The organism is Clostridium budayi (genome assembly GCF_055396605.1).
Genome location: NZ_AP042456.1, coordinates 2,725,001 through 2,955,686 on the forward strand (window position 1 = coordinate 2,725,001; position 230,686 = coordinate 2,955,686).

228 protein-coding genes, 23 tRNA genes, 2 pseudogenes, 4 riboswitches and 4 other annotated features (1 of these 261 only partly in view) are annotated in these 230,686 nt (G+C 29.9%); of the genes and pseudogenes, 36 read left to right on the forward strand and 217 right to left on the reverse strand.

Translation table 11 applies throughout. The features are described 5' to 3' along the window. Window positions 1-555: the 3' portion of an NAD(P)-dependent alcohol dehydrogenase gene (locus ACZ5TJ_RS13115; protein ID WP_464200338.1), read on the forward strand. Its footprint begins 504 nt before the window's first position; 555 of the gene's 1,059 nt are visible here — the last part of the coding sequence; its start codon lies off the left edge, out of view; it ends in the stop codon at window positions 553-555. A 135-nt stretch (window positions 556-690) separates the two neighbouring features. Here ACZ5TJ_RS13115 and ACZ5TJ_RS13120 read toward each other — a convergent pair. From ACZ5TJ_RS13120 to rph, 24 genes are all read right to left on the reverse strand, one after another. Further along, window positions 691-765: transfer RNA gene (locus ACZ5TJ_RS13120), tRNA-Arg, on the reverse strand. Between the two features lie 201 nt (window positions 766-966). Beyond that, window positions 967-1,040, reverse strand: a tRNA-Gly gene (locus tag ACZ5TJ_RS13125). 5 nt (window positions 1,041-1,045) lie between these two features. Further along, a tRNA-Gly gene (locus ACZ5TJ_RS13130) sits at window positions 1,046-1,120 on the reverse strand. 20 nt (window positions 1,121-1,140) lie between these two features. Then, window positions 1,141-1,224: transfer RNA gene (locus ACZ5TJ_RS13135), tRNA-Leu, on the reverse strand. Between the two features lie 13 nt (window positions 1,225-1,237). Continuing rightward, window positions 1,238-1,313, reverse strand: a tRNA-Lys gene (locus tag ACZ5TJ_RS13140). A 7-nt stretch (window positions 1,314-1,320) separates the two neighbouring features. After that, window positions 1,321-1,395: transfer RNA gene (locus ACZ5TJ_RS13145), tRNA-Gln, on the reverse strand. Window positions 1,396-1,398: 3 nt separating this feature from the next. Further along, window positions 1,399-1,474, reverse strand: a tRNA-His gene (locus ACZ5TJ_RS13150). A gap of 4 nt (window positions 1,475-1,478) precedes the next feature. Beyond that, window positions 1,479-1,555: transfer RNA gene (locus ACZ5TJ_RS13155), tRNA-Arg, on the reverse strand. Window positions 1,556-1,559: 4 nt separating this feature from the next. Further along, window positions 1,560-1,633: transfer RNA gene (locus ACZ5TJ_RS13160), tRNA-Gly, on the reverse strand. 5 nt (window positions 1,634-1,638) lie between these two features. Then, window positions 1,639-1,713: transfer RNA gene (locus tag ACZ5TJ_RS13165), tRNA-Gly, on the reverse strand. 20 nt (window positions 1,714-1,733) lie between these two features. After that, window positions 1,734-1,817, reverse strand: a tRNA-Leu gene (locus tag ACZ5TJ_RS13170). Window positions 1,818-1,830: 13 nt separating this feature from the next. Then, window positions 1,831-1,906: transfer RNA gene (locus ACZ5TJ_RS13175), tRNA-Lys, on the reverse strand. A 7-nt stretch (window positions 1,907-1,913) separates the two neighbouring features. Continuing rightward, window positions 1,914-1,988, reverse strand: a tRNA-Gln gene (locus ACZ5TJ_RS13180). A 3-nt stretch (window positions 1,989-1,991) separates the two neighbouring features. Next, window positions 1,992-2,067: transfer RNA gene (locus ACZ5TJ_RS13185), tRNA-His, on the reverse strand. 8 nt (window positions 2,068-2,075) lie between these two features. Beyond that, window positions 2,076-2,151: transfer RNA gene (locus ACZ5TJ_RS13190), tRNA-Lys, on the reverse strand. Window positions 2,152-2,154: 3 nt separating this feature from the next. Beyond that, window positions 2,155-2,231, reverse strand: a tRNA-Arg gene (locus tag ACZ5TJ_RS13195). Window positions 2,232-2,235: 4 nt separating this feature from the next. Continuing rightward, window positions 2,236-2,309: transfer RNA gene (locus ACZ5TJ_RS13200), tRNA-Gly, on the reverse strand. 33 nt (window positions 2,310-2,342) lie between these two features. Then, window positions 2,343-2,418, reverse strand: a tRNA-Pro gene (locus ACZ5TJ_RS13205). 4 nt (window positions 2,419-2,422) lie between these two features. Next, window positions 2,423-2,499 (reverse strand) — tRNA-Arg (locus tag ACZ5TJ_RS13210). 76 nt (window positions 2,500-2,575) lie between these two features. Further along, window positions 2,576-2,649, reverse strand: a tRNA-Gly gene (locus ACZ5TJ_RS13215). A gap of 132 nt (window positions 2,650-2,781) precedes the next feature. Beyond that, window positions 2,782-2,857 (reverse strand) — tRNA-Pro (locus ACZ5TJ_RS13220). Between the two features lie 217 nt (window positions 2,858-3,074). Further along, window positions 3,075-3,551: a YfcE family phosphodiesterase gene (locus tag ACZ5TJ_RS13225; protein ID WP_464200339.1), complete on the reverse strand. Its 477-nt coding sequence runs from the start codon at window positions 3,549-3,551 to the stop codon at window positions 3,075-3,077. Next, a complete protein-coding gene (locus ACZ5TJ_RS13230) occupies window positions 3,552-4,163 on the reverse strand; it encodes an XTP/dITP diphosphatase (RefSeq protein ID WP_464200340.1) in 612 nt (203 codons plus the stop codon). Beyond that, complete coding sequence (gene rph / locus ACZ5TJ_RS13235) at window positions 4,164-4,910, reverse strand: ribonuclease PH (protein ID WP_039313242.1); 747 nt, start codon at window positions 4,908-4,910, stop codon at window positions 4,164-4,166. 99 nt (window positions 4,911-5,009) lie between these two features. Here rph and ACZ5TJ_RS13240 point away from each other — a divergent pair, with 99 nt between their 5' ends. Then, a complete protein-coding gene (locus tag ACZ5TJ_RS13240; protein WP_464200341.1) occupies window positions 5,010-6,599 on the forward strand; it encodes a hypothetical protein in 1,590 nt (529 codons plus the stop codon). 38 nt (window positions 6,600-6,637) lie between these two features. Here ACZ5TJ_RS13240 and ACZ5TJ_RS13245 read toward each other — a convergent pair whose 3' ends face one another. Further along, window positions 6,638-8,125, reverse strand: coding sequence for an ABC transporter substrate-binding protein (locus ACZ5TJ_RS13245; RefSeq protein WP_464200342.1), 1,488 nt, complete (start codon window positions 8,123-8,125; stop codon window positions 6,638-6,640). A 143-nt stretch (window positions 8,126-8,268) separates the two neighbouring features. Here ACZ5TJ_RS13245 and ACZ5TJ_RS13250 point away from each other — a divergent pair, with 143 nt between their 5' ends. Then, window positions 8,269-8,544, forward strand: a complete 276-nt coding sequence (locus tag ACZ5TJ_RS13250; protein ID WP_464200343.1) for a hypothetical protein — start codon at window positions 8,269-8,271, stop codon at window positions 8,542-8,544. Window positions 8,545-8,579: 35 nt separating this feature from the next. On the opposite strand, the gene ACZ5TJ_RS13255 is transcribed toward ACZ5TJ_RS13250, so the two are convergent. The 3 genes from ACZ5TJ_RS13255 to pcrA are packed head-to-tail and all read right to left on the reverse strand — an operon-like array spanning window position 8,580 to window position 13,139. Then, window positions 8,580-8,852 carry a hypothetical protein gene (locus ACZ5TJ_RS13255; protein WP_464200344.1) on the reverse strand — a complete coding sequence of 91 codons (273 nt, stop codon included), beginning with the start codon at window positions 8,850-8,852 and terminating at the stop codon, window positions 8,580-8,582. A 6-nt stretch (window positions 8,853-8,858) separates the two neighbouring features. Next, the gene (gene ligA, locus ACZ5TJ_RS13260) at window positions 8,859-10,850 is read right to left on the reverse strand and encodes an NAD-dependent DNA ligase LigA (protein WP_464200345.1); all 1,992 of its coding nucleotides are present in this window, start codon (window positions 10,848-10,850) and stop codon (window positions 8,859-8,861) included. Window positions 10,851-10,874: 24 nt separating this feature from the next. Next, window positions 10,875-13,139 (reverse strand): DNA helicase PcrA, encoded by a 2,265-nt coding sequence (gene pcrA, locus ACZ5TJ_RS13265; RefSeq protein WP_464200346.1) that lies wholly within the window; start codon window positions 13,137-13,139, stop codon window positions 10,875-10,877. Window positions 13,140-13,278: 139 nt separating this feature from the next. On the opposite strand from pcrA, the gene ACZ5TJ_RS13270 reads away from it, so the two are divergent. After that, a complete protein-coding gene (locus tag ACZ5TJ_RS13270) occupies window positions 13,279-13,734 on the forward strand; it encodes a hypothetical protein (RefSeq protein ID WP_464200347.1) in 456 nt (151 codons plus the stop codon). Window positions 13,735-13,800: 66 nt separating this feature from the next. On the opposite strand, the gene ACZ5TJ_RS13275 is transcribed toward ACZ5TJ_RS13270, so the two are convergent. The 3 genes from ACZ5TJ_RS13275 to ACZ5TJ_RS13285 all read right to left on the reverse strand — a co-directional run bounded on the left by ACZ5TJ_RS13275 (window position 13,801) and on the right by ACZ5TJ_RS13285 (window position 15,820). Beyond that, on the reverse strand, window positions 13,801-14,283 hold the full coding sequence (locus ACZ5TJ_RS13275; protein WP_464200348.1) for an HdeD family acid-resistance protein: 483 nt from the start codon (window positions 14,281-14,283) through the stop codon (window positions 13,801-13,803). A gap of 117 nt (window positions 14,284-14,400) precedes the next feature. Continuing rightward, a complete protein-coding gene (locus tag ACZ5TJ_RS13280) occupies window positions 14,401-15,213 on the reverse strand; it encodes an AAC(3) family N-acetyltransferase (protein ID WP_464200349.1) in 813 nt (270 codons plus the stop codon). Window positions 15,214-15,238: 25 nt separating this feature from the next. Beyond that, window positions 15,239-15,820 carry a pentapeptide repeat-containing protein gene (locus tag ACZ5TJ_RS13285; protein WP_464200350.1) on the reverse strand — a complete coding sequence of 194 codons (582 nt, stop codon included), beginning with the start codon at window positions 15,818-15,820 and terminating at the stop codon, window positions 15,239-15,241. 185 nt (window positions 15,821-16,005) lie between these two features. On the opposite strand from ACZ5TJ_RS13285, the gene ACZ5TJ_RS13290 reads away from it, so the two are divergent. From ACZ5TJ_RS13290 to ACZ5TJ_RS13300, 3 genes are all read left to right on the forward strand, one after another. After that, the gene (locus tag ACZ5TJ_RS13290) at window positions 16,006-16,914 is read left to right on the forward strand and encodes a radical SAM protein (protein ID WP_464200351.1); all 909 of its coding nucleotides are present in this window, start codon (window positions 16,006-16,008) and stop codon (window positions 16,912-16,914) included. 51 nt (window positions 16,915-16,965) lie between these two features. Then, complete coding sequence (locus tag ACZ5TJ_RS13295) at window positions 16,966-17,592, forward strand: superoxide dismutase (RefSeq protein ID WP_464200352.1); 627 nt, start codon at window positions 16,966-16,968, stop codon at window positions 17,590-17,592. A gap of 278 nt (window positions 17,593-17,870) precedes the next feature. Further along, window positions 17,871-19,529 carry a glutamine--tRNA ligase/YqeY domain fusion protein gene (locus tag ACZ5TJ_RS13300; RefSeq protein ID WP_464200353.1) on the forward strand — a complete coding sequence of 553 codons (1,659 nt, stop codon included), beginning with the start codon at window positions 17,871-17,873 and terminating at the stop codon, window positions 19,527-19,529. Between the two features lie 75 nt (window positions 19,530-19,604). Here the strand turns inward: ACZ5TJ_RS13300 and ACZ5TJ_RS13305 are convergent, their stop codons facing one another. The 6 genes from ACZ5TJ_RS13305 to ACZ5TJ_RS13330 all read right to left on the reverse strand — a co-directional run bounded on the left by ACZ5TJ_RS13305 (window position 19,605) and on the right by ACZ5TJ_RS13330 (window position 28,866). Beyond that, on the reverse strand, window positions 19,605-21,455 hold the full coding sequence (locus ACZ5TJ_RS13305) for an LTA synthase family protein (RefSeq protein WP_464200354.1): 1,851 nt from the start codon (window positions 21,453-21,455) through the stop codon (window positions 19,605-19,607). Window positions 21,456-21,686: 231 nt separating this feature from the next. Next, the gene (gene gltX, locus ACZ5TJ_RS13310) at window positions 21,687-23,345 is read right to left on the reverse strand and encodes a glutamate--tRNA ligase (RefSeq protein ID WP_464200355.1); all 1,659 of its coding nucleotides are present in this window, start codon (window positions 23,343-23,345) and stop codon (window positions 21,687-21,689) included. Window positions 23,346-23,394: 49 nt separating this feature from the next. Further along, window positions 23,395-23,640 (reverse strand) — a binding site (T-box leader). A 388-nt stretch (window positions 23,641-24,028) separates the two neighbouring features. After that, entirely contained in the window at window positions 24,029-24,745 is a 717-nt protein-coding gene (locus tag ACZ5TJ_RS13315; RefSeq protein ID WP_055208530.1) for a pseudouridine synthase, read from the reverse strand. Between the two features lie 127 nt (window positions 24,746-24,872). Beyond that, window positions 24,873-26,873, reverse strand: a complete 2,001-nt coding sequence (locus tag ACZ5TJ_RS13320) for a triple tyrosine motif-containing protein (RefSeq protein ID WP_464200356.1) — start codon at window positions 26,871-26,873, stop codon at window positions 24,873-24,875. 193 nt (window positions 26,874-27,066) lie between these two features. Then, entirely contained in the window at window positions 27,067-27,510 is a 444-nt protein-coding gene (locus ACZ5TJ_RS13325) for a YaiI/YqxD family protein (RefSeq protein ID WP_464200357.1), read from the reverse strand. Between the two features lie 3 nt (window positions 27,511-27,513). Beyond that, complete coding sequence (locus ACZ5TJ_RS13330) at window positions 27,514-28,866, reverse strand: glucose-6-phosphate isomerase (RefSeq protein ID WP_464200358.1); 1,353 nt, start codon at window positions 28,864-28,866, stop codon at window positions 27,514-27,516. 390 nt (window positions 28,867-29,256) lie between these two features. On the opposite strand from ACZ5TJ_RS13330, the gene ACZ5TJ_RS13335 reads away from it, so the two are divergent. Then, window positions 29,257-30,120 carry a 5'-nucleotidase, lipoprotein e(P4) family gene (locus tag ACZ5TJ_RS13335; protein WP_464200359.1) on the forward strand — a complete coding sequence of 288 codons (864 nt, stop codon included), beginning with the start codon at window positions 29,257-29,259 and terminating at the stop codon, window positions 30,118-30,120. A 74-nt stretch (window positions 30,121-30,194) separates the two neighbouring features. On the opposite strand, the gene guaA is transcribed toward ACZ5TJ_RS13335, so the two are convergent. The 16 genes from guaA to groES form a co-directional block, all read right to left on the reverse strand. Then, window positions 30,195-31,634 (reverse strand): glutamine-hydrolyzing GMP synthase, encoded by a 1,440-nt coding sequence (gene guaA / locus ACZ5TJ_RS13340; RefSeq protein WP_464200360.1) that lies wholly within the window; start codon window positions 31,632-31,634, stop codon window positions 30,195-30,197. A gap of 136 nt (window positions 31,635-31,770) precedes the next feature. Next, entirely contained in the window at window positions 31,771-33,225 is a 1,455-nt protein-coding gene (gene guaB / locus ACZ5TJ_RS13345; RefSeq protein ID WP_464200361.1) for an IMP dehydrogenase, read from the reverse strand. A gap of 116 nt (window positions 33,226-33,341) precedes the next feature. Then, window positions 33,342-33,439, reverse strand: a riboswitch (purine riboswitch). A gap of 100 nt (window positions 33,440-33,539) precedes the next feature. Then, window positions 33,540-34,640: a pilus assembly PilX N-terminal domain-containing protein gene (locus ACZ5TJ_RS13350; RefSeq protein WP_464200362.1), complete on the reverse strand. Its 1,101-nt coding sequence runs from the start codon at window positions 34,638-34,640 to the stop codon at window positions 33,540-33,542. Window positions 34,641-34,755: 115 nt separating this feature from the next. After that, window positions 34,756-35,907, reverse strand: coding sequence for a hypothetical protein (locus tag ACZ5TJ_RS13355; protein WP_464200363.1), 1,152 nt, complete (start codon window positions 35,905-35,907; stop codon window positions 34,756-34,758). A 54-nt stretch (window positions 35,908-35,961) separates the two neighbouring features. After that, window positions 35,962-36,414 carry a prepilin-type N-terminal cleavage/methylation domain-containing protein gene (locus ACZ5TJ_RS13360; protein WP_464200364.1) on the reverse strand — a complete coding sequence of 151 codons (453 nt, stop codon included), beginning with the start codon at window positions 36,412-36,414 and terminating at the stop codon, window positions 35,962-35,964. A gap of 17 nt (window positions 36,415-36,431) precedes the next feature. Beyond that, window positions 36,432-36,950 (reverse strand): prepilin-type N-terminal cleavage/methylation domain-containing protein, encoded by a 519-nt coding sequence (locus tag ACZ5TJ_RS13365; RefSeq protein ID WP_464200365.1) that lies wholly within the window; start codon window positions 36,948-36,950, stop codon window positions 36,432-36,434. A gap of 28 nt (window positions 36,951-36,978) precedes the next feature. Beyond that, window positions 36,979-37,647: a hypothetical protein gene (locus ACZ5TJ_RS13370; RefSeq protein ID WP_464200366.1), complete on the reverse strand. Its 669-nt coding sequence runs from the start codon at window positions 37,645-37,647 to the stop codon at window positions 36,979-36,981. Further along, entirely contained in the window at window positions 37,628-38,215 is a 588-nt protein-coding gene (locus tag ACZ5TJ_RS13375) for a PilN domain-containing protein (RefSeq protein ID WP_464200367.1), read from the reverse strand. Before ACZ5TJ_RS13375 ends, ACZ5TJ_RS13370 begins: the two co-directional genes overlap by 20 nt. Before the next feature lie 3 nt (window positions 38,216-38,218). Continuing rightward, window positions 38,219-39,226, reverse strand: a complete 1,008-nt coding sequence (pilM, locus tag ACZ5TJ_RS13380) for a type IV pilus biogenesis protein PilM (protein ID WP_464200368.1) — start codon at window positions 39,224-39,226, stop codon at window positions 38,219-38,221. Between the two features lie 21 nt (window positions 39,227-39,247). Beyond that, complete coding sequence (locus tag ACZ5TJ_RS13385) at window positions 39,248-40,012, reverse strand: prepilin peptidase (protein ID WP_464200369.1); 765 nt, start codon at window positions 40,010-40,012, stop codon at window positions 39,248-39,250. Window positions 40,013-40,078: 66 nt separating this feature from the next. Beyond that, window positions 40,079-40,552 carry a type II secretion system protein gene (locus ACZ5TJ_RS13390; protein WP_464200370.1) on the reverse strand — a complete coding sequence of 158 codons (474 nt, stop codon included), beginning with the start codon at window positions 40,550-40,552 and terminating at the stop codon, window positions 40,079-40,081. A 40-nt stretch (window positions 40,553-40,592) separates the two neighbouring features. After that, window positions 40,593-40,988, reverse strand: a complete 396-nt coding sequence (locus ACZ5TJ_RS13395) for a type II secretion system protein (RefSeq protein WP_464200371.1) — start codon at window positions 40,986-40,988, stop codon at window positions 40,593-40,595. A gap of 12 nt (window positions 40,989-41,000) precedes the next feature. Beyond that, window positions 41,001-42,212, reverse strand: coding sequence for a type II secretion system F family protein (locus ACZ5TJ_RS13400; RefSeq protein ID WP_464200372.1), 1,212 nt, complete (start codon window positions 42,210-42,212; stop codon window positions 41,001-41,003). A gap of 25 nt (window positions 42,213-42,237) precedes the next feature. Next, the gene (locus ACZ5TJ_RS13405) at window positions 42,238-43,926 is read right to left on the reverse strand and encodes a GspE/PulE family protein (RefSeq protein WP_464200373.1); all 1,689 of its coding nucleotides are present in this window, start codon (window positions 43,924-43,926) and stop codon (window positions 42,238-42,240) included. A 302-nt stretch (window positions 43,927-44,228) separates the two neighbouring features. Further along, window positions 44,229-45,854, reverse strand: a complete 1,626-nt coding sequence (gene groL / locus ACZ5TJ_RS13410) for a chaperonin GroEL (protein ID WP_045725940.1) — start codon at window positions 45,852-45,854, stop codon at window positions 44,229-44,231. Window positions 45,855-45,869: 15 nt separating this feature from the next. Further along, on the reverse strand, window positions 45,870-46,154 hold the full coding sequence (gene groES / locus ACZ5TJ_RS13415; protein WP_039313133.1) for a co-chaperone GroES: 285 nt from the start codon (window positions 46,152-46,154) through the stop codon (window positions 45,870-45,872). Window positions 46,155-46,497: 343 nt separating this feature from the next. Between groES and ACZ5TJ_RS13420 the strand changes: the two genes are divergently transcribed. After that, window positions 46,498-46,788, forward strand: a complete 291-nt coding sequence (locus ACZ5TJ_RS13420) for a hypothetical protein (RefSeq protein ID WP_045725942.1) — start codon at window positions 46,498-46,500, stop codon at window positions 46,786-46,788. Between the two features lie 64 nt (window positions 46,789-46,852). On the opposite strand, the gene ACZ5TJ_RS13425 is transcribed toward ACZ5TJ_RS13420, so the two are convergent. From ACZ5TJ_RS13425 to ACZ5TJ_RS13475, 11 genes are all read right to left on the reverse strand, one after another. After that, on the reverse strand, window positions 46,853-47,749 hold the full coding sequence (locus ACZ5TJ_RS13425) for a DNA-3-methyladenine glycosylase family protein (protein ID WP_464200374.1): 897 nt from the start codon (window positions 47,747-47,749) through the stop codon (window positions 46,853-46,855). After that, window positions 47,740-48,183 carry a C-GCAxxG-C-C family (seleno)protein gene (locus ACZ5TJ_RS13430; RefSeq protein WP_464200375.1) on the reverse strand — a complete coding sequence of 148 codons (444 nt, stop codon included), beginning with the start codon at window positions 48,181-48,183 and terminating at the stop codon, window positions 47,740-47,742. The genes ACZ5TJ_RS13425 and ACZ5TJ_RS13430 overlap by 10 nt, the downstream gene beginning before the upstream one ends. 193 nt (window positions 48,184-48,376) lie before the next feature. Beyond that, window positions 48,377-49,771: an NADPH-dependent glutamate synthase gene (gltA, locus tag ACZ5TJ_RS13435; RefSeq protein WP_464200376.1), complete on the reverse strand. Its 1,395-nt coding sequence runs from the start codon at window positions 49,769-49,771 to the stop codon at window positions 48,377-48,379. Next, window positions 49,771-50,661, reverse strand: a complete 891-nt coding sequence (locus tag ACZ5TJ_RS13440) for a sulfide/dihydroorotate dehydrogenase-like FAD/NAD-binding protein (RefSeq protein WP_464200377.1) — start codon at window positions 50,659-50,661, stop codon at window positions 49,771-49,773. Before ACZ5TJ_RS13440 ends, gltA begins: the two co-directional genes overlap by 1 nt. A 103-nt stretch (window positions 50,662-50,764) precedes the next feature. Then, window positions 50,765-51,958 carry a phospholipase C gene (locus tag ACZ5TJ_RS13445; protein ID WP_464200378.1) on the reverse strand — a complete coding sequence of 398 codons (1,194 nt, stop codon included), beginning with the start codon at window positions 51,956-51,958 and terminating at the stop codon, window positions 50,765-50,767. A gap of 148 nt (window positions 51,959-52,106) precedes the next feature. Next, window positions 52,107-52,955, reverse strand: coding sequence for a 3-hydroxybutyryl-CoA dehydrogenase (locus tag ACZ5TJ_RS13450; protein WP_464200379.1), 849 nt, complete (start codon window positions 52,953-52,955; stop codon window positions 52,107-52,109). A 34-nt stretch (window positions 52,956-52,989) separates the two neighbouring features. Further along, window positions 52,990-53,988 carry an electron transfer flavoprotein subunit alpha/FixB family protein gene (locus ACZ5TJ_RS13455; RefSeq protein ID WP_464200380.1) on the reverse strand — a complete coding sequence of 333 codons (999 nt, stop codon included), beginning with the start codon at window positions 53,986-53,988 and terminating at the stop codon, window positions 52,990-52,992. A 20-nt stretch (window positions 53,989-54,008) separates the two neighbouring features. Continuing rightward, window positions 54,009-54,788 carry an electron transfer flavoprotein subunit beta/FixA family protein gene (locus tag ACZ5TJ_RS13460; protein WP_045725949.1) on the reverse strand — a complete coding sequence of 260 codons (780 nt, stop codon included), beginning with the start codon at window positions 54,786-54,788 and terminating at the stop codon, window positions 54,009-54,011. Window positions 54,789-54,804: 16 nt separating this feature from the next. Then, the gene (locus ACZ5TJ_RS13465) at window positions 54,805-55,944 is read right to left on the reverse strand and encodes an acyl-CoA dehydrogenase (RefSeq protein ID WP_464200381.1); all 1,140 of its coding nucleotides are present in this window, start codon (window positions 55,942-55,944) and stop codon (window positions 54,805-54,807) included. Between the two features lie 65 nt (window positions 55,945-56,009). Beyond that, window positions 56,010-56,792: a short-chain-enoyl-CoA hydratase gene (locus ACZ5TJ_RS13470; RefSeq protein ID WP_464200382.1), complete on the reverse strand. Its 783-nt coding sequence runs from the start codon at window positions 56,790-56,792 to the stop codon at window positions 56,010-56,012. Window positions 56,793-57,050: 258 nt separating this feature from the next. Beyond that, on the reverse strand, window positions 57,051-57,695 hold the full coding sequence (locus ACZ5TJ_RS13475) for a redox-sensing transcriptional repressor Rex (protein WP_039313103.1): 645 nt from the start codon (window positions 57,693-57,695) through the stop codon (window positions 57,051-57,053). Window positions 57,696-58,102: 407 nt separating this feature from the next. On the opposite strand from ACZ5TJ_RS13475, the gene ACZ5TJ_RS13480 reads away from it, so the two are divergent. After that, the gene (locus tag ACZ5TJ_RS13480) at window positions 58,103-58,942 is read left to right on the forward strand and encodes a phosphatase PAP2 family protein (RefSeq protein WP_464200383.1); all 840 of its coding nucleotides are present in this window, start codon (window positions 58,103-58,105) and stop codon (window positions 58,940-58,942) included. A gap of 39 nt (window positions 58,943-58,981) precedes the next feature. Here the strand turns inward: ACZ5TJ_RS13480 and ACZ5TJ_RS13485 are convergent, their stop codons facing one another. From ACZ5TJ_RS13485 to ACZ5TJ_RS13500, 4 genes and pseudogenes are all read right to left on the reverse strand, one after another. Then, window positions 58,982-61,189 (reverse strand): heavy metal translocating P-type ATPase, encoded by a 2,208-nt coding sequence (locus tag ACZ5TJ_RS13485; RefSeq protein ID WP_464200384.1) that lies wholly within the window; start codon window positions 61,187-61,189, stop codon window positions 58,982-58,984. A 17-nt stretch (window positions 61,190-61,206) separates the two neighbouring features. Next, a complete protein-coding gene (locus ACZ5TJ_RS13490; protein ID WP_464200385.1) occupies window positions 61,207-61,581 on the reverse strand; it encodes an ArsR/SmtB family transcription factor in 375 nt (124 codons plus the stop codon). A 195-nt stretch (window positions 61,582-61,776) separates the two neighbouring features. Next, window positions 61,777-62,355, reverse strand: coding sequence for a zinc dependent phospholipase C family protein (locus ACZ5TJ_RS13495; RefSeq protein WP_464200386.1), 579 nt, complete (start codon window positions 62,353-62,355; stop codon window positions 61,777-61,779). A 293-nt stretch (window positions 62,356-62,648) separates the two neighbouring features. Further along, window positions 62,649-63,116 (reverse strand): annotated as a pseudogene (locus ACZ5TJ_RS13500) (mannose-1-phosphate guanylyltransferase); the annotation flags it as partial. A 15-nt stretch (window positions 63,117-63,131) separates the two neighbouring features. Between ACZ5TJ_RS13500 and ACZ5TJ_RS13505 the strand changes: the two are divergent. Continuing rightward, window positions 63,132-63,560, forward strand: a complete 429-nt coding sequence (locus tag ACZ5TJ_RS13505) for a helix-turn-helix domain-containing protein (protein WP_464200387.1) — start codon at window positions 63,132-63,134, stop codon at window positions 63,558-63,560. 172 nt (window positions 63,561-63,732) lie between these two features. Here the strand turns inward: ACZ5TJ_RS13505 and ACZ5TJ_RS13510 are convergent, their stop codons facing one another. From ACZ5TJ_RS13510 to ACZ5TJ_RS13550, 9 genes are all read right to left on the reverse strand, one after another. Further along, window positions 63,733-64,254 (reverse strand): hypothetical protein, encoded by a 522-nt coding sequence (locus ACZ5TJ_RS13510; protein ID WP_464200388.1) that lies wholly within the window; start codon window positions 64,252-64,254, stop codon window positions 63,733-63,735. Between the two features lie 19 nt (window positions 64,255-64,273). Further along, window positions 64,274-64,990 carry a M48 family metallopeptidase gene (locus tag ACZ5TJ_RS13515; RefSeq protein WP_464200389.1) on the reverse strand — a complete coding sequence of 239 codons (717 nt, stop codon included), beginning with the start codon at window positions 64,988-64,990 and terminating at the stop codon, window positions 64,274-64,276. Between the two features lie 2 nt (window positions 64,991-64,992). Beyond that, window positions 64,993-68,178 carry a type I restriction endonuclease subunit R gene (locus tag ACZ5TJ_RS13520; protein WP_464200390.1) on the reverse strand — a complete coding sequence of 1,062 codons (3,186 nt, stop codon included), beginning with the start codon at window positions 68,176-68,178 and terminating at the stop codon, window positions 64,993-64,995. A gap of 151 nt (window positions 68,179-68,329) precedes the next feature. Then, window positions 68,330-69,283: a hypothetical protein gene (locus ACZ5TJ_RS13525; RefSeq protein WP_464200391.1), complete on the reverse strand. Its 954-nt coding sequence runs from the start codon at window positions 69,281-69,283 to the stop codon at window positions 68,330-68,332. 91 nt (window positions 69,284-69,374) lie between these two features. Further along, the gene (locus ACZ5TJ_RS13530; RefSeq protein ID WP_464200392.1) at window positions 69,375-70,490 is read right to left on the reverse strand and encodes a phospholipase D-like domain-containing protein; all 1,116 of its coding nucleotides are present in this window, start codon (window positions 70,488-70,490) and stop codon (window positions 69,375-69,377) included. A 78-nt stretch (window positions 70,491-70,568) separates the two neighbouring features. Further along, window positions 70,569-71,192 carry an EcsC family protein gene (locus ACZ5TJ_RS13535; RefSeq protein WP_464200393.1) on the reverse strand — a complete coding sequence of 208 codons (624 nt, stop codon included), beginning with the start codon at window positions 71,190-71,192 and terminating at the stop codon, window positions 70,569-70,571. Between the two features lie 90 nt (window positions 71,193-71,282). Beyond that, window positions 71,283-71,861 (reverse strand): hypothetical protein, encoded by a 579-nt coding sequence (locus ACZ5TJ_RS13540; RefSeq protein WP_464200394.1) that lies wholly within the window; start codon window positions 71,859-71,861, stop codon window positions 71,283-71,285. A 53-nt stretch (window positions 71,862-71,914) separates the two neighbouring features. Continuing rightward, window positions 71,915-73,153: a restriction endonuclease subunit S gene (locus ACZ5TJ_RS13545; protein WP_464200395.1), complete on the reverse strand. Its 1,239-nt coding sequence runs from the start codon at window positions 73,151-73,153 to the stop codon at window positions 71,915-71,917. Window positions 73,154-73,165: 12 nt separating this feature from the next. Beyond that, window positions 73,166-74,683, reverse strand: coding sequence for a type I restriction-modification system subunit M (locus tag ACZ5TJ_RS13550; RefSeq protein WP_448875357.1), 1,518 nt, complete (start codon window positions 74,681-74,683; stop codon window positions 73,166-73,168). A gap of 273 nt (window positions 74,684-74,956) precedes the next feature. On the opposite strand from ACZ5TJ_RS13550, the gene ACZ5TJ_RS13555 reads away from it, so the two are divergent. From ACZ5TJ_RS13555 to ACZ5TJ_RS13590, 8 genes are all read left to right on the forward strand, one after another. Beyond that, window positions 74,957-76,021, forward strand: a complete 1,065-nt coding sequence (locus tag ACZ5TJ_RS13555; protein ID WP_464200396.1) for a hypothetical protein — start codon at window positions 74,957-74,959, stop codon at window positions 76,019-76,021. A gap of 66 nt (window positions 76,022-76,087) precedes the next feature. After that, window positions 76,088-76,468, forward strand: a complete 381-nt coding sequence (locus ACZ5TJ_RS13560) for a helix-turn-helix transcriptional regulator (RefSeq protein WP_320683411.1) — start codon at window positions 76,088-76,090, stop codon at window positions 76,466-76,468. 121 nt (window positions 76,469-76,589) lie between these two features. Further along, window positions 76,590-77,261, forward strand: coding sequence for a RecB family exonuclease (locus ACZ5TJ_RS13565; protein WP_448875355.1), 672 nt, complete (start codon window positions 76,590-76,592; stop codon window positions 77,259-77,261). A gap of 63 nt (window positions 77,262-77,324) precedes the next feature. Then, window positions 77,325-77,465, forward strand: coding sequence for a hypothetical protein (locus tag ACZ5TJ_RS13570; RefSeq protein WP_320683335.1), 141 nt, complete (start codon window positions 77,325-77,327; stop codon window positions 77,463-77,465). Further along, window positions 77,458-79,230 carry a recombinase family protein gene (locus ACZ5TJ_RS13575; RefSeq protein WP_464200397.1) on the forward strand — a complete coding sequence of 591 codons (1,773 nt, stop codon included), beginning with the start codon at window positions 77,458-77,460 and terminating at the stop codon, window positions 79,228-79,230. Before ACZ5TJ_RS13570 ends, ACZ5TJ_RS13575 begins: the two co-directional genes overlap by 8 nt. After that, window positions 79,157-80,836, forward strand: a complete 1,680-nt coding sequence (locus ACZ5TJ_RS13580) for a recombinase family protein (RefSeq protein ID WP_464200398.1) — start codon at window positions 79,157-79,159, stop codon at window positions 80,834-80,836. Before ACZ5TJ_RS13575 ends, ACZ5TJ_RS13580 begins: the two co-directional genes overlap by 74 nt. Window positions 80,837-80,905: 69 nt before the next feature. Then, window positions 80,906-81,079 (forward strand): hypothetical protein, encoded by a 174-nt coding sequence (locus ACZ5TJ_RS13585; protein WP_320683338.1) that lies wholly within the window; start codon window positions 80,906-80,908, stop codon window positions 81,077-81,079. 16 nt (window positions 81,080-81,095) lie between these two features. Next, on the forward strand, window positions 81,096-82,700 hold the full coding sequence (locus tag ACZ5TJ_RS13590; protein ID WP_464200399.1) for a recombinase family protein: 1,605 nt from the start codon (window positions 81,096-81,098) through the stop codon (window positions 82,698-82,700). Window positions 82,701-82,805: 105 nt separating this feature from the next. Here ACZ5TJ_RS13590 and ACZ5TJ_RS13595 read toward each other — a convergent pair. Continuing rightward, window positions 82,806-83,414, reverse strand: a pseudogene (locus ACZ5TJ_RS13595) (mannose-1-phosphate guanylyltransferase); the annotation flags it as partial. Between the two features lie 349 nt (window positions 83,415-83,763). Here ACZ5TJ_RS13595 and ACZ5TJ_RS13600 point away from each other — a divergent pair. Continuing rightward, window positions 83,764-86,406 carry a cation-translocating P-type ATPase gene (locus ACZ5TJ_RS13600; RefSeq protein ID WP_464200400.1) on the forward strand — a complete coding sequence of 881 codons (2,643 nt, stop codon included), beginning with the start codon at window positions 83,764-83,766 and terminating at the stop codon, window positions 86,404-86,406. Window positions 86,407-86,446: 40 nt separating this feature from the next. Here the strand turns inward: ACZ5TJ_RS13600 and ACZ5TJ_RS13605 are convergent, their stop codons facing one another. The 4 genes from ACZ5TJ_RS13605 to ACZ5TJ_RS13620 all read right to left on the reverse strand — a co-directional run bounded on the left by ACZ5TJ_RS13605 (window position 86,447) and on the right by ACZ5TJ_RS13620 (window position 90,694). Further along, window positions 86,447-87,823: an aldehyde dehydrogenase gene (locus tag ACZ5TJ_RS13605; RefSeq protein ID WP_464200401.1), complete on the reverse strand. Its 1,377-nt coding sequence runs from the start codon at window positions 87,821-87,823 to the stop codon at window positions 86,447-86,449. Window positions 87,824-87,851: 28 nt separating this feature from the next. Beyond that, window positions 87,852-88,568 carry a DUF3298 and DUF4163 domain-containing protein gene (locus ACZ5TJ_RS13610; RefSeq protein ID WP_052950942.1) on the reverse strand — a complete coding sequence of 239 codons (717 nt, stop codon included), beginning with the start codon at window positions 88,566-88,568 and terminating at the stop codon, window positions 87,852-87,854. Between the two features lie 262 nt (window positions 88,569-88,830). Continuing rightward, entirely contained in the window at window positions 88,831-89,649 is an 819-nt protein-coding gene (gene rluF, locus ACZ5TJ_RS13615; RefSeq protein WP_464200402.1) for a 23S rRNA pseudouridine(2604) synthase RluF, read from the reverse strand. A 31-nt stretch (window positions 89,650-89,680) separates the two neighbouring features. Then, entirely contained in the window at window positions 89,681-90,694 is a 1,014-nt protein-coding gene (locus ACZ5TJ_RS13620; RefSeq protein ID WP_464200403.1) for an anti-sigma factor domain-containing protein, read from the reverse strand. Between the two features lie 296 nt (window positions 90,695-90,990). Between ACZ5TJ_RS13620 and ispF the strand changes: the two genes are divergently transcribed. Further along, window positions 90,991-91,461 (forward strand): 2-C-methyl-D-erythritol 2,4-cyclodiphosphate synthase, encoded by a 471-nt coding sequence (ispF, locus tag ACZ5TJ_RS13625; RefSeq protein WP_464200404.1) that lies wholly within the window; start codon window positions 90,991-90,993, stop codon window positions 91,459-91,461. Window positions 91,462-91,509: 48 nt separating this feature from the next. Here the strand turns inward: ispF and ACZ5TJ_RS13630 are convergent, their stop codons facing one another. The 3 genes from ACZ5TJ_RS13630 to ACZ5TJ_RS13640 form a co-directional block, all read right to left on the reverse strand. Further along, a complete protein-coding gene (locus ACZ5TJ_RS13630; RefSeq protein ID WP_464200405.1) occupies window positions 91,510-92,805 on the reverse strand; it encodes a Na+/H+ antiporter NhaC family protein in 1,296 nt (431 codons plus the stop codon). 77 nt (window positions 92,806-92,882) lie between these two features. After that, a riboswitch (SAM riboswitch) is annotated at window positions 92,883-93,050 on the reverse strand. Window positions 93,051-93,177: 127 nt separating this feature from the next. Next, a complete protein-coding gene (locus tag ACZ5TJ_RS13635; protein ID WP_464200406.1) occupies window positions 93,178-93,969 on the reverse strand; it encodes a 5'-methylthioadenosine/adenosylhomocysteine nucleosidase in 792 nt (263 codons plus the stop codon). 228 nt (window positions 93,970-94,197) lie between these two features. Further along, entirely contained in the window at window positions 94,198-94,872 is a 675-nt protein-coding gene (locus ACZ5TJ_RS13640) for a hypothetical protein (RefSeq protein WP_464200407.1), read from the reverse strand. Between the two features lie 177 nt (window positions 94,873-95,049). On the opposite strand from ACZ5TJ_RS13640, the gene ACZ5TJ_RS13645 reads away from it, so the two are divergent. Both ACZ5TJ_RS13645 and thrS read left to right on the forward strand, forming a co-directional pair. Further along, the gene (locus ACZ5TJ_RS13645) at window positions 95,050-95,454 is read left to right on the forward strand and encodes an HNH endonuclease (protein ID WP_464200408.1); all 405 of its coding nucleotides are present in this window, start codon (window positions 95,050-95,052) and stop codon (window positions 95,452-95,454) included. Window positions 95,455-95,496: 42 nt separating this feature from the next. Continuing rightward, window positions 95,497-95,707, forward strand: a binding site (T-box leader). 73 nt (window positions 95,708-95,780) lie between these two features. After that, window positions 95,781-97,712 carry a threonine--tRNA ligase gene (thrS, locus tag ACZ5TJ_RS13650; protein WP_464200409.1) on the forward strand — a complete coding sequence of 644 codons (1,932 nt, stop codon included), beginning with the start codon at window positions 95,781-95,783 and terminating at the stop codon, window positions 97,710-97,712. Between the two features lie 37 nt (window positions 97,713-97,749). Here the strand turns inward: thrS and ACZ5TJ_RS13655 are convergent, their stop codons facing one another. The 6 genes from ACZ5TJ_RS13655 to ACZ5TJ_RS13680 all read right to left on the reverse strand — a co-directional run bounded on the left by ACZ5TJ_RS13655 (window position 97,750) and on the right by ACZ5TJ_RS13680 (window position 104,127). Next, window positions 97,750-99,033, reverse strand: a complete 1,284-nt coding sequence (locus tag ACZ5TJ_RS13655; protein WP_464200410.1) for an O-acetylhomoserine aminocarboxypropyltransferase/cysteine synthase family protein — start codon at window positions 99,031-99,033, stop codon at window positions 97,750-97,752. A 30-nt stretch (window positions 99,034-99,063) separates the two neighbouring features. Beyond that, complete coding sequence (locus ACZ5TJ_RS13660) at window positions 99,064-99,627, reverse strand: 5-formyltetrahydrofolate cyclo-ligase (RefSeq protein ID WP_464200411.1); 564 nt, start codon at window positions 99,625-99,627, stop codon at window positions 99,064-99,066. Between the two features lie 85 nt (window positions 99,628-99,712). After that, a riboswitch (SAM riboswitch) is annotated at window positions 99,713-99,834 on the reverse strand. Window positions 99,835-99,844: 10 nt separating this feature from the next. Beyond that, entirely contained in the window at window positions 99,845-100,924 is a 1,080-nt protein-coding gene (locus tag ACZ5TJ_RS13665) for a hypothetical protein (RefSeq protein WP_464200412.1), read from the reverse strand. Window positions 100,925-101,267: 343 nt separating this feature from the next. Next, window positions 101,268-101,441 carry a hypothetical protein gene (locus ACZ5TJ_RS13670; RefSeq protein ID WP_464200413.1) on the reverse strand — a complete coding sequence of 58 codons (174 nt, stop codon included), beginning with the start codon at window positions 101,439-101,441 and terminating at the stop codon, window positions 101,268-101,270. Window positions 101,442-101,531: 90 nt separating this feature from the next. Next, a complete protein-coding gene (gene glmS, locus ACZ5TJ_RS13675) occupies window positions 101,532-103,358 on the reverse strand; it encodes a glutamine--fructose-6-phosphate transaminase (isomerizing) (protein ID WP_464200414.1) in 1,827 nt (608 codons plus the stop codon). 526 nt (window positions 103,359-103,884) lie between these two features. Beyond that, window positions 103,885-104,127, reverse strand: a complete 243-nt coding sequence (locus tag ACZ5TJ_RS13680; RefSeq protein ID WP_464200415.1) for a GIY-YIG nuclease family protein — start codon at window positions 104,125-104,127, stop codon at window positions 103,885-103,887. 209 nt (window positions 104,128-104,336) lie between these two features. Here ACZ5TJ_RS13680 and ACZ5TJ_RS13685 point away from each other — a divergent pair, with 209 nt between their 5' ends. The 3 genes from ACZ5TJ_RS13685 to ACZ5TJ_RS13695 are packed head-to-tail and all read left to right on the forward strand — an operon-like array spanning window position 104,337 to window position 108,395. After that, on the forward strand, window positions 104,337-104,783 hold the full coding sequence (locus ACZ5TJ_RS13685; RefSeq protein WP_464200416.1) for a MarR family winged helix-turn-helix transcriptional regulator: 447 nt from the start codon (window positions 104,337-104,339) through the stop codon (window positions 104,781-104,783). A 14-nt stretch (window positions 104,784-104,797) separates the two neighbouring features. Further along, window positions 104,798-106,540 carry an ABC transporter ATP-binding protein gene (locus ACZ5TJ_RS13690; protein ID WP_464200417.1) on the forward strand — a complete coding sequence of 581 codons (1,743 nt, stop codon included), beginning with the start codon at window positions 104,798-104,800 and terminating at the stop codon, window positions 106,538-106,540. Next, window positions 106,530-108,395 (forward strand): ABC transporter ATP-binding protein, encoded by a 1,866-nt coding sequence (locus ACZ5TJ_RS13695; RefSeq protein ID WP_464202339.1) that lies wholly within the window; start codon window positions 106,530-106,532, stop codon window positions 108,393-108,395. The genes ACZ5TJ_RS13690 and ACZ5TJ_RS13695 overlap by 11 nt, the downstream gene beginning before the upstream one ends. 126 nt (window positions 108,396-108,521) lie before the next feature. Here ACZ5TJ_RS13695 and ACZ5TJ_RS13700 read toward each other — a convergent pair whose 3' ends face one another. The 10 genes from ACZ5TJ_RS13700 to ACZ5TJ_RS13745 form a co-directional block, all read right to left on the reverse strand. Beyond that, on the reverse strand, window positions 108,522-110,087 hold the full coding sequence (locus ACZ5TJ_RS13700; protein ID WP_464200418.1) for a collagen-like domain-containing protein: 1,566 nt from the start codon (window positions 110,085-110,087) through the stop codon (window positions 108,522-108,524). A gap of 126 nt (window positions 110,088-110,213) precedes the next feature. Next, window positions 110,214-111,368, reverse strand: a complete 1,155-nt coding sequence (gene thiI, locus ACZ5TJ_RS13705) for a tRNA uracil 4-sulfurtransferase ThiI (RefSeq protein ID WP_464200419.1) — start codon at window positions 111,366-111,368, stop codon at window positions 110,214-110,216. After that, window positions 111,365-112,510, reverse strand: a complete 1,146-nt coding sequence (locus tag ACZ5TJ_RS13710) for a cysteine desulfurase family protein (RefSeq protein WP_464200420.1) — start codon at window positions 112,508-112,510, stop codon at window positions 111,365-111,367. The genes thiI and ACZ5TJ_RS13710 overlap by 4 nt, the downstream gene beginning before the upstream one ends. Before the next feature lie 234 nt (window positions 112,511-112,744). Continuing rightward, window positions 112,745-113,608, reverse strand: coding sequence for a hypothetical protein (locus ACZ5TJ_RS13715; RefSeq protein ID WP_464200421.1), 864 nt, complete (start codon window positions 113,606-113,608; stop codon window positions 112,745-112,747). Continuing rightward, window positions 113,595-114,149 carry a hypothetical protein gene (locus ACZ5TJ_RS13720; protein ID WP_464200422.1) on the reverse strand — a complete coding sequence of 185 codons (555 nt, stop codon included), beginning with the start codon at window positions 114,147-114,149 and terminating at the stop codon, window positions 113,595-113,597. The genes ACZ5TJ_RS13715 and ACZ5TJ_RS13720 overlap by 14 nt, the downstream gene beginning before the upstream one ends. Window positions 114,150-114,289: 140 nt before the next feature. Next, the gene (locus ACZ5TJ_RS13725) at window positions 114,290-116,068 is read right to left on the reverse strand and encodes a glycoside hydrolase family 35 protein (RefSeq protein ID WP_464200423.1); all 1,779 of its coding nucleotides are present in this window, start codon (window positions 116,066-116,068) and stop codon (window positions 114,290-114,292) included. A gap of 84 nt (window positions 116,069-116,152) precedes the next feature. After that, window positions 116,153-116,557 (reverse strand): PTS sugar transporter subunit IIA, encoded by a 405-nt coding sequence (locus ACZ5TJ_RS13730; protein WP_464200424.1) that lies wholly within the window; start codon window positions 116,555-116,557, stop codon window positions 116,153-116,155. A gap of 94 nt (window positions 116,558-116,651) precedes the next feature. Further along, complete coding sequence (locus ACZ5TJ_RS13735; RefSeq protein ID WP_055208419.1) at window positions 116,652-117,467, reverse strand: PTS system mannose/fructose/sorbose family transporter subunit IID; 816 nt, start codon at window positions 117,465-117,467, stop codon at window positions 116,652-116,654. Next, window positions 117,451-118,338 carry a PTS mannose/fructose/sorbose/N-acetylgalactosamine transporter subunit IIC gene (locus tag ACZ5TJ_RS13740; protein WP_464200425.1) on the reverse strand — a complete coding sequence of 296 codons (888 nt, stop codon included), beginning with the start codon at window positions 118,336-118,338 and terminating at the stop codon, window positions 117,451-117,453. Before ACZ5TJ_RS13740 ends, ACZ5TJ_RS13735 begins: the two co-directional genes overlap by 17 nt. 42 nt (window positions 118,339-118,380) lie before the next feature. After that, a complete protein-coding gene (locus tag ACZ5TJ_RS13745) occupies window positions 118,381-118,857 on the reverse strand; it encodes a PTS sugar transporter subunit IIB (RefSeq protein ID WP_464200426.1) in 477 nt (158 codons plus the stop codon). A 784-nt stretch (window positions 118,858-119,641) separates the two neighbouring features. Between ACZ5TJ_RS13745 and ACZ5TJ_RS13750 the strand changes: the two genes are divergently transcribed. Then, window positions 119,642-119,717, forward strand: a tRNA-Met gene (locus ACZ5TJ_RS13750). Between the two features lie 37 nt (window positions 119,718-119,754). On the opposite strand, the gene ACZ5TJ_RS13755 is transcribed toward ACZ5TJ_RS13750, so the two are convergent. Together ACZ5TJ_RS13755 and ACZ5TJ_RS13760 are read right to left on the reverse strand one after the other, a co-directional pair. Further along, a complete protein-coding gene (locus ACZ5TJ_RS13755) occupies window positions 119,755-120,387 on the reverse strand; it encodes a cyclase family protein (RefSeq protein ID WP_464200427.1) in 633 nt (210 codons plus the stop codon). 23 nt (window positions 120,388-120,410) lie between these two features. Beyond that, complete coding sequence (locus ACZ5TJ_RS13760; protein WP_464200428.1) at window positions 120,411-121,187, reverse strand: Tim44 domain-containing protein; 777 nt, start codon at window positions 121,185-121,187, stop codon at window positions 120,411-120,413. 233 nt (window positions 121,188-121,420) lie between these two features. Beyond that, a riboswitch (TPP riboswitch) is annotated at window positions 121,421-121,528 on the forward strand. A gap of 39 nt (window positions 121,529-121,567) precedes the next feature. Here ACZ5TJ_RS13760 and thiT point away from each other — a divergent pair. Beyond that, entirely contained in the window at window positions 121,568-122,251 is a 684-nt protein-coding gene (thiT, locus tag ACZ5TJ_RS13765) for an energy-coupled thiamine transporter ThiT (RefSeq protein ID WP_464200429.1), read from the forward strand. A 51-nt stretch (window positions 122,252-122,302) separates the two neighbouring features. Here the strand turns inward: thiT and ACZ5TJ_RS13770 are convergent, their stop codons facing one another. The 9 genes from ACZ5TJ_RS13770 to ilvN all read right to left on the reverse strand — a co-directional run bounded on the left by ACZ5TJ_RS13770 (window position 122,303) and on the right by ilvN (window position 133,614). Next, window positions 122,303-123,979 carry a hypothetical protein gene (locus tag ACZ5TJ_RS13770; protein WP_464200430.1) on the reverse strand — a complete coding sequence of 559 codons (1,677 nt, stop codon included), beginning with the start codon at window positions 123,977-123,979 and terminating at the stop codon, window positions 122,303-122,305. Window positions 123,980-124,169: 190 nt separating this feature from the next. Beyond that, a complete protein-coding gene (ilvC, locus tag ACZ5TJ_RS13775) occupies window positions 124,170-125,174 on the reverse strand; it encodes a ketol-acid reductoisomerase (protein ID WP_464200431.1) in 1,005 nt (334 codons plus the stop codon). A gap of 20 nt (window positions 125,175-125,194) precedes the next feature. Continuing rightward, on the reverse strand, window positions 125,195-126,865 hold the full coding sequence (gene ilvB / locus ACZ5TJ_RS13780) for a biosynthetic-type acetolactate synthase large subunit (protein WP_464200432.1): 1,671 nt from the start codon (window positions 126,863-126,865) through the stop codon (window positions 125,195-125,197). Between the two features lie 35 nt (window positions 126,866-126,900). Continuing rightward, entirely contained in the window at window positions 126,901-128,559 is a 1,659-nt protein-coding gene (ilvD, locus tag ACZ5TJ_RS13785; protein ID WP_464200433.1) for a dihydroxy-acid dehydratase, read from the reverse strand. 1 nt (window position 128,560) lies between these two features. After that, window positions 128,561-129,646: a 3-isopropylmalate dehydrogenase gene (gene leuB, locus ACZ5TJ_RS13790; RefSeq protein WP_464200434.1), complete on the reverse strand. Its 1,086-nt coding sequence runs from the start codon at window positions 129,644-129,646 to the stop codon at window positions 128,561-128,563. Between the two features lie 37 nt (window positions 129,647-129,683). Further along, window positions 129,684-130,169 (reverse strand): 3-isopropylmalate dehydratase small subunit, encoded by a 486-nt coding sequence (gene leuD, locus ACZ5TJ_RS13795; RefSeq protein WP_055208403.1) that lies wholly within the window; start codon window positions 130,167-130,169, stop codon window positions 129,684-129,686. A 25-nt stretch (window positions 130,170-130,194) separates the two neighbouring features. Then, entirely contained in the window at window positions 130,195-131,454 is a 1,260-nt protein-coding gene (leuC, locus tag ACZ5TJ_RS13800) for a 3-isopropylmalate dehydratase large subunit (RefSeq protein ID WP_464200435.1), read from the reverse strand. Window positions 131,455-131,472: 18 nt separating this feature from the next. Beyond that, window positions 131,473-133,065, reverse strand: a complete 1,593-nt coding sequence (gene cimA / locus ACZ5TJ_RS13805; RefSeq protein ID WP_464200436.1) for a citramalate synthase — start codon at window positions 133,063-133,065, stop codon at window positions 131,473-131,475. 48 nt (window positions 133,066-133,113) lie between these two features. Beyond that, on the reverse strand, window positions 133,114-133,614 hold the full coding sequence (gene ilvN, locus ACZ5TJ_RS13810; RefSeq protein WP_464200437.1) for an acetolactate synthase small subunit: 501 nt from the start codon (window positions 133,612-133,614) through the stop codon (window positions 133,114-133,116). Window positions 133,615-133,737: 123 nt separating this feature from the next. On the opposite strand from ilvN, the gene ACZ5TJ_RS13815 reads away from it, so the two are divergent. Then, entirely contained in the window at window positions 133,738-134,760 is a 1,023-nt protein-coding gene (locus ACZ5TJ_RS13815) for an IS6 family transposase (RefSeq protein ID WP_464198879.1), read from the forward strand. 760 nt (window positions 134,761-135,520) lie between these two features. Here ACZ5TJ_RS13815 and glmM read toward each other — a convergent pair. The 8 genes from glmM to cdaA form a co-directional block, all read right to left on the reverse strand. Beyond that, window positions 135,521-136,864: a phosphoglucosamine mutase gene (glmM, locus tag ACZ5TJ_RS13820; RefSeq protein WP_464200438.1), complete on the reverse strand. Its 1,344-nt coding sequence runs from the start codon at window positions 136,862-136,864 to the stop codon at window positions 135,521-135,523. An 82-nt stretch (window positions 136,865-136,946) separates the two neighbouring features. Next, on the reverse strand, window positions 136,947-137,252 hold the full coding sequence (locus ACZ5TJ_RS13825; RefSeq protein WP_039312980.1) for a YerC/YecD family TrpR-related protein: 306 nt from the start codon (window positions 137,250-137,252) through the stop codon (window positions 136,947-136,949). Between the two features lie 82 nt (window positions 137,253-137,334). Next, on the reverse strand, window positions 137,335-138,162 hold the full coding sequence (locus ACZ5TJ_RS13830; protein ID WP_464200439.1) for an AIM24 family protein: 828 nt from the start codon (window positions 138,160-138,162) through the stop codon (window positions 137,335-137,337). Window positions 138,163-138,260: 98 nt separating this feature from the next. Further along, on the reverse strand, window positions 138,261-139,328 hold the full coding sequence (gene buk / locus ACZ5TJ_RS13835; RefSeq protein WP_464200441.1) for a butyrate kinase: 1,068 nt from the start codon (window positions 139,326-139,328) through the stop codon (window positions 138,261-138,263). Between the two features lie 24 nt (window positions 139,329-139,352). Beyond that, window positions 139,353-140,261, reverse strand: coding sequence for a phosphate butyryltransferase (gene ptb / locus ACZ5TJ_RS13840; RefSeq protein WP_464200442.1), 909 nt, complete (start codon window positions 140,259-140,261; stop codon window positions 139,353-139,355). A gap of 179 nt (window positions 140,262-140,440) precedes the next feature. Further along, window positions 140,441-142,039: an NAD(P)/FAD-dependent oxidoreductase gene (locus tag ACZ5TJ_RS13845; RefSeq protein ID WP_464200443.1), complete on the reverse strand. Its 1,599-nt coding sequence runs from the start codon at window positions 142,037-142,039 to the stop codon at window positions 140,441-140,443. A gap of 13 nt (window positions 142,040-142,052) precedes the next feature. Then, window positions 142,053-143,369: a CdaR family protein gene (locus ACZ5TJ_RS13850; RefSeq protein WP_464200444.1), complete on the reverse strand. Its 1,317-nt coding sequence runs from the start codon at window positions 143,367-143,369 to the stop codon at window positions 142,053-142,055. Next, a complete protein-coding gene (cdaA, locus tag ACZ5TJ_RS13855) occupies window positions 143,339-144,193 on the reverse strand; it encodes a diadenylate cyclase CdaA (RefSeq protein WP_464200445.1) in 855 nt (284 codons plus the stop codon). The genes ACZ5TJ_RS13850 and cdaA overlap by 31 nt, the downstream gene beginning before the upstream one ends. 167 nt (window positions 144,194-144,360) lie before the next feature. On the opposite strand from cdaA, the gene ACZ5TJ_RS13860 reads away from it, so the two are divergent. Next, complete coding sequence (locus ACZ5TJ_RS13860) at window positions 144,361-145,344, forward strand: hypothetical protein (RefSeq protein ID WP_464200446.1); 984 nt, start codon at window positions 144,361-144,363, stop codon at window positions 145,342-145,344. Between the two features lie 61 nt (window positions 145,345-145,405). Next, complete coding sequence (locus ACZ5TJ_RS13865; RefSeq protein ID WP_464200448.1) at window positions 145,406-146,047, forward strand: cell wall hydrolase; 642 nt, start codon at window positions 145,406-145,408, stop codon at window positions 146,045-146,047. A gap of 35 nt (window positions 146,048-146,082) precedes the next feature. On the opposite strand, the gene ACZ5TJ_RS13870 is transcribed toward ACZ5TJ_RS13865, so the two are convergent. From ACZ5TJ_RS13870 to ACZ5TJ_RS13940, 15 genes are all read right to left on the reverse strand, one after another. Beyond that, window positions 146,083-147,540: an NADP-dependent glyceraldehyde-3-phosphate dehydrogenase gene (locus tag ACZ5TJ_RS13870; protein WP_464200450.1), complete on the reverse strand. Its 1,458-nt coding sequence runs from the start codon at window positions 147,538-147,540 to the stop codon at window positions 146,083-146,085. Between the two features lie 216 nt (window positions 147,541-147,756). Continuing rightward, window positions 147,757-148,065 (reverse strand): hypothetical protein, encoded by a 309-nt coding sequence (locus ACZ5TJ_RS13875; RefSeq protein ID WP_464200451.1) that lies wholly within the window; start codon window positions 148,063-148,065, stop codon window positions 147,757-147,759. A 92-nt stretch (window positions 148,066-148,157) separates the two neighbouring features. Then, entirely contained in the window at window positions 148,158-149,708 is a 1,551-nt protein-coding gene (locus ACZ5TJ_RS13880) for a nitrite/sulfite reductase (RefSeq protein WP_464200453.1), read from the reverse strand. A 95-nt stretch (window positions 149,709-149,803) separates the two neighbouring features. Then, window positions 149,804-150,583, reverse strand: a complete 780-nt coding sequence (locus tag ACZ5TJ_RS13885) for a hypothetical protein (protein WP_464200454.1) — start codon at window positions 150,581-150,583, stop codon at window positions 149,804-149,806. Between the two features lie 203 nt (window positions 150,584-150,786). Then, entirely contained in the window at window positions 150,787-151,962 is a 1,176-nt protein-coding gene (iadA, locus tag ACZ5TJ_RS13890) for a beta-aspartyl-peptidase (RefSeq protein ID WP_464200456.1), read from the reverse strand. Between the two features lie 178 nt (window positions 151,963-152,140). Then, entirely contained in the window at window positions 152,141-152,785 is a 645-nt protein-coding gene (locus ACZ5TJ_RS13895) for a biliverdin-producing heme oxygenase (RefSeq protein ID WP_464200457.1), read from the reverse strand. A 314-nt stretch (window positions 152,786-153,099) separates the two neighbouring features. Beyond that, window positions 153,100-153,630, reverse strand: coding sequence for a chromate transporter (locus ACZ5TJ_RS13900; RefSeq protein WP_464200459.1), 531 nt, complete (start codon window positions 153,628-153,630; stop codon window positions 153,100-153,102). Further along, on the reverse strand, window positions 153,631-154,167 hold the full coding sequence (locus tag ACZ5TJ_RS13905) for a chromate transporter (protein ID WP_464200461.1): 537 nt from the start codon (window positions 154,165-154,167) through the stop codon (window positions 153,631-153,633). A 145-nt stretch (window positions 154,168-154,312) separates the two neighbouring features. Next, a complete protein-coding gene (ptsP, locus tag ACZ5TJ_RS13910) occupies window positions 154,313-155,932 on the reverse strand; it encodes a phosphoenolpyruvate--protein phosphotransferase (RefSeq protein ID WP_039312931.1) in 1,620 nt (539 codons plus the stop codon). 308 nt (window positions 155,933-156,240) lie between these two features. Beyond that, window positions 156,241-157,278, reverse strand: coding sequence for a ribonucleotide-diphosphate reductase subunit beta (locus ACZ5TJ_RS13915; protein WP_464200463.1), 1,038 nt, complete (start codon window positions 157,276-157,278; stop codon window positions 156,241-156,243). Window positions 157,279-157,304: 26 nt separating this feature from the next. Continuing rightward, complete coding sequence (locus tag ACZ5TJ_RS13920) at window positions 157,305-159,527, reverse strand: ribonucleoside-diphosphate reductase subunit alpha (RefSeq protein ID WP_464202341.1); 2,223 nt, start codon at window positions 159,525-159,527, stop codon at window positions 157,305-157,307. Between the two features lie 302 nt (window positions 159,528-159,829). Further along, a complete protein-coding gene (locus ACZ5TJ_RS13925; protein WP_054199717.1) occupies window positions 159,830-160,186 on the reverse strand; it encodes an arsenate reductase family protein in 357 nt (118 codons plus the stop codon). Between the two features lie 73 nt (window positions 160,187-160,259). Then, window positions 160,260-162,122, reverse strand: coding sequence for a sensor histidine kinase (locus ACZ5TJ_RS13930; RefSeq protein ID WP_464200464.1), 1,863 nt, complete (start codon window positions 162,120-162,122; stop codon window positions 160,260-160,262). Further along, the gene (locus ACZ5TJ_RS13935) at window positions 162,100-162,783 is read right to left on the reverse strand and encodes a response regulator transcription factor (protein WP_039312918.1); all 684 of its coding nucleotides are present in this window, start codon (window positions 162,781-162,783) and stop codon (window positions 162,100-162,102) included. The genes ACZ5TJ_RS13930 and ACZ5TJ_RS13935 overlap by 23 nt, the downstream gene beginning before the upstream one ends. Window positions 162,784-162,867: 84 nt before the next feature. Further along, window positions 162,868-163,029: a hypothetical protein gene (locus ACZ5TJ_RS13940; protein ID WP_155499166.1), complete on the reverse strand. Its 162-nt coding sequence runs from the start codon at window positions 163,027-163,029 to the stop codon at window positions 162,868-162,870. A gap of 260 nt (window positions 163,030-163,289) precedes the next feature. On the opposite strand from ACZ5TJ_RS13940, the gene ACZ5TJ_RS13945 reads away from it, so the two are divergent. After that, window positions 163,290-164,147, forward strand: a complete 858-nt coding sequence (locus ACZ5TJ_RS13945) for a YitT family protein (protein WP_464200465.1) — start codon at window positions 163,290-163,292, stop codon at window positions 164,145-164,147. A 34-nt stretch (window positions 164,148-164,181) separates the two neighbouring features. On the opposite strand, the gene ACZ5TJ_RS13950 is transcribed toward ACZ5TJ_RS13945, so the two are convergent. From ACZ5TJ_RS13950 to ACZ5TJ_RS14270, 65 genes are all read right to left on the reverse strand, one after another. Continuing rightward, on the reverse strand, window positions 164,182-164,736 hold the full coding sequence (locus ACZ5TJ_RS13950) for a Fe-S-containing hydro-lyase (protein ID WP_464200467.1): 555 nt from the start codon (window positions 164,734-164,736) through the stop codon (window positions 164,182-164,184). A 13-nt stretch (window positions 164,737-164,749) separates the two neighbouring features. Next, window positions 164,750-165,595: a fumarate hydratase gene (locus tag ACZ5TJ_RS13955; RefSeq protein ID WP_464200469.1), complete on the reverse strand. Its 846-nt coding sequence runs from the start codon at window positions 165,593-165,595 to the stop codon at window positions 164,750-164,752. 156 nt (window positions 165,596-165,751) lie between these two features. Next, entirely contained in the window at window positions 165,752-166,426 is a 675-nt protein-coding gene (locus ACZ5TJ_RS13960; protein ID WP_464200470.1) for an N-acetylmuramoyl-L-alanine amidase, read from the reverse strand. 139 nt (window positions 166,427-166,565) lie between these two features. After that, the gene (locus ACZ5TJ_RS13965) at window positions 166,566-168,170 is read right to left on the reverse strand and encodes a Na/Pi cotransporter family protein (protein ID WP_464202343.1); all 1,605 of its coding nucleotides are present in this window, start codon (window positions 168,168-168,170) and stop codon (window positions 166,566-166,568) included. A 392-nt stretch (window positions 168,171-168,562) separates the two neighbouring features. Continuing rightward, on the reverse strand, window positions 168,563-168,955 hold the full coding sequence (gene rpsI / locus ACZ5TJ_RS13970; RefSeq protein WP_039312905.1) for a 30S ribosomal protein S9: 393 nt from the start codon (window positions 168,953-168,955) through the stop codon (window positions 168,563-168,565). Between the two features lie 28 nt (window positions 168,956-168,983). Then, window positions 168,984-169,418 (reverse strand): 50S ribosomal protein L13, encoded by a 435-nt coding sequence (rplM, locus tag ACZ5TJ_RS13975; RefSeq protein WP_055208351.1) that lies wholly within the window; start codon window positions 169,416-169,418, stop codon window positions 168,984-168,986. A 162-nt stretch (window positions 169,419-169,580) separates the two neighbouring features. Next, entirely contained in the window at window positions 169,581-170,315 is a 735-nt protein-coding gene (gene truA, locus ACZ5TJ_RS13980) for a tRNA pseudouridine(38-40) synthase TruA (RefSeq protein WP_464200471.1), read from the reverse strand. An 18-nt stretch (window positions 170,316-170,333) separates the two neighbouring features. Continuing rightward, complete coding sequence (locus ACZ5TJ_RS13985) at window positions 170,334-171,134, reverse strand: energy-coupling factor transporter transmembrane component T family protein (protein ID WP_055208347.1); 801 nt, start codon at window positions 171,132-171,134, stop codon at window positions 170,334-170,336. Next, on the reverse strand, window positions 171,135-172,010 hold the full coding sequence (locus ACZ5TJ_RS13990; RefSeq protein ID WP_039312891.1) for an energy-coupling factor transporter ATPase: 876 nt from the start codon (window positions 172,008-172,010) through the stop codon (window positions 171,135-171,137). Continuing rightward, window positions 171,995-172,840: an energy-coupling factor transporter ATPase gene (locus tag ACZ5TJ_RS13995; protein WP_464200473.1), complete on the reverse strand. Its 846-nt coding sequence runs from the start codon at window positions 172,838-172,840 to the stop codon at window positions 171,995-171,997. The genes ACZ5TJ_RS13990 and ACZ5TJ_RS13995 overlap by 16 nt, the downstream gene beginning before the upstream one ends. 236 nt (window positions 172,841-173,076) lie before the next feature. Continuing rightward, window positions 173,077-173,418 (reverse strand): 50S ribosomal protein L17, encoded by a 342-nt coding sequence (gene rplQ, locus ACZ5TJ_RS14000; RefSeq protein ID WP_039312885.1) that lies wholly within the window; start codon window positions 173,416-173,418, stop codon window positions 173,077-173,079. Between the two features lie 12 nt (window positions 173,419-173,430). After that, window positions 173,431-174,378, reverse strand: a complete 948-nt coding sequence (locus ACZ5TJ_RS14005; protein ID WP_464200474.1) for a DNA-directed RNA polymerase subunit alpha — start codon at window positions 174,376-174,378, stop codon at window positions 173,431-173,433. A 79-nt stretch (window positions 174,379-174,457) separates the two neighbouring features. After that, a complete protein-coding gene (gene rpsD, locus ACZ5TJ_RS14010) occupies window positions 174,458-175,078 on the reverse strand; it encodes a 30S ribosomal protein S4 (protein WP_039312880.1) in 621 nt (206 codons plus the stop codon). 25 nt (window positions 175,079-175,103) lie between these two features. Beyond that, window positions 175,104-175,493, reverse strand: coding sequence for a 30S ribosomal protein S11 (rpsK, locus tag ACZ5TJ_RS14015; protein ID WP_039312877.1), 390 nt, complete (start codon window positions 175,491-175,493; stop codon window positions 175,104-175,106). A gap of 15 nt (window positions 175,494-175,508) precedes the next feature. After that, a complete protein-coding gene (rpsM, locus tag ACZ5TJ_RS14020; RefSeq protein WP_039312874.1) occupies window positions 175,509-175,874 on the reverse strand; it encodes a 30S ribosomal protein S13 in 366 nt (121 codons plus the stop codon). Window positions 175,875-176,114: 240 nt separating this feature from the next. After that, window positions 176,115-176,228, reverse strand: a complete 114-nt coding sequence (rpmJ, locus tag ACZ5TJ_RS14025) for a 50S ribosomal protein L36 (RefSeq protein WP_039312872.1) — start codon at window positions 176,226-176,228, stop codon at window positions 176,115-176,117. A gap of 39 nt (window positions 176,229-176,267) precedes the next feature. After that, window positions 176,268-176,486, reverse strand: coding sequence for a translation initiation factor IF-1 (infA, locus tag ACZ5TJ_RS14030; RefSeq protein WP_039312869.1), 219 nt, complete (start codon window positions 176,484-176,486; stop codon window positions 176,268-176,270). A gap of 7 nt (window positions 176,487-176,493) precedes the next feature. Then, window positions 176,494-176,775: a KOW domain-containing RNA-binding protein gene (locus ACZ5TJ_RS14035; RefSeq protein ID WP_464200475.1), complete on the reverse strand. Its 282-nt coding sequence runs from the start codon at window positions 176,773-176,775 to the stop codon at window positions 176,494-176,496. An 82-nt stretch (window positions 176,776-176,857) separates the two neighbouring features. Continuing rightward, window positions 176,858-177,607: a type I methionyl aminopeptidase gene (map, locus tag ACZ5TJ_RS14040; protein ID WP_464200476.1), complete on the reverse strand. Its 750-nt coding sequence runs from the start codon at window positions 177,605-177,607 to the stop codon at window positions 176,858-176,860. Next, window positions 177,607-178,257 carry an adenylate kinase gene (locus ACZ5TJ_RS14045; RefSeq protein WP_464200477.1) on the reverse strand — a complete coding sequence of 217 codons (651 nt, stop codon included), beginning with the start codon at window positions 178,255-178,257 and terminating at the stop codon, window positions 177,607-177,609. Before ACZ5TJ_RS14045 ends, map begins: the two co-directional genes overlap by 1 nt. A 24-nt stretch (window positions 178,258-178,281) precedes the next feature. Next, the gene (gene secY / locus ACZ5TJ_RS14050) at window positions 178,282-179,547 is read right to left on the reverse strand and encodes a preprotein translocase subunit SecY (RefSeq protein WP_464200478.1); all 1,266 of its coding nucleotides are present in this window, start codon (window positions 179,545-179,547) and stop codon (window positions 178,282-178,284) included. A 2-nt stretch (window positions 179,548-179,549) separates the two neighbouring features. Next, complete coding sequence (gene rplO, locus ACZ5TJ_RS14055) at window positions 179,550-179,990, reverse strand: 50S ribosomal protein L15 (RefSeq protein WP_039312856.1); 441 nt, start codon at window positions 179,988-179,990, stop codon at window positions 179,550-179,552. An 18-nt stretch (window positions 179,991-180,008) separates the two neighbouring features. Beyond that, window positions 180,009-180,188: a 50S ribosomal protein L30 gene (gene rpmD, locus ACZ5TJ_RS14060; protein ID WP_039312853.1), complete on the reverse strand. Its 180-nt coding sequence runs from the start codon at window positions 180,186-180,188 to the stop codon at window positions 180,009-180,011. A 12-nt stretch (window positions 180,189-180,200) separates the two neighbouring features. Then, on the reverse strand, window positions 180,201-180,698 hold the full coding sequence (rpsE, locus tag ACZ5TJ_RS14065; protein ID WP_039312850.1) for a 30S ribosomal protein S5: 498 nt from the start codon (window positions 180,696-180,698) through the stop codon (window positions 180,201-180,203). Window positions 180,699-180,717: 19 nt separating this feature from the next. Beyond that, window positions 180,718-181,077 carry a 50S ribosomal protein L18 gene (rplR, locus tag ACZ5TJ_RS14070; protein WP_039312847.1) on the reverse strand — a complete coding sequence of 120 codons (360 nt, stop codon included), beginning with the start codon at window positions 181,075-181,077 and terminating at the stop codon, window positions 180,718-180,720. 21 nt (window positions 181,078-181,098) lie between these two features. After that, entirely contained in the window at window positions 181,099-181,638 is a 540-nt protein-coding gene (rplF, locus tag ACZ5TJ_RS14075) for a 50S ribosomal protein L6 (protein WP_464200481.1), read from the reverse strand. Window positions 181,639-181,706: 68 nt separating this feature from the next. Beyond that, window positions 181,707-182,105, reverse strand: a complete 399-nt coding sequence (rpsH, locus tag ACZ5TJ_RS14080; protein WP_039312841.1) for a 30S ribosomal protein S8 — start codon at window positions 182,103-182,105, stop codon at window positions 181,707-181,709. Window positions 182,106-182,137: 32 nt separating this feature from the next. Then, window positions 182,138-182,323, reverse strand: a complete 186-nt coding sequence (locus tag ACZ5TJ_RS14085; RefSeq protein WP_039312839.1) for a type Z 30S ribosomal protein S14 — start codon at window positions 182,321-182,323, stop codon at window positions 182,138-182,140. A gap of 16 nt (window positions 182,324-182,339) precedes the next feature. After that, window positions 182,340-182,879: a 50S ribosomal protein L5 gene (gene rplE / locus ACZ5TJ_RS14090; protein WP_039312835.1), complete on the reverse strand. Its 540-nt coding sequence runs from the start codon at window positions 182,877-182,879 to the stop codon at window positions 182,340-182,342. 22 nt (window positions 182,880-182,901) lie between these two features. Beyond that, window positions 182,902-183,216 (reverse strand): 50S ribosomal protein L24, encoded by a 315-nt coding sequence (gene rplX / locus ACZ5TJ_RS14095; RefSeq protein WP_039312832.1) that lies wholly within the window; start codon window positions 183,214-183,216, stop codon window positions 182,902-182,904. Between the two features lie 16 nt (window positions 183,217-183,232). Next, window positions 183,233-183,601: a 50S ribosomal protein L14 gene (rplN, locus tag ACZ5TJ_RS14100; RefSeq protein ID WP_039312829.1), complete on the reverse strand. Its 369-nt coding sequence runs from the start codon at window positions 183,599-183,601 to the stop codon at window positions 183,233-183,235. A 34-nt stretch (window positions 183,602-183,635) separates the two neighbouring features. Beyond that, window positions 183,636-183,890, reverse strand: coding sequence for a 30S ribosomal protein S17 (gene rpsQ / locus ACZ5TJ_RS14105; RefSeq protein WP_039312826.1), 255 nt, complete (start codon window positions 183,888-183,890; stop codon window positions 183,636-183,638). Between the two features lie 21 nt (window positions 183,891-183,911). After that, on the reverse strand, window positions 183,912-184,124 hold the full coding sequence (gene rpmC / locus ACZ5TJ_RS14110) for a 50S ribosomal protein L29 (protein WP_039312823.1): 213 nt from the start codon (window positions 184,122-184,124) through the stop codon (window positions 183,912-183,914). Continuing rightward, complete coding sequence (gene rplP / locus ACZ5TJ_RS14115; RefSeq protein ID WP_039312820.1) at window positions 184,124-184,558, reverse strand: 50S ribosomal protein L16; 435 nt, start codon at window positions 184,556-184,558, stop codon at window positions 184,124-184,126. The genes rpmC and rplP overlap by 1 nt, the downstream gene beginning before the upstream one ends. 17 nt (window positions 184,559-184,575) lie before the next feature. After that, on the reverse strand, window positions 184,576-185,241 hold the full coding sequence (gene rpsC, locus ACZ5TJ_RS14120; RefSeq protein ID WP_039312818.1) for a 30S ribosomal protein S3: 666 nt from the start codon (window positions 185,239-185,241) through the stop codon (window positions 184,576-184,578). A gap of 19 nt (window positions 185,242-185,260) precedes the next feature. Next, a complete protein-coding gene (rplV, locus tag ACZ5TJ_RS14125; RefSeq protein WP_039312815.1) occupies window positions 185,261-185,593 on the reverse strand; it encodes a 50S ribosomal protein L22 in 333 nt (110 codons plus the stop codon). 25 nt (window positions 185,594-185,618) lie between these two features. Further along, window positions 185,619-185,894: a 30S ribosomal protein S19 gene (gene rpsS, locus ACZ5TJ_RS14130; protein WP_039312811.1), complete on the reverse strand. Its 276-nt coding sequence runs from the start codon at window positions 185,892-185,894 to the stop codon at window positions 185,619-185,621. A 63-nt stretch (window positions 185,895-185,957) separates the two neighbouring features. After that, window positions 185,958-186,791 carry a 50S ribosomal protein L2 gene (gene rplB / locus ACZ5TJ_RS14135; protein ID WP_464200482.1) on the reverse strand — a complete coding sequence of 278 codons (834 nt, stop codon included), beginning with the start codon at window positions 186,789-186,791 and terminating at the stop codon, window positions 185,958-185,960. 65 nt (window positions 186,792-186,856) lie between these two features. Beyond that, the gene (rplW, locus tag ACZ5TJ_RS14140; protein ID WP_039312805.1) at window positions 186,857-187,150 is read right to left on the reverse strand and encodes a 50S ribosomal protein L23; all 294 of its coding nucleotides are present in this window, start codon (window positions 187,148-187,150) and stop codon (window positions 186,857-186,859) included. Next, window positions 187,150-187,770: a 50S ribosomal protein L4 gene (gene rplD, locus ACZ5TJ_RS14145; RefSeq protein WP_039312803.1), complete on the reverse strand. Its 621-nt coding sequence runs from the start codon at window positions 187,768-187,770 to the stop codon at window positions 187,150-187,152. Before rplD ends, rplW begins: the two co-directional genes overlap by 1 nt. Window positions 187,771-187,795: 25 nt before the next feature. After that, entirely contained in the window at window positions 187,796-188,425 is a 630-nt protein-coding gene (rplC, locus tag ACZ5TJ_RS14150; protein ID WP_039312801.1) for a 50S ribosomal protein L3, read from the reverse strand. Between the two features lie 77 nt (window positions 188,426-188,502). After that, window positions 188,503-188,811, reverse strand: a complete 309-nt coding sequence (gene rpsJ, locus ACZ5TJ_RS14155; protein WP_008426564.1) for a 30S ribosomal protein S10 — start codon at window positions 188,809-188,811, stop codon at window positions 188,503-188,505. 500 nt (window positions 188,812-189,311) lie between these two features. After that, the gene (tuf, locus tag ACZ5TJ_RS14160) at window positions 189,312-190,505 is read right to left on the reverse strand and encodes an elongation factor Tu (RefSeq protein WP_039312760.1); all 1,194 of its coding nucleotides are present in this window, start codon (window positions 190,503-190,505) and stop codon (window positions 189,312-189,314) included. Between the two features lie 173 nt (window positions 190,506-190,678). Further along, on the reverse strand, window positions 190,679-192,751 hold the full coding sequence (fusA, locus tag ACZ5TJ_RS14165; RefSeq protein WP_464200483.1) for an elongation factor G: 2,073 nt from the start codon (window positions 192,749-192,751) through the stop codon (window positions 190,679-190,681). A 74-nt stretch (window positions 192,752-192,825) separates the two neighbouring features. Beyond that, window positions 192,826-193,296, reverse strand: a complete 471-nt coding sequence (gene rpsG / locus ACZ5TJ_RS14170) for a 30S ribosomal protein S7 (protein ID WP_039312791.1) — start codon at window positions 193,294-193,296, stop codon at window positions 192,826-192,828. Window positions 193,297-193,444: 148 nt separating this feature from the next. Beyond that, on the reverse strand, window positions 193,445-193,819 hold the full coding sequence (gene rpsL / locus ACZ5TJ_RS14175; protein ID WP_024614758.1) for a 30S ribosomal protein S12: 375 nt from the start codon (window positions 193,817-193,819) through the stop codon (window positions 193,445-193,447). 204 nt (window positions 193,820-194,023) lie between these two features. After that, a complete protein-coding gene (gene rpoC / locus ACZ5TJ_RS14180; protein ID WP_464200485.1) occupies window positions 194,024-197,560 on the reverse strand; it encodes a DNA-directed RNA polymerase subunit beta' in 3,537 nt (1,178 codons plus the stop codon). Window positions 197,561-197,580: 20 nt separating this feature from the next. Further along, on the reverse strand, window positions 197,581-201,285 hold the full coding sequence (rpoB, locus tag ACZ5TJ_RS14185) for a DNA-directed RNA polymerase subunit beta (protein WP_464200486.1): 3,705 nt from the start codon (window positions 201,283-201,285) through the stop codon (window positions 197,581-197,583). A 364-nt stretch (window positions 201,286-201,649) separates the two neighbouring features. Next, on the reverse strand, window positions 201,650-202,015 hold the full coding sequence (rplL, locus tag ACZ5TJ_RS14190) for a 50S ribosomal protein L7/L12 (RefSeq protein ID WP_039312781.1): 366 nt from the start codon (window positions 202,013-202,015) through the stop codon (window positions 201,650-201,652). Between the two features lie 49 nt (window positions 202,016-202,064). After that, window positions 202,065-202,568, reverse strand: coding sequence for a 50S ribosomal protein L10 (gene rplJ, locus ACZ5TJ_RS14195; RefSeq protein WP_039312778.1), 504 nt, complete (start codon window positions 202,566-202,568; stop codon window positions 202,065-202,067). 33 nt (window positions 202,569-202,601) lie between these two features. Further along, window positions 202,602-202,735 (reverse strand) — a sequence feature (ribosomal protein L10 leader region). A gap of 43 nt (window positions 202,736-202,778) precedes the next feature. Further along, the gene (gene rplA, locus ACZ5TJ_RS14200) at window positions 202,779-203,468 is read right to left on the reverse strand and encodes a 50S ribosomal protein L1 (protein WP_039312775.1); all 690 of its coding nucleotides are present in this window, start codon (window positions 203,466-203,468) and stop codon (window positions 202,779-202,781) included. Window positions 203,469-203,521: 53 nt separating this feature from the next. Further along, entirely contained in the window at window positions 203,522-203,947 is a 426-nt protein-coding gene (rplK, locus tag ACZ5TJ_RS14205) for a 50S ribosomal protein L11 (protein ID WP_039312772.1), read from the reverse strand. A gap of 88 nt (window positions 203,948-204,035) precedes the next feature. Continuing rightward, window positions 204,036-204,557 (reverse strand): transcription termination/antitermination protein NusG, encoded by a 522-nt coding sequence (nusG, locus tag ACZ5TJ_RS14210; protein WP_039312769.1) that lies wholly within the window; start codon window positions 204,555-204,557, stop codon window positions 204,036-204,038. 30 nt (window positions 204,558-204,587) lie between these two features. After that, window positions 204,588-204,818, reverse strand: coding sequence for a preprotein translocase subunit SecE (gene secE, locus ACZ5TJ_RS14215; RefSeq protein WP_464200487.1), 231 nt, complete (start codon window positions 204,816-204,818; stop codon window positions 204,588-204,590). A 51-nt stretch (window positions 204,819-204,869) separates the two neighbouring features. After that, window positions 204,870-205,019: a 50S ribosomal protein L33 gene (rpmG, locus tag ACZ5TJ_RS14220; protein ID WP_039312763.1), complete on the reverse strand. Its 150-nt coding sequence runs from the start codon at window positions 205,017-205,019 to the stop codon at window positions 204,870-204,872. 226 nt (window positions 205,020-205,245) lie between these two features. After that, window positions 205,246-206,439: an elongation factor Tu gene (tuf, locus tag ACZ5TJ_RS14225; RefSeq protein ID WP_464200489.1), complete on the reverse strand. Its 1,194-nt coding sequence runs from the start codon at window positions 206,437-206,439 to the stop codon at window positions 205,246-205,248. 62 nt (window positions 206,440-206,501) lie between these two features. Beyond that, window positions 206,502-206,577: transfer RNA gene (locus ACZ5TJ_RS14230), tRNA-Thr, on the reverse strand. 77 nt (window positions 206,578-206,654) lie between these two features. Next, window positions 206,655-207,275, reverse strand: coding sequence for an RNA polymerase sporulation sigma factor SigH (gene sigH / locus ACZ5TJ_RS14235; protein WP_464200490.1), 621 nt, complete (start codon window positions 207,273-207,275; stop codon window positions 206,655-206,657). 93 nt (window positions 207,276-207,368) lie between these two features. Next, complete coding sequence (locus ACZ5TJ_RS14240; RefSeq protein ID WP_464200491.1) at window positions 207,369-207,881, reverse strand: NYN domain-containing protein; 513 nt, start codon at window positions 207,879-207,881, stop codon at window positions 207,369-207,371. Window positions 207,882-207,895: 14 nt separating this feature from the next. Continuing rightward, window positions 207,896-208,825 (reverse strand): 23S rRNA (guanosine(2251)-2'-O)-methyltransferase RlmB, encoded by a 930-nt coding sequence (gene rlmB, locus ACZ5TJ_RS14245; RefSeq protein ID WP_464200492.1) that lies wholly within the window; start codon window positions 208,823-208,825, stop codon window positions 207,896-207,898. Window positions 208,826-208,860: 35 nt separating this feature from the next. Beyond that, window positions 208,861-209,277, reverse strand: coding sequence for a Mini-ribonuclease 3 (locus ACZ5TJ_RS14250; protein ID WP_039312754.1), 417 nt, complete (start codon window positions 209,275-209,277; stop codon window positions 208,861-208,863). Window positions 209,278-209,327: 50 nt separating this feature from the next. After that, window positions 209,328-210,731 (reverse strand): cysteine--tRNA ligase, encoded by a 1,404-nt coding sequence (gene cysS, locus ACZ5TJ_RS14255; protein ID WP_464200493.1) that lies wholly within the window; start codon window positions 210,729-210,731, stop codon window positions 209,328-209,330. 15 nt (window positions 210,732-210,746) lie between these two features. Beyond that, window positions 210,747-212,462, reverse strand: coding sequence for a proline--tRNA ligase (locus tag ACZ5TJ_RS14260; protein WP_464200494.1), 1,716 nt, complete (start codon window positions 212,460-212,462; stop codon window positions 210,747-210,749). A 58-nt stretch (window positions 212,463-212,520) separates the two neighbouring features. Then, window positions 212,521-212,706 (reverse strand) — a binding site (T-box leader). Window positions 212,707-212,769: 63 nt separating this feature from the next. Continuing rightward, window positions 212,770-213,450 carry a 2-C-methyl-D-erythritol 4-phosphate cytidylyltransferase gene (gene ispD, locus ACZ5TJ_RS14265; protein ID WP_464200495.1) on the reverse strand — a complete coding sequence of 227 codons (681 nt, stop codon included), beginning with the start codon at window positions 213,448-213,450 and terminating at the stop codon, window positions 212,770-212,772. A gap of 15 nt (window positions 213,451-213,465) precedes the next feature. After that, window positions 213,466-214,581 carry a PIN/TRAM domain-containing protein gene (locus tag ACZ5TJ_RS14270; protein ID WP_464200496.1) on the reverse strand — a complete coding sequence of 372 codons (1,116 nt, stop codon included), beginning with the start codon at window positions 214,579-214,581 and terminating at the stop codon, window positions 213,466-213,468. Window positions 214,582-214,892: 311 nt separating this feature from the next. Between ACZ5TJ_RS14270 and ACZ5TJ_RS14275 the strand changes: the two genes are divergently transcribed. Next, window positions 214,893-215,291 (forward strand): nucleoside triphosphate pyrophosphohydrolase family protein, encoded by a 399-nt coding sequence (locus tag ACZ5TJ_RS14275; protein WP_045726313.1) that lies wholly within the window; start codon window positions 214,893-214,895, stop codon window positions 215,289-215,291. Window positions 215,292-215,362: 71 nt separating this feature from the next. Here the strand turns inward: ACZ5TJ_RS14275 and disA are convergent, their stop codons facing one another. The 4 genes from disA to ACZ5TJ_RS14295 form a co-directional block, all read right to left on the reverse strand. Continuing rightward, the gene (disA, locus tag ACZ5TJ_RS14280) at window positions 215,363-216,427 is read right to left on the reverse strand and encodes a DNA integrity scanning diadenylate cyclase DisA (protein WP_464200497.1); all 1,065 of its coding nucleotides are present in this window, start codon (window positions 216,425-216,427) and stop codon (window positions 215,363-215,365) included. 16 nt (window positions 216,428-216,443) lie between these two features. Next, window positions 216,444-217,811, reverse strand: coding sequence for a DNA repair protein RadA (radA, locus tag ACZ5TJ_RS14285; RefSeq protein ID WP_039312733.1), 1,368 nt, complete (start codon window positions 217,809-217,811; stop codon window positions 216,444-216,446). A gap of 176 nt (window positions 217,812-217,987) precedes the next feature. Further along, the gene (gene nagB / locus ACZ5TJ_RS14290; RefSeq protein WP_464200498.1) at window positions 217,988-218,716 is read right to left on the reverse strand and encodes a glucosamine-6-phosphate deaminase; all 729 of its coding nucleotides are present in this window, start codon (window positions 218,714-218,716) and stop codon (window positions 217,988-217,990) included. Continuing rightward, window positions 218,713-219,435: a GntR family transcriptional regulator gene (locus tag ACZ5TJ_RS14295; protein ID WP_464200499.1), complete on the reverse strand. Its 723-nt coding sequence runs from the start codon at window positions 219,433-219,435 to the stop codon at window positions 218,713-218,715. Before ACZ5TJ_RS14295 ends, nagB begins: the two co-directional genes overlap by 4 nt. Before the next feature lie 138 nt (window positions 219,436-219,573). Between ACZ5TJ_RS14295 and ACZ5TJ_RS14300 the strand changes: the two genes are divergently transcribed. Both ACZ5TJ_RS14300 and ACZ5TJ_RS14305 read left to right on the forward strand, forming a co-directional pair. Continuing rightward, on the forward strand, window positions 219,574-219,750 hold the full coding sequence (locus tag ACZ5TJ_RS14300; protein WP_464200500.1) for a hypothetical protein: 177 nt from the start codon (window positions 219,574-219,576) through the stop codon (window positions 219,748-219,750). 122 nt (window positions 219,751-219,872) lie between these two features. After that, window positions 219,873-220,106: a glutaredoxin family protein gene (locus ACZ5TJ_RS14305; protein ID WP_039312723.1), complete on the forward strand. Its 234-nt coding sequence runs from the start codon at window positions 219,873-219,875 to the stop codon at window positions 220,104-220,106. Between the two features lie 48 nt (window positions 220,107-220,154). Here ACZ5TJ_RS14305 and ACZ5TJ_RS14310 read toward each other — a convergent pair whose 3' ends face one another. The 6 genes from ACZ5TJ_RS14310 to ACZ5TJ_RS14335 all read right to left on the reverse strand — a co-directional run bounded on the left by ACZ5TJ_RS14310 (window position 220,155) and on the right by ACZ5TJ_RS14335 (window position 225,971). Then, window positions 220,155-220,379: a glutaredoxin family protein gene (locus tag ACZ5TJ_RS14310; RefSeq protein ID WP_464200501.1), complete on the reverse strand. Its 225-nt coding sequence runs from the start codon at window positions 220,377-220,379 to the stop codon at window positions 220,155-220,157. 10 nt (window positions 220,380-220,389) lie between these two features. Continuing rightward, the gene (gene trxB, locus ACZ5TJ_RS14315) at window positions 220,390-221,325 is read right to left on the reverse strand and encodes a thioredoxin-disulfide reductase (protein ID WP_464200503.1); all 936 of its coding nucleotides are present in this window, start codon (window positions 221,323-221,325) and stop codon (window positions 220,390-220,392) included. A 176-nt stretch (window positions 221,326-221,501) separates the two neighbouring features. Then, complete coding sequence (locus ACZ5TJ_RS14320; protein ID WP_464200504.1) at window positions 221,502-223,937, reverse strand: ATP-dependent Clp protease ATP-binding subunit; 2,436 nt, start codon at window positions 223,935-223,937, stop codon at window positions 221,502-221,504. A gap of 39 nt (window positions 223,938-223,976) precedes the next feature. Continuing rightward, window positions 223,977-224,987 carry an ATP--guanido phosphotransferase gene (locus ACZ5TJ_RS14325; RefSeq protein ID WP_464200505.1) on the reverse strand — a complete coding sequence of 337 codons (1,011 nt, stop codon included), beginning with the start codon at window positions 224,985-224,987 and terminating at the stop codon, window positions 223,977-223,979. A gap of 5 nt (window positions 224,988-224,992) precedes the next feature. Further along, window positions 224,993-225,502 carry a UvrB/UvrC motif-containing protein gene (locus ACZ5TJ_RS14330; protein ID WP_464200506.1) on the reverse strand — a complete coding sequence of 170 codons (510 nt, stop codon included), beginning with the start codon at window positions 225,500-225,502 and terminating at the stop codon, window positions 224,993-224,995. A gap of 13 nt (window positions 225,503-225,515) precedes the next feature. Beyond that, the gene (locus tag ACZ5TJ_RS14335; RefSeq protein ID WP_464200507.1) at window positions 225,516-225,971 is read right to left on the reverse strand and encodes a CtsR family transcriptional regulator; all 456 of its coding nucleotides are present in this window, start codon (window positions 225,969-225,971) and stop codon (window positions 225,516-225,518) included. A gap of 161 nt (window positions 225,972-226,132) precedes the next feature. On the opposite strand from ACZ5TJ_RS14335, the gene ACZ5TJ_RS14340 reads away from it, so the two are divergent. Next, the gene (locus ACZ5TJ_RS14340; protein ID WP_464200508.1) at window positions 226,133-226,780 is read left to right on the forward strand and encodes an MBL fold metallo-hydrolase; all 648 of its coding nucleotides are present in this window, start codon (window positions 226,133-226,135) and stop codon (window positions 226,778-226,780) included. A 49-nt stretch (window positions 226,781-226,829) separates the two neighbouring features. On the opposite strand, the gene ACZ5TJ_RS14345 is transcribed toward ACZ5TJ_RS14340, so the two are convergent. From ACZ5TJ_RS14345 to ACZ5TJ_RS14375, 7 genes are all read right to left on the reverse strand, one after another. After that, on the reverse strand, window positions 226,830-227,000 hold the full coding sequence (locus ACZ5TJ_RS14345; RefSeq protein ID WP_055209288.1) for a DUF362 domain-containing protein: 171 nt from the start codon (window positions 226,998-227,000) through the stop codon (window positions 226,830-226,832). Window positions 227,001-227,104: 104 nt separating this feature from the next. Then, entirely contained in the window at window positions 227,105-227,308 is a 204-nt protein-coding gene (locus tag ACZ5TJ_RS14350; protein ID WP_464200509.1) for a heavy-metal-associated domain-containing protein, read from the reverse strand. 12 nt (window positions 227,309-227,320) lie between these two features. Continuing rightward, a complete protein-coding gene (locus tag ACZ5TJ_RS14355; RefSeq protein ID WP_464202345.1) occupies window positions 227,321-228,226 on the reverse strand; it encodes a PSP1 domain-containing protein in 906 nt (301 codons plus the stop codon). Between the two features lie 3 nt (window positions 228,227-228,229). Beyond that, window positions 228,230-229,159, reverse strand: a complete 930-nt coding sequence (locus ACZ5TJ_RS14360) for a DNA polymerase III subunit delta' (protein WP_077229846.1) — start codon at window positions 229,157-229,159, stop codon at window positions 228,230-228,232. Window positions 229,160-229,183: 24 nt separating this feature from the next. Then, complete coding sequence (locus tag ACZ5TJ_RS14365; RefSeq protein WP_039312686.1) at window positions 229,184-229,513, reverse strand: cyclic-di-AMP receptor; 330 nt, start codon at window positions 229,511-229,513, stop codon at window positions 229,184-229,186. Window positions 229,514-229,595: 82 nt separating this feature from the next. Continuing rightward, a complete protein-coding gene (locus tag ACZ5TJ_RS14370; protein ID WP_039312683.1) occupies window positions 229,596-230,276 on the reverse strand; it encodes a dTMP kinase in 681 nt (226 codons plus the stop codon). 203 nt (window positions 230,277-230,479) lie between these two features. Continuing rightward, window positions 230,480-230,665, reverse strand: coding sequence for a sigma factor G inhibitor Gin (locus ACZ5TJ_RS14375; protein WP_464200510.1), 186 nt, complete (start codon window positions 230,663-230,665; stop codon window positions 230,480-230,482). Window positions 230,666-230,686: the final 21 nt, after the last annotated feature.

Here is a 230,686-nt window from a genome sequence, read left to right on the forward strand (position 1 = left end):
AAAGTACTTGTTATAGGAATTGGTCCAGTTGGCCTTATGTCAGTAGCTGGTGCAGCAATCAGAGGTGCCTCTGAAATCTATGCTGTTGGAAGTAGACCAAACTGTATTGAAATCGCTAAGGAATATGGTGCTACACATATAATTAATTATAAAAATGGTTCAATTGAAGATCAAGTTATGAATCTAACAAATGGAAAAGGTGTAGATAAAGTTATTATCGCTGGTGGAGATGTAGATACTTTCAGTACAGCTATTAAAGTACTTAAACCAGGTGGAAAAATTGGAAATGTAAATTATCTTGGTGAAGGTGATTATATAAAAATCCCACGTGTTGAATGGGGATGTGGAATGGCGCATAAGCAAATTTCTGCTGGATTAATGCCTGGAGGACGTTTACGTATGGAAAAATTAATTTCATTAATTGAAACAAAACGTATAGATCCTTCTAAATTAATAACACACCGTTTCAATGGATTTGATAAAGTAGAGGATGCACTTCTTATGATGAAGGACAAGCCAAAAGATTTGATTAAACCAGTTGTTTTTATTAAATAACAAAAATTAATGAAAAAGTATAGATTTTTAATCTTAAAAATCTATACTTTTTTTATACTTCTTAAAATTATATTTTCTATTGCACAACTACTATAAAAATAAGGGCTATACAGAACGTATAACCCTTTAATTAAGTGCACCTAGAGGGATTTGAACCCCCGACCTTTGGATTCGAAGTCCACTACTCTATCCTAACTGAGTTATAGATGCAAATTGATTTATGATTTTACTACCATTATACTTTATTTTTACACACATTTTAAGATAATGTTTACACAAGAAAACAAAAGATATCCACAAGAAACAAATTTTTATAGTTGTTTTTTGTGGATATCTTTTTATGATTTGTGGATTTTATCAAACATTTCTAGATTTTAAGGATAAAAAAAACAACTAATATTAGTTGTTTATTGGAGCGGGTGAAGGGAATCGAACCCTCGTGACTAGCTTGGAAGGCTAGGGCTTTACCATTAAGCAACACCCGCATATATGGAGCGGAAGACGGGACTCGAACCCGCAACATCCACCTTGGCAAGGTGGCGCTCTACCATTGAGCCACTTCCGCATAATTTATATTTAATTAAATGGTGCAGATGAAGGGAGTCGAACCCCCACGCCTAAGGCGCTAGATCCTAAGTCTAGTGCGTCTGCCAATTCCGCCACATCTGCTTATTTAATTAATTGGTGGCTCACCCGGGAATCGAACCCGGGACACCATGATTAAAAGTCATGTGCTCTACCGACTGAGCTAGTGAACCATAAGTTTGGCAGGGATAGCAGGATTTGAACCTACGAATACCACAGTCAAAGTGTGGTGCCTTACCGCTTGGCGATATCCCTACATGGGGTGAATGATGGGACTCGAACCCACGACAACCAGAACCACAATCTGGCGCTCTACCAACTGAACTACATTCACCAAATGGTGCGTCTTAAGAGATTCGAACTCCTGGCCCACGCCTTAGAAGGGCGTTGCTCTATCCAGCTGAGCTAAAGACGCATATTGGAGCGGGTGAAGGGAATCGAACCCTCGTGACTAGCTTGGAAGGCTAGGGCTTTACCATTAAGCAACACCCGCATATATGGAGCGGAAGACGGGACTCGAACCCGCAACATCCACCTTGGCAAGGTGGCGCTCTACCATTGAGCCACTTCCGCATAATTTATATTTAATTAAATGGTGCAGGTGAAGGGAGTCGAACCCCCACGCCTAAGGCGCTAGATCCTAAGTCTAGTGCGTCTGCCAATTCCGCCACACCTGCGTATTTAATTAATTGGTGGCTCACCCGGGAATCGAACCCGGGACACCATGATTAAAAGTCATGTGCTCTACCGACTGAGCTAGTGAACCATAAGTTTGGCAGGGATAGCAGGATTTGAACCTACGAATACCACAGTCAAAGTGTGGTGCCTTACCGCTTGGCGATATCCCTACATGGGGTGAATGATGGGACTCGAACCCACGACAACCAGAACCACAATCTGGCGCTCTACCAACTGAACTACATTCACCACTTATTTGGTGCGCCATCAGGGGGTCGAACCCTGGACACCCTGATTAAGAGTCAGGTGCTCTACCAACTGAGCTAATGGCACATATGGTGCGTCTTAAGAGATTCGAACTCCTGGCCCACGCCTTAGAAGGGCGTTGCTCTATCCAGCTGAGCTAAAGACGCATATTGGAGCGGGTGAAGGGAATCGAACCCTCGTGACTAGCTTGGAAGGCTAGGGCTTTACCATTAAGCAACACCCGCATAAAGTGTTTCTTTAAAATGTTTAATTTTAAATGGTCGGGGTGACAGGTCTCGAACCTGCGACCTCATGGTCCCAAACCATGCGCGCTACCATCTGCGCCACACCCCGAAAATGGTGCGTCTTAAGAGATTCGAACTCCTGGCCCACGCCTTAGAAGGGCGTTGCTCTATCCAGCTGAGCTAAAGACGCATTTCAGAACGTTTATTATTTTAAACCATTCAATTTTGTTTGTCAAGTGCTTTTTTTCAAAAGCTACTTGATAAAGTGGAGCGGGTGAAGGGAATCGAACCCTCGTGACTAGCTTGGAAGGCTAGGGCTTTACCATTAAGCAACACCCGCATGTTTGTTCTTCAACTTAAGTTTCTTTCTCAAGTTTTCTTAAGTTGTTGAAGCAACCTGCCTTATTAGTTATACAGGCTTTTGAGAAATTTGTCAAGTCTTTGTTTTGAACAATTTCTTGAAAAATTTAAGTGGTCGGGGTGACAGGTCTCGAACCTGCGACCTCATGGTCCCAAACCATGCGCGCTACCATCTGCGCCACACCCCGGTAAGTCATTCATCGTCGCTCACAAATCTCGTTTCCCGGTGTTGTCTCTCGCAACGACAATGACTATTCTACAGTATGATGCTTAATCCGTCAATACTTTTTTTGAAGAAATTCTAATAAAATTAAATCATTTATAATTTAAAAACAGGACGAGTATTATGTAATCAATCTATTAACATAAACTACAATTCATTAACAAATTATCACCATAAATAGTCTATTCTATACACTCTAATCTAGCCTCAATCTCTTTTTCGTCATTAATCGTTATAAAACCTATTGATCTTCCTCTACCTCTAGGCAGTGATGGGCTACCTGGATTCATTAATAAGATTCCATTTTCTCTAATTATTAGTTCTTGATGAGTATGACCAAATAGTCCTATATCTGCTCCAACCTCTTTTGTCTTGTAATATATATTGTTTAATCCATACTTCACATTATAATTGTGCCCGTGTGTTGCAAAGATTTTAACTCCTTTTATATCTATAACTCTTTCAATTGGATGGTCAGAGCTATAATCACAATTTCCTAATACAGCATATACTTCCCCATTAAATCCTTCACTTAACTTCTCTACATCATCTACATTGTCTCCTAAATGTATAAGAATATCAGCACTCGCTATCTTCTTTTTAACTACATCTATATCTCTATCTATTCTATGTGTATCACTAACAACTGCAATTAACATCTATATCACCTCGTAAATTCTCTCTTTTAATTTTTCTAGAGCTTTTCCCCTGTGACTTATCTTGTTCTTCTCTTCTGCTGACATTTCTCCAAATGTTTTATCACAATCTTCATAATAGAATAATGGATCATATCCAAATCCTCCATTACCATTTAGACTCTCTAATATCTTTCCTTTAACTTCTCCTCTAACGTTAAGCTCTTTTCCATCACTATTAATTAATGCTATATGACAAACAAACTTAGCATCTCTCTTTTCCATTGGAACATTTTCTAATTCTCTAAGAAGCTTTTCGTTATTTTTAGTATCATTTCCATGTTCTCCAGAATATCTAGCTGAATATACTCCTGGCTCTCCATTTAAATAGTCTACTTCTAATCCTGAGTCATCTGACATAACTATAAAGTCTTTATTACCTTTACTTATTAAATACTCTCTTATTTCAGTAGCCTTTTTTCTTGCATTACCTTCAAATGTATCTTTATCTTCAACTACATCTATATCTATATTTTCATCTTTTAATGATCTTACTTCTATATCTATATTTGATAATATTTCTTTTATCTCTTTTATCTTTTTTTGATTATTACTTGCAAGTATAAGTTTTCTCATTTAGTTTCCTCCTGTTCCAATCCATAATGCATCCATCTTTAAAGCATTTTTCTGAAGTGCTATCATTTGCTTTATTCCCTTTTCTCCTAAATCTAAAAGTTCATTAAGCTCTGATCTTTTCATTGGAGCCTCTTCACCTGTTCCTTGAACTTCAACAAATTCTCCTTCATCAGTAACTATTACATTCATATCAACTTTTGCATTTGAATCTTCTTCATAGCATAAATCTATTATCTTTTCATCGTTTACTATCCCTACGCTAGTTGCAGCAACAAAATTTCTTATAGGATATACTTTAAATGGTTTTTCTTTATGAAGTTTATTTACTGCATCAACCATAGCTATAAAAGCCCCTGTTATTGATGTAGTTCTAGTTCCTCCATCTGCTTGTATTACATCACAATCTACCCAAAGAGTTTTTTCTCCTAAAGCTTTTAAGTCAACAACTGATCTTAATGCTCTACCTATTAATCTTTGAATCTCCATAGTTCTTCCATCTATTTTTAATCTTGCTATATCTCTAACTTTTCTTGTTCCTGTTGCTCTAGGAAGCATATTATATTCTGCGGTTATCCATCCTTCCCCACTTCCTTTTAAAAATGGTGGAACTTTATCTTCAATAGATACATTACATAAAACTTTTGTATCTCCAACTTCTATATAAACTGACCCTTCCGCATACTTAGTATAATTTCTAGTTATTTTAGTATTTCTAATCTGATCGTTTTTTCTCCCATCACATCTCATTTAATACGCCTCCTTAAATATAATTATTAACATTTATGCACTTTTTTTAGACTTCACTCATATTAATTATTATAAGAAATATATATGAGGTGAAATATTTTGAGATATATAGGGCCATTTTTTCGAATGAATAGCCTATCACAAGATGAAATATGTGGTCAGCTTTTTCATTTATCAAAAGAAGCTGTTAAAATACTTACTTTAAATTCAAAATGTGGATATATTTTTTCATCAAGAAATTCTAAAAAAGGTACATCTACAAAAGATATTAGCATATTAAGTAAATTTTCTCCAGTATTATGCTTATATAAAAAATCATCACCACTATTTATGCATAGCAAGACTTCTCATGGCTTTGATTCATCAACTTTCAAAAGAGAAGTTAATCCAACCACAAATGCTTTTTTAACTCTTTCCCTTTTAGAACTTAGTGATTATTATTCTTGTTTTAGAAGAAAGAGTAAAGAAAATGATTTAGCTTCAGCTTACAGAACTCTTGCTCATGAACAATTAGATTTTTATTATGAAAACCTTAGAAACTCTGAAGGAATATTCATTCCTAAAAAGAGTTTGTTCGATTCAAGCTCTAAAGATAGTAACTTAATCGAAAAGGATAGAAAGTTTGTATTTAGTGATCAAGCATTTATGATGAATGCTTACTATTTATATTCTCTTCATTCAGATGACATTGATACTAAAAAAGATTATGAAAATTTTGCTTTTCAAATACTTCAAATGTTTTTAGATTATAAAGAAGCTCTTTATAACGTTTCTTTCGATGAAGGATCTAAAATACTTTTTGCATTTAATTTATTCTATAGTTACTCAAAAAACGAAGATATAATGCCTTTAATAATTGACTTATCAGAATTCCTTATGAATAAATTTGATGAAAAAGATTATTATGTAGATTCACTAGATGAGTGTTCTTTATTTGCGATTAACTTAATATATTCATATGAACATACAAATTTAATAACTTTTAAAGAGAAATATACAGAAATAATGGATAAGCTTTTATCTCTTTATGATGAAGATAATAATATAATTCAAAAGCTTACAGATAAGAAAGATATCAAATATACTTCATTTGATATTTGTTTCTATTTAATAGCATTTATATTATTCTCAAATAAATCAGGAAACTCCCGTGAATATAATCAAAGGATATCTAATATATACAAAAAATATATATTAAATTCTAATATAATTACTAGCTGGCCGGATGCACCTGATTTAGATAACGCAGAAAGATATAAAAAATCTAGTATGTTATCTAAAGATATGCTTGATGAAACATTCTTTAGAATGCCAAACCTACCAACATTAAACAGTACTGGAATGTGTCCTATTTTCCTTAAAAATATAACATATTCTAAAAAGAAGGATACTTTTGAAACTTCACGTAAATCTTTTGATAGTTATAAAAATATGTTTATATATTTTACATTCATACATGCATTTAAAGATATGTTTCTAGATTCATTAGAATTTAATGAAGATAAAAAATTACTTACTAGAAGTAATACTTCAACTGATTCTGATACTGATACTGAAAATGAAAATTTAATTGATAATACTGAATCTAATGAAGATAAAGAATTTGAATATCAGAAAAATGAAGATACAAACGATTCTACTAGCGATACTATTAATAGAGATGATGAAAATAATATTAAAGAAGATTAATTTTATTAAAATAAGGTGTTGAGTAAAAAAACAACACCTTATTTTAATGTTTCAAAATTTATATTTCCATAAAAATCAAATTCTATATTATTTATTGTTTTTGATATTGCTACATTTTTATTTTCAAACAACAAAGGCACTATAGTATAGTTATTAAATAGCTGCTCTTCTAAAGCATTAAAATCTTGTTTATTACTTTTTTTAATACTTTCATAAAGAGACTTTTCTTTTTCAGTATAATAGCTTTCTAGAGCTGCGTAAAATTCCTCTTTATTTTTAGAATCCGCAACTTCACTAATTAGTGTTATATCGTATCTTTTTCTAAGTTCTAAATTGTTAAACTCTTCTAAATTCACTAATGTATACCTTACTTTACTTTCTGTATTCTCTTCAAACCATTTTTGAAGATGTTTAGCTATTGATCTATTTTCATTGTTATCTATACCTAAAATAGTTATTATCTCTGGTAGTTTAGCAGATGTGCTATTTGTCATAACTTTTCTACTTTGTAGCTTATCTAAGTTATCTTTATCTTCCCTAAAGTAACTTCCTTCTGCAAGTTCTAATGAATTACTATTTTGCTCTTGATACTCTCCAATTGCCATATTTAAATTAAAATAAAGAGTCCTTCTAAGAGATAATGATAATTTATCATCATTTGAATTTAAACATACATACTTCCCATTATCCGAATTAAATGTTTTAAGTCTTCCTTCTCCTTCTAATCTATTTAACTGATTAGCAGGAGGATTAACTACAACATCTCTATCTCCAACTTCAAATGCTGCCATTGATAACTCTTCATTTTCATCAGATATTATATTAATCCTTCCATTAGAGCTTTCTACACTATTAGAATTTTTAATTAGTTCTATTCCATCTTTTGTTATATTGCTTATTTTATATTCACCTGAATATACTATTCTATTATAATTACTTTTAATATCATCCCACATCATTAAATATTTTCTTACTCTATATTGAGGTTTAGTTAATTCGTCTAAAAATTTATCATCTTTCTTGTTAAGTCTTATACTAAGAATATTTTCTGTAGCTTTAATTGCAACTCCTGTTTCAAAAGTGACCTTTCCATCTCTAAATTCTTTAGCTCCATATACATTTAAAAAGCTTTGAATATTTTCATCTTTATCTTCTTTTAAAAGCTCCCTAAAAAACTCTCTAATATCTTCAGCAGTTATTCTGCTCCCATCACTCCAATATATATCTTCCCTTATTTTAAACTCATATTCTATTCCATCATCTTTAACATTTATCTCACTTGCTAAAGATGGAATTATTTTACCTTCACTATCTTTAGTAACAAGTCCTTTGCTTGTTGCACAGATTATATCTTCATCTCTAATTGATAGTTTACTTACATCTTTAAGCTCATTTGGTATTGAATTAACTGCATATACTATAGAGTTATTACTTGAATCTTCATCTGAATTATCTATCTCAACAAAACTTAAAATAGTTATTATAACTATAACGGATAAAGTAATAGATATTATTATCTTTTTCATAATCTACCGCCCCTTCTGTTTACTTATCATAATTATTGTCAAAGGGCTTATTTTCTAATCATTTATTGAATATTTTTTTGTTTCTTGGTTAAATTTATAAAATAATTGTGCTATAATTATTCTATATTTTAGGAGGCGTTAAGATGGAATTTTTAACTGGTTCAGTATGCATTATAGGCATAATCTTCATGCTAACTTTCATGTTTATTGGAATTTGGCTTTTCATTGTAGCCTTAAAGGCCTATAATCAACTTCGCTACAAAAATTATATTCTTGAGAAAATCAGTCACCATTTAGATTTACTTTGTAAAACAAATCAAGACCTTTCATTTGATGACTTTTTAACAGAAGAAAACGCTCAAAATTTTAATAAATCTGATATGAATAAAATTAGGGATTTTGAGAGTAACGATAATTAAAAAGACCTCTGTGATCATTTCACAGAAGTCTTTTTTTATCTTATCATACTAAAAATAAATGAAATTAATGCTAATGTAATACATCCACTAATAGCTGTATATAAATATTTTCTATTTCCTCTTTCATTCATCCAGAATCTAATAGTCCAAACAGCCATTGTTATAGCTACTATAACTTGAATCGCTAAATAAGAATCAAAAATATCTGCTATATAAGAAAATTGATATGAAGTTAAAAATGTGCATATTATAACTATACAAGCTATAACACTTAAAGCTATGCTTAATATGTTTATAAATTTTTTCAAAATTAATTAGCCTCCTATCATTTCTTCAAACTCATCTTCTGATATTGTTTTAACTCCTAAATCTTGAGCTTTAGTAAGCTTTGATCCAGCTTCTTTTCCATAGACAACATAATCTGTTTTCTTACTTACACTTCCAGCCACTTTAGCTCCTAATGTTTCTAGCTTTTCTTTTATTTCTTTTCTTGAGTATTTTTCCATAGTACCTGTTACTACAACAGTCTTACCTTCAAATACACTTTCTATTATTTCTTTTTCTTCATAAACTGGCTTTACTCCAAGACTTAAAAGCTCGTTTATAGTTTCAATTACTTTATCTTCATTAAAGAATTCAACAATACAACTTGCAACTATATCCCCAACATCAGGAACTTCTACTAATTGTTCAAATGTAGCATTCTTTAATCCATCAATTGACTTGAATCTATTTACTATATCTTTTGCAGTCTTTGCACCAACATTTTTTATTCCAAGGGCATATATAAATGCTTCTAGCTTACAATCCTTACTATTTTCTATTGCATCTAAAAGATTTTGGGCTTTCTTCGGTCCAAACTTCTCTAATTTTACTAAATCTTCTTTATTAAGCTTATATAAATCACCTATTGATTTTATATTTAAAGTTTCAAATAATTGCTCTGCTGTTCTTTCTGAGAATCCTGCAATATTCATAGCTTCTCTTGATGCATAATGAACTATAGTTTTTACTAGCTGTGGCTTACAAGATAAAGTATTCTCACAGAATATATGAGCTCCTTCATCAATTAAGTGACTTCCACATGCAGGACAAGTAGTTGGTGGTGTTATTTCTTCTGAACCTTCTAAGCTATCTGGAACTACTCCCATTATTTCAGGTATTACGTCATTACTTCTTCTTACAAAGACATCTGCACCTATTCTAACACCTTTTCTTCTTATATCATCCATATTATTTAGAGTTGCTCTTTTTACAGTTACTCCTGCAAGTTCAACTGGATCTAAAATTGCAGTTGGAGATACTCTTCCGCTTCTACCAACATTCCATTCAACTTCTAAAAGTTTTGTTGTTGCCTCTTGCGCTTCAAACTTATATGCAATTGCCCATTTTGGAAACTTAACTGTGTATCCTAAAAGTTCTCTTGTTCTCATATCATCAATTGCAAGAACAAGTCCATCTATATCATAATTTAAATCAAATCTTATATCTCTTATATAATCAATCTCTCTTTGAATATCTTCTATTGTAGAACATTCTTTAATGTAATCATCTACTGGGAACCCCATATCTTTTATGAAATTCATCATTTCTAAGTATGACTTAAATTGTGTTCCTTCTTTATATCCAACATCATAGAAAAACGCTGAAAGATTTCTTTTTGCAGTTTCACGTACATTAAGATTTCTAAGTGCTCCTGCTGCACCATTTCTTAAATTCTTTAAAGGCACTTCTGATTCTTTATTGTACTTTTCAAAAGCTTCAGTAGTCATTATAGCTTCTCCATGTACTTCAAAAACATCTTTGCATTCTACTTTAAGTGGAATACTCTTAATTGTTTTAACTTGAGCTGTTACATCTTCTCCAACTGCTCCTGTTCCTCTTGTTGCTGCAACATTTAATATTCCATCTTCTCCATAAGTTAAATTAACAGTAAGACCATCAAATTTCTTTGTAGCAATATATTTTAAAGGAGGTAGGTCCTGTCCATTTCTTCTAGCCTCTTCTACAAACTTAACGTTTCTATTGTGCCATTCAATTATTTCTTCTATACTTTGTGCTTTTCCTAGACTCCAAAGTCTTCCTTTATGTGTATACTTTTTAAAGCCTTCTAAAACCACATCACCAACTCTTACTGTTGGTGAATATGGTAATACAATTCCTAATTCTTTTTCTAAGGCTACAAGCTCATCATATTTTTTATCATAATCTTTATCACTTACTGAAGGATTATCTAAAGTATAATATTCATACGCATACTTATTTAATTCAGAAACAAGTTCTTCCATTCTTATCTTTTTATCCATAAGCTATTTTTTGCCTCCTAAAATCTATAAAAGTTGTAAATTAGCCATTGATAACAATAATACTTTAACTCCTTGTTTATCAAAAGCTATTGTAAGTTTCTTATCATTTCCAGATGGTGCAACTGAAACTACAGTACCTTCTCCAAACTTTTCATGCTTAACTTTTCTTCCAAGAGTTATTTCTGATATAGATGCTTGTGATGTACTAGAAGTGCTAGGCTTATTCATGCTACTTTGTACATTACTTGCTCCATAACCTCTTGTCATTGAATTTCTTAAACTATGTGGATTATTAAATGAGCCTCTAGGTGAAGTTCCAAACATTCCTTCTCTATGACTTACACCAGTTGTACTTCTTTCATTGATATACTCTTTTAAATCTGATTTTATTTCACCTATAAAATCAGATTGACTATAAGACATAGTTCTTCCAAATATTCTTCTAACTTCTGCTGAAGTCATATAAAGAGTTTCTTTTGCTCTTGTTATTCCAACATAGCAAAGTCTTCTTGCTTCTTCCATTTGTGATTCTTTATCAAAATCACTCATACTCGGGAATAATCCATTTTCCATTCCAACCATAAATACATTAGGGAACTCTAATCCTTTTGCACTATGTAAAGTCATAAGAACCACTGTATCATCTTCATCATTTTCATTCTTTTCAGTATCTTGAACTAATGAAACTTTTTCTAAATAAGCACTTAAACTCTTATCATCACTATTTTTTTCAAAATCAACAGCATCAGAAACTAATTCTTGTAAGTTTTCTATTCTGCTCTTGTCTTCTATTTCATTTGATTTTTTAAGTTCATCTAAGTATCCAGTATCTTTTAGTATTGTTTCTATAAGCATTGAAACTGACATGCTTTCTGACATTATCATGAAGTTTTCCATAAGATTTGTGAATTTCTCTATTGAAGAACAATTTCTTGGAGTAAGTGTTGGAATTGTTCTAACTTCAAGTAATGAATCCCAAAGATTTAATTCATAATTATCTGCAAAGTCTTGAACCTTGTTAACTGTTGCATCACCTATACTTCTTTTTGGAACATTTATAATTCTCTTTATACTTATATCATCTTGTGGATTTATAAGAACTTTAAGGTATGCAAGCATATCTTTAATTTCTTTTCTATCGTAGAATTTAGTTCCTCCAACAATTTTATATGGAATACCTCTTTTTCTAAAACTTTCTTCAAATATACGTGATTGTGCATTTGTTCTATATAAGACAGCAAAGTCTTTATTTGCACAATCTGATTTAGATTTTATATCTATTATTTGTCTAGCTACAAAATCTCCTTCTTCTTTATCAGAATATGCTCTATAAATTTTGATTTTATCTCCTGCCTCTTGGTTAGTTCTAAGTGCTTTGCTCTTTCTTCTTGAGTTATTAACTATAACTACATTAGCAGCATTTAATATGTTACCTTTTGATCTGTAGTTTTGCTCAAGCTTTATAACTTTACATTCTGGATAATCTTTCTCAAAATCTAGAATATTAGTTACATCTGCCCCTCTCCATGCATATATACATTGGTCGTCGTCTCCAACTACACATATATTCTTATATTTTTTAGCTAAAAGTCTAACGAATTCATATTGAGCACCGTTTGTATCTTGATACTCATCAACCATAATATATTTAAATTTATTTTGATAAAACTCTAGTACATCTTCGTTGCTTTTAAAAAGCTCTACAGTTTTAAATATAAGGTCATCAAAATCTAGGGCGTTATTTTCTTTAAGTCTTTTTTGATACATTTCATAAACATCAGCAATTTTCTTTTCTCTAAAATTACTTTCATGTTCTCTCATAAAACTTGCTGGGCTTTGCATATTATCTTTTGCTCTACCTATCTTACCCATAATTTCTTGAATTGTTATATCTTTTTCATTTATATTTAAAGTCTTCATACATTCTTTTAGTAATGTTTTTTGATCTGCTGTATCATATATAGTAAAACTTGATTTATAACCAATTTTATCAATTTCTCTTCTAAGTATTCTTACACAAGTTGAGTGGAAAGTTGATATCCACATGTCGTTAGCTTTTTCTCCAACAAGTGCTTCAACTCTTTCTTTCATTTCTCTAGCAGCTTTGTTTGTAAATGTAATAGCTAATATACTCCAAGGCTTAATTCCTAAATCCTCAATCATATGTGCCATTCTATATGTTAAAACTCTTGTTTTTCCTGAACCTGCACCTGCTAATATTAGAACTTGCCCATCAACAGTTACAGCACCTTCATACTGTTCCTTATTTAATAATGATTTTAAGTCCAAATCATCATCCTCCTTTCTTAGTATTAAAATATTATATCATACATCATATTTATATTGTTGCCTTTAAACTTAATTATTAGTAAAAATGTGGTATAATCTTTTTAACTATTTAATATATATAATCTTGGGGGATTTTTTTATGAAGATTAAGAAGTTTTTTACGTTTATTATAGGTGGTATTTTATCTCTATCTTTAATATCATGTTCATCAAAATATGATTCTACTACTGTTAGGCAGTATTCTGATAACATAACAAAAAATATATTAAATTCTATGGCTGATTTAAACTATGAAGGTTTTTCAGAAAAATTTGATGATACAATGAAAGAGCTTACTCCAGACAATTCAGCATTTTTAAATTTAGTTATGCCAATTCAGAATGCAGTTGGAACTTATGAAAAGAACTCTTTAGAATTTGTAGATGCAGAAGTTCAAAAAGGTACAATTAATGTTTTATATAAAGCAAAATTTACAAATGAAGATGAACCTGTTAGAATATCTATCTCCTTTAAGGAAGATGATCCTGACCATAAAGTATGTGGACTTCTTTTTAATTCACCTAAAATAGAAGAATTATCAAAAGAAAACAAATAAAAAAGACTAATATATAAGTGCTTAAACATTTATATATTAGTCTTTTTTTATTTGAAATCTAAAATATTAAAATTTAAAACATAAATAAATTTCAAATATTGCAATTAATATTAAATAAATTCCTATTATTATAGGTGTAAATGCTAATGCTATTACTGGATATAATATTACTAATAAACTTAATATTATTATTACTATTGTATATAAAGTATTTATGTTAAATCCTGCTGTTTTATATTGGAATTCACCTACTAATAATGATATTCCTCTTATTAATCCCCAAACACCAAAGAATATTACTAACATTTCTGATGAATATATTGGTGAGAACCATAAAGTAAGTCCAAATAGAATATCAACTACCCCATTAAAGATATACATTCCTTTTCTATCTGCTTTAAATGATTTTATTATTGAGATAATACCTGATACTAATATAAATATTCCAACAATCATTGTAAGTTCAATTAATGCTTCTAATGGATACATGAAAAATATTATTCCGACTATTGCAAGTAAAATTCCTTCAAGTACAAATAACCACTTCATTATAAATTCCTCCTATCTATATAACCTCTATAATTCAATTATATAGATACTAGAAGCTTTAAACTGTAAACTTTTTGCTATTAATTTTAATTCATCTTGAAGTCTATTTTAAATATTTTAATAAAAAGTACATTCTTTAAAATATTCAGTAGCGTAATCAACACATTCTTTTTGACTAAATAATTTTATATCTGCATTACCTATCTTATCTAATTTAACATTATATTTTTCTTCAAAACCTTCTCCTGCAAACATAAATAATTCTGTCTTAAATTCTATATCTTCATAAGATTTAAATACTCTTTCTCCATTTTCAATTATTGGGGATGCATTTATAGCTTTTGTATAGTTTCCTGCTCTATATTCTGCTAAATGGAATGATGTATTGCTATCATAATCAACACCAAGTAATAAAACTTTACCATCTAACTCATAAAATCTAGCAAGTGGTGAGTTCTCACCTAATGAATATTCAAGACTATGATTTTCTGTAATAAAATCAGCATTCTTTCCATAAGCTGCAAAAGATACTGTAGGATGATAACTTCTTTTTACTCCTTTATAATTTCTGAAACATTCAACAATTCTCCCCATTCCAAATGTAGGAGTAACTTCTTTATTAAATGCTGGCATCTCTTTTCTTATATCTTCAAACCATTCTTTTGGAACAGCAGGTTCTCCCCAAAATATTGGGTCAGTATAATCAGCACTGTGTGTTGGCATAACTATAGTGCCATCTTCCCCTACTACATCCATAAGAGCTTCTACAACAGTAACTTCTCCCCCACATACATATCCTAATTTACTTAAAGAAGAATGAACCATTATATTATCTCCACGCTCTATTCCAATCCTCTTAAACTCTTCTATTAAAGTACTTTTTGTAAGAAGTTTTTTAGTACTTTCTACTATTTGTTCTAATCTACTCATCTTTAAAAATTCCCCTATCTAATTTTTATTTAATAATAATATCAAACTCTTCTAAAAGATTTATAACTTCGCTCATAGAGAATTTAGCTTTTTTTATATTATTTCTCTCAGGGCTTATTCTATAATTTAATGAATCTATGAAATTTGCTTTAGATAAATTAGTATTTTCAAATATACTCTCTTCAAGACTTGATCTTGAAAAATCAGCTCCTCTTAAATCTGCATTTATAAAATCACTTGAAAAAATATTGCACTCTATAAACTTAGTCTTTGGAATTTTAAGTTCTGCAAAACTACAACTTTGTATAATACATTTTAAAAATTCAAAGTCGATTATAAATCTATCGCACTTAGTAAAATCTACTCCAACTATTTTACAATCAATAAACTTAACTCCTCTAAATTTTGAATGATAAAACTTAGTTAACGAAATATTACATTCTTTAAAAGTACAGTCTTCAAAATTAGCTTCTAGAAAATTACTTCCTGTAAAATCGCACTTATCAAAAATACATTCTTCAAAATTTATTTCTCTTATTTCTTCATTTCTAATATTTAATCTATCAAATTTTTCTCTTTCATAATCTAATCTTGTAAAAATTTCCATAATAAAAAGCTCCTTTATTAAATATTATATTTATTAAAAGGGCTTTTTCTATAATTAAAACTTTATCTATGCCCTATTTTATATTCTAATTCTATATTTTTACTTTTATAAAAGCAATATATTTAAAAACATACTTTGATTAAATACTATATTAAGACTATAATCAACTTATGAGGTGATTATATTTGAATTATATGAACATGTTAAATAGCTGCAATTTATGTATTCGTAATTGTGGTGTAAATAGATTAAAAGGTGAAACTGGTGCCTGTAATTCAACAGATAAAGTTAAAGCTTCAAAAGCTTATCTTCATATGTGGGAAGAGCCACCAATTTCATTAGATACAGGATCTGGAACAGTATTTTTCTCAAATTGTAATTTTAGATGTGTATTTTGTCAAAACCATGAAATAAGTCAGGAAAATAAAGGTGCTTTTATTAGTAACTTAGAACTTTCTAATATTTTTTTAAATCTTCAATCTAAAGGAGCTAACAATATAAATTTAGTTACTCCAACTCACTATGTTCCACAAATAATTGAAGCTTTAAAGATTGCAAAAAGTAATGGTTTAACTATACCTATTTTATATAATACAAATGGCTATGATTCACTAGATACAATTAAAGCTCTTGATGGATACATTGATGTATATCTTCCAGACTTTAAGTACTATGATGATAAATATGCAATTAAATATTCAAAAGCACCTGGATATAGAGATAATGTAATTAATATTCTAAAGGAAATGTATAAACAAGTTGGAGTAAATAAATTTGATGAAAAAGGAAGAATGACTAAAGGATTAATAATTAGACATCTTATGCTTCCAGGCCTTTTATTTGATTCTAAAAAAGTTATTGATACTATTTATTCACACTTTGGGGATAATGTTTATATAAGTATTATGAATCAATATACTCCTATGTTTAATGCTTTTAAGTATAAAGAATTATCTAAACCATTAAATCCAAAGCTTTATGATAGCTTAATTGATTATGCAGCAAGCATTGGTGTAAAGAATGCTTTCATCCAAGAAAGTGGAAGTAATACAGATGAATTTGTTCCCTCTTTTGACTTAGAAGGAATATTATAATTTGATATGTTTTTTTAAATTCATATAAATACTAAATAGAGGTGATATATTATGGAACAAAAAAAATTCACATTAAAACCATTACCTTATGCTTATGATGCACTAGAGCCTTATATTGATGAAAGAACTGTAACTATTCATCATGACAAACATCAAAAAACTTATGTTGATAATCTAAATAAAACTTTAGAAGGTCATGAAAAGTTACAATCTAAGTCTTTAGAAGACATACTTAAACACATTGATAAAGTTCCAAAGGAAATACGTCAAGCTGTTATCAATAACGGAGGCGGAGTATTTAACCATGAATTTTATTGGGATTCAATGGGCCCAAATAAAGGTGGAGAACCTACTGGAGAGTTAAGAAAAGCAATTGACTCCGCTTTTGGTTCTTTTGAAGATTTCAAAAAGAAACTAGTAGCTACTTCCCTAGCTCAATTTGGTTCTGGATACGGCTGGCTTGTTCTTAATAAGAAAAATAAGCTTGAAATAGTATCTACACTTAATCAAAATTGCCCATTATCAAATGAACAAACACCACTACTTAATATTGATGTTTGGGAACATGCTTATTATTTGAAATATCAAAATTTACGTGTTGATTACTTAAACAATATCTTTAACCTTATAAACTGGGATGCTATAAACGAAAGATATTTAAAAGCATGTCATAAATAATAAAAAAGTTCTTTCTTAAGATAATATCCTTCTTAAGAAAGGACTTTTTTATTTAATATTATATATCTATATAATAAACTTTTAATTATATTCTACATTTTTTTCAATATATTAGTTTAAATTGCTTATTTTCTTGCTTTCCCTTATATAAAGGAAAAGTTTCACTTTATTTTTTTGCCGTATTGGATTAAAATTAAAGTTAAATGTGTAATATATAGACATAACTTATAGATTGCTTATAGCAACCTTTTAAATATATTTAAGGAGGGGTAATATTTATGTCAAATGATGTAAATTCATCTAACTTCATTAGAAACATTATTATTGAAGATTTAGATAGCGGAAAACATGATTCTATAATAACTAGATTTCCACCTGAACCAAATGGTTATCTACACATAGGTCATGCTAAATCAATTCTTTTAAACTTTGGTCTTGGTGATGAGTTTAAGGGAAGAACAAATTTAAGATTTGATGATACAAATCCACTTAAAGAGGATACTGAATATGTAGAATCAATTAAGGAAGATGTACAGTGGCTTGGTTGTAACTGGGATGAATTACACTTTGCATCAAGTTATTTTGATGAAATGTATAAAAGAGCTCTTCTTTTAATAAATAAGGGATTAGCATACGTTTGTGACTTAACTCCTGAAGAAATGAAGGAATATAGAGGAACTTTAACTGAACCTGGTAAAGATAGTCCTTATAGAAATAGATCTGTAGAAGAAAATCTTGACCTTTTTGAAAGAATGAGAAAAGGTGAATTTAAAGATGGAGAAAAAGTTTTAAGAGCAAAAATTGATATGGCTTCTCCTAATATGAATATGAGAGATCCTATAATTTATAGAATTTCACATGCAATTCACCATAATACAGGTGATAAATGGTGCATCTACCCAATGTATGACTTTGCTCATCCACTTGAAGATGCTATAGAAGGAATAACTCACTCAATTTGTACTCTTGAATTCGAAGATCATAGACCTTTATATGATTGGGTTGTTAGAGAATGTGAAATGGAAAGCATCCCAAGACAAATAGAGTTTGCAAGACTTAACATGACTAATACTGTTATGAGTAAGAGAAAGCTTAAACAATTAGTTGATGAAAAAATAGTTGATGGATGGGATGACCCTAGAATGCCAACTATTTCAGGTCTTAGAAGAAGAGGATATACTCCAGAATCAATAAGAAACTTCTGCGCAGCTATTGGTGTTGCTAAAAATAATTCAGTAGTTGATGCTCAAATGCTTGATTACTTCTTAAGAGAAGATCTTCAAACTAAGGCTCCTACTGCTATGGCTGTTATGAACCCACTTAAGGTTGTAATAACAAACTATCCAGAAGGAAAAACTGAAATGCTACCAGTTCCTAATAATCCAAAGAACGAAGAACTTGGAACAAGAGAAGTTCCTTTCTCAAGAGAAATCTATGTTGAAAGAGATGACTTCATGGAAGTTCCAGTTAAAAAGTACTTTAGATTATTCCCAGGTAACGAAGTTAGACTTATGGGAGCTTACTTCATTAAGTGTAATGATGTTATAAAGGATGCTGACGGAAATGTAACAGAACTTCACTGTACTTACGATCCTGAAACTAAGAGTGGTTCTGGATTTACAGGAAGAAAAGTTAAAGGAACAATTCACTGGGTTGATGCTAAAAATGCTGTACCTGCTGAATTTAGATTATATGAACCTTTAATATTAGATGTTGAAGATGGAAATGTTGATAAGAACTTCTTAGAACAAATAAATCCAAATTCAATGCAAGTTTTAAATGGATTCATAGAACCAATTGCAATTAATGGAGCAAAACCACTAGATAAATTCCAAATGGTTAGAAACGGATTCTTCTCAGTAGATAAACATACTAAAGACGGTAAGTTAATCTTCAATAGAATCGTTCCACTTAAGAGTTCATTTAAATTAAAATAATATTTTAAATAAAAAAGTACCTTTAGAAAATTTCTAAAGGTACTTTTTTTCTTAAAATAAATATATTATTATTTATTAATTCTTTCTTTCAGTTACAAGCTTATTAGTAAATGTACTATTCATTTTTTCTGAAATAAATGTGTTATTAAAGAAGTTACTCTTAGCTTCAAATCCTTCTTGAACTGTCTTAAGTCCATCTCTCTCTATTAATGTTTGTTTATCTGAGAAAAGATTTGTTCCAAGTCCTAATTTATCTCCTTCTATTTGTACACCCATACTTGCTAAAATTGTTGGATACATATCAACTGGTGAGAATTTTCTATTGTTTACTCTAGTTGTTGTAGTAGCTGGGTTAAGTATTAAGTTAAATACTGTTCTATGATATGATTTATCAAAATCCTTAAAGAATTTCTTATCCATGCTTAAATGGTCTCCTGTTACTACTATTGTTGTATCCTTATAGAATGGTTGTTTTTGAATCCATTTTATGAAGTTAACTGCTTCTTTTGTTGAGTAAGAAATAACATTTGCATATTGTGATGCATGTTTCTTAGCTGCATGTTTTGATAAATAACCATCTGGGAAGTGCGTATCTGCAGTTTCCATTGTGAAATTAAATGGCTTTCCAGTCTTTGATAAACGTGTTATTTCATCTTTAGCATATTTATATAACTTATCGTCTTCAAATCCCCACCAAACGTTATAGTCTTGTGGTATTAATTTCTTTTCTTTTGCAGCCTTATAGTCAAATATGTTAAAGTCACCATGTGTTCCAAAGAATGTAGTTAATCCTCCAAAGTCAGCATCTGCACCAAACATTATTGTTTGTTCATATCCTTGTGCTTTTAATATATCTCCTATACTAACAGCACCTGGTAAGAAGCTACCTGATTTACCATAAGAGTTACCCCCCATTGGAATCTTAAGAGGAAGTCCTGTACTCATATTAACCATTGATGCTACTGACCAACTTGATCCATAAGTTTGATATGGTCCTCCAAATTTATTTGATTCTGAGAAGTGAATTCCTTCCTTAGATAATTCAGTAAGTTCTGGCATTAAATTTTCCTTCATATATCCACCTAAATCTTTAGATAGATATGAATTTTCTACTGATTCTAAATAAATATGAATTAAATTTCTCTTCTTCTCTGGGAAAGACATCTTAACATTACGTGGATCGACATAATTATCTTTTATGTAACTTGAATCTGAAACATAAGCTTTATAAACTTTATCTAAGCTTAATTTCTTTGCTCCATATGTTACTCCACCAACAAGGCAAATAATTGAGAATATAAAAGTTATTATTCTTAAATATTTTTGATTTAATATTCTTCTTTTAACATTTTTGATATTTAAAAATACATCATATTTAAAGTTTAAAACTATTAAGAATATTACAATACAAGCCACCCCTGTAAATACTGGTGTCATCATAATCTCCGCATACATATCAGAGCTTGTACCTTTAATTGGTGAATTTAAATTGAATAAAAATTGCTCTGGCGTGATATTTCCAAAGTAATCAATAAACCATTTAGAAAATGATACGAAAAATACACCTATACCAACAAATATAACTGATATAACTTTTATTAGTGTTAGTTTCCAACTTCCTTTAACTTCCGCTTTAGCAAAAGTTACTTTTGAATTAATCATTCCTTTTACAGCTAAATATATTAATCCGCAAATTAATGCAAATATAATATATTTAATTGAAAATGAAGTTTTATACATATTACCTTTAAGTACATTATGTTTATTTAATACAAACTTTAATATACTTAAAGATACTATATTAAGAAATACTAAGCATATAATGAAATCCTTTATGGTGCTTAAAATTCTTTTTTTTCTTTCAAATATAAGATAATTCGCAAGAGCTATTATTACTCCAGGAATTAAATAACTTATTATTTGCATAAGTCCCCCTCCAAATTATTTAATTTAAAATTTGTGTAAATTCATACATAATTATATCATAATGTACTTATTTAATATATAGAATTTACTTCCTATTGAATTTATTCTATATTTTTTAAATTTTATAATACTTTTTTTTAAATATATGAAAAAAGACACATTTATTTTTATTATTTAAAACTAAATGTGTCTCTCTCTTGCTTTTAATTTATATAATAAATTATATTTTTTCTATATATTAGCGAATTTCTTAAATCTATCTCTAACTTTATCTTCACCCATTATTTGCATTATTGTATAAAGATCAGGTGTATTTGTTCTATGAGTAAGTGCTGCTCTTACTGCTCCTGCAACATCTGAAACCATTCCTTTGAAGTTTTCTGGATTGCTCTTATATTCTTTTCTATTTGTTGCGTATCCAAGTTCTACAGCTAAAGCTTTAAGTTCTTCAAACCAAGTTTCTTGATCTGTGTTAAAGTTATATACTTTAGCATAGTTTTCAATTATATTCTTAGCATCTTCTAAGTTTAAAGTCTTTGGTAATTCTACATCTTCTGCTGTTTCTTTATCGAATAATTCATCAAAGAAGTAGAATATCTTTTCACGAACTTCATTCCATTTACCGAAGTCTTTTCTTGGCTTTGGACCTTCTTTATCTATGTTGAATACTTCTTTCATCATAGCTTCTTTTTTAGTTACTAAATCGTACATTTCTTTATCAAAGTCTTTAGCCCAAGCTACATAGTAGTCGTAAACTACTTCAGGTTTCATCTTACAAATTACATTTTTACTTACATCATGAAGTTTAACTATATCAAATAATGCTCCTGATTTACTCATCTTTTCAAGTGAAACTGGGAATTCATGATAATCTGCATCTGGATTTTCAGCTCTCCAATCTTCAAAGCTTGAGTTTATAATGTTTAGTAAGTATTCTATAACTGAAACTGATGGATATCCTTCTTCTCTATAGTAACTTACAGCACTTTCTGGATCTTTTCTCTTTGAAAGCTTTCTCTTTGAACCATTTTCTGTTTTCATTATTGTTGGAACGTGAGCATAGTTTGGTCTCTTAAATCCTAAAACATCAAATAATTGAAGATGTGTTGGAAGTGATGATAACCATTCTTCTCCTCTTATTACGTCTGTTGTATGCATTAAAGCATCATCAATAACGTGTGCGAAATGGTAAGTTGGAAGTCCATCTGATTTAATTATAACAACATCTTGAAGATTTTCTGGGAATGAAACATCTCCTTTTATTAAATCGTGGAATTCTATTCTTGCATCTTCTTTTCCTGGTGATTTTAATCTTATGATATATTCTTCACCATTTTCAATTTTCTTTATTGCTTCTTCTACAGGAAGGTCTCTATATATTGCATATTTACCATAGTATCCTGTAGTAATTTTTTCAGCCATTTGCTTTTCTCTTATTTCATTTAATTCTTCTGTTGTACAGAAACATGGATAAGCAAGACCTTTTAATAATAAGTCTTTAGCAAAAGCTTGGTATATATCTCTTCTTTCACTTTGCTTATATGGACCATAAGCTCCCTTATCAGTATTTTCCCCTGTTTGACCTTCATCAAAATCCATACCGAAATTATGCATTGTAGCTATTGTATCTTCTATAGCTCCTTCAACTTCTCTCTTTTGGTCAGTATCTTCTATTCTTAAATAGAATACTCCACCACTTTGATGAGCTAATCTTTCATTAATTATTGAAGTATAAACTCCGCCTATATGTTGGAATCCAGTTGGAGATGGTGCATATCTTAAAACTCTTGCTCCTTCTGCTACTTTTCTATCTCCATATTCTTTTAAGTAATCTTCTCTAGTCTTTAAATCTTTTTTAAAGATTAAATTTGCTAATGCTTCTCTACTCATTACATTCATCACCTTTCTTATATTAAAAAAAGCCTTTTCATCCTAAACTTTTTAGGACGAAAAGACTACTAACTTCTCGCGGTACCACCTAAATTAACTAAAGAATATTATATATTCTTTAAGTTCACTTATCTTTCTCTATAAGGGGAGATAACCCAGAACTTACTACAAGAAATTTCTCTTTCGGTTCTACGCTCCAAAGCTTCCTTCTATGATTTTATTTATTAGGATCTCACCATTTCCTAACTCTCTTTGAAATAAAGGTTCATATACTCTTCTTCTTCATAGCACATATATTATTATTCTAACTTTCGTTTATAATTATACCCTTATTAAATATTATTGTAAACATCATAAATTATGAAATAATTATTTCATAATTTTATAATTGTGACTTTTTTTATTCACACATTATGTCATATTTTAAGTGAAATTGCATTATTAAAATATATAAATGTAATTATTTACACACTATATATTTTTGCAACAAAAAAACGCAACCCTTGGGGCCAGGTTGCGCTTTAGCAATAAGCAATAAATAAAAAGGGGGCTATTTATTCCTTTTATTTATCCTTGCAATAGTATTATATGTTACTAGTTTATAAAATGCAAGTAATTTTATAACTTTTATTCATTTTATGGAAATTTATGAATGATTTTCTTGCAGTCTTTCCCATCATTCGTTAAAAGCTTTTTAATTGGGCTAATTCTTCCTCTGTCAGTTCTCTATATTCGCCTTCTTCTAACTCTTCATCTAAACTTAATCCACCAAATTCTATTCTCTTAAGATATACAACTTTCTTATCAACAGCTTCAAACATTCTTTTAACTTGATGGAACTTTCCTTCTTGAATTGTTAAGTTAATTTCTGAACCTTCATCTGATGCATTTAATATTTCAAGTTTTGCTTCTTTGCAAACATAACCATCATCTAATGTTATACCTTTCTTAAATGCTTCAATATCTTTTTCTGTAACTTTCTTATCTATTTTAGCATAATAAACTTTATCGACTTTCCATTTAGGAGATATTAATCTATGATTTAATTCCCCATCATTAGTTAGTAATAATAATCCAACTGTATCTTTGTCTAATCTTCCTACTGGGAAAGGATCAAAAGCTTGATGGTCAATTTCTAAAAGGTCTATAACAGTTTCATCTCTATTATCATGAGTTGCAGATATAACACCATCTGGTTTATTCATCATAAGATATATGTACTCTCTATAGAAAATTTCTTCTCCATTTATTTTTATTACTGACTTTTCTGGGTCAACATTCATAGAACTATCTTTTACTATAACTCCATCAACTTCTATTAAGCCTTTTCTAGCTATAGCTTTTATTTCTTTTCTACTTCCATATCCTAAATTTGATATAATCTTATCTAATCTTTGCACCTTTATAAACACCTCTTACTTTCCTTAATTAAGTTTCATCTTATTGTATTATTAATTTAATGAAAAAGCAATTTTACTTAGTTTAATATAAAAAGTAAAAGAAAGTGGCATTTTAAACCACCTTCTTTTATACTTCAAATTCATATACTGAATAATCTTCATAATTAACTCTTTTATAAAAACTTTTTGCAAGAACCATAACTTTGTACTTTCCTTTTGAGAATGGAATAAATGTATAATATCTTTTCTTACTATAACTTTGAGCTTTTACCCAATTTCCTTTTTCCATTAAGTAAAACTCATAACAAACATCTTTTCCACCTGAGCTTTCAGCCCAGAAATTAACTTCTTTATTTTGTATAATTCCTTCTTTACCAACAGTTATCTTCGTATCAGTAACTGGAGTTGCTTCATGAACATATATGCTTACTTCCTTTTTAGTATCATACATACCTTCACATTTAATATTTTTAGCATATACTTCAAAAGTATACTTACCTGCGCATTTTGGTTTTACAACAAGCTTTTTGTTATTCATAAAACCTGTTTCTTCAACTTCATGTCCATTTATTTTAGTTGCAAAATTAACTAATACATTTTTAGTATTTTGAACTATAGCTTCAACATCAATTTTGTCTCCAACTAAAAATGTTTCTTTACATGGTAGTAATATATAATCTATACTAGCTGCTATATAATCTTTAATATTTATAAATAAACTTGATTGTGCATCATAATCTTCTAAAGAGAATTTATCTTTAACTCTTATATCAATTTCATAATCGCCTTTTTCTTCTGGAGTGAAGTTAAGCCAATTTGTTTTCCCATAATCTATTCTGTCAACTTCTCTTCCATCTCTAAGTATTACAAACTCATATAAAAGTGTTGAGCCACCTTCTGCTATTACTCTAACGTTTATTGGCGTCTTTATTAACGCTTCTCTTCTTTGGTCTGAAATTACATCTAAAATTCTTATTGGTTTATCACTTTTTTTATCAATATCAAATAATATTACTTTCTTATCTTCATAGTCTCCTTCATAAGAAATATCTTTAGCATATAAAGTTACTTTATATGATCCCTCTTCTTTAGGACACCAATAAAACTCTTTGCTTCTTGTATAACATGAATCTTCTGCTATAGGACCTTCAACTATATATCTATAAACTAGTTCTCTTCCACCTTTAGCTTCAGCTTTAAATGTTATATCTGTTCCTGAAGCCTGTGGAGATTTTACATCTGCTTTAAAGCTTCTTATTTTAACTTCATTGTATGGAGTTACCTTATACACCATAACGGCTCTATCATCGTATTCTTTATTTGAGAAAATATCTCTCATTAAACATAATAGCTTGTACTCACCAGGTTCACTTTCTTGGAAGCTAACTATTCTTCTTGATGAGAAATCTTGTATGCATACTACTCTTCCTTCACTATCCATTCTTACGAATTTAAATAAAAGAGGTCTCTCTTCTCCACAAGATGTTTCAACCTTAAATACTAGCTCTTCATTTAATAATAATTGTTCTGTTAAGCACTTAAAATCAGTCAGTTCAATTTTATTTTTTTCTTTTACATTAATTTTTATTATTTTAAAATCATCTACATTTTCCTTAGAATCAATTCTTTTACATTCTATTAGAATTTCTTCTTTACCTTCTTTAGTAAGGGTATATAATAATATATTATTTGTTGAATAGTCTCTAATTGGTTCCCAACCAACTTCAGCTCTTCTCCAAAATCTATATAATAACGTTCCCTCTTCTCCTATTACTTCTATATTTGCTTTTTCTCCAATAAAATATTCTTCTTTACCTATAATAATATCCTTAATCACTTTATCTTCCCCTGCGTACTTTCCTATTATATATTCTTCTCTTGCTAAATATTCAAATGGTTTATCCGAACCCTTTCTTTTACCTTGTACCATGACCATATAGTTTCCATCTTCTTTTGGAGTCCAAACGCAAGAACTTTTATTATTAAATTCCTTTATAGTATTCCATACTCCATCATTACCAATTATAACTTTAAAATCTATCTCTTCCTCAAATTCAACAGCAATCTCAATATTTTCATTAGCTTGCTGAGGACTTTTTTTATCAAATAAAATATTCATTCCACCCATACACTTCACCCCATATAAAAAACTCCTATCATTTATTCTATTATACTACAATACCATTTTTTGTAAATATTTTTCCATAATTCTCTTTTTTATTATACATCATTTCATACTATGATTATATAAATAGATTATTTTCTTTATAATATATAAAAATAAGACTTATATAAAATATCAAAATTATTTTATATAAGTCTTAAGAATTTAAATTATATTCTATTATTGCTCTTAAATTGTTTAATAATCTTTCTTCATCTTCAAAGCTTCTTTTCTTAGGGCCTTTAAATCTACCACCAGCTTTTCTTATTTTTTGAGATACATGTCTTTGTTCTAATAATAAATCTATATTTTCTTCAGAATAAATTTTCCCTTTAGGACTTATTACTTTAGAACCTCTTGGAAGGCACATTGCTGCAACCCCATAATCTTGAGTTATTACAATATCACCATCTTTAGAATTGTTTACTACATACATATCTACGCTTTGAAAGCCACTATCAACAACTACAACTTTTGAATAATCACTTTGTATATAATGATGGATATCAACAAATATATTTACTTCTATTGCATATTCTTTTGCTAAATTTTCAATTTTGGAGATGCTTGGGCAAGCATCTCCATCAATTATTATTTTCATATATTATTTTAACTTTTCTTCTAAGTCAGCTTTAAGATCTTCATATCCTGGCTTTCCAAGTAAAGCGAACATGTTCTTCTTGTAAGCTTCAACACCTGGTTGGTTAAATGGATTAACACCTAAGATGTAACCACTTATTCCACATGCTTTTTCGAAGAAGTAAACCATTTGTCCAAAGTAGTATGGAGTTAATTCTGGAACGTTTAATACCATATTTGGAACTCCACCATCATTATGAGCTAATAATGTTCCTTGGAATGCTTTGTGGTTTACGAAGTTCATATCTTTTCCTGCTAAGAAGTTTAATCCATCTATATTGTCTTCTGTAGCTTCTATTATAACTGATTCTTGTGCTTCTTCTACATTTATAACAGTTTCGAAAAGATCTCTTCTTCCTTCTTGGATGTATTGTCCCATTGAGTGAAGGTCAGTTGAGAAATCAACAGCTGCTGGGAATATACCCTTGTTGTCTTTTCCTTCTGATTCTCCGTATAATTGTTTCCACCATTCATTGAAGTAGTGAAGTGATGGTTCATAGTTAACTAATATTTCTATTAATTTTCCTTTATTGTATAAAGCATTTCTAGCTGCTGCATATTTGTAACAATCATTTTCCTTAACTGAAGGATTCATGTATGTTTCTCTTGCATCAGCAGCACCTTTCATCATTTCGTCGATGTCAACTCCAGCAGCTGCTATTGGAAGTAACCCAACTGCTGTTAAAACTGAGAATCTTCCTCCAACATTATCAGGTATTACGAATGTTTCGTATCCTTCTGCATCAGCTAATGTTTTAAGAGCTCCTTTTGAAGCATCTGTTGTAGCGTAAATTCTCTTCTTAGCTTCTTCTTTTCCATATTTCTTTTCTAAAAGGTCTTTAAATATTCTAAAAGCTATAGCAGGTTCTGTTGTAGTACCTGATTTTGATATTACGTTAACTGAAATATCCTTTCCTTCTACAGCTTGTAATAATTGTTTCATGTAAGTTGCACTTATATTATTTCCTACATAGAATATTTGAGGTGCTTTTCTATCTTCTTTTGATAATACATTATAGAAGTTATTTGTAAGCATTTCTATAGCTGCTCTAGCTCCTAAGTATGATCCACCTATTCCTATTACTACAAGAACTTCTGAAGTTTCTTGAATTCTCTTTGCAGCTTCTTTAATTCTTGAAAATTCTGCTTTGTCATAGTTAACTGGTAGGTCAATCCAACCTAAAAAGTCATTTCCTGCACCAGTACCTTCATGTAATTTCTTGTGTGCTGATTGTACTAAATCCTCCATGTATTCTATTTCTTCCATTTGTAGATATGGAGCTACTTTAGATAAGTCTAATGATAGTCCTTTAGTCATAATCGCGTCCTCCTTTTTTTATAAGTAGTTTATTCTCAGCATAAATTTATCTTATGCTGTAAAGTATATATTTATAACCCACAATTCCTTTTGATTAAAAAAATCTTATAAACTTTCTTAATTAAAAGGGCATTACTCATATATTGTACAACATATCCTTTACATATAAAAGCGTAATATTAACAATAATTTAAATTTTCCATACTTATAATTAACCTAATTAGCATATATTTCTATACCAACAAAATAATATGAAATTTTTTATTTTAATAGTAAAAATTTGTTTTTTATTTTATTAAATTTATACTTACTTTTTTAATCAATACTCCAATATAAATTAATTTTTATTGATATTATACTTATAAAATTTTTAAAGAAAGGATGATTTTTATGAAAAATTCTAGATTTCAAGCTGTGCTTATTTCATTAATTATCGGTTTAGGCGTAGGTAGCAGTGCTACTTATATAGTAGACAATAATAATCATAAGCTCCCTAATGCAGTTGAAGTTAATACTTCTTCTGAAGCTTCAAATAAAGATTTTGTCAATGGAAATCTTTTAGCTGTAGCTTGGCAGCAAAATTCTGGTGAGGTAAATGCCTTAAGATACCAAGCGTATAATTCAGCAATGAATTATGTAGATAAATTAGTAAAAGAAAAAACTACTAAACCTTATGCAGTTACATTAGATATTGATGAAACTATTATTGATAATTCACCTCATGCTGGCTATGAAATAAAACATAGTGATCCTTATTCAAGCGAAAACTTCAATAAATGGATTCAAAAAGCAGATGCTAAAGCAATACCAGGGGCTAAAGAGTTTACTGATTATGCAAAAAGTAAAGGTATAGAAGTATTCTATGTATCTAATAGAAAAGAAGATATTCACTTAGATGCTACAATTAAAAATATGAAAAAATTAGGCTTTGTAAATTCTGACAAAGAACATATACTATTAAAAACAAACGATAGTGACAAGGCCCCTAGATGGAATAAAATCAAAGAAAAATATAATCTTGCAATGTATTGTGGAGATAATTTAGGTGATTTTCCAAATGGTTATTATAACAAATCAAATGAAGAAAGAAATAAAATAGTAAAAGAACAAAGTAAATATTTTGGAAGTAAGTACATAGTATTACCTAACCCAGTTTATGGCGATTTTGAAAATGCCCTTTATGGATATAACTCAAATAAAACTCCTAGTGAAAAAATACAAGATAGATTAAATTCTATAAAATCTTTTAAATAATTCTATAGAATTAAAATTTATAAAAATAAGAGTATGAATTAATTCATACTCTTATTTTGGTATATTAATTTATCTTATTCCCATTCAATAGTTGCTGGTGGCTTAGAAGTTATATCATACACGATTCTATTAACTCCTTTAACTTCATTAACTATTCTTCTACTTACAAGGTCTAGTAAATCATATGGTATTCTAGCCCATTCTGATGTCATAGCATCATTTGAAGTAACAGCTCTAAGTGCTATTGTATGACAGTATGTTCTTTCATCTCCCATAACTCCAACTGATCTGATGTTTGGAAGACAAGCAAAGTATTGCCATATTGTTTCATCAAGGTTTGCATTTGCAATTTCTTCTCTGAATATTGCATCAGCTTCTCTAACTATTTCAAGCTTTTCTTCTGTTATTTCTCCAAGAACTCTTATTGCAAGACCTGGTCCTGGGAATGGCTGTCTCCATACTAATTTGTGAGGTATTCCAAGTTCTTCTCCAACTGCTCTAACTTCATCTTTAAATAATTCTCTTAAAGGTTCTATTAGATCAAATTCCATATCTTCAGGAAGTCCTCCAACATTGTGGTGTGACTTGATTACAGCTGAAGTATCAGTTCCACTTTCAACTATATCAGGATAAATTGTTCCTTGAACTAAGTAGTCAATTTCTCCAACCTTTTTAGCTTCTTCTTCAAATACTCTTATGAATTCTTCTCCAATTATCTTTCTCTTAGTTTCAGGATCTGAAACTCCTTTAAGTTTACCTAAGAATCTATCTTGAGCATTAACTCTTATTATGTTCATATCGAACTCTTTCTTAAATACTCTTTCAACAGTATCTCCTTCATCTTTTCTAAGTAGACCATGATCAACGAAGATACAAGTTAAGTTGTGTCCGATTGCTTTGTGTACTATCATAGCTGCAACTGATGAATCAACTCCACCTGATAATGCACATAATACTTTTTTATCTCCAACTAATTCTTTAATTTCTTTTATCTTTTCTTCTGCGAATGAAGCCATTGTCCATGACTTTTCTAATCCACAAATTTCATATAAGAAGTTTTGAATCATTTTTTGTCCAAATAAAGTATGTTCTACTTCTGGAGCTTTTTCTATGTAATCTGTATGACTCATGTAGCAGCTTCCTACATTTTCAATTCCCTTAAATAATTTTGAAGTGCTATCTAAGTTAATTTCAGTTTTTCCGTATTCTCTAACTGGTGCAGTCTTAACTTCTCCACCTAATGTGTGAGCCATTAATTGGTCTCCGTAGCATATTCCAAGTATAGGAACTCCCATATTGAATATTTCTTTATCAAGCTTTGGAGCATTTTCTCCATAAACGCTGTTTGGTCCACCAGTAAATATTATTCCCTTAGGATTTTTTTCTTTTATTTTTTCAAGAGTATAAGTATAAGGGATTATTTCACAATAAATTCCGCATTCTCTTACTCTTCTTGCTATTAATTGATTGTATTGTCCACCAAAGTCAATAACTAGAACTAAATCTTTTTTCATGCTTTCCTCCTAGACGTATAAATTATATTTTCTTACTTGTTTCTATATAATTATTATACCATATTAGAAGAGAAAACTCTCTTCTAATACGAATATTTTTAAAATTTTTATTGTTATATTTCGTTATATTTAATAATTATTTCATTACGCTGTAGTTTGGAGCCTCTTTTGTCATGTTTATATCATGTGGATGACTCTCTCTAAGACCTGCTGAAGTCTGAACTACGAATGTTGCTGTATTGTATAAAATTTCAAGATCCTTTGATCCTAAGTATCCCATACCTGCTCTTATTCCTCCAAGCATTTGGAATATAGTATCTGAAACTAATCCTTTATATGCTATTCTTCCTTCAATTCCTTCTGGAACTAATTTCTTATTTCCATCTTGGAAATATCTATCCTTAGACCCCTTAGCCATAGCCCCTAAAGAACCCATTCCTCTGTATACTTTATAGCTTCTACCTTGGAATATTTCAACTTCTCCTGGAGCTTCTTCACATCCTGCAAATAATGAACCCATCATAGCAGCACAAGCACCAGCAGCTAAAGCTTTAACAACATCACCTGAATATTTAATTCCACCATCTGCAATTACAGGAACTCCATATTTTCTACCAACTTCTACGCAATCCATAACAGCTGTAAGTTGTGGAACTCCAACACCTGCAACTATTCTTGTTGTACATATTGATCCTGGTCCTATACCAACTTTAACACAGTCAGCACCAGCTTTTATTAAATCTTCTGTAGCTTCTTTAGTTGCCACATTACCTGCTATTACTTGAAGGTTTGGATATTTTTCTTTTACTCTTTTAACTGCTTCTAATACACCTCTTGAGTGTCCATGTGCAGTATCAATTGTAATAATATCAACTTTAGCTTTAACTAAAGCATCAACTCTTTCCATCATATCTTTAGTTACACCAACAGCAGCACCACATAATAATCTTCCTTTGCTATCTTTAGCTGCATTTGGGAATATTCTTGCTTTTTCTATATCTTTTATAGTAATAAGTCCTTTTAAGTTTCCTTCGTTATCTACTAGAGGAAGTTTTTCTATCTTATGATTCTTTAATATTTCTTTAGCTTCTGTAATTGTAGTTCCTTCTGGCGCAGTTATTAAGTTCTCTTTTGTCATAACTTCTGATATCTTCTTTGTCATATCCTCTTCAAAAGTTACGTCTCTATTTGTAAGTATTCCAACTAGTTTTCCGTTAACTGTTATTGGAACACCTGATATTCTATATTGAGACATTAATTCTTCTGCATCTTGAAGTGTATGGTCTGGTGATAAGTATATTGGATCTGTAATTACTCCATTTTCTTGTCTCTTTACTTTATCTACTTCTTTAGCTTGTTCTTCTATACTCATATTTTTATGAATAATTCCAAGACCACCTTCTCTTGCCATAGCAATTGCCATCTTAGATTCAGTTACAGTATCCATACTTGCACTTATTAAAGGAATATTTAATTTAATAGTTTTTGTTACATTAGTTTGTAATGTAACCTGATTTGGTAACACCTCTGATTTATTTGGAACTAATAGTACATCATCAAATGTATAAGCTTGTTTTAAAATTCTTGCCATAATTATTTTCCTCCCCTTCTAAACACTATGTAATATATTTATATAATAAAAAAAGACATATTAGCTTCATAAGTGAAGTCAATATGCCTTTAAACTAATTCTATGTTAAATTAGCACGGTACATCAATTTCACTCATAGTCAGAAATTTAAGGTTTCCGGTAGATACTCCCTGCCATATTCAGGGGATATATGAGTTTGTTCGTTTTTAAATTATGATAATTATAAATTAGTTGATGAATTAAGTCAATAGATTTATTTAACTTAAATGAAATAAAACAGTCATAAAAAAATTTCTATGACTGTTTTCTATCATTTATTTATATTCTATGTCTCCAATTGTTACAGTTTCTCCACCTGGGGTACTTACAGAACTTCCCCAATTTGTACAATTTGCTCCTATTAAATTATTTAATTTAGTTATATCATTTGTATTTAAAGCATCATGACCTCCGTTTGGTGCATCATTTTGTATTAGTCTCCATTGTGATGCAAAAGAAGATATAATATACTCCATTTTATTTGCAAGTATAGTGGATTTATTTAAATCAACCGTAGGTGCTCCAACTAATGTTCCTGTATTATTATTTATCTTAATAGTTCTGTTAGTTACTATTATAGTCTTATCTAATTTTAATTGTGATGTTCTAAATTCTAAATAATCATCTGGATCTTTTAAATTTACTAAATAAACATCGAAATCTTCATTTTTTTCTGACTTAAATAGGATTTTTTTAACTCCTGAATTAATATCTGCACTTTTAGTATCTAATTCTGAAACACCACTTACAATAAGACTATCAGAGGCTGTAAAATTAAATTGCGGAACAGTGAAAGCATTATCAACTACATGACTATTTATTTCTGTTCCACTATTTATATTATTAACATCTGATATATTGTGTATTATTTTACTAGTTGACTTATCTTTTACATTCCATAGTGTTATAGCATTTGATAATGGTCCAGTACATTTTATATTAACTTCATTTGAACATAAAATATATTTAAATACTTGATTAGTTGATGGAACATATGATTTTGTTATATTTAAAGCTGCTTCTACTATTTTTTCTTTGCTACCTTTTTTAGCAACGCTTTTAACTAAATATTTGTCTGGTTGCCTATTTACTGTTATATTAACTTCTATTCCTTGCGATACAAAATTACTATTTATATCATAGTTTACATCTGGATCTCCTACTGCTAAATTTATAACTTTACTTTTTACTCTACTAAACGCATCTTCAACCCCACTTTCTGCCGCATATAATAGGTCTTCATAAGTTTTTACGTTTTGATTCATCCCAGTCGTATTAATTATAGCTGATACCGTTACACCGCTAGCTACAGTTATTATTAATACTATAGCTAATACTAATAAGATTGTGTTCCCTTTCTTTTTTCTCTTCCCCATACCTTTCCCCCTTTTATTTTAAGTAAATATTATAATAACATTTACAATATTATCCATAAGATATTTATAAAAATACATCATACAATTTAATATATGATGTATTTTAAAAGTCTAATTATTCATATTCAAATGTTCCATCTACAAATTCAAAATCGCTTGATGTTGAACCACTTCCATTATTACTTCCACCACCAGTTGATGGAGCACCCCAATTTGTTATATATTGCTTTATAACATTACTTAGCTCTTTCATACTATCTTCTGATATTCCCCATCCAGCACCATAAGTTGGAGTATGTTGAAAAGATCCATTAATAGTTAAAGAGCCACCATTTGCAATTTTAATCTTATTTCCAAATATAGTTGAATCAACAGCGTGAACTGCTACTCCATCTAATAAAATATCAGCATTTGTTAATATAGCTGTTGTATTTAACATCTCAGGAACTACATTTTTAATTACTAGTTCCTTTGCATTTATAATTAATACTGTATATGTATGAGAACTTCCACCATTCATCTTTCCATTAAAAATTATTTTACCTATTCCATTATTAGCTTTAATCCCACTTGTAATATCTTTAGCTTCAGTTAATAATTGTGAAAAAGAACTAACTTCCACTTTATCTTTGTGCTCAATTTTTGAATTATCAATTTGGAGTTTATTATACTGCTGTTTATTTACATTTTCCTCCTTTGGAGGTTTTGAATTCACATTATTTCCAGATAAATCAATATCATTGGGAGAATTTACATTAGTACTCCCTAAATCTACATACGCACCATTATTACCTGTTATAGCTATATTCCCTGTACCTACACCTAATCCATTTTTCATTATATCCCCACTTGGATTAATTGAATTTGATATATTATTTTTTTGTATTTTAGTTTTTACCTTTTTAAATACATTTGTATTCCTTTTAGAATAGGCTATACTTTCAAGCTCATATTCAGTGTCTGATATTTTTGTAGATGATATGTCTACTCTATCTACTACATCAGTTTTTAATATTCCATCAAACCTTGTACCATCAGTTTTTTTACTCTCATTAAAAACTAAGTTTCCACTTCTTACTTCACCTATTCCAAGCTCTAACCCACTTTCACTTGCATATACTAAATCATCTATTATTTTTGAACCATGATTTAATCTTGTTGTATTAAGTATACTAGTTACAGTTACTCCTGCCGTCAAAACTAAAATCATAGATATTGCAAGCACTAATAAAATAGTATTACCACGTTTTTTTCTTTTTTCTCTCATAATCGTTCTCCTTCCATAGCCCCCATCTTATGTTATTAATAATTTAATAAAATACTATTTATTTCTAGGAACAACTACAGAAGAAAACTCATATTCTTCAGAACCACTTTTTAGTTTCAGATAAATATTATAATGGTCACCTGCCCCTCCAGATGTGATCCTAAATTCTTCTACATTTTTTGATGGTATCGATAATACATTTGAACCTTCTGTTTTTCTAATTTCACTTCCACTCTTAATATATTTATAAGTTTTTGTTGTTCCTGAAACAGTTTTTGAAAATTCAACTCCATCTGTAATAATGTTAATAGGCTTTGCAGTTCTTAAGTCATTTTCTATAGCATCCATTATTATTCTTGCTTCATCTTGCATTATATTATCCTTACTTGCTCTTAAAATCATTCTATTTGATGAAGAAAATAATGATAATGCTAAAGCTCCTAAAATTGCAGATATTCCTATAGCTGCAATTAATTCAATTAATGTAAACCCTTTTTTCTTTTTCATAAACTCCCTTCACCTCATTATTTCTCTGTTGATATAAGAGCTTTTCTTTCTATAATGCTAGTTTCTCCTTTAGGAATATTCCAAGTAGAAACATCAAATTCATATACTTTTTGAGTTGTGTTTTTTTTAGACTTAACCTTTAATATATATTTCTTATCTATAACCCCTGGTTTTGCCTTTAACGCTGCTAATCCATCTCCATCATTGCATTTACCCATAACATATGAACTAGTTGAATTCAACGTATTCTTTAATAAATTATCTTTAGTTGCAACAACTAAATCATTATCATCATTAAATGCAATATAATAGTTATTATCGGATGGATAAGTATATATATTGCTCGGTCTATTTCCTCTAATTGTTTCAAAGAATATTTTTGACTTACTATTTGAATCGAAGGTCTCTTTATTTATGCTATTATATTTAAATAATGTTATTATTAAGCTAGTTGCAGTTGTTAATACAATTACAAAAATAGCAAGTCCTGCTATCATTTCAATAAGAGTAAAACCCTTTTTCTTTTTAAAATTCATATATTAACCTCCGAATTAAATAAATATTTTATCTAAATATATTTCCTTTTCCATAGCTTCCATTATTAAAGTCAAATTCCTCTACTTCATCTCCACCTGCAATAAAGTATGCAATAGTTATACTAGTTGATTTATCATTACTTGAAAAATCTTTAACTTCTAATATTCTACTATCATTTTCAAGTTCGTCTATAAACTTCATAGCTTTATTAAAGTCACCTTCAACAGTTAAATTAACTGTAAAAGATGAAAGTCCACTCATTTGATTTAGTGTACTATTATTTTGTGTTTGTGCTTGCTCCGAGTTATTTTGATTTTCTTCTTCATTTGAAAATACAGCTGGCTTACTAAAACTTTCTGTTTTTATTTTAACTCCAGCTCTTCCTGCCATTTCCTCTAAATCTTTAACAACTTGTGGATATCTATCTGTTCTTGGTATAGTTTCTGATGCTTCATTATATTTATCCTTTAAAACTTTAAGCTCTTGTTCATTTTTTTCAATATCTAAATTAATTGTTTTTAAATTCGTTATTTGTTTTTCTAATGTGCTTATCTCACTTTTTAATGGTTTTAATTTTTTATTATTAGGTTCAATAATAAGTGTATTAACTAAAAAAGCAATACCAATTACGCATAACCCTCCTAATAGTATTTTTTCATTTTTAGAAAGTTCTCTATTACTTGTCTTCAGAGCCATCTTTAACTACTCCTTTCACAGATAAATCTATAGTAAATGCGTATCCATCTTTTCCTTCAGTTATACTTGCAATATGTGAGTCTTTAAATTGTTCATGTTCTCTTAAGTTAGCCCAGAAGTTTTCAATATCTCCTTTTGATTTAGCTACTCCAGACATATTAATAATTGCAATAACATTACTATTATCCGAAGAAACATTATTTTGATAATTTAAAGTGTCAATCTTAACATCCCCAGGGAATAATTTTGATATCTCATTTATTACACCATCTGTGTCCTTATTTTTCATTCCTTTAAGTGTTTCAGCTTTTTCTATATGTTGCTTTGTTAAAGCTATATCATTTACTAGTTTTTCATTTTTAGCAACAAGTTCCCTACTTGTACTAATTTCATTTTGTAATTTTGATTTTTTAATGTTTAAATAAGTTTCTTGGCCAAAAATAAATCCAACAACACCTAAAACTACTACTCCCCCAATTAATGTTCCAGTAGCTATTTTCTTCTTTTGTTTTACTATTTTCTTATGACTTGCATAAGACTGTGGTAATAAATTTAACTCCTTCATCATTAATTACTCCCTTCTTAGTAATAGTCCGTAGGCATTCATATATTCTTCTAATTCTATTTTCTTCGGTGCTTTTACATTAAACTTAAAATCTTTAAAGCTTGGAAGTTCTCCAAATTTAGTTCCAAAATTAACTTCTAAATACTTATTAATTCCTCTTACATGTCTTGCACTTCCTGCAACATATATTTTATCTAAATTCTTCTTTACTTTTCCTGATGTATAGAATTGAATAAGAGAATTATACTGAGATATTAGAGATTGGAAGAATCTATCATACTTTTCTTCTTCTTCTCTAACTTCTGTTAGATCTATGCTTTGTAAAAACTTATTATAAGAATCTTGATTTGTTATACCATCTTCACTCGCTTTATACATACCATAACCTTGATACTTTTCTAGTGAAAGTCTTCCCCATTCCATAATAATCATTGAATTAGAATGACCATCTATTGTTATAACTCCTGATGATTTAACCCTTTTTATAAAACTTGTTTTTAAATATTTAAAAATTCTTGCTGTTGTATTAGCATAGATATCAATCGCTTTTACAGTAAGCTTTAAATTACTTGCAAGTTTCATCAATTTATCAACTTTATCTTTTTCTACTGCAACAAGTAATACTTCTGCATTTCCACTATTTTGATTTTTATCATAATGAACTATTTCATAATCAAAGTAATACTCATCAATTCTTTCTCCTATAAATTGTTTAAGCTCAAATTCAATTGAATCTCTCATAGCTTCTTCCTTCATGTATGGAAGAACTAAATGCCTTGTAATTAAATTTTGACCTCTTACACAAAATGCAGCTTCTTTAACCTTTCCTTTTACCTTCTTTATAAAAGGTGAAATCAATTCCCCTATCTTTTCAGTATCAATGATTTCATCATCAACATAAGCTCCTTTTGGCATATCAATTATAATTCCATCACTTATTTTATATTTGTTCCCTATAAGAATTGATATTTTCTCTTCATTCATATCAATAGCTATAATATCTTTCTCAAACATTCTCATCCACCCTTTCTAATTCTAAAAAAAAGTCCCCAAATACCAATCAAGCATTTGATTACCAAATAAAATAGTTATATATGTCGCACTCGCAATATATGGTCCAAATGCCATCTCTTCTTTTCCACTTTTCTTTTTAAAGATCATTAAATAAATTGCATAAATTCCCCCAATAACTATTGAGATAAATAAATTTAATAAATTTAGCTTTAGGCCTAAGAAAATACCTGTCATGAATATAATCTCTACATCTCCCCACCCCATTGCATTAGTTGTCCAAACTATTATTACAAGTATTAAAGCTGGAATAAATGCTCCTAGAACTACATTTATTAAGTCTACTTTCTCGCCTAAAATAAAGCTTAATATTATAAATACTCCTCCAAATATTATCCCTGTAATTATGTTTGAAGTATATACATATTGTGTTTTAAAATCTATAATTCCAATTACTATAAGTATTGCTGTTAATGTTATGTAACTAAATAATTCTAATGTTAGTCCGAATTTTAAGTATAAAATTAGAAAAAGGATTCCTGTAAATCCTTCAATTAATGGATACTGAATTGATACTTTTTCTTTGCAGTATCTACATCTACCCTTTAGAAAAATATAACTAAATATTGGCACTAAATCTTTTCCCTTTAACCTTGTATTACAGTTTCCACAATGACTTGGTGGAAATGATATAGATTCTTCTTTTGGTATTCTAAATATACATACATTTAAAAAGCTTCCTATTACTATACCTAATAAAAATATTAAACTCCCTATAATTATCTCCATTTTTTCTCCTTATTTTTATAAAAAGCTCCTTTAATTCCTTAAAGGAGCTTTTTAGTATTTTAATTATTAAACTGTTTCTTTAAAACTTCCATCAGTATTTACTTTGAAGTCTAGAGTTCCTTCAACTATTTCCTTGCACTGTTTTAAAGTTAACGCTTTACCTTCTGTATTAGCTAATTGTGGAACTGTATCAGTATATGTTGTTGTTGAAGCAGCATCTCCATCTAAGTATTGTAAAAAATATTTTTGATCATAAGTATGAGTAGTTGGTGATGTTATAGATACACCTGTACCTGTAATTAACTCATCTACAGTAGAATTATCATCATCTATATCTACACTTTTTCTCATTTCATATGTTTCAGAAGCTTGAGTTATTTTTCTACATTGATCTATAACCTTTGTTTTCTTAGCTTCATTCATATATCCTGTTATCTTTGGTACTAGTAATGCCGCAAGTATACCTATGATTGCAACAACTGCAATTAACTCAATAAGAGTAAAACCTTTCTTTTTCTTGTTTTTGTTTAAAATTTTCATAAATTATACCTCCCTAATTTTTTTATATATAAAGTGATTTTTATATTGTTCTTTCAAATCTTCCTAAAGCATCAATAGTAAAATCAACTCTATTTTCAACAATTTCATAAACAATATCCATTGTCATGTCTTCTTTTAGCTTGTCTAATTTCTCACCCTCTAAATATTTATTAGTTTCATCAAATGTAAGAACTGCTTTTATTGTATTTTTAGTACATCCAGCTACGTCTTTATCCTTAAATTCCTTTTCATTTAGCATTTCATATGTTTCTACAGCTTGTCTTGCTTTTCTTGCTTGATCTATTATTAAAGCTTTTTTACTTTCCTTTATATATCCAGTAATTTTAGGTACTAACAAAGCACTCAATATTCCAAGTATTGCTGCTACTGCAACAAGTTCTATTAGTGTAAATGCTCTTTTTTTATATCTTTTCATACTACACTTTCCCTACATCTTTTGAACAGCATCCATCATATTGAACATTGGAAGTAGTAATGCCATTACTATAAATAGTACAACTACTGCAAGAACCATTATAAGTATTGGCTCTATCATTGTTGTCATCTTCTCTATTGCTGCTTCAACTTCACCATCATAAAACTCGGAAGTTTTAACTAAAATATCTTCTAACGCTCCTGTTTCTTCTCCAACTGTTACCATTTGAGTTAACATTACTGGAAATATGTTTAGATCTTCAATAGTTTTACCTATTGGATGACCTTTCTTAACATCTTCTTTTGCTTCATTAAGTTTTTTTTCTATATAAGAATTTTCTAAAACTTGTCCTGCTATTTCTAAAGACTGAATAACTCCAAGACCTGATGAAGTAAGTATTGAAAAAGTATTTGCAAACCTTCCTGCAACAAGTTGCCTATTTATTCTTCCAAATATTCTTCCTTCAAGACTTCTTTTACCAGATTTCAACTTATAATTTTCATCTTTATTTAAGAAAAATACTTTATATCCATAAGCAAGAAGTCCTCCTATCAAGAAGAATATCCATGTTTTTTTTGCAAACTCTCCTATCGCTACAAGAATTTTTGTAAATACAGGTAATTCGCCGCCAGCAGATCCTAAGTTTTGTACGAAATCTGGTACAACTTTAACAAGTAAAAAACTTACAACCATTATTGTAAATACCACTATTATTTTTGGATACATTGTAGCTTGACTAACTTTTTGCTTTTGTTTATATTGCTTTTTATAATATTCTGAAAGCTCATTCATTATATGTTCAAGTCTTCCTGAAGCCTCTCCAGCTGCAATCATATTTGTCATCAACCCTGGAATTTCTTCTTCAAACTTAAATGCATCAGATAAACTTCTTCCTTTTTGGACTTGGTCATAAACTCTTCCTAATATTTCTTTAAGTTTTTTATTTTCCGTTTGTTGCATCGATAATTCTACTGCTCTAAGCATTGGTGTTCCTGATTGAATTACAAAGGCAAATTGTCTACAAAATAGTGATAAATCTTTTAACGTAACTTTATTAAATAATTCAATATTAATATCTTTACTTTTATCTTCTATAAATATCTTTGTTGGGAAGTATCCCCTTTGCCTAAGACTATTAACGACTTCACTTTTAGCTTGTGCTTCAAGTGTTCCACTTATAGCAACACCTTCAACATTTCTAGCCTCATATTTATAAATAGCCATATACCACTTATTCCTTTCTTAAGTATTATTCTCTTAAAAAGGCAACTCTCATTAATTCATCAACAGTTGTTACCTTATCTATGACATGTTCCCTACAAGCACTATTTAATGTTTTCATACCATTTTTAATTGCTATATCCTTAACCATATCGGAAGTTTTACCTTCTGTCACTGCATCTCTAATTTCTCTATCTACTTCCATGATTTCATATATACCAACTCTACCTTTATATCCTGTATTATTGCACGATGGACACCCTTCACCTTTAGCTAGTTTTAAATCTGTAGTAATCGGTACTCCAAGAACCTTTTTCTCATATTCTGTTGCTTCATATTCTTTTAAACAGTTTGTACATATTCTTCTTACAAGTCTTTGAGCGATTATTCCTGTAACTGATGTAGATACAAGATAAGGTTCAACTCCCATATCAGCAAGTCTTGCAATACTAGATGGTGCATCATTTGTATGAAGTGTACTTAAAACTACGTGACCTGTAATTGCAGCTCTTATTGCAATTTCAGCTGTCTCTCCATCTCTTATTTCCCCAAGCATTATAATATCTGGGTCTTGTCTAAGTATTGATCTAAGACCTGATGCAAAAGTCATTCCGGCTTTTGCATTTACATTAACTTGATTAATACCATCCATCATATATTCAACCGGATCTTCTACGGTAATTATATTTTTATCTATTGTATTAAGCTCACTTAATATTGTATAAAGAGTAGTAGATTTACCACTTCCTGTTGGACCTGTTACTAAAATAATTCCATATGGTATGCTCATTAACTTAACTAGCTTTTCCATATCGTCTTTCTTCATACCAAGTGCTTCTTTGTTAATTAACGCTTGTGATGAAGCAAGTATTCTAATAACTACCTTCTCACCATTTACAGTTGGAAGAACTGATACTCTAAGATCTATTTTCTTATCATCAATATTTTTTATTATTCTACCGTCTTGCGGCACTCTTTTTTCTGCAATATTTAAGTTAGCTAATATTTTTATTCTAGTTATTAATGTTGATTGAGATTCTTTTGGAATGCTTAAAATACTTTGAAGTTCTCCATCAACTCTTACTCTAACTCTTATTTCTTTTTCAAATGGTTCAATGTGAATATCACTACCACCCATTCTTACTGCATTTTGAATTAAAGTATCGACAAGTTTTACAACTGGAGCTTCTTTATTAATTTCCTCTTCTTCAGCTTTTTCTTGCATATTTGCTTTTGCAAGTTCTTTTTCTTGTATTCCAAGAGCTGTTGCAACTTTTTCTGCATATTGCTTTGTATAATACTTATTTATAGCTTCTTCTATAGATTGTTTTGTATCCAGAGCTTTTATTATGTTCATTCCAGAAACTAACTTTAAATCTTCATCAGCCATTATATTAAATGGATCTGATGTAACTACTGTAAGATCATTACCATTCATCTTAAATGGCATTACTCCATGCTTTCTTGCTATTGCCTCTGGTATTTTTCTTATACTATTCGTATCAATAACTTCAAATTCTAGACTTACTCTTTGCAAGCCTAATTGCATCCCAAGAACAGCTAGTATATCCTCTTCTGAAACTAGTCCATCTTCAAGCAATATTTCCCCTAATCTTTTTCCTGTAACAGCTTGCTTTTTTAATGCATTAACTAAATCAGAATTCTTAATTTTACCTGCTTGAACTAATATGTCTCCTAATCTCATTTTTGTCTTCATAAAATTCACCAACCATTATTTTCTTCACTATTATTATACATTAGTTAACAGTTTATTAAAATATTATTTTGGAGTTTTTTGTCGATTCTTTTCGACAACCAAGCCATTTATAATAAATGACATTTGCAATAATTATTCTGTTAATGAATATTCTGTTAAAATTTTTATTAAACATTTACCTTTAGATAAATTACGACAAAAAAAGAAGGCCTATATATCACATAGACCTTCTTTAATATAAATTGTTCGATTTTAATACAATTAATTAATATTCATTTTCATTCTAGATAGAATGTTATATTTTAATACATTCCATCCATACCCATTCCTCCTGGTGGAGTCATAGGTTCTTCCTTTTTAGGAATATCAACAACAGCTGCTTCTGTTGTTAAGAATGTTGAAGCTACTGATGCAGCATTTTGAAGTGCTGATCTTGTAACCTTAGTCGGATCAACAATACCTGCTTTTATCATATTTTTATAATCTCCATGTAAAGCATCATATCCAATTCCAACTTCACTATTTCTAACCTTTTCTATTATTACTGAACCTTCAACACCTGCATTAGTTGCAATTTGTCTCATTGGTTCTTCTAATGCTCTAACTATAATATCAATACCTACTTTTGTATCATATATATCTGATGTTAACTCTGATACTTTATTTAATACATTAACATAAGCAGTTCCACCACCAGGTACTATACCTTCTTCAACAGCAGCCTTTGTTGCAGCTAATGCATCTTCTATTCTTAATTTTCTTTCTTTAAGTTCAGTTTCAGTTGCTGCACCAACTTTAATTACTGCAACTCCTCCTGATAATTTAGCAAGTCTTTCTTGTAATTTTTCTTTATCAAATTCTGAAGTTGTTTCTTCTAATTGACTCTTTATTTGATTAATTCTTGCTTTAATTTGTTCTGTAGCACCTTTTCCGTTTACTATAGTTGTATTATCTTTATTTACTTTTACGCTTTCGGCTTGACCTAAACTTTCTAATGAAACTTCTTTTAGATCTTTTCCAAGTTCTTCTGATATAACTTCTCCACCTGTAAGAGTTGCTATATCTTGAAGCATTTCTTTTCTTCTATCTCCAAATCCAGGAGCCTTAACTGCAACACAAGTAAATGTTCCTCTTAACTTATTAACAACTAATGTTGCCATAGCTTCAGCTTCAATATCTTCAGCTATAATTAAAAGCTTTTTACCTGCTTGAACTATTTGTTCCAATATAGGAAGTATTTCTTGTATGTTAGAAATCTTTTTATCTGTTATTAAAATATATGGATTATCTAATACAGCTTCCATTTTTTCTGTATCTGTTACCATATAAGCTGATACATATCCTCTATCAAATTGCATACCTTCAACTACATCTAATTCTGTTCCCATTGATTTTGATTCTTCAACAGTTATAACGCCTTCATTGCCTACCTTTTCCATAGCATCCGCAATAAGGCTTCCTATTGTTTCATCCGCTGCTGAAATTGCTGCAACTCTTGCAATATCTTCTTTACCATTTACAGGTCTTGATATATCTTTAATTTCTTTAACTGCTTTTTCAACAGCCATATTTATACCATTTCTTATAAGCATTGGATTTGCTCCAGCAGTAACATTTTTAAGACCTTCTCTTATTATAGCTTGAGCTAAAAGTGTTGCTGTAGTAGTACCATCCCCTGCAACATCGTTAGTTCTTGTTGCTACTTCCTTAACTAATTGTGCTCCCATATTTTCATATGGATCTTCAAGTTCTATTTCTCTTGCAATTGAAACACCATCATTTGTTATAAGTGGTGATCCAAACTTTTTATCTAATACAACATTTCTTCCTTTAGGACCAAGTGTTACTTTTACTGTATCTGCTAATTTATCAACACCTATTTGCATTGCTCTTCTTGATTCTTCACCAAATTTAATCATTTTAGCCATACTAACTCTCTCCTCCTATTCCACTATCGCAAGTATATCGTCTTGCTTTAATATTATAAATTCTTCTCCATCTACTTTAACTTCTGTGCCTGCATACTTTGAATAAAGTACTTTATCATTAACTTTAACTTCCATCTCTATTCTTTTTCCATCAGAAATAGCTCCAGGACCAACAGCAATAACTATTGCTTCTTGTGGTCTCTCTTTCGCAGTTCCTGTTAAAACTATTCCGCTCTTTGTTTTTTCTTCTGCTTCCATTCTTTTAATGACAACTCTGTCTCCTAATGGTTTTATCGCCATAATAAACCCTCCTAAACAATAATTATTTTTAGCACTCTATCCTTTAGAGTGCTAATTCTATTATTATAATATCTTTTATATCTATTTAATTCAAATATTTATAAAAATATTTTTACCTAAATATTTTTATTTATGCCAGATTAGAGCAATATACTTCTATATTACTCTAATTTTCTTATATTTATAACTTATTACTGTAATAAGTTATTTATTAAATCCACTTTCCTTATTTTACCATAAACTAAATCATTTATATACAACTAAAATAGCAATTTATTCTTTTGATAAAAAAATATTTTCTTGTTATAATACATATATAAATTTCTTAAAAGGGGGAATTTATATGTCAGAAAAACATATTTGTGAATTATGTAATAGAGAGGTTCCTTTTATAACAGAACATCATTTAATTCCTAAAGAACGTGGTGGCAAACATTATGATACAGCAAAATTTTGCAAGATGTGCCACACACAAATCCACGCACTTTATAGCAATAGAGAACTTGCTGCAAGGTTATTTTCTATTAAAAGATTACAGAGTGATGATGGAATAAAAAAATACTTAAATTTTATAAAAAAAATGCCTGGAGATACAATTATCCCGATTAAAAAATCTAAAAACAGAAGATTTTAAAATAATAAAAGTCTAGAAGTAAAAATCCCTCTAGACTTTTTATAATTTAATTATTAAATTCGCTTTAAATTTTTATATTATTTTCTCTCGCATAATAGAATAAATATTGTTGTGCAAAACCTGATAAATCTCCAAATCTATCTCTTGCAAATATTCTTATTTTATTTAAAGAACCTTCCTCCGCATTATAAAAATGCATCATAGCTCTTTTAACCCAAACATCTACTGGGAAAGCTGAATGTTTTCCCATAGAAAATAACATAATACAATCTGAAACTTTAGCACCAACACCTTTAAATTCTTGAAGTGCAGCATGGCACTCATCATCATTTAAAGCTTTTATTCTTTCTAAATTAAATGTACCTTCATTATTTTCTAAATCTTCATTAACTCTTTCTATTGTATCAACTATATATTTACTTCTAAATGAAGCTCCTGTTTCTTGTATTTCTTCTAATGTTGCATCTTTTATCATTTCTGGTGATGGGAAAGTATAAAATGTTTCTCCATTATAATTAATTTCTTCGCCAAAACGTTCACTTATTTTCTTTATAGTCTTTTTAATTGAAGGTATACTATTTCTTGCTGAAACTATAAAACTTATAAGAAGCTCAAATGGCTCTTGATTTAATATTCTTATACCATAGCCATAATCTACAGACTTTCTTAGTATCTCATCTTTAGATAATTCTTCTTTTATCTTGCTATAATCTCTTTCTAAATCAAAATAACTAATCCAAATGTTTTTAAAATCATCTTCATTAGTATTTAATATAGTAACTTTATCACCATCTTGAACAACTTCAATTACTCTTCCAAATGCAATTATTATGTAATCTGTATCACTCTTTTTTTCCCATCTAAAACATTGACCACATTCTAATATTTGTTTTATGTTAAAGTTTTTAACTCCTTCTAATATAACTTTATCATCTTCATAAATAACATTTTTTAAATCCATTGTTTTTCACCTTCTCTATTGTATTTTATATAATCTTTTCTTTCCCTTATTATCTCTTCAAGTATATTTGCAGATGTTCTAATCATATCAGTACATGTCTTTTCTTCTGGAATTTGATTAATCTTTATGTCTCTACAATCTAAACTTCCAAATTTCTCATTGAATCTTTCCATAAATTCAACTGATAACTGTCTAACTATTGGACTTTCATGTCCTCTATCATTAGTAAACATAATTCCAATTACAGCTAATGCGCCTGTTGCTGCACCACATGTACTTCCAATTCCCATTCCACCACCGAATGCTGACATTATTTTAAGACTCTCTTTAGATAACCATAAGTTATATTCTTCGTTAGCCGCATAAAGTATACACTCAGCACAGTTTAAGTCATATTTCTCATCCCATAATTTTATCGCCTTATCAATTAACATATTTAATTCTCCTACTAATAATTCTTTACTAATTATCTTTATTAATTATACCACAAATATTTAATTGATAACGCTTTTATGTTATGCAATTTGTTAATATTCTATTTCATAAGACTTATAAAAACTTATTTAGTTAATAAAAAAATTAGCTATATAGAATTTTTCTTGCATCTATATAGCTAATTTATCAGTATTATTTATTACTTAAGTATTCATGGATTCCAACAGCAGCTTTCTTACCAGCTCCCATTGCAAGTATTACAGTTGCAGCACCTGTTACTGCATCTCCTCCTGCAAATACACCTTCTCTTGAAGTTAAGCCATTATTATCATCTGCAATTACACAACCTCTTTTATTGATTTCAAGACCTTTAGTTGTTGATGAAATAAGTGGATTTGGTGAAGTACCAAGTGACATTATAACAGTATCAACATCCATAATAAATTCAGATCCTTCAATTTCAACAGGTCTTCTTCTTCCAGATTCATCAGCTTCTAAAAGTTTCATCTTAACACACTTCATACCTTTAACCCATCCGTTTTCATCACTTAAAATTTCAACTGGATTAGTTAAAATATCAAAGATTACACCTTCTTCTTTTGCATGATGAACTTCTTCTTTTCTTGCTGGAAGTTCCTCTTCACTTCTTCTATAAACGATATGAACTTCTGATCCAAGTCTTAATGCAGTTCTTGCTGCATCCATAGCAACATTTCCTCCACCAACTACAGCAACTTTACTACCTGACTTAATTGGTGTACTATATCCTTCTTTAAAAGCTTTCATTAAATTACTTCTAGTTAAAAATTCATTTGCTGAAAATACTCCATTTGAGTTTTCACCTTTTATCCCCATAAACTTAGGAAGTCCTGCACCTGATCCTACAAATACAGCTTTAAATCCTTCTTCTTCAAATAGTTCATCTATAGTTACTGTTCTACCAACAATAACATTAGTTTCTATTTTAACTCCAAGCTTTTTAACATTTTCTATTTCACCTTTAACTACAGTATCTTTAGGTAATCTAAATTCAGGAATTCCATATACTAAAACACCACCTGCTTCATGTAGTGCTTCAAATATTGTTACATCATAGCCCATCTTTGCTAAATCCCCAGCACAAGTAAGTCCTGCAGGTCCACTTCCTATAACTGCAACTTTTATTCCTTTATCCTTTTCTCTATTTGAAAGATCTATATTATTTTCCCTTGAAAAATCTGCAACGAACCTTTCAAGTTTCCCAATAGATACAGCCTCACCTTTTATTCCAAGTACGCACTGACCTTCACATTGATTTTCTTGAGGACAAACTCTTCCACATATAGCAGGAAGTGCTGAATTTTTAGCTATAACCTTTGCTGCTTCTTCAAAGTTTCCATTCTTAATTTCATTAATAAAATTAGGTATTTCTATACTAACTGGACATTTAGATACACATCTTGGATTTTTGCATCCTAAGCATCTTGAAGCTTCCTTAATTGCTTCTTCTTTATTATATCCTAAACATACTTCATCAAAATTTTTAGCTCTTACTTTAGGTTCTTGTTCTCTTACTTTAACCCTTTTTAATCTATCTTCCATATTCATTAATTTTCACCTCCACAATATCCACATCCACCGTGGTGGCTATCCCCTTCTATACTTTTAAGAATCTTTCTACCTTCTTCTGTTTTATACATTGCACTTCTTCTCATAGCTTCATCAAAATTAACTAAATGCCCATCAAATTCAGGTCCATCAACACAGGCAAACTTAACTTCATCTCCAACAGTAACTCTACATGCACCACACATACCTGTACCATCTACCATTATTGGATTTAAACTAACTGTTGTAGGAATATTTAATTCCTTAGTTAAGTTACACATAAACTTCATCATTATCATAGGACCTATAACAATTGCATGGTCATACTTTTTACCTTTATTATTAACTAGATCTATAAGACAATCAGTAACTCTACCATTAAATCCATATGATCCATCATCAGTTGCAACATAAAGATTTTTTGAAACTTTTCTCATTTCGTCTTCTAATATTAATAACTCTTTGTTTCTACTTCCTATAATTACATCAACATCTATACCGTGTTCTTTCATCCATTTCACTTGTGGATAAACAGGAGCTGCCCCTACTCCGCCGCCTACAAATAAAATATTTTTATTTTTTAGACTTTCTAAATCTTCATAAATAAATTCACTTGGTCTTCCAAGTGGTCCTACAAAATCACTTACATAATCCCCAATCTCAAACTTAGCAAGTTCTTTAGTGCTATCACCTATTGCTTGGAATACTATACTTACAGTTCCTAGATCTTTATTAAAATCGGCTATTGTAAGTGGTATTCTTTCTCCATATTCATTATTTTTTATAATAATAAATTGGCCTGGTTTTGCTGACTTTGCTATCCTCTTTGCTTCAATATCCATAAGATATAGATTGTCTGCAAGGATTTTCTTATTAACTACTTTAAACATAAATTTCCCCCAATACTTTTTTGTTAATTATTTATTATTTTTATAAATTATACCATTTAATTCAATTTCATATCAAGTAAAATAGACAACCTTTAAAGGTTGTCTATTTTACTTCATATGTTACGTCCCCTGATAACCATATGTTTATATTCTTTTCGCATTGTACTTTCCCATTTGATATAACTTTTATATATTCAGGTTTCCAATCATCTCTTATAGCTGTGAATTTCTCTTTTCTTATCCACATATTTTTTATATCTTTATATTTAATATTATTATTTTTTAACTTTAAAGTATAAGTCCCCTCTTGTCCTTTAGTAAAATCGTCCCCTGGATTATCTAAAGTCCACTTTTCTTTTACACCGTCTTTTGTTTCAATTCCAAAATAGATTGAATCATCCGTTCCTGCATCTTTTTCATTTGATGTTTTTATCATAACTACTATTTCGTCTATATTATTTTCATTATTAATTTCAGGCTTTGATACATCATTTAAAAATCTGTATATATATCCAGCTGTACTTTTTTGAGCATTACCTACTGCAACAACAGCTGCATGTTCCCAATCATCATAAGTATGACTCATACTTGCAAAGCTATAATATAAATTTTTAGCTTCTTTTGCAAAATGTTTGCAATATTCTTTTGACCACTTATTAAAATCATCATTTTTTAAAGTATATTTATAAAATAAATCGTCTGTATTATACCCTGTTGTATTTAATCTATATCTATCTTTTCTTTCTTCTACATAAGTTTCAAACTTAACATGCCCAGGACTATCTACAGCAGTTACATTTGCTGCATGATATGGAGTATTTAAATCTCCAAGGTAATGCATAGCTTGTCCAAGATACCAGGTTGCTTCAGTATAATTTCCTTTTCTCCATTCATTCTTAGCAAGTGCTGTAAATTTTCTTACTTGTGATTCTGCCGTATCTGGCACTGCGTATGCGAGATACCATTTATTATCTTTAGAAAAATTATGGTCTGTATCTGGATCCCAGAAATGATCTTGATATAATTGATATGCATTTTTATCATAGTCTGGGTATGTAGACCCTAACTGAAATTTATGTAAGTTTTCCTCTAATATATTTAAATTATTTCTTATAGCCTCTGGCTCGTCTTTAGATAAATCATTTTTTAACATTTTAATAGCTTGAGTTGCAATTACTGAATGCGTCCCTGTTCCATCAGCCTTTCCATCCCATGCATATGTTTTTGTACTATATCCTATACATATAAGTCCCGTCAGTAAAGCTGTACCTAAAAGTCTCTTTATTTTTTTATTCATATTATTTTCCCCTTTTTTCTTATCTTTTGTTTAAAAATTCCTTTATATTATAAAAAATTTATTTACCTTTGACTATATTATCATAAAAAAAAGGGGGTAATAAATTACCCCCATATAAAAGTGTAGTGTAGTTATTAACTAGTTAATTTTATTTGCTGTAATCGAAGAATCCTTTTCCAGTCTTTCTTCCAAGCCATCCAGCTCTTACATATTTTCTTAATATGTTTGATGCTCTGTACTTAGTATCTCCTGTTTCGTTATATAAAACATCCATGATAGCTAAGCAAACATCTAATCCGATTAAGTCTCCTAATGCTAAAGGTCCCATTGGGTGGTTAGCACCATATTTCATAGCAGTATCTATATCTTCTGGTGAAGCAATTCCTTCTTGAAGAATGAATGATGCTTCATTTATCATTGGAATTAAGATTCTGTTTACTACGAATCCTGGCGCTTCTGCAACTTCTACAGGTTCTTTTCCGATTGCTACTGATAATTCTTTAACTGCATCGAAAGTTTCTTGGCTTGTAGCTATTCCTCTTATAATTTCAACAAGCTTCATTACTGGAGCTGGGTTGAAGAAGTGCATTCCGATAACTTTATCAGCTCTCTTAGTTGCTGATGCAACTTCTGTTATTGATAATGATGAAGTGTTTGAAGCTAAGATTGTTTCTGGCTTACAAATTTCATCTAATTCAGCGAAGATTTCTTTCTTTATTTTCATGTTTTCTATAGCAGCTTCTACAACTAAATCGCAATCAGCAGCTAAAGACATGTCAGTAGTTCCTGAAATTCTTCCTAAGATTTCTTCTTTAACTTCTTCAGTCATTTTTCCTTTAGTAACTAATCTTGAAAGATTTTTGTTGATTCCAGCGATTCCTCTTTCAACAAATTCATCCTTTATATCTCTAACTATTACTTCGTATCCTTTTTGTGCGAAAGCTTGAACGATACCAGCTCCCATAGTTCCTGCACCTAAAACAAATATCTTTTTCATTTTAAATACCCTCCTAAATTCTAAGTTGAAAGTCTTATTGAATTTCTTTAAATTGAGCAATTAATTCTGGTAATACTTTATTTACATCACCAACAATTGCATAATCTGCAAGTTTCATTATTGGAGCAGTTTCATCCTTGTTGATTGCAATAATCATGTCTGAATCTTGCATACCAGCAGCGTGTTGAATTGCTCCTGAGATACCACATGCAATGTAGATGTTAGGTCTTACAGTTTTTCCTGTTTGACCAACTTGGTAATCTCTTTCTATCCATCCTTTATCTATAGCTCCTCTTGAAGCTGCAACTGATCCACCAACTACTTCTGCTAATTCGTAAAGTTTATCAAAGTTTTCTTTACTTCCAAGTCCTCTACCACCAGCTACAATGAAGTTAGCTTCACTTATATCTTCTATTTCTTTAGCTTCTTTAACTATTTCAACAACTTTAGTTCTTATGTCTTCACTAGTTAAATTAACATTTACGTCTTCAACTATAAATTCTGCATTCTTTTCTTCGATTTTTGCGAAAACTCCAGGTCTTACAGTAGCCATTTGTGGTCTGTGATCTGGACATGCTATTGTTGCCATTAAATTACCACCAAATGCTGGTCTTGTAGCTAAAAGATCTCCATTTGAAACTTCAACATCTAATTGAGTACAGTCAGCTGTTAATCCAGTTGATAATCTAGCTGCAACTCTTGGTCCTAAATCTCTTCCTATGAAAGTAGCACCTATAAATAATATTCCAGGTTTTCTTTCTGAAGCTAATTCACAAATAACTTTTGTGTAACCATCAGTTGTGTAGTGTTCTAATAATTTATTGTCACAAACTAAAACTTCGTCTGCTCCATGTTCTCCTAAAGTGTTTGCTAAGTCTTTAATATTATGTCCTAATAATAAAGCTGTTAGCTTAACTCCTAATTTATCTGCAATTTTTCTTCCTTCGCCTAATAACTCTAATGATACTTTTTGTAATTCGCCTTCTCTTTGTTCAGCAAATACCCATACGCCTTTGTAATCTGCTATATTCATTTTAACTTACCTCCCGAAATTTAGATGTAGTGTTTTTCTTTTAATTTTCCGATAACATATTTAACTGCGTCCTTTGGACCTTCTTTAACTAATTCTCCAGCACCTTTAGCTTCCTTAGTCATTGATTTTTTAACCTTTGTTGGTGAACCTTTAAGTCCTAATTCTGCTTTATCTACATCTATATCATCTGCTGACCATATAGTTATTTCTTTGTCTTTTGTTTCGAATATTAATCCAACATTCATATATCTTGGATGATTTAATTCTTCTATTGCAGTTAAAAGACATGGTGTATTAACTTTAATTAATTCATATCCATCTTCTAATGCTCTATTTATTAATAATCCATCTTCTTCAACTTTAACATCTTGTACATAAGTTACTTGTGGAATGTTTAAGTGTTCTGCGATTTCTGGTCCAACTTGAGCTGTATCTCCATCGATCGCTTGTCTTCCAGCAAATATTATGTCATAGTCTAATCTCTTAATTGCTCCAGCTAAAGCTTTTGAAGTAGCAAGTGTATCTGCTCCAGCAAATGCTCTATCTGTTATAAGAACTGCTTCATCAGCTCCCATACATAATGCTTCTCTTAAAGCTATTTGAGCTTGAGGAGGTCCCATACTAATTACTGTAATTTTTGCTCCATTGTTTTCTTTTATTTGAAGTGCAGCTTCTAAAGCATGCTTATCTTCTGGGTTTATTATTGATGGTACACCATCTCTTATAAGTGTTCCTGTTTTTGGATCTATTTTTACTGCTGTTGTATCTGGAACTTGTTTTAAACAAACTAATATATTCATTATCTAAAGTCCTCCTCTATCTTAATATGCTTCCTGCGATAACCATCTTTTGAACTTCTGAAGTTCCTTCATATATTTCAGTTATCTTAGCATCTCTCATCATTCTTTCTACTGGATATTCCTTAGTATATCCGTATCCACCAAATAATTGTACTGCTTTAGTTGTTACTTCCATAGCTACGTCAGCTGCGAAAAGTTTAGCTCTTGCAGCATCTATTGAATATGGAATACCAGCTTGTTTATTGAAAGCTGCTTTATATACTAAGTGTCTAGCTGCTTCGATTTTAGTGCTCATTTCAGCAACCATCCATTGTAATCCTTGGAATGCTGATAATGATCTTCCGAATTGTTTTCTTTCCTTTAAGTAGCTTACAGCTTCTTCTAAAGCACCTTCTGCAATTCCTAGTGCTTGAGCTGCGATACCAATTCTACCACCATCTAGAGTCTTCATTGCGATTCCGAATCCTCTACCTTCTTGTCCGATTAAGTTTTCTTTTGGTACTATACAATTTTCCATAATAAGTTCAGTTGTTGAAGATGCTCTAATACCCATCTTTTCTTCTACTTTACCTATTGAGAATCCTGGGAAGTCTTTTTCAACTATAAATGCTGAAATTCCTTTTGTTCCCTTTGATTTATCTGTCATAGCAAATATTATGAAAGTTTCAGCAACTCCACCATTTGTTATGAATATTTTTGATCCGTTTAAAATGTAGTTATCTCCGTCTAAAACTGCAGTAGTTTGTTGTCCTGCTGCATCTGTACCAGCTCCTGGTTCAGTTAAACCGAATGCTCCGATTTTTTCTCCCTTAGCAAGTGGAGTTAAGTATTTTTCCTTTTGTGCTGGCTTACCAAATTCATTTATTAATGAAGCACATAATGAAGTGTGAGCTGATAAGATAACTCCTGTTGTAGCACATACTTTTGATAATTCTTCAACTGCTAAGATGTATGAAAGCACATCTCCGTTTGATCCGCCATATTCTTTGCTAAATGGTATTCCCATCATGCCAAGCTTAGCCATCTTTTCAACATTTTCCATTGGGAATCTTTCTGTTTCGTCGATTTCAGCTGCAATTGGTTTTACTTCGTTTATAGCGAATTCTCTAACCATTTGTCTTACTAATTCTTGTTCTCTAGTTAATTGGAAATTCATTTAAATTACCCTCCTAATCGATACACCCTAATATATTTATTAGTTATTTATAATTATTTTTTAATTTATTTATTTTGGAAGTTCTTAGCTCTTCTTTCCATGAAAGCAGTCATTCCTTCAACTTGGTCTTCTGTACTAAAACATTTTCCAAAGTCTTCTGCTTCAATCATGATAGCTTCATCTATGTTAACTTGTAATCCTCTATCAATTGCATCTTTACATAACTTAACAGCAATTGGTGCATTAGCCATTATCTTATTTGCCATTGCTTTTGCTTCTTCCATTAAGTTTTCTAAAGGTACTACTTTATTTACTAATCCTATTCTTAAAGCTTCATCAGCCTTAATCATATCGCATGTATAAATAAGTTCTTTTGCTTTTCCCGCTCCAACTAATCTTGCAAGTCTTTGAGTTCCACCAAATCCTGGAGTAATTCCAAGTCCAGCTTCTGGTTGAGCAAATTTAGCTTTTTCTGAAGCTATTCTTATATCACATGCCATTGAAAGTTCACATCCACCACCTAGAGCAAATCCTGAGATAGCAGCTATAACTGGTTTTTCTAATTTTTCTAATCTTCTAAATACCTTATTACCTAGAACTCCGAATTCTCTTCCTTGTTCTTCATTTAAGTCCTTCATTTCTGAAATATCAGCACCTGCAACAAAAGACTTTTCTCCAGCTCCTCTTAAAATAACACAAGTTATATTATTGTCTTTTTCTAGATCATCAATTACAGTATTAAGATCTTTTAATGTTTCTGAATTTAAAGCATTTAATGCTTTTGGTCTGTTGATTGTCACAATAGCTAAATTTCCTTCTTTTTCAAGAAGCACATTCTTTAATTCCATTAACAAAGCCTCCCTCTCATAATTACGAGTTTTTTCATATTTATTTATATTTATTTTTATAACCTTCAAATTTAGACATAAATTTTGCTTAAATTTAATAAAATTATTAATTTTTTCATCATTGTTAATAATATAACAAATAATATAAAAAAATAATTGAAGTCTTTCAACTTCAATTATAATTATAATACTTTGTTAAATTTTTTGCAATATAATTCTTACTTAGTATGAAAATTTTTATAAAAAACCTTTTATTTCCTAATTTTCATTGTCATATTTATCATGTAATAAATATATTAAAGTTAGTAAACTTTCACTTAAATGAACGTTTTCTACCATAACTCCTTCTGGAACTGCAAGATCTACAGGAGCAAAATTCCATATTCCATTTACTCCACCTTTTACTAATGAATCACAAACTTTTTGTGCATTAATTCTAGGTACACATATTACTCCAACATCAATATTATGTTCTTTTAAGTAATCATCTAATGTATCAATATCTTGAATTTCTACATCTCTTATTCTCATTCCTAAAAGCTTTGGATTTGCATCAAAGATTCCCTTTAAATCAAATCTCATCTTGCTAAATCTAGTGTAATTTGCAATTGCTTGCCCTATGTTACCTGCACCAATTATTACTGCATTATATTGTCTATCTAGTCCAAGAATCTTACTTATTTGATTTGTAAGTTCTCTAACATTATATCCATAACCTTGTTGTCCAAAGTCACCAAAACAATTTAAATCTTGACGTATTTGAGATGCAGTAAAACCTATTTTTTCACCCAATTCTTTTGAAGATATTCTATCAACGTCATTATTTAATAACTCATTTAAATATCTATGATATTTAGGCAGTCTTTTTATGACAGCCATAGAAATTTTCTTCTTTTTCTCCATACTGTATTCTCCTTAACTAATCTTTTTTTTAACAATGTTAATATATATTTCTAACAATTTTCTTGTTTTAAAAACTAAAACTATTACTGCTTTTTTACTCTATCTTTTTTATATTACCATAAAATCAATAAATTTATCTATTTTTATATAAAAAAAATAAAGTTTATATATAAGATTATATACCTCATACATAAACTTTATTCAAGATATAAAGCCTAATCTTGACTTTACAGCAGGAAAATCCTGCATGCTACCCTTCGTCTTTGCCTGGAAGTTTTAACGTAGTAATTATACTTAGCTTTAAAACCTTTGTCAATGGAATTACTTGTATACTGAAACCCTTGTATTTTCTTGGTTTTAAGATGTATAATCTTCTTGTTAAGAATATTTTACTTAGGAGCATTTTAATGGAAGTAATTAAATTTATACAACAATTTTCTAATCCATTTTTAGATGTATTTTTTTCTATAATCACAAATTTAGGTGGACAAACTATAGGAATTATTACATCTTTAATTTTATTTTGGTGCATTGATAAAAAACTTGGTTTTAAGTTTTTATATGCTATGTTATTTTCTTTTTCACTTAATAATATATTAAAAGGATTTTTTAATGCAAAAAGGCCTATTGGAACAGAAGGTATTATAAGTGGAGAAATTAACACGGCAACTGGAAGTTCATTCCCTTCTGGCCATTCTCAAGGTAATGCTACTGCTTTTGCCTTCCTTATGAATCAATATAGGAATAAATTTGTATGGATAGCTGGAATAGCTATGCTTATACTAGTACCACTATCTAGGCTATACTTTGGAGTACACTGGCCAATAGATGTTATTATGGGAACACTAATCGGAATACTATCAGTATTTATCTCAAATAAAATATTTGATAAATCCTTCAATAACTCTTCCTATATTATTGTTTATACTACAATTATCTTTTTAATACTTGGAGTATTTCTACCAAGTGATGATTTATTAAAAGCATTAGGTTCATTGTCAGCTTTAACTATTTCTTTATTGCTAGAAAGAAAATTTTTAAATTTTGATCCTAGAGGTACTAAAATCCAACATATAATAAAAATGCTTATAGGAGTTATGGGAGCACTTATAATTTATTTAATTATTTCTCCAATTTTAACTCATAGTATTTTTCTATTTATAAAATATTTTATATTAATATTCTGGGCTACATTTATATGTCCAATAATTTTCTTAAAATTACACTTATGTAATAAATGTATATAAAAATATTAAAAAGGAGCGTTTAATAACGCTCCTTAATTTCTACTTTAATGCTCTCATTGAATTTATAACTGCAATTAATGTAACTCCAACATCAGCAAATACTGCTTCCCACATATTTGCATCTCCAATTGTAGCTAATATTAATACTATTATTTTAATTCCAAGAGCAAAAATAATATTTTGCCATAATATTTTATTTGTTTTTCTTCCTATCTTTATAGCATTTGCTAATGCTGTTGGCTCATCCTTCATTAAAACAACGTCAGCTGCTTCAATGGCTGCATCTGAACCTATTCCACCCATTGCAACACCAACATCGGCTCTAGCAAGTACTGGTGCATCATTTATACCATCTCCAACAAATGCTAGCTTTCCTTTTCTCTCTTCTTTTAAAAGTGCTTCAACTTTTTCTACCTTATCTCCTGGAAGAAGTTCTGAATAAACATTTTCTATTCCAAGCTCACTTGCAACTGCATTTGCAACTTTTTTGCTGTCACCAGTAAGCATTACTACTTTGTTTACTCCTAAAGCTTTAAGTTCACTTATAGCTTCTTTTGAATCACTCTTAACTTCATCTGATATAATTATTGAACCCTTATATTCATTATTTACAGCAACATATACAACTGTTCCTATATAATCGTCATTTGGTACAATAATTCCATTACTACTCATAAGCTTGCTATTACCTGCAAGTATTTTCTTATCTTGAACTTGAGTTATTACCCCCTTACCTGATACTTCTTCATGATTATCAATCTTAAATTCTTCTATATCACTATTATTTGAAGCATTATATTCTTCTAATATTGATTTTGCTATTGGGTGATTTGAATATCTTTCACAAATAGCTGCATATTTTAAAAGTTCACTCTTTGAAATTCCTACGTTATTAATTTGAGTTACTTTAAAAGCTCCTTTAGTTAGTGTTCCTGTTTTATCGAAAACAACTGTGTCTATATCTTTTAAGGATTCTAAATAGTTACCACCCTTTACTAATATTCCTTTTTTAGAAGCTCCTCCAATACCTGCAAATAATCCAAGTGGTACAGATATTACTAATGCACAAGGACAAGAAACAACTAAGAATATTAATGCTCTATATATCCATTCATTAGGATTAGCTCCTTGTATAAATACTGATGGAATTATAGCTAATGCTAATGCGCATATAACAACTATAGGTGTATAGTATCTAGCAAACTTTGTAATAAATTTTTCTGTTGATGCTTTTTTACTACTTGCATTTTGAACCAATTCTAATATTCTAGCAACAGTTGACTCTTCAAATTCATGTGTTACTTTAACTTCTATAACATTAGTGTTATTTATACAACCTGCAAGTATTTCATCTCCTATTCTTTTATTAACTGGCATTGATTCTCCAGTAAGAGCTGATGAATCTACTGAAGTATCCCCTGAAACAATAACACCATCTAAAGGTACTCTTTCACCTGGTTTTATCATTATAATATCATCTATTTTAACTTCTTCTGGTAAAACTTTTTCTGTAGTATCACCTTTTACTAAGTTTGCATATTCAGCTTTTATATCCATTAATTCTGATATTGATTTTCTAGATCTATTTACAGCATAACTTTGGAACATTTCTCCTATTTCATAGAACACCATAACTGCTACCCCTTCTGGATATTGTCCTATAGCTATTGCTCCAAGAGTTGCTATACTCATTAAGAAGTTTTCATCAAAAACTTTACCTTTGCAAATGTTTCTTACAGCACTTAAAAGTACTTCTATTCCAACAAAAACATATGAAATTATTAGTATTATTGCATTTTCATCTAATATCATACCAATTATAAATAGTATTATCCCAATTACTAATCTATAATTTTCTTTTAAAAATCTTATAAATTTATTGCCCTCTTCATCTTGAATAGATTTTTTACTATTATTATGATTATGCTCATGATGATCATGTGCATGTCCATCACAACATCTATCTGTACAAACACTTTTATTATTTGCTCTAACGTTTTTATTTGAACTTAATGAATATTTTTCTACATCTACTTCTGGTTCTAAGTCTTTTACTACTTTTGTAATTTTATCTATAATATATTTTTCATCAATATTCGCATCATACTTTATAATTAATAGCTTGAATGAAAAATTTAATGAAGCTTCACTAACTTCTTTAAACTCACTAACCGCCTTTTCTATTTTACCTGCACAATTTGCACAATCTAGACCATTTAAAGAAAGCTTAAGTTTCTTACTTTCCATAATGATATCCTCCCTTTTTATTCATTAACGTGGCTTAATCCTTCATTAAAGATTCTCATAATGTGTTCATCATCTAGTGAATAATATACAACCTTTCCTGCTCTTCTAAATTTAACTAATCTTGCTGCTTTTAAAGTTCTAAGTTGATGTGATACTGCTGATTGAGTCATATTTAAAAGATTTGCTATATCGCAAACACATAATTCACTTTCATAAAGTGCACATATTATTTTTATTCTAGTTGTATCTCCGAATACTTTAAATAATTCTGCTAAATCATATAAAGTTTCTTCTTTTGGCAATTTACTTTTTGCATAATCAACCCTATCTTGGTGAATTACATTAGTTGAACACTTATCACTTATACATTCTTCTATTAATGATTTTCCCATATTACTCCTCCTTCATATGAATGATTGTTCATATGTTCATTATATGCAGCTATATTATAATAGTCAACTATTTTTTGACAAAAAAAATAGAATATGAAGTAAAATTTAAAATTACTTCATACTCTAGGTTATTCATTTAAAATTATTTTATAATAAACATAACTAATATATTGAAAACTATATTATATTTATATATTACATAGCTATTCTATTATTTATTTCATTTTGAACTATTGATTCAATTATCATATCAAATACTGAGCTACATACATAATATGCAAAGTTTAAATCATTCTCGAAACTTTGTTTTCTTGAATATAATTTTAAAGTTTCATCAATAAATATTCTAACATTATCTTGTGTTAAACCACTATTTTTGATTATACTTGCCTTATATGATCTTGATATCTTTAAAAGTTCTCTCTCATAAGAAACATGAGGTCTCATAGCACTTTTAAATTCCCATCTTTGATAGTGTGGAAGACAATAGTAATCAGTTAAGAAGTGACACACTACCCCTAGTGCTCCACTAAATTTCCCTATACTACTTTCATTATTTATTTCACTTATAGATAATGATGCTAACTTTTCTATCATCTCTACAATCATATCAATACTTTCATCATAATAATGTTTTTTAAATTTATATCTTGAAGCACAATCTGGCTTAATATTTCCCCAAATAAATCTTTTTCTATTTATTAAATGTAATCTATCTTCTCTCATATTATCTAAAATATGTTCTGCAATCATTTTATGATTGTTCATTAACATATAAATATCACTTCCTTATAACCTTTAGGATTTAAACTCATATTACTATAATATTTGTTTAAAATATATAGATGTTATTTGGGATAGTTTCTAAATTATTTCAGTAAAAACCCATTTATAAAATTCTCAAATTATCCCACGTTCCTATTTTACCACTTTTTTATATATTTATTATTTAAATTTAAATTAAGTTTATTTTTCTTCTTAAAATTTTTAAATAATAATAAATTACTAAATAAACATTAAAAAATACATCTATAAGAAGTATATCTTATAGATGTATTTTTTAATGTTTATAAATACTTTTTATAATCTTCTTCCATTTCTAACTTGTTTAATAGATGCTTTATTTCTTGATCCTTATTTTTATCCATAACAAGTAGTACATCCCCTGCATCAACTACGACTAGATCTTTAACTCCTAATCCTATTATAAGATTTTTCCCTCCAAATATAGAACAATTCTCACATTCTTCTAAAAAAACATTTTCAGATATAGAATTGCTCCTATACTTGTTTAAAAATCTACTAAGAGCGTTAAAGCTACCTATATCATCCCAGGCAAAATCACATTTAATTACGTACGCCTTTCTAGTTTTTTGCATAACCCCAAAATCTATAGATATTCCGTCTATTAATTTATATTGTTCATTTATAACCTGTTCTTCATCAGCTTCACCTATATGCTTATATATTTCCATAAGCGGCTTATGCATTGATGGAAGATATTTTTCAATTTCTCTTAGTATTACATCTGCTCGCTTAACCAAAGTGCGATGCTTGTCCATTTAGAATTTAATCTCTTCGAAGAATCTAATAGACTTAATCTTTATGAAAAATACTTTGATAAAGCATCAAGTCTTGGCATAACTTTTGAGGAATTTTATAAAGCTATAAATTCTTTATTAGATTCTAAACCTAATATAACCTTTGATGATAGATACTTAAGACCTAATGATTTTAAAATTTTTTGTAATTTGCTTAATATCTCTTTCAAAAAATTTTGTGATGAATATTATAAATTCATTCTCTTAAATAATTATCCTAAAACAATTTTAAAAACTAGGATATTATTGAACCTTACTCAAAAAGATTTTGCATCTAAATGTAAACTTAGTCCTGTTAGCATAGGAAAATTTGAAAATGGATTAAAATATCCATCAAGAAAACAATACACTCAGATAAAGAAGTTTATAGCGTTATAATTCTATTATAGTCGCTTTTTTGACCTTTCTGTTTAAAAAATAAGAGATTTTATTAAATAAAATCTCTTATTTTTTATGTTTTTTCTTTAGGCAATTGGGTGGTTGTGGTATACCACAACCGCTTAATTACCTAAAGAAAACATAAATAAATTTAAAATTATATATTTATCAACTATCTATCAGTAAACTTAGGATTTAATACTTTTATACAAAATTTCTCATACTCTTCAATTTCCTCATTAATTTCTTGCCAATTCATACTATCACTATCTTTTTCATATATTTCAACAAACTGAATATATACATTATTCTTTTTTAAAATATCTATTGCACCTTCATTATCAATTTCTTCTTCATAACTTTTCGCTAATTTTCCATGAAGTGTATCATCCTGTGATTTTTGAAAATGCTGATTTATTCTATTAAATAAATACCAATTACCGTCATTACCAAAAGAAGCTTTTCCTAAATATAATGAGTACTTTATATTATTTTCTTCATAAAAAAAATGATATATACCACAACTATATTTTAAATTAAAAAAATCTTTTCTTTCATTTTTTCTAGTTTTATTAATCGCATCAGAATATTTATACCCTTTAGCCTCCAAAAGCTTTTCTAATATATATATTTTTTTATTAACCTTTTTAATCTGCTCATCTACATTACTTCCTTTTAAATTATTATTGTTCATAAATTCATTCTCCATTTTTCTATAAATCTATTCTTATCCCATAATCTCTAAGCCATTCTTTTCTAACTTCATAATCACTCAGCACCGAAGATAAAAGCTTCCAAAACTCATGTGAATGATTCTTATGATACATATGACACATCTCATGAACTACAATATAATCAAGTGATGTTGATTTTGCCATAACGCATCTCCAATTAAATAAAAGCTCATCATTTGATGTACAACTAGCCCATCTTTTCTTTTGTTCTTTAACTTTTATCGTTGTAGGTTTCTTATTAAAAAATTTTTGATAATACTTAATTCTTTTCTTAACTTGCTCTTCAGTTTTTTCTCTATACCAAGCTTCCATAGCAGCTTTTATTAATTTATCACTTTTTTTCTTAACATAGACATGAAATTTTCCTCTATAAAGCTTAACAAATGAATTATTCTGTATAATTTCATCAACATGAATTTGTAATGAATAGTTTCTTCCTAAATACATAAAAGACTCTCCATTAACAAATTCTCTATTAACTTTTTTAGATTCAATATTTCTAAACTCAAAAAGCTTTTGGACTATCCAAGTACCTTTTGACTTAACTATTTCTTTAACTTCTTTTTCCTTCATTTCAAGTGGAGCCACAACCAAAATATTATTAGGTGGCTCTACAGAAATACTTGTTGTTTTTCTATTTTTAAATTCAATACTGAATTCAATTTCTTTTGTTCCAAATTTGACTTTAGACTTCATACTTACTCCATTACATCAAAATGTATTTTAGCTAAATTTATTAATGGTTCCATTATTTTTTCTCTAACCTCTCTAGGTATTCTCTTTGCATATTTCTTAATAATCATAAGCTTAATAGCTCTTTTAATATCATTAGTTTTACTAATATTAGTTACCCAATCTATGACATAATTATCCTTAACAACTGATTTAACATCCTTTGCTATCTCTTTAGAAAGCTCCATAGTCTCATTGCTTATATATGCTGCTTCGCCATCTTTTAAAATAAACTCTTCTCCATTATCTTCTAAATATTTTCTAACAACTTCAAAGAAAGCAAACTCTTTTTCATCAAGACCTAAATCATTAGCCTTATTTGATGCACCATTTTCAACATCATTTTCAATGAATTCTTCAAGTCTTTTCTTTCTTTCAATCCAATTGTTTCTTGTTTCATCTAATATTTTTTGAAGTCTTTCAAGTAAAGATGCATAATAAACAGGATTTTCTTTTCCTCTAACATTAATAGTATACTTCATAGCATGTTCCATTGCTGATGCCTTTGCTTCATCTGATTTTAGTGTATTAATCTTTGCTTTAAAATTATCTTCAAATAAAGTAATAGGTTTAATCCAATCTTTAACTCCTAATGATTTTAAATGAGTTTCTATTATTTCTCTTACCTTTTCACCACAATCTGAAATATCTATAGATTCACTTGGATTAAACTTAGCCTTAGCTGCTGCTCTAATATAAGAAAGCCATTTTAAATCATTTAATATTTCTGTATCAACATGAGCTGGTAATAAGCTTTCTACTGCTCCTGAAAACTTCTTATACATAAGTTCAAATTCAGCTCTCTTATCATCTGGCTCAATCTTATTTACAAGTTCATCTAAATTATTTTTATCTATTCCTCTAAACATAGCCATTATACCTTCTCTAAAGCCAAGCATCTCATTATATAAGTCATCTAAAGAATTCATAGGCTTCCCTAATTCTTCTTTATCAAAAATAGCAAGTGCTTCTTCTAAGAAGTTAGAAATACCATAATAATCAACAACATACCCACATTGTTTTATAATATTTTCTTTTACAACTTCACCATTATCTAATGTTCTTTCAACTTCTTTAGTGCAAGTTCTATTAACCCTTGCTATTGCTTGAAGCAAAGTATGCTCCTTAAGTGGTCTATCTATATACATAACCTGCTCTATCGGAGCATCAAAACCTGTTAATAACATATCCTTAACTATAAGGAAAGATAGCTTATCTTTATTAATTGGCTTTTTAAATCTATTTATTAAATTTTCTTGTTCTGATTTTGTAGTAAAATGTTTCTTTAAATGAACTTTATCATTATTATCTCCTGAAAATATTACTTTTGCTTCAAAAGCTTCTCCTAATATATCTTTCATATGTCTATTTAAGGCATTATAATACTTAACACATGCCTCTCTTGATACACATACAATTTGAGCTTTAAATTCATTAGGAAGTATCTGCTCCTTATAATGCTTTAATAAGTCTTTAACTATCTCATCAATTCTATCCTCTGATTCAACTATAGCTTTTTTATTTGCATACTTTTGCTTAATAGCTTCTTTTTCTTCATCAGTTTTATCAGAAAAAGCTTCATCAAATAAATCTTCTAAAGACTCACCTATAACTTGTAAATCAGGTCTTCTACCTTCATAAATAATTTTAACAGTAGCACCATCATCTACTGCCTGTTTAATGGAGTATTTATCTATATAACCACCAAAGGTTCTTGGTGTTGACTTATCATCTTTATCTATTGGAGTACCTGTAAATCCAACAAAAACTGCATTAGGTAATGCTCTTCTCATATTTGCTGCTGTATCTTTATACTGACTTCTATGTGCCTCATCAGCTAATACAATAATATTTTGCTTTGTACTTAAAACTGGATAATCAACAGAATATTTTTGAACAATCTTTTTGCCATCAAGAATAACTTCTCTTTCTTCAGTTTCACTTTGGAATTTTTGAATAGTTGTCATTATAATTTGTGGTTGTGGATTTTTAAGTAACTTCTTCATAAGCTCAATTTTATCAGCTCTAACAGGTGTAGTTATCTTTCCTAATGTTCTTTCAAAAGTCTTAGCTATCTGCTTATCTAAATCTATTCTATCAGTAACTACAACTATTGTAGAATCAGTTAAACCTTTAGTTCTCTTAATTTTTCTTGCAAGGAAAACCATAGTTAATGATTTACCTGACCCTTGAGTATGCCAGACAACACCCCCTTTAGAGGTTTTATCTTTTCCACTTTTAATTCTATGAAGTGCTTTATTAACTGCTCTAAATTGTTGATATCTACAAACCTTCTTAATAACAACTCCATCCTCAGCCTCAAAGACAATAAAATTTCTCATTAAATCAAGTAGATTTTTCCTTTCTAAGAAGCCTTGTAAAAATACATTTTGACCACAATCTTTATAATTTTCTATTTCATCAATTTTAAATGGATATGGGTCCTTCCATTGTGAATAATGATTATATTTAGAACTAATTGTTCCAACGTAAGCATTATATCTATTTAAGATTCCTGTAAAGAAATTGCTATAAAATAATCTTGGTGCTCCTTCACCTAAAGATTCATCTCTAACATTCATATATCTTCTAAGTTGCTCAAAGGCTTGTTTTTTTCCAATACTCTCATTATGACCTTTTTCTAAAAATGGAGATTTAGCTTCTAAAACAACTACAGGAATACCATTTATAAAAATAACTATATCAGGGAAAATAGATTTTCCACTTAAAGTTTGTACTTCAAATTGACGAACAACTAAAAAGTCATTGTTATCTACATCTTCCCAATCTATAAAATTAACAGTTTGATGTTTCTTTTGACCATCACCATATAAATCTTGCTCTACAGTAAAAGTTAAATTCACAAGAGAATCATAAATCTTTTCATTTATCTCTAATAAACCTGTCCCTAAACTATCAGCTCTATTAATATATCTTATTGTTCTATCTAAATTTTCTTCATTCATCCAAGGATTAAGTCTTTTAAGTGATTTTCTTAATCTATTAACTAAAACAACATCAGCTAAAGAATCCCTCTCTCCATACTTTGGAGTTAACTCCTTACCATGAATAAAGTTATATCCTAATTTGTTCTCTAAATATTCTACTGCTGGTAATTCTACTAAGGTTTCTTCATTTCCTAAGTATGCCATCCTACTCCCCCCAAATTATTGTAATTACACCTTAATTATACACTATTTTAAACTTTAATCTTTTTATGAATATAAAAAAAGCCATAGATTTCTCTATGACATAATATTATTTATTTTATCTTACCTTTTAATTCTATAATAATAAAATATTTTACTTTTCAATACTATCGAGTATAAATTTTATATCTTTACTATCTAAACATGCTGCAACAAAGCATTGGTCTATAATTTTGTTATTTAATATGTCTTTCTTTTTAGATATACATATATATTTTATATCATTATCTATAATAGTTTCACCAACTTTAAATTCTCCGTTAGTCACATGTACCCTTTTTGCAAATAATATTTCTTTAATAAATAATATATCTATATTATTTGACATATCTAAATTAGTATAATTTTTTTCATCACATAAATATAAAGCTAAAATATGATTATTATCTTTATATCTATTATAAAACTCATGAAGCTTTGCACAAAATTTACTTAAAAATATATCTTCTAAAATAATATACTCGTATATTTTTTCCCAAATAGACTTTACTATATTATAAGACTCAGATATATAAGAGTTAACTTCAATCGTATTTTCATTTATAAACTGTTTATCCAACAACTTTTTCCAACCAGTTTCTTTTAACTCTCTTTTTATTTTATAAATATTTGCAAATAATTTAATATTTCCATTTATACTAGTCTCAATAGTTGTAATTGGAGAGGCTATATGTTCATCGTAATTTCTCATATTATAAATAAGATTATATGCTTTATTGCTGTGTGCTTCTCTTAATATATTTTTAAAAAAATTAGCATCAAAAAATTTTTTTAATTCCCTTTTTGATTTTTCTTCAAACTTTTTAACTGAATTTATATAATTTAAAAATGAGTTTCCTATTTTTCTAGGATTATTTATATCAACATTCATTGAATCTTTGAATATACCGTAATCTTCAATAACATCATTAAATAATAATTTAAATATCTTATATTTATTAACATATGAATTATAATATTTCATTTGATTAAATTCATACATATTTTCTAATTTAATGTATTCAAAAATTTTTTCATTATCTTCAACTGTTTGCCTTAATAAATACATATACTCCCCCATATTTCTTAGTTAATATTTGACTCTAATCTTTTTATTTAGTATCTACAACATTAATACTTTTTTAATTCATATTATTTTTTTATTTAAATTTAGTATTATCTATTTGAATTAAATTTTTTGGAACTTCATTAAATCTTTTAAGTACATTTTTACTTATATCCTTCATGTACTTAAGTTTTTCTAATAACTCATCCACATCATCTTTTAAACCTTCTGCTAATTCTTCAAAAGTATCATTAGCAGCATCCATTGCCTTATCCATATAATCATCTAAGTATTCATCATATGCTTCCATTAAATTTTCATTCATATAATCGTCTATAAAATCTTGTTTATTGAATCTAGCTAAATCATATAAATTTTCTGAAAATATGCCCTTAATATTATTTACTACCTTATTTGCATAATCTATTAAATCAATAATATCATCTATACCTTCATTTATTACAACATTTAATCCAAAAATTCTATTTATATGTTCTAATAATTCCAAATAATTATCAAATAGCTCAACTGTTTTATCTATATCATTAAGTGAAAAATTATCTTCATTTAAATTATAATACCATCGCTCTTGACCTCTATGGTCAGCTAAAAAATAAAATTTCATATGGTAACTTTCATATATTGATTCAAACATAGCTACACTTTGTTGAATTGATGCTTGTAAAAATAATAATTCATCATCAATATTATAATTGCTAGAATATCCAATAACCCAAGGGAAAACTTCATTTTCTAAAAACTCAATAAAATTTTTATCTCTACTTATAAATCCTGATTCAATATTTTCTGCACTTTCTTCTGAAAAATTAGACGAACCTACATATACAATATTATCTGTCATAATTATCTTAGCATGATTTGCAAAGCAAAAATAAACTTCTGCTTTTTCAGCTATTTGTTGCGGATTTAACTTATTTTTATAGATAGCTATATTTCTTTTAGCTAAATTAGCATAATTCTCTGAAAAATATTCATTCCATCTACCAGGAATATTAGAAATAATCTTAATTTCAGTACTTTCTCCACATTCCTTTATAGCTTTTAATAATTCATCATTCTTTTTTGAAATATTATATGTTAATATATATATTTTTTTTGCATTAGTAAAATCATCTAAAACCTTACCATATGTTAATTCATCTTTAGATAGTAAAAACTCAACATCAGTAATTCTACTTGATAATATCATATAACTTTTTTCTCCTTACTAATTTTCCATTTATATGACTCTAATTTTATTATATCAATCTCTTTTTTAATTCTATTTTTAATTAAAAACTTTCTTTGCAGTTTTGCCAATAGTGCGTGTTCCTACTGCATCTACAGTTCCTCCAATTACTCCGCCTAATACAGGCACACATTTTCCTAAATTAATAATTCCCTTTTCTCCAAATTTTGTTACAAGTCTAAAACCTACTCTTTTATTTATTTGTTTTATTATTTCAATAGGCATTCTTTTTATTAATACCGTACTCATTTTTGTTCCTATCTTTATACCTGCCTGTTTTAATATATCAGTAGCTGCTTGACCAGTTAGTGATACATACACAAGAGTTTTAACTTGGTCATCCTTTAAATCATAGCCCTTCATAATTGCTATTGCTGCAATCATTCTTATCTGAACATATATTACAGAGCTAATATTAGCAGGAATTGCAACAGGTAATGTTATAATTCCACCTAATCCAGTTATAAAGCCACTTGTTGCACATTTAGCTTGTTGCCAATTAATGAATTTGTCTATAGCTTCATCAATCGAACTTGATTTACTAATATATTTCTCAGCTAATTCTTCTGCTGTTTCCATGCCTGGTAATCCATTTACCGCCTTGTCATAACTCCAATCTAATACTTGCATAATTTTAGATTCATTTAACTCTTCTTTAGACATTTCTTCCTCCTAAGTATATATTCAGAGTGTCGACTTTATCGATACTCTGAAGTCATAAATTTTTCTATGACTTATTATTGTTATATATTTTTAAACTCTTCTTTTTTGGTCTTTAAATTCTTTTATTAAATAAGTAAATTTTATTAATGAATTCGCAAAATCTTCTTTTGATAACTGTCTATCTTTTATTGAAAATACAGTTATGTACTCTTTATTTTCTTCATCAATATTAATTAAGTCTTTATTTTTCTTTCTAAGAAAATCAAAAAACTCTTTCTTTTTAATTCCCTTTCTTCCAACAGTAAATTTACCATAATTTCTAATTTCTATTAAGCCCTTTTCCTCGTATGCTCTAGTATTAAATCTTCTATTAAACTCAAATGGTATAGTTACTTCTACAATATGACCTAATGATGAAGTTTTATTTTCTAAAGGACTAGTTGCAATAAGTCCTACTCTATTTGTTTCTAAAGTCCCAGTGTTAACCCATTCTATTAATGAGCACCATATAGTTCCTTCACTATTCTTTATTTCAAATGTCTCCATTTCATCAGTTTGACCTGCAGGATTACCCCACTTTTTATTATTTATTACCTTAAATTGATTTAATAATCCTTCAAATATTTCAAATATCTTTTTTGCATAATATTCATTATTAATTTGTTTCATAGTTATTTTACCTCTCATAAAAATTTACTTTTGTATATTATTTATAAATAAAATTATACTACTCTAATCTTTCCTGTTAATAATTGTTGCATTAATCCTTTTTTCAATTCTTCTAATTTTTCTTTTTTATTTTGATATTCCTCTATTTTTTCATCTATTGATACTAATATTGATGCTATTTTATCTTGTTCTTTTTTATCTGGAATAGGTAATAAAAATTTTCTACACTGTGCTTGAGTAATTTTAGGCTGTGCAGAACCCGCTATATATTTTGAATAATCTTTTGATTCTAAGTAATATACAATAAAATCTATATTATGACTCTTATTATCTCTTATTTTAAATACATGTGCATGATTATTGACCCAACATCTTCCTGATACTTTAAATGCTAACTCTGTATTTCTAGAGCTAAGATTTTCTCCATCCTCTCCTAGCAATATTAAATCTTCATCAAAAATATAATCATTAACCCAATCTATAACTCCTGATGCTCCATAATATGGTATTTCACCTTTCATATTTTCTCTTTCACTCGCCTTTATTGGCTTTCTATAACTATCTAATATTTCACATATTTCCTCTAAGAATTTAACTTCCCACTCCTCAGGAATTTCCCCAATCTCCGTCTTCTTAAACTTTATATGTCCTACCCCCTTTGTTAATAGCTGTTGCATTAAGCCTTTTTTCAGTTCTTGATTTTTTTGTATTAATTTTTCTGTATTATCTATTTGCTCATCTACTGTTGAAAGTATTGACGCTATTTTTTCTTGTTCTTCTTTCGTGGGAATAGGAACTACCAACTCCCTAATCTCTTCTAAATGAAGATTTGTTACTGTTCCTTGCTTTGCTCTAAGTCTTATTTGCTTCATACAACTATCAGACTTTAAAAATTGCTCTAAATATTTATTAATAATAAGCGAATTTTCTTTTTTCATTTTTATTAAACATAAACTAACAAAAATACTAAATTCCTTATTCCAATCTATTATTTTAGGAATACCTATTGTTCCGTTCTTAGAGTATAATATATCTCCTAATTCCGGATTACATCTTTTTATCAATTCTAAATGCTCTTCTTGTGAAATATATTTTACATTTCCCCAATCAATATTACTTTGTTGAATATCCGTAACTCTCAAAAAAGGTATACCATCCTCTGTATAATTAGGTGTTTTATGCGTTCCATCAGTTATTTTATTTACTAATTTATTTAACTCCTCATATCCCCATTCATCAGGTATATATCCAGCTAATGTTTTTTTATATCCTTCTCTTACTTCTTTCTTCACTCTATCACCACCTTACAGTACATCAAATCCTAATTCCTTTAGATATCCATTAAGTTTTTCTTTTGTTGTTTCTTCTACTTCTTCTAATTCTCTTATTTCTTTTAATACTTTCTCTATATCAACTGGTTCTTCTTCTTCAGTTGTATCAACATATCTACTTATATTTAAATTACAATCATTTTCTTTAATAGTTTCAATATCCACAACAGTTGCATACTTTTCCACATCTTCAAAAGCATCAAATGTTGATATTATTTTTTCTATATCTTCATCCCTAAGTTTATTTTTATTCCCTTCTTTTACGAAGTCATTACTTCCATCTATAAATAGTATTTTTCCTTTTCTTTCTTCTTCTTTAGCTTTATTAAGAACTATTATAGCTGCTGGGATTCCTGTTCCGTAGAATATATTTTGTGGAAGTCCTATTGCTGCCTCTATTAAATCATCATTAATAAATCCTTTTCTTATTTTACCTTCCGCAGACCCCCTAAATAAAACTCCATGTGGAACTACTGATGCCATCTTTCCCTTCATATTTAAGCTTGAAAGCATATGCTCAACAAAAGCTAAATCTCCATAAGATTTTGGTGGTATTCCATAATTAAATCTATTAAAAGCATCTTTTGAAGCTTCTTCTGCTCCCCAATTTTTAAGTGAAAAAGGAGGATTTGCAAGTACTTTATCAAAAACTTTAAGCGTACCACCTTCCGTATGCTTAGGTTCTCTTATAGTATCACCTTTTTGAATATCTGCTCCCTTTGCTCCATGGAATAACATATTCATTTTACATATTGCCCATGTTGAAAGGTTTATTTCTTGACCAAAAAGACTTAAATTCTTAGGATTTCCCCCATGTCTTTTAACATAATCTATACTTTGAATAAGCATACCACCCGAACCACAAGTAGGGTCATATATTCTATCCCCTTCTTGAGGTTTTAATATATTAGTAAGAACCTTAACTACTTCTGTTGGAGTATAGAATTCTCCCCCTTTTTTACCACCTTGGTCTGCAAATTGTTTAATTAAATATTGATAAGCATCTCCAAGCATATCTTCAGATTCTAAATTAGAATTAGCTAAATTCACACTATTAAAAAGAATTAAAAGTTGAGATAACTTCTTATCTGGAACTTTTTCTTTATCATTGTAGTTAGTTGTACTTAATACACCAACAAGTTCAGCATTTTTTGGTTCGTCTTCAATTGCCTTAAATGCTTTATCTAATTCTGGTCCTATATTTAAAGTTAAATCTTTAAGTTTTGTCCATCTAGCTTGCTCTGGAACAAAGAAAGTTTCATAAATACTAGGGTCTTCTAAAAGTTCGTCTATTTCCTCTTCTTCAAGACCATCTTCTAAGAATTCTTTTTTTCTTTCTTCCCTTTCTTCATCAAATTCATCATTCAATCTTTTCAAGAATAACATTCCAAATATATAATCTTTGTACTCTGCACCAGTTAATTCTCCTCTAAGAATATCTGCACATTGCCAAAGTGTTGATTCTAATTCCTGTAATGTAAGCTTCGCCATAAATTTATCTCCTTCTAAAATATTTCCATCTATTCTTAAATTTATTTTTTAACTTGTTGTTACATATGCTCGTATTTTTTTCCAATCAATACGGCTATTTTACTAACGTTAAACAAAAATTTAACATTACATATGTTTAATTTTATCACAATCAGTGTGTAAGTATAATTTTCAAACAAAAAAATATTGCATTTTCATTTAAATTTATTAATATTTTTTGACATTTTACAATATAAATAATATTACAACAATTGCTATATAAAAGGGGGCAAATTGAGTAACCAAGCATTTCAAAATATATATAATTACCTTTTAACAGAAAGATTAAATGAGATAAGTAATCTTAATATTAATTACGTTAAAATTTTTATTAAAAATAACGAACAAATTATACTGGATAAGTTTCCTCTAGAAAATCAGGATTGGAAAAATTTCAAAAAAGAACTTTCACAATTTTTAAAAGCATCAATAACTATTAATTATTGTTATAAAGAAAATCCTAATCTTTATAGTAAACTTTTAAGTTGCAAAAACAAGGATGAAGTTCAGAAAGTACTAGCAGGAAATTTCCCTATAGACTTTAGTACAAGCCATAATATACGTAAGCAGATAATTAAAATTATTAAATTTATAAAAAATAATCCTACTAATGGTTTAACAGTAGTTAAAAATCATAAAAAAGCTGATTCTACTCAAATTTATAAACCTAGGTTAACCCTAGATATGTTAATAGAGATAATTAATAAAAATAACATTAATAAGGATTTAAACGATTTATCAGATGAAGAAATTAATTCAAAACTTTTATCATTACTAGAAAATCAATATGTTATTCCATCAAATGTTATTGATGAATATATATTAAAACATATTACTAGACATAATCCAACTGCAACTTCTAATACAGAAATAGATAAATTTACAATAATAAATAAAGATTATGATGAAAAAATAATTCAACTAACATTGGAAAGGGATAGCGCAATCAAATCTACTGAAGAAACTCAAGATAAGTATAAATTACTATTAGATAATTACTCAACTCTTGAAAATGACTTAAAAAATGCAAAAGCTGAATTAGAACATTTAAAATCCAAAGAAAAGAATATGCTTAAAAATCTGCTTTTTATAAATCCTTTAGATACTGCTAGTGCTTTTTCTCCAAATGATAGAATTCTTGACGTCAAAGTAAAGGTATCATTAGTAGATAAAGCATTTAACTTTTTTTATAAAAAAAATGTTTTTGATGCCAAAAAAATGCGTAATTATAATATGAGTTATAATGACTTAGCTGTAAACCTAAGTCTTTTAATAATCTCTAATCTTGATTTTGAATAGTAATTGCATAAAATAAAATTAACTTGTCCACAATATAAATAACTATTATTTTTAGGGGGTTTTACTATGGACAAGATAATAATTAATGCAGGAAATATAATAAAAAATACTAGAAAAGAGAAGGGATATTCAACCCAAGAACTAGCTAAATTATTAAATGTTTCTACTGGACTTATAAATAATATTGAAAATGGAAAAACGGACACGTTTAATCTTAATTTGTTATATAAACTAAGCGAAATATTGAATATACCTACTCCTGAAATAATCTCCTATGATTTAAATCCAATTATTAATACTTATGATACCAACTATCCTAATTTCGATTTTATATTAAAAAAATTAATTGAATTCGGGGTTAATGTAGACTGGAATGACTCTAAAATAAATACATTGTGTTCAAAATTAATATATGAAATAAATTACTTATCAGATATATATAAATAACCTAATTCAAATAAGAATTAGGTTATTTTTTTATACCTAAATATAATATTTTGAATTATAAATTCATTAAAATGAATATTTTTTATTAAATATGCTAATAATTGCTTCTGAGGTGATAAATGTGAGAAAAAAGTTAATTATTAGTAGTTCTAGCATCAATACCTTTTATAAAAACAAATCAACTTATATAAATAAATACCTAAATAAGTCTTCATCTAATAATACACAAAAATCTAAAAGCCTTATTTTTGGTACATCTATTCATTCAACTTTAAATGATTTTAATCTTCTTCCATTGAAAAAACAAACTAAAAATTCACTTCAAAAATTATTAAATAAAAATTGGATTACAGAGGGATATAATTCAAATGAGGAAATGTTAAGTGAATTTGTTAGAGCTAGAAATATGTTAGATAATTATTTTGATGAAAGAAAAGATATAGGAAAGTTATTATTATCAGAACAAATGATTTTTTATAATGTCAACTCTAACTTATCAATATGCGGAAAAATAGATAAAGTTTTTATAAACTCAGATGGAAAAATAGAATTACTTGACTACAAAACTGGATTACATACAAATTTGATGATTGACCCGACTACTGATATACAACTCCCTTTATACATAATTTTATTAAAACATAAGTTAAATATCATTCCTAATGTAATAAGTTATTATTATTTATCAACAAACAATAAAATTTCATTGAACATAAGTAATGATATTATAAATGATTCTTTAGAGCGTTTAAAATCTGTAATAAACGATATGAATACTCAAATAAAACTTTAATTTTCTAATTATCTATAACATTATAGATAATTAGAAAAACACTATATTTAGGAGGTATTTCAAATGAATAATTGTAAAAATATTGAATATAATATTAAAATTAAATATAAGGATAAACCTAAAACTATTGATAAAATTAGTAGTTTATTAATTACATTTTTAATAGAAAATAATAATTTAAACGAGGAAATTAAAAATGAATAATTTAAAATCAGTAATCAATTCATCCGAAAACTATGCTGCAATTTACGCTAGAATATCATCAACAAATGATAATAATTCTATAAATGGTCAAATTAATTTAGCTAAAGAAGTTTTATCTAAAAAAAACTTACTTTTATATGATACTTATATAGACCACACTTCTGCTAGAACAAAAGCTCCTCATCAAAGACCTGGCTTTAGCAAATTATTAAGGGATGCAAAAGCTGGATGTTTTAAGATATTAATTATATATAGGCTAGATAGACTTGTAAGAAACTTTAATCATTGGATAACTATAAAACAATTATTAAATAAATTAGGTATACAAATTATTTATTCTGATGAATCTCAAGTATCCCCTGATGATTCATCATATAATGAATTCCTTCAGAATCTAACTGTAATGGTTGCCGAAATGGAACCAAATACTATAAATTTACGTACAAGCGAAGGTAGAAAATTTAGACGCCAACAAGGTGCCTATAATGCAGCTAGAACTTCTCCTTTCGGTTATATTCGTAAATCTAGAAATGTATTATCAGAAAATAATATATCAAAGTCAATTTTTATAGGTGAACCAATTAAACTTGCTTTTATTAGATATCTTTTTTTAGAATATAATAATCATATTATTAAAGAAAAAATAGATATAAAAAATAACTATATAGCTTCTCTTGAAATTCTTTTAGATGATTCAAGAAACATGCTTAATAGTATAATTTCTTCTTTAGAAACAAACTCTGACTTAATAACTGACTCTATAAGTTATTCTAAACATTATATTGAATTAATAAATTCTTTTAATACTTATATTTCATCACATGGGCTAGAACTTTTGATGAAAGAATTAAAAACTATCAACTTCCACTACTTTATAGAAAAGAAAACTGGGAATAAAAAAAATCCTGGAAATTTCAATAAAACATTAAGAAATCCAATCTATGCTGGTTATATGTTGCTTGACTCAAATCATTTATGCAAAGGATTGAAGTACACTTCTCTTGATGGAGATGATGATAATATCACTTATAAAGAACGTATAGATGAATCTGCGTTTATAAAAACAAATAACTTAAATGGAGTTATCCCTTATGAGATATTTAAAACCGTATACTCATATCTAGCTTTTAAAGACTTAGGTAAAACTGATAGAAGCAAAGATTTTCTTTTCAAGGGTAAACTTAAATGCTCTTGTAATAAAAAAATCCTACTAATCGATGATTTACATTTACATTGTGGAGATAGTAACTGTAATATCTTCTATAAAGATGATTTATTAAGAGTAATTCTCTCTACAATAGTAAAAGATGTCTTATCGAAAAGTACTAACTCATTTAATAAATTCACTGATGATATAAGCTCTAAAATAAAATTATTTGAAGGTAACATTAAATATAATAGATTAAATAAGTTTGAACTCTTAGAAAACTACCTAAATTATGATGATTCTGATATATTAGATTCACTATTTAATAAAGAATCTTTAATTACTAATAACTTAAAAATGTGTAATGAATATAGAAAAAGATTATCTTATATCGAGAATTTAAGAGAAACATTTATTAATCCAACTGAAAATACTATGTTCCTTCAAGATAAAATTGATGAATCTATTGATTATATATTAAAAAATGAAGATATATTTTTCCTACTATTTAATGAATTGATAAAAGAAATAAAGGTGATTAATTATGGCAACCAAAATTCTAGAAAAATCAAAATTAAATACGAATTCACACCCCCAAAAGTTAGCGATATATATTAGAGTATCAAGCGATAAACAAAAAGGAAATGCCTCTAAATCAGTACAATTAAAAGCCATAAATAATTATATTGCAATAAACAACTGGATTGGTATCCCCTTTGAAATTTATGATGATACTCAATCAGCATCTCATACACTAAAAATGGACCTAGTTAACGATGACCTGGATAAATTTATGGAATATGATGATTTAAGCCCTAGTATCTTTCTAAGAAAAGATTTACGTCGTCTAATATATGATGCTAACTTAAAAAGATTTGATAAATTACTTGTGTATTCTCATGATAGATTATCTAGGGATATCTATGAAGGTCTATTTATACGCCATACACTAAAAAAATTGAATGTCGAAATTATTTATTGTAAACCTGGTGAGCAGATATCTTCTGGAAATAGTAGTTCTGATATTTTCTTTGAAAACCTCTTGAATTCACTTGCAGCATTAGAAGCTAATATTATTGGTGGAAGAACGTTTTTAGGTAATAGAACAAATATTACTAATAACAGATGGGCTGGCGGACCACCTCCTTATGGATATTTTCTTAAGCCAAATCCTAATTCATATAACAAAAATAAAAGTATATTAACCATTAACCGTATTGAAGCTATATTAGTAAAAAAAATTTTTGAATTATACAATCTAGGTTATACCCCTCAGAATATAGCAACTTTTATAAAAAAAGAGTATCCATACAATAATGATAGACATTGGACTCTTAATTCAATTAAAAGCATATTAAACAATCCTATTTATACTGGTACTATTGTGTGGAACAAAAAGGGTGGCTCTAGAAATCCTAAGAAAAAATCACCTGATAAACATATTAAATCATCCCATATGAAAGAACTTATAATAATTGATAATGAAACGTGGAATAAATCTATTTATATACGTGAGTTGCAAAAAAATAATCCTAAATTTTTATCCACTCAATTTTTATTAAAAGATATTATCTTTTGTAGAAAATGTGGAAATGCTTTAATGTGCAAAAATCATGGTAATTCTTCTGGTAGTGTTTATATTTGTAATAACAAAAATTGCAAAAAAAGATTTACAATTAAGACTAAATCCTTACATCAACTAGTATTCAATCAATTAACTGATGTCTTAGCAAATTCAATATTAGACTTGGAATATTTAAATAAATTCTATTCAAAATATTATAATGAATTTTTCAATAGACAGAATCATCTAATTAAAGAAAAACAAAATCTTGAATTGGAGCTAGCTAATATAAATAAATTGCTTATAAAATCTAAAGAAAAGATTTCATATCTTAATAGCACTAATATTGACTTAAGTGATGATGAATATAATAAGTATGTTTGTCTTATGGAGTCATTAGAAGAATTTAAAATTCATTTGAAGCTCTCCGAAAAAGAATTAATAAATAACATAAATTTACTTAATCATAAAATAAGCACTCCTATTATCAAGAAAGATAACATAAAAAATATATTTGCTAATAAAAAAGATACCCTTAATAAAATTATATCTATAGATGATATTTCATTAAAAAATAGATGTTTACGTCTTTTTGTATATGAGCTTATTGATAAAATACTAATTGATGCTGACAATAATGTTGAAATAAATTTTAAATAGTACATTAATTTTCTCTCTATTAGTTGAATATACTTTAAAAGTATAACAATTATATTTTTCGGGGTGAAAATGTCAAATCAATATACAAAGATTCCACTATTCATCGAAGACGATTTTTTTATAGATGATATATCACTTATTGAATCTCTTAGTTCTGCTGTTATAGATATATTAGAAGATATCCTTCCTAAGGATATCGAATCTGTTAATTCATTAATTAGTAAGATTAAATTAGAATTATAAAGTGAGGTAAACTTATATGAAAACAGCCGCAATTTACGCAAGACGTTCAAAAATTGTTGAAACTGGTGATTCTATAGAAAACCAAATTAATTTATGTACTAACTACTTAAAAAATGTAGGAGTCACCAATATTAGAGTATATTCTGATGAAGGTTTTTCAGGTAAAAATACTGATAGACCTGAATTTATAAGATTAATGAATGATGCTAAAGAAAATAAATTTCAGATATTAATTTGCTACAAACTTGATAGACTTAGCCGTAACATAGGCGACTTTTCAAATTTAATTAACGACCTAGAAAAATACAATATCTCGTTTATATCTGTTGTAGAGCAATTTGATACTAATTCTGCAATGGGAAAAGCTATGATGTATATATGCTCTGTTTTCAGTCAACTTGAGCGAGAAACTATATCAAAAAGAGTCTGTGATAATATGTATGAATTGGCTTCAAACGGCTATTGGCTTGGTGGTTCATGTCCTCTTGGTTTTACTAATAATCGTAAAACTTTTACAGACAATGGTGGAAAAATTCGAAGTTACTCTGAATTAACTCCTGTAAAAAAAGAAATCAAATTAGTAGAACTAATATTTAATAAATATATCGAACTTGGAAGCTTTTCTCAAGTAGAAAAGTATATGCTTCAAAATAATATAAAAACTCGTAACGGAAAAGATTGGAGCAAAACTACACTCAAAAACATTTTAACTAATCCTGTTTATGTTAAAGCAGATAATAAAATAGTAGATTACTTTAAAACAATTGGAATTACTACTTATGGTAATGTAGATGGTATTCATGGAATATTGATTTATAAAAAGAGAAAAGGTAAAAATGGAAAACTTCGAGACCCATCTGAATGGATATATGCCATATCTAGCCATGAAGGAATTATTGCTTCAGATATATGGTTAAATGTTCAAAAGATGGCTGAAGCTAATAAAGCTAGAGCCCCTAGTTTAGGTTGTAGTCACAATGCTTTATTAAGTGGAATGATTCGTTGTGCCAAATGTGGCTCACATATGCGAATTGCTTATGGATGTCCTACTAAAAATTCTTCAGTTAGAAAGCATTACTATATGTGCACACTTAAACATAACTCTGGTAAAGTGCGATGTTCATGTAAAAATGTAGATGGTCCTGAGCTTGATAGATTAATAATAAATAAATTAAAAGAATTTTCTATAGATAAAAATTACTTAATAAAGCGCTTAAAAGATTATAAAAATTCTATAAAAAATTCTTCTGAAAATTTTCTTTATGAAAATCTCCAAGAAAAACTCCACATTAATGAGCAACAGATAAATAATCTTGTTAATAACATTTCCCTTACTAATGAACCTGAACTTGTACAAATTCTGCTTACCAAGTTAACGAATCTAAAAAATGAAAGTATTGAGTTAAACAAATCTCTTACAGATTTAAACTCAGAATTAATAAAACAAAATAACTTATTAGATACCTGTGACAATATAGTCAATAAGCTAAAAGACTTTTCTTTATTAGTTGATACTTTAGATGTTCAAGCAAAGAAAAAGCTTATTTCTTCAATAATAGATAAAATATTTGTAGATGGAGATACAGGTTCTGTTAAAATTAAATTTAAATATTTTAAATAAAATAGCTAATAGATTTAATCTATAGGCTAAACAATTAGGAGGAAACATATGTGTACAAATGATAGAGCTCATGAAATTTTTGCATCGCAATCTTGTAATGCGAGCATCTGCTCTAAATACAAACATGCCTGAATTCCATAAATAAGTTCCCTTATATATGAAATCTTTAGCAACTTCAACATTTGGCTTTTCAGTAAATCTTGCCACCTTATACGCAGGTCTATTTCCATTTACCCTGTTGCCCATCTCAATATATCCATATCCAGTCTCTGGCCTATCTGGATATATCCCTAAGGTTACTATACATCTTCTCCTATTTGCTAATTCTACAGCTTGGGCTAATGTCTCTATATATGCCTTTTCATTTTCTATATAGTGATCTGATGGCAATACAATCATTACTGCATCTCTATCTTTTTTTAAAAGTCTAACTGCTGAAAGTCCTATACATGTGGCAGTTTCTTTATTCATAGGCTCTGTAATAATATTTTCATTATCTATATCACCAAGTTCTTCTTCTATTTTTTCTTTATAGTCTTGATTTGTAACTACGTATATATTTTTTTTATCGATTAAAGGAGCAATTCTTTCAACCGTATTAACCAAAAAACTTTTATTATTTATAACATCTAAAAATTGCTTTGGTTTTTCAGCCCTAGACAAAGGATATAACCTACTCCCCTTACCGCCTGCTAAAATAAGCCCGTATATCACACACTTTCAACTCCATGTAATACTATAGTGTATTCTATGTTAATTTTCATTATATTGTGCAATGTGACTTTATATTTCTCTATCACTTAAAAATTTTAACTATTTTTGTTTATAAAATACCTATTGACTTTTTAATTCTATAGATATATTCTTATATTAATAACTTAATATTTTAAAAGGGAGTAGTTTTAAATGTAACATCAACATTCTCGGTATAATTTTGTACCTGGTGTTATATACCCTTGTGGTTACGAGACTTTTAATATAAATTACGAAACACTTAATTTCGTAATTTATATTAAAAGTCTCTTTTTTGTTAAAAAACTGTTTTTGAAAGGAGAAATATTTAATGAAGACTTATTTTAACAAATCTATTTCAAATGTTTTAGATTTTTTTAAAACATCAAAAGAAGGTTTAACAAAAGAAAAAGTTCAAGAATCCAGAGAAAAATATGGTATTAATGCTTTAAAAGAAACAAAGAAAAAAAGCACATTCGAAGTATTCTTAGAACAATTTAAAGATTTACTAGTGATAATCCTAATAATTGCAGGTATTATTTCTATTGCTACTGGAAATGTAGAAAGTACAATTGTTATATTTGCTGTTATTATTTTAAATGCAATACTTGGAACCGTACAACATGTTAAAGCGGAGCAATCTTTAAGTAGCTTGAAAGCACTCTCTGCTCCTAATGCTAAGGTCATACGTAACGGTGAAAAAATTGAGGTTACATCTAAAGACGTTGTACCTGGTGATATATTAGTTCTTGAAGCTGGTGACTTAGTTGTTGCTGACGGTAGAATCATAGAAAGCTTTTCTCTTCAAGTTAATGAAAGTTCATTAACAGGTGAATCAGAAAGCGTGAATAAAAGTTCTGAAATTATAAAATCAGATGAAGTTGCTTTAGGTGACCAAAAGAATATGGTATTCTCAAGTTCTCTTGTAACTTATGGACGTGCTCTTGTTGTTGTTACTTCAACTGGTATGAATACTGAACTTGGTAAAATAGCTACTTTAATGGAAGAAACAAAAGAAAAGAAAACACCACTTCAAAAAAGTATGGATGACTTTTCTAAAAAGCTTGCCATTGCTATATTAGCAATTTGTATTGTTGTATTTTTATTAAGTATTTATAGAAATACTCCGGTGCTAGATTCATTAATATTTGCTGTTGCCCTTGCTGTTGCTGCTATTCCTGAAGCTTTAAGTTCTATAGTTACAATAGTACTTGCACTTGGAACCCAAAAGATGGCAAAAGAAAATGCTATTATAAAATCACTTAAAGCTGTTGAAGGACTTGGTTCTGTATCTGTTATTTGTTCAGATAAGACCGGTACTTTAACTCAAAATAAAATGACAACACAAGAAATCTATGTTGATGGCTCTTTAATAAAATCTGATGAGATAGACTTAAATAATAAAGTTGATGATTACTTATTAAAAGCTGCTGTTTTATGTAATGATTCAACTTCTGTTGATGGAAAAGAGCTTGGTGATCCAACTGAAGTTGCTCTTGTAAATCTTGCTCATATATATGGATTAAAAGAAATTGTTATTAGAAATGAATTTAAAAGACTTAAGGAAATTCCATTTGACTCAGATAGAAAACTTATGAGTACAGTTCATACTATAGATAATAAAACTATAATGTTCACTAAAGGTGCTTTCGATGTTCTTTTAAACAGAGTTACTTCTATTATGACTAAAGAAGGGGTAAGACCTATAACAGAAGAAGATAAGCAAAATATTATAGATACAAATATGGAACTTTCACAAAAGGGATTAAGAGTTCTAGCATTCTCATATAAAGAACTTGATGGTGTTCGTGATTTAACTTTAGAAGATGAAGATAACTATACATTCTTAGGATTAATATCAATGATAGATCCACCAAGAGTAGAATCTGCTGAAGCAGTTTCTGACTGTATAAAAGCAGGAATAAAACCAATAATGATTACTGGTGACCATAAAATTACTGCATCTGCTATTGCTAAACAAATTGGAATACTTCAAGATGGAGACATGGCAATTAGTGGTTTAGAACTTAATAATATGAGTGATGAAGAGCTTATGAGAAAACTTGATCATATTTCTGTATATGCTAGAGTTTCTCCAGAACATAAAATTAGAATCGTAAGAGCATGGCAAAGTAAAGACAAAATTGTTGCTATGACTGGTGACGGTGTTAATGATGCTCCAGCACTTAAACAAGCTGATATCGGTATTGCAATGGGAATTACAGGTACAGAAGTTTCAAAAGATGCTGCATCTATGATACTTACAGATGATAACTTTGCTACAATAGTAAAAGCTATAACTAACGGAAGAAACGTTTATGAAAACATAAAGAACTCAATTAGATTCTTACTTTCAGGTAATACTTCTGGTATACTAGCTGTACTTTATGCTTCAATAGCAGCACTTCCTGTACCATTTATGCCAGTACACTTATTGTTTATAAACTTATTAACTGATAGTTTACCTGCTATTGCAATAGGTATGGAAAAGCCTAGAAAAGACCTTCTAAAAGAAAAACCTAGGGATAGTAAAGAATCAATATTAACTAAAGATTTTATAACTGCTATAGGTGTTGAAGGTTTAATTATAGCAATCTTTACTTTAATAGCATTCCATATTGGACTTGCTTCAGGTAATAATGCAGTTGCTAGCACTATGGCATTCTCAACACTTTGCTTAGGTAGACTATTCCACGGATTTAACTGTCGTAGTAAAGCTTCAATATTTAAACTTGGTTTAACAAGTAATAAATATTCAGTATACGCATTCTTAGGTGGTACAATACTTCTAAATTTAGTTTTATTTATTAAGCCACTACAAAAATTATTTGAAGTTGCACCACTTACATTAACTCAAGTAGGTTTAATTTATTTATTAGCATTCCTACCAACAGTTATAATTCAAGGATATAAAGTATTTAGACAAGCTTTCTCTAAAGATGATTCTACAGAAGATAGTAAAGCTACTATTTAAAATAAAAAGTACCCTATAGAAATTTCTATAGGGTACTTTTTTATTTCATAACTTTTCTAAGTAACTTTATTTTATCTTTATAAGGCGCAAACCTAAATGGGAATTCTATAAAATTGCTTCTCTTAACTACTGACTTTTTATGAGTAAATGTATCAAAACTTGCTTTACCATGATAACTTCCAATACCACTATTCCCTACTCCTCCAAAAGGAAGATTACAAAAACCAACATGTAGTATAGTATCATTTATAGTTACTCCACCCGAACTTATACTCTTTAAAATATGTTCTACTTTATTATCATCATTTGAGAAATAATATAATGCTAATGGTTTTTCTCTATTATTTACAAACTCAATAACATTATCTAAATTATCAAATTCTATTACAGGAAATATTGGTCCAAATATTTCATTCGTCATAACCTTACTATCTAAAGGTACGTCTGTAAGTATAGTTGGCATCATAAATCTATTTTCTACATTATATTTTCCACCATAATAAATCTTTCCATCATCTAAATAATTCTTAAGTCTTATAACTTCTGCTTCTCTTATTATTTTGGGATATTCATCATTACTCTCAATATTATCTCCAAATTGTTTTTTTATTTCTTCAACTAATAATTTTAAAAACTTTTCTTTAACTTCCTTGTGAATCATTAAATAATCTGGAGCAATACAAGTTTGTCCTGCATTTAAAAGTTTTCCCCAAACTATTCTTTTAGCACTTAACTCTAAATTTGCATCCTTATCAACAATACAAGGACTCTTTCCACCAAGCTCTAATGTTACTGGAATTAAATTTTTAGATGCTTTTTCCATAACTATCTTTCCAACTTTAACACTTCCAGTAAAGAATATATAATCAAACCTTAATTCTAATAGCTTAGTTACTGCTTCTTTTCCTCCTGATGGCTCAACTACTTTTATATAATTACTTTCAAATCCATTATTTATTATTTCTTCTAAAACTTCAGATGTATATTTTGAATGTTCTGATGGTTTTAAAACAGCACAATTTCCTCCAGCTATTGCTCCAATAAGTGGTGCCATTATAAGTTGAAATGGATAATTAAACGGACCTATTATAAGTGTGACTCCGTATGGCTCTTTATATATATAAGCCTTACTTTTAAAATATATAATTGATCCCGATACCCTTTTTCTTCTTGTCCACTTTCTTAAATGCTTTATTTGATAATTTATTTCTTCATATACTATTCCAATTTCCGATTCATAACCCTCAAAGAAAGATTTATTCAAATCTTTCTTTAAGGCTTCTAATATTCTATCTTCATTTTCTTTTATAATTGATTTTAGTTTCTTTAATTGTTCTATTCTAAAATTTACATCTTTTGTTTTGTTAGTTTTAAAAAAGTTTTTTTGTTCTTCTAAAACCTCTTCTAAATAACCCATCCTTATGATCTCCTTTTTATACGTTTAATTAAATTTTATCATATATGAAATTTTGATTAAACATACTTATTGGTATATTAAATTCTGGTATACCTGAAGCATATGGTGCTATTTCATATTGACTATAATAAATAACTATATTGTTTCCTCTAATATAAAATTTCACATCATTATTAATTCCCTTAAAGTTTTTACCCTCATCAAAATACTTTTCTTTATCTTTAGATATCTGTTTTCTAATCTCTTTATCTATAATTGTCTTATAATCATATCCTTTTTTAAATAATTTATTTATCTTTAAAGGCTCTCCTGTTTTTCTATCCACAGCATATGCCTTCCTTGTTGTAATACCATGTGCACCTGCTGTAAATTGATAATAATCTGTGTAAAAACTTATTAAATCCTCTGATTCTCTTGTTACAAAATACTCAGATACTAATTCAAACCCTACATTACATATGTAACCATGTTTTTTATAATCTTCTAATACATCCTTAGTTTCTTTAATCCAATTATCTGTATAATTTTTTATTTGATTATTTACTTTAGTTCCTATTTCGCTATTTATATAAGGATATTTAACGTTAATGTCTATACATTTATTCTTTTCTCTTATTTGTATTGGCTTTATTAAACTATTTCCATAATCCTCATTTTGAGCACTTATCCACACCCCCTGTGAACAACAAGTCACAAAAAAAGTTATCCACAATATAGCTAAACCCTTGAAAATACCACTTTTCATAAAATCAACTCCTACTTTTTCCAACAAATTCTGTTGAAAATTTTACTTTTTTTATAGTATTCCTCAAAAATCATTAAATTATCTACATCACTATCAACAAGTTTGTAACAACTTATCCACAGGCACTTGTGGATTATGTTAGTAATATTTTGTATTTATTTTAAATTTTTAAAACTCTGATTAATATTTGTTTAAATATTCATAAATTACAATCCCCATATTATTTATTAAATGAAAAAGAGATGTTAAAAAACACCTCTTTTTAAAGATCAACATCTTTTGTTTTTACAGAACCTTGTATTAGTTCATTTAATCCTTTAAGCTCTTTTATAGTTAAGTCTCTCCACTCACCTATTTTTAAATCGCCTAAATTTATATTCATTATTCTTATTCTTTTAAGCTTCTTAACTTCATAACCTAAAGCTTCACTCATTCTTCTTATTTGTCTATTCATTCCTTGAGTTAATATTATTCTAAATGTATAATCATTCTCTTTCTTAACAAAACACTCTTTAGTTACAGTTCCAAGTATTCTAACTCCACTTGCCATTTTCTTAATAAAATCATCTGTTATCTTTTTATCTACAGTAACAATATATTCTTTATCATGGTTATTTCCAGCTCTAAGTATTTTGTTTACTATATCGCCATCATTAGTTAAAAGTATTAAACCTTGAGAATCTTTATCTAATCTCCCTATTGGGAAAATCCTCTTTTTATGATTAACGAAATCAACTATATTCCCTTTAACTTTTTTCTCAGTAGTACAAGTAATTCCAACAGGTTTATTTAAAACTATATATACAAGCTCCTCTTCTTTAGATATTTTTCTTCCATTTACTTTAACTACTTGCCCTTTAGAAACTTTAGTTCCCATAGTAGCTATCTTTCCATCTATTGTTACTTTTCCTTGTTCTATTAGCTTATCAGCTTCTCTTCTTGAACATATTCCTGTTTCACTTATATATTTGTTTAGACGAATTTCATCACTTCTATCATTATGAACTATTATATTATTTATTTCTTTTTGTTTATTTTTATTGTTTTTCTTCTTACTATATCCTTTATAGCTTTTTTTCATCTATATCTTCCTTTTTCTATTTTTTCGAATTTCAAAATAATTTTTGTTCATTTCCAGCATTATTTATTCTTAACTTAATATCATTATCATGTACAAACTCGCTAGTTTCTTCTAAAGTTCCATATTTTATAGGATCACCTGTTACAGTAACCAATATAGAACTATCTGGAATCATATTATTATTCTTTGCATATTCTAATATATTTTTCATGGCACTATCTAATTTCGCATTTTTTGTATCTATCTTATTTAACATTTCTTGACCTTTTGTAGTACCTGAATATGCATCAACGACTTTTCCAAAAGAATTTACATGAAGCTTAATTTGAGATGTTGTATTTATTAGTATTGTTCTATCTATACTTGTATATTTAAAATAAAAGCCACCCAAAATAGCAACAAGTATTACTATAGCAATGCCTATTTGTATTTTATATTCTTTAAATCCCTTTTTTATAGTTCCACTAACTTCTTCCCCTACTATACATTCTTCATCTGACTTTACCTTTTTAAACTCTCCCATACTAGTCAATATAAATAACGAATTTTTCATCTTCTTAAGTACAATTCCTCTTACCCCTTTATCTTCTCCTTGATTAAAAGGAATTATGTTTTGTTCCTCTTTTTTCTCATCATTTTCCGTATCTTCTATTTCATCTATTTTCATATAATCTTGAATAAGTTTATAATTAGGATTTGAGAATATAACTGCATAAGTAATTATATAATCACTGTACTTTTCAATAAATATTTTTGATTGTTTAGTATGTTTTGAAAGTATATTTATAGGTATTCTTCTTTTTTCTTGAAAATATTCTATAAGTTCTGGCTCTTCTATTATATAAAATGCTATATTTAAAATTAAATCCATATCCTTAGGATTTGGTTCTATAATAAATAAATCTTTAAGAATTACTTTATATAAATATAATTCTTTTATCATTAACGATATTTGCTCTCCCCTAATTTTATTTGCTTCTTCAGTTATTTCAAATAAACTAGGTAAATTTGAAAATCTATATTTATTTCTGTTAAAGATCTCCATTTTTTAATCCCCCTTATAAAAAGTTATATAATTCCATAAAATCACTCTCTATCATTCTCTTTAATTATACCTAAATCCCTAATTTTTTTAAATCAAATTACAAATTAATAATCATTTATTACATACTTTTCTAATATATTATATTAAATACTAATAAATTTATGGTAATTTCAATGAAATCAAATGTAATTTATGTAGATTTTAAATATAAACGCATAAAGGTTAGTAAGCCTTACTTCTTTGCTGTAAATTTTTATGTTAAAATTAAGGAAGATTTTTTAAAGAGGTGAAGGTATATGCGTATTGGATTAGGTTATGATGTGCATCGATTAGTTAAAGACAGAGATTTAATACTTGGTGGTGTCAAAATACCACATGAACTTGGACTTCTTGGACATTCTGACGCTGATGTTCTTATACATGCTATTATGGATTCATTACTTGGAGCTTCAGCTTTAGGTGATATAGGAAAACACTTCCCTGATACGGATCCAAAATATAAAGGTATATCTAGTGTAAAATTACTAGAAGAAGTCGGTAAATTACTTTATAAAAATAACTTTACAATTGGTAATATAGATGCAACAATCATCGCAGAAAAACCAAAGATGGCTCCGCATATTATGGAGATGAGAAATAATATTGCAAAAGCTCTAGAAATAGACGTAAATAAAGTCAATGTAAAAGCTACAACAGAAGAAGGTCTTGGCTTTACTGGTGAAAAACTTGGAATTTCTTCACAAGCTATTTGTCTATTAAATGATTAATTTCTAAAATAAAAACCTCTAAGGTAATTAGCCCTTAGAGGATTTTTATTATTCTATTATATTTCTTTCCTTATTTCTGCTCCAGTAAACAAATATAGCTATAACTGCTGATATACCCATTAAATATGGATAGAATAAATATTTCATTATTTGAAATGGTGATATAGCTGCAAGTCCTGCTGCTGATATAAGTTGTGCACCATATGGTATTATACCTTGGAAAGCACAAGAGAACATATCAAGTATTCCAGCAACTCTCTTTGGTTCTAAATCAAACTCATCTGATATATCTTTTGCTATAGGACCAACTGTTACAATCGCAATAGTATTGTTTGCAGTACAAATATCAACTAAGCTTACTAATGCTCCTATTCCAAGTTCTGCTCCCCTTCTTGTTTTAAAATTCTTAAGTCCTTTGTGTAATATAAAATCAATTCCGCCATTATGTTTTATAATGCTTATTGTTCCTGCTATAAGTAATGAAATTATTATAAGTTCGCTCATTCCTGAAATTCCTTGGGCCATATTTTGAAATAAGCCTATAATATCAAAACTACTTGTTGCTATTCCAATTACTCCTGCAAGTATTATTCCAGATGATAATACAAATATAACATTAACTCCAATTAAAGCGAACACTAAAACCCCAACATAAGGTAATATCTTTATTAAACTATAATCATAATTTCCTAATGCATAAGAGCTTGTCCCTGATGTTATTACTGTAAATAGTATAGCTGTTATTATTGCAGCTGGAAGAACTATTTTAAAATTCATCTTAAACTTATCTCTCATTTCGCATTTTTGTGTTCTTGTTGCTGCTATAGTTGTATCTGAAATTATAGATAAGTTATCTCCAAACATAGCCCCACTTACAACTGCTCCAACAACTATTCCAATTGCAATTCCTGTCTTGTCTGATATTCCAACAGCTATTGGTACAAGAGCTACAATTGTTCCCATTGATGTTCCAACTGATAATGCAATAAAACATGCAACTATAAATATTCCTGATACTAAAATACTGGCAGGTAACACTGAAAGTCCTAGATTAACAGTTGAATCAACTGCTCCCATAGCTTTTGCAATTTGTGCAAAAGCACCAGCTAAAACAAATATAAGTATCATAAGAATTATATCTGGATTTCCAGCACCCTTACAAAAAATATGTAATTTTTCCTCAAACTTAATTTTTCTATTCATAATTAAAGCTACAATAGCTGAAATTAAAAACGGTATTATTACTGAAACAGCATAAAAATCTTTTGCAATTATAGATATTCCTAAATATACAACTATAAATACTAACAATGGTAATAATGCTAGTGGATTTCCTTTTTTCATTTTATTTCCCTCCTACTTTATGTAATAAAAAAAAGCTTCTGATAGAAATCAGATGCTTTATATACTCTATAAACCACTACTTATCTATCAGTTTAATACTGCTGGAATTAGCACCACACTATTAATAATTTGCATTAAAATATAACCATCAAAACTAATTGATAGTACACATTCATAACCTAATTACTAACTTAGTAGGTTGCCGGGTTTCATAGGGCCAGTCCCTCCACCACTCTTGATAAGACTTTATTTAATTTTAATTATTTACTATTTTAACAATTTCATTTATAAGTGTCAATTATTTTATTTTGGAATCTATATTAAATTATATTAAAAGAAAAAACAATTAATACATCTTTTCTTTATGTTTAATTAATATAGCTTTATAAACTCTTCTAATAGTGAGCTTGCATTTTTAGATGCAATAGGTAAGAATTGCTCATAAGATAAATCTGCTGATCCATCTGCTTTATCTGATATTGAACGAATTATTACAAATGGTATATTGTTTAAATAAGCAACTTGAGCCATTGAAGCTCCTTCCATTTCTACAGCTCCAACATTTCCAAAATTCTTTTTAATTCTTTTAGAAACTTCTCCACCTGCAACAAATTGGTCTCCTGATGCTACACGACCTTCCTTAACAGTTATTCCATTAACATTTTTTGAAGCCTTCTCTAAAGTATCTATCATACCTTTATCAGCCTTAAAGAAAGTAATTCCAAGTCTTGATATCTCACCAAGTGGGTCGCCACAAGCTGTTGTATCAAAATCATGTTGAACTGCATCTGTTGAAATAACTATATCTCCTTGCTTTAATTCTGGGTCCATAGTTCCAGCTACCCCTGAGTTTATAACTGCTGAAACATTAAATTTATCTACTAAAATTTGAGTGCAAGCTGCCATATTTACTTTACCAACACCTGAACGTACTAAAACTATTTCTTTTCCATCTAAATTACCTTTATAGAATTCCATTCCAGCTTCCTTTAAGGTATCTTCTATTTTCATTTTTCCTTTAAGTATTGCTACTTCTTCTTCCATTGCACCTATAACTCCTAAAACTTTTTCTTTAGAAGTATCGTTCGTCTTACTACATCCTAAAAAACTAAATAGCGATACAATTAATAATAATGTCATAACTAATAATGATTTCTTTTTCATCTTACGTCTCCATTCACGAATATTTTTTAAGTTTTTATTTTTTTAGTTCGTTTTTCATACATTTTTATATCACATTATTTTTAATATATCAACTACTTTTTTATTTATTTTTTAAATTTTAGGTTATACTTTTTCTTTTTATAAGATATTATATATAAATAATTATTATAGTTATAAAAAAGACTTTCCTAAATATTTAGGAAAGTCTCATAATTAATCTATTATTAATTAAAGTGTCTCTGAAAGTTTATTTAGAAGTATATTTCTAAATACATTTGAGCATTCTTTATCAGTATAAACTTTTTTACATAAATCTTTGAAGTCGTCAACTGAAAGGCCTATACCTTTTTTAAACTCTTCTTCTTTATCAGTTGCTTCAACAGTTTCTGCAATAAATTCTCCAAGTTCATCTGGAGTTTTAAATATTTTTAAATATAAGAATTCTGTATCATCACCAAGCCATGCCCTATTAAATTCTTTTGAGAATTTAATTATACCCTTTATTATTTCTTCGTCAGATTTATCCCATAGATTTTTTAATAAATTATACTGCTCTGTCATACACTGAAACTCTTCGTTTGTTATTTTACCCTTTGCTTGAAAATCTGAAATTAAATCTGTTACTGGAATAGGTGGAATTTTCATTATTAATTTTTTAGTTCCATTGACCCAATTATAGAAAACTTTTTGTAAAAATGCATGTTGTAAATACCCAAGTAATGCTCTTCCATTTGGAAAACTTGCGTATATATTCTCTATTCCATTCTTATTTGAAAACATCAATGTATGAATGTAGACAGAATTTTTAGTTGGTAGTTTTCCCATAAATATGTGAGCTCTTATAGCTCTGTGCTCATTTACATTTTGTGCCCAATAGTCAAATGAATTGTAATTCTCTCTCATAAATATCACCTTTCTATATAGATTTTAATATAATATCTATATAGTATATTATACCATTTTAGATTATTTTTTACTCGCTATTTTCAGAATATTTAGTAATTATTTTTGGCATCTTTTTAATTGATTTTTTTTAAATATTTTCTTATAATTAACTATATTATTTAAGGGGGTTTATAATTGTATTATTGTGAGATATGCAATAAAAAAGCAGACATTCACCATATAGTTCATAGAAGTGAGGGTGGTTTTGATATGGAGATAAATTATATGTATCTTTGCGAAGAACACCATAGAGGGAAAAATGGCCCTCACCACTCTTTAGAAACTGATTTAACTTATAAAATCAAGCTTCAAAAAAATTTATACAAACTTCTTCCTAAAAGATATTATTCCTTTAAGGAATTATCATCTATACTAAACGTTTCTTCAAACATTACTAAAAGAATAATTAAAGATATAAAATTATATAAAGAAGGTTATAGAAAAGATGATATAATATTAAAAATTATGGGTGGATCGTATTATGAAGAAGAACTTTTAGAAAATTTAAAACTTGAAAAACTTTATGAAAGCATTTATTGACATCTGAAATTAGTATGATTATAATATAAACTAACTTAACAAGATAACACGTTGATGAGAAGAGTATGTTAAACCCTCACTTTCAGAGAGAAGATATATTAGCTGTAAATATCTTTATTTGAGATTAACAGAAAACTAACTCTGAGTGGCTCTAATCCAGCCCGTATTTGTCACGTTACGACATATTTGAGTGATTCTTAAAATTTTAAGAATAACTAGAGTGGAACCACGGATATTACACTTCGTCTCTATATTTTAGAGATGAAGTTTTTTTATTTTAACAATAAATTTTAGTTTAAATATATTAGAGAAAGGAGTTTTTTAAAATGATTAAAGTTACTTTAAAAGACGGTTCAGTTAAAGAATTTGAAAAAGGCGTATCAGTTTTAGATGTAGCAAAAGGTATAAGCGAAGGACTTGCAAGAAATGCACTTTGCGGAATAGTTAATGGAGAGGTTGTTGATTTACGTCATACATTAAATGATGATGTTGAACTTAGCATATGTACATTTGATTCAAAGGAAGGTAAAGATGCTTTAAGACATACTGCATCTCACGTATTAGCTTATGCAGTTAAAAGATTATTCCCAGAAGTTAAAATCGCTATAGGACCTGCAATAGACAATGGATTCTACTATGATTTTGACAAGGAAGTAGCTTTCACTACTGAAGATCTTCAAAAAATCGAAGCTGAAATGAAGAAAATAATAAAAGAAAATCCTGAAATAGAAAGATTCGAACTTCCAAGAGACGAAGCTTTAGAACTTATGAAGGATGAACCTTATAAGGTTGAACTTATAAATGACTTAGGAGAAGATGAAGTTATTTCATTCTACAAAATGGGTGACTTTACAGATCTTTGCGCAGGTCCACATATAATGTCACTTAAGCCAATGAAAGCTGTTAAACTTCTAAGAAGTGCTGGTGCTTACTGGAGAGGTGATGAAAATCACAAAATGCTTTCAAGAATATACGGTACTGCATTCTTAAAGAATAAAGATTTAGAAGAACACTTAGCTGCTTTAGAAGAAGCTAAAAAGAGAGACCATAACAAATTAGGTAGAGAATTAAAACTATTCACTACTGATGAAAATGTAGGTCAAGGTCTTCCTCTAATAATGCCAAGAGGTTCAAGAATAATCCAAACTCTACAAAGATGGATTGAAGATGAAGAAGAAAGAAGAGGTTATGTTTTAACTAAAACTCCTCTAATGGCTAAGAGTGATCTTTACAAAATTTCAGGTCACTGGGATCATTACAAAGATGGAATGTTCGTTTTAGGTGATGAAGAAAAGGACGACGAAGTATTTGCTTTAAGACCTATGACTTGCCCATTCCAATATGCAATATACAATTCAGAACAACACAGCTACAGAGATCTTCCTGTAAGATATGCTGAAACTTCTACTCTATTTAGAAATGAAGCATCAGGAGAAATGCACGGACTTATAAGAGTTAGACAATTCACTCTAGCTGACGGTCACATAGTATGTACTCCAGAACAATTAGAAGAAGAATTCAAAGGTGTTGTTGATTTAATAAAATATGTAATGGCTACTTTAGGAATTGATGGAGATATCTCATACAGATTCTCAAAATGGGATCCAAACAATACTAAGAAGTACATTAACAATCCAGAAGCTTGGGAAAGAACTCAAGACATAATGAAAACTATATTAGATCATTTAGAAATAGATTACGTTGAAGCTGATGATGAAGCTGCATTCTACGGACCAAAACTTGATATTCAATTCAAGAACGTTCACGGAAAAGAAGATACTATTATAACTGTTCAAATAGACTTCGCTCTAGCTGAAAGATTCAACATGACTTACATTGATAAAGATGGAGAAAAGAAACGTCCATACATCATCCACAGATCATCAATCGGATGTTATGAAAGAACACTTGCAATGCTTATTGAAAAATATGCAGGAGCATTCCCAACTTGGCTTGCACCAGTTCAAGCAAAAGTTCTTCCATTATCAGATAAGTACAATGACTACGCTGAAAAAATCGTTAAAGATTTAAGAAATAATGGCGTAAGAGTTGAAGGAGACTACAGAGCTGAAAAACTTGGATACAAGATAAGAGAAGCAAGACTTGAAAGAACTCCTTACATCTTAGTTGTTGGTGAAAAAGAAATGGCTAACAATGAAGTTTCTGTAAGAAGCAGAAAGAATGATGATGAAGGTTCAATGAATTACGAAGCATTCAAGTCAAGATTATTATTAGAAATCTTAAATAAAGACCTTTAATAAAAAAACAGTGCTTTTAAAAGCACTGTTTTTTTATTTAAATTTCAATCTTATCTAAAGCTCTATCTAAATCTGCTATTATATCCTCTACTCGTTCAATCCCTACTGAAAATCTTATTAAATCAGGAGCTACCCCAGCAGCTCTTTGTTCATCTTCATTTAATTGATTATGAGTAGTTGTTGCTGGATGTAACAATGAAGTTCTTGCATCTCCTAAATGAACAACAAGTGCAACTAACTTTAATTCTTTCATTAAAGTTTTAGCTGCAGGGATACCTCCCTTTACTCCAAATGTTAAAATTCCACTTGCTCCTCCATTTAGGTATTTTTGTGCCTTTTCATACTCTGCACTACCTTCTAAGTAAGGATAATTAACCCAAGTTATTTTTGGATGATTACTAAGCCACTTGGCTATATCTAATGCATTTTTTGAATGCCTTTCCATTCTAAGTTCTAACGTTTCTAATCCTAGATTTGTTAAATATGCATTAAACGGAGTTTGAATTCCTCCTAAATCTCTTATAAGTGTTACTCTTAATTTTGTTATATAAGCAGCTTCTTTAAATGTCTTTACATAGCTTAATCCATGATAACTTGGATCTGGCTCTACAAATTCATTAAATTTACCATTATCCCAATTAAAGTTTCCACCATCTACAATAATTCCACCTAATGCTTGTGCATGACCATCTGCATATTTTGAAGTTGAGTGTATAACAATATTTGCTCCTAATTTTAATGGATTGCAATGAATAGGTGTTGCTACAGTGTTATCAACTATAAAAGGTACATCTAATTTCTTTGCTACTTTTGAAAACTTATCAAAATCTAATATATTAAGTCCTGGATTTCCTATAGTTTCGCCATATATAATCTTTGTATTTTCATTCGCCGCTTTAATAATATTATCTTCACTATCATCAGGATCAACGAAGGTTACATCAATCCCCATCTTCTTTAAATTAACCTTAAATAGATTTACAGTTCCACCATACAATGTTGATGCAGAAACTATATGGTCACCAGCCTTACAAATATTTAATATTGCAGTCAACGCTGCTGCCTGTCCACTAGAAGTTGCAACTGCCCCAACTCCACCTTCTAGTAATGCAAACTTTTCTTCTAATGCTGAAACTGTTGGATTAGATATTCTTGAATAAAGATGACCTTCATTCTCAAGATTAAATAATCCTTCAACAAAATCTGGATCATCATACTTGTAAGTTGTACTTTGATAAATAGGAAGTACTCTAGGCTCTCCATTACCTGGATTATAGCCTCCTTGTACGCATATAGTTCCCTTTTTAAATTCTCTTTTCATAAATTTTGCCCCCTTAATTTTTATTATTTATTATTTATTACTTATCTCTATCTTCTTATCCTCCGTTATTATTGAATCTATTTTAATATCATGTTCTTCACTAGGAACTTTATCTAATACTTGAAATTCATAAGCTAATGCTATTTTCTTAGCATCAATTTTATTACTGCTTAAAAATTTATCATAATATCCTCCACCATATCCTAGTCTATTCCCTTGTTTATCAAAAGCTAATCCTGGCATTACAATTAAACCTAAATTATCAACATTAAAGTTACTCTTATCCCCAATTGGTTCTAATATTCCATAACTACTTGTGACTAAATTCTCTAAACTGTTGATTTTTATAAATACCATCTCTTTTTTTATAACCTTAGGTACATATACTTCCTTTCCATCCTTAAGTGCATCTTCTATTAATATTTTCGTATTTATTTCAGAACCAAATCCAATATAAATAAAAAATTCCTTTGCCTCTTTATATTCTTTAGTATCTTTTAACTTTTCTATTATTTTTTTATCTTTAATTGCTTTTTCCATGCAATCTAGCTCATCTCTCTTTTTTATTATCTCTTTTCTAAGTTCTTTTTTCATATTTAAATCATCACCCTTTGTTTATATATAAAATTAAAGCACTAGAGAACAAATCTCTAGTGCTTAATTCACTAAATTCTTTATTCTCTTATCTATCAGTTTAACAAACCGCAGGATTTAGCACCACATATTAAATACTAAATATAAGTTCTTAATATAGGTTGCTGGGTTTCATAGGGCCAGTCCCTCCACCACTCTTAATAAGATTTATTTAATTTTATCTTCCTATAACAATCTCACCTTTTTTAATAACGCATGCATTTTCTTCTGTTATAACATAACGCTCTAAGTACTTATCAAAGATTTTGCTTGTTTCTTTCAAATAGAATTCATTTAAATCTACTTCAAATTCCACTTCACATCCTTGTATTGGGCAGAAATAAACTACTTCATCTTCATAATTTTCTAGCATAAAGTTAAGTATTTTAGAATCTAAAGTTTCACTAACAACTAAGTATGCAACTTCCATTCCTTTTTTCTTATGAATTAATGAGAATATATTTGCATTTATATCAGTATTATTTTCTTTAACCTTTACTATATACTTATTCTCATAGAACTTAATTATAGCTTTCTCTTTATTTTCATATTTATTTTCATCTGTAGTTTCTATCTTATGCTGAACTTCATGATTATATTCTGAAATTAATCTAATTAATTCACTATATTCAATATCAGATCCCTTTAACTCTGAAGTATCCTTAACTACAACAGTTTTCTCTACTATTTTTTCTACTTCATTAACATCTTTTTCTAACTCATTTATTTCTGTAGCTACAGAAACATTTTCTATAGAATTATTATTTAATTCTAAGTCGCTGTCTCCTTCGTTTCCAGTAGTGCTTTCTCCTGAAACTTCTTTTGCTAATTCTTGAACATTAGCCCATATATTATCTATATCTTTACTTTGAAGAGTAACATCTTCATCTTCTTCTGAAACTTCTATATCTTCTATTATATCTTTTGACATATCTATTTCTACTATATTATCTTCATCAATAGAAACTTCTAAAAGTTCTATATCATCATCATAATCTAATATATCTTCTACTTGATCTTCATCATCCATTAATTCTTTAAGTATATCTTTTTGTAGTTCTTCTTCATAAATTTCAGTTTCACTCTTTAAAGATACAACATCACCTTCTATTTTAAATTTTGGTGATTCAGATATAGCTTTTAAGACTTCGTCTTTATTCATTTTTGGAAACCACGTAAATACAATATTAATCTTCATCTGCTTTAAACCTACTAACATAAGTTCAAGCTTATTTAACATATCTTGAATGTTTTGCATACCTTGCACCCCTCACAAATTCATATTATTCCCATAGTTATGTCACATACTACTATTTTATATCAATGTGGTAAAATTTACAATATATTTTAATTTATTATAAATTTTTCGTTTATACACTTCTATTTTCCACCCTTTTTACTTGATATATTATTCTTACAACTAATAGTATAAATACAAACATAATTACTACTTCTAATATATAAATATTAATATTTTTAAAAACGAAAATAATGCTAATTAAAATTATTTTACTTATTTTATTATATATTAGCTAATACATATATTATCTTTCTAAAATAAAAAAGTGCACTCTTTTATTAAGAGTGCACATAATTAACATTTATATTTTATCAACTACCTTATCACGTAAGTTTTCAAGATCTTCAATTATAACCTTAATAACTTCTAGTTTTGCTTTTGCAAAATCGTTATCTGGTAGCCATTCTAACCCCATATTTAAACACTTTTCAGTTTCTTTGTATTCATTTAATAATCCTATTATTTCTTCCTTCATAAATTTCTCTCCTTTTAACTTTTCTTTCTGATACCATATACCCTCTAATTATAGGGGATTATTATTCAATACTTTCCAAAATAATTAATCTTATTCAACAGTTACAGATTTAGCTAAGTTTCTAGGCTTGTCTATATCAAATCCCTTAAAGCTTGCAACATAATAAGCTAATAGTTGTAATTCTACTGCTGCAAGGATTGGTGCAAACATATCATTAGCTTCTGGTATAAATATAGCCTTATCTAACACACCTTGAGCTTTTTCCTTTGATTTAAATGTAATACCAAAGTTTTTTGCTCCTCTTGATTTGATTTCAACAACATTACTAATCATCTTATCCATTAAGTCGCTTTGAGTTAAAACTGAAATAACTTTTGTTCCTTCTTCAATTAAAGCTATTGGTCCATGCTTTAATTCCCCTCCAGCATAAGCTTCTGAATGAATATATGAAATTTCTTTTAGTTTTAATGATCCTTCAAGTGCTAAAGCAAAGTCCATACCTCTTCCTAAGAAGAATATGTCATCTTCATCTTTAACTTCTTCTGCAATAGCTTTAATACCTTCTTGATCTTTTAAAACTTCTTCTATTTTTTCTGGAATTAATAATAGTTCTTTCTTTAATTCTTCAATTTCTTCTTTGCTTACCTTTCCAAGTAACTCTGCAAAATACATTGCAATTGTATGCATTATAACTACTTGAGTTGTATAAGCTTTTGTTGATGCAACTGAAATTTCAGGACCTGCCATTGTATATATAACATAGTCAGCTTCTCTTGAAATTGTACTTCCAACAACATTTGTAACAGCTAAAGTCTTAGCTCCAATTTTGTTGCAATCTCTTAAAACAGCTAATGTATCTGCTGTTTCCCCTGATTGACTTAATACAATAACAAGTGATTTTTCAGTTACTAATGGATTTCTATATCTAAATTCTGATGCTATATCAACTTCAACAGGTATTCTTGCAAGCTTTTCTATTGAGTATTTACCCATAAGTCCTGCATGATATGCTGTTCCACAAGCTACCATATATATTCTATCAATACCTTGTAATTCTTCTTTTGATATTTTAAAGTCATCAAATACTATGTCGTGTTCCATTGACACTCTTGAAGTCATAGTATCTCTTATAGCTTTTGGCTGTTCGTGTATTTCTTTTAACATAAATGAATCAAATCCACCCTTTTCAGCTGCATCTTCATTCCATGTTACATTAAATACTTCTTTATCTATATCATTACCGTTTTCATCAACAAGCTTTACTCCTTCACTTGTCATGATAACAAATTCATCGTCTTCTAAAAGATATACGTTTCTAGTGTAATTTAAAACTGCTGGTATATCTGAAGCTATAAAGTTCTCATCTTCCTTTAATCCAACTATTAATGGACTATCATGTCTTACAGCAATAAGCTTGTCTGGTTCATGATTAGAAATAACTCCAATTGCAAAACTTCCCTGTAATTCCTTTGATGCCTTAACTACTGCTTCAAATAAATCTCCTTTATAGTAATATTCTATAAGGTTTGGAATAACCTCAGTATCTGTTTCAGAAACAAAAGTACATCCTTTTTCTTTTAAGAAATCTCTAAGTTCAATATAATTTTCTATTATTCCATTATGAACAACAGCTATATCTCCTTTTGAACTTAAATGTGGATGTGAATTAATGTCAGATGGTTCTCCATGAGTTGCCCATCTAGTGTGTCCAATTCCAATGTTTCCATTCATAGGATTTTTATCTAAGCTTTCTTCTAAATTAGCTAAACGACCTTTTTGCTTTCTAACATTTATAACATCATCTATTAATACAGCAACTCCTGCTGAATCATAACCTCTATACTCAAGCTTTGATAATCCTTCTACTAAAAAATCTGTTGCCTTTCCTTTACCAACATATCCTACTATTCCGCACATAAAATTTCTTCCTTCCTTTTGCTCGTATAATCATATTTAGTTTTTTCCTCTTTAAGATTTTCTCCTAGCTAAAGTAAAAATAGGCATAATAATCCTAGGACTATAAAAACCTTAAAATGAAGGTTTTAACACCAGATTGGATTTGTACTACGAATCGCTCCATAGTTTTGCCAATCGTTAACGGTAGTGCGATACCGTGGGGCACCCGCCGAAAAGTTCGATAACTCCCAACCTCGTCAACTTAAGTGAGCCTCCAAATCTTCGATTTGGCTTAGGCGAACTTACTCAGAGAGAATGTAATGATCTCTAAGTTTCCTATCTTCTCCTCCAAATCTTTGATTTGCTTTAGGCGCTCTTAAGTTCTGGCGCTTTTAATTTTTTAATTCTATTGTCTCTATAGTATTCACTTCCTTTTTCTTGTACTTTATACCTTCGTACTAATTTTATCACAATTTTTAAGTTTGTCTATCTTTTTTCAATACAACATAATCAGAAATTACAATATACTACATATTATTCCACAAAATTATTTTTTGCTAATTAATCTAATCTTTTTTTCTCTACTCATTTTTTTGATTTCATATTCTCTTTTCATAGCTTGGACTTTAGTTTCATATTCCTCAAAATAAACTAATTCTAATGGTCTCCTTCCTCTAGTATACTTAGCTCCCTTTCCTTCTTCGTGGTTTTTAAATCTTTTTTCTAAATCATTTGTCCATCCAGTATAAAGAGAATTATCATTACACTTTATAATATATACATAATTCATATTTACCTACTCCATAAATTAAATTCATATAATATATTATCATATAAACCATTTACATTTTATTAAAATTTTTATATAAATTAACTATTTATTAAATTAATATAAAAACTTTAAAATTTAATAGCAATAAAGCTTGTTTTTTGTATAAAATAGTATTACAATATAAAAACAATTAGTCGTCTAATTAATTTGCGAAAGGAGATTTTTTTATGAAATTAGATGAAGAATTTTCTTTTCACCGTCTTTTAGGTGAAGTTGTTAGATTACATTTTTCTTTAAGTCATTCTAATTTAGAAAAAGAAGGCTTATATCCAGGACAACCCCCTCTGTTGTATGCTTTGCATCATCATGGAGGATTAAGTCAAAAGGACATTGCAAGTAAACTTAACCTAAAACCTGCAACTATTACTGTAATGATAAAAAGGCTTGAAAAATCTGGGTTTATAATAAAAACTCCTGATGAAAAAGATCAAAGAGTTTCAAGAATTTATTTAACGGATAAAGGGACAAAAGCATGTGGAGCTTTAAAATCTATAGTTAATGAAATAGATAGTATTTGTTTAAATAATTTCTCTAAGGAAGAATTAGAAAACTTAAGTTTTTTACTTAATAAAGTAAAAATTAATCTTGAAAAGCACAAAAATGAAATTGACTAAGGAGTGATAACTGTATGCTAAAGCTTTTTAAGCACTTAAAGCCATATTCTAAGCAATTAACATTCATACTTATATTGCTATTTATTCAAACTATGGCTCAACTATACTTGCCAACACTACTATCTGAAATAGTAGATACCGGTATAATAAATGGAGATGTTAACTACATTTTAAAAATCGGTGGTTTAATGATACTTGTTGCATTTATCGGTAGTATTGCTACAATTTTTGCAAGCTTTGTCTCATCAAAAGTCGCAATGGGATTTGGTAGAGATATAAGAAGAAAAATATTTACTAAAGCAGAATCTTTTTCTCTAGGAGAATTTGATAAAGTAGGTACTGCTTCACTTATTACAAGAACAACTAATGACGTTAACCAAGTTCAACAAGTTCTTATAATGATTCTTAGAATGATGGTTACTGCCCCACTTACTTGTATAGGTGGTATTATAATGGCAATATCTGTTGATAAAGATTTATCATTAATACTATTATTTTCAATGCCACTTGTATTAATAGCTATTGGCTTAATCGGTAAAAAGGGTATGCCAAGATTTAAAGCTATGCAAGTTAAACTTGATAAAATAAACAAAATTTTAAGAGAAAATTTAACTGGTATTAGAGTTATTAGAGCTTTCAACAAACAAAAGTTTGAAGTAAAAAGATTTGAAGAAGCTAATAATGATTTTACTGAAAATGCAATAAAGGTAAATAAGATAATTGCTTTATTAATGCCTATTTTGATGCTTATACTAAATGTAACTTCTGTTGCAATTCTTTGGTTTGGTGCTAAAAGAATAGATGTTAATGCTATGGAAGTTGGTAATCTTATGGCATTTTTACAATATGTAATGCAAATAATGTTCTCACTTATTATGGTAAGTATGTTATTTATAATGATTCCAAGAGCTTCTGCTTCAGCTGATAGAATAAATGAAGTTTTATCTATAAATCCTGAAATAGTAGATAAAAAACCTACTAATGATAAAACTATTAAAAAAGGATATGTTAAGTTTGAAAATGTATCATTCTTCTATCCTGGTGCTGAAAGTCCTGCAATAAGCAATGTTTCTTTTGAAACAAAACCTGGAGAGACTACAGCTATTATTGGGGGAACTGGATCTGGTAAATCAACAATATTAAATCTTCTTGAAAGATTTTATGATGCTTCAGAAGGTAGAATATTAGTTGATGATATTGATATTAAAGATATGTCTCAACAATCTTTGAGAGAAAAAATAGGATTTGTACCTCAAAAAGCAGTATTATTCTCAGGTACAATTGCAGAAAACTTAAGATATGGTAAAGAAGATGCTACTGCTGAGGATTTAGTTCATGCATCAAAAATTGCCCAAGCCTATGATTTTATTTCTGAAAAGGAAAATAATTTTGATTCCATAGTCGAGCAAGGTGGTAAGAACTTCTCAGGTGGTCAAAAGCAACGTTTAGCAATAGCTCGTGCATTAATTAGAAAGCCTGAAATCTACGTATTTGATGATAGTTTCTCAGCATTAGACTTTAAAACTGACTCAAAACTTAGAGCAGCTCTTAAGAGTGAAACTAAAGAATCAGCTGTAATTATAGTAGCTCAAAGAGTAAGTACTATTATGGATGCTGATAGAATTCTTGTTCTAGACGATGGTAATGTCGTTGGTATTGGAACTCATAAAGAGCTTCTTAACAACTGTGCAATTTATAAAGAAATTGCCTCATCACAACTTTCAGAGGAGGAACTTTCAAATGAGCATGGCAAATAATAAAAAAGGTTCAGCTCCAATGGGTGGCAACAGAGGCGGTCATGGAGTTGTAATCGGTGGTGAAAAAGCAAAAAACTTTAAAGGCTCTGCTAAGAGACTTTTAACATACTTAAAACCAAATTCAGGTAAACTTATAGCTGTTATATTTATGGCTATAATAAGTACTGCCTTTACAGTATTTAGTCCTAGATTACTTGGAGACACAATTAATGTAATACTAGAAGGTATGATTGCAAAATTTAGAGGAATACCTGGAGCTTCAATAGATTTTCATGAGCTTACTAAATATATATTCTTACTTCTAGGCTTCTATATTCTAAGTGCATTATTTATGTACCTACAACAATATATTATGGCAGGCGTTGCACAATCTACTGTTAGAGATATGAGACGTGATGTTGATGAGAAGTTAAATAGACTTCCTATTAAATATTTTGATTCTAATTCCAAAGGTGATATATTAAGTAGAGTTACAAATGACGTAGATAATATAAGTAGTACTCTTCAACAAAGTTTAACTCAGCTTATATCAGCAGTTGTAACTATGGTTGGTATTACAATAATGATGCTTACTATAAGTCCACTTTTAACTTTAATTTGTATAATCACTCTTCCAGTTTGTGTTATTGCAACTAGACCTATTATTGGTAAGTCACAAAAGTTCTTCTTCAATCAACAAAAACAACTTGGTGAGCTTAACGGACATGTTGAAGAAGTTTATACTGGTCATACTGTTATAAAAGCTTTTGGACATGAAAAGAAAGCTATAAAAGAATTTGATGAAATAAATGAAAATTTATATGCTTCAGCTTGGAAAGCACAATTCATGTCAGGACTTATAATGCCACTTATGCAATTTATAAATAATATTGGTTATGTAATTATTGCAGTTGTTGGTGGTATATTAGTTACTAAAAACAAACTTAGCGTTGGGTATATTCAATCATTTATACAATATTCAAGACAATTTACACAAATGGTTAACCAAACAGCTAATATAGCAAATATTCTTCAATCAACTATGGCTTCTGCTGAAAGAGTATTTGAAGTTTTAGATGAAGAAGAAGTTATTCCAGACCCTGCAAACCCTATTACACTTGAAAATGCTCAAGGAACAGTTAAATTTAATAATGTTCAATTTGGATATAATAAAGATCAATTATTAATAGAAGATATGAACGTTACAGCTAAAACTGGTCAAACTGTTGCAATAGTTGGTCCTACAGGAGCTGGTAAAACAACTCTTATAAATCTTATGATGAGATTCTACGAATTAAATGGTGGGGATATCACATTTGATGGTATTGATATTACTAAATTCTCTCGTGAATATTTAAGAAGTATGTTTGGTATGGTTCTTCAAGATACTTGGTTATTTAACGGTAGCATTAAAGATAATATAGCTTACGGAAAAGAAAATGCTACTTTTGAAGAAGTTGTAGAAGCTGCTAAGGCTGCTCATGCTGACCACTTTATAAGAACATTACCTGATGGTTATGATACTATATTAAATGAAGAAGCTTCTAATATTTCTCAAGGCCAAAAGCAACTTTTAACTATTGCTAGAGCAATACTTGCTAATCCAAGAGTTTTAATCCTTGATGAAGCTACAAGTTCTGTTGATACAAGAACTGAAAGTTATATTCAGAATGCTATGACAAGACTTATGGAAGGTAGAACTAACTTCGTAATTGCTCATAGATTATCAACAATCAAAGATGCAGATTTAATTTTAGTAATGAATCATGGTAATGTTATAGAACAAGGAAATCATGAAGAATTACTTAAGAAGAATGGATTCTACGCAGATCTTTATAACAGTCAATTTGCTCATGAAGATGAAGCAACTGCTTAAAATATTTTTATACAAAAGGACTACTGATAAAATATCAGTAGTCCTTTCTTTTTTAGTTTATTATATATTTCCATTTATAAAAATCCATACTTCTACAGTTTTTTGCATAAATATTTAATTTTCATTTTAAGCTATCTTTAAAATTGTAAAGTAAGCAATATTTTCTTCACTATCTACTTCAATTCTCTCATCATTACTTAACCTTATTGATATAGTAGATCCAGCTTTTAGTGTTACTATACTATCATAGTACACTCCTTGTCCTTCGGATACTTTTATAATATTTCCTCTATTGTTTCCACCTATTCCATCTATTATAATGCTATCTATAAATGTTTCAATTGGTATGAACATATAGAAAGTTATTCTGTACACTCCATCATATATTATATTTAATTGATCATTTTCCTTACTGTGTGATACTCCTACTTCGGCATTTACTATATCTCCAAATAAATTTAAACAACTTGAAGTTTCTGGTGTAGCTTCAATGCTACCACGTTTAACATATGCTCCATAAGCATATAATTGTGCTACTCCAGTTGGTCCCATTGGTCCTACAGGACCTTGTATTCCTGCTGGTCCTTCTGGTCCCATTAAACCTTGTGCTCCTGATTTACCTTGTGGTCCTACTGGTCCTTGTGGTCCTACTTCGCCTCGTTCTCCTGGTCTACCTTGTGGACCTGTTGTTCCAGCTGCTGAAACTAATAAATAGTCTTCTGATGTTATAGGCATTCCTACTGGGCTATCTTTCAAAGCTACATAGCTACTTCCGTTATAAACTACAACTTGTCCTTCTAGATATTTTGAGGCCTCTTTCGCATTAAATATTTTTACTCCTAAGAATCCTAATCCTGTTGCTCCTCGTGGCCCCTGTTCTCCCTGTGGTCCTGTTGCCCCTGTTGCTCCTGTTGGACCTATCTCACCTCTTAATCCCTGTGGACCTGTATCACCTTTTTCACCTTTCGTTCCTTGGAATCCTCTTGGACCGGTTGGTCCTATTGGTCCTTGTATACCTTGTGGTCCTTCTGGTCCTACACTGCCTTCTGGTCCTTGTACTCCTGGAGGTCCTTGTATACCTTGTGGACCCTGTTCCCCTTTTAAACCTATTGGTCCAGTCTTACCTTGTGGTCCTTGTTCTCCCCTAGGTCCTTGAGGTCCTACTATGCCTCTTAGACTTTGTTGATATTCTTCTCTATGTGAATATACAATACTTTCATCATCTTCAATGCATATATACGGTGCTACTCTTGTGTTTATTGAATCAAATGTAGCCATTCCTCTTAGATTGCCCGGTAAAACATATATTAAAATAGTACTGATTTCATTAAGATCTTCATAGAAAATATCAGTAAAATCTATACTAATATATTCTTCCGCATCTTCGCAATATAGTTCCTTTCTCACTATAAATTCTTTAACTTGCTGATCATTACAATCTTTTGCTACAAATTTAAAATCAGCACAAAATTCTCTTGTATTTTTTAATCCCTTAAATCGAATTAATAAACTAGCCTCTCTTACTAATTCAAACTCTCTATTACTAATATTAAATTCTAATAAAAAACTATATTTTTTTGATTTATCATTATATTTATCATATAAATTGCAAATACATAAAATATCACTACTTGATTTTAAATACCCATCAACATATTGTTTTGTATATTCCGGAATAATTTTATATTTCATTTAATATACTCCTTTTCATATGCTATCTCTACTTACCATTATATTAAGGAGGCTTCAATTAATTTACAATTTTATATAAAAATTTAGTCAAGTTTAGTAAAATAATATCTAAACTTGACTTTTCAATTAAAATACAACTACTTCTGTATTGTTTATGGCTTTATCTATTAATTCTTCAATTTTTAAATTTTCTTCTGATTTTCTTATCTCTTTTAATCTAGGTTTTGTTTTTGGATGCTTTGGAACAAATATTGTACAACAATCTTCATATGGAAGTATTGATGTTTCAAATGTTCCAATATTTCTTGCAATATCCATTATATCTTCTTTATCCATTGCTATAAGTGGTCTAAATACTGGTCTATCTGCACAATCAGAACTTACAACAAGTCCTTCCATTGTTTGACTTGCAACTTGACCTATACTTTCTCCACTAGAAACTGATTGTATACCTTCATTTTCAGCTACTTTACAAGCAACTCTCATCATGAATCTTCTCATAATAATTGTAAGTTCATCTTCTGGGCAGTTATTTATAATCTCCATTTGAATATCAGTAAATGGTACTATAAATAATCTAACCTTTTCAGTATATCCACTTAAAATTTTAGCAAGTTCTTTTACCTTATCTTTAGCTCTTTCTGATGTATATGGATGACTATGATAATATATACAATTTAATTCTACTCCACGTCTTGCCATTAGATATCCTGCAACTGGAGAATCTATTCCTCCAGATAACATAAGCATTGTACTTCCATTCATTCCATATGGAAGTCCTCCTACACCTTTTACTTTATCGCTACTTGTATAAACGTAGGCATTTTCTCTTATTTCAACTTTAACTAGACATTCTGGATTTTTTACATCAACTGAAAGCTCACCCTCATAATTTTTTAATACATAAGCCCCAATCTCTCTTGAGATCTCTATTGATGTTTTATCAAATACCTTATTAGCTCTATTTGTATCAATTTTAAATGTTTTAGGTTTAACTTCTTGTACTTTTCTTAATGCCTCTTCTTTAATAGCATCTAAATTTCTTTCAACTTCTGTTACTATAGAAACTTCTGAAACTCCAAATACCTTTCTTATTCTTTCTATTCCTTCATCTAAATCATCTATTTTTATAAAATATCTATTTTGATCATTTATTATTTCAAAATCTAATCCCTTTAATTTTTTCTTTATGTTATCTCTTAGTCTTTTTTCAAACTTATTTTTGTTTAAACCTTTTAAAAATATCTCTGATGCATATTTAATTAATATTAGTTTTCTCATTTTTTAATCCTCCTTAAAAAAGTCAATGACCCTTTTAGTACTTCTATTACCTTATCTATCTCTTCTTTAGTATTTTCTTCTGAGAAAGAAAATCTTATGGCACCTATTGCTTCATCATCACATAATCCCATTGCTTTTATTACATAACTTCCATTTGCAATATTAGTTTTAGATGTGCATGCAGAACCTGTTGATACATATATTCCTTCAGCTTCTAAAAGGTGTAATATTACCTCAGCTCTAACTCCAATAAAAGATACGTTTAAGATATATGGGGAATGGAACTCATCATCTACACTATTTATTCGTATATTATCTATTTCTCCTAATCTTTCTATCATGTATCTTTTTATTTCTAATACTTTTTCATAATTTTCTCCCCTATGTTCATTTGATATCTCACAAGCTTTTTCTAAAGCCATTATTCCTGGAACATTTTGAGTTCCTGCTCTAACGCCTTTCTCTTGCTCTCCACCATGAATAAGAGATGTTAAATTAATTCCTTTTTTTAAATATAAAAATCCAGTTCCCTTTGGTCCATGGAACTTATGTCCAGTTACAGTAAGTGCATCTATCTTCATTTTCTTTACATCAATTTTAAATTTTCCATATCCCTGTACTGCATCAACATGGAATTTAGCTCTACTACTTTTCTCTTTTATTAAGTTCCCTATTCTTTCTAAATTTTGTATAGAACCTATTTCATTATTAACAAACATTATAGAAACTAAAACTGTGTCTTTACATATTGAATCTCTTAATTCTTCTAAAGAAATCATTCCATTTTTATCAATATTTAAATATGTAACTTTAACACCTAACTTTTCAAGTTCTTCATATACTTTCAAAACAGAATGATGTTCAAACTTAGTCGTAATAACATGATGATTAGGCTTTGCTATTCCTTTTATAACTAAATTATTTCCTTCACTTGCACCTGAAGTAAAATATATTTCATCTCTTGATGCATTTATAGTTTTTGCTATAGTTTCTCTACTTTTATTAAGCATTCTTTCTGCCTCAATACCAAGCTTATGTAATGAAGATGGATTTCCATAATATTTTCTCATTCCATCTGCCATAACATTAATAACTTCTTCATAAGGTTTTGTTGTTGCAGAATTATCTAAATAAATCTCCACTCAATATCCCTCCTCTTTGTTATTATTCACTTTATTTTTCATTATATTTGTATAAATCAAATATAAAGTGCTTATAACATTTTAATTCTTACTATTTCTATAAGAATACTAAGAATTTTATCTTTTATATAATATCAATTTTTTCTTGATTTTAAAAGTTTTATTTATAATTTTCTTTATTTCTCTAATATACAAAAATAAAAGCTAGTCTTTTTTGACTAGCTAATCTTTACTTTATAAATCATTATATTTTAAATTTAATATGCTTTTTTCATTTAATAAATTGCTTGAATCCTTATTGGTAACCTTTACATATGAATTCTCAGTTTCTTTATTTTCATTTCCTAGCTCTACTCTAATATAAGTATCATAATACTTTTCTGAATCTATATTTATATTATCTTTTTTAATTACTATAAATTGAAATTCACTACCCTTTTTTATCTTATACGGATATTTTATATTTTCAACAGGTATTTTTTCTCCATCTACCATTATATAAATATTATAATACTCTTTTAATTCATCTAGATATTTACTTTCTATTTTATTTAAATATACATCTTCATCAGGTAAAAAGTATAATTTTGATTTTCCATTATCACTTTCACTGCTTCTTAATTCCATTTTCAATTCTCCTGATTGATTTTTATATGGATTCAATGTTATTTCTCCTAAATCTACATCATAATTTTTATCTCTATCAATTATAATAGCTCTAGTTAATGTAACTGGTCCATTATCATTTATATATTTTTCAAAATCATCATCCATATTTAAACAATATCTTAAAAGCTTATATTTATTTTTCGTACCTTCACTGTTATAGGCGCTCATATAATAAGTTTTATTTATTTCAGGAAATTCTATAGTTATATGCTCTACTCCATCATTAAAAAACCATTGACTTTCTACTTGTAAATCAATATTATTTTCCTTTATCATTTCTATAGTTAACGTATCATTAAAGAATATCTCTGAATACTTTTTGATAGCTATTGGATTATCTATTTTACTTATTAAATAATAAGCCAAATTTACACAAACTATTATACCTGTAATAATTGACAGTATTATCTGTCTTTTAGTTAACTTCATTAAGCTCTCCCCCCGCTAAATTTAATAAAATTAATAACATTCCTGAAGTAAAAATCGCAAATGCAATTAGTAACCCATTTGCCATTTGAATTATTGTTCCCTGATTAAAGTTAAGCATAATAGATGTAAGTGACATATAAAGCATAGTCTTTGTAAATTCTAATTTCCATAATGTTTTAGCTTTGTTACTTAAATCTTCTTTGTTATATTTTATTCCTTCATTTTCAATTCCCTTGCATATAGAATAAGTAACAAATAGTCCTACAATAGCGCTAAAAATATTTATTGCAAATGAGTATCTAGCTCCCATTTCTACTGAAATACCTATATTAAATATTCCTACTGCTGCTAATATATAGCTTGCATTTACTCCTCTTTTAAAAATCTTTTCATTAGTTGAAAGTTTAGTTAAAGCAAGTCCTATAATTATGTATCCAATAAAATCCGGTAATATATCTACACTTTTATATCCCATATTAATATTAAAATGTAGAACTATTAATAAATATCCCCAAAACATTTTTTTATAATATTTACCCATTACTTTCCCCCTTATAATATATTCTTAGTTATATTATGAAGCATAAAACATACTTTTCCAATATATTGTAAGTAATTAAGCTTAAATTTAATAAAAGAGTATAGAAAATAATATATATCTTCTATACTCTTTCTTATATTCTATTCCTTAATATCAATGTATACAGGATGATCTAATAAATTTATCTCTTCTGAATATACTCCTTCTGTTTCAAATACAGTTATAGTATTTTTTCCTTCTTTTAAGAAATCTCTAGGAATATATAAATATCCATGCGGTCCTACATTCCAGAACCTTCCTATATTAATTCCATTTACAAAAGCAACACCTTTTCCAAAGCTTCTAGTATCCAAGAATGTATCATTTACATCTGATATTTCTACTTCATATTCATAAAATGCTGGTGTATTTTCCTTCCACTCACTTTCATAATTAATTGACTCTATATCTTTAAGCTCTAAGCTATATATATCCCAATCTGATTGGAAATGAATATCTATTTTTAATCCACCTCTAATTCCTTTATACTGTTCAGGATTTTGTAGTCTTTCACCATAATTTACACGTCCCATATTCTCTACAAGAATGTCTATTTTGTTATTTCCTTCTTTTAGATTTAATACAAACTCTCCATCAAAATCCTTTTTATAAGCAGTAAAAATCTTCTCTCCATTTAAGAAAACATGAGCTCTATCACTTACTCTAACTAGTCTTGCTTTAACATCTCTTCCTTCTGATTTAATGTTAGTACTGTATAATATATATCCATAATATTGGTCTAATTCTTCCATTGGTACTGTATATTTATATCTATGCTTTTCACTTATGTTATCTAATGTATTCATAAGTGATACTTTATTAGATAATTTAAATGTTCCATAAGCTTTTTTAGTTGGTACTTTAGGCTCATTGAATTCCCAATTCTTTATTTTAGTCTTTAGCATATCTTGAACTTTAAAGTATTTATCTGTAGGATCTCCCCATTCTGTAAGAAGTGCATCATAATCATATGATGTTACTTGTGGTAAATCATTATTTAAACGTGCTGAACATCCATTCATAAATCCAAAATTAGTCCCACCTTGGAACATATAGAAATTGAAACTTCCCATATCATATAATTTTTCAACTTCATTTGCTACATCTTGTCCATCACGTCTTATAATTTTTTCGTTATATCTATTAAACCAGCCATCCCAAAATTCCATACACATTAGAGGATATTCTTTATTATTTTTACTCATAAATGTTTTAAGTTCATTAAAGTTCTCTTCTGTTTTTGAACCAAAATTAGCTGTTGGCATAATATCATTTTCTATTAAACTACCAGCCTCTAAAGCTTCTTGCCATCCACCATCTGATGTAAATAACGGAACAGTAACTCCATATTTTCTCATTAAATCTGCAACCATATTTAAATAATCTTTATCATTACCATATGAGCCATATTCATTTTCAACTTGCATCATTAAAATGTTACCGCCATGATCAATTTGATATGGAACAACCATAGGAATAAGTTCTTTATAATAATTTTCAACCTTTTCTATAAAATCAGGATCACTAGTTCTAAATCTAATATCCTTATATTTTAACAGCCATCCAGGCAATCCACCAAATTCCCATTCAGCACATATATAAGGAGTTGGTCTTAAAATAACATAAAGTCCAAGTTTTTTTGCTACATCTAAGAAACCTAATAAATTTGCATTACCTTCAAAATACATTGTGCCTTCTTCAGGTTCATGTATATTCCAAGGTACATAAGTTTCTACAGTATTACACCCTAAAGCTTTTAAGTTATATAGACTATCTTCCCAATGGCTTTCAGAAATACGGAAATAGTGTATAGCTCCAGATATTATCTTAAATTCTTCTCCATCTAATAAAAACTCTTTAGAAATTTCAAACTTTCTCAAAATAACTCCTCCTAAAATTATAGAGATTAGGTAATATGCCCAATCTCTATATTAAATAGATCATCTATTAAATTTTACTTATGACTAATCCTCGTCATCTTCTAATACAGATAATATTTTTTCATTTACATATATAACATTATTTTGACCATTAGCTACATATTCAGATTTAACTCCAATAAGACTATCATTAACATAGCTTATTACCATAGGCATATTCATACCTGCATATAGATCAAATTTTTCTCCACTTAATATCTTTTTAGATGCAATATTACATGGTGTTCCACCAAATAAATCAGCAAAAATTGTAATATCTCCTTCTAATTCATTTAATATAGTATCTAATTTTGATCTAAACTCACTTTCTCCTTCTTGTGGCAATAAACATACTGTATGTATATTTTCTTGTGGCCCAACAATCATTTCAACACTTTTTAAAAGTTCCTCAGCAAAACGTCCATGGCTAATTAATATTAAATTTGACATATAATACCTCCCAAAATTCTATAACAAAGTAGCTTTATAAATAATGTGCTAAATAAATAAATTTATTTAGCACATTTAAAATAATATTATTTAATTACATTTTTCCGATTATTCCTAAAGCTGATAATATAATAGATCCGATAATAACTAGGAATATAACTCTTGTTGAGTTCATACTCTTCTTACCTAATAACCAGTAGATTATTCCTACTAATGTAAGTGGAACTAATCTAGGTAAAATTAAATCTAATTTATCTTGAATATTAACAGACAAATCTCCTAATTGAGCAACATAAGTTATTTTAGTATTAACCATTGTTGCAACTAAAGCACCTACTACGAATACACCTAGTAAAGTAGCTGCATTTGTTAATGCATTTAATTTGTGTTGTAATTTAGTTACTAAAACTACCCCTTCTTTATAAGCTAGTTTAAGTTGTGACCATCTAAATGCCATTATTCCGATACATACAGCAACCCATAAGAATACTCCGATAGGGCTACCTTCAATAGCCATATTTGCTGCTATTGCACCCATTATTGCAGGAACTAAAGCTCCAAAGATAGCATCACCAATTGCTGCAAAAGGTCCCATAAGTCCTGACTTAATACCAGCTACAGTTTCTTTTGATTTTACTCCTTCTTTTTCTTCTATAGCTAAATCTATACCTGTAATAATAGTATTGAAGAAGTTACTTGTATTAAAGAATTGATTGTGCATTTTCATCATTTCTTTAAGCTCATCAGTATTATCTCCATACATTTTTCTTAATTGAGGTAATATCATCCATAGGTAACCTGAACTTTGCATACGTTCATAGTTCCATCCTAATTGGTTTGCAAATAAATTTCTTTTATTTATTTGTCTAAAATCCGCATCAGTTAATTTATAATTAGATTTCATCGTCATCTATCTCACCATCCTCAACACTTGATACACTTTCAGTAACTACTTTTTGGTCTACAGAACTTCTCTTATATTCCATCATAGCTAAACTTAATCCAATAAGTGCTATTGCTAACATTGGAAGACCTGTAAAGCTACCAACAAATTCTCCATTTGAAAGAGTTGATAATCCGCCTCCAATTGCTGAAATATTTCCATATACAGTTGTTAAAAGCGCTGTTACGATAAATCCTAAAATTAAATATGCAATATGTTTTTTTGCTGGTAAGTATCTTAAAAGTATTGCAAAACCTACTGCTGGTAATAATGCACCTGCTACTGATAATCCATTACTTAACCATACTAAGTTAGTATTCATAAAGTCTACAACTTTTTCTACGAAAGGACCACCAAATGCTAATGCTAAGCATACTGGAATACCTCTTGATAATCCCCAAGGAATTGCACCTAATAGATAGTTAATAGTAATCTTCTTATATTCGTGATTTTCTATATTCTTATCTATTCTATGAACAAAGTATGTGTTTGCAAATCTTGCTAATATATCAGTTTGAATCATTAAACTTGCTACTGGTACTGCAATTGCAGATATAGCTAGTTCTGGATCCATTCCTAATCCTACAGAGAATGCTGTTGCTAAAACAGTACCTGAGTTAGCATCAATACGAGATGCTCCTCCGAATGTACCAACCCCTAGAACAGTTAATTGCATACTACCACCAATTAATAACCCTGTTGTTAAGTCTCCCATTACAAGTCCAGTAAATAACCCTGCAAAAACTGGAGAACCTGCACTCGAATTTATTGTTAATTCATCAAGCAATTGATAACAAGCATATAGTGTTAATAACGTTATTTGCCACCATTGAATCATAATCATTTTCCTCCCACATTATAATATTGTTTTAATAATTTATTACTTTAATAATTTCATAAAATCACTTTCTGGTTCACTAGGTACCATTCTTGCTGTTAATTTAATTCCTTTTTTATTAAGTTCTTCAAATATCTTAACGTCATAATCAGTTACATTTATTGATTTACTTAATGATCTTGTTTCCTCAGTTTGGGACATATTACCTACATTTATTGATTTAATAGGAACTCCAAGTTCTATTAATTTAAGTAATACATCTGGTTTTCTTGCGATTAAAAATACTTTTTGTGAGTTATATTTTCCTGCATTAATATTTGCTGCAGCTTTTTCAATTGGTAAAACACTTAATTTAACACCTGCAGGACATGCTAATTTTAGCCCAGCTTTTTCGATATCGTTTTCAGCAACGCTATTATCAACCACCATTATTCTTGTAATCCCTAATTGTGTTGTCCATAAATTAGCAACTTGTCCATGAATTAATCTTCCGTCTATTCTTACTGCTTCAATAGCCATATACTCTACACCCCTTTAATATATAAAAATCTAAAAATAACAGCTCGTACAATTATTTCTTATTAATAATTTAGTGGGATATAAATATATCTTTTTAATTATAATAACTTTAAAAAATATTTCTTATATGATTCCTAGTTCTGTAGACATATTATATCCAATTTTAATGTTGAATCTGTATGAAATTTCATTTATTTTGATGAGGTAATTACCACCTATTTAGATTTTCTCATCTTTTATATTTTTTGTCAATATTTTCTTGTATATTTTTTGAATTTTTTTTAAATATTTTAATACAACTTTTTTTTAGATTTACTTTATTCCAATCTTTCTAGTAATTCTTATTTTAGATCTCACCTCCTATTTATCAGGTAATTACCACTAATGATATATTTTTATTATTTTTGTAATTTTAATTACATTTATTTATATTTTCATACATTAAAATTTATTCTTATTTTCTTGAGGTAATTACCACTTTTAATATTATTAGAAGCTTATTATTTTTTTCCTATAATATTTTTATTGTAACTTCTATTGAGTTTTAGAATGTATAGCTATTGCTTTTTACATTTATATTTATATTGCCTAATAAAGAAAATATTCCTTTTTTTGTACTTTAATTATTAATTTAAAGTACTTTTTTAAATATTCTTTTATTCTATAAAAACTTTCATAATACTTTTGTTATTTTTATGTATTATTATATTTAATTATTTTTATTTCATATAATTGGTTGACAAATGATTACTTTAAGCGTATATTTAAAATATAAACAGAATATCGCGGGGTGGAGCAGTTGGTAGCTCGTCGGGCTCATAACCCGAAGGTCGTAGGTTCAAGTCCTGCCCCCGCAACCAAAATAAAGCTAATCAAATTTTTGATTAGCTTTTTTATTTATTTCTTTATTGCATATACCCTAGTTGGTGCACCATCACCTTCTGCTATTTTAAGTGGTGCTATAATTATTTCAAATGAATTATCCAAAATATCTAGGTTACATAAATTTTCTATTATTATCTTATTTTTTGACAATAAGTTTTTATGATTATATAACTCTTCACTCTTTTCACTATCTATTGATATACAATCTATGCCTATTCCTGTCAAACTTTTAATATTTCCGAGGAAATTTGAAGCTTCATAAGTTAATGTTGGATAATCAACAAAATATCTTTCACTATTAAAATACCTTTCCCAACCTGTTTTTAATATTAAATAGTCGCAATTTAATATATTATCTTTATATTTTTCTAAAACTTCTAAATCTATAACACTTGAATTTCTGCAATCTATTATATAAGCATTACCTATAAATTCTTTTATATCAAAATCATCTAAATTATATCCATCTTCATATATATGCTTTGGTACATCCATATGAGTTCCTGTATGAGTAGATAGATATAATGAAGATACATTATATCCGTCTACCTTAACATTATATAAATTTTCTTTTTTAAAACTTTCTTCTTCTGAATAAGATGTCATTCCATTTTTATAGGTTTGGGTTAAATCATATACTTCCATTAATTATATCCTATCCTTTTAAATTATTTTATTTGTCCACTTGAGAAACTATCCATACTATCTATTTCATTAACTTGTCTTATCTCATCTAATACCCACCTGTCTCCATTTCTAATAAATCTCCAAAACTCTTCAAAACTACTTCTTTTTCTTGGATCTCCAGATACTATTTCATTAGTATTCTCATTTAGCATATAATCTATCATACGTGCTTTTATACTTACCCATAACACATCTTTTGAATTATCATCTGAATTTAATGCACTTATAGGATTAATACTTATAAGTTCTATTTCCCTTAATATATTCTTCTCACCTTTTAATTTCATCCATTCAGTCTTACTTTTGTGAAGTCTATAAAGATTTTCACTCATATACTCTTTTGCTAAATCTTGATTTCTCTCTGTCCATGCATATTGTATTTTATAAAAAGCTTCATCAATATTGGATATAATTTTATCATAGTCCCAAGCCTTATCTAATTTAGCAAACTCCTTCATGGCTATTTTGCTTTGATGCTTTTTTTGCTTAACCTTAGCAGTATGCTTAATTCCAGCAGCACCACCACCTACTGTTAATATTCCAAACCCTACAAATACTATAAATCCTATTGGTGAAGTTCTAGTACTTCCACCAGAACTAGTGTGGCTACTACTTGAGGATCTTCCACCTCCTCCGCCACCTCCACCTCCGCCACCGCCGCCTCCACCGCCGCCGGCTCTAGCAAATGCTAATGTAGAAGGTAATAATATACTCATTAACAACATCATCAAAATGACCTTTCTCAAGTTTCTCTTCAAAATTCCGTCCTCCTATTTATGTTATTAATTTTAATTATATTCCAATAAAAATACTATCTTCAACCTTTTAGTATTTAATTCATAATTTGGTAACTATACTAATCCTATTTAGTCTTATCTTATAAATTTTAGACCTTATTTTTATATAATTTCATTTTTAACCATTGCATTTTTGTATTTTATTGACATTTATTTCGATTAATATTAAAATTAACTTATAATTAAATATTTTAAGAATGTGCTAGGGGTGCCAAAAAGATTGGCTGAGAGATGTATTTATTACATTAACCCTTTAACCTGATCTGGGTAATACCAGCGTAGGAAAGCCGTGAGTAGTTTTTTCATACGTCCTTCTAGCACAATTATAGGAGGTTTTTTTTATGGATTTTTTTACTGATTGGGGAGAAAGATTTAGTAAACTCTATACTAATATCCCTGAAAAATTTAAGGAGATTGTTTCAAGTCCCCTTACAATAATAACAATTATAGGTTGCTTAGTTTTATTCTTTGCTTTATTTAAATTTAGAAAGATTAAGCTAAATGCTAAAATAATTACTCACATATCAATAGCTTTAGCTCTTTCAGTTATATTAAATGTGTTTAGAATATATAGATTCCCTCAAGGAGGTAGTATAACTTTAGGTTGTATGCTACCAATTCTTATAATAACTTTTGCTTATGGAAAAGAAATTGGTTTTTTAACAGGATTTTTATATGGCTTACTTAACCTTTTAACTGATCCATATATAATACATCCAGTTCAAATGTTATTTGACTATCCACTACCTTCAATGGCTATGGGACTTGCAGGATATTTTAGAGACAAGCGTACCTTAGGTATATTTGTAGCTTTCTTTGTAAAGTTTTTATGTCACTTTATATCAGGTGTTGTATTCTTTGCTTCATCTTCACCAGAAAGCATGGGACCTATAATTTACTCATTAGCAGTAAATGTTCCTATAGTATTTGGAGAAATGATTATATGTATGGTTTTAATTAAATTTATTCCTTTAAATAGATTAATTAAAACAATTAATCCTGATTATAAATTAAAAACTGTATAATAAAAAACCTATAAGCTATTTACATTTTAGCTTATAGGTTTTTTTATATAATTAAATGCACTTATTTATATCATTTTCTCTATTTCTTTTTATTATATAGATTATAATACCCATTAAAGTTATTATAGTTACTATATCTCCTACTTTCATAAGAATAGTTCCCGTATAGTCAACTTTTAAATGTCCTTCTTTTATATTACCTAGATTAACTCTAACAACCATATCTTTGCTATGAGTTACTTTTCCTTTTTCTATTTTACTGCCGTCCTTTGAAGTTATTTCAAAAGTATATCCTTTATAATATAAAAGTGGTAATTCTATATAACTTCCATCCTTGCTAACTTTATAATCTAAATTTATAAGAGTTCCTTTTTTATTATAATTATTATATTTAAATTGTTTATCATTACTTGTTACAATAGGACCTCTTTTCTTAAGTTTGCTTTTAGACGCACCTTCTGGCATATACTCACCAGCTCCTATTGATGCACTATATTTTTGAGAAAAGTTAGTAAAATCTATATTTTTAAGTCTACTTGCTTTTATATATTTAACTGTAGTCATTAAAGGTATAATTGAAATAATAGATATTAATATTACAACTATTGTCTTGTTTATCTTCTTAGGCATTAAAGAATCTACAGCATATCCAAGTGTTATTGCAAGAAGTGGTGTTGCTATTAAATTAAGTCTCCATGCAAATTGTATATTGTTATAAATAGATATATTATTGCAAATAGCATGTAATACAGGTGTTTTTAATGTTAATGCAAATGATATACCACCAGCTATAAAACAAGTAGTTACAAATCTATTTTTCTTTTTAAGCGGTACAAAAATATATATAAGTGATAAAAATAGTAATATGTATCCAACTGAATATATCATAACATCATTTAAAGTAAATAATTCTTTAAATACAGTTGATTTATTATATACAAATGGATCTACTTCTTGCACTGAGAATTTACTACCTATCATTTGCTCTAATAATGGAACCAATGTATAGCTAGTTAATAATACTGTAGTAATAGCTGCAAGTATTGAATATAATATTCTCTTTGGCTCTTTTATAAGCTTTCCTATATTTAATATGTATAAAAGTGCACACATTATTGAAACTATAAATACTGATAATAAATGAGATAAAATTATTCCACTCATTCCTATGGTTAATATGTACCATTTTTTATAATCCTTGCATACTAATTCATATACACCTAATATTACAATCGGTAAAAATATAAATGCTAAATATTCTCCAACGGCTGCCCTTACATATAAATCAGTTATTTTATATTGAGCAAAAACATAAAAGATTGATATGTATAATGCTTTATTATTGCTTTTTAATATTCTTCTTGCTGAAAAATACATAGTAAAAGTAGCGAGCAGTGTACATATAGACATAAATATTTTGTATGAATTAAATAAGCTTACTCCAAATAATCTTATTGTAGCTGCAATATAAAGTAGTAAATCTGGATAAAATAGACCATTTCCATATCCATATCCGTATAATGATTCTGGCATTATACTAACTGGAAAGTGCCCATAGCTTAATCCATTTTTTATATCTTCTATTCTAAGTAGATGAAAAAAATAATCATCGCCTCTAATAGACTTTGATAATAACATTGGTAAAAGTGTTATTCCCGTTGCAATTATAAGTATTATGTATACATATAATTGACTTTCTTTTTTGTTTATAATTCTTTCTTTAGTCATTCTGATGTTATCCCCCCTATATTACTATTATATAATAATAATCTTTAAACCATAGTGTAAATATGTACATTTATTAAATAATTTATTAATAATCAAAAAAATAAAGGTTACATATAATACGCAACCTTTATTGTAATAAGTTATTAAATAATATGCAACCTTTATTGCAATAAGTTATTAAACTATGTTTTTAGTCTAATTCCTTACTATCTATCCAACTCATCATACCTCTTAATTCTCTTCCTACCTTTTCAATTTGATGTTCTTTTTCAATTCTTCTCATAGCGTTAAAGTGTGGTCTTCCTACCATATTTTCAGTAAGCCAATTTCTTGCGAATGTTCCATCTTGAATTTCTGAAAGAACCTTTTTCATTTCTTTCTTAGTTTCATCAGTAACTATTCTATTTCCAACAACATAATCCCCATATTCAGCAGTATCTGAAATTGAGTATCTCATCATACTCATACCACCTTGGTATAATAAATCAACTATTAATTTCATTTCATGTAAGCATTCAAAGTATGCATTTTCTGGTGCATATCCAGCTTCAACTAAAGTTTCAAAACCAGCTTTAATAAGTGCTGTACATCCTCCACATAAAACAGCTTGTTCTCCAAAAAGATCCGTTTCTGTTTCGTCTTTAAATGTAGTCTCTAAAACTCCAGCTCTTGCGCCACCAATACCATTTGCATAAGCTAATGCTAATTCTCTCGCATTGCCTGTTGGATTTTGATATACAGCTATAAGACATGGAACACCTGAACCTTCAGTATAAGTTCTTCTTACCATATGTCCTGGTCCTTTTGGTGCAACCATAAATACATCAACATCAGCTGGTGGAATTATTTGATTGTAGTGAATATTAAAACCATGTGCAAATACTAATGCATTTCCAGCATTTAAATTTGGTGCAATTTCTTCTTTATATAATTTTGCTTGCTTTTCATCTGGTACCAAAATCATTATAATATCTGCTGCCTTTGCAGCTTCTTTAACTGATAAAACCTCAAGTCCAGCTTCTTTTGCTCTATTTACTGATTTACTTCCTTCATATAAACCAACAACTACATCAATTCCACTTTCATGTAAATTTAATGCATGTGCATGACCTTGGCTACCATACCCAATTACTGCAACCTTCTTTCCTTTTAACAATTCTAAATTTGTGTCCTTCTCATAAAACATCTTTGCCATAAATTTTCCCCCTTCTATTTTTAAACATTTTCCTCATCTATTATTTGATTTATTGGCGCTCCTGGAGCAACCATTGGAAATACTTTTTTATCGCTATTTATTACATAATCTATTACAACTAATTTCTTACTATTTAAAGCCTCTTTTAATACTGTTTCTACTTCTTCTCTTTCAGTAATTCTATATCCAACCCCACCAAAGGCCTCAGCTAGCTTTACAAAATCAGTCTTTCTATTTAAAGTTGTCTCTGAATATCTTTCTTCATAAAATAAACATTGCCACTGCCTTACCATTCCTAACGAATTGTTATTCATTACTATAACTATTATTGGAAGATCATTAGAAACTGCTGTTGCAAGTTCATTGCAATTCATACCGAAACTTCCATCACCAGCTATATTTATTACCTTTGCACTTGGTCTTCCAAAGCTTGCCCCAATTGAAGCCCCAATGCCATATCCCATTGTCCCAAGTCCACCTGATGATAAAAAGCTTCTCTCTTTTCTTGTATTGAAATATTGAGCTGCCCACATTTGGTGTTGCCCAACCTCTGTTGTTATTAATATATTTCCATCCTTATTTAATTCATTTATCTTATCAAATAAATACTTTGGTGTTAAACTCTCATTATCTTCTTTACATCTTACTTCCTTAAATCTATTTACTGTGTTATTCCATTCTTCATGATTATTTTCCTTAACTAATGGAGTTAATTTTTCTAAAACTATTTTTAAGTCTCCAACAATAAATGAATCAACTTTAATATTTTTATTTATTTCAGCTGGGTCTACATCTATGTGTATAACTTTAGCATTAGAAATATTTTCTGGGTCTACAATTACTCTATCTGAAAATCTAGCACCAAGAGCTATAAGCAAATCACACTTAGTAGCTGCAATATTAGATGCCTTAGTTCCATGCATCCCAATCATTCCAGTATATAAACTATGCGCTTCACTTATTGCTCCTTTCCCCATTAAAGAAGTACATACTGGACAATCTATTTTCTCTGCAAAAGCTTTAAGTTCTTCTGAAGAATTAGATAATACAATTCCTCCACCTGCATATATAAGAGGCTTTTTTGATTTATTTATCATATCTACTATGATAAATAAATCTTCTTCATTTATAGACTTACACGCTCTTTCTTCCCCTACTTCCTCTTTTATCTCTATATAATTAGTCTTACTTGAAGTAATATCTTTAGGTATATCAATTAAAACTGGTCCTGGTCTTCCTGACTTTGCAATCTTAAATGCTTCTTTAATAACTTTTTGAAGATCTTTTATATCTTTTACAATATAGTTATGCTTAGTTATTGGCATTGTTATACCTTGTATATCAACTTCCTGAAAGCTGTCTTTTCCAAGGAGTGGTTTATTTACATTACCTGTTATAGCAACTATAGGTATAGAATCCATATATGCAGTTGCTATCCCTGTGACTAAATTTGTTGCCCCCGGTCCTGAAGTTGCAATACAAACACCAACTTTTCCAGTTGCCCTTGCATATCCATCTGCAGCATGAGCAGCGTTTTGTTCATGACATGTTAGTACATGTTTTATCTCATCTTTATATTTATAAAGAGAATCGTATATATTAAGTACTGATCCACCTGGATATCCAAATAATGTATCAACACCTTCATCTATTAAGGATTTAACTAATATTTCTGCCCCTGTTAATAACATATAGCCCCCTCCTTTTAAATTTAAATATATAAAATTTATTTATATACTGCCCCAGTACTTGCTGAACTAACAAGCTTTGCATACCTTGCTAAGTAACCATCCTTTATCTTAGGCTCAGGTACTACAAATTTTTCTCTTCTTTTATTAAATTCCTCTTTAGAAACTTTAACGTTAAGTTCTCCTTTTTCTATATCAATTGATATAATATCTCCATCTTTAATTAAAGCAATTTCTCCACCTTCAGCAGCTTCTGGCGATACGTGCCCTATAGCAGCACCTCTAGTTGCTCCGCTAAATCTGCCATCAGTTATAAGGGCTACAGTTTTATCAAGTCCCATACCTGATATTGCAGCAGTAGGTGAAAGCATTTCTCTCATTCCTGGTCCACCTTTTGGACCTTCATATCTAATAACTACTACATCACCTTCTATTATTTTTCCTCCAATTATTGCTTCTATCGCCTCTTCTTCTGAGTTAAATACTTTAGCTGGTCCTTCATGTTTTAGCATTTCAGCTCTAACTGCTGATTTTTTAACTACAGCACCATCTTTTGCTATATTTCCTTTTAATACTTTTATTCCACCAGTTTTGCTGTATGGAGTTTCTATATTTTTAATTACAGCTCTATTTGCTACTGCCTTGCCTTTAATATTTTCCCTTTGAGTTTTTCCTGTAACTGTAATGCACTCTAAGTTTAATAAATCTTTCTTAGCTAGTTCATTCATAACAGTTGTAATTCCACCAGCCCAATATAAATCCTCAATATGTGTCTGAGATGCTGGTGCTAACCTACAAAGATTTGGAGTTTTATCTGAAACTTCATCAATAATATCTAAATTCATTTCTACTTTAGCTTCATTTGCAATAGCAGTTAGGTGTAATACTGAATTAGTAGAACATCCAAGTGCCATATCAACTGTTAAAGCATTTTTTATTGAATTTTCATTTACTATATCTCTTGGTTTTATATCTTTTTCTAAAAGATTCATTACAGCTTTTCCCGCTTCTTTTGAAAGTCTTATTCTTTCTGAATATACTGCTGGAATTGTACCATTGCCAGGTAATCCTAGTCCTAAAACTTCAGTTAAACAATTCATTGAATTAGCTGTAAACATACCTGAACAGGACCCACATGTTGGACATGCTCTGTTTTCCATTTCGCATAGTTCTTCTTTTGATATTTTATTAGCTTCATAAGCTCCAACTGCTTCAAACATAGTTGATAAAGATATTGCTTCATCTTTCATTTTCCCTGCAAGCATTGGACCTCCACTAACTACAACAGATGGTATATTAAGCCTTAATGCAGCCATAATCATACCTGGAACTATCTTGTCACAGTTTGGCACTAATACTAATGCATCAAATCCATGAGCTTTAACCATACACTCTATTGAATCTGCAATCAGTTCTCTAGTTGCTAAAGAATACTTCATCCCAACATGTCCCATTGCAATACCATCACAAACTCCTATAGTTGGAAATACAAGAGGTGTTCCCCCATTTGCAAGGACTCCAGCTTTAACTCCTTCAACAATATTCCCTAAATGTATATGCCCCGGAATAATATCATTTTGAGAAGTAACTATGCCAATTAAAGGTTTATTAAGTTCATCTTCTGTAAGACCTGCACCCTTAAATAACGACCTATGTGGTGCTTTAGATGCCCCCTTTTTTACTGAATCACTTCTCATACTAATTTTCATTCCCTTCTATTTCTTTAATAATAAGCTTTGCCATATCTTTTGTTCCTACAGACTTCATATTTTCACTCATTATATCTAAAGTTCTATATCCCTTTTCTAAAACTTTAATTACTGCATTTTCTAAAACTTTTGCTTCTTCTTGCAAATTAAAACTATACTTAAGCATCATAGCTATTGATAATATTGTTGCTAAAGGATTCGCTATTCCTTTTCCTGCAATATCTGGAGCACTACCGTGTATTGGTTCATACATACCAAAACTACCTTCTCCAAGTGATGCTGATGGAAGCATTCCAATTGATCCTGTAATCATACTAGCTTCGTCTGATAAAATATCTCCAAACATATTATCAGTTACAATTACATCAAATTGTTTTGGATCTTTTACTAATTGCATTGATGCATTGTCTATATAAAGATGATTTACTGTAACTTCTGGATAATGTTTTGCCATTTCATTTACTATCTTTCTCCAAAGTCTTGAACTTTCAAGAATATTTGCTTTATCAACACTAGTTAACTTTTTATTTCTTTTCATTGCAGTTTCGAAGCCTATTTTAACTATTCTCATTATTTCTTCTTCGTTATACTGCAGAGTATCATATGCACTATCTATTCCATGTACTTTTTCTTTTCCTCTTTTTCCAAAATAAATTCCACCAGTAAGTTCTCTTACAACAAGGATATCTAAACCATCACCTATTATACTTTCTTTTAATGGTGAAGCATCTTTAAGTGGCTTATATAAAGTAGCTGGTCTTAAGTTGCAATAAAGATTTAATCCACCTCTAAGCCCTAAAAGAGCTTGTTCTGGTCTTATTGTTGCTGTAGGGTCGTCCCACTTAGGCCCTCCAACTGCTCCTAATAAAACTGAATCATTTCTCTTGCAGCCTTGTATAGTTTCTTCTGGAAGGGGATTATTAAATTCATCTATTGCACATCCTCCAGCCTTAAAATATTCATAGTCGAATCTATGTCCAAACTTATGCCCAATTGCATTTAGAACCTTTATGCTTTCTTTCATTACTTCTTTACCTATTCCGTCCCCAGGAATAACTGCTATATTGTACTTCATTTTTATACCTCCTAAATCTATTACTTATTGCTAAATTTTATCTGTTATTTATATACCCTATTAATCCATTATTATTTATTATTTTTTGCATGAATTCTGGAAATGCTTGCCCCTTATATTCTTCATTTTTAGTAATATTTTTTATTGTTCCACTACTAAAATCTATTTCTAATTCATTTCCAGGTTCTATATTATCCACCGCTTCATCACATTCTAATATTGGAAGTCCTATATTTATTGCATTTCTATAAAATATTCTCGCAAACGTCTTTGCAATCACACAGCTAACCCCAGCTGCTTTTATAGCTATAGGTGCATGCTCTCTACTAGAGCCGCACCCAAAGTTTTTATTTGCAACAATTATATCTCCACTCTTTACATTCTTTATAAAGTCTTTATCTATATCTTCCATACAATGTAATGCAAGTTCCTTATGATCTGATGTATTTAAATATCTTGCTGGAATTATTACATCAGTATCAACATTATCCCCATATTTAAAAACTTTTCCTTTAGCTTTCATTTATTTCACCCCAATTTTTAATATTTTAAACTAATTCCGGATCAGTTATTTTACCTGTTATTGCAGATGCAGCAGCTACTGCTGGACTTGAAAGATATACTTCTGATTCAACATGCCCCATTCTTCCAACAAAATTTCTATTTGTTGTTGAAACAGCTCTTTCTCCTTTTGCTAGTATTCCCATGTGACCTCCAAGACAAGGACCACAAGTTGGCGTTGAAACAACTGCTCCTGATTTTATTAAGTCTTGAACTATTCCCTCTTCTATTGCTTCAAGATATATTTTTTGTGTTCCAGGGAATACAATACATCTTATCCCCTTCTTAACTCTCTTATCTTTTAATACATCTCTTGCAATTCTAAGATCTGATAATCTACCATTTGTACAAGAACCAATTACAACTTGATCTATATCTACATCTCCTACATTATCAATAGTTTTTGTGTTATCAGGTAAATGTGGAAATGCAACTGTTGGTCTTAAAGTACTTAAGTCTATTTCATAAACTTCATCATATTCCGCATCATCATCAGCTTTATATATTTTGAATTCCTTATATGAATGATTTTTTATATAATCTATAGTCTTATCGTCCACTTCAAAAATTCCATTTTTACCACCAGCTTCAATAGCCATATTTGCCATAGTAAATCTATCATCCATTGAAAGATACTTTAATCCATCGCCTGTAAACTCCATTGATTTATAAAGTGCTCCATCTACTCCAATCATTCCAATTATATGAAGTATAATATCTTTACCTGATACCCATTTTGCTGGTTTATTTTTTAATACAAACTTTAATGCACTAGGAACTTTAAACCAACACTTACCTGTTGCCATACCAGCTGCCATATCTGTTGAGCCTATTCCAGTTGAAAATGCTCCAAGTGCTCCATATGTGCATGTATGTGAATCCGCACCTATTACTACATCTCCTGCAACAACAAGACCTTTCTCTGGAATTAAACAATGTTCTATTCCCATTTCTCCAATTTCAAAGAAATTTTTAATTTCTTTATTTTTTGCAAATTGTCTTATATATTTACATTGTTCTGCTGCTTTGATATCTTTGTTTGGAGTAAAATGATCTGGCACTATAGCTATTTTTTCTTTATCAAAAACTTCACATTCACCAAACTTTTTAAATTCTAAAGCTGCAACCGGAGTTGTTATATCATTTCCTAATACTAAATCTAAGTCTGCCTCAATAAGTTCTCCTGCCTTTACACTTTTAAGTCCTGCATGTTCTGCTAGTATTTTTTGAGTCATTGTCATTCCCATCTCTTCTAAATCCTCCTTTTAAAAATATGTTTTTACTTCTCTTTCTATATCCTTTATTAACTTATACTCAATAGAATCTACAAGAGCTATCCAACTTGCCTGGATTACATCTCTAGATACCCCAACTGTACTCCAACTTTCAACTCCATCAGTTGATTCTATTAATACTCTAACTTTTGCACTGGTTGCACTTTCAGAATCTAAAACTCTAACTTTATAATCTACAAGCCTTACATCTTTAAGCTTTGGATAAAATATTTCTAAGGCTTTTCTCAATGCTTTATCAAGTGCATTTACAGGTCCATCACCTAGAGCTGCACTTATCTCTTCTTTGCCATCTACATTTATATTAATCATTGCAGATGATGCGAATTCAGCATTAACTGAAGGTTGCTCACCAATTATTTTGAAGTGATTTAATTTAAAGAAGGGCTTATACTTGCCAATTATTTTTCTAATTACTAGTTCTACTGTTCCCTCTGCTCCTTCAAACTTATAACCTTCATATTCTAATTTTTTAAGCTCTTCTGTTACATTAATAACTTCTTTACTGTTTTTCTGTAAATTTGGAAAAATCTTTTGAATCTCTTTTAATATAGTGCTCTTGCCACTCACTTCAGATATTAGAAATCTTCTACTATTTCCTACTGTCTCTGGATCAATATGTTCGTATGATTTTGAATCCTTACATACTGCATCTATATGCATTCCTCCTTTATGAGAAAATGCAGAAGCACCGATATAAGGTGTTTCGTCTTTTAAAGAAATGTTTGATATTTCAGATATGAATCTTCCTGTCCCTGTTAACTTTTTTAGATTTTCTTTACTTATAACATCATAATTTAGTTTTAATTTTAATGTTGGAATTATTGAACTTAAGTTTGCATTACCACACCTTTCCCCAATCCCTAAAAATGTTCCTTGAATATGTGTTGCACCAGATCTTACACTAATTACTGAATTTGCAACTGCCATTCCAATATCGTTATGACAATGTATTCCTACTTTACAATCTACATTTTTTACTGCTATTTCTGTAATATTTTTAATTTCTTCTGGTAAGGTTCCTCCATTAGTATCACAGAGTACAACTGTAAATGCACCAACATCTTTGGCAGCCTTTAATGTTGATAATGCATAATCTTTATTTTCTTTATATCCATCAAAGAAATGTTCACAATCAAATATTACCCTTTTGCCTTTATCAATTAAATAACTTATGGTGTCCTTTATCATATTAATATTTTCATCTAATTCAGTCTTTAAAATATTCTTAACTTGATAATCTGATGATTTTCCAAATATAACAACAACATTAGTATTTGCTTCTAAAAGATTTTGTATGTTAGTATCTTCAGAAACTTTTATATTTGGTCTTCTAGTCGATCCGAAAGCTACTATCTCTGAGTTTAATAAATTTAAAGTCTTAACTCTTTTAAAAAACTCCATATCTTTTGGGTTTGATCCAGGATTTCCAGCTTCTATATAAGTAATCTTTAGTTCATCAAGAGCTTTAACTATTTTTAGTTTATCTTCTAATGAAAAACTTATTCCTTGACCTTGCGCTCCATCTCTTAAAGTTGAATCTAAAATTTCAATATTACTCCCCAAACCTTCCCCCCCTTTTTAATTAAGTTATATATTTTATAATTTTAATAACTATTTATTACTCTTTATTGTCTTATCTCCTCTTTCAAGAGCCGTTACACCAGTTCTTACCATTTCCTTTATGCCATACTCTTCCATAAGATTTATTATTGCTGTAATTTTGCTCTCATCACCTGTTAATTCTATAGTTAATGTTTCTTTTGAAATATCTATAATTTTGCTTCTAAATATTTTTACTATTTCATTTATAGCTGCACGATTTTCTGAATCTGCTTTAACCTTTATTAAAACAAGTTCTCTATATACCGAATCTTCTGGTTTTAAATTTTCAACACTTATTGTGTCAACTAGTTTTTTAAGCTGCTTTTGGAATTGTTCTAAAATATCATCATCCCCATTTAATGATATTGTCATTCTAGATATTTCTGGATCATTAGTCTTTCCTACCGAAAGGCTGTCTATGTTATATCCTCTTCTTGAAAATAATCCTGAAACTCTACTAAGTACTCCAGAAGAATTTCTAACTAATACAGATAGCACATGCTTTTTCATAAATATTCCCCCTTTAAAACATTACGATCTGTTAAGTTATATGAACATTGATTCTCTCAACCTTAGGAAATACAATAAGTTTGCAAAGACTAAATTACCCCCTAGAAAAGGAGAGAGAAAACAATGAACAAAACAAATATTAGATGCCCTCGTTGTCACTCTAATAAACTATATAAATTTGGTTTTGACAAACAGGCTAATCAAAAATATCAATGTAAAAAATGTAAGCGCCAATTCATCGCTAGCGATGGTGATGGAGTTCCTAAAATGAAGTATCCTAAGTGTCCAAAGTGTGATAAAGGAACTTATTTACATCATTCTTACAAACACTATAATAGATATAAATGTAATAATAAAAAATGTAATCATATTATTGTGCAACATCATAATTTTAATATTGATTCACCATCTAGCGAAGCTATTACCGGGGCCCTTTCTATGAAAGGAATGCGATTCCCATTACAAATTATTATTACAGCACTAACATTATATTACTTGAACAATACATCAACTAGAGCTATATCTCAATTTCTTATGAACACCTTTAATATAAAAGTGTCTCATGTAACTATCGCTAACTGGAGCAATAAATTTGCTCCATACTTTAAACTCAAAGCAGATAACTTTAAACAACAAGTAGATTTGCAATCTGACGATTGGCACGCTGATGAGACTGTTGTTTTTATTAACGGAGTAAAACATTATTTATGGTTAGTTATAGACTCTGAAACGCGATTTATAATATCTTTTCATTTAAGTAGATATAGAAATGAAAGCTCTGCTTTTTCTCTGATCAATGAAGCTAAAAAATATGGTTCACCCTCTAACCTAATTACAGATAGATGGCCAGCTTATAACGAAGCGATAGCTACGCTATTACCGGAAACAAAACATGTACCAGTTAAGCCAATGTCTAGTGATATAAATAATAATCTTATAGAATCTTTTAATAAGACTTTTAAAGCTTGGTATAAGTCCAAAAAAGGATTTAACTCATTTGAAAAAGCTAATAATCTTATTTTTATGTTTATATTTCACTATAATTTTATAAGAATTCATGGGTCGTTAAATAACCTTACTCCCGCTGAAGTCGCTGGCTTCTCTAGTGATAATTTATCTAGGCAATCTTGGTTTATAGCTGCTTAATTTATTAAGAATATCTTTGATTAACCTGCTTGAAAAATTATATTTTGCAGGTTTATTTGCCATGCGCAAATATAGTCAAACTTATATAATTTTCAAAGAACGAGAAAATCTATGATTTATTAAGCTATTTTTTCATAACAACTTAACAGATTCAAACATTAAATTTATATAAAAAAAACACCCTCATCTTACTTATAAATAATAAGAAATGGGTATAATTATCTCCGTAACTTAACTAAACTAATTCTAGGTTCTATCAAACCCTTGCATATAACGGATGCCACCGGAATAATCTTACTAGCCGTTTCAGATTTCTGCTCAAGAGTGATCATTATAAAACTAAAGTATCCATTTACACCAGCTATGGACTCTCTAAAACTTATATTGTTTTATAAATATCTCTATCAAAGAATTTTTTATTTGTTTAATTGTTATTTAAAATAATACTCTTATAGCTTCCTCAAGTCAACAAATTATCAAATTTTTTACAGTGAGTTAATATTAGTATCTTTTTACAGTTGTATTTTAACTATTTATTAATATTTTAGCTTTATTTTTATTAATCTATTAATATTTATCACAATGTCATATATTATTATCATTAATATATTAAAAATTTTTAATTTTTTAAAATCAAACTTTTAATTTTTATAAATTTAATAAAAAAAGGATTATTCCTACCTCTAAGAATAATCCTTTTTTATCTTATTTATTACTTCTGTATTTAAAATACTACAATATCATTGTCTATCATTTATAATTAGCACTTAGATAATATCATATCTGCTAAGTTGTGAGCTAGTTTATCAATTTCTTCTTGATTTTCGCCTTCTAGCATAACTCTAACTAATGGCTCTGTACCTGAAGGTCTTATTAAAACTCTTCCTTTACCATCCATTAATTTTTCCATTCTTTCTATTTCTGCTACTATTTCAGCATCTTTTAAATAAATGTCTTTCTTATCATTTGGAACTTTAGCATTAACTAATACTTGTGGAAGTTCTTTCATAATAGAACATAATTCACTTAAAGTTTTATTGCTTCTTCTAACTATTGATGCAACTTGAAGTGCTGTAACTAATCCATCACCTGTTGTATTACATTCTAAGAAAATTATATGTCCTGATTGTTCTCCACCTAGTACATATCCTTTATCAAGCATTTCTTCTAGAACGTATCTATCTCCAACTTTAGTCTTTGCTAAGTTTATTCCAACTTCTTTACAAGCTATATCTAAACCTAAGTTACTCATTACAGTAACAACTAAAGTATCATCTTTAAGTCTTCCTAGTTCTTTAAGGTGATTTGCACATAATGCTAATATAAAGTCTCCGTTTATTAAGTTTCCTTTTTCATCAACTGCTAGACATCTATCTGCATCTCCGTCAAAAGCAAATCCCATTTGACATCCTTTTTTAACTACATATTCCATTAATTCTTCTGGATGTGTTGAACCACAATTTTCATTTATATTAGTTCCATCTGGATTATCATTTATAACATAAACTTCAGCACCTAAATCTCTAAAAGCTTTAACAGCCGCTTTGTGTGCTGCACCATTTGCACAATCTAATGCAATTTTTACTCCTTCAAGATTTGATGATATAGTATTTTTAGCAAATTCTATATAATCATCTAAAGCTGCAACTTCTACTCTTTCTCTTCCTAGAGAAACTCCTGTTGGACTTGGTACTCCTTCAAAACCATTTTCTATAGTTCTTTGGATTTCATCTTCTAATTCATCTGAAAGTTTATAACCTTTATTATTAAAGAATTTAATACCATTATATTCTACAGGATTGTGTGATGCTGAAATCATTACTCCCGCATCTGCTCCATATTGTCTTGTTAAATGAGCTACTGCTGGTGTTGGAATTACTCCAAGTACTACAGCTTCTGCTCCAACTGATAATATACCTGCAACTAATGCAGCTTCTAACATATCTCCTGATATTCTTGTGTCTTTTGCAACTAATATTTTTGGTTTGTGAGCACCTTCTGTTAATACATAAGCACCTGCTCTTCCAAGATTGTATGCAAGTTCTGCAGTAAGTTCAGTATTTGCTACTCCTCTTACTCCATCAGTTCCAAACATTCTACCCATAAAAATTTTACCTCTTTCTTTTGATTTATATTTACATCTATTTTTAACTTTTTTTCCCTACTATCATAGTATAATATTTTCTCTAATCATTGACAACTGTTTCAGTATTTATCCTATCTAGAACAATATTATATCCATCACTACCGTAGTTTAGACATCTATTAACTCTACTTATTGTAGCAGTACTTGCTCCTGTTATTTCTGCAATTTCTGTATATGTTTTTTTATTCTTTAATAACTTAGCAACATGTATTCTTTGTGCTAATGCCTTAATTTCTGTTATTGTAGCAACATCTTCAAAAAACTTATAACATTCTTCCTTATTTTCTAATGCTAAAATGGCATCAAAAAATAAATCCATTTCCTTACTTTGTATCTTTGAATCCATAAGTTACTCTCCACCTTTCATCTTAAGTTTTATTATACCATCTTACTATATCAATTCATAACTTTACTGTATAAAAGTTATTTTATTCCTCATTAAATTTTTCTTCTTTTATATTTTCTTTATCCTTTATATAAATAAGTTTGTCATACACAGCTTTAGTTGGTACAAGCCATACATCACCAGTTCCTCTATAAACATTAAGTAAACCTTCTCCACTTGTAGCACTACCTAAGATTGTTGTTGCTGATTTTTCTACAGAAAATTCAATATCTCCAGTTCTAAGTATTGCAAAGCTTCCATCTACTTTTAAAACATCATTATTTAATTTGCATTTAAATATTTCTTCTTCTGGCACTGGAATTTCAAGTGCTACTATACCTGTCCCATATATTTTTGTTTGGAATAATCCTTCATCACCAAATATCATTGAAGATATTGTTTTTTGACCTGAATGAGATACTTCTACACCTTCCTCACACGCAAGGAACATCCCATCGTCAACTACTATTATATCGTCTTCAAGTTCGATTAAAGCATAATGTTTAAAAGATGGCTCTAGGAATATCTCTCCACAACCTTCATAGCTTGGCTTAAACATAGTTTCACCAGTTAATTTACTTGAAATAAATTTCTTTGATATACCTAATGGTCCATTAAACTTATTTACTATTTCTATATAACCTTTCATGTAGCTTAATGCTCCACTTTCTATTTTTACCTTACTATCATCTAGAATAATTCTAATTTGTTTTAATTTTATTCCCGCTCTATTCATAACGTTTAAATCAAATGCAGTGTCCACATCTGTAGCTCCATTTAACTTATCGTATTCTAATACTTGAAATCTTGAATCATTTGTCATTTGTGCTAACATAGTTAGCTGATTTTCAAATTTTAAACTTGTCCTCATGTTAACTTCCCACCTTATAAAAAAAGAGATATATCTAAATTATAGACATATCTCTTTATATTATACACTAGTCAACAGGTTATAGATATTTTTAATAATTAGTACTCTTTAGCTTTTTCTTCTCCATCTAATACTCTTATAGCACCTTGTGCTAATGCAAGTAATTCATCTTCTCCAGGATAAGTTTTAACTTCTGAAATCCAACCTACTCTTTTTGTTATGTCCCCTACAACTTTTTCTGAGTATGCCATTCCTCCAGTTAATATTATTTTATCAACATTTCCTTCTAATACAGTAGCCATTGCCCCTATTTCTTTAGCAACTTGATATATGAATGCATCATATATTAATTGTGCTTCTTTATTTCCTTCTCCTGCAAGTTTTAAAACATCTCTAAAATCATTAGTGTTAAGGTATGCAACACATCCACCTTTACCTACAAGTTTGCTATATACTTCTTTTTCTGAGTATTTACCGCTAAAGCACATTTTTACTAAATCCCCAACAGGAACTCCACCAGCTCTTTCTGGTGAAAATGGTCCATCTCCATCTAATGCGTTGTTTACATCAACAACCTTTCCTTTTTTGTGAGCTCCAACAGAAACTCCACCACCCATATGAGTTACTATAAGATTTAAATTTTCATATCCTTTTCCGCTTTCTTTTCCAAATCTTTTAGCTACTGCTTTTTGGTTAAGAGCATGGAATTTACTCTTTCTTGGAAGTTCTGGTACTCCAGAAATTCTAGCTACTTCTTCTAATTCATCAACAACAACTGGATCTACTATAAATGATGGAACATTTAATTCATTTCCGATTTCTTTAGCTAATATTCCACCTAAGTTTGAAGCATGTTGTCCTTGAACACCTTTCTTTAAATCTTCAACTAAAGCATCTGTTACTTCATAAGTTCCACCTGGAATTGGTTTAAGCATTCCACCTCTACCAACTACAGCATTTAACGTTTTTATATCGAAGTTCTTTTCTTCTAATACTTTTAAAATAACATCTTTTCTAAAGTCTAATTGATCAACTATTGTTGGATATTTACCTATTTCATCTGATGAGTGTCTTAAGGTTTCTTCTAATATTTCTCTTTCGTCTTCATAAACTCCAATTTTTGTTGAAGTTGAGCCTGGGTTTATTATTAATAACTTATATGACATAATATTAATTCCCTCCTAAATATATTACTTTAATGATTCAGCAACTAAAGCTGCTAAGGCTATTGAATTTACTTTTGTTTGGAATGAATCTGCTCTTGAAGTTAAGATAACTGGCGCTGATGTACCTACTAATAATCCACCGTTCTTTGTTTTAGCTGTGTATGTTAAACATTTGTACATTACATTTGCAGTTTCTATGTCTGGAAGCATTATTATATCTGCTTTACCTGCAACTGGTCCTGTTATTCCCTTATGATGTGCTGCTTCTTCTGAAAGTGCATTATCAAGTGCTAAAGGACCATCGACTATACAACCTTTTATTTGTCCTCTATCATTCATTTTTGATAATAATGAAGCATCTAAAGTTGCTGGCATATCAGGATTTACAACTTCAACTGCACAAACTGGTGCTACTTTTGGCATTTCTAATCCGCAAGCATGAGCTACTGATACTGCATTATCTATTATTTGCTTTTTAGCTTTTAAGTCTGGATATGTGTTAAATGCTGCATCTGTTAAGTATATTAATCTTTCTATTCCTTCTATTTCAAAAACTGCAACATGTGACATAAGTTTTCCAGTTCTTAATCCAACCTCTTTATTTAATACACTTCTTAAGAAAGTAGCTGTATCTACTAATCCTTTCATAACCATATCAGCTTTTCCGCTTGAAACAAGTTGCACTGCAAAAAGAGCTGCTTTCTTTACGTCTTTTTCATGCATTATTTCATAGCCTGTTAGGTCCATTCCGATTCTATCTGCTATTTTCTTTATCTCATGTTTATCTCCAACTAATATAGCGTCTGCTATTCCTTGTTCTTTTGCTGATTTTACCGCTTCTAATACCGGTTCATCTTGAGTTACGGCAACAGCTACTTTTTTTGGTTCAACCTTTCTAACCCTTGATAATAAATCATCAAAATTTCTACTCATTTTCAACGCACCTCTTTAAAATTTATTTAAAAAACCACTGTTTTTTAATACATTTAGTATTAATGGAATTTTCTATCGTTAATTTTGTAACAATTTCATATGTATATTGTATCAGAAAATTTATAAGAATGGTAAATTGTCAGAAAATTTATATATAAAAAAAAGTGGTATAAAACCACTTAATTTTTTTTGTAATCTTCCATTATTCTTTCAGAAACCTTTATTCCATCAACTGCTGCTGATATTATTCCACCTGCAAATCCAGCACCTTCTCCAGTTGGATAAAGCCCTTTAACATTTACACTTTGTAATCTTTCATCTCTTGGCATTTTTACTGGAGCTGAAGTTCTAGTTTCAACACCTGTTAAAAGTGCATCATCCATATCATAGCCCTTAATTTTTCTACCAAATACACTTATACCTTCTTTTAATGTTTCCACTACATAATCTGGTAAGCATTCTTTAAGTTCCTTAAATTCATAACCGGGTCTATATGTTGGTTTAACTCTTCCAAACTTAGTTGATACTCTATCATTTAGGAAGTCTCCAACAAGTTGTATAGGTGCTTTATAGTTACCTCCACCTACTTTAAAAGCAAGACTTTCATAATGTCTTTGGAATTCCATACCTGCAAGTGGATGATCACCGTTAAAGTCATCCGGTCCAACAGTTACAACTAATGCAGAGTTTGCATTTTCTAAATCTCTTGCATGATAACTCATTCCATTTGAAACAAGTCTTCCTTCCTCTGATGCAGCTCCAACAACTACACCACCAGGACACATACAGAATGAATACACTCCTCTACCTTGTTTTTCACTTTGATAAGTTAATCTATAATCAGCTGCGCCAAGTCTCTTATGATCCTTAAACTTTCCATACTGACTTTCATTAATAACTTCTTGTGTATGCTCTATTCTAACTCCTATTGCAAAAGCCTTTTGTTCCATAGAGACCCCTTCTTCATATAGCATTTCGTAAGTATCTCTTGAGCTATGACCAATTGCAAGTACTAAAACATTACATGGAATTTCTTTGCCATTAACAATTATATTTGTAAGCTTTCCATCCTTTGTTATTACTTTTTCAAGCTTTGAATTAAAGTGTACTTCTCCACCTAAATTCTTTATTTCTTCTCTTATATTTTTTACAACATCTTTTAATATATCCGTTCCAACGTGTGGTTTACCTACATAAGTTATTTCTTCAGGAGCCCCACTCTTTACAAGCTCTTCTAAAACAAATGCACATCTTTTATCTTTTATTCTAGTTGTAAGCTTTCCGTCTGAAAAGGCTCCTGCTCCACCTTCTCCAAATTGGACATTAGAATTAAGATTTAATTCCCCAGTCTCCCAAAACTTTTCCACAGTTTTTGTTCTATTATCAACATCTTCCCCTCTTTCAAAGACAATTGGTTTGTAACCATGCTTTGCTAAAGTTAATGCCGAAAATAAACCTGCTGGTCCAAGACCTATAACAACAGGTCTATTTATTAATTCTTTTTCACCATATTTAAATGGCTCTTCTTTTTTATCTTCTTCTAATTTTATATTGTTATCCTTATTTCTTTTTAATATAAGTTTTTCATTTTCGCATCTTACATCAACACAATAATTAAATCTTATATTATCTTTTTTTCTTGCATCTATACTTTCTTTTATTATTTTTAGTGAATGTATGTGCTCTTCTTTTATATTAAGCTTTTTTGCGGCTTTCTTTTTCAATATATTTTTATCATCTTCTATACTTAGAATAATATTATTTATTCTTATTGTCATACGATTTATACTCCTATGTTACTTTATTAGACCCCTTATCTTTACCATGGTCTTTTGCTGTTGTTTTTTTATTTAAAGTAAATTTAATTCCATCAACATTTGATATAGTTACCTTTGAAGTACTATTTATTATTTCTATCTTAGGACTGCCCTCAAATGTTCCCTCATCTTTGTATTTACTTATATCAAAATTACAAGAGAAATTGCTATCATTTAAGCTTTCAACATCAGCTTTATTTCCTTCTATCTTAAAACTAATTGTTTTAGTTTCATTTGAAAGTTCTAATGAATTATCAAGTCCTATATAGTTTACAGGTATTGATATTGTCTTAGATATTTTATTATTGTCATTTTTATTATCATTATTACTATTTGCAGTCTCTTTATCTTCTTTTTGAATTTCAAGTTTTACAGTAACAGTATTTTCTTTACCTAAAATACTAACTCCATCTGGAACTATTATCTTAACTTGTTTTTCTATGCTACTTGTTATATTTGATAAATCTATCTCTTCGGTCTTTAAAGATGTGATATTTTTTATTTTACTATCACTTCCTACTATTTGAGCTGTTTGATTTGATAATGTTGTATTAATTAGTTTGTATCCTTCTGGAAGACTTCCAACAGTATTAGCTACTATATTAACACTTTTTCCATTATTAACACCAATACTTATAACTCCTGTATTTTTACTTAAAGTAACCCCATGTACAACTTTTCCATCTGCATCTAAAGGCTTAAAAGGAAATTCTTTTGTAGTATTGCTACTAACATTTTCTAAAGTACCAACTAAAGCAACAGTCTCTACTCTATCGACTGCACTTTTAGGTCCAGATACAGATACCTTCTCAGAAGTAAACTGCTCTTTTTGCTTATAAGCACCTTGTGCAAATGTTACATTTACATCTGATGTAGTACTTACCTCTTTAGTTACTAGTTTCTCTAATTTAACTTGTATTGTTAAATTACTATTATTTTTTATATTAATTTGCTCTGGATAGTTAATTACATTTACCGGTATATTATTTATTCCACTTTTTAACGCATATTCTCCAATATCTGCTGTTAATGAAAACTGATCTTTAGAGACAGAATATATATACTTTACGTCTCCTTCAAGTTTTAAATCTACAGAAAAGTTTTGATCTGGCGCTAAAGCGAGTCCATAAGACTTTAAACTCTCTGTATTTAAAACCTTAACTGGTACCTCCTTTAAAGTATATGTTCTTACTGAATTTTGAACATTTGAAACGTAAAGCCATAGAATAAAGGACAATAATAAACATAATAATTTTATACCTAGCGTTTGTTTTGTATTCCTTTTATCCATGATTTCACCCTCTCACCAGCTGATTTTACTTTCTTATTATCTTTACTCTTCATTATACTTAATAATGTCTTTTTTAATTTTTCTTTATCATAGTTTCTAGTAAGTCTTCCACCAATAGCTAAAGATATTACACCAGTTTCTTCTGAAACTATTATTACTAAAGCATCTGAGTTTTCTGAAAGACCAATACCAGCTCTATGTCTTGTTCCTAATTTTTTATTTATACTATTATTATTTGTCAGTGGTAAAACACATCCTGAAGCATATATTCTATCTTCTCTTATTATAGTAGCTCCATCATGAAGTGGTGTGTTTACAACAAATATATTTTCTAAAAGGGCTGAACTTACAACTGCATCTATTATAGTTCCTGATGCTAACACCTCACCAAGGCCTGTTCCTTGCTCTATAGCTATTAAAGCACCTGTTTTAGTCTCTGCTAAATTTTCCACAGCAGTTACTATTTCATCAACAACTGCCTCTCTTTGTCTAACATCACTTATATTATGATTTTCATCAAAAGCACTTCTACCTAGGTGCTCAAGTGCACGCCTAATTTCTGGCTGAAAAATAATTACAACTGAAAGAACTCCAATTGTTAATGTTTTATTTAATATAAAATAAAGCATATCTAATTTTAAAAGATAACTTATAGGAATTAATGCAACAATAAGCAATATACCTTTTAAAAGCTGTTCTGCTCTTGTCTCCTTTATAAGCATATATCCTTTATAAAAAATATACGAAACAACTAAAATATCCACTATAGACCAAACTGAAATATGTTTAATCGAATTTAGCGCTCCGATGAAAAAATCTTGCATAATAAGTCTCACCTCTCTTAATATAATTTCTTTATAAATTATACACCAAATAATCACTGCTTAGTATAATAGAAAATTACTTTTTTATGTATTTTAATAATATTTTAAAACCATTCTTAATATAATCTATAGATTACTTTTTTTAGATTATGGAAAGGAGGATAAAAATGGAATCATATAAAGAAATTTTTACTAAATTTAAATCCAATAAAAAGCTATTTATAATTGCTTTAATAATTATAAGTCTCCCATTATTATTGCTTATTATAACCAAATTTTTGCCATCTAATATAAATCTTAGACATATTAATAAATTATCGAAAGAAATATTGGCTATAAATAGTACCTTTGATGATTGTATTACTAAAGATAGTGTAGATCCTGAAAAATCTAAAAATGCTGTATCTAAAAGTATAAACGATCTTAAGGATGTACGTACTAAGTTAAATGATCTTAAAGTATTAGAAAATAATACTCACTTTAAAAACCTTCTTAATGAAGCACTTACAAATAACATATCTTTATGCGAAAAAGCTTTTTCTCTTTACAATAATGCATCTAATACTGAATTAAGCACGAAACTTAAAGATTATAATATTAACCTAGATGCACTTAAAAGCTTAAATAAAGATTTAAATAATATAGGAGTTAAAAGCATTATTTCTGAAAAAAGTTTGGAGTTTTTTGATAAAACAAATAAATATTTTGAAACATTAATTCAAGTAAATATTATAAAAGATATAAATAGTGAAAAAAATTCTGCATATATATTGGCTGTAGATAAAATAATATTGAATTTTAAAGAAATTGATGAAGATTTAAAACCAGCACTTAATGATATTATTAATAACAATAGAGATATAAATGTACTAACTTCTGATATTTCGAATAAAAAATCTTCTTTTGAGCATATTAAAAATGATTTTTATTCATTAAGTATTCCTGAGGAAGCTACAGAACTTCATACAATTTTAGTTAAAACTATAACTTTATACGAAGATTATATAAATTCAATTGATTCGTCTTTAAGCGATTATGATGCTACTACAAAAGATACTTCAATTTTTGAAGATTCTTTCTCAAAATATAGAGATTTTTCTACTTACTTCAAAAACTTATGTGATAAACTGGATAATTTCAAAAGAAAATAGTATATACTCCTTCTTTTTTGTCAATACTAGTACTTGACTGGGTTGTAAAAAGGAGGTTTTTATGAAAAAGTTTTTCAGTATATTTTTATTATCTATCTTTTTCTTCTCATCAATAACTGCAGAAGCATCAGTTCTTACAATATTTGATTATATAAATGCTTCTGAAACTAAATTTGATGATTCCAAAAATATAGAAAAAGAAAAAACAAAAGCTAAAGTTGATGTAAAGAAAACTACATCTACAAAAGCAACATCAGCCGCTAAAACATCAAACTCAAATAAAGCAAATTCACAAAATGATATACAAGTATTCAGCCAAAATGGGGCAACACTTAAAATAACAAAAGCTGATATTGATTTAATGGCAAAATTAGTTTACTGCGAAAGCAGAGGCGAACCATTTGAAGGAAAAATTGCCGTTGCATCAGTTGTTTTAAACAGGGTTATGAGCCCTAAATTCCCAAACACAATAAAAGAAGTAATATTCCAAAAGAATGCATTTTCATGTGTTCAAAATGGAAAGATAGTAGCCCAGCCTAATAAATCTTGTTATGATGCTGTTTATGAAGCAATTAGAGGTAAAGATCCTACTAATGAAGCTTTATTCTTCTATAATCCTGATATTGCAACTTGCACATGGATGAAGTCAACAGCTAAAAAAGATACTAAGACAATTGGAAATCACACATTTTTTAAACAATAAATGAAAGCCTTACTCAAAAGAGTAAGGCTTTTTATTTATTTTAAATTTATTACTGTTGCTTTTGGTCTTGACATTGCTTCAATTGAATATTGTACACCTTGTGTTCCCATACCAGATGCTTTAACTCCTAAGAATGGGAAATGGTCAGGTCCTCTTTCAGTTTTATTATTTACTTGAACTGTACCAACTTCTAACTTATTAGCTACATTAAATGCCTTATTTATATCTTTTGTAAATACAGAAGATTGAAGTCCGTATTCAGATTCATTTGCTATTCTTATTGCTTCATCAACGCTTTTAACTCTTATAATTGGTAGTATTGGTCCAAACGGTTCTTCCCATGCAATTCTCATATCTTCTGTAACATGGTCAAATAAAGTTGGCATTATAGTATTTCCTTCTCTATTTCCACCTTTTAAAAGCTTAGCTCCTTTATCAACAGCATCTTTTATTAAACTTTCAACAAAATCGCATGCCTTACTATTTATTAATGGTCCTACAATATAGTCACCTTCTAATGGATTTCCTGTTGTTACAGTATCCATTGATTTTAATACCTTTGATACTAATTCATCAGCAACACTTTCTAATACTAAAACTCTCTTTACAGCTGTACATCTTTGGCCTGAGTATGAGAAAGCACCTGCAACTATATTCTTAGCTGCTAATTCTAAATCTGCATCTTCTAAAACTATTGCTGCATCTTTTCCACCAAGTTCCATTAAAAGAGGTTTCATTTCAGTTATTCTTGAAATTCTTTTACCAACTTCACTGCTACCAGTAAAGTTTACGAAATCTATATCTTTATGAGTTACAACATAATCGCCAATTTCGCTACCTCTTCCTGTTATAGTATTTAAAACCCCATTAGGAATTCCAGATTCATTGAAAGCTTTTGCTAAATAAAGACCTGAAATACTTCCTTGAGTTGCTGGTTTAAATACTACTGTATTTCCAGCCATAAGTGCTGGTGCTATCTTTGATGCTGCTAAATTAACAGGATAATTAAATGGAGATATTGCAAGAACAACTCCAAGTGGTTCTCTAGTAACTATTGATATTTTATCATTCTTAAATCCTGGGAAAGAATCTCCAGGTATTGATTCACCTTTAATATTTTCAGCAGTATCTGCTGTAAATCTTATTAAATCAGCAGTTCTTTTTATTTCAGACATGGCACTCTTTTTATCTTTGCCAATCTCAATCATCATAACTTCTGCCATCTCTTCTATTCTTTCTTCCAATAAATCAGCAACGTTATGTAATAACCTTGACTTTTGATTTGTTGGTATTTCTCTCCAGATCTTTTGCGCTTCTTTAGCTATACTAATTACATCATCAACTTCTTCTTTTGACATAGGATGAACTACTCCAACAACTGATTGATCAATTGGAGATACTATTTTTATTCCATTTTCATCGCCTTTGTTTACAAAAGTGCCGTTTATTAGATTACCATAAACGGTTACGCCATTCTTTTCTTCCTTAAACATGTAATATCCTCCTTTTCTCATTAAACCTTATACCTTTATAATCTATAAATCCCCTAGTTTTTATTCTATAAATTTATCTCGTTAAATGACACTAATTATTAATTAATATTTATTATTAATATAATACCACTAATTTAAATTTATAAAAACCCCTTTTTTTATTATTTAACTATTTATTAATAATTATTATTAAATAACTAAGGAAGTTTACAAATTTTATTTTTTAATTTTTTTCTCTATTCCTTCTCTAAGATATTCAAGATAACTAATATTTGCTCCATTATTTTTTAAACTCTCTATCTTTTCTTTAGCTTTTCCCATAGATTCTCTAGCTTCTCTAAAGTCTTTTTGCTTTATACAAATGCTTGTATATTCTAAAAGATAATCTGCCTTCATGACCTCTTTAGCTAGATCTTCTCTATCATCATTTACTAAATCTAATATTATTTCATATATTTTAGGAGAAGAATTTTCTCTTGCTCTATATAAAAAGTCATTATTTTTACTTGTTTTTTTCTTTGCCATACATTAAATCTCCTTTATATTTAGTTATTACTTATATTTTACCCTTTTATAATAAAAAAAGTGGCAAAGCCACTTTTTTTATTATAAATTAATTAAACTATATACTTTGATGCTAATTCTTTAAAGTTTTCTTTATTTTCTTTGTACCAATCTTCAAACTTTAATCCTTCTTTTTCTAATACTTTATATAAATCATAAATAAAGTTTGGAATTTCGTCTTCAACTATGTCTCCATATATATCTCCAAGTCTTGAACTTCCAACTTTAAAATCACCATTAACATTTAATTCAAAACACTTTCTTGGAGCATCATTAACTCTTTTTGATTTTCCAGCAAATCCAATTGAACCAATTTCATGTACTCCACAAGAATTTGTGCATCCTGAAATGTGTATTTCAGGTAATAAATCTTTTTCTACATTTTCTTTTGAAAGCTTATCTAAAATGCTAATTAATAATCCTTGACTATTAGCTATTCCCATTTGACATATTGGTACTCCAATACATGAAACAGATTGAGTAACTCTAATTTCGCCTCCACGACCTTTAGTTAATTCTACTATTTTTTCTGCTTCTTTACCATTAAGATTTATAATATAGAATCCTTCTTTTAAAGTAAATCTAAATTCAATGTCATCCATATCCTTAACAGCATTTAAAATATCATTTAAAAGAGATAATTCAAGTTTTCCTCCATATGGATGGAAATAAACGCTATAAAGCCCTTCTTGCTTTTGTGGTACTAATCTTGCATCTTTGAATTCTGTAACTATTCCTTGTTTATTTACTTTGTTTTCTTTTACATCTATTCTTAAATCCGCTTCGTTTAAAACTTCATTTACATATTTCTTATAGCATTTAACAAATTCTTCTTCGCCCATTCTTTCAACTATATATCTTATACGAGCTTTATTGTGGTTTTTATAATCTCCTTCAGCCATAAACAGTCTTACCATTGCTTCAAAATAATAAATGCAATCTTCAGGTTTTATAAGTTCATCATACTCTACAGAGAGTCTTGGATTTCTACCAAGTCCACCACCTAAATAAAGCTTAAAGAATTTTTCTCCATCTTTCATAACAGCTAAAAATCCTAAATCAGTTACTGTTACGTGTGGCTCATCCTCTTTATTTATTGCCATAGCAACTTTAATTTTTCTAGGTAATTTATAAGTATAAACTCTTTCCATAATATAAGAATTTAAAGCCTTTGCATAAGGAACTACATCAAAAGCTTCTCCCTTACTTACACCTGAAAGTGGTGATATAGCGACATTTCTTGGGAAGTTTCCCCCTGAACCTCTTGTGTATATTCCATAATCCATTGCCTCTTCCATAATGTCACAAACATCATCTATTCCTAAACCATGAAGCTGGATAGCTTGTCTTGTTGTTGGATGTATCCATTTTAAGTTATATCTATTAGCCCATTCATATATCTTATTTGCATCTTCTTTTGACGCAATACCTGAAGGTGTTTTTAATCTTATCATGAACTCTTGTCCACCTCTATGTGCATACACACCCATTCCGCCAGATAATTTTTTAAATTGTGCAACATTTAATTCTTTATTCAAGAACTTATGTCCATTTTCTCTGAATTGTTTAACTTCATCTTTTAGTATCTCTTTTAAATCATTCATTACATTCACCTCTCGTTTAATTTTACTATTAAAAATTTATAAGGTAAAAGAAGTTTTTATTATCATAACTATAAGTATATACTTATGTAGTTATGTTAATTAACTTCTTTTAATTTAATACTAAATACAATTACTGTTATTAACATACAACTTATTGATATAAATATCATTCCAATTACAACAAACTTGTTAAACCCATAATTTACTATATCAATTGCATTCATACTTTCAAATGGTGAAAATATTTTTAGTATTTCAAGCTTGTATGTTAATCTTGAAGCTGCCCCTAAAACGTATGTATATGCTAATACACATAAAACTACTAACACTGCATTTAAATTTTTCTTACTAAGTGAACATATTATAAAACCTATGCTCATGAATAATACTCCAATTATAATTAATCCAAATATTAAGTAGACTTCTTCTAATAAAATAAGTTCTAATTTTGAATTTACTGGCGTAATTATGCTAATTGCTATAAATGTTACCATTCCTATTATTAAAGAGTACGCAATATATTTTTCTAAATTTGCAATTATTTTAACTTTTATAAACTTCTTATATTCTTTTCTTTTTAGCTTGTAATTTCTTATATTTGATGTTGCACCAAGTATCCCCCCGTAAACTCCCCCAATTATATATACATAATTAAATATATATCCTAAATAATTAGTTATACTTATATAATTTATAGTTTTATTTATTTCGAAAGAATCTTGTGTATTTATTAATGTTATATTAAGTAACCCACTAACCTCTTTACCTATAATAGGATATATAGATAGAAATAATACTGGTATTAATGCGGTATATATACTACATAATATAACTGACTTTATATCCTTAGATATTTCCTTTTCTACTAAGTTCATAAAACTTTATTCTCCTTGCAAGCTTTAGATTTAATCTATATTAAAATTATAATTATAGAAAATAGACTTAATTTTAACCCATTATAAACTTTAAATGAATAATAGGAATACTAAGTCATTATTAGTATTCCTATAGTTATAAACAAAATATTAAATTCTTACACATTATATCCAAATAACTTTATAATAATACACAAGATCTTCTATTTTTCAAATGTTCCAAATACTTTAGCTTCTCCACCATCAACCATAATATTTCCCATAGCTATAACTTTATCTATATTAAGATTATTATCGTCTACTATAACAATATCTGCATCCATACCTCTTTCTATTTTTCCTTTATGTTTAAACTTTAATATATGTGCTATATTAGATGTTATAACCTTAATTGCATCTTCAATTTTTATATTTTCCTCAAGTATTGCCTTTTTAACTTCGCCATAAAGAGACTCAACACTACATATTCCAAGACCTTTAAGCTTTCCACTTTCATCAAATAAAGGCATACTACCATTACCATCTGATGTGAATGTTATTTGTTCTATTGGAACTTTCCTATCTAATGCATATTTAAGTGCCTTTGATGCTATTACTTCTCCCTCTTCTAAATGATCTGGATCAGAACTTGTTGTAAGATCTATATACCCACCTCTTTTAGTCCACTCTATTCCCGCTTCTAAAAGTTCACTAGTTCTACACATATGAGTTGGTAGTAATTGAGTTGCTGGTATTTCTGATTCATCTAGCATTTCAAATAAATAATTAAGCCTCCTAGCCCCTCCACCTAAATGAACATTTACTATTCCTGATTTATTGGATAAAAGCCCTCCAACTCTTGCTTCTGCTACTAAATTTATAAACTGATCAACTCTTGGCTGAGAACTTCTATTATCAGATAAGGCAATTTCTCCAACTCCAATAACTTCATCAACTAGCATAATATCTCCCTTAATACTTTCTGTCATAGTATTTACTGGCACTTCATATGAACCTGTAAGACAGTAAGCTGTTATTCCTTCTTCTTTCAACGCCTTAACTTTAGCTACAAGTCCTCTCATATCACGACAAACTCCATCTGTTCCAATACATCCAACTACAGTTGTTATTCCACTTTTAGTTATTGTGCTTAATTGCAGTTCAGGTGTTCTAGTCTTAAATCCACCTTCACCTCCACCACCTGTTAGGTGTACATGAGCATCTATAAATCCTGGAAATGCTATTTTACCTTCTCCATTAATAACTTCTATATTTATAAAATTATTTGGAATTTCTATATTTTCATAAACTCCTTCTATTTTATCTTTAACAATAACTATATCCTTAATTCCTATGTATTTAGGTGAATAAACTTTTATATTTTTTATTACTTTAATCATTTAACCAACTCCTAATATCCCGTTCATATTTATTATTACCCATAAATCAAAGTTAATATAATTAAAACAAAATAAAAAACTATAGAAGAATCCATAATCAGATTTTTCTATAGTTTTTCATAATTTCTTTTGCACATTAAATTGGTTATTTGAGTTATACTTAACTTTATTAGTAATTTTATTTACGATATACTATATAATCTAATTCATTTGATATAGATATATTATAAATATAAGAATTTGACACTTCATCTAAGAATTTTTCTTTTAAAATGTCATTTAATTTAATTTTTCCAAGTTTATCATGATACTCCATAATGAATTCTTTTCTTCCTTCCTCTTCATTAAGAGCTTCGTAATGATAGTAATTTAAAGCATCATAGTCTACTTTATATACTTGTTCTAATGTTTTATATATTGTTCTTCCACCAAATAAATCAGCTAAATATCTAGTGTATGCATGAGCTACAAGTAGCTCTGGATTACTTCTACCAAGTTCATTTAGCTTATCTATATACGCTTTAGTTGAAGCTAATAATTGCATTGAGTTCATTTTTTCTCCAAGTAAAACTTTTAAATCCTTGTATATAGCTTCTGAACGATATACATCAACAGTTGTAAATTCTTTTACTACAGGATTATGAGCGTACTTTTCTAAGTTAAATTCTATTGTTTTATATATTTCATATAAATTAAATAAATACTCTGCATATCCTTCAACTGATGCTTGTCCATCAATTAATCTTTTTAAAAAGCCAGTATTTTCTGCGACTGCATGTAAATCTTGACTATTTTTTTTAATAGTTCTCATAAATGTATTCATCTTATCACCTTCATATTTTTAGTGTTTTATTTTAACCCTATCACTAAGTATACTTAATGCCTTGCCCGTTCTACGCTTACATAATAGTCCTACATAATATAACAATCAATTCCTCAATTTCATTATTTACACTTATAAATAAGTAAAAAACATTATTTTTTATAGTTTTTCCTTTAAATTCTTACTTTAACTTTAATTATTGTCTATTAATAATAATTATTAATATTTTATAAACTGCCTTTTTTATTAGGTTTACTATTTATTAATAAATAAAAAAGTGAAGTTTATAGTTAATTTATAAACTCCACCTATATTTATATGAATCCGTAAAGTAAAACTCCAAGTATTCCAGCTATAACAATTGATATTATAGGATGAACTTTTTTTGATAATAAGATAGCTCCTATTATTAGGGTTATTATTACTGATGTTATATCTACATATGCATCTTTAGCTAAATCAACAAAAGCCTGTATTATAAGTGCTATAAGTACTGGTCTCATACCAAGTAGTGCAGCCTTTAAAACCTTTGACTCTTTAAACTTATTCATTGCTTTTGAGGCAATTGAAACTAGTATGAAAGACATTGTAACTACTCCAAGTGTTGCAGCTACACTACCAAATACTCCAGATACTTTATATCCAACAAATGTAGCTGAGTTTATAGCAACAGGGCCTGGTGTCATTTGAGATATACCGATTATATCCATAAATGTACTTGAATTTATCCAATTGTTATTAGTTATAATCTCTCTTTGTATGAATGGTATCATTGCATATCCACCACCAAAGCTAAATGTTCCAATCTTTAAGAAGGTAAAAAACAATTTTATAAGTAAACTCATCTACTTCACCTTCTCCCTTAAGAAAATTGCACCATATATAGCAGCAGCTATTATTACTATTACTGGATTAATTTTAAATATTATTAATGCAATTAACGCTATAGTTATCATTATTCCATTTCTAATATTCTTTTCTATTCCTTTTGAAAGACTTATAACCCCTGTTAATACTAATATAGGAACTGCTGCTGATATTCCTTTAAATACAAGATTAACATAATAATTATCTCTAAATTGCATAAAGAATGCTGCTACAAATAAAATTATTAAAAATGATGGCAGTGCCACCCCAAGAAGTGCTATAACACCACCAAATACTCCTGCTATTTTATATCCAATAAAAATAGAACAATTTACAGACATAGCACCTGGGAAACTTTGTGATACAACTAGCATATCCATAAACTCTTCTTTAGTTATCCAACCTTGCTTATTTACAACTTCCTCTTCTATAATAGGAATCATTGCATATCCACCACCAAATGTAAATGCACCTATTTTGAAGAAAGAAATAAACATTTTCCAAACTTTATCCACATCTTTTCCTCCAAATCTTTTAAGATATACACATATTTTATCACAAATATTACTACTTCATAGGGGACTAAGTTTATAATTTTGTAAAAAATAAAGCGTAGGTAATCTACCTACGCTTTACTTTTAGTTTATATAATATTAAATATTATTCTTGTTCTAAAATTATTTTCTTAGCACCTAAGATTGATGATGCACTCATTGAGAATTCATCTAATCCGTATTCAACTAATGTTGGGATAGCAGCTTCATCTCCTGCCATTTCTCCACACATTCCAACCCATTTACCGTGCTTATGAGCACCTTCAATTGTCATCTTAATTAATCTAAGAACTGCTGGATGCATTGGGTTGTAAAGGTATGATACTTTTTCACTCATTCTATCTGCAGCTAATGTATATTGAATTAAGTCGTTTGTTCCTATTGAGAAGAAATCAACTTCTTTAGCTAATTCATCAGCCATAACAGCTGCTGCTGGGATTTCTACCATGATACCCCATTGTATTGAATCTGAGTATTCTTTTCCTTCTGCTTTAAGTTCAGCCATACATTCTTCTACAACTTCTTTAGCTGATCTGAATTCTTGTATTCCTGAAATCATTGGGAACATTACAGCTAGATTTCCGTAAACTGAAGCTCTAAGTAATGCTCTTAATTGAACTTTAAATAATTCTTTTCTATCTAAACATAATCTGATAGCTCTATATCCTAAGAATGGATTCATTTCTTGTGGTAATGGTAAGTATGGTAATGTCTTATCTCCACCGATATCAAGTGTTCTTATAACAACTTGTTTTCCATTCATATTTTCTAATACATATTTGTATGCTTCATATTGTTCTTCTTCAGTTGGAGCGTTATCTCTATCCATATATAAGAACTCTGTTCTAAATAGTCCGATTCCATCTCCTCCGTTTGCTATAACACCTTGAACATCTTCTGCTTTTCCGATGTTTCCACAAACTTCTATTCTCTTACCTGATTTAGTTACAGTCTTAACTTCAATAAGCTTCTTAAGCTCTTCTTGTTCAGCTCTGAAAGCTTCTCTCTTAGCTTCGTATTCCTTGATTGTAGCTTCATCTGGATTTACGATTGCTATACCTTCAATACCATCAACTATTATTGTGTCTCCATTTTTAACTGAAGTTGTAATATCTCCAAGACCAACAACAGCTGGAATTTCTAATGTTCTAGCCATAATAGCTGAGTGAGAAGTTCTTCCTCCGATATTAGTTAAGAATGCAACAACTTTGCTTCTATCTAATTGAGCTGTATCTGATGGAGTTAAGTCTTCAGCAACAACTATTGTATTGTTTTCTGTTATTGCAAAAGCATCTCCGCCTTTTCCAGCTAAGTTTGCTATTATTCTCTTTGAAACGTCTTTTATGTCAGCTGCTCTTTCTCTCATGTAATCATTGTCCATTGATTCGAAAATTGCAACGAATGTATTTGTTACATTTTCAACAGCTTTCATAGCATTTATATTATTATTTTCTATTTCCATATCCATAGCGCCAGTGAATTCTGGGTCATCAAGTAAAGTAATGTGAGCTTCAAACACAGCAGCTTTTTCTTCTCCCATTTCTTTAGCAGCTTTTTCTTTTATCTTTTCTAATTGTTCCTTTGAAGCGTCTAAAGCTTTCTTTAATTTTTCTTTTTCTGACGCAACATCAGTAATTTTCTCATCTGTTATAATTATTTCCTCATGCTCTTGTAAGAATACTTTACCAATAGCGTATCCCTTTGAAGCCGCAATACCTTTTTTCATAATAAAATCCTCCTTAATTACAGTACTTCATAATAAAATTAAGTACATAAAAAAACTATTCAACCGATATACACCTAATGATATCTTTTACATAGTTAAGTATAACCCTAAGTTATTATAACATAATTTAGTCAATTGTTAATACTAATCCTCTCGTTCTATTTAGAGTTTTTGCACAATTCAAGCTCATTATTATGTTAAATTTTTTTTGCATCTTTATACAAAAAAGAAACTAAAACTCAATAATTTTAGTTTCCTTTTTTGTAGTTTATTTCTATTTTAAATATAATGATTAAATTCTATATTTCTTATAAATCATCAATAAGAGTTGCAGCTTTTGCATATGCAGTTGATTTAGCTTCAAAGAAATCTGTCTTAACTGAATTTGCATCTGCCTGTCTATCTACCCACTCTGCTGGGTTCTTATCATAACCTTCATAAAGCTTTCCAAGTCCTATTGATGAAGATCTCATATTTCCTAAATACTTAATGTAATCATTAATAAGCTTTTTATTTATTCCTTGAATGTTATCTCCAATTACATATTCTCCCCATGCAATTTCATTTCTAACACCAGTTTTTATCATTTCTCTAAGCTCTTCTTTTATTTCTTCTGTGAAAAGCTCTGGCTCTTCTTTTTGAAGTTCCCTTATTATACTTCTAAATAACCAAAGATGAGTATTTTCATCTCTATTTATATATCTTATTTCTTGTGCTGAACCTGGCATCTTTCCGTTTCTCTCTAAATTATAGAAGAACATAAATCCAGAATAGAAATAAACGCCTTCTAATATATAGTTTGCCATTATAGTTCTTAATAAATTATGTTTTGTTGGCTCATTTAAAAATGTATTATATTGATCTCCGATAAATTTATTTCTTTCAAGTAAGATTTTATCATCTTTCCATTGATATAATATTTCATTTCTCTTTTCAGGAGAACAAATAGTATCTAGCATATAACTATAACTTTGTGAATGTACAGCCTCTTGGAAAGCCTGAATTGTTAAGCAAAGATTAACTTCACTTGCTGTTATATAATTATTTATATTTGAAAGATTTGCTGTTTGTATTGAATCTAAAAATATTAAGAAAGATAATATTTTATCGTAAGCAGTTCTCTCTTCTTCTGTTAAATTTTTATAATCTTTTAAATCTTGAGCTAAGTTAATTTCTTCTGGTATCCAGAAATTATTCATTCCTTGTCTGTACCAATCTGAAACCCAAGAATATTTCATATTATTAAAATCATTAAGATTTGTTGTATTACCATTTATCATTCTCTTCTTTGAAGTTTCTGTATCTCCAAATTCATTAAAAAGTGGCTTTTTATTTATATCTAACATTTCTAAACCTTCCCTCTAAAAATTTATTAAGCTGAACAACTTTCGCAATCTCCAACAGTTAGAGATTTACTTCTTACATAATAAACTGATTTAACTCCAGATTTACATGCTTCTATATAAAGATTCATTATACTTCTCATTGTATAATTTGTTGTTATATAGAAGTTAAATGATTGACCTTGGTCAATGTGTCTTTGTCTAACACCATTCATCTTCACACACCAACTTTGATCTATATTATATGCTGAATTATAGTACCAATATGTTTCTTCTGAAAGGCCTGGAGCAGTTTTTGGAACAATACTTCCCTTTTTCTCTTCAAGCCAGAATCTTGACATAACTGGATCTACTCCTTCTGATGTTCCAGCTAAAGTTGCAGTTGAACCATTTGGAGCAACAGCTAATAAGTATCCATTTCTCATACCATATGTTCTAACTTCTTCTCTTAATTTGTTCCATCTATCTGAACTATATTCTCTAAGCTTAAAGTAATCTCCATTATCCCAGTCTGAACCTTCAAATTCAGGATATCTTCCTTTTTCTTTAGCAATTTCCATACTTGCTTTAATAGCATAGTAATTTATATTTTCATAAACTTTATCTACAAAATCAGCATGTTCGTCTGCTGTAAAATGTATTCTATTATTTGCAAGCATATGATGATATCCTGATGTTCCAAGACCTACACCTCTATACTTTTTATTAGTAACTTCTGCATATGGAACTGAATAGTAATTTAAATCAATAACATTATCCATAGCTCTTATTTGAGTTTCTACAACATATTCTATTTCTTTCTCATTTGTAACATCAACATTTCCTAGTACCACAGATGAAAGGTTACATACAACAAAATCGCCAGCTTTTGTTTTTTCAACAATTATTTTATCTCCGTTTTCATCTATTATTTCTGTATTTTGAATATCCATAGCACTCATATTTTGCATTATTTCAGTACAAAGGTTTGATGAATATATCATTCCTTTATGCTTGTTAGGATTCATCTTATTTGCTGTATCTCTATAAAATGCAAATGGAGTTCCAGTTTCAGCTGCACTCTTTATTATAAGACGTACTATATCTTTGACTTTCATTACACGTTTATCAATTCTATCGTCATTTACACAATCAAAGTATCTTTTTTCCCATTCTTCTCCATAATAATCTTCTAGTGAATAACCTTTAACCTGTTTTATTTCATGTGGACACATCATATACCAGTTACCATCAATATCTTCTTCTGCCATCTTCCAGAAAAGATCTGGATAACAAAGTCCTGGGAATACATCATGTGCCTTCTTTCTATCATCTCCATTATTAGTTCTAACTTGTAAGAACTCTGGTATATCCTTATGCCAAGCATCAAGCCATATAGCAACAGAACCATTTCTAACCCCAAGCTGGTCTACAGCTATTGCAGTATCGTTAAATAATTTAACCCAAGGTATTACTCCACCTGATGCACCTTTAAATCCTCTAATTGGTGATCCAAGCGCTCTAATTTTACCTATGTATATTCCCATTCCGCCACCAAACTTAGATACTTCTGAGAAATTATCAAGTGATTTATAAATTCCTTTTAAACTATCATTTACTGTATCAATAAAACAAGAACTTAATTGATAAAATGGCTTTCTTGCATTTGACATTGTTGGAGTAGCCATTGTTGCTTTAAGTGAACTTAAAACATCATAAAATCTCTTTGCATAATATAATCTTTTTTCTTTTTTCTCAGGTATTGCAAGATGCATTGCTATTCCCATAAACATTTGTTGTGGTAATTCTAATACTTCTCTATTAAAATTTTCTACTAAATATCTTTCACCTAATAGTTTTATTCCGCTATATGTGAATAAGAAGTCTCTCTCTGGCTTTATCTCTTTTTCAAGCTCTTCTATATCTTCCTTTGAGTAATTTTCTAAAATATATTTTCCGTACAAATTCTTATCTACAAGATCTTTTACAAAACCATAAAGATTTTTGTATAAATCTACATCATTAGATAATCCTCTATTTTTTCTTACTTTATCATATAGCTTATGAACATATAGCTTTGCCGCTCCCTTTTGCCAATCTGGTTCCATGTCCGTTGTAAGCTCTAATGATACTTGTATTAATGATTCTCTAATCTCTTCATATTTCATTCCAGGTCTTATAATTAAATCTAATTTTTCTTTTAATACTTCTATGTCATATGTTCCGAATTCATCATCTATTGCTGATAATGCTAATTCTAAAAGCGATTGTATTTCTTTCACCCAAGTTCCCTCCAAAGCAATATATAGTATATTTATATTGTGTTTTTCCCAAAACAACACAATATATTGACTTATTTATTATAGTTTTTAAATTTTGCTATGTAAAATTATCTAAAGCTTACTATAGTATTATTATCCTCTTTTTTATTTAATAAGCTTTAAATATCTCTACTTTTTAATAATGTTTATCCTTTGACAAATCAAACTATTCAATATTAAATATCCATAGTTTTTTTAATAAAAGACCCCCATATAAGTAAACCCTTACTTATATGGAGGTCTAATTCTTTATACTATTTTAAATTACTTTCCCATTCTGGTTCCTTAAAACCAACTAAAACTTTATCTTCTCCTATTATTAATGGTCTTTTAACCATCATTCCATCAGATGCAAGTATATCTAAAAGTTCATCTTCTGATAAAGTTTTTATTTTATCTTTCATTCCTTGTTCTCTATAAAGAACACCGCTAGTGTTGAAGAATTTTTTTATTTCTAGTCCACTCTTATCTAACCAAAGTTTTAATTCTTCTTTAGTTGGATTATCAAGTTTTATATCTCTATCAATAAAATCAACACCATTTTGTTCTAACCATTTCTTTGCTCTTTTACAAGTTGTGCATTTTGGATATTCTACAAATAAGTAACTCATATATATTCTCTCCTTTTATTAAAAAGATTATCGTCTAATATTTATTATTAATTATATCATACCCAAATTATTTTTAAACACTTTCTTTTTCTTCAACTGAATCTGATGTTTTAAAAGGAAGGAATACATAAATTTTAAATAAATCTCCTTCTCTTTTAATTCTTGTTGTACCTTCATGAAGTTCAACAATACTCTTAGTAATTGCAAGACCAAGCCCTGAGCCTTCAACAGCTGATGTTCTAGACTTATCCCCTCTTGCAAATCTTTCAAACATTTCAGCTTCATTAAATTCCATTTCATAGTTTGCAACATTTTTAAATGATATTAATACTCCGTCTTCTTCTTTTATAATGTTAGCATAAACTCTAGTGTTTTCTAATGAATACTTAAGAGCATTAATTACTATATTTTCTATAACTCTAGAAATCATTATTCCGTCTAACTCCATAATGATTTCATCTTCATCACAATCAACTTTGAATTCTATTCCTTTATCTTCATAAAGGGATGAGAATTCTCCAATAACTTGATATATAAGTGATACAACATCTATACTCTCTTTATTTAATTGAAGTTTTCCTGAGTTTATCTTTGATACTTCAAATAAATCTTCAATAAGTGATTTTAATTTATTAGACTTTCTTTCTAGTATCTTTAGATAATCTTTTCTTTCCTCTTCTGAAATTCTATCATCTTGAAGTATATTTACATAATTTATTATTGATGTTAATGGAGTTTTTAAATCATGAGATACATTAGATATAAGTTCTGTTTTTAATTTTTCATTTTGAAGTGCTTCATCTACAGCAATATTATATCCTTCTTTCATTTTATTTATATTTTGAATAAGTTCTCTAATCTCAACTCCACCAATTTCTTTTATTGTATGTTCAAAATTTCCATCATTTATTATTTTAAGATCATCTTTTACCATTCCAATTTCTATATTTCTCTTTATAGAATACATTATCCCTATCATAGGAAGAATGATTATAAGGAAACTTCCCTTAAATGGATATTGTCTAAAGAAATTAGCTACTATATTATTTTGAGTTCCACCTATTGCTAATAAATATAAGTAAACTATATAAAATATAGTTCCTGCAATTATTGATATTACCATAGTCCTTCTTGGACCTCTATATTTAAAAGCATGCTTAAATATATATATTATATCTTTTATTATATTACCTCTAATAACTACCTTTCCTTTTTTACTAAAGAATACGTATATTATTTTAAATAATAAGAATAGTCCAATTACTAAAAGTATACAAAACATAGTTAGTTCTTCTATTGCTCTTGTAACTTCGGGTTGATACGTACTTTGAGGTGTATAATATATTTCTTCAAAGTCTTTTAAGACTTTATTTGAATATTCTATATCCCCATCCTCCACTAATTTATTATAAATATTTACGTTATTGCAACTATAAGTTATTATATGTTCACCTTTAAACTTTTCTTCTATTACTTTATATAAATTTTCTCCTTGTATTTTCTTAACACCTTGGAAAAAAGGATCATTTGTAAATATTTCATCAGTAAATTTATTTCTTATAATAAAATAAATATTTTCTGGTAATTTTCTATTTTGATCATTTATCTTTTTTGAATAAAAGCTATTATCATATATGTTATTTCTAATTCCGTCTTTCTCTCTATCTGTAGCATATAAAAGCTTATTTAAACTATTAGTCCGGTCATAAATATCTGTACTTAATATTTTTCCTTCATTTTTAAGTGAGTTTTTATAAAATGATTGTCTATTAAAAACAGCCTGTATAACACCTGTTCCATCCTGTGAACTAGTGCTTTTAAAGTAGTTAATAGAAACATCTGCACATATTATTGAAACAACAATTACTATGATTATTTCAAGTAACCATAAATTGTTAAAGTATGTTCTTAACTTACTTTTCAATCTTATATCCAATTCCCCATACCACCTTTATATATTCAGGCTCCTTAGTATTAATTTCTATCTTTTCTCTTATTCTTCTTATATGAACAGTAACTGTATTCTCACTCTTATAAAAAGGTTCTTCCCAAACTTTTTCGTATATTTCCTTTATTGAAAATACTCTTCCAAGGTTTGATGCTAGAAGTACTAATATTTTATATTCTGTTGCTGTAACTTTAATCTCTTCATCTCTTACAGTAACTCTCTTTGCCACTGTATCTATTTCTAAATCTTTCACCTTTATAAAATCTTTGTTTTCCATAGATAATGGATTTTCATATCTTCTAAGTTGTGATTTTACTCTTGCAACAAGTTCTAAATGGTTAAATGGTTTTGTTATATAATCATCTGCACCAACATTTAGTCCTAATATTTTATCTGAATCTTCTCCTTTAGCGGATAGCATTATTATTGGAATATTATTTGTCTCCCTTATCTTTAAACATGTCTTTATTCCATCCATCTTTGGCATCATTATATCTAAAACTATTAAATGAATATTCTTTTCTTCTAATATTTCTAACGCTTCAAGACCATTACTAGCATTAAAAACTTTTAGATTTTCTCCTCTTAGATAAATGTTTATGGCATCTCTTATTTCTTTTTCGTCATCTACAACTAAAACGTTAAACATATGTTAGACACTCCTTCCTATAAATATCTTATCGTAAATTTTATCAAAATAACACTTACCTTTGTTACGAAATTCTTAAAACTGCTATTTATTTTCCATATGTATTTCCGTGTTATTATTATAATTTATCTCTTCCTTTTTATTATCCATATAATTCTTTATTAATACCCCAATACTAATAATAATTAATATATATAATATTATTTTTTTCACCCTTAAACTACCTGGTAAATTAATTTTAAACATACATAATACCTCTTAAAAATTTAATTTCCTCTATATTATCCTTCAATATTAAAATAATGTCTATAAATCCTTTTTGTCTATTATAGCTATTTAAACCTTTTTAAAGATATTAATTATATTAATGGCTTAATTAAATCTCATCCCTTTTATTACTCATTTTCTCCTTATATTTCTAGTATTTAGCTGTTAACTTTATTTAGTATTTTATATATAATGGACTGGTTATTACATAAATTTATAATTTTCTATAGGAGAACAATATGAATAATCTACTCAAAAGTAAAACCTTCATTCTAGATGTAATTCTAATATTTTTAGGATGCATTATTGCTTCACTTGGAGTTAATCTATTTTTAACTCATGCTAAATTACTAAGTGGTGGAGCTACTGGTATAGCACTTATATTTCAATACATTTTAGCTGTACCTGCTGGTATTGTTGTATTTATAATCAACTTACCACTATTTTTCTTAAGTTATAAAAAACTTAGTAAATCATTCACTTTATATTCTGCAATTGGAATGTTATCACTTTCAATAGCACTTATTATAACCAAGCCTCTTGCATCATTTGTTAAAGTTGATGATATGTTGTTATACTGCATATATGGTGGTGTCCTTTGTGGAATTGGATACGGTATAGTATTTTTAAGAAATGGTTCAACTGGTGGAACTGATATTATTACAATGCTAATTAGACAAAAGTATTCAAACTTTGAAATCGGTAAACTTGGATTTATAATAAACTGCATAATAGTTATTGTTGGTGCCATAATATTTGGTATTCCAAGAGCACTTTATACTTTATTATCAATCTTTATTCAAGGTGCTGTTTTAGACAGAGTTTTAAGAGGTCTTAATAGTAAAAAGCTAATGCTTATAATAACAAAAGAAAGTCAAAACATTATTGATTTTGTAATTGAAGATATGAATAGAGGTGTTACTTCAATACCTATTGAAGGTGAATACACTCATATGAAAAAGAAAATGCTTTATTGCATCGTTACTACTAGCGAAATGCTTGTTTTAAAGAATAAAGTTTACGACATTGACCCTAAAGCATTTATTACTATAATGGATACATCTGAAGTTAAAGGTAAAGGCTTTAAAAGTATATAATATAAAAAAGCTATCTATATTAGATAGCTTTTTCTTATACAGTTTTTAAGTAATTTTCTTTTCCTATTTCATAAAGATTATTCCCTAAGCTATCTATTATAACAACTAAAGGTAAATCTTTAACTTCTAATTTTCTGATAGCTTCAGATCCTAAGTCCTCATAAGCAATAACTTCTGATTTAACAATGCTTTTTCCAATAAGTGCAGCTGCACCACCAATTGCTCCAAAATAAATAGCTTTATTTTTCTTAATACTTTCTATAACCTCTTCATTTCTAAGACCTTTTCCTATCATCCCTTTAAGTCCTAAATCTAAAAGTTTTGGAGCGTAAGCATCCATTCTATAACTTGTTGTTGGTCCAGCAGATCCAATAACCATACCAGGCTTTGGTGGAGTTGGTCCAACATAATATATAGTCTCTCCTTCTAAATCAAACGGAAGTTCTTCTCCATTTTCTATAAGTTCTATAAGTCTTTTATGGGCTGCATCTCTAGCTGTATATATTGTCCCTGTTAAAAGAATAGAATCTCCACATTTTAATTCACTAATTTCTAAATCATTTAAAGGTGTTATAACTCTTTTTACCATAGCTTCTTCCCCCTTATATAACTCTCTCTTTATGTCTTGTAACATGACAACTTATATTAACAGCAACAGGCATTCCTGCAATATGAGTTGGATAAGTTTCAATATTTATCCCCAAAGCTGTTGTTAAACCACCAAATCCCTGTGGACCAATTCCTAAACTGTTGATATCTTTTAGAAGTTCTTCTTCAAGCTTTGCATAATCCTCATTTTTATTTCTCTCATTAATAGGTCTTAAAAGAGCCTTTTTAGCTAATAAAGCTACTTTATCAAAGGTACCTCCAATACCTACTCCAACAACCATTGGCGGGCATGGATTAGGTCCTGCTTCTTCAACTGTCTTTAATATAAATTTCTTAACACCTTCTATTCCATCAGATGGCTTAAGCATTGCTATTTTACTCATATTTTCAGAACCAAACCCTTTTGGTGAAACTGTAATTTTAACTTTATCCCCATCAACTATATTGTAATAAATTATAGCTGGCGTATTATCATTTGTATTAACCCTATTTAAAACCGGATCTTTAACTACTGATTTTCTTAAATACCCATCTTTATAGCCTCTTCTAACACCCTCATTTATAGCCTCTTCTAAATTCCCATCAACAAAATGCACATCTTGTCCAACATCTAAGAAAATACATGCCATACCAGTATCCTGACAAATAGGCATATCTTCCTTTTTAGCTATATCATCATTTTCAATTATCTTCGATAATACTTCTTTAGCTATTTCAAATTTTTCTTTATTATTAGAATTTATAAGCTCTTCTTTAATATCATCACTAATGTAATAATTAGCCTCTATACATAACTCTTTTACTATATCCCTAATAGTATTAACACTAACCTCTCTCATAAAGTAAATCCTCTCCCTTCCCTTATAGTTTATTTCTTATCCATAAAATTTTCAATATATTACTTTTATTTCAAGAAACACTCTTTTTCTATTTATTAATACAAAAAGAGTTGTTTTATAAAACAACTCTTTCAATTTCCTAGGAAATATAACAAATTACTTTAATATTGGTTCTTTTTCTGTCTTTCCTTCAAAATATTTATCTATTCCATTGCCGATTGCTGTAACAATTAATTTTTGATATTCTTCATCTTGTAACTTCTTTTCATCATCATAATTAGATAAGAATCCACACTCTACAATTACACAACCACCATCGTATCCATCTCTAAGTATCTTATAAGCCTTCTTAGCATCTTTTGCTACCCTTTTATTGCTTGGCTGAACTTCTTCTACTACAGAGGATTGTATGCTCTCTGCAAGTGCCTTACTTTTTTCATTACTTGCATACCATACTTGAGTTCCTTTGCAAGATTGTTTTTGGAACATATTTTGATGGATAGAAATAAATACATCACATTCATTTTCTTTTTTCATTTCACATCTCTTAGTAAGATCTTCTACTTTCTTATTAGATAACGCAATATCTTCATCTCTAGTCATATAAACCTTATAACCTTTTTCTTTTAAAACATCTCTTAGCTTTAAGCTTATTCCTAAATTTATATCTTTTTCTACTGTTCCGTTTTTTGATTTTGCTCCTCCATCATATCCACCATGACCTGGATCTATTAATACTTTATACTCTCTATTATTTTCAGCTGCATAAGCTACATAATTTCCTAAAAATAAGAATACACTTGCTAATAATATAGTCTTTAATATTTTCATATATGCTATCCTCCTAAAATAAGTACTAAAACTATTATGTGATTATGCACTCTATTTATTCTTGTAAATATGTACTAGAAAATATAAGGAAGCTAATAAAAAAAGAGAATTACTCTTTAGTAATTCTCTTTAACTATTATTATATTGAATTATTTTCTATAACGCTTTGTGCTATATTTTTAGAGTGGTCACCTATTCTTTCAAAGTTTGAAACCATATCTAAGAATATTGCTCCAGCATATGCATTACATTTTCCATCATATAATCTCTTAATATGTTTTTCTCTATATTCTTTTTGTGAAGTGTTTATTCTTTCTTCAACACTATTTATGCTACTTGCTTTTGCTACATCTCTATTTTCATAACTATCGATTGCAACTTGAAGAGCTGTAAGTGTGTAGTTATATATTTGATGTAAATCTTCTATTGCATCTTTACTATATTTTAGTTCCCTATTTGCTCTTTGAACTGCAAGATCTGCAATATTTTCAGCATGATCTCCTATTCTTTCTATATCATTAACTATGTGGAATGTTGATGCAACTATTCCTTTTTCTTTATCTGATAAATCACACTTTGATAGTTTAACTAAGTAATTAGTTATTGATTCTTCTAAAACATTTATTATTTGTTCATTACTATATACATCTTTAACTAACTCTTCATTACTTTCATCAAATGCTTTCATTGATAATTCAAGATTGTTCTTAGCTTTATTAGCCATTCTAATAGTCTCTTTTATAACTTGTCCAGCCGCTATTACTGGAGTTTCAAGTAATCTATCATCTATATACTTAGGTCCAACTTTTTCAATTTCATCTTCACCAGGTATTATTTTATTAACTATTAATATTAGATACTTTCTAAGTGGTAACATAACTGCTGTATTTGCTATGTTAAACACAGTATGTGAATTTGCAATTTGTCTTTCAACATCTCCAGGACTCATAACAGTTACTAATTCTCCTAATACATTTATAAGTGGTAAGAATATAATCGTACCTCCTACATTAAATATAAGGTGTAAAAGAGCTGCCTTATGAGCTGTTTTATTTGTTCCAACAGTTGAAAGAATTGCTGTAATACATGTCCCAATATTACATCCAAATAATATAGGTAATGCACCTTGAATATTTATTGCTCCTGTTGTTGCAAGAACTATTAATATTGCAGTTGTTGCTGATGAACTTTGAAGAATTGCTGTAATTGCAGCTCCTGCTATAACTCCTATTGCAATATTGTCACTAATCGCTACAACTAATTCTCTAAACATTGCTGTTTCTGCAAGAGGTTTCATTGCACCACTCATCATGCTCATTCCAGTAAATAATATACCAAAACCTAATATTATGTTTCCTATTTCTCTTCTCTTCTTTGCTTTAGCAAGCATAACTATTACAGTTCCTACAAAAACACATATAGGCGCTATTCCATCAAACTTAAAAGCAACTAATTGAGCTGTAATTGTAGTACCTATGTTAGCACCCATTATTACTCCTGCTGCTTGAGCTAAATTCATAAGTCCTGCATTAACAAAACCAACAACCATTACAGTAGTAGCACTACTACTTTGTATTACAGCTGTAACTATAGCACCAACTATAACTGCTATTATTGGATTTGATGTTACTTTTTCAAGGACCTTTTTTAATCCTTCTCCAGCTGCATTTTCAAGTCCATCTCCCATTAATTTCATTCCATAAAGGAAAAGTCCTAGACCACCCATTAAACTTATAATCGTCATCATTATAGAATTCAAAGTTGTTTCCTCCATATCATCTTATATTTGTATAAATTAATTAAATCCAAAAATTCATCTTTGTAAGGTAAGTGTACATTATTTCTTTACATTTGTTAATATTATTTTCATTTATTTAACCTAAATTTAATATAACATACCTTTTTATGGAAAACATCTATTGTAAATGCTATTTATTTCGACTAATTTCATCATTTTCCAGTAATATTAGTTATGTATTTTTTTATATAGCATACAAAAAAACTATTTTTTTATTCTTTATATAATAAATTTTTAAATAAAAAGAAGCGTAACACTTTAATTGATACACTTCTTCTATTCTGTAATAAAAAAAAAGAGAAGAGTAATAACTCTTCCCTTTATCCGTACTCCAAATACTATCTCTTTGAGAATTGTGGAGCTCTTCTTGCTTTCTTAAGACCGTATTTCTTTCTTTCAACCATTCTTGGGTCTCTAGTTAAGAATCCAGCTTTCTTTAATTCTGGCTTTAAAGCTTCGTCTGATTTAACTAATGCTCTTGAGATACCGTGTCTGATTGCTCCAGCTTGACCTGTGAATCCTCCACCGTGAACATTAACTAATACGTCGAACTTATCCTTAGTTCCTGTTAAAACTAAAGGTTGGTTTACGATAACTCTTAAAGTTTCTAAACCAAAGAAGTTTTCGATTTCTCTTTTATTTATAACTACTTTACCATTTCCTGGTACTAGTCTTACTCTTGCAACTGATTTCTTTCTTCTACCAGTTCCCATGTATTGAACTTTTGCCATTTTAAATCCTCCTCCCGAGTTTCGGTTATTAGTACTTTAATTCAAGTACTTCTGGTTTTTGAGCTTCGTGGTTGTGCTCTGAACCTCTAACTACGTTTAATTTCTTTAACATTTTTCTTCCTAAAACTCCGCTTGGAAGCATTCTTCTAACTGCTTCTTCAAAAGCAAATTCAGGTTTCTTTTCTAACACTTCTCTGTATGGGATTTCTTTTAATCCACCTACGTATAAGCTGTGCTTTCTCATCATTTTTTGATCTAACTTCTTACCAGTTAAAACAACTTTTTCAGCATTGATTACGATAACGAAATCTCCGCAGTCAACATTTGGTGTAAATGTTGGCTTATTTTTTCCTCTTAATATTGAAGCAACTTGGCTAGCTACTCTTCCTAGTGGCTTACCAGCAGCATCAACAACATACCATTTTCTTTCAACTTCTTGTGCTTTCGCAATGTATGATTTCATGTCTTTTCCCTCCTTGAACTTTCAGTACGCAATACTCTTTATATTGCTTTTATGTCAAGATCCTGGGCTAAAGGATCTTCCGTACATAAATATTCTAACAAACATATATCATTATAATACACGCTTACGGGCGTGTCAACAAATTTTACATATTTTTTTATATTAATAATAAACTTTTTCTAATACTAATCCATTAGGTGGTGCACAATGACCTGATTCTTCCCTATTCCCAGTATTTATAGCACTTAGAACCTCCTCAGGCTTCTTCTTACCTAGTCCAACCTCTACTAATGTCCCTACTATTATTCTTACCATATTATACAAAAAACCATCAGCTGTAACAAAAATTTTTATAAATTCTTTATCTTTCTCTATATGTAAATCACTTATTGTTCTAACTGTAGTTTTAACTGAGCTCCCATTAGTTTTAAAAGCACTAAAATCATGTTTCCCAATAAAATATTTACATGTCTCTTCCATAAGCTTTATATCTAATGATTCTACAACATGATAAACATAATTTTTTAAAAGAGCCACTTTTTCTCTTCTATTAATTAATGTATAGCAATATGTTTTTCCTTTGCTATTATATCTTGAATGAAACTCTAATGGCACTTCTTCAGATTTAATAATAGCAATATCGTCTGGAAGTTTAGTATTTATAGCCTCTCTAAACCTTTCAGGAGGTACTCTGCTTTCTGTAATGAAGTTTGCTATCATTCCCTTTGCATGAACCCCTGAATCTGTTCTAGAGCTTCCTGTTATAGATACTTCTTCTTTAACAATCTTTCCTATAGCTTTTTCTATGCTTTCTTGAATTGTTTTTCCTTGCTTTTGCTTTTGCCAACCATTATAGTTTGTTCCATCATATTCAATAGTTAATTTTATATTTTTCATATTAACTGTGTCCAACTCCTAAAGAACTCTAATAATTATACTTGCTACAAATAATATACCAAATATACACCATGCAATAATATCATTCTTAGTAAAGACTAATTGCTTCATTCTAGTTCTTCCAGCTCCACCTCTATAGCATCTAGCTTCCATAGCCATAGCAAGTTCATCTGCTCTTCTAAATGAACTAATAAATAATGGTACTAAAAGTGGTACTAAGCTTTTTGCCTTTTGAATAATTCCACCTGATTCAAAATCTGCTCCTCTAGCTTTTTGAGCTTTCATAATCTTATCTGTTTCATCCATTAATGTTGGAATGAATCTTAAAGCTATTGTCATCATCATTGCAAGTTCATGTGCTAATTCCTTACCTATAGGTCTTAAAAGTCTTTCTATACCGTCTGTAAGTTCTATAGGTGATGTTGTTAATGTAAGTAATGATGTACCTGCAACTAAGAATATTAGTCTTAATGCCATAAATATTGCAGTCCTAATACCTTCAACATATATCTTCAAAAATCCAAAATGGAATAATAATGTGCTTGGTGTTCCTTTTATCATAAAAATATTTAAAATTGAAGTAAATACTACCAAAATTATAATAGGCTTTAATCCTTTTAAAATAAATCTTGGTGGTACTTTAGAATTAATAATAACTGCTGCAAGAAACGCAACAACTAAAATATATCCAGCAAACTTATCTATTAAAAACAAAGAAACAATAAATAATAAAGATATTAAAATCTTTGTTCTAGGATCTAGCTTGTGAGTAAATGTGTTTCCTGGTATATATTGTCCAATAGTTATATCTTTTATCACCTATTTATCCTCCCCATGCTCTTCCTTTTTTCCAAATAGCTTCATTAATTCTTTTTTGCATTGCTCTATTGTATAAACTTCATCACTTACCTTATATCCTCTTTCTCTAAGCTTCATCATAAGATAAGTAACTTGAGGCACCCCAAGACCTATTTCTTCTAATTCTTTTACATGTTTAAATACCTCTGCTGGTGTTCCTTCTAGGGCAACTTTACCCTTATTCATAACAATTACTCTCTGAGCAATTTTTGCAACATCCTCCATGCTATGACTTACTAATATAATTGTCATATTATACTTTGAATGAAGTAATTGAATTTGTTCTAATATATCATCCCTACCCTTTGGATCTAATCCGGCTGTTGGTTCATCTAATATAAGTGTTTTTGGTTCCATAGCAATAACTCCAGCTATAGCCACTCTTCTTTTTTGACCTCCACTTAAATCAAAAGGAGATTTATCCTTATACACTTCATAATCTAAACCAACCATCTCCATTGACTTTCTAACACGCTTATCAATCTCTTCTTCATCTAATCCTAGATTAGTAGGTCCATATGCTATATCTTTAGCAATAGTTTCTTCAAAAAGTTGATATTCTGGATACTGGAATACAAGTCCTACTTTCTTTCTAACGTCTGAAAGTTTAACTCCTTTTTGAGTTATATCTTCCCCATCGACTATTATTTTTCCTGAAGTAGCTTCTAAAAGTCCATTCATGTGTTGTATAAGAGTTGATTTACCTGATCCTGTGTGTCCTATTAAAGCAATAAATTCTCCATCCTTTATGTCTAAGTTAACATTATCTAATGCTTTCTTTTCAAAAGGTCCATTAGCCATATATACATGTGTTAAATTTTCTATTTTAATTGACATAACGCATCCACCATCTCATCTACATTTATTATTTTACTATCTAAATCTATACCTTCTTTTCTAAGCTCATAACTAAGTTCTGTTACTTGTGGTACATCAAGTCCTATCTTTTTCATAAGCTCAACTTGAGAAAATACATCTTTAGGATTACCTTCAAGAATTAACTTTCCTTCATCCATTACAACAATTCTATCTGCTTGTGCAGCTTCATCCATATAATGAGTAATAAGAACTATAGTAATTCCATATTCTTTATTTATTTCTTTAATATTTCTTAGTACTTCTTTTCTACCTGATGGATCTAGCATTGCTGTAGGTTCATCAAAAATTATGCATTCAGGTTGCATTGCAAGTATACCAGCTATAGCAACTCTTTGCTTTTGACCACCTGATAAAAGGTGTGGAGCATGTCTTTTATACTCGCTCATGCCTACTTTTTCTAAACTTTCGTCAACACGTTTTCTAATTTCCTTAGGATCAACACCTAAGTTTTCTGGTCCAAAAGCAACATCTTCTTCTACTATAGTTGCAACCATTTGATTATCTGGATTTTGAAATACCATGCCGGCTTTTGATCTTACATCCCAAACATTATCTTTATCTTTAGTATTTAATCCATCAACATACACATAACCGTCACTTGGTATAAGTAATGCATTCATATGCTTTGCTAAAGTTGACTTTCCTGATCCATTATGACCTAATACAACTAGAAATTCACCTTTATTAACAGTTAAATCAACACCATTTATAGCATATTTCTCAATACCATCTTCATGTAATGTGTACTTAAAAACTAGATTCTCACATTTAATCATTTCTTGACTCATTTGGTCCTCCATAATTTATACTTATTTACTACCATTATTTATTGTATATTGATACCCAAAATAATAATTTCTATACAAATGTAGCATGTTACTGTATATACACTTTATCATTATTATTATATACCATAAATTACAACTTTCAACTCTAATATTAAATTTGCATTATTACAGTTCTATAGAAATTATTTGAATATAACAAAATAGGGATTAAGATTGCTCTTAATCCCTATGAATAATTATACTAATTCAAGTATAACCATTTCAGCTCCGTCTCCTCTTCTAGGACCTTTTTTATACATTCTTGTATATCCACCGTTTCTTTCAGTGTATTGTGGAGCTATATTTTCAAATAAGTGTTTAACTACTGCTTCTTCTTGAACAAATGATAAAACTTGTCTTCTAGCGTGAAGATCACCTCTTTTTGCAAGAGTAATCATTTTTTCAGCTATACTTCTAGTTTCTTTTGCTCTAGTTTCAGTTGTTTCGATTTTACCATGCTTTAAGAAACTAGTTACTAAATTTCTTAGCATAGCTCTTCTTTGGTCAGTAGGAAGACCTAACTTACGATAACCTGCCATGGATTTACCTCCTTACTCGTCGCTTAATTTTAAGCTTAAGCCTAATTCTTTAAGCTTCTTTTCAACTTCTTCTAAGGATTTCTTTCCTAGATTTCTTACTTTCATCATATCATCCATTGATCTGTTAGCAAGCTCTTGAACTGTATTTATTCCAGCTCTCTTTAAACAGTTATATGATCTAACTGATAAGTCTAGCTCTTCTACAGTCATTTCTAGTACTTTTTCCTTTTTATCTTCTTCTTTTTCAATCATTATTTCAACATCATTAGTTTCATCTGTTAATGACATAAATAGTTTGAAATGTTCTATTAAGATCTTTGATGAAAGACTTATAGCTTCATCAATTTTAATAGTACCATTAGTCCAAATTTCAAGTGTTAACTTATCGTAGTCAGTAATTTGACCAACTCTAGTATTTTCTACTTTAAAGTTAACTCTCTTAACTGGTGTATATATTGAATCAACAGCGATTGCTGATATTGGTAGATCTTCACTCTTATTCTTGTTTTGAGTAACGTATCCTCTACCTCTATTAACAGTTAACTCCATATAAAGTCTTCCGTCATTGTCTAAAGTTGCAATATGTAAATCCTTATTTACAACTTCAACATCTCCATCAGTCTTTATATCTGCTGCTGTAACAACACCAGGTCCTTTTGCATCTATATATATAGTTTTAGGACCTTCACCATTCATTTTTAAAGCTAAAGCTTTAATGTTAAGAATTATTTCTGTAACATCTTCTTTAACTCCTTGGATTGTAGAAAACTTATGAAGTACACCATCAATTTTAACTGAAGTAGTTGCAACTCCTGGTAATGATGATAATAGTATTCTTCTTAGGGCATTTCCTAAAGTTATACCGTATCCTCTTTCTAATGGCTCTACAACGTACTTACCATAAGTACCGTCTTCATTTGCCTCTACACATTCAATTATTGGCTTTTCGATTTCTAACATACGAACCCTCCTTATTATTAAAATGGCAACCTTATTTTGAGGGCAACTGATTCTATATTTGTACTAACAAATATTACAATTATTTGCTATATAACTCAACGATAAGAGTTTCATTAACTGGTACGTCAATGTCTTCTCTAGCTGGCATAGCAACTACTTTGCCTTCGTAGTTTTCAACGTTAGCTTCTAACCATTTTGGTAAAGTCTTTGGATTTTCAACGAAAGTCTTGAACTTTTCGCTTCCTCTGCTCTTCTCAGCAACAGTTATTACATCGTTAACTGATACTTGATATGAAGGAATGTCAACTCTCTTACCATTTACTAAGAAATGTCCGTGGTTAACTAATTGTCTTGCTTCGTTTCTTGAAGCACCGTATCCTAATCTATATGCAACGTTATCTAATCTTAATTCTAATAACATTAATAAGTTTTCACCAGTGATACCCTTCATGTGTTCAGCCTTTTCATAGTATGATCTGAATTGACCTTCTAACACTCCGTATATTCTTCTAGCTTTTTGCTTTTCTCTAAGTTGTACACCATAGTTTGATAATTTCTTTCTTGCTGCTCCGTGTTGTCCTGGTGCGTAACTTCTTCTTGCGAAAGCACATTTATCTGTATAACATCTATCCCCTTTAAGGAATAATTTCATACCTTCTCTTCTACATAATCTACATGTAGCTCCAGTATATCTTGCCATTAATTACACCTCCTATATGAATCTACTAGACTCTTCTTCTTTTTGGTGGTCTACATCCATTGTGTGGGATTGGAGTAACATCTTTGATTAGAGTTACTTCTAATCCAGCTGCTTGTAGAGATCTGATTGCTGCTTCTCTACCTGATCCTGGTCCCTTTACATATACTTCAATGCTCTTTAAACCATGTTCCATTGCTGCTTTAGCTGCAGTTTCTGCTGCCATTTGAGCTGCAAATGGTGTGCTCTTTCTTGATCCTCTGAAACCTAGAGCTCCAGCACTTGACCATGATAACGCATTTCCTTGTGCGTCTGTTAAAGTAACTATTGAGTTATTGAAAGTTGATTTGATGTGTGCAGCACCATGTTCAACATTTTTTCTATCTTTTTTTCTTCTAGTCTTTTTAACCTTTGCCATTGCCTTCCCTCCTAACTACTTCTTCTTGTTTGCGATAGTCTTTTTAGGACCTTTTCTTGTTCTCGCATTAGTCTTAGTTTTTTGTCCTCTTAATGGAAGACCTTTTCTATGTCTAATTCCTCTGTAGCATCCGATTTCTACTAATCTCTTAATATTTAAAGCTACTTCTCTTCTTAAGTCACCTTCGATTGTAAGGTCCTTAATGTAAGTTCTTAATGAATTTACTTCTTCTTCAGTAAGATCCTTAACTCTTGTATCAGGATTAATTCCTGTAGCTTTTAATATCTCATGTGAAGTAGGTAATCCTATTCCGTATATATAAGTTAAACCTATTTCAATTCTTTTTTCTCTTGGTAGGTCAATACCTGCTATTCTTGCCATTAAAATTTACACCTCCTGGTAATTGAAATGCCTAAAAGTTATTATTTTTATTTTAAAAATAATATTATATATATAATAAAATTTTAGGTCAATAGAGAATTTAAATTCTCTATCATCAGCCGCTCCTAAAATCTAATTATTAAATTAATTAAATGCCTATATAATGATAGGCGACTTTGACAAAAAAGTCAATAAAATTTAAATACCTAATTTGTATTTTTTGTCTAATATTTATTTATATTAGCCTTGTTTTTGCTTGTGCTTTGGATTTTCACAGATTACCATTACTCTTCCTTTTCTTCTTATTACTTTGCACTTTTCGCAAATAGGCTTAACTGATGGTCTTACTTTCATCGCTAACCCTCCTTGTAATATTTGATAGATTTCTCTATCCTATTTTGCTCTCCAAGTAATTCTACCTCTTGTTAAATCATATGGAGAAAGTTCAACTGTAACTTTATCTCCTGGTAGAATTCTGATGAAGTTCATTCTTAATTTTCCTGATATATGTGCTAGAATTGTATGCCCACTTTCAAGTTCAACTTGGAAGTTAGCATTTGGTAAAGATTCTAAAACTACACCTTGCATTTCTATAACATCATCTTTTGACATAAGGTAATCAACCCTCCTTAACAATGTATCTTAATTTTAAAAATCTCTTAATTTTTAAGTCTGTATCTTTTCTGTCGCTGATTATGGCTGATTTGATATCGGCATCTATATCTTCTAAGAAAGTCAAATGTTTAATTTTCTTTTTCTTAGGTGTCTTAACCTTTTTAGTATCACCATTTGTAAGCAATACATACTGATCATCGACTACTTGTGTAATCACATATAAATTTCCTTTATCTCTACCAGCTAAAGAAAGAACAACTTTCCCAATCAAGTCATTGTTTTGCAAATTTTTCACCTCGATGATTACCTTAGTAATAAATAAGCCAAGTATTACTATACTACGCAAATTTAAAACTAAGCAACACTTTCTATTTAATCAGTGTTAATACCTCGGGACCATCTGGTAAAATTGCAACTGTATTTTCGTAATGTGCTGATAGGCTTCCATCACTTGTTACAACTGTCCAATCATTTCTCAATGTTCTTACTTTAAAAGTTCCTGCGTTAACCATTGGTTCTATAGCTAGAACCATGCCTTTAGTAAGTACTGGACCTCTACCTGGTCTACCGAAGTTAGGTACTTCAGGATCCTCATGTAGATCTCTGCCTATCCCGTGTCCTACAAAATCTCTAACAACGGAAAATCCATTTACTTCTATATGATCTTGTATGGCATGTGATATATCTGTTAATCTATTCCCAATTTGAGCGAATTTTATTCCCTCAAAGAAAGATTGTTCAGTAACTTTTATAAGTTTTGATGCATCTTCACTTACATTTCCTACTGGAAAAGTTCTAGCTGCATCCCCATGAAATCCATCTAAACATGCTCCACAGTCAATACTGACAATATCACCATCTTTTAAGATGTATCCACCTGGTATTCCATGTACAACTTCATTATTAACAGATATACAAAGTGTAGCTGGAAAACCATATAATCCTTTAAAGGAAGGTTTAGCTCCTTGCTCAGTTATAAACTGCTCTGCAACTCTATCTAATTCTTTTGTACTAATACCTGGTTTTATTTCATGTTCTAATAGTAGTAATGTTTCAGCTACTATTTTTCCTGCTTTTCTCATTAGATCAAGCTCTAAATCATTTTTTATAAAAATCATTATTTTTTGCTTCCTAAGATATCGCAGATACTTTCAAATACTTCGTTAATAGCTTTAGTACCATCAACTGTTGAAAGTAAATTTTTATTTCTATAAAAATCAATTAGTGGTTGTGTTTGTTTTTCATAAACGTCAAGTCTTTCTTTAACTGTTTCTTCAGTGTCGTCTTTTCTTTGAACAACATCGCTTCCACAAAGATCACATTTACCATCAACCGCTGGTGGGTTAAATTTAACATGATAACTTGCTCCGCATGAAGGACAAACTCTTCTACCAGTCATTCTTTCAAGTATAAATGAACTTGGAACTTCTATACATAAAGCTGTATCTAAGCTTTCATTTCTACCTTCTAAAAATTCTTGTAATGCTTCCGCTTGAGCAACTGTTCTTGGGAATCCATCTAAAAGATATCCATTTTTACAATCGTCTTGCGCAAGTCTATCTTTAACCATATCTATGGTAACTTGGTCTGGAACTAATTGTCCGTTATCCATATATCTTTTTGCTTCAATTCCTAATGGAGTATTTTCTGAAATATTCTTTCTGAAAATATCTCCTGTAGAAATGTGTGGAATTGAATATCTATTACTAATTGATTTTGCCTGTGTTCCTTTTCCTGCTCCAGGAGGACCTAGTAAAATAATCTTCACGGGCATCATCTCCATTATCTAATCTTATTTAAGAAATCCTTTGTAGTGTCTCATTATCATTTGTGATTCTAGCTTTCTTGTGAAATCTAGAGCAACACTCACTACAATAAGAAGTGCTGTTCCCCCAAATTGTATTTCCTTGAATGAAGTATAGTTTGTTACTATTATTGGTGTAACAGCTAATAGTGCTGCAAATATTCCTCCTATGAAAGATATTCTATTAAGAATACTTTCAAAGTATTGTGTAGTTGGCTCACCTGGTCTTATACCTGGTATAAATCCAGCAGATTTATGCAGATTCTCTGACATTTCATCTGGCTTGAATGTTACTTGTGTATAGAACCAATTGAAGAATATTGTTAATAGCGCATAAACAACTGGATACATCCAAGTCTTGCTATTAAAAATACTCGCTGGGCTACTAGTAACCCAAACTGCCCACTCCTTGTCTGGGAAGAAACCAGCTATTGTTGGTAAGAATTGCATTACTGACATAGAGAATATTATCGCTATAACAGCAGATCCTACTATGCTTAATGGGATATGAGTGGATTGACCTTTCATCATCTTATTACCAACTGCTTTTCCTGCATATTGAACAGGAATTCTTCTTTCAGCAAGTGAGAAATAAATTACTCCTGCAAGTACTGCTAATGCAAATACTAGGAATAAAGCAATCTCAACAACATTTATATCTAATGACATAACTGAAGCAATTGTCATTGGTAATCTTGAAACTATATTTACAAAGATTAAGATTGATACACCGTTTCCGAAACCTTTAACAGTGATCTGATCTCCTAACCACATACAGAATGTGGATCCAACAACTAATGCCAGTATGACAACCATCATTTGTGCAGTCTTCATACTTCCAGTTGCTCCCGTTTGAGCTATTGTCGCATACATACCAAATGCAAGAATTACAGCAATTACAATTGATACATACCTAGTGGCATTTTGTATCTTCTTCCTACCTTCTTCACCTTCTTTTGAAAGTTGCTCTAAAGACGGTATTGCTATTGTTAATAGCTGTATAATAATTGATGCATTAATGTACGGCATTACACCAAGAGCAAAAATACTAAATCTACTTAAGGCTCCACCTGATATTAAATCATAGAAACCCATTAAATTTCCAGATTGAGTATACTGTCTAAGAAAATCAGTGCTAATCCCAGGAACAGGAATATGACTTCCCATCCTAAAGATTGCAACTAAAAATATTGTCCAGTAAAATCTCTTTCTCAATTCTGGAACCTTCCAGGCATTACGTAGGGTTGATAGCATTCTTATTTCACCTCAACTTTTCCTCCAGCTGCTTCGATTTTCTCTATTGCAGATTTTGAGAACTTACATCCTGTTACAGTTAAGTTCTTTTCTAAGTTTCCGTTTCCAAGAATCTTAACTCCGTCCATAACTTTTGAAATAACTCTTCTTTCTAAAAGTAATTCTGGAGTAACTTCTGTTCCATTTTCAAAAATGTTTAATCTATCTACATTTATGCTAACGATCTTTTTAGCGAAGATATTAGTGAATCCTCTCTTAGGAAGTCTTCTGTATAATGGCATTTGACCACCTTCGAATCCTGGTCTAACTCCACCACCTGATCTAGCGTTTTGTCCTTTTTCACCTTTACCAGCGTTTCTTCCTAAACCTGAACCAGTTCCTCTACCAACTCTCTTAGGAGCTTTTCTGCTTCCAGCTGCTGGCTTTAATTCATGAAGTTTCATAACTCAGTGCACCTCCTCTTATATTTCTTCTACTTTTAGTAAGTAATCAATCTTGTTTACCATACCGTTTATTTGAGGAGTTCCCTCATGTTCTACTGTCTTACCGATCTTCTTAAGTCCAAGGGCATTTGCAGTAGCGATATGGTCTTTCTTTCTACCAATTAAGCTCTTTACTAGTGTAATTCTTAACTTAGCCATGCAATTTCCCTCCTAACCTAATATTTCCTCAACAGATTTTCCTCTTAATTTAGCTATTTGTTCAGCTGTTCTTAAGTTAGCTAATCCGTTGATTGTAGCTTTTACCATGTTGTTTGGATTGTTTGAACCTAATGATTTAGCTCTAACGTCCTTGATTCCTGCTAATTCAAGTACTATTCTAGCTGGACCTCCAGCGATAACTCCTGTACCTTCTTTAGCTGGCATTATTAGAACATCACTTGTTCCGAATTTACCATGGATTTCGTGTGGTATTGTAGTGCTAACTGTTGAAATTTCTACTAAATTCTTCTTAGCATCTTCAATTCCTTTTTTTATTGCTTCAGGTATTTCGATAGATTTTCCCATTCCTACTCCAACGTGTCCGTTTTCGTCTCCGACAACAACTAGAGCTGCGAATCTGAAGTTTCTACCACCTTTAACAACCTTAGTAACTCTGTTTATGTTAACAACCTTTTCTTTAAGGTCTAGTGTACTAGGATCGATTCTCATTTATTTCCCTCCTCGTTTCTTAGAATTTTAAGCCTGCTTCTCTAGCACCTTCAGCTAATGATTTAATTCTTCCGTGGTATATGAATCCACCTCTATCGAAAACAACTTCTGTTATTCCCTTATCAATAGCCTTCTTAGCAACTAATCCGCCTACTAATTTAGCGCCTTCTTTGTTCCCACCTTTAGCTGAGAAATCTTTTTCTAAGCTTGAAGCAGCAACTAAAGTTACAGCATTTATATCATCAATGATTTGTGCATAGATATTCTTTTCACTTCTGTATATTGAAAGTCTTGGTCTTTCAGGAGTACCGAAAACTTTCTTACGTACTCTAAGGTGACGTCTCTTTCTGCTTGCTTTTCTGTCTGCCTTCTTAAACATAAAGCTCACTCCTTTCTTTTATTACTTACCAGTTTTACCTTCTTTACGTCTGATCACTTCGTCTTCGTATCTTATACCTTTACCCTTATATGGTTCTGGTTTTCTCCATGATCTGATCTTAGCAGCTGCTTCTCCAACTTTTTGCTTGTTGATTCCTTTAACAACTACTTTAGTAGCTTCAGGTATTTCAAATTCAACACCTTCTATTGCTTCTATTTCAACTGGATGTGAATATCCAAGATTCATTACAAGTTTATTTCCTTGCTTTTGAGCTCTATAACCAACACCGTTTAATATTAATGTCTTTTGGAATCCTTTTTCAACTCCAACAACCATGTTGTTTATAAGTGCTCTTGTTAATCCGTGAAGAGCTCTATGCTCTTTAACGTCACTTGGTCTAGTTACAACTACTTCGTTGTTTTCAACCGCGATATTCATGTCTTTATGCATAGCTTCTACTAGCTCACCCTTAGGTCCTTTTACAGTAACAACATTTTCTGGTGTTACTGTAACAGTTACGCCAGCAGGTATAGCTATTGGTAATCTACCTACTCTTGACATAATTGCACCTCCTGTATTTTATACATACATATATTCGAATGTTTTAGTTATTTACTTTTTAATACTGACTACCAAACGTAGCAAAGAACTTCTCCACCAACGCCGTTCTTTCTAGCTTCTCTATCAACCATTATTCCCTTTGAAGTTGAAATAATAGCTATTCCTAAACCATTAAGAACTCTTGGAGTTTCGTCTTTCTTGCAGTATACTCTTAATCCTGGCTTTGATATTCTCTTTAATCCAGTGATTACTCTTTCATTATCAGCTCCATATTTAAGAGCTATTCTTAACATTGGAACTACTCCATCATTGTATTCATCAATTTCCTTGATGTATCCTTCTTGTAATAATATATTTGCAACGGCCTTCTTTACGTTAGAAGAAGGTACCTCTACTACTTCATGTTTAACAGCATTTGCATTTCTTATACGTGTTAGCAAATCTGCTATAGGATCTGTCATAACCATTTAATGTGCCTCCTTTCGCTATATCTCCGGTATTACCAGCTTGCTTTTTTACAACCAGGGATTTGGCCTTTATACGCAAGTTCTCTGAAACAGATACGGCATATACCGAATTTCTTTAATACAGAATGTGGTCTTCCACATATTCTACATCTAGTATAAGCTCTAGTCTTATACTTAGGAGTTTTACTCCACTTTTCTATCATCGCTTTACGTGCCATGTATTATCCCTCCTTATTATTGAGCAAATGGCATTCCAAGGAATCTTAATAATTCTCTTGCTTCTTCGTCAGTGTTAGCTGTTGTTACGAAGATTATATCCATTCCTCTTACTTTATCGATCTTATCGTACTCAATTTCTGGGAATATTAATTGTTCTTTAATTCCTAATGAGTAATTTCCTCTACCGTCAAATGACTTAGCTGAAATTCCTCTAAAGTCTCTAACTCTTGGTAAAGCAATTGACATTAACTTATCAGCAAATTCATACATCTTTGCTTTTCTTAATGTAACTTTACATCCTAATGCCATGTTTTCTCTTATCTTGAAGTTAGCAACTGATTTCTTAGCTCTTGTTAATATTGGCTTTTGACCACTTATTAGAGTTAAATCGCTAACTGCTGATTCTAAAACCTTTTGATTTTCTTTAGCTTCACCAACACCCATGTTGATTACTATTTTTTCAAGTCTTGGGACTTGCATTACATTTTTATATCCGAACTTTTCCATCATAGCTGGAATTATCTCTTTTTCATACTTATCTTGAAGTCTTGTCATATTGTTAACCTCCTTTCAATTTCTAGAATGTTTCTCCGCACTTTTTGCATACTCTTACTTTAGCGCCATCTTCTAAGATTTTATTGCTAATTCTAGTAGCTTTTTTGCACTTTGTACAATATAACATTACCTTTGAGCTGTTTATAGCAGCTTCTCTTTCGATTATAGCACTTTCAGCTTGAGTTCTACCTGCTTTTTGGTGCTTCTTTACTATGTTAACTCCTTGAACTAGAACCTTTCCAGTTTTAGGGAATACTTTTAAAACTTCACCAGTTTTTCCTTTATCTTTTCCTGATATAACAACAACTGTGTCGTTCTTCTTTACGTGTATTTTCAAGTTAGCCACCTCCTTATTATAGAACTTCTGGTGCTAATGATAATATTTTATTGAATTCTTTATCTCTTAGCTCCCTAGCAACAGGTCCAAAGATACGTGTTCCTTTTGGTTGCTTATCATCTTTTATTATAACAGCAGCATTTTCATCGAATTTTACGTATGATCCGTCTGCTCTTCTTATTCCTTTTACTGATCTAACAATAACAGCTTTTACTACTTCGCCTTTTTTAACAACTCCGCCTGGTGTTGCACTTTTAACGCTAGCAACTATTATGTCTCCAATGTTACCGTACTTTCTCTTAGATCCGCCTAAAACTCTTATGCACATAATTTCCTTTGCACCTGAGTTATCAGCTACTTTTAATCTAGTTTGTTGTTGTATCATTGAAAATTACCCTCCTTTCAGTCTTTAAGCTATATTATTTAGCCTTTTCAACTATTTCAACAAGTCTCCATCTCTTGTCTTTTGATAAAGGTCTTGTTTCCATTATTAAAACTCTATCATTAACTTGTGCTTCATTTTTTTCATCATGAGCTTTGAACTTAGTAGTTCTGTTAACAGTCTTTCCGTATAGTGGATGTCTTACTTTAGTTTCAATAGCAACTACGATAGTTTTATCCATTTTATCAGAAACAACTCTTCCGATTTTCTTTTTTCTTAGTCCTCTTTCCATTAAGGCTTACCTCCTTCCAGATTACTGTTCAACAACCCTTAACTCTTCTTGTCTTAAGATGGTTTTTATTTGGGCTATAGACTTCTTTACTTCTCTTATTCTCATAGGATTTTCTAATTGTCCTGTAGCTAATTGGAATCTTAAGTTGAATAATTCAGCTTTAAGTTCTCCTAATTTAGCTTTTAAATCTTGAGGATTACTTGCTCTTAATTCTTTTAATTCTCTAGCCTTCATTATTCTTCACCACCCATTTCCTCAAAATCTCTTCTTGTAACGAACTTAGTCTTTACAGGAAGTTTGTGTGATGCAAGTCTCATAGCTTCTCTTGCAACTTCTTCATTAACTCCAGATAATTCAAATAATACTCTACCTGGTTTAACTACTGCTACCCAGTATTCTACTGCCCCTTTACCTTTACCCATTCTAGTTTCGGCAGGTGTTGCAGTAACTGGCTTATCTGGGAAAATCTTTATCCAAAGTTTTCCTCCTCTTTTGATATATCTATTTATAGCAATTCTGGCAGCTTCTATTTGGTTACTTGTGATCCATCCACAAGTATTAGCTTGAATACCGAAATCTCCGTATGCTAGGAAATTTCCTCTTGTTGCTTTACCTTTCATTCTACCACGTTGTACCTTACGATGCTTAACTCTTTTAGGCATTAACATGATTTATTCCTCCTTTCTTATGCGTTAGCTTCTTCCTTTTCAACTTTTTTAGTTGGAAGAATTTCTCCATTATAAACCCAAACCTTAACTCCGATTTTACCGTATGTTGTATCTGCTTCTGCAAATCCATAATCGATATCAGCTCTTAAAGTTTGTAGTGGAATTGTACCTTCATGATATTGCTCAGTTCTAGCTATTTCAGCTCCACCTAATCTTCCTGAACAAGCAGTTTTAACACCTTTAACTCCTTGCTTCATTCCTCTTTGGATAACTTGCTTCATAGCTCTTCTGAATGATATTCTCTTTTCTAATTGTGCTGCTATATTTTCAGCCATTAATTGAGCGTCTGACTCAACATTTTTAACTTCTACTATGTTTATAAGAACGTTCTTTCCTGAAACAAATGAAGTTAATTTATTTTTTAAAGCTTCTATTCCTGCTCCACCTTTTCCGATGACAACACCAGGTTTAGCAGTATATATATTTAACTTAACTCTTTTAGCTGCTCTTTCGATTTCGATTTTTGAAATACCAGCTGAGAAAAGTTCCTTTTTAACGAATTGTCTTATTTTGTTATCTTCTACAAGATTGTCAGCAAAATCTTTTTTGTTAGCGTACCATTTTGCGTCCCATCCTTTGATAACTCCTACTCTAAGTCCATGAGGATTTACTTTTTGACCCACTTCGAATTCCCTCCTTCTTCTATCTTTCTTTAACAACTACTGTTATATGACTTGTTCTCTTGTTAATTCTGAATGCCTTACCGTGATCCATTGGTCTGAATCTCTTTAATGTTGGACCGTGGCCTACATATGCATCTGAAACGTATAATCTATCGGCATCTAATCCGTGATTATTTTCTGCATTAGCAACAGCTGAATGTAACACTTTCTTTATTGCTACTGCTGCTTCTCTTGGAGTATATTCTAAGATAGCTGATGCTTCTCTTACATTCTTTCCTCTTATTAAATCAAGAACAGCTCCTACCTTTATTGGAGACATTCTTACATATTTAGCTATAGCTCTAGCTTCCATTTATGATCCTCCTTTCCAGGCTCTACTACTTTCTTTTTGATGACTTGTCGTCATGTCCTCTAAATGTTCTAGTTAGTGAAAATTCACCTAATTTGTGTCCTACCATATCTTCTGATACATATACAGGGATATGTTTTCTACCATCATGAACAGCTATTGTGTGTCCTATCATTTGAGGGAAAATTGTTGAACTTCTTGACCAAGTTTTTACAACTTTCTTTTCACCACTAGCATTCATTTCTTCTATTTTCTTTAATAGTCCCTTGTGGACGAAAGGTCCTTTTTTGATTGATCTACTCACTATAATTGCCTCCCTTCACATATTTAGGCTGTAGCCTTGAAGAGAATTAACATTCTCTTCAGACTATTTCTTATTTCTACCCTTGATAATGAATTTATCTGAGTATTTCTTATTCTTTCTAGTCTTGTATCCAAGTGCTGGTTTACCCCATGGAGTCATTGGACTTGGTCTACCTACTGGTGACTTACCTTCACCACCACCGTGAGGGTGATCGCAAGGGTTCATTACTGATCCTCTAACTGTTGGTCTGATACCCATGTGTCTCTTTCTACCAGCTTTACCGATCTTAACGATATCGTTAGTTGAATTTGATACTGAACCAACTGTAGCTCTACATTCGATTCTAACATATCTCATTTCACCTGATGGTAATCTTAAAGTAGCGTATTTACCTTCTTTAGCCATTAATTGTGCTGATCCACCAGCAGCTCTTACTAATTGAGCTCCTTTTCCTGCTTGTAATTCAACGTTGTGGATGAATGTACCAACTGGGATGTTAGCTAATGGTAAAGTGTTACCTGGCTTGATATCTGCTTCTGGTCCTGATACTACAACATCGCCAACTTTTAATCCTGCTGGAGCGATTATGTATCTCTTTTCTCCGTCTGCGTATACAACTAATGCAATGTATGCTGATCTATTTGGATCGTATTCTACAGTTGCAACCTTTGCTGGGATACCGTCCTTATTTCTCTTGAAATCAATTATTCTATATTTTCTCTTAGCGCCACCACCGTGGTGTCTTACAGTTATTTTACCTTGTGCATTTCTACCACCAGTTTTCTTTAAAGAAACTAAAAGTGACTTTTCAGGTGCATTTGTAGTTATTTCTTCAAATGTTGGCATAGTCATGTTTCTTCTTGATGGTGTTGTAGGTCTAAATGTTTTAACTGCCATTTAATTTCCCTCCTTCTTTCAGCTTATCTGGTGTTATAAACACCAATAAATCACCTTATTGACGTCTATTGCATTCCTTCAAAGAATTCAATAGTGCTGCCTTCAGCTAATGTAACGATCGCTTTCTTGTAGTCAGCTCTCTTTCCTACATGTACGCCCATTCTCTTAGTTTTTCCCATAGTTCTGCTAGTCTTTACATCTGCAACTTTTACGTTGAAAACTTCTTCAACTGCTCTCTTTATTTGAGATTTGTTAGCACTTATGTGAACTATGAAAGTGTACTTATTTTCTGCCATTGCTGCCATACTCTTTTCAGTAATAACAGGCTTTCTTATTATATCATGGCTTGTTAAATTCATTATGCGTACACCTCCTCAATCTTTGATACAGCATCTTTAGTCATAACTACTTTTTCAAACTTAAGTAAGTCATATACATTGATGTTGTTTGCAGGGATAACTGCTACACCTTCAATGTTTCTAGCTGACTTGTAAACAACTTCGTTTGACTCAGCTGTTACGATTAAAGTCTTCTTAGCTTCCATTGCGTTTAGCATGTTAACTACATTCTTAGTTTTGATTGAATCGAATGCTAAATCTTCAACAACAAGCATTTGTCCTTCTTGAACTTTGCTTGATAATGCTGACATCATAGCAACTCTCTTCATGCTCTTTGGTATAGCCATTCTGTAATCTCTTGGCTTTGGTGCGAATACAATACCACCTTTGATCCATTGTGGAGCTCTGATTGAACCTTGTCTTGCTCTACCAGTTCCTTTTTGTCTCCAAGGCTTGATTCCGCCTCCTCTAACTTCAGCTCTTGTTTTAGCTGATTGAGTTCCTTGTCTCTTGTTAGCTAATAATGCAACAACTACTTGGTGCATAGCGTTTGCGTTTATTTCAGTTCCGAATATATTTTCGTTTAATTGGAAATCTCCAACTTTTTTACCTTCTTTATTGAATAATCCTACTGTAGGCATCCTGCTTCCTCCTTTCCTTAAGAAATTAAGCCTTAACTGTATTTCTTATTACTACTTTGCTCTTGTTTGGACCTGGAATTCCACCCTTAATTAATATTAAGTTCTTTTCTGCTATAACTTTAACTACTTCTAAGTTTAATACTGTAGTGTTAGCAGCTCCCATGTGTCCTGGCATTTTTTTGTTTTTGAATGTTCTTGATGGGTCTGAAGCAGCTCCCATTGAACCTGGTGCTCTCTTGAACTTAGAACCGTGTGTCATAGGACCTCTTTGTTGGTTCCATCTCTTGATAACACCTTGGAATCCCTTACCTTTAGAAACTCCTGATACGTCTACCTTATCTCCTACTGCAAATACGTCAGCCTTTATTTCTTGGCCTACTTCGTATGCGCTAGTATCTTCTAATCTAAATTCTTTAAGAGTTCTTCTTAATGAAACTCCTGCTTTTGCGAAGTGTCCCTTTGCTGGCTTGTTAAGTAACTTTTCTCTTACTTCTCCAAAACCAACTTGTATTGCATCATAACCATCTTTTTCGATAGTTTTCTTTTGAGTTACAACACATGGACCTGCTTCTACAACTGTTACTGGAATTACTTTACCATTTTCATCGAAAATTTGAGTCATTCCTATTTTCTTACCAATTATAGCTTTTTTCATGTATTTACACCTCCCAAACTTATTAGCGGATTGCTAAGCAATCATAATAGTTCAATGTCTTTATTATAATTTTGCTATTATAGCTTTATTTCGATATCTACACCTGCTGGTAGATTTAATCTCATTAATGCATCAACAGTCTTAGGTGATGGATTAACGATATCTATAAGTCTCTTGTGAGTTCTTATTTCGAACTGTTCTCTTGAGTCCTTATATTTGTGAACTGCTCTTAATATAGTAACAACATCTTTTTCTGTTGGTAGAGGTACTGGCCCTACAACCTTAGCTCCTGTTGTCTTTGCAGTTTCAACGATTTTTTCTGCTGATTGATCTAATATAGTGTGATCAAAAGCCTTTAATCTGATTCTTATTTTTTGTTTTGACATCTTGGTTTCCCTCCTTTTCATGTACGCTTTACTTCTAACGTACAACAGCGGTTCTTCTATAAACTGTTCCTGGTGTTTCATAATAACTAGAAAAGCATAGAATCCCTGTCGTCGGATTCTAGATCCTGACTTACTCATCAAGAATTCCCCGGAAGTCCGGCAACCTCTTGACTCATCGCCGCATGCTATACAACTTCTATATTATACTATCTATTTAGTAAATTATCAAGTAATAATTTTTAATTTTTTTTAATTAAATTCATATATTTTTCTGTTAGAATTAACTCGCTTTTTATATTTTAATAGTATTTTTTTAATTTATCAAGCATTTTTTTCTGTAAATATTTATAATGCCTGTGTAAACTTTTACCTCATTTTATAGTATTACATTATTTGTAATTTTCTATACAAAAAATAGCAGAGGACGTCTCCCCTGCTATTTTATATTAAAAGTAATTATTATCTTTTATAATTAAAGCTATTTACTATTTCAATAGAAATTATTCTATTATGCTAGTAACAACTCCTGAACCTACAGTTCTTCCACCTTCTCTGATAGCGAATCTTAATCCTTCATCCATTGCTACTGGAGTGATTAATTCAACGTTCATGTCGATGTGGTCTCCTGGCATTACCATTTCCATTCCTTCTGGTAATTTGATTGATCCTGTAACGTCAGTTGTTCTGAAGTAGAATTGTGGTCTGTATCCATCGAAGAATGGAGTATGTCTTCCACCTTCTTCTTTCTTAAGTACGTATACTTGACCTACGAACTTCTTGTGTGGGTTAACTGTACCTGGTTTAGCAAGTACTTGACCTCTTTCGATTTCTGTTCTTTGGATACCTCTTAAAAGTACTCCAACGTTATCTCCAGCTTGCGCTTCGTCTAATAACTTTCTGAACATTTCGATTCCTGTTACTACAGTCTTCTTGATTTCTTCTTTGATTCCTACGATTTCAACTTCTGCTCCAACAGTTAAGATACCTCTTTCAACTCTTCCTGTTGCAACTGTTCCTCTACCAGTGATTGTGAATACATCTTCGATTGGCATTAAGAATGGCTTATCTGTTGCTCTTTCTGGAGTTGGGATATAGCTATCTACTGCTGCCATTAATTCATCGATGCAAGCTGTTGCTTCTGGATCAGTTGGGTTTTCTAAAGCTCTTAAAGCTGATCCTGTTATTACTGGAATATCATCTCCTGGGAAGTTGTATTCGCTTAATAATTCTCTGATTTCCATTTCTACTAATTCTAATAATTCTTCGTCATCAACCATATCTGCTTTGTTTAAGAATACTACGATGTGATCAACTCCAACTCTTGAAGCTAGTAGGATGTGTTCTCTTGTTTGAGGCATTGGACCATCTGCTGCTGAACAAACTAAGATAGCTCCGTCCATTTGAGCAGCTCCTGTGATCATGTTCTTAACGTAGTCAGCGTGTCCTGGACAGTCAACGTGAGCGTAGTGTCTGTTGTCTGTTTCGTATTCAACGTGAGCTGTGTTGATTGTGATTCCTCTTTCTTTTTCTTCTGGAGCCTTATCGATTTCGTCATATTTGAATGATTCAGCGAATCCCTTGTTAGCTAATACTGTTGTAATAGCTGCTGTTAATGTAGTTTTACCGTGGTCTACGTGACCTATTGTTCCAATGTTAACGTGTGGTTTACTTCTTTCGAATTTTGCTTTTGACATTGTTATTCCTCCTTCATTGCCAAATAATAATGAATTTTCATTATTATAATAACCGTTTAATCAATATTATATATTTGATATGAAAAGTTTCCAAATAAATTTAGAAATCTTTACACCTTATTTATTGAGAGAAGTTACTTAATTTAAGTAACTCTCTCTAATTATTTTAAGAACTACTTAGCTTTTTTACCAGCTATTTCTTCTTGAATGTTCTTTGGTACTTCTTCGTAGTGGTCAAATACCATTACGTAAGTTCCTCTACCTTGAGTTTTTGATCTTAATGCAGTTGCATATCCGAACATTTCTGATAGTGGAACGTATGCTCTGATAACTTGACGACCATTTCTTTGTTCCATACCTTCCATTCTACCTCTTCTTGAGTTGATGTCACCAATAACATCTCCCATGTACTCTTCTGGTACAATTACTTCAACCTTCATTGTAGGTTCTAGTAATGTAGGATCTGCTTTCTTCATAGCATTCTTGAATGCCATTGATCCAGCGATCTTGAAGGCCATTTCTGATGAATCGACATCATGGTATGAACCATCGAAACATTTAACTTTGAAGTTTATAGTTGGGAATCCAGCAATAACACCGCTTTCAGCAGCTTCTTGGATACCATTATCTACTGCTGGAATGTATTCTCTTGGAATTGCTCCCCCAACAATAGCATTTTCGAATTCATATTCTCCTTCTGTTGGCATCATTTCGATCCAGCAGTGTCCGTATTGTCCTCTACCACCTGATTGTCTTACGAACTTACCTTCAGCCTTAACAGCTTTTCTGATAGTTTCTTTGTAAGCAACTTGTGGAGCACCTACGTTACATTCAACTTTGAATTCTCTTTGTAATCTATCAACGATGATATCTAAGTGTAATTCACCCATACCAGCGATGATTGTTTGACCAGTTTCTTGATCAGTCCAAGTCTTGAATGTTGGATCTTCTTCAGCTAACTTAGCTAAAGCGATACCCATCTTTTCTTGACCAGCCTTAGTCTTTGGTTCGATAGCGATTGAGATAACTGGTTCTGGGAATTCCATACTTTCAAGGATGATTGGATTTGCTTCATCACATAAAGTATCTCCTGTAGTTGTATTCTTTAATCCAACTATAGCACCTAAGTCTCCAGCTCTTAATTCGCTGATTTCTTCTCTTGAGTTAGCGTGCATCTTAACTAATCTACCGATTCTTTCTTTCTTACCCTTAGTTGAGTTAAGAACGTAAGTACCACTTTCCATTATACCTGAGTAAACTCTTGTAAATGCAAGTCTTCCTACGAATGGGTCAGTAGCTATCTTGAATGCTAATGCTGACATTGGAGCATCATCGCTAGCCTCTCTTTCTAATTCTACGTCTGGGTCATCAACTGATATACCTTTAACAGCTGGTATATCTATTGGTGATGGTAAGTAATCAACAACTAAGTCGATCATTTCTTGAACACCTTTGTTCTTGTATGATGAACCACAGATTACAGGAACTATTTCATTGTTGATAGTAGCTTTTCTTAAAGCTGCTTTTAACTCTTCTTTAGTTAATTCTTCACCATCTAAGTATTTCATCATTAACTCTTCATCAGTTTCAGCTATTGCTTCTATCATTAAGTTTCTGTATTCTTCTGCTTTATCTTGTAATTCAGCTGGGATTGCTCCTCTTTCGATGTCTTTTCCTAAGTCATCTTTGTGTATAAGTGCTACATTTTCGATAAGGTCTATCATACCTGCGAAAGTATCTTCAGCACCTATTGGTATTTGTATAGCTACAGCGTTAGCTTTTAATCTTTCTCTTACTGAGTTTATACATGCGTAGAAGTCAGCACCAGTAGCGTCCATCTTGTTTACATAGATAGCTCTTGGTACTCCATAGTTATCAGCTTGTGTCCAAACTGTTTCTGTTTGTGGTTCAACCCCACTCTTAGCATCTAGTACAGTGATAGCACTATCTAGACATCTTAATGATCTTTCAACCTCAACAGTAAAATCTACGTGTCCTGGAGTATCGATTATGTTTATAGCATAACCTTTCCATTGACAGAATGTAGCAGCAGAAGTGATTGTTATACCTCTTTCTTGCTCTTGTGCCATCCAGTCCATTTGTGAAGCACCATCATGTGTTTCTCCAATTTTATGAGTTCTACCAGTGTAGAATAATATACGCTCAGTAGTTGTTGTTTTACCAGCATCTATATGAGCCATGATTCCTATATTACGAAATTTATCTAAAGGAAACTCTCTTGTCACAATAATTCCTCCTCTCAACGAGTAATTTTAAATTCAACAAAACTGTTTTGGCTGAAGCCAAAACAGTCCTGAAATTAGTATCTGTAGTGAGCGAATGCTTTGTTAGCTTCAGCCATCTTATGAGTATCTTCTCTCTTCTTAACGGCTGCTCCTGTATTATTAGCAGCGTCTAATAATTCACCTGCTAATCTCTCATACATTAACTTTTCTCCTCTTTTTCTAGCAGCATCTAGCATCCATCTGATACCTAAAGTCTGTCTTCTTTCTGCTCTAACTTCTATTGGAACTTGGTAAGTCGCCCCACCTATTCTTCTTGCCTTAACTTCTAGTAATGGCATTATATTGTTCATAGCTTCTTCGAATACTTCTAAAGCATCTCTGCCAGTCTTCTCTGCTATTGTTTCAAATGCTTGGTAGCATATTTTTTGTGCTACTCCTTTTTTACCGTCTAACATGATTCCGTTTATTAACTTAGTAACAACCTTTGAGTTGTAAACTGGATCAGCTAAAACGTCTCTTTTTGCTATATGTCCTTTTCTTGGCACTTTTCTTCCCTCCTTAACAATTTAAATTTAAGTTCATCGGTACTCGATATTTAAAATATCGCAAAGTGCTTCTCTTTTACATCTATATAAACTTAAGTTATAAATCTATGTAAATGCCGAAGATAAGCACTACATTAGTTTAAGATTCCTATTTCTTAGGTCTCTTAGCACCGTACTTTGATCTTCCTTGCATTCTGTTAGCTACTCCAGCACAGTCTAGTGCTCCTCTTACGATATGGTATCTAACCCCAGGAAGGTCCTTAACTCTTCCACCTCTTATAAGAACAACACTATGTTCTTGTAAGTTGTGTCCTACACCACCAATGTATGCAGTTACTTCATATCCATTTGTAAGTCTTACTCTGGCAACCTTTCTTAGGGCTGAGTTAGGCTTCTTAGGAGTTGATGTTTTAACTACTGTACAAACTCCTCTTTTTTGTGGACAGTTTTTTAGAGCTGGTGCAGTTGATTGGTTAACAGCAGCTTTTCTTCCTTTTCTTACTAATTGGCTTATAGTTGGCATTTCTTCACCTCCTGAATTTTCATTTATCTATATAAAATATTAGATAAAACAACTTATGTTGCCTACATTACTATAAAAAGCTTCATGAGGCAAAGTTTAACTTTTGCCTCAGTGAAGCAATGTAGACATTGTTTTATGTGTGTTTAATTAACACACAACACGTATTTTATCATTTAAAAATACTCATGTCAATAAATTTAATTTTTATTCAACATTTACAATAACATCTTCTTCTAAGATATTATCTTCGATATCTAATCTTTCAGATTTATATCTATTCATTCCAGTACCAGCTGGAATGAATTTACCTATTATTACATTTTCTTTTAATCCTACAAGTGGATCTATTTTTCCTTTGATTGCTGCTTCAGTAAGAACTCTTGTTGTTTCTTGGAATGATGCTGCTGATAAGAAACTATCAGTAGCAAGAGCTGCCTTAGTGATTCCAAGTAAAACTTGATCACCTTGTGCTTCTTCTCCGCCAAATTCTCTTACTTTTGCATTTGCTTCTTCAAAGTCAAATATATCTATAGTAGTACCTGGTAGAAGATCTGTATCCCCTGACTCAGTAACTTTTATCTTTCTAGTCATTTGTCTAACAACTACTTCTAAGTGCTTATCGTTGATATCAACACCTTGTAATCTATAAACTTTTTGAACTTCTGATAAAAGATATTTTCTAGCTCCATCAACGCCTTTAATAGCCATGATGTCGTGAGGGTTTACTGAACCTTCTGTAATTTCGTCTCCAGCTTCGATGTAATCATCATTTGAAACTTTAACTCTTGATCCAAATGGTATGTCATAGCTTACTTCTTCACCGTCATCACCCATTACGTGAACAGTTCTCTTCTTCTTAGTTTCTTCAACTCTTACAGTACCGTTGATTTCACTTACTATTGCAAGACCCTTTGGTTTTCTAGCTTCGAATAATTCCTCAACTCTTGGAAGACCTTGAGTGATATCTCCAGCTGATGCAACCCCACCTGTATGGAAGGTTCTCATTGTAAGCTGTGTACCTGGTTCTCCGATTGATTGAGCAGCTATTATACCAACGGCTTCTCCAATATTTATTTTTTGAGCAGTTGCCATGTTCATACCGTAACACTTAGCGCAAACACCAATTTTACATGAACATGTAAATACTGATCTAATCTTAACTTTCTTAACACCAGCATCTGAAACTTTTTCAGCTAGTTCAGGATCCATATAAGTATCATTTGGTACTAAAATTTCCCCTGTTTCTGGATGAATAACATCTTCAGCTGTGTATCTACCAGTTAATCTTTCTTTTAATTCTTCTACTATTTCGTTTCCTTCTTTTATTTCAGAAACTACTATACCTTCATGAGTACCACAATCTTCTTCTCTAACGATAACGTCTTGTGATACGTCAACAAGTCTTCTTGTTAAGTATCCTGAATCGGCTGTCTTAAGAGCTGTATCTGCATTACCTTTTCTAGCTCCGTGAGTTGATATGAAGTACTCTAGGACATCAAGACCTTCTCTGAATGATGCTCTGATTGGTAATTCAAGGATTTTACCTGATGGACTTGCCATAAGTCCTCTCATACCTGCTAATTGTTTGATCTGTGACTTAGAACCTCTGGCTCCTGAGTCAGCCATCATGAATATTGGATTCCATTTATCCAAGCTATCCATTAGCGCATCGGCAACATCTTCTGTTGTCTTAGTCCATTTTTCTATAACTCTTTCATATCTTTCATCTTCTGATATGAAACCTCTCTTATACATCTTTTCTATCTTTTCTACTGTTTCATCAGCATCTTTTAATAGATCGTATTTAGCTTGAGGTACTATCATATCTGATGCAGCAACTGTAACCGCTCCGATTGATGAATAGTGATATCCTAATGCTTTTATTCTATCTAGCATTATTGAAGTTTTTGTTGAACCATGCTTCATGTAACACTTATCAATTATCTTTCCTAATGACTTTTTAGTTATTAAGAAGTCAACTTCTAAGTTAAACATTTCTTCTGGGTTTGTTCTATCTACAAATCCTAAATCTTGAGGAATTGATTCATTGAATATTAATTTACCTACAGTAGTCTTAATAATTCCTGATTTCATTTCTCCATCGATTTCTTTGAACATTTTTACATTTATATCAGCATGGATATCTATTGCTTTAACTTGATAAGCCATTATTGCTTCATCTTTTGATGAGAAGTACTTTCCACTTCCTAGTGCTCCGTCCTTTTCCATTGTCATGTAGTAAGAACCAAGAACCATATCTTGTGTAGGTACACAAACTGGCTTACCATCTGATGGTTTCATTATGTTTCCTGCTGCAAGCATTAAGAATCTAGCTTCTGCTTGAGCTTCAACTGATAGTGGTACGTGAATCGCCATTTGGTCACCATCGAAGTCAGCGTTATATGCTGTACATACTAATGGGTGAAGTTTAATAGCTCTTCCTTCAACTAGTACAGGTTGGAAAGCTTGAATTCCAAGTCTGTGTAGAGTCGGAGCACGGTTAAGTAATACTGGATGGTCTGCAATAACTTCTTCTAATACATCCCAAACTTGTGGCATTACTCTTTCTACCATTCTCTTAGCACTCTTTATGTTGTGTGCTATTCCATCTTCAACTAGTTTCTTCATTACGAAAGGCTTGAATAATTCAATTGCCATTTCTTTTGGAAGACCACATTGGTACATTTGTAATTCTGGTCCAACAACGATAACTGATCTACCAGAATAGTCAACTCTCTTACCAAGTAAGTTTTGTCTAAATCTACCTTGCTTACCTTTAAGCATATCTGAAAGAGATTTTAAAGGTCTGTTTCCAGGTCCTGTAACAGCTCTTCCTCTTCTACCGTTATCTATTAAAGCATCAACAGCTTCTTGAAGCATTCTCTTTTCGTTTCTAACGATTATGTCAGGTGCTCCTAAATCTAATAACTTCTTTAATCTGTTATTTCTGTTGATAACTCTTCTGTATAGGTCATTTAAGTCTGATGTTGCAAATCTTCCACCATCTAATTGAACCATTGGTCTGATGTCTGGTGGGATTACAGGTAATACATTTACAATCATCCATCTTGGATCATTTCCTGAAGCTCTGAATGATTCTACAACTTCTAATCTTCTGATTATTCTTACTTTCTTTTGACCTGTACTTTGTTTTAATTCTTCTTTTAGTTCTTTTGAACTAGCTTCTAAGTCTATTTCACCTAAAAGTTGTTGTATAGCTTCAGCACCCATTCCAGCTACGAAGCTTTCTTCACCATATTTATCAACAGCTTCTCTATATTCTTTTTCGTTAAGAAGTTGTTTCTTTAATAATGGTGTTTCCTTTGGATCAACTACTACGTATGAAGCAAAGTAAAGAATCTTTTCTAATGATCTAGGTGACATATCAAGGATTAATCCCATTCTTGATGGAATTCCTTTGAAGTACCAAATGTGAGAAACTGGGGCAGCAAGTTCAATATGCCCCATTCTTTCTCTTCTTACTTTAGCTTTAGTAACTTCAACTCCACATCTGTCACAAACTATACCTTTATATCTAACTCTCTTATATTTACCACAGTGACATTCCCAGTCTTTCATAGGTCCGAATATTCTTTCACAGAATAAACCGTCTCTCTCTGGTTTTAAAGTTCTATAGTTAATTGTTTCTGGTTTTTTAACTTCTCCCCTTGACCATTCTCTGATTTGTTCAGGGGATGCTAAGCCTATTTGTATGGCATCAAAATTATTTAATTCAAACAAGGGTAATCCTCCCTTCAAAATTAGTGTTCATCGTTAAAATCATCAAGCTCTAAGTTATCTTGAAATTCTTCTAGTTGAAAACCGTCATAATCTTCTTCTTCAACTTCTATTTCTGAAGTATAATTGTCGTCACTTTCTACTGCTGGTTGTTCTTGAACAAACTCTTCTGTTCCTTCAATATTTACTTCTAAATCTGCTGAGTCATTTTCTTCAGTTAATTCTCTTAATTGAACTTCTTGGTTGTTATCATTAAGTACTCTTACGTCTAAGCATAGTGCTTGTAATTCCTTTATAAGAACCTTGAATGATTCTGGAACTCCTGGTTCAGGTATATTTTCACCCTTAACTATTGCTTCGTAAGTCTTAACTCTACCAACAACGTCATCTGACTTAACTGTTAAGATTTCTTGTAATGTATGAGCTGCACCGTATGCTTCTAGTGCCCAAACTTCCATCTCACCAAATCTTTGACCACCGAATTGTGCTTTACCTCCAAGTGGTTGTTGAGTAACTAATGAGTATGGACCAGTTGATCTTGCGTGAATCTTATCATCAACTAAGTGAGCAAGTTTTAGGATATACATTATACCAACTGTAACTTCATTATCGAAGGCTTCTCCAGTTCTACCATCATATAAAACAGTCTTTCCGTTTGCGTTGTATCCTGCATCTTGTAAGCATTGTTCTATATCTGATTCAGTAGCACCATCGAATACTGGTGTAGCAATGTGCCAGCCTAATGCGCTTGCTGCCCATCCTAAGTGAACTTCTAGTACCTGACCGATGTTCATACGTGATGGAACCCCTAGTGGATTTAAGCATATTTGAAGTGGTCTACCATCTGGTAAGAAAGGCATATCTTCTTCAGGAAGTACTCTTGAAATAACCCCTTTGTTACCGTGACGTCCGGCCATCTTATCTCCAACTGATATTTTTCTCTTTTGAGCTATATAACATCTTACAAGTTCGTTAACTCCTGGATTTAATTCATCACCATTTTCTCTAGTGAATACTTTGATATCAACTATGATACCAGCTTCTCCATGAGGAACTCTTAATGAAGTATCTCTTACTTCTCTTGCTTTTTCTCCGAAAATAGCTCTTAATAATCTTTCTTCTGCTGTTAATTCAGTTTCACCCTTAGGAGTAACTTTACCAACTAAGATGTCTCCTGATCTTACTTCAGCACCGATTCTGATTATTCCTCTTTCATCTATATCTTTTAAAGCATCTTCACTCACATTTGGAATATCCCTAGTTATTTCTTCAGGTCCAAGTTTAGTGTCTCTTGCTTCACATTCATATTTTTCTATATGGATTGATGTAAATACGTCTTCTCTTACTAATTCTTCTGAAATTAGCATCGCATCTTCGTAGTTATAACCTTCCCAAGTTATGAATCCCATTCTGATGTTCTTTCCTAATGCTATTTCTCCTAAATCAGTTGAAGGACCATCTGCAAGTACTTGGTTCTTAAATACCATTTCTCCAATTGAAACTAGAGGTCTTTGGTTTATACAAGTACCTTGGTTACTTCTCTTGAATTTAAGAAGTTTGTAAGTGTCTATTCCACCATCTACATCTCTCTTAACTTTTATTTCACTTGCACTAACGTAGCTTACTACTCCAGCATTTTTAGCTTTAGGTAGTACCCCTGAGTCAGCTGCTGCTCTAAATTCTATTCCTGTACCAACTATTGGAGCTTGTGGCTTTAATAGTGGAACTGCTTGACGTTGCATGTTAGATCCCATAAGTGCTCTAGATGCGTCATCATTTTCAAGGAAAGGAATCATAGCTGTAGCAACAGATACTATTTGTCTTGGTGAAATATCCATTAAATCTACTTCATTTGAAGGTACTACTATTACTTCTTCCATATATCTAACAGTAACCTTGTCATTTACGAAGTGTCCTGATTCGTCTAATGGTTCGTTAGCTTTAGCTACTAAATATTGATCTTCTTCATCTGCTGTGAAGTATCTTATTTCATCAGTCGCTCTTCTGTTTTCTTTATCTACAATTCTATATGGAGTTTCAATGAATCCATATTCATTAACTCTTGCATATGTAGCTAAAGAGTTTATAAGTCCTATGTTTGGTCCTTCTGGAGTTTCTATAGGACACATTCTACCATAATGTGAGTGGTGAACGTCTCTAACTTCGAAACCTGCTCTTTCTCTTGAAAGACCTCCTGGTCCTAAGGCAGATAATCTTCTCTTATGAGTTAATTCTGATAATGGATTTGTTTGATCCATGAATTGTGATAATTGTGAACTACCAAAGAATTCTTTAATAGCTGCAGCAACTGGTCTTATATTAATTAACATTTGTGGAGTGATTGCTTCTTGGTCTTGAATAGTCATTCTTTCTCTAACTACTCTTTCCATTCTTGATAAACCAATTCTGAATTGGTTTTGTAGTAATTCTCCAACAGATCTTAATCTTCTATTACCTAAGTGGTCTATATCATCAACATATCCGATTCCATAAGCTAATCCTAATTCATAACTTATAGTTGCAAATATATCATCTTTTATGATATGTTTTGGAATTAATCTTGTTATGTTTTTCTTTATTTCTTCTTTTATAGTTTCTTCATCACTATAATTTTCAAGAATTTCCATTAAAGTTGGGTAGTGAACTAATTCCTTAATGTTAAGATCGCTTATATCAAATGATACATGTTTAGCGATATCAACAAAGTGGTTACCAATTACTCTTATAACTTTGTCTTCAATTAATATATCTACAGAGTTTATTCCGGCATTTTGAATTTTTTCTGCCATATCTCTGCTGATTTTTTGACCTTGTTCTACCATTATTTCTCCAGTTGCAGGATTTACTATGTCAACTGCAGCAATTTGGTTTGCAAGTCTTAAGTTAATTGCTAACTTTTTGTTAAATTTGTATCTACCAACTCTTGATAAATCATATCTTTTTGCATCAAAGAATAAAGAATCAATTAATGAAACTGCACTATCAACTGTTGGTGGTTCGCCTGGTCTTAATCTCTTATAGATTTCAAGTAAAGCTTCCTCTTTAGTCTTAGTGTTGTCTTTTTCTATTGTAGCTTTGAATCTTTCTTCTTCGCCAAAATAGTTAATTAATTCTTGGTCGCTTCCAAATCCCATAGCTCTAGCTAATATTGAGATAGGAAGTTTTCTTGTTTTATCGATTCTTACTGAAATTATGTCATTAGAATCTGTTTCATACTCAAGCCAAGCACCTCTATTTGGTATAACAGTTGATGCGAATAGTTTTTTACCACTCTTATCTCTGCTTTGGCTGTAGTATACTCCTGGAGATCTTACTAATTGGCTTACGATAACTCTTTCAGCACCATTAATAATAAAAGTACCTTGTTCAGTCATTAATGGGAAATCTCCCATAAATACTTCTTGTTCTTTTATTTCTCCTGTTTCATTGTTTGTAAGTCTCACTGAGACCTTTAGTGGTGCAGCATAAGTAGAATCTCTCTCCTTGCACTCTTCCACCGTGTACTTGATATTATCCATATCAAGCTTGTAATCAACGAATTCAAGTACTAAATTCCCTGTAAAGTTTCCGATTGGATTGATGTCATCAAAGACTTCATGTAACCCCTCTCTTAAAAACCATTGATAGGAATCTAATTGTACTTCTATAAGATTTGGTATTTCTGTTACATCTTTAACCTTACCAAAACTCATTCTTGTTCTTTTTCCAGATTGGACAGGATGTACCATGAATTTTCACCCCTTGTATAAACTAAAATAACCAAAAGCGTAACTTCCCTAGGGACTTTAGCTTTCGGACAGCGTCATCTTTTTAGTATAACCAACTTTTATACGGTTATACTCATTTTTCCAACTAAATATACTTATCCATATTGAACAGTACATTAAATGATAGTAACACAAGAAATTTGTAATGTCAATATGTTTCTATTTACTATCTCATAATTTTTTTATTCTTTATTTATAAATAAAACTATATAAAGTATCCAATAAATTCAGGATAATTTATATAGTTTCAATTTTAAGATTAGAATATAAAAAGGTGCTAAAATTAGCACCTTTTATATCACTTTGAAATTAATTAAAGTTTAAATTACTTTAATTCTACTTCAGCTCCAACTTCAGCTAATTTAGCTTTCATGTCTTCAGCTTCTTCTTTAGCAACAGCTTCTTTGATTGTCTTAGGAGCTCCGTCAACTATTTCTTTAGCTTCCTTTAATCCTAATCCAGTTAATTCTCTTACAGCTTTGATAACTTTGATCTTGTTAGCTCCAGCGTTAGCTAAAACTACGTCAAATTCAGTCTTTTCTTCAGCTGCAGCTCCTCCAGCTACTGCTCCTGCTACTGCTACTGGTGCAGCAGCGCTTACTCCGAATTCTTCTTCGCAAGCAGTTACTAATTCATTTAATTCTAAAACGCTCATTTCTTTTATAGCTTGAATGATATCTTCTCTTGTCATTTTAATTGCACCTCCAAAATTTTAAAACACATTAACTATTTTTAGTTAATTATTCAGCTGATTCAGCTTCTTTCTTTTCTTTTATTGCATTTAATAAGTATGCAAGGTTTGATAATGGAGCCTTGATACTTCCAAGAAGTTTTGCAATAAGAACTTCTTTTGATGGAATTGAAGCGATCTTTGTGATCATTTCCTTGTCGTAGATTTGACCTTCAACTACACCTGCTTTTAATTCTAACTTTTTGTGATCCTTAGCGAAATCATTTAAGATTCTTGCTGGAGCTGTAGCATCTTCGTATCCGAATGCCATTGAAACAGGTCCTTCTAAGTATTCTTCTATACCTTCTAAACCTAATTCTCTAGCTGCTAAAGTAACTAAAGTATTTTTGTATACTTTGTACTCTACTCCTGCTTCTCTTAAGTTCTTTCTTAATGCTGTGTCTTCTTCAACAGTTAGACCTTGGTAGCTAGTTAAAACAACGCTTTGTGCTTTTTCTAACTTTTCCTTAATCTCAGCAACTCTTGCTTCCTTTAGTTGTCTATTCTTGTTCACTGTGTGTCCACCTCCTCACAGTATTAACTGCTTTTTCGTATTATAAAAGGTCTTCCCGTAGACAGAGGAAGACCTATAAAAATCATATATTTACAGAACCCCTCGGTAGGTAGTTATACGTTACGCGAAACCGCACCTACTGTCTACGGAACATTATTTCATTTTTTCAACGAAATTGATTATATCATCAATTTTCAGTTAAGTCAACAATTATTCTGTAACTTTTACTGGGTTAATTTTTGCTCCTGGTCCCATTGTGCTAGTTACTGTTACTGACTTAATGTATTGACCCTTAGCTGCTGCTGGTTTAGCTTTAACTAAAGCATCCATTAATGTTTTGAAGTTTTCGTGTAACTTTTCAGCTCCGAATGACTTCTTTCCGATTGGGCAGTGTACTATAGCAGTCTTATCTACTCTGTACTCAACCTTACCAGCTTTGATTTCAGCTATTGCTTTAGCAACATCAAATGTTACTGTTCCTGATTTAGGGTTTGGCATTAATCCCTTAGGTCCTAAAACTCTACCGATTCTACCAACTACACCCATCATGTCTGGAGTAGCTACAACTACATCGTAGTCAAACCAGTTTTCTGATTGGATCTTTTGAACTAATTCTTCAGCTCCAACGAAATCTGCTCCCGCTTCTTGAGCTTCTTTAGCTTTGTCACCTTTAGCGAATACTAAAACTCTAACATTTTTACCAGTTCCGTTTGGTAAAACAACTGCTCCTCTAACTTGTTGGTCAGCATGTCTTGGATCTACTCCAAGTCTTACATGTAATTCGATTGTTTCATCGAAATTAGCTTTTGCAGTTTTAACAGCAAGCTCTAACGCTTCTGCTGGATTATATAAAGCACTTTTATCTATTAATTTTGCACTTTCAACATATTTCTTTCCCATAATAAGCCTCCTTTGTGGTATTAGCGGTTTTTACCTCCCACTATTTTTGTGAATTACTCTTCAATAGTTACACCCATACTCTTAGCTGTACCTTCGATCATTCTCATAGCACTTTCGATGTTTGCAGCATTTAAGTCTGGCATTTTTGTTTCTGCGATCTTTCTTAATTGATCTTTAGTTAATTTTCCAACCTTTGTTCTGTTTGGAACTCCTGATCCGCTTTCTAGTCCTAATTCTTTCTTAATTAGTACTGCAGCTGGAGGTGTTTTTAATATAAAACTAAAAGATCTATCTTGGTAAACTGTGATTACTACTGGTATTATTAATCCAGCTTGATTAGCAGTCTTTGCATTAAACTCCTTACAGAATCCCATTATATTTACACCGTGTTGTCCTAAAGCTGGACCAACTGGTGGTGCTGGTGTTGCCTTTCCAGCAGCAAGTTGAAGTTTAATCATTCCAGTTACTTTCTTAGCCATTTTGTTATTCCTCCTATACTGTGGTGTATACGGACAATTATTTTTTTGTCCTCCCACTTAATTAAAAGATTAGTTTATAAATTAAATATTAAACTAATTTTTCTACTTGATTAAAATCTAGCTCAGCTAATGTTTCTCTACCGAACATATCAACTAAAGCTTTAATTTTTTGTTTTTCAAGGTTTATCTCTTGGATTGTAGCTACGAATTCTCTAAGCGGTCCAGAGATAACTCTTATGCTTTCACCAACTTCAAGATCTGTTTCCATAGGTAATTCTACAACTCCCATTGATTCAATCTCGTAGTCAGTAAGGGGAACTGGTTTAGATCCAGGTCCTACAAATCCAGTTACGCCTCTTGTGTTTCTAACAACATACCAAGATTCGTCTGTCATTAACATTTTGACAATTACATATCCTGGGAACTTCTTTTTAAGAGAAACTTTTTGCTTTCCATCTTTCTCTTCAATTACTTCCTCCATTGGTATTTGGATGTCATGAATTAAAGATTCAAGATGTCTATTTTCAACAACTTTCTCTATATTAACTTTGACTTTGTTTTCATATCCAGAATACGTATGTACTACGTACCATCTTGCATTTTCACTCATATTAATCGGTGATTAACACCCAAACCTCCTTTACTTAAGTTTCAAAACTACCTGAAAGAGGTTTTGAAAAATATAATCTAGTCCACCAACTAGTATAACATATACTATAGTGAACCCAAGAACTGCAATCAATGCTTTTTTTGTTTCTTGTTTTGATGGCCATGTTATTCTTTTGAACTCAGCCACAACATTTTTAAAAAATTGAATTACTCCACCTTTTTTAGCTGAAGTATTCTTTGCATTTGAATTATTACCAGCCATAGCCTCACATCCTTATTATATTGTAAGTCTGTGTCTTTACTTAATCGCTAACTATTTAGTTTCTCTATGAAGAGTGTGCTTTTTACAGAATTTGCAGTATTTTTGCATTTCTAATCTGTCTGGGTTATTTTTCTTATTCTTCATTGAGCTATAGTTTCTTTGTTTACACTCTGTGCATGCTAAAGTTATCTTTACTCTCACGGTCTGCACCTCCAGTTTTAAATATATATTCTAAGAGGATTTGACACCTCTTACTTTATCTATTTTTGTGACTTTATGAGTTACTTTCTCACATTATCACAATTTATTTAAACTGTCAATAAAATGTCCTTGGTAAAGGACTAGGTAAATTACCCAGTCCTTCTTAAAGTATTTTTGACAAATTTAATCTATTTAATTCAAATTGTTATTATATTTTAATAGATGATTATTCTATTATGCTAGTAACAACTCCTGAACCTACAGTTCTTCCACCTTCTCTGATAGCGAATCTTAATCCTTCGTCCATTGCTACTGGAGTGATTAATTCAACGTTCATATCTATGTGGTCTCCTGGCATTACCATTTCCATTCCTTCTGGTAATTTGATTGATCCTGTAACGTCAGTTGTTCTGAAGTAGAATTGTGGTCTGTATCCATCGAAGAATGGAGTATGTCTTCCACCTTCTTCTTTCTTAAGTACGTATACTTGACCTACGAACTTCTTGTGTGGGTTAACTGTACCTGGTTTAGCAAGTACTTGACCTCTTTCGATTTCTGTTCTTTGGATACCTCTTAAAAGTACTCCAACGTTATCTCCAGCTTGCGCTTCGTCTAATAACTTTCTGAACATTTCGATTCCTGTTACTACAGTCTTCTTGATTTCTTCTTTGATTCCTACGATTTCAACTTCTGCTCCAACAGTTAAGATACCTCTTTCAACTCTTCCTGTTGCAACTGTTCCTCTACCAGTGATTGTGAATACATCTTCGATTGGCATTAAGAATGGCTTATCTGTTGCTCTTTCTGGAGTTGGGATGTAGCTATCTACTGCTGCCATTAATTCGTCGATGCAAGCTGTTGCTTCTGCATCAGTTGGGTTTTCTAAAGCTCTTAAAGCTGATCCTGTTATTACTGGAATATCATCTCCTGGGAAGTTGTATTCGCTTAATAATTCTCTGATTTCCATTTCTACTAATTCTAATAATTCTTCATCATCAACCATATCTGCTTTGTTTAAGAATACTACGATGTGGTCAACTCCAACTCTTGAAGCTAGTAGGATGTGCTCTCTTGTTTGAGGCATTGGACCGTCTGCTGCTGAACAAACTAAGATAGCTCCGTCCATTTGAGCAGCTCCTGTGATCATGTTTTTAACATAGTCAGCATGTCCTGGACAGTCAACGTGAGCGTAGTGTCTGTTGTCTGTTTCGTATTCAACGTGAGCTGTGTTGATTGTGATTCCTCTTTCTTTTTCTTCTGGAGCCTTATCAATTTCGTCATATTTGAATGATTCAGCGAATCCCTTGTTAGCTAATACTGTTGTAATAGCTGCTGTTAATGTAGTTTTACCGTGGTCTACGTGACCTATTGTTCCAATGTTAACGTGTGGTTTACTTCTTTCGAATTTTGCTTTTGACATTATAAATTCCTCCTTATCACTCTAATAAACCTTGCCTAGTGTTTTCTACTTTATTTGCGTTCTGGAGCTCACGATCGGGATTGAACCGACGACCTCCGCCTTACCAAGGCGACACTCTGCCAACTGAGCTACGTGAGCACTCATCGTGTGAGTTTTCTTTAATATACCAATTATAAAGTTTACTATCATTTTTTTTGTTTGTCAACAAAAATTAACTACTTTAGATCTAAGCATTTTTCAAGTTTTCTTTTTACTCTTTGTAATGCATTATCTATAGATTTTGCATGCCTATCAAGATCGCATGCAATCTCTTGATATGATTTACCATCAAGATACGAATTTAGTACTTTAAGTTCTAACTTAGATAATACTTTTTCTATTTCATCTTCTATTCTAATTTTTTCTTCTTGGCTTATAACAAGTTCTTCAGGGTCAGTTATCTTCAATCCTGCTAATACATCTAGGAGAGTTCTTTCTGATTCTTCCTCATATATAGGTTTGTTAAGCGATATATATGTGTTTAGTGGAATGTGTTTCTGCCTTGTTGCAGTCTTTATAGCCGTAATTATTTGTCTTGTAACACAAAGCTCTGCAAAAGCTTTAAATGTTGAAAGCTTATCGGGGTTAAAGTCTCTAATAGCCTTATAAAGCCCTATCATTCCCTCTTGATATATATCTTCCCTATCAGCTCCAATTAAAAAATATGATTTTGCCTTTGTTTTTACAAAACTCTCGTACTTATTTATTAAATACTCTTGGGCTATTACATTTCCACCTTTAGCTTCAATAGCTATTTCTTCATCATTTTTTTCCTCAAACTCTAAATATTTCGTCATAGAATACCCACCATTCTCCACATATTCCCCTCTTTAATAATCCCTTGTCATACTTGATATTATACATTAGTAAATTAAAGTAAGTCAACAAACCTAATGACTCCTACGCATTTCTTCAAGTTTCATAAGTATATCTTCATTTATATTATCACCAATGTGATTTTTTTGAGAAGTTATATTTTTTTGAGTCTTTACTCTTATTTTATCCTGTACTTTTATTACTTCATTATAAAATTCTAGAGATGACATTCTAACAGCACCTCTTTGGAATATAGTTTGCTGTTCTAACCAGTCTGATGTAACAACATAAACCTCATATCTCCTTCCTATATTGTGAACTTCTTTCTCAATATAGGCATCTGCTGTTTCTCCATCCTTTGTGAAAACTATAGATAGATTTTTGTTTATTTCTTCTTTATTTTCTATATTGCCTGCTACTTTGTATCCATCGAATACTAATATTACCTTACAATTATTATAGCTACCATAATTATGAAGCACATCCACTAATCTATCTCTAGCTCCATCAAAACTTACATTCTTTAATTCTTTTAAATCTGGCCAGCAATTTAAAACATTATATCCATCTATAAATATTATTTTCACATTTCATCCCTCTTTTATTTCAATCTACCCTTTAGTACTTCATACATCATTATACCACCAGCAACTGATGCATTTAAAGAATTTATTTTTCCAATCATAGGAATTTTAACTAATTTGTCACACTTTTTAAGAGTTAATTTTGATATTCCTCTTCCTTCGCTTCCTATTATTAATGCACATGGTCCACTAAAATCTACTTCATAGCTATACTCTTTTCCTTCTATATCAGCACCATATACCCATATGCCTTCTTCTTTTAATTCATCTATTGTAGCATTTATATTAGTTACTTTTGCTATTTTTACATGTTCTACAGCACCAACTGATGATTTATATACAGTAGGAGTAACTCCAACATTTCTTCTCTTTGGAATTATAATACCATGTACTCCACATGTTTCCGCTGTTCTTATTATTGATCCTAAATTGTGTGGATCTTCTAATTCATCCAGTATAACTATAAATGGGCTTTCTCCTTTTTCTTTTGCTGAATCTAATATATCTTTAACTTCAAAATATTTATAAGGAGTTATAACTGCTATTGCACCTTGGTGTACTTCCCCGTTTGACATAGAGTCTAATTTCTTCTTATCAACTTCTTTAATTACAACTCTATTTTCTTTAGCTAAACTTAGGATAGCATTTATTGATCCTTCTCTTTGACCTTTTGTAACATATAATGCTTCTATTGTCTTGTCACTTTTTAAAGCTTCCATTACAGCATTTCTACCAATTATTAAATCTTCTCTTACTGATTCTACTGTATTATTTCTTTCTATATTTTCTCTAGCTGGCTTTTCATACATTCTTCTTGTTTCTTTATATTCTCTTTTTTCTCTTACTGGCTTTTCAAATTTATTTATAGCATTTTTGTCTTCTTTAAATCTGTTTGATCTATTATCATCTCTTCTTCTGTTTCTATTTGTTTTCTTTATTCTTGTCATATTATATGGCTCCTTAAATTTATATTATATATATATTATTTTTTACAAGTCTCTATACTTTTATTAAATACAAACTCTAGTCTTTCAGTATCATTTATTAAATAAAGATATCCAACTAATGCTTCAAACCCTGTTGCCATTCTATAATCTCTTACGTCAGCATTTTTAGGAACTGTAGCTGATTTTGCATTTCTTCCTCTTTTGAATATATATGATTCTTCTTCGTTTAGTAAATCTTCTATATTATGCATTATATCAGATTGACCTTTTGCTTTAACATAGTTTATAGCTTCTCTATGAATCTTATGAGCTGATAATTCTGTATTGTTTGCAATTACATATCCTCTTATAAATACTTCATAAACTGCATCACCTATTAATGCTAATTGAAGAGGATTTAATCTTCTAGCTTCATCCTTTGTAAATTCTCTTGTTCTAAAATTTTCTAACATAATAGTTCTCCTTTAAATAAGGGCTGCACTTAACGCACAGCCCTTTTTAATTAATTAACCTTTTTCCATCTAACCCCTTGTGGAGTATCTTCAAGGACTATTCCTCTGTCCTTTAAATCATCTCTTATTTTATCTGCAAGAGCAAAATCTCTATCTTTTCTTGCTTGTTGTCTTTGTTCTATTAAAGCTTCAACTTCAGCAGCTAAATCTCCACCTTTAGTTGATTCTTGTAGCATTCCAAGTGGTGCTCCAAGTTCTCTTATTAAGGCTAAAGCTCCCTCAGCTAATTCTTTTGATGATTCAGAATTTACATTTGTATTGATGTCTTTTATTAAATCAAATATTGCAGTTATTGCATCTGCTGTATTGAAATCATCATCCATCTTTTCAATGTATTTTTGTCTATACTTATCTAAGCTCTTTAAGTATTTTTTTTCTTCGTCATTCATTTCTACTCTTGAAACTTCATCAATAAGATTTTCAAGATTTCCTATCGCATTGTACATTCTTTCAACTGATGCTTTAGCTGAATCTAATAAATCCTTGCTATAGTTTAGTTGAATTCTGTAATGACATGATAACATTAAGAATCTAATTACATCTGAGCTATATTCTTTTAATACATCTCTTGCTGTAAAGAAGTTATTTAATGACTTAGACATCTTTTTATTATTTACATTTACATATGCTGAATGTAACCAATAATGAGCAAATGGTTCTCCTGTTAATGCTTCACTTTGTGCTATTTCATTTTCATGATGAGGGAACGCTAAATCCATACCACCTGCGTGAATATCTATTGTATCCCCTAATATATTCTTTGCCATACATGAACATTCTATGTGCCATCCTGGTCTTCCTTCTCCCCATGGGCATTTCCATGCTGGTTCACCTGGTTTCTTTGCTTTCCATATAGCAAAATCCATTGGATCTTTCTTTCTTTCATCTACATTTATTCTAGCTCCTGCTTGAAGATCCTCTAAGTTTTGTCCTGATAACTTTCCATATCCTTCGAACTTCTTAGTGCTAAAATATACATCTCCATCTACTTCATAAGCATATCCTTTATCAATTAATTCTTTTACGAACTTAATTATTTCATTCATATACTCAGTTGCTCTTGGATTAACTGTAGCTCTTTCTATGTTTAGGGCATCTGCATCTGTATAGTATTCAGATATATATTTGTCACCAACTTTTTTAACTGAAGTACCTTCTTCATTTGCTCTCTTTATCATTTTATCGTCTATATCTGTAAAGTTTTGAACAAATTTAACTTTATATCCTCTGTATTCAAAGTATCTTCTTATAGTATCAAAAACTATAAAAGTTCTACCATTTCCTATATGGAAGAAGTTATATACTGTAGGTCCACAAACGTACATCTTAACTTCTCCTGGTGTTATAGGTACAAATTCTTCTTTCTTTCTTGTAAGCGTATTATAAAGCTTCATTCTATTTCCTCCTAACTATCTTAGTTTTAGGTTGTTTTTTGCGAATTCTGCTCTGACTCTATCTTTAACTTCTTCTATTTTTATAGTTTCATTTTCTCCGCCAGCTCTTAATTTAAATTCAACTTCTCCGTCACCTATTTTCTTACCTACTGTAACTCTCATTGGTATTCCCATAAGCTCTGAATCTTTAAATTTAACCCCTGCTCTTTCTTTTCTATCATCTAGAAGTGCATCTACTCCAATTGCTCTTAATTCTTCATATATTTCTGTTGCTATTCTCATTTGATCTTCATCTTTTGAGTTAACAGCAACTACAGATACATGATATGGAGCAACTTCTAAAGGCCATATGATTCCATTTTCATCATGATGTTGTTCTATTATTGAAGCAACTGTTCTTGTTACTCCGATTCCATAACAACCCATTATGAATGGTTTTTCCTTTCCGTCTTCATCTATAAATTTAGCATTCATAGCTTCTGAGTATTTAGTTCCTAGTTTGAAAATGTGTCCTACTTCAGTTCCTCTTGCTATTGCAACTTCTTTTCCACATCTTGGACAAGCTTCACCATTTTCAACATTTCTGAAATCTCCAACTACACCTTCAAATTCTCTTCCGTAGTTAACTCCTGTTAAATGGTATCCTGTTTCATTAGCTCCAACAACCATATTGTACATGTTTGAAACTTCTTCATCTACTAATAATAAGTCTACTCTTAATCCTACTGGACCTGCAAAACCTGTTTCTGCATTAGTAGCTCTCATTACTTCTTCGTGAGATGCTAATTCTATATCCCCTGATGCATTAGCTGCATTAGCAACCTTAACTTCGTTAACTTCTCTATCTCCTCTAACTAAAACACCAACTAACTTTCCATCTACATTGTATATTAAAGTTTTTACTGTTTTCTTAGGAGAAACTTTTAAGAATTCTGAAACTTCTTCAATAGTTCTAACATTTGGAGTTTCTACTTTTTGCATAGCTACTAATTCTTCTGCTTCAGCTTTTTCTGCAACTGCTTCAGCTTTTTCAATGTTTGCTGCATAGTTACATTCTGTACAGAATACTACATCATCTTCTCCAACTTCTGATTTAACCATAAATTCAGCTGAATTTGATCCACCAATCGCTCCTGAATCAGCTTCAACACATTTAGCATCTAATCCACATCTGTTAAAGATATTTACATAAGCATCATGCATTTTATTATATGCTAAATCTAATCCTTCTTGATTCTTATCAAAGCTATACGCATCCTTCATTATGAATTCTCTTGATCTCATTACCCCGAATCTTGGTCTAGTTTCATCTCTATACTTTGTTTGGATTTGGTATAAATTTAATGGTAGTTGCTTATATGATTTTATTTCATTTCTCACAATGTTTGTGAAAACTTCTTCGTGTGTTGGTCCTAGACAAAATTCTCTAGCATTTCTATCAGTTACTCTAAACATTTCAGCACCATAAGCATCCCATCTTCCTGATTCTTGCCATAATTCTGCTGGTATTATAGCTGAAGCTAAAAGTTCTTGAGCTCCTGTATTATCCATTTCTTCTCTTACTATATTTTCAACCTTTTTAAGGACTTTTACTCCTAAAGGTAAGTGATTATACACTCCTGATGCCATCTTTCTTATTAATCCTGCTCTAAGCATTAATTGATGACTTGCTATTTCTGCTTCTGCTGGAACTTCTCTTAAAGTTGCAACTAACATATTAGACATTTTCATAATATTTTTCCTCCTAATTTTCAATAATTTAATATACAAAAAAGCCGCCCTATATTAACTATAGGGCGACTAACAAATCGCGGTACCACCTAAATTTCTTTCTTTAAATAATGATAACGGTATTAAACCGATAGTTTTTTCCTATTACTCCGAAGCTGGTTCAAAATCTATTTGAGAATCTTACAGCCTATGAATTCTCTCTCTTAAAGTGGCGATTTCTACTATTCTTCTTCATAGTTTTTAACTAATATAAAATTATACTTTACTCATTATAACTTTTTAAAAATTTACTGTCAATATACTCTATTTACTGTAATTTATCTGCTAAATATTCAGCTAAAACTAAATCTTCTGGTGTTGTTATTTTTATATTAGTATACTCACCATCATATAAAAATACTTTATGTTTAAACATCTCAACTACCATAGTATCATCAGTAACTTGTATATTTTCCTCTGAAACCTTCTTATGACATTCTAATATAAGATTATAATCAAACACTTGTGGAGTTTGAACCGCTATAAGTTCTTCTCTCTTTAACGTTTCCTCAGAGAATGAATTATTATCTTTTATCTTTATTGTATCCTTTGGCATAACTCCTGGTGCTGCTGCTTTAAACTTTTTAGCACTTTCTATACCTTCTTCTATTATTTTATTAGACACAAATGGTCTTGCGCCATCATGTATTAAGACAATATCAGTGCCTTTTAAAACCTTTAGCCCATTTAAAACTGAATCTTGTCTTTCTTTTCCGCCTTCTACTATTTTGTCAACTGATAGCTCATACTTTTCTAATATCTCTTTTTTGCAATATTCAATCTCATCTTTAGGAAGAACTAATATAATCTCATTAATTAAATCATTTTCTATAAATTTTTTAAGAGTGTAATAAAGAATTGGTTTTCCTTTAACTTCAATAAATTGCTTACTTACTGAAGCTCCCATTCTTTTACCTCTTCCACCTGATAAAATTATAGCACTATTCATTATCTTAGCCTCACTTTAATTGTCTTTAGGTCTTGCAAATATCATTCTTCCTGCAGCAGTTTGAAGTACAGATGTAACTATAACTCCAATTGTTTTTGTCATATATTTTCTTCCGCCTTCTACTACTATCATAGTACCATCATCTAAATATGCTACCCCTTGGCTTGCTTCTTTTCCGTCTTTAACAACTTCTACTGTCATTTCTTCACCTGGTATAACAACTGGTTTAATAGCATTTGAAAGCTCGTTTATATTTAAAACTGGTACACCTTGAACTTCTGCAACCTTATTTAAGTTATAATCATTAGTTACAACTTTACCATTTAAAGTTTGAGCAAGTTTTAAAAGTTTAGCATCTACTTCTGCAATCTTTGGGAAATCTCCCTCCCAAATTTCAGTTTCTATTTCTAATTCTTTTTGAATTTTATTTAGTATATCTAATCCTCTTCTACCTCTAGTTCTCTTAAGGGAATCTGATGAGTCAGATATATGTCTTAATTCATCTAGAACAAAGTTTGGTATAACTAATGGACCTTCAACAAATCCTGTTTCACAAATATCAAAAATTCTTCCATCAATTATTACAGAAGTATCTAATACTTTAGGAATTGTTTTACCTGCCTTTTGTGATGCTTTAGCCTTTTTATCTTTTGAAATTTTTTCTTTAGATAAATTAACTTTTTTCATAGATGTTATAACATTATTTATATCATCCTTTTTTACAACCATTATTCTCATACCAATTACAGCACTTAATAGATTTAATAATACATAGAAAATTGAACCTATTAGACCCATATCATTTAATGGTCTAGCTACAAAGAACATAATTATTAAAGCTATAACAGCTCCAACGGATCCATATATTATCTCTGCTATAGTGAAGTTTTTCATATTTTTTTCTGTATATTCTATAAGGTCATAAATTAAATTGTAAATCATCGGAGATACTAAATAAAATATAATACCAAATAATAAAGAAATAAAAATAAGAAATAATACCGGACCAACTGTACCTGATAGGTAGCCTATCTCTCTTACAGTTTCAATTTTCAACACTGAATCTCCAATTATATAACCAAGTAACAGCCCCATTATTGTAAAAATGCCTCTAATAAATTTTTTAAACATCCTTTTTCACCTCCTTATTAAATTGTTGCCATTTTTATTATATAACATTCCTATCGTTTATAAAAAATTAAACGATATCTTCTTTTAATTATAGCATATTAAAATCTTCCCTTAAATGAAGATTTTCTTAAAATAATTAATGATATTATATTATTGAAAATACCCCCTATATTTTTAAATTAATCTATTATAATATTAGATTAAAGCTTAGGAAAAAGAATAATTATTCACTTGAATGTACATTGACAAATATTGCCTAGTAATTTTATAATTAATTTAGACACATAAATATCAGCGAGGAGTTGAAACTAATGAAAGATATTATTTTTGATGATTTTCAAGACTCTGTAAACGGTTCATTATTAAGGCATAAAAGTATTCTTGATACACTAAGTAAATATACCGAATCTAATGCCAGAGTTAATAGGGCTGTTATAAAAGCTGTCACTACTTGTGGATGCATAAAGATAAATGCTAGCAAACAGTGTCTGCCAACAGATGAAGATTCATTTGAAAATCTTACTGATTGCTTTAAAAATCATATTGAAGGAGAATTATGTGATAATTGTCGTGAAGTAATTGAGCGTGAAATGGGTAATAACCTTTTTTACCTTACATCCCTTTGCAACGTTTTAGACATAAACCTATATGATGTTTTACTAAAAGAAAATGACAAAGTTACTACACTTGGTAAATTTACATTTAGATAATATATACTATTGAGAATAAATTTAAAAGCGATATCTTACTAAGATATCGCTTTTTTATATTTAAATATATTTTATAATTCTACTTTTAATGAAATTTGCTCATTCATCCTTCTAAGTCCATTTTTTATAGCCTTAGCTCTCGCTTCTCCAATTCCATCTACTTTATCTAAATCATCAATATCTGCTTCAATTATTTTATTAAAGCTTTCAAATTGATTTATTAAATTATCTCTAACAGTTGATGGTATTCTAGGGATTTTACTAAGCATTCTATAACCTTTTGGTGATATTAATGTATCTACTAATGGTGCATAACCATATCCTAATACTCTAGCTATAGACTCTAAATCTATAAGCTCTTCAGATGTTAGATTTTGAATATTATTATATATTTCTTCGTAATCTTTATCTGCTTCAATGTAATCTCTTATTAAATATATTCCATCTCTTTCTATATTTTTAATAAGCTCATTTAATTGCATTGAGATAAGTCTCCCTTCATTTCCAAGCTCTAATATATAAACTCTTATCTCCTCAACAATTCTCATAACCATTTCAGTTCTTTGAATTGCTGTAACAACATCAAAAAGCGTTGTTAAGTCTTGGAACTCTAAAAGATTTAAATTATTTATTACTCTTTCAAGTACTGAAACATATTTTTCTAGAGTTTGAATAGCTTGATTTGATCTTCCAAGTATCACACTACTATCTCTTAATACATATTTCATTTCACCTTTGTAAACAGTTATTATATTTCTTCTTTGAGATATAGCAACAACTATTCTTCCAGTTTCTCTTGCAACTCTTTGTGCAGTTCTATGTCTAGTTCCTGTTTCAAATGTAGGAATTGAGGCACTAGGCACTAATTGTGCATTTGCGCATACAATCTTTTTTAAGTCTTTACTTAATACAATTGCACCATCCATTTTAGCTAATTCATAAACATACGCAGGAGAGTATTCTGAATTGATTGTAAAGCCACCATCTACAATTTTCATAACATCTTCATCATCTCCAAGAACTATAAGTCCTCCGGTTTTTGCTCTTAGAATATTTTCAAGTCCTTCCCTTAATGGAGTGCCAGGACACATGATTTTTAATATATTTTTGATTTCAACATCTCTTTCTAACCTCATATATTCACCTATTCTCCTAGAATATCTTACTTATTGCTTCTCTTATGTTATTTATGCCTATAATATTTATCGATTTATTCATTACTTTATCTTTATTTCTAAATGGTATTATCGCATTTTCAAATCCCATCTTTTCAGCTTCATTAACAAGTCTTTCTACTGATGATATCGGTCTTATTTCTCCAGTTAATCCAACTTCTCCAATTACAAGTACTTTAGGAAGCTTTATTCCTTTACCTTTCATACTTGATAAAAGTGCTATTGCAACTCCAAGGTCTGCCATTGTTCCATCTAAGTTAAGACCTCCAACTACGTTCACATACACATCATGATTATAAAAAGGTATTCGTAGTTTTTTCTCTAACACTGCAAGTATTAAACTCAACCTTTGATTATCAAGCCCTACTGCTGTTCTTCTTGGCATTACTGCTTTAGTTTCAGTAACTAACGCCTGAACTTCTACAAGTATTGGTCTAGTTCCTTCCATTATTCCAATTACAACTGAACCTTCTTGATTAAATGTTGTGTCTTCAAGGAATATACTTGAAGGGTCATATATTTCAACAAGTCCTTCTTGTCTCATTTCAAATACACCAATCTCACTTGTAGTTCCAAATCTATTTTTCATAGTTCTTAAAATTCTAAACTCTTCTGTTCTTTCACCTTCAAAATAAAGTACTGTATCTACCATATGTTCTAACACTCTAGGTCCTGCAAGCTCTCCTTGTTTAGTAACATGTGCTACTATAAATAACGGGATATTTTTTTGCTTACCAATTCTCATCATTTGATTAGAACATTCCTTAACTTGTGATACACTACCTGGAGCAGATGTAACGCCTTCTTTATAGACAGTTTGAATAGAGTCAATTATAACAAATTTAGGTTGAAGTTCATCTATGTATGCTTCTATTGTATCTAGGTTGGTTTCTGACACAATATATAATTCATTAGATGCAACACCTAACCTATCGCCTCTTATTTTTATTTGCTCTTCAGACTCTTCACCTGATACATATAATACTTTCCCATACTTTTTTGCAATATTGTTTGCAGTTTGAAGTAAAAGCGTTGACTTACCAATACCGGGATCACCTGAAATTAGAGTTAATGAACCTTTTACAAGCCCACCTCCAAGTACTCTATTTAATTCATTTATTCCTGTATCATATCTTTCTTTTTCTCCGGATTTTATATTTCCTATACTCTTTGGCATATTTTCTGGAGTAAGTCTTTTTACTATATCATTTTTAGCCTGAACTTTATTATCTCTTACTTCTTCAACAAATGTATTCCATGAATTACAAGATGGACATTTTCCTAACCATTTTGCAGATTCATACCCACATTCTTGGCAAATAAATATTGATTTTATCTTCGCCATTAAAACACCCTCTACTCTTTGTCTATTGTAAACTTATAACCTACTTATATTATAATACCATACAATTATAATAATATAATATGTTTAAATTATTTTTTATATAGTTTAATTATACAAAAAAGGATTATCAAGTAATTTTTTTATTTCTTGATAATCCTTTTATAATGTCTAGTTAATTATTTTACATATTTAGCTGCTGCTTCATCTAAAACTACTACAACATCTCTGTGCATATTAAGCATTGTAACAGGACATTCACTAGTTATTTTTCCGCTAAATAACATCTTCATAGCTTCTGCTTTACTTTCTCCACTAGCTATTAATAAAATCTTTTTTGATTTCATTATTTGTCCAAGTCCCATAGTTATAGCTGTCTTTGGCACTTCATCCATTGATTCAAAGAATCTTGAATTAGCTTCTATTGTACTTTCTGTTAAGTCAGTTAAATGAGTTCCAGAAACTAAGCTACCTCCTGGTTCATTAAATGCTATATGCCCATTGTTTCCAACTCCAAGTAATTGGATATCAGTTCCACCAAGTTCATCTATCATTCTATCGTATTCTCTACCTTCTTTAGCTATATCTTTAGCTAGTCCATTTGGTACAAAAGTATTCTTTTTATTTATATTTATATGATCAAATAAGTTTTTATTCATAAAGTATCTGTAGCTTTGTTCATGTTCTCCTGATAAGCCTATATACTCATCAAGATTTACTGTAGTTATGTTTGAAAAATCAATCTTTCCTTCTTTGTTCATCTTGATTAATTCTTTATACATTCCAATTGGAGTTCCACCTGTTGCAAGTCCTAAAACTGCATTTGGTTTATTATTTATAACATTTGCCATTTCTAAAGCTGCTTCTTTGCTCATTGCATCATAATCTTTAACTACTATTAATTTCATTTAAATTTCCCCTCTCTCCTTGAAATATTGACTTGTAATACATATTTATCAGATCTATAGATAGATTCTTCTACAAATAACACATTGTCATTTTCATCTAGAGTTGTACCAAATGTACTTATTAATGGAAGAGTTTTTGAAACCTTAAACATCTTTTTATAATAATCATCCATTACAATTGCTTTAATTGATGATTCAGAATGATTTATAAAATGACCATTTTCTTCTATTATTTTAAATAATGATCCAGTAAGATCTGCACTCTCTAGATTTCCACATATCCTTGGTGATATATGTACAAGTTCCATTGCTATGCATTCACCATCAACTTTTCTCATTCTATTAATCCTATATACCTTGTCATCTTTTAATATATCTTTAAATTCTGATGGGGTATCTATAAGCTCAAACTCTAGAACCTCTGTTTCTAGATTACCTCCAACTTTTTCTACAATATCAGTAAAACTCATAACATCTTGTTGTTTTACTTTAGGTTCACAGACGAATGTTCCCTTCCCTTTTTCTCTTATTAATATTCCATCTTGGACTAATTCTCCTAAAGCTTGTCTAATTGTCATCCTGCTAACTTCATAGTGTTCTGCTAATTCTCTTTCACTATCAATGCATTCTCCAACTTTCCAATATCCTTCTGAGATTTTCTTTAAAATGTCTTCTTTTAATTGAAAATAAACTGGGATTGGACTATTTTTATCTATCATATCTGTTCCTCCTTAATTAATTATATACCAGTAAACTATAGTTGTCTAGACCACTATACAAATAATATTTATTTTTAGCATAATAATTTTCTTTTATACAAATAATAATTATACAATTTATAAGGAGATGATGATACTATGATTGATAAAACAAAGCTTTTTAATTCAATTTCTAATGAAAGTCAAGGATATAATATATTGAAAAATCCTGTAACAAAAGATGTTAGTTCAACATATTCTAATTATATATCAGATAGTGACGTTACCAACTTTATAATGAATTCAAACTTAGAAAATGAAGATATTATAAAATAATTGTAATCTTTAATTAAGTTACACAATATACATATTAATAGCATTGAATTTTCTTAATTTTTGCGTTAAAATTAAGAAAATATATCTAATAATAATTATTATTAACCTAGGAGGGTTGACATATGATAAAAGTATTTACAACTAATTCATGCCCTTGGTGTGTAAAAGCTAAAAGCTACTTACAAAAAAAAGGCGTCGATTATACTGAATTAAACGTACAAGATGATATGAATGCAAGAGAAGAAATGGTATCAAAGTCAAAACAAATGGGAGTTCCTGTATTAGACATAAACGGAACTATCATAGTAGGTTTTGATAAGCCAGCTATTGATAAAGCATTATCAAAAAATTCTTAATTAAATAAAAAAAGCTTCTAATTAATTTAATTAGAAGCTTTTTTGTCGCTATTTAATAGCTGCATCTATTGCTCTTTTATCAAAACCAACAATTATTTCACCATTAATATCTAGTACTGGTACTGTTCTTTGTCCTGAAACTTTTTGAACTTCATTTCTATCTTCGTGCTTATCTGCTACATTTATTTCTTGAAATTCAATTCCCTTCATATTTAAATATTTCTTAGCCTTTACGCATGATGGGCACCATGATGTTGAATAAATTTTTACCATATTAATCACCTTATCCTTTTATTTTATTAATATATTTTTCTGCTTCTAGCGCTGCAATTGTTCCATCTGCAACTGCTGTTGTTATTTGTCTATATTCTTTTTCTCTTACATCACCAACAGCATATACTCCTTCTACATTTGTTCTCATATGCTCGTCTGTTATTATAAAGTTTCTTTCATTTACTTCTATATATTCTTTAAATAGATTAACCATTGGTTCATTACCTATTGAACCAAATATTCCATCTAGTTCTATCTTCTTTTCTTCTCCATTTAAAGTATTTTTAATTACTGCTCTTTCTAAGAATTCACTACCTTCAACAGCTATTAAATCTTCATTATAAAGAATTTCTATTTTTTCATTCTTTTCAACTGCTTCAAGTACAGCTTTTTCACCTCTGAAGTAATCATATCTTCTTATAATATAAACTTTTTTTGCAAAGTTTGTTAAAAATATTGCTTCTTCTAGTGCTGAATTTCCTCCACCTACTACTGCAACAACTTTATCTTGATACATTGCACCATCACATACCGCACAATAATGTATTCCCTTACCTTCAAATTCTTCAGAATTCTTTGCAGGTAATTTTCTTGGAGATGCACCAGTTGCTATTATTACTGCCTTTGGTTTGTATATATAATCATCTGTTTCTACTACTTTTTCTGTATTTGTAAATTCAACTTTTTCTATAATATCAAATTCATCTATATTTGCTCCAAGTGCTTCTGCTTGTTCTTGCATTAAATCTGCAAGTTCTGCACCTGATATTTTTTTAAACCCTGGATAATTTTCTACTACAAAGCTATTTCTAACTTGGCCGCCCATAACTTTATCTTCTAGTAATAGCATATCCAGTCTAGCTCTTGATGCATATATAGCTGATGAAAGACCTGCTGGACCTCCACCAATTATCATTAAATCAATATTCTTTATTTCTTTTGACATAGGATTCTCCTCCTTACCCCCAGGGGGTATATTCTTATACTTCTATTATATCATTATATGAATTCTTTTCAATAGATATTATTATTAATAATCATTTTCATATTATTCATCATTTTTAAATATCTATATTATTTTTATCAAAAAAGGAGCTTTATATTAGCTCCTTTTTTCTCCAATTAACTTATATTCTTAAATTCTACACCGCTGCTATCTACGAATACTTCTAGACTTTCTCCTTTAATAACATTTCCTCTTAATATTTCCTCGCTTAATTTATCTTCTATTTCTTTAGTTATTATTCTTCTAAATGGTCTTGCTCCATATTCATTATCCTTACATTTATTTAGTAAATAATCTTTTATATCCTCTTTAAATACTACTTTCATATTATTCTTTTCTAATCTATGTTTCATATCATTAAGCATTACATCTAGTATATTTTTCATATCATTTCTTTCAAGTTTATGGAATACTATAGTATCATCGACTCTATTTAAAAACTCTGGCTTAAAATTCTTTTTTAAATCTTCTAATATTTTTTCTTTCATAGAATCGTAATCTTCTTTTTTGTCTGAATTTAAGAATCCCATATTTCTTTGTTTATTAATACTATGAGCTCCTAAATTTGATGTCATTATGATTATTGTATTTTTAAAGTTTACTACTTTTCCTTTTCCATCTGTCAATCTTCCATCTTCTAATATTTGAAGTAATATATTAAATACATCTGAATGTGCTTTTTCAATTTCATCTAACAATATAACTGAATAAGGTCTTCTTCTAACTGCCTCAGTTAATTGTCCTCCTTCTTCATAGCCTATATATCCTGGAGGTGCTCCTATAAGTCTAGATACTGAATGTTTCTCCATATATTCTGACATATCTATTCTTATCATATTATTTTCTTCGCCAAATACAGCCTCTGCTAACGCCTTGCAAAGTTCACTTTTCCCAACCCCAGTAGGTCCTAAGAATATGAAACTTCCTATAGGTCTATTTGGATCTTGAAGTCCAACTCTTGCTCTTCTTATTGCTCTTGCAATTGAAGTTACTGCATCTTCTTGACCAATAACTCTTTTATGAAGTCTTTCTTCTAATTTTAATAATCTTTCGCTTTCCTTTTCAGTTATTTTTTCAACTGGTATATTAGTCCAACTTGAAACAACTTTTGCTATATCTTCAGCTTGCACAACTAATGTATTTACTGAATTATTTCTATTCCAAGCTCCAAATCTACTATTTAGTTCTTTCTTTAGTCTCTTTTCTTCATCCCTAAGTGATGCTGCCTTTTCAAATTCTTGAATTCTTATTGCTTCTTCTTTTTCTTTAATAATTATTTGAATCTCTTCTTCTAAATCTTTGAGGTCTGTCGGCGTTACAAGAGTTTCTATTCTAACTTTCGCTGATGCCTCATCAATTAAATCTATCGCTTTATCAGGCATGAACCTGTCTACAATATATCTATCTGCCATTTCAATAGAAGCATTTATAGCCTCATCTGTAATTTTAGTTCTATGATGAGCTTCATACTTATCTCTAAGTCCCATTAATATTCTTAATGTTTCTTCTTTAGTTGGCTCTCCAATAGTTACTGGTTGGAATCTTCTCTCTAATGCTAAATCCTTTTCTATATATTTTCTATATTCATCTATTGTTGTTGCTCCAATACATTGTATATCACCTCTTGCTAAAGATGGCTTTAATATATTTGAAGCATCTATTGCACCTTCTGCACCACCAGCTCCAATTATTGTGTGTATTTCATCTATAAATAATATTATATTTTTATTTCCTTTAACTTCTTCTACAATCTTTTTTAATCTATCTTCAAATTCACCTCTATATTTTGCCCCTGCAATTATATTAGTTAAATCTAAAGAAAATATTTGTTTATCTCTTAATATTTCAGGAATATTTCCATTTGAAATCTTTTGAGCTAATCCTTCAACTACAGCAGTTTTACCTACTCCAGGTTCTCCAATTAAACAAGGATTATTCTTAGCTCTTCTACATAATATCTCTAAAACCCTTTGAGTTTCTTTATCTCTTCCTATAACTGGATCATAGCCACATTCCTTTGCTATTTTAGTCATATTTACACTATATTTTTTAAGATTTGGCATATTCTCAAATATATCTTCTTCCTCTTCATCTTGTATTAAAACTTCATCATCTTTTTCTTCAAGGAAAGTATAAATATCATTTTTTATACTTTTTATATCTGCTTGCAATTGAGTTAATATTGTATATGCAACTCCGTCTTCTTCTTTTAATAAGGAAAGTAATATGTGTTCTGGATTTACATATTTGTGATTAAAATTTTTGACTTCCTCAAAACTTACATCTAAAAGATGCTTTGTTCTAGGTGTTAATAATAAATCAGATGATAAAACTTCAATTTCTCCATATCCTAAATAAGATTCTATTTTTTCTCGTATATCTTTAGAGTATATATTATTTTTATTTAATACACTTGCTGCATATCCACCTTCATTTAAAATTCCAAGTAGTATATGTTCAGTTCCTATATACCCATGTTTAAAATCCCTAGATTCTTTTCTAGCTTCTAAGATCACAGTTTGAGTTCTCTCTGTAAATCTCCCATTACTCATTTTATAAAACCCTCCTTAGCCCTTTATGCCATATAGTCATCATATAAGTTCTTTTACTAGTTTAGCCCTCTCGATTCTAAGTTCCCTTGATGAAAGCATTTTATTTAGGTTTTCCTTCATAACAGAATCTCTAGTTAAAATCATAATTTTATCTAAATCGCACTTACTCATATCTATTAAAGATAATTCTGCACCAAGTCTTAAATCTGATATAAGTGCCACAGCTTCTAACCAGTTTAGTATTCTAGCATTTTTTAATATTCCGTAAGCTCTAAATACCCTATCTTCTATCTCTTCAGAATATTTTTCTAATACTTCTTCCCTTATATTGATTTCCTCATTTTTTATATTTTCTGATACTGTTAATAAGTTTTCTAGAATCTCTTCTTCACTAATTCCAGTTGTGATTTCATTATATATTTCGTATACATCTCCATAAGCTTTAGCTTTTTCTCCGTATAAGCCTTGCATTGCCATACCAATTCTCTTCAAACCTTTATTAATATTTGATATTCTATCTCTTGAAGTTAGCATTGGTAAATGCATTATAATTGAACAAGTAAAGGCTGTCCCAATATTTTTTATGTTTGGAGTTAGGTATCCAAACTTTTCATCAAAAGAATAATTAAGACTTTCTTCTAGCAAATCATCAATATCATTTAATGTATTATACATTTCTTTTATATTATTGCCACTATTTTCAATTTGTAATCTTATATGATTCTCTTCATTAACCATTACGTAAAATTTTTTTTCTTTATTAATTAAAAAAGATGCAAAATCTTTATTTTTATTGAATTTTTCAGTTATTATTCCACTCTCTTTATATATAGAAGCATTTTCTATTTCTTCATTTTCCCATAAATTTATTACCTTAATATTTTCTATATTATTAACTAATATATCTGTGACTTTTTCTGAAAGTCTTCTACCTTCTTCAACTTCTAATTTATTAGTAAATTTATAACCTTCTATGTTTCTATATAATTTTAATCTACTTCCCATGATAATATTAAAGCTATTGTCTTTATTCATATTATTACTTTGCATAACAGTTATAACCCTCCATTAAGTTCTTTTTCTAAAATCTTAATTTTATCCCTAATTACTGCTGCCTCTTCATAATCTTCAATGACAATAGCTTTTCTTAATTCTTCTTTTAATGTTTGTAAATTTTTATTTTTTCTTATTGTTTTTCCTGCCCTTTTAGGTATTTTACCTTTGTGCCTACTTTCTCCTTGGATATCTTTAATTTTTAAATCTAAATCAATACCAAAATATTTATAACATTTACTACATCCAAGTAGCCCCTTATCTATAAACCTTTTATATGTTGTGCCACATGCCTTACATACTATTTCTTCTATATCATTATGATTATTATCAAATATATTATTTAACATATCTATAGTAGACGTATTATCATCTTTCAATAATTCAGTTAGTTGTAATTCACCAAATTCTCTTGCACATTTTTCACATAGCCATCTTCCAGTTCTTTTCCCTTTTATAACTTTAATAAGATGTATGTTTGCTTTATTTTTATTACACCTCTCACATAGCATAAATTAACCCCCTTTATTTAATTATTACCATCATCATACCCTTTAGTATATCTGCTCTTATACTATTTCTATTCTCTGCATTTCTTAAAGTTTTATCGTTCACTGCTATTTTTATGATTTCATACTCTTTTTTATTAATTAATTCTGATTCTAATAAGCTATCTAATAGTTCAACTGCATTATGATAAGTTATTGAATTACCTATTGATTCATCAATTAATTTCTTTCTGCTTAGTGGAGTTTCATGCTCTATCTTCTTTATTAATATATATCCTCCTCCACCTCTTCTACTTTCTATTATATATCCTTTAGCATAAGTGAATCTTGTACTTAACACATAATTAATTTGTGATGGTGCACATCTAAATTGATCTGCTAAATCGTTTCTTTGGATTAATACTTTATTATTCTCATCTTCTTTTATCATTTCTTTTATAAATTTTTCTATTATATCAGTTAGTCTTGCCAAGTTTACACCCTCTTAATCAATTTCGCTTTTACTTACTTTGACCTTAAGATTATATTAATACTTTTTTTTACTTTATTCAAGCAAAGTAATTTTAATAAATATATTGGGTATAATTACTTTATTTTGCACATACTAAATTTATACACTTAGGAGGGATTTTTATGGATATAACTTGGCTTTGTAATTCAACTTTTCTTATAAAAAATTCTATGGGAAAAAGAATTCTTATAGATCCTTTAAATAGATTATTTTCTCATAATATTGATAATATAAAACCAAATATAATTACAATAAGTAACTTTTCTCCAGATGCTTTTACTATGCCAAATATTGATCCTAGTACTACTTTAATTACATCAAGTGGGGAATACGTAACTGACTTTTGCAAAATAATTGGCTATGATACTTTTAGTGATCACTTTAAAGGCGCTAAACGCGGAAATAACATTATATATATATATGAAATAGATAATTTAAGATTATGTCACTTAGGATACTTAGGTGAAGATTTATCTGATGACATTTTAAAAAAGATAGATGAAATAGATATATTATTTATTCCAATAGGTGGACATATTAATTTAAATGGAATTGAAGCTTTTAATTTATATAAAAAAATAAATCCAAAGGTAGTTATACCTATGAATTATAAATACTCATTATCATCATTTCTTTTTAATGGTCCTCAGGACTTTTTACTACTTACTAGAAACTCCTACAAAGTTAAAACAGACTCTTTTAATATTTCTAAAGATACTATTTTACAAACTGGATCATCTGTAGTCCTTAAACCAGTTAAAAAAATTTAAAGCTTGTACTAAAAAAAGACCGCCATTATGACGATCTTTTTTAGCTATATTATTCTTGTTCTGGAGCTCCAACTGGACAAACGTTAGCACAGTTTCCACAATCGATACAAGTATCTGCATCTATTACGAATTGAGTATCTCCTTGGCTTATAGCGTTAACAGGACATTCTGGTGCACATGCTCCACAGCTTATGCATGTATCATTTATTACAAATGCCATTAAAAACACCTCCTAAAAATTTTCGTATTATGGTAATTACACCACCATAATTTTAACACGTTTTACTTTTTTTTAAAAGTATTTTATTTAAATTTAAGATCGGCCTATATAACAGTGTAACCCATATCCTCTATCTTATCTATTATGTCATCTAATTTTGTAACGAAATCATTATATATTATTGTTACTTCTTTTCTGTCTAAAGCCACTTCGCTAGCAATTACACCTTCATTACTAGCGATTGCTGATTGTACCTTTCTAACATCAGTAGATTTGTACATTCCGGCAACTTTTAATACTGACTTCATTAACGTCGCCTCCTACTTTTCCTTTATAAGTTGTTTTATAAGTTTCTTATCTTCAGGACTTTCAATTTCAAGCTTAATATCTGATTCATCTATAACATCTTCGAAGCTTCCTTTTACTAATTCTACTTCATCTATTTTAAATATCTCTAAAATTTCTTCATCTTTTTTCTTAAGCTTTACTTTAACATTTTCTTTTACAATATTGTTTTGTATTACTTCCCCATTACCCATAGGAGTTTTAACTATTGATCCTACCTTTGGAAGTACTTTTCTTATGCTTTCATATGTGCTTTGCTCATAATTTAAGCAGCACATTAATCTTCCACAAATACCTGAAATTTTTGTTGGATTTAGTGATAAGTTTTGTTCTTTAGCCATTTTTATAGAAACAGATGCAAAGTCACCTAAAAATGATGAACAGCACATTGGTCTTCCACATGGTCCAAGTCCACCTATCATTTTAGCTTCATCTCTAACACCAATTTGTCTAAGCTCTATTCTTGTTTTAAATATTGTAGCTAAATCTTTAACTAATTCTCTAAAGTCAACTCTTCCATCAGCTGTGAAATAGAATATAACTTTATTATTATCAAATGTATACTCAACATCTATTAATTTCATTTGAAGTCCATGTTCTTCTATTTTTTGAGTGCAAATATTTAAAGCATCTTCTTCTTTTGCTTTATTTTCATTATGTTTTTTAATATCTTCTTCACTTGCTATTCTTAATACATTCTTAAGTGGCGCTATTATATCTTCTTCACTAACTTCCTTTATTCCAATAACACACTGTCCAAACTCTATTCCTCTAGCAGTTTCAACTATTACATAATCTTCTTTATGTATATCTAAATCATTAGGCCCAAAATAATATATTTTACCAGCCTTTTTGAATCTTACTCCTATTACTTTCATAATTAATCATACCTCCAAAAAACCCATAAGCATAATACTAATACTCATTTGGAAATTAGTATTATGCCTTAAATTTTCTCTTGCCTCTTCTATATATTTTAACATTCCGTTTAATTTTCTATATGACATCATTTCTATAAGTTCTTCTATATCTTTATATTTATCAGAATTAATTATTAATCTTTTATCTGTTACTTCTTTATAAAGAATTATATCTCTTATAAAAGTAGATATTATATTTAGTAATTCTTCTTTTTCATCTTTGAACTTTAAAAATGCATTTTCATAATTTAAGGTTACATCTACCTCATTTTTGTTTATATCTTTTAGCATATTTATTATAGTATTTCTAAGTGATTGAAGCTCTGAATCTTTTAAAAACCTCTCTGCCCTTCCTGGTATTCCTTCAGAGTAAGCAAGTATTGATAAAATTTCTTCTTCACCTACATCATGATTTTCTTTTATATATTCTAACATCTCTTCATTATTTAAAGGAGTTAGCTTATATATTTGACATCTTGATTTTATAGTATCTAATATAACTTCTAAGTTAGTAGTAAGCAATATTATAAATACCCCAATAGGCGGTTCTTCTATTGTTTTAAGTAATGCATTTTGAGCTTGAACAGTTAACTTTTCTGCATCATATATTACAATAACTTTCTTATCACCTTCATAAGGTCTTTTACTAACTTCTTCAATTATTTCTCTAACTTCTGATACTCCAATAGAAGCTTTATTATTCCTATAATGAATAGCATCAATATGCTCTTTCTTTGGTTCTTTATTAAGTATTTTAGATACAAATATATCTGCTAGAATACTTTTACCAATTCCATCTCTTCCTGAGATTAAATGAGCATGAGATAGTGTATTGCTTTCTGCTCTTTTCATAAATCCTTCTATGATTTTTTTATGTCCTATAAAATTGCTCAATACACTCGCTCCTTTAAAATGAAATTATATCTTTATGAATTGGTCAACATCTACAACAAAGATTGTTGCTCCTCCAACTTGAACTTCAATTGGATATTGCATATACATACCGTTGTTACCTGTAATTGGAGCTGGAGTTGTAATAACTTCTTTTCTCTCCTTACATACATCTTTTATTATATTTACGACCTCATCAACTTGTTCTTTTCTAACACCTATCATTAATGTTGTATTGCCTGCCTTTAAAAAACCACCTGTAGTGGCAAGCTTCGTAACCCCTATCTCTTTCTCAGCTAAAGCATCTAGTAAATCTTCTGAATCATCATCATGTACTACAGCTATTAAAAGTTTCATAAATACCCTCCCAATTTATAATAAATACCCTAAATATATTCTACCACAAAGTAATATCTTTCCATAACAATTTATTTTGCCATTATATGTACTCTCTTACTACGTTATACACTTCGTTACTTATTGTATCAATTGACTTTATATTTTCGCCTTCATTACAATCAATTACTTTCCAATCATATTTATTTGCTATCTCTAGAGAATTGTTATAACACTTTACTAAGTATTCATCATTACATTCATGAATATCTTTTTCCTTTTCTCCAGTAAACTTATTTGCTCTATCTTCCATAAGCTTTTTACTTATCTCTGGAGCTAAATTTAAAAATACTACGCAATCTGGTTTTGGTAATCCATATAACTCAAATTCTAATTCATATAACCAATTTAAGTATTTTTCTCTCTCTAAATCATCATGCATCTTTACAGCTTGATGAACCATATTAGATGTAGTATATCTATCTGATAATATTATTCCACCATTATTATAGAACTCTCCCCAGTCAGTTTTAAATGAAGCAAATCTATCTATAGCATAAAATGTTGATGCTGCATATGCATTAACATCATCTGGCTTACTTCCAAATTCTCCGCTTAAATACATCTTAACTGGCATACAAGCTGGACTATCGTAATTTGGGAAAGTTATCTTTCTTACATTCTTTCCTTCAGCTATTAATTTATCATATAACTTTTGTGTTTGTGTTGCCTTTCCGCTTCCATCAGTTCCACTCTCTATTATTATTAACTTACCTTTTTTCATATCCTTCTTTAATAAAGTATTTAAACCTTACTAATCTATCCTCCATTCATATACTGTATATTACTATACTATATATATTACGAAGTATTTTCAATTGATTTTTCAATGGAATAATGTTTGTTATAATCTTTTTATACAAAAAATAGCAATACAATTAAGTATTGCTATATATTATACATACTATATAAGTAATTAAAATATAATCAAAATATCTTTTTAATTCCATCTACATAAGCATCATACTTAGGTTCTCCTGGATTTGAATTAACCATTTCATATTCACATGTAGAGCAGACCAATTCACCTTTTATAACTATGCCGTTATCACTAACATTTCCACATATTACACATACATTTTCTCTAATGCTCTTACTATCAAAAATTTTCATAAATAATACCCCCAAAAAATA

Coding starts and splice junctions, on each gene's coding strand:
- ACZ5TJ_RS13225 (WP_464200339.1), bottom strand. CDS start 3,551: ATGTTAATTGCAGTTGTTAGTGATACACATAGAATAGATAGAGATATA.
- ACZ5TJ_RS13230 (WP_464200340.1), bottom strand. CDS start 4,163: ATGAGAAAACTTATACTTGCAAGTAATAATCAAAAAAAGATAAAAGAG.
- rph (WP_039313242.1), bottom strand. CDS start 4,910: ATGAGATGTGATGGGAGAAAAAACGATCAGATTAGAAATACTAAAATA.
- ACZ5TJ_RS13245 (WP_464200342.1), bottom strand. CDS start 8,125: ATGAAAAAGATAATAATATCTATTACTTTATCCGTTATAGTTATAATA.
- ACZ5TJ_RS13250 (WP_464200343.1), top strand. CDS start 8,269: ATGGAATTTTTAACTGGTTCAGTATGCATTATAGGCATAATCTTCATG.
- ligA (WP_464200345.1), bottom strand. CDS start 10,850: ATGGATAAAAAGATAAGAATGGAAGAACTTGTTTCTGAATTAAATAAG.
- ACZ5TJ_RS13270 (WP_464200347.1), top strand. CDS start 13,279: ATGAAGATTAAGAAGTTTTTTACGTTTATTATAGGTGGTATTTTATCT.
- ACZ5TJ_RS13275 (WP_464200348.1), bottom strand. CDS start 14,283: ATGAAGTGGTTATTTGTACTTGAAGGAATTTTACTTGCAATAGTCGGA.
- ACZ5TJ_RS13280 (WP_464200349.1), bottom strand. CDS start 15,213: ATGAGTAGATTAGAACAAATAGTAGAAAGTACTAAAAAACTTCTTACA.
- ACZ5TJ_RS13285 (WP_464200350.1), bottom strand. CDS start 15,820: ATGGAAATTTTTACAAGATTAGATTATGAAAGAGAAAAATTTGATAGA.
- ACZ5TJ_RS13295 (WP_464200352.1), top strand. CDS start 16,966: ATGGAACAAAAAAAATTCACATTAAAACCATTACCTTATGCTTATGAT.
- ACZ5TJ_RS13300 (WP_464200353.1), top strand. CDS start 17,871: ATGTCAAATGATGTAAATTCATCTAACTTCATTAGAAACATTATTATT.
- ACZ5TJ_RS13305 (WP_464200354.1), bottom strand. CDS start 21,455: ATGCAAATAATAAGTTATTTAATTCCTGGAGTAATAATAGCTCTTGCG.
- gltX (WP_464200355.1), bottom strand. CDS start 23,345: ATGAGTAGAGAAGCATTAGCAAATTTAATCTTTAAAAAAGATTTAAAG.
- ACZ5TJ_RS13320 (WP_464200356.1), bottom strand. CDS start 26,873: ATGGGTGGAATGAATATTTTATTTGATAAAAAAAGTCCTCAGCAAGCT.
- ACZ5TJ_RS13325 (WP_464200357.1), bottom strand. CDS start 27,510: ATGAAAATAATAATTGATGGAGATGCTTGCCCAAGCATCTCCAAAATT.
- ACZ5TJ_RS13330 (WP_464200358.1), bottom strand. CDS start 28,866: ATGACTAAAGGACTATCATTAGACTTATCTAAAGTAGCTCCATATCTA.
- ACZ5TJ_RS13335 (WP_464200359.1), top strand. CDS start 29,257: ATGAAAAATTCTAGATTTCAAGCTGTGCTTATTTCATTAATTATCGGT.
- guaA (WP_464200360.1), bottom strand. CDS start 31,634: ATGAAAAAAGATTTAGTTCTAGTTATTGACTTTGGTGGACAATACAAT.
- guaB (WP_464200361.1), bottom strand. CDS start 33,225: ATGGCAAGAATTTTAAAACAAGCTTATACATTTGATGATGTACTATTA.
- ACZ5TJ_RS13350 (WP_464200362.1), bottom strand. CDS start 34,640: ATGGGGAAGAGAAAAAAGAAAGGGAACACAATCTTATTAGTATTAGCT.
- ACZ5TJ_RS13355 (WP_464200363.1), bottom strand. CDS start 35,907: ATGAGAGAAAAAAGAAAAAAACGTGGTAATACTATTTTATTAGTGCTT.
- ACZ5TJ_RS13360 (WP_464200364.1), bottom strand. CDS start 36,414: ATGAAAAAGAAAAAAGGGTTTACATTAATTGAATTAATTGCAGCTATA.
- ACZ5TJ_RS13365 (WP_464200365.1), bottom strand. CDS start 36,950: ATGAATTTTAAAAAGAAAAAGGGTTTTACTCTTATTGAAATGATAGCA.
- ACZ5TJ_RS13370 (WP_464200366.1), bottom strand. CDS start 37,647: ATGGCTCTGAAGACAAGTAATAGAGAACTTTCTAAAAATGAAAAAATA.
- ACZ5TJ_RS13375 (WP_464200367.1), bottom strand. CDS start 38,215: ATGATGAAGGAGTTAAATTTATTACCACAGTCTTATGCAAGTCATAAG.
- pilM (WP_464200368.1), bottom strand. CDS start 39,226: ATGTTTGAGAAAGATATTATAGCTATTGATATGAATGAAGAGAAAATA.
- ACZ5TJ_RS13385 (WP_464200369.1), bottom strand. CDS start 40,012: ATGGAGATAATTATAGGGAGTTTAATATTTTTATTAGGTATAGTAATA.
- ACZ5TJ_RS13390 (WP_464200370.1), bottom strand. CDS start 40,552: ATGAAAATTTTAAACAAAAACAAGAAAAAGAAAGGTTTTACTCTTATT.
- ACZ5TJ_RS13395 (WP_464200371.1), bottom strand. CDS start 40,988: ATGAAAAGATATAAAAAAAGAGCATTTACACTAATAGAACTTGTTGCA.
- ACZ5TJ_RS13400 (WP_464200372.1), bottom strand. CDS start 42,212: ATGGCTATTTATAAATATGAGGCTAGAAATGTTGAAGGTGTTGCTATA.
- ACZ5TJ_RS13405 (WP_464200373.1), bottom strand. CDS start 43,926: ATGAAGACAAAAATGAGATTAGGAGACATATTAGTTCAAGCAGGTAAA.
- groL (WP_045725940.1), bottom strand. CDS start 45,854: ATGGCTAAAATGATTAAATTTGGTGAAGAATCAAGAAGAGCAATGCAA.
- groES (WP_039313133.1), bottom strand. CDS start 46,154: ATGGCGATAAAACCATTAGGAGACAGAGTTGTCATTAAAAGAATGGAA.
- ACZ5TJ_RS13420 (WP_045725942.1), top strand. CDS start 46,498: ATGTCAGAAAAACATATTTGTGAATTATGTAATAGAGAGGTTCCTTTT.
- ACZ5TJ_RS13425 (WP_464200374.1), bottom strand. CDS start 47,749: ATGGATTTAAAAAATGTTATTTATGAAGATGATAAAGTTATATTAGAA.
- ACZ5TJ_RS13430 (WP_464200375.1), bottom strand. CDS start 48,183: ATGTTAATTGATAAGGCGATAAAATTATGGGATGAGAAATATGACTTA.
- gltA (WP_464200376.1), bottom strand. CDS start 49,771: ATGAATATGGAAGATAGATTAAAAAGGGTTAAAGTAAGAGAACAAGAA.
- ACZ5TJ_RS13440 (WP_464200377.1), bottom strand. CDS start 50,661: ATGTTTAAAGTAGTTAATAAGAAAATCCTTGCAGACAATCTATATCTT.
- ACZ5TJ_RS13445 (WP_464200378.1), bottom strand. CDS start 51,958: ATGAATAAAAAAATAAAGAGACTTTTAGGTACAGCTTTACTGACGGGA.
- ACZ5TJ_RS13450 (WP_464200379.1), bottom strand. CDS start 52,955: ATGAAAAAGATATTTGTTTTAGGTGCAGGAACTATGGGAGCTGGTATC.
- ACZ5TJ_RS13455 (WP_464200380.1), bottom strand. CDS start 53,988: ATGAATATAGCAGATTACAAAGGCGTATGGGTATTTGCTGAACAAAGA.
- ACZ5TJ_RS13460 (WP_045725949.1), bottom strand. CDS start 54,788: ATGAATATATTAGTTTGTTTAAAACAAGTTCCAGATACAACAGCAGTA.
- ACZ5TJ_RS13465 (WP_464200381.1), bottom strand. CDS start 55,944: ATGAATTTCCAATTAACTAGAGAACAAGAATTAGTAAGACAAATGGTT.
- ACZ5TJ_RS13470 (WP_464200382.1), bottom strand. CDS start 56,792: ATGGAATTAAAGAATGTGCTTCTTGAAAAAGAAGGAAATTTAGCTATT.
- ACZ5TJ_RS13475 (WP_039313103.1), bottom strand. CDS start 57,695: ATGGAGAAAAAGAAGAAAATTTCTATGGCTGTCATAAAAAGACTGCCT.
- ACZ5TJ_RS13480 (WP_464200383.1), top strand. CDS start 58,103: ATGGAAGTAATTAAATTTATACAACAATTTTCTAATCCATTTTTAGAT.
- ACZ5TJ_RS13485 (WP_464200384.1), bottom strand. CDS start 61,189: ATGGAAAGTAAGAAACTTAAGCTTTCTTTAAATGGTCTAGATTGTGCA.
- ACZ5TJ_RS13490 (WP_464200385.1), bottom strand. CDS start 61,581: ATGGGAAAATCATTAATAGAAGAATGTATAAGTGATAAGTGTTCAACT.
- ACZ5TJ_RS13495 (WP_464200386.1), bottom strand. CDS start 62,355: ATGTTAATGAACAATCATAAAATGATTGCAGAACATATTTTAGATAAT.
- ACZ5TJ_RS13505 (WP_464200387.1), top strand. CDS start 63,132: ATGCTTGTCCATTTAGAATTTAATCTCTTCGAAGAATCTAATAGACTT.
- ACZ5TJ_RS13510 (WP_464200388.1), bottom strand. CDS start 64,254: ATGAACAATAATAATTTAAAAGGAAGTAATGTAGATGAGCAGATTAAA.
- ACZ5TJ_RS13515 (WP_464200389.1), bottom strand. CDS start 64,990: ATGAAGTCTAAAGTCAAATTTGGAACAAAAGAAATTGAATTCAGTATT.
- ACZ5TJ_RS13520 (WP_464200390.1), bottom strand. CDS start 68,178: ATGGCATACTTAGGAAATGAAGAAACCTTAGTAGAATTACCAGCAGTA.
- ACZ5TJ_RS13525 (WP_464200391.1), bottom strand. CDS start 69,283: ATGTATTTATTAAGGCAAACAGTTGAAGATAATGAAAAAATTTTTGAA.
- ACZ5TJ_RS13530 (WP_464200392.1), bottom strand. CDS start 70,490: ATGATATTATCAAGTAGAATTACTGATGTTGAGTTTTTACTATCTAAA.
- ACZ5TJ_RS13535 (WP_464200393.1), bottom strand. CDS start 71,192: ATGTCTAAAGAAGAGTTAAATGAATCTAAAATTATGCAAGTATTAGAT.
- ACZ5TJ_RS13540 (WP_464200394.1), bottom strand. CDS start 71,861: ATGAAACAAATTAATAATGAATATTATGCAAAAAAGATATTTGAAATA.
- ACZ5TJ_RS13550 (WP_448875357.1), bottom strand. CDS start 74,683: ATGGCGAAGCTTACATTACAGGAATTAGAATCAACACTTTGGCAATGT.
- ACZ5TJ_RS13560 (WP_320683411.1), top strand. CDS start 76,088: ATGGACAAGATAATAATTAATGCAGGAAATATAATAAAAAATACTAGA.
- ACZ5TJ_RS13570 (WP_320683335.1), top strand. CDS start 77,325: ATGAATAATTGTAAAAATATTGAATATAATATTAAAATTAAATATAAG.
- ACZ5TJ_RS13575 (WP_464200397.1), top strand. CDS start 77,458: ATGAATAATTTAAAATCAGTAATCAATTCATCCGAAAACTATGCTGCA.
- ACZ5TJ_RS13580 (WP_464200398.1), top strand. CDS start 79,157: ATGGCAACCAAAATTCTAGAAAAATCAAAATTAAATACGAATTCACAC.
- ACZ5TJ_RS13585 (WP_320683338.1), top strand. CDS start 80,906: ATGTCAAATCAATATACAAAGATTCCACTATTCATCGAAGACGATTTT.
- ACZ5TJ_RS13590 (WP_464200399.1), top strand. CDS start 81,096: ATGAAAACAGCCGCAATTTACGCAAGACGTTCAAAAATTGTTGAAACT.
- ACZ5TJ_RS13600 (WP_464200400.1), top strand. CDS start 83,764: ATGAAGACTTATTTTAACAAATCTATTTCAAATGTTTTAGATTTTTTT.
- ACZ5TJ_RS13605 (WP_464200401.1), bottom strand. CDS start 87,823: ATGGGTTATTTAGAAGAGGTTTTAGAAGAACAAAAAAACTTTTTTAAA.
- ACZ5TJ_RS13610 (WP_052950942.1), bottom strand. CDS start 88,568: ATGAAAAGTGGTATTTTCAAGGGTTTAGCTATATTGTGGATAACTTTT.
- rluF (WP_464200402.1), bottom strand. CDS start 89,649: ATGAAAAAAAGCTATAAAGGATATAGTAAGAAGAAAAACAATAAAAAT.
- ACZ5TJ_RS13620 (WP_464200403.1), bottom strand. CDS start 90,694: ATGGAGATCTTTAACAGAAATAAATATAGATTTTCAAATTTACCTAGT.
- ispF (WP_464200404.1), top strand. CDS start 90,991: ATGCGTATTGGATTAGGTTATGATGTGCATCGATTAGTTAAAGACAGA.
- ACZ5TJ_RS13630 (WP_464200405.1), bottom strand. CDS start 92,805: ATGAAAAAAGGAAATCCACTAGCATTATTACCATTGTTAGTATTTATA.
- ACZ5TJ_RS13635 (WP_464200406.1), bottom strand. CDS start 93,969: ATGAAAAAGAAATCATTATTAGTTATGACATTATTATTAATTGTATCG.
- ACZ5TJ_RS13640 (WP_464200407.1), bottom strand. CDS start 94,872: ATGAGAGAGAATTACAATTCATTTGACTATTGGGCACAAAATGTAAAT.
- thrS (WP_464200409.1), top strand. CDS start 95,781: ATGATTAAAGTTACTTTAAAAGACGGTTCAGTTAAAGAATTTGAAAAA.
- ACZ5TJ_RS13655 (WP_464200410.1), bottom strand. CDS start 99,033: ATGAAAAGAGAATTTAAAAAGGGAACTATATGCGTACAAGGAGGCTAT.
- ACZ5TJ_RS13660 (WP_464200411.1), bottom strand. CDS start 99,627: ATGAAAAAAGAACTTAGAAAAGAGATAATAAAAAAGAGAGATGAGCTA.
- ACZ5TJ_RS13665 (WP_464200412.1), bottom strand. CDS start 100,924: ATGCAAAACATTCAAGATATGTTAAATAAGCTTGAACTTATGTTAGTA.
- ACZ5TJ_RS13670 (WP_464200413.1), bottom strand. CDS start 101,441: ATGAAGGAAGAAATAATAGGATTATTAAATGAATACAAAGAAACTGAA.
- glmS (WP_464200414.1), bottom strand. CDS start 103,358: ATGTGCGGAATAGTAGGATATGTTGGTAAAGGAAAGGCAACAGATTTT.
- ACZ5TJ_RS13680 (WP_464200415.1), bottom strand. CDS start 104,127: ATGAATTATGTATATATTATAAAGTGTAATGATAATTCTCTTTATACT.
- ACZ5TJ_RS13685 (WP_464200416.1), top strand. CDS start 104,337: ATGAAATTAGATGAAGAATTTTCTTTTCACCGTCTTTTAGGTGAAGTT.
- ACZ5TJ_RS13690 (WP_464200417.1), top strand. CDS start 104,798: ATGCTAAAGCTTTTTAAGCACTTAAAGCCATATTCTAAGCAATTAACA.
- ACZ5TJ_RS13695 (WP_464202339.1), top strand. CDS start 106,530: ATGGCAAATAATAAAAAAGGTTCAGCTCCAATGGGTGGCAACAGAGGC.
- ACZ5TJ_RS13700 (WP_464200418.1), bottom strand. CDS start 110,087: ATGAAATATAAAATTATTCCGGAATATACAAAACAATATGTTGATGGG.
- thiI (WP_464200419.1), bottom strand. CDS start 111,368: ATGAGAAAACTAATATTAATTAAATATGCATCAGAGATATTTTTAAAA.
- ACZ5TJ_RS13715 (WP_464200421.1), bottom strand. CDS start 113,608: ATGAAGTTAACTAAAAGACAGATAATACTGTCAATTATTACAGGTATA.
- ACZ5TJ_RS13720 (WP_464200422.1), bottom strand. CDS start 114,149: ATGGGTAAATATTATAAAAAAATGTTTTGGGGATATTTATTAATAGTT.
- ACZ5TJ_RS13730 (WP_464200424.1), bottom strand. CDS start 116,557: ATGTCAAATTTAATATTAATTAGCCATGGACGTTTTGCTGAGGAACTT.
- ACZ5TJ_RS13735 (WP_055208419.1), bottom strand. CDS start 117,467: ATGACGATGAAATCTAATTATAAATTAACTGATGCGGATTTTAGACAA.
- ACZ5TJ_RS13740 (WP_464200425.1), bottom strand. CDS start 118,338: ATGATTCAATGGTGGCAAATAACGTTATTAACACTATATGCTTGTTAT.
- ACZ5TJ_RS13745 (WP_464200426.1), bottom strand. CDS start 118,857: ATGGCTATTGAAGCAGTAAGAATAGACGGAAGATTAATTCATGGACAA.
- ACZ5TJ_RS13755 (WP_464200427.1), bottom strand. CDS start 120,387: ATGGAAGTATATGATTTAACCCAAACCTATAAAAATGGAATGACATCT.
- thiT (WP_464200429.1), top strand. CDS start 121,568: ATGGATTTTTTTACTGATTGGGGAGAAAGATTTAGTAAACTCTATACT.
- ACZ5TJ_RS13770 (WP_464200430.1), bottom strand. CDS start 123,979: ATGACTAAAGAAAGAATTATAAACAAAAAAGAAAGTCAATTATATGTA.
- ilvC (WP_464200431.1), bottom strand. CDS start 125,174: ATGGCAAAGATGTTTTATGAGAAGGACACAAATTTAGAATTGTTAAAA.
- ilvB (WP_464200432.1), bottom strand. CDS start 126,865: ATGTTATTAACAGGGGCAGAAATATTAGTTAAATCCTTAATAGATGAA.
- ilvD (WP_464200433.1), bottom strand. CDS start 128,559: ATGAGAAGTGATTCAGTAAAAAAGGGGGCATCTAAAGCACCACATAGG.
- leuB (WP_464200434.1), bottom strand. CDS start 129,646: ATGAAGTACAATATAGCAGTTATTCCTGGGGACGGAATAGGTAAAGAA.
- leuD (WP_055208403.1), bottom strand. CDS start 130,169: ATGAAAGCTAAAGGAAAAGTTTTTAAATATGGGGATAATGTTGATACT.
- leuC (WP_464200435.1), bottom strand. CDS start 131,454: ATGGGAATGACAATGACTCAAAAAATACTAGCAGAACATGCAGGACTT.
- ilvN (WP_464200437.1), bottom strand. CDS start 133,614: ATGAAAAAGCATGTGCTATCTGTATTAGTTAGAAATTCTTCTGGAGTA.
- ACZ5TJ_RS13815 (WP_464198879.1), top strand. CDS start 133,738: ATGAACAAAACAAATATTAGATGCCCTCGTTGTCACTCTAATAAACTA.
- glmM (WP_464200438.1), bottom strand. CDS start 136,864: ATGGGTAGAATGTTTGGAACTGATGGAGTAAGAGGAGTAGCAAATACT.
- ACZ5TJ_RS13825 (WP_039312980.1), bottom strand. CDS start 137,252: ATGGATTCAAAGATACAAAGTAAGGAAATGGATTTATTTTTTGATGCC.
- ACZ5TJ_RS13830 (WP_464200439.1), bottom strand. CDS start 138,162: ATGAGGACAAGTTTAAAATTTGAAAATCAGCTAACTATGTTAGCACAA.
- buk (WP_464200441.1), bottom strand. CDS start 139,328: ATGTCATATAAGTTATTAATAATAAACCCAGGCTCAACTTCAACAAAA.
- ptb (WP_464200442.1), bottom strand. CDS start 140,261: ATGAGTAGAAATTTTGATGATTTATTATCAAGGGTTAGAAAGGTTGAA.
- ACZ5TJ_RS13845 (WP_464200443.1), bottom strand. CDS start 142,039: ATGACAATAAGAATAAATAATATTATTCTAAGTATAGAAGATGATAAA.
- ACZ5TJ_RS13850 (WP_464200444.1), bottom strand. CDS start 143,369: ATGGATAAAAGGAATACAAAACAAACGCTAGGTATAAAATTATTATGT.
- cdaA (WP_464200445.1), bottom strand. CDS start 144,193: ATGCAAGATTTTTTCATCGGAGCGCTAAATTCGATTAAACATATTTCA.
- ACZ5TJ_RS13860 (WP_464200446.1), top strand. CDS start 144,361: ATGGAATCATATAAAGAAATTTTTACTAAATTTAAATCCAATAAAAAG.
- ACZ5TJ_RS13865 (WP_464200448.1), top strand. CDS start 145,406: ATGAAAAAGTTTTTCAGTATATTTTTATTATCTATCTTTTTCTTCTCA.
- ACZ5TJ_RS13870 (WP_464200450.1), bottom strand. CDS start 147,540: ATGTTTAAGGAAGAAAAGAATGGCGTAACCGTTTATGGTAATCTAATA.
- ACZ5TJ_RS13875 (WP_464200451.1), bottom strand. CDS start 148,065: ATGGCAAAGAAAAAAACAAGTAAAAATAATGACTTTTTATATAGAGCA.
- ACZ5TJ_RS13880 (WP_464200453.1), bottom strand. CDS start 149,708: ATGAATGATTTAAAAGAGATACTAAAAGATGAAGTTAAACAATTCAGA.
- ACZ5TJ_RS13885 (WP_464200454.1), bottom strand. CDS start 150,583: ATGAACTTAGTAGAAAAGGAAATATCTAAGGATATAAAGTCAGTTATA.
- iadA (WP_464200456.1), bottom strand. CDS start 151,962: ATGATTAAAGTAATAAAAAATATAAAAGTTTATTCACCTAAATACATA.
- ACZ5TJ_RS13895 (WP_464200457.1), bottom strand. CDS start 152,785: ATGAATACATTTATGAGAACTATTAAAAAAAATAGTCAAGATTTACAT.
- ACZ5TJ_RS13900 (WP_464200459.1), bottom strand. CDS start 153,630: ATGAGTTTACTTATAAAATTGTTTTTTACCTTCTTAAAGATTGGAACA.
- ptsP (WP_039312931.1), bottom strand. CDS start 155,932: ATGAAAAAAGGTATTGCGGCTTCAAAGGGATACGCTATTGGTAAAGTA.
- ACZ5TJ_RS13915 (WP_464200463.1), bottom strand. CDS start 157,278: ATGTTAGATATAAATAAAAAGCCACTTTTTAATGAATTTGGAGATACA.
- ACZ5TJ_RS13925 (WP_054199717.1), bottom strand. CDS start 160,186: ATGAGTTACTTATTTGTAGAATATCCAAAATGCACAACTTGTAAAAGA.
- ACZ5TJ_RS13935 (WP_039312918.1), bottom strand. CDS start 162,783: ATGTTTAACGTTTTAGTTGTAGATGACGAAAAAGAAATAAGAGATGCC.
- ACZ5TJ_RS13940 (WP_155499166.1), bottom strand. CDS start 163,029: ATGTTTAAAATTAATTTACCAGGTAGTTTAAGGGTGAAAAAAATAATA.
- ACZ5TJ_RS13945 (WP_464200465.1), top strand. CDS start 163,290: ATGAATAATCTACTCAAAAGTAAAACCTTCATTCTAGATGTAATTCTA.
- ACZ5TJ_RS13950 (WP_464200467.1), bottom strand. CDS start 164,736: ATGGTAAAAAGAGTTATAACACCTTTAAATGATTTAGAAATTAGTGAA.
- ACZ5TJ_RS13955 (WP_464200469.1), bottom strand. CDS start 165,595: ATGAGAGAGGTTAGTGTTAATACTATTAGGGATATAGTAAAAGAGTTA.
- ACZ5TJ_RS13960 (WP_464200470.1), bottom strand. CDS start 166,426: ATGAAAATATTAAAGACTATATTATTAGCAAGTGTATTCTTATTTTTA.
- ACZ5TJ_RS13965 (WP_464202343.1), bottom strand. CDS start 168,170: ATGACGATTATAAGTTTAATGGGTGGTCTAGGACTTTTCCTTTATGGA.
- rpsI (WP_039312905.1), bottom strand. CDS start 168,955: ATGGCAAAAGTTCAATACATGGGAACTGGTAGAAGAAAGAAATCAGTT.
- rplM (WP_055208351.1), bottom strand. CDS start 169,418: ATGAAATCATACATTGCGAAAGCACAAGAAGTTGAAAGAAAATGGTAT.
- truA (WP_464200471.1), bottom strand. CDS start 170,315: ATGAAAAATATAAAATTAACTATTGAATATGATGGAACAAACTATAAT.
- ACZ5TJ_RS13990 (WP_039312891.1), bottom strand. CDS start 172,010: ATGTCAATTAAAATAGAAAATTTAACACATGTATATATGGCTAATGGA.
- ACZ5TJ_RS13995 (WP_464200473.1), bottom strand. CDS start 172,840: ATGAGTCAAGAAATGATTAAATGTGAGAATCTAGTTTTTAAGTACACA.
- rplQ (WP_039312885.1), bottom strand. CDS start 173,418: ATGGCAGGTTATCGTAAGTTAGGTCTTCCTACTGACCAAAGAAGAGCT.
- ACZ5TJ_RS14005 (WP_464200474.1), bottom strand. CDS start 174,378: ATGTTAGAAATCGAAAAGCCAATAATTGAATGTGTAGAGGCAAATGAA.
- rpsD (WP_039312880.1), bottom strand. CDS start 175,078: ATGGCAAGATATACTGGAGCTACATGTAGATTATGTAGAAGAGAAGGT.
- rpsK (WP_039312877.1), bottom strand. CDS start 175,493: ATGGCAAAGGTTAAAAAGACTAGAAGAAAAAAAGATAGAAAAAATGTT.
- rpsM (WP_039312874.1), bottom strand. CDS start 175,874: ATGGCAAGAATAGCAGGTATTGACCTACCAAGAGAAAAAAGAATTGAA.
- rpmJ (WP_039312872.1), bottom strand. CDS start 176,228: ATGAAAGTAAGACCATCAGTTAAGCCTATTTGCGAAAAGTGCAAAGTA.
- infA (WP_039312869.1), bottom strand. CDS start 176,486: ATGTCAAAAGATGATGTTATAGAAATGCAAGGTGTAGTTTTAGAATCT.
- map (WP_464200476.1), bottom strand. CDS start 177,607: ATGATTTTTATAAAAAATGATTTAGAGCTTGATCTAATGAGAAAAGCA.
- secY (WP_464200478.1), bottom strand. CDS start 179,547: ATGCTATCAACCCTACGTAATGCCTGGAAGGTTCCAGAATTGAGAAAG.
- rplO (WP_039312856.1), bottom strand. CDS start 179,990: ATGAAACTTCATGAATTAAAGCCAGCAGCTGGAAGCAGAAAAGCTCCT.
- rpmD (WP_039312853.1), bottom strand. CDS start 180,188: ATGGCTAAGTTAAGAATTACACTAGTAAAGAGCTTAATTGGTAGAAAG.
- rpsE (WP_039312850.1), bottom strand. CDS start 180,698: ATGAGAATCGATCCTAGTACACTAGACCTTAAAGAAAAGGTTGTTAAC.
- rplR (WP_039312847.1), bottom strand. CDS start 181,077: ATGTTTAAGAAGGCAGACAGAAAAGCAAGCAGAAAGAGACGTCACCTT.
- rplF (WP_464200481.1), bottom strand. CDS start 181,638: ATGTCAAGAGTAGGTAGATTACCAATAGCTATACCTGCTGGCGTAACT.
- rpsH (WP_039312841.1), bottom strand. CDS start 182,105: ATGGTTATGACAGATCCTATAGCAGATTTGCTAACACGTATAAGAAAT.
- ACZ5TJ_RS14085 (WP_039312839.1), bottom strand. CDS start 182,323: ATGGCACGTAAAGCGATGATAGAAAAGTGGAGTAAAACTCCTAAGTAT.
- rplE (WP_039312835.1), bottom strand. CDS start 182,879: ATGACAAGACTTCAAGATAAGTATGAAAAAGAGATAATTCCAGCTATG.
- rplN (WP_039312829.1), bottom strand. CDS start 183,601: ATGATACAACAACAAACTAGATTAAAAGTAGCTGATAACTCAGGTGCA.
- rpsQ (WP_039312826.1), bottom strand. CDS start 183,890: ATGGAAAGAGGACTAAGAAAAAAGAAAATCGGAAGAGTTGTTTCTGAT.
- rpmC (WP_039312823.1), bottom strand. CDS start 184,124: ATGAAGGCTAGAGAATTAAAAGAATTAAGAGCAAGTAATCCTCAAGAT.
- rplP (WP_039312820.1), bottom strand. CDS start 184,558: ATGTTAATGCCTAAAAGAGTTAAGCATCGTAAGGTACAACGTGGTAGA.
- rplV (WP_039312815.1), bottom strand. CDS start 185,593: ATGGAAGCTAGAGCTATAGCTAAATATGTAAGAATGTCTCCAATAAAG.
- rplB (WP_464200482.1), bottom strand. CDS start 186,791: ATGGCAGTTAAAACATTTAGACCTACAACACCATCAAGAAGAAACATG.
- rplW (WP_039312805.1), bottom strand. CDS start 187,150: ATGAATTTAACAAGCCATGATATAATAAGAAAGCCTGTTATTACTGAA.
- rplD (WP_039312803.1), bottom strand. CDS start 187,770: ATGCCTACAGTAGGATTATTCAATAAAGAAGGTAAAAAAGTTGGAGAT.
- rplC (WP_039312801.1), bottom strand. CDS start 188,425: ATGAAAAAAGCTATAATTGGTAAGAAAATAGGAATGACTCAAATTTTC.
- rpsJ (WP_008426564.1), bottom strand. CDS start 188,811: ATGTCAAAACAAAAAATAAGAATCAGATTAAAGGCTTTTGATCACACT.
- tuf (WP_039312760.1), bottom strand. CDS start 190,505: ATGTCAAAAGCAAAATTCGAAAGAAGTAAACCACACGTTAACATTGGA.
- rpsL (WP_024614758.1), bottom strand. CDS start 193,819: ATGCCAACTATAAGCCAATTAGTAAGAAAAGGAAGAAAAGCTGCTGTT.
- rpoB (WP_464200486.1), bottom strand. CDS start 201,285: ATGGTACATCCTGTCCAATCTGGAAAAAGAACAAGAATGAGTTTTGGT.
- rplL (WP_039312781.1), bottom strand. CDS start 202,015: ATGACAAGAGAAGATATCATTCAAGCTATAAAAGAAATGAGCGTTTTA.
- rplA (WP_039312775.1), bottom strand. CDS start 203,468: ATGGGAAAGAAATATGTTGAAAGTGCAAAATTAATAGATAAAAGTGCT.
- rplK (WP_039312772.1), bottom strand. CDS start 203,947: ATGGCTAAGAAAGTAACTGGAATGATTAAACTTCAACTTGCTGCTGGA.
- nusG (WP_039312769.1), bottom strand. CDS start 204,557: ATGAGTGAAAATGCAAGATGGTACGTAGTACATACGTATTCTGGATAT.
- secE (WP_464200487.1), bottom strand. CDS start 204,818: ATGGCTGGTAATAATTCAAATGCAAAGAATACTTCAGCTAAAAAAGGT.
- tuf (WP_464200489.1), bottom strand. CDS start 206,439: ATGTCAAAAGCAAAATTCGAAAGAAGTAAACCACACGTTAACATTGGA.
- sigH (WP_464200490.1), bottom strand. CDS start 207,275: ATGACGAAATATTTAGAGTTTGAGGAAAAAAATGATGAAGAAATAGCT.
- rlmB (WP_464200492.1), bottom strand. CDS start 208,825: ATGACAAGAATAAAGAAAACAAATAGAAACAGAAGAAGAGATGATAAT.
- ACZ5TJ_RS14250 (WP_039312754.1), bottom strand. CDS start 209,277: ATGTTAGAAAATTTTAGAACAAGAGAATTTACAAAGGATGAAGCTAGA.
- cysS (WP_464200493.1), bottom strand. CDS start 210,731: ATGAAGCTTTATAATACGCTTACAAGAAAGAAAGAAGAATTTGTACCT.
- ACZ5TJ_RS14260 (WP_464200494.1), bottom strand. CDS start 212,462: ATGAAAATGTCTAATATGTTAGTTGCAACTTTAAGAGAAGTTCCAGCA.
- ispD (WP_464200495.1), bottom strand. CDS start 213,450: ATGAATAGTGCTATAATTTTATCAGGTGGAAGAGGTAAAAGAATGGGA.
- ACZ5TJ_RS14270 (WP_464200496.1), bottom strand. CDS start 214,581: ATGTTTAAAAAATTTATTAGAGGCATTTTTACAATAATGGGGCTGTTA.
- ACZ5TJ_RS14275 (WP_045726313.1), top strand. CDS start 214,893: ATGAAAGATATTATTTTTGATGATTTTCAAGACTCTGTAAACGGTTCA.
- disA (WP_464200497.1), bottom strand. CDS start 216,427: ATGAGGTTAGAAAGAGATGTTGAAATCAAAAATATATTAAAAATCATG.
- radA (WP_039312733.1), bottom strand. CDS start 217,811: ATGGCGAAGATAAAATCAATATTTATTTGCCAAGAATGTGGGTATGAA.
- nagB (WP_464200498.1), bottom strand. CDS start 218,716: ATGAAATTAATAGTAGTTAAAGATTATGATGCAATGAGCAAAGAAGCA.
- ACZ5TJ_RS14295 (WP_464200499.1), bottom strand. CDS start 219,435: ATGATAGATAAAAATAGTCCAATCCCAGTTTATTTTCAATTAAAAGAA.
- ACZ5TJ_RS14300 (WP_464200500.1), top strand. CDS start 219,574: ATGATTGATAAAACAAAGCTTTTTAATTCAATTTCTAATGAAAGTCAA.
- ACZ5TJ_RS14305 (WP_039312723.1), top strand. CDS start 219,873: ATGATAAAAGTATTTACAACTAATTCATGCCCTTGGTGTGTAAAAGCT.
- ACZ5TJ_RS14310 (WP_464200501.1), bottom strand. CDS start 220,379: ATGGTAAAAATTTATTCAACATCATGGTGCCCATCATGCGTAAAGGCT.
- trxB (WP_464200503.1), bottom strand. CDS start 221,325: ATGTCAAAAGAAATAAAGAATATTGATTTAATGATAATTGGTGGAGGT.
- ACZ5TJ_RS14320 (WP_464200504.1), bottom strand. CDS start 223,937: ATGAGTAATGGGAGATTTACAGAGAGAACTCAAACTGTGATCTTAGAA.
- ACZ5TJ_RS14325 (WP_464200505.1), bottom strand. CDS start 224,987: ATGCAAAGTAATAATATGAATAAAGACAATAGCTTTAATATTATCATG.
- ACZ5TJ_RS14330 (WP_464200506.1), bottom strand. CDS start 225,502: ATGCTATGTGAGAGGTGTAATAAAAATAAAGCAAACATACATCTTATT.
- ACZ5TJ_RS14340 (WP_464200508.1), top strand. CDS start 226,133: ATGGATATAACTTGGCTTTGTAATTCAACTTTTCTTATAAAAAATTCT.
- ACZ5TJ_RS14345 (WP_055209288.1), bottom strand. CDS start 227,000: ATGGCATTTGTAATAAATGATACATGCATAAGCTGTGGAGCATGTGCA.
- ACZ5TJ_RS14350 (WP_464200509.1), bottom strand. CDS start 227,308: ATGAAGTCAGTATTAAAAGTTGCCGGAATGTACAAATCTACTGATGTT.
- ACZ5TJ_RS14365 (WP_039312686.1), bottom strand. CDS start 229,513: ATGAAACTTTTAATAGCTGTAGTACATGATGATGATTCAGAAGATTTA.
- ACZ5TJ_RS14370 (WP_039312683.1), bottom strand. CDS start 230,276: ATGAAAAAAGGTAAGTTAATAATAATAGAGAGTGGAACTGATGGAAGC.
- ACZ5TJ_RS14375 (WP_464200510.1), bottom strand. CDS start 230,665: ATGAAAATTTTTGATAGTAAGAGCATTAGAGAAAATGTATGTGTAATA.